Raw genomic sequence first — 230,686 nt, 5'->3', positions numbered from 1 at the left:
GGAATAAAGTTGTTCGACTAAAATAACATCGTCAGGATGCAAGCGGATTGTGACCGTTTGTTCTTTTATCGGCAGTGATTCTATACCTAAGCGCAATGCCGAAAGCACTTGTTCTGGATGAGTTTTTAATTCGTGGCCAATGACAGATTTCGCTAATGTCATACTCAGGTTCAGTAGCGAAAGTTCAATATCGCCATCGAGCAATTGCAATGGTTTTTCAAATTGGGCTAATAAGGTTTCAAAACGCGAGAGCAATATTTTTGCTTGGGCTAAACCGGTTTCTAATCCTTGCTCATGCCCTTGGGCGAGCCCTTCAGTATGGCCCTGCTCTAACCCTTCTAAACGCCCTTTTTCTAGCCCTTGCTCATACCCTTGCTGCTTACCTTCGCTAAAGCCTTCTTCTTCGGCTTGGGCGCGAATGTCTTCAATCTCAGCCATCGTCGGTGGAGAAACACTTTCCACTGTAGTCGACTTAGCGGCTTGATGATTTGAATGGCCAAACAGATTTGAGATAGAATCATCATCGGCTTCAGTCACATCTGGCAGTGCCCAGTGACTAAATTCGACATCTCCTTCGCTCAAGACCTTATTCAACAATTTATTGTCGCTCGGATTAGAGGAACTCATCGCCACCACCGCCGCCTAACATGATTTCGCCGCTGTCACTTAAGCGACGAGCAATAGACAGGATTTCTTTTTGGGCGACTTCCACTTCACTGATGCGGATTGGGCCCATGGCTTCAAGATCATCACGCAACAATTCAGCGGCACGTTTTGACATGTTACCCAATATTTTTTCTTTCAGCTGATCATCTGTGCCTTTGAGCGCCTTCATCAGTACATCTTGCTGCACTTCACGCAACAGGGCTTGAATACCGCGGTCATCGACATCGATTAAGTTTTCAAATACAAACATCAAATCTTGGATTTGCTGCGCCATTTCTTCATCAGACTCGCGCATGGTTTCCATCAACTGGCTTTCGATACCCGTGTCTAAGTAGTTCATTATGTTGGCGGCCGCTTTTAAGCCACCCATTTTCGCGGCCTGGGCGCCACCTTGACCGGCAAACTGTTTCTCCATGATGTCGTTCAACTCTTGCAGTGCAGCAGGCTGCACTTCTTCAAGATTTGCAATACGCATCATCAAGTCTAAGCGGGTATTCTCAGGGAATTGACCAAAAATTTCCGCCGCTTGATCGGGTTCTAAATAAGACAGCACAATGGTTTGGATCTGTGGATGTTCGTTTTGAATAATGGTCGCCACTTGGCGCGCATCCATCCACTTCAACGAGTCCAAACCTTTAGCACCACTGCCCATGATAATCTGTTCAATCAGATTACCCGCTTTATCTTCACCCAGCGCAGCGGTTAAGGCTTTACGGACGAACTCTTCACTGTTGAAACCAATTGAAGAATACTTTTGAATATCATCAAGAAACAGCTTATGTACTCCGATAACTTTTTCCTGACCAAACTCATCCATTGCCGCCATGGCCATACCCACTTTTTGCACTTGCTTCGGCTCTAAGTGTTTTAAAATGGATGCAGCATCAGCCTCACTCAAACTGAGGAGTAAGATAGCGGTCTTTTCAACGCCACTAATATCTTTGATATTAAAGGCAGGTGCGGCCGCAGTAGCCACTTCTTTCGTTTTATTCTCAGCCATTGTCTTGTAACCAGTTTTTCACGACTTGAGTAGAGAGCTCAGGCTCATTCGCCACGAGCGCACGGATAGCTTTAATCATATCATCATCTTTGTGAAGATTAGGGATATGAATTGAGCCATCGTCAGCATAACTGTATTCCGCCTCTTGAGTATTAAGCATCCCTAGCGTATCAGCCGCATATTGGTCCTCAATTTCGGCTAATTCATTACCTAATCTGCCATCCTCAGGCATATTCACACTGTCAGGATAGATTAAGCGTTTCAGCATAGGACGTACCACAGCTAAAATCAGCACCAAAATCACTAGCGCACCAATCCCAAGCTTAATCGCACGCCAAAACCAAGGTTGCTCCCAAAGCTCTGGTGCGGGTAAATCTTCAACCAATTGATCCATAAAGGGAACGGTTACCACTTCCAGCACATCCCCCCGTTGTGAGCTAAAACCAACCGCGCCTTCAAGCAAACGACGGATATTGGTCAGTTCTTGTTCTGTACGGGCAACACGGGCTACTTGACCATTTTCTCCAGCGGCACCAGGTTTAAAGTCCACCGCGACTGACACACTAATGCGGCGCACTGCACCAACTTGCTGGCGGGTATGGCTAATGGTGGTATCTAATTCAAAGTTACGGGTCGCTTCGCGGTGCGAATTACCTGCTGCTGCCGTTGCTGACTCTGCCGCTTTTGTTGCATCTTCTGGAATATTAGACTCCATTGGCGGTTGATTGGATAACGCGCCAGGGATCCCACCAGAAGAGCCGCCAGTGGTGTTATTTTCAACGGTCATTTCACTGCGCAGTGCCGGTAAATCAGGGTTAAAACGCTTTGATGTTTGCTCAACAGCAGTAAAATCCATACTGACGTCGACTTGAGAGGTAAAATTATCAGGACCTAAAATTGGCACCAGAATCGATTCAATCTTAGTGCGATATTCAGCTTCTTTTTGCTGTACTAATTCAAGTTCACGGCGAGCCGTCGCAGACGCGCCATCTTGGCTGCCAGAGTTCAATAAACGGCCGTTAGAGTCAGTTACCGTCACCCTTGATGGTTCTAAACCTTGTACTGCAGAAGCAACAATATCGACGATAGCATCAACTTCACCTTGGCCTAATCCACCGCGACGGGTATTGATCACCACAGTTGCACTCGGTTTAGAGGCATTGCGGGCGAAGACGTTTTCTTTAGGTAACGCAAGAATGACTTTGGCACGACTGACACTTTGTAGTTGCTCTATCGCACGGGCGAGGTTTTCTTCTTGGCTATGCTTAAGACGAGCTTGTTCCATACGTTGGCTGACACCAAAACCACTGTCTTTATTCAAAAAATCTTGGTTGGCTGCAGGACTGTCGATACCTGCACGGCTCAACATCATTTTGACTTCTTGATATTTATCTTCAGGAACTTTAATAACGTCCACGTCAATTTGATACTTAACTTTATTTTTATCAAGTACATCTAGCACCTGAACCATTTCCTGAGTTTCCATTTTACCCAATGGACGATACTCTGGCTCCTGTGCCCACAGCATGACAAATACCGCCAAGGCTAAACAAATCGCTAAGGCTAAAATCATAGTCACCTGGCGCATCATATCGACACCGCCAAGATTTCCCATCATTCCTGACTTATGTTCTTGCTGGACACCTTGGTCAGCTAAACCGGAATTGGATCCGACAATCATTTCTGTACTCACGATTCGTACCTGCTAATTGGGTTATTCACTGGCCTAGACAGGCATGCTCATTATTTCTTTGTAGGCTTCGACAAGCTTATTACGCACTTGCACTGTCGCCTCGAAAGCGACACTTGCTTTCTCACGGGCAATCACAGTGTCCGATAAAGAAACGGTAGTATCACCCATCTCTAAACGTGTCGCGAGGTTTGACGAGGCGGACTGTAAGCCGCTGACATTGCCGACGGCTTGCGATAGCAACTGACCGAAGTCTGCACCACTGGTGTTATTCACTTGCTGCATGATATTTGGCTGAACGCCAAACGACGGCGTTATTTCGCCTTGGAGTTTCTGCATTTCCTGCAGGAATGAATTTGCGCCTATTTGCATGCTGAGCTCCCAGTCGTCGAGTTCTTGACGATCAAAATACCGATAACGGGACAATGCAAAATAACGGCCAAGTTTTCAGATGGTCGTGATTGATAATAAATTGACGGGATAAGAAGATATCAATATCTAAGGATTTTGGATGAAATGAGCCACTTTTGCGGTTGTGTGTTTTAATAAATACAGCCTCACACTCAATGTGGAGGCTGCGTGATGATAACTTGAATTTATAGACTAATTTGGCAGTTGGATCCCCATATCACGCATCCTTGCCATCTTGTATCTTAGGGTTCGTGCGCTAATTCCTAGCTTTTCGGCGACTAACTTACGACTTCCTTGGCATTGATTAAGGGTCTCTAAAATAATCACATGTTCTTGAGCTTTAAGCTCTTCACCTAAACCGTCTGGCTCAGAAGAAAATGGGGCTAGATCTTCACCGCTTAAAATCACATCCTGCGCATCGATAATAATGTCATTGGCAGTGATCAATTGACCAGCTCTTAATATCAAAGCACGCTGGATCACATTGTCGAGTTCACGTACGTTCCCAGGCCAGCGATGACTCAATAAACGTCGACGCGCATTCTCATCCAACTCAGGCACATCGGCAACATTCAATGCCTTAGCATGTTTAGCCAGTAAATGACGCGCAAGAGGTAAAATATCTGCAGGACGTTGACTTAACGCAGGCCAAGCTAAAGGAAATACGTTAATTCGATAGTAGAGATCTTCCCTAAATCCCCCTGCGGCGACCACTGCCTTTAAATCACGATTGGATGTAGCAAGCACGCGCACATCCAATTTAATAGTTTTACGGCCACCTAAACGCTCAACTTCACGCTCTTGCAAAACCCGCAACAACTTAGCTTGTAAGCCTAAATCCATCTCAGAGATTTCATCGAGCAGCAAAGTGCCACCTTGAGCCTGCTCAAATTTCCCCGGACACGCTTGATAAGCCCCCGTAAATGCACCCTTTTCATAACCAAAAAGGGTAGCTTCGAGCATGTTCTCGGGAATCGCGGCACAGTTAATGGCCACAAAGGCTTGATTAGCACGGCTACTGTGTTGATGAATATAACGGGCCAAAACCTCTTTACCCGAACCGCTAGGACCTAAGATCATGACAGAGGCATCGGAGGCGGCAACCCGTTGAGCAAGTGCTAATAAGGCTAAACTTTTTTCATCAGCGACGACGGGCTGATCCACATTTTGTTTTAATGGCAAATAGCGTGAGACTTGATTGAGTAACACTTCTGGTGCAAAAGGTTTGGCTAAATAATCAACAGCGCCTAATTTTATAGCGTTCACCGCGCTACCAATAGTCGCGTAGGCCGTCATCAACAGCACTGGCAACTTAGGATGATGCTGCTGCAGGTAGTTCAATAAACCTAAACCACCAATACCTTGCATCTGCACATCGCTAATAACTAAATCAAACTGATGTTGTTTCAAGGCTAAAATAGCGTCTTCACCGGAGGCAACATCAACACACTCATACTGAGCCAGCATTAAAGTATCCAACAAGGCTTCACGTAATGAAGCATCATCCTCAACGAGCAATAACTTTGCTTCAGACATGGGTAATCTCCAAAGGTAATATCACCGCGGATTTAGCCCGTGGGAATACTAAAGACACAGTACAGCCTTTATTCGGTAAACAACTGAGTTGCAGTTGTCCTCCATGATTGCGCACCACAGATTGCACAACGGCTAACCCAAGCCCAGTTCCCTGCGACTTAGTCGTAAAGAAAGGTTCAAATACCTTCTGCTGCATAGTGGCGTCTAAGCCTTTGCCATTATCGATTACATCCAATAACAACCGTTCGCCCTCTTCCTTCGCTTGAATACGAATTTCAGTGGCTCCGGCTTCTATGCTGTTTATGACTAAATTATTGATCGCCGAGCTTAACGCATTAGAATTAGCTAACATCGAGCTGCTTGATGCATCATAAAATGACAAGTCACAGCCTTGCTTTGCCGCTATCGGCTCACAATTTGCCAAAACATTGTCGATAACCTCAGCCAATGAGATTAGATCTCCAAGTTCATCCTGACGGCCTTTCGCCATCAATAGCATGTCGTTAACCTGCCGCTCGAGTTCATTGAGTCTATCAACAAGTTTTTGCTGGAATTTCGCTTTAGCGGCATCGGATAACTTAGGACTAGCAAGATTTGAAGCATATAACAAAGCGGCTGATAAAGGCGTGCGCACCTGATGAGCCAAAGTTGCTACCATCTTGCCCAGTGCAGATAAACGTTGTAAATGGGAGATATTTTTCTGTAATAACCGAGTTTCAGTCAGATCAGTTAGCACAATTAATTGACCAGGCTCTGGCGTCAATGGCGTAATCGCTAATTTAACGCGGCGGCCATTACGCAGTGACACTTCGTGGCCATCATCGTCCTGCGGCGCAAAGGCACTGTGGATCACATCAATCCAGCGAACGCCACATAAGGAGCGCTCAAGTAATTCAACTGCTACCGGATTGGCATCCGTGACTATACCGTCGCCATTGATAATCACCACGCCGGATGGCATAGCCTGTAAAATATGCTCCATTCGATTGGACATATTCGCGGCCTCACGCAATTGGTTCCATTGTTTGCTAGTGTGCTTGAATGACTCAATTTGCGCTAGTGGGTTGGCTGACATAGTCACTCCGTCAAAAAATTGCTTATGACGGGGTGACTGCAGTATCTATGCCAAATTGGAAATTGAACTTTAGATGTTAAAACAACTTATATAACAATAAAATAGAAAACTAATCTTTTGTCATTCCGTACTTACGCATTTTTTCTACAAGCGTTGTACGGCGTATTCCAAGCATTTCAGCAGCGCGAGCTACGACATTATCTTGTAGCTCTAGCGCCTGACGTATCATGTCTATTTCTAGTTCTGCTAACAAATCCTTAAGGTTCACACCTTCAGGCGGCAGCTCACTAGGGAAACGCGTTTCAGGGATTTCAACCGGCTCTTCATCGCTAAAGATAGAAGCTAAAGCATCACGTTCCTGTTGCTCTTCACTCATCTCTACACAATATTCGGGCACATCGATATGGCGATATTTGACAGGTAAATCGTTAACATCGACCAATCCACCCGGATATAAAATGGTGAGGCGTTCGACTAAATTAGACAGCTCGCGCACGTTGCCCGACCAAGCATGTTCTTTCAGCGACTCTATCGCACGCTGCGTAAAACGCACCTTACCACGTCCTTCGTTATAGACTCGGCTAACTAACTCTTGTAATAGCAAAGGCACATCGTCCTTGCGATCACACAACGCAGGCATTTCAATCGGGAATACGTTTAAGCGATAATAAAGATCCTCACGGAACTCATTAACGCTGATCATGGTTTCTAAATCTCTATGTGTCGCAGCAACTACGCGTACATCAGCATTAATAGTCTTAGTACCACCAACGCGCTCAAATACCCGCTCTTGCAGCACACGGAGTAATTTAACTTGCATTTGTAGTGGCATGTCTCCTATTTCATCGAGAAATAGTGTACCACCTTCAGCTAATTCAAAACGGCCTTTACGAGAACAGATTGCCCCCGTAAATGACCCCTTTTCATGACCAAATAGCTCACTCTCTAATAACTCAGGCGGTATAGCACCACAGTTAACAGGGATAAATGGACCGTCACGGCGCTCAGACAAATAATGGATATTACGGGCGACCACTTCTTTACCTGTACCTGATTGACCCAGAACAAGCACGGTTGCCTCAGATGTTGCTACTTGATTTATCAAGTGCCTCACATTCGCAATACCATCACTGCGTCCCACTAAGCTTCGGAATAACTTTGTTTGATTCGCACTAGTAGGGACTTGAGGCCGTTTAACTTGACCGAATACTTGGCAAAAGTGTAATAATTCAGTGAGCTGAGGATACGTTAAAGGTTCTTCTATATGTCCAAGAATATTAGATACTTGCAGATCGTCAACATTGCCAAGCAACAGCATAGGTTGCCATGGATGTTGACCTGCGATGTTTTTAAGCCCCTCAGCATCCATAACATCAGTTAGGATAACTAAAGCTCGAAAACGGGTATCTTGGAGGCTAGCACTTAATTTTTCGGTGTCAATTTGTACAAATTGCTCACCTAAAAAATCCAAAATGCAACACAGGCGATTTAATCGCTCTGATGGAGGGCCGATAAGTAAAATTCGTTGATCTGTTTGCATCATTCAGTAGGCCGTAAAGCTCTAATATGTATTAATTCGCATTAATTATTTATGATTAGTTGCTGTAAAAGCTTAACAAATTCAATGTAACAATCTGTGCCACCATCACTACTTGTGATGAATATTGTATTATCAGCAGACGAGAAGCAAGCCTCAGATGAGGTTTATGCCAAACTGAATTGATTTTAGTTCATTTACATCATGATTCTAGTCTAAAACGTCAATACTTTGACTTTTAGCCAAAAAAAAGACGCAACCAGTGCGTCTATTTTTAATCACGAAATAAGATATTAACCCGCTTCAGAATGCGCAGAAATATTATGTTTATCTGCAGGAATTGCATCCCAACCTTCTTTGATAGTACGTAAAATATCACATACATCATCAATCGCTTTCACATCATTATTTAGGTTAGCTTCAGAAATTCTACGCAACATAAAATCATATAAATCACTCAAATTTCTAGCTATCTGGCCACCAGCATCCATATCTAGGCTATTGTTTAAACCAGTAATAATTCCAATAGCTTTGCCAATGTACATACCTTTATTAGACAAGTCATTTTGTTCAATCGCTAGACGACTTTGTGCTAAACGTTGCAGTGCCCCCGCAAACATAAGCTGAATAATACGATGTGGTGACGCAACAGTGATTTCACTCTCTAAAGACACCTTACGATACGATTGCAGTGATCCTCTCATAAACACCTACCTGTTTAAATCTATAGTCTCATAAACACTAATCTGGCGCTTATTCTTATTACCTGCATGTAATAATGCTTGTCTATCTGCCATAACAACACTTGCTTTACCTGTGTACTCTTGAGTAAGTTCAAGCTGATGTTGAAGATAATCAACATCTGTCATATTAGCATCAGCCACTAATACATTAAGTAAAATTTGACGCTCTCCAACCAGTACTTGCAAGTTCGACACCAACTCGTCAGATTGAGGCTCTTCAGCAGGAAGCTGAGTCAGTTTATTTAAAATTTCACTCAAAAGGACATTAAGCTCATCGAGTTGTTTCACTTATACTCCCCTTACTCATTTATAATTTCACTATCGTTTTTTAACAGCTCCAGGAAGCGAATTCAAACGATCAACAAGACCACTGCTCTGCTGATTTAGTTTTCCAACGACTAGATCCATTGCATTAAATTGCTTTGTTAAACGGGCTGTTAGTTGATCCATCTTAAGCGTGAAAGCTTCTCTTCTATCAGTAAGCTGGCTTTGTTGATTAGTATATCCGGTTTGACGTGAGGCAATTAATCCTCGAGACTTGACATAACTATCAGCAAGATCATTAAAGCGATTAGCAAGCCCTTTATCTGGTGTCGAGAATAATGCCTCAACACTGGCCATATCTTCAGAGATGACTTTATTAAGTTTAGTGTCATCGACAGACAACTTACCATATCTATCTGTTTTTATACCAATATCATATAATGCTATCGAACTGCCACTATCAGTTGGCACTCTTTCACTCGATATACTTCGGAGTTGCGATTCTATAGAACGGATCATAGAGTCGCCCTGTAATGCAGCTGCTGTTTTTTTCTCTTTATCATAAGACGACATTTTATCAACTGCAGTCGCTAAACTATTGTAGGCATCGACAAAAGCTTTCACATTTGTCTTTACTGCATCATCATCTTGTTCAATTTTTAACGTAGTCGTCTTAGAAACATCAGCATCAGTTAAGTTTAACGTCACCCCTGCAATAGCATTTTTAACTTCATTAGTTTGCGAGGTAACTTTCTGATTATCGATATAAACAACTGCATTTTTAGCATCTTGAAGCGTGGAGATATTACCAGCACCGAACATATCATTTAGTCCAGTTCCAGTCGTGTCATTAGCTGTAATACTAATTTGATTGTCTTCACCTGACTTATCTGAACTAAAAACCAATCGACTGCCTGCATCACTGGTAATAACAGTTGCAGTTACGCCCGCATTATCTGGGGATTCATTAACTTTTTTAGCAATCGCAGCAAGTGAATCGGTAGCCGAAACATCAATGGAGAAATTCTTACCATTGATACCAAAATCAAGGCTCCCTTCACCTACAGGTAATGCAGGATCTGCAACATTTTTTCCAGCAATTTTATGATTTACCGCAAGTTGCTCAACTTTAATACCATAGCTACCCGCTTGTGCCGTTTTGTCTGTTGTTGCTGACAAATAAGTTTGATTACTAACAGAAACCTTACGCAAATTGAGGGCATCACCAGTTTGAAGTTTTTTTAAGGCATCTTGAAACGTAGACAACGCACTTTTTAAGGTTCCCATGGCAGAAACTTTTGCTTTGATGCTGTCTTCTGTTTTATTAAACATCGCTTCTTTCGGTGTTTTTTCGGCATCAACTAAAACTTGCACAATTTCACTAATTTTAAGGCCAGATCCCATGCCTGTCGCTGTTAATGCCATATAGACCTCTCAATCAAACGTACTTACAAATATTTATGCTTCTGTTTTCATCAAAAGCCCTGTGACTTCTGATAGTTTTTCTGCCAAGGCTAATGCTTCTTCACTCGGCATTTGTCTAATGACATCACCAGTATCTCGGTCAAGTACAGTCACAACAGCTTGTCCAGAGTTCTCATCAACCTTAAATGCTAAACCTTTACGCATCATAGACATCATATCAGACAACTCTGTGGCAACTTGAGCTAGCTTACTTGGATTCTGTTCATTTTTCGTCACATCTTGTTCCGCAGCTTGTTCAATAGCCGTATTTCGCTTTAATTCAGCATCTGGAGCAGATGCTTTTAGCGGCGTTTGAGCTAAATCAACCTTACTGTGAAGCATAGAAGGTGAACTTGCTATATTGATATCCATAGCCATACCTCAGCAAATTTAGTAATAACTTTAAATGGTTACATTAAAATTACCCTATAAAACTACATTAACCTTTAAAGTGGCAAAGGGAGATCCGTCACCGAACCTCCCTTATCACTTTCTCACTATTCTGCTTTAAACTACAGCAGTGACAAGGCCACTTGAGGTAACTGGTTGGCTTGGGCCAGCATTGCAGAACCCGTTTGTTGCAACACTTGGTTCTTGGTCATTTGTGATGTTTCTTTCGCAAAATCCACATCCACAATTCGGCTCTTCGCATCAGCAACGTTTGCTTGAGTATTAGCACTGTTACTGATGTTGTATGCTAGGCGGTTTTGTTTAGCACCTAAGTTAGCACGCTGACTATCAATCGTTTTAATGGCAGCATCAATCGCAGCGAGTGCAGTTGAACGGCCAGCTGAACTTGCAACAGACAAACTATTAACAGATAACGCACCAGCATTCGTTGCTTTTACTGAAATCGTAATGTCTTCGCCTTCTTGGTGTCCGACTTGGAAGGTCTTACCTGCGGAGAAATCACCATTCAGTAATTTTGTGCTACCAAATGCGGTTGTATCACCGATTGCTGTAATTTCTAATGCCAGTTCATCAATTTCGCTTTGCAATGCTGTCAAATCGTCAGTACTGTTAGAACCGTTCTCTGCTTGTACTGTCAAATCACGCATACGTTGAAGCATGTTAGTCTGTTCTTGCATCGCACCTTCAGAAATCTGGGCGATTGAAATGGCATCGTTAGCATTGCGCATACCAACATCAAGGCCACGCACTTGGCTGTTTAGTCGGTTAGATATCGCTAAACCAGCAGCGTCATCTTTGGCACTGTTAATACGCAGACCACTGGATAAACGTTCCATAGATGTGGCCAAACCGCCTGCGGAAGTATTTAAATTCTTTTGAGCTTTTAATGAAGTGACGTTTGTGTTTACTGTAATGGCCATGATCGTTTCCTCTTTATACCTGGCTTGTGAACTTGCCTGTCTACTTAAGCCAGGCGGGTCTTAGTGGTTACAGTATATTTAACGGCAGCATCTTTTTTAACTTTAGAGTTATTTTTTAAAATATCCTGATTTTAAAAAATAACTCTAATTATCATAAACATAAATATCAGTTCTTATAAAACTTTGCCTACGTTTCTAGATGATTCTAGAACAAGTAGGCAAAAGCACTTCATATAACATCAAGCAAGTAAAGTAACATTAACCCAGAAGAGATAATGCAACTTGAGGTAACTGGTTTGCCTGTGCAAGCATTGCAGAACCCGTTTGTTGTAACACTTGGTTCTTAGTCATAACTGAAGTTTCCTTCGCAAAATCGACATCCACGATACGACTCTTAGCATCAGCAACGTTGGCTTGAGTATTAGCACTGTTACTAATGTTATAGGCCAAACGGTTTTGCTTCGCACCTAAATTGGCTCGTTGATTGTCAATTGTTTTAATGGCAGCATCAATATTCGCAAGTGCAGTTGAACGACCAGCTGAAGTCGCTACGGATAATGAATTGACAGATAAACTTGCAGCATTGGTTGTCCCTACCGAAATAGTGACATCCTCAGCTTCTTGGTGCCCTACTTGGAAGGTTTTACCCGCAGAAAAGCCACCAGTCATTAATTTGGTGTTACCAAACGCCGTACTATCACCTATAGCAGTAATTTCCTCTGCTAATTGATCCATCTCTTTTTGTAATGCTGCTAAGTCATCAGTGCTATTCGCACCGTTTTCCGCTTGAACGGTCAAATCACGCATACGCTGCAACATATTGGTTTGCTCTTGCATCGCACCTTCGGCGATTTGAGCAATTGAAATCGCATCATTAGCATTTCGCATGCCCACTTCTAGACCGCGCACTTGACTATTCAAGCGGTTAGAAATGGCTAGACCAGCGGCATCGTCTTTTGCACTGTTAATGCGTAGACCACTGGATAAACGTTCCATTGAGGTCGCTAAACCGCTACTGGAAGTATTTAAATTCTTTTGTGCCTTCATTGAAGTCACGTTGGTATTTACTGTAATAGCCATGTTGAGTTCCTCTTCCTAGTTATACCGCCAAGGCTTGGAGCTTGGCTAAATTTTTAACAATTTATCTTACAGATGGATAGGTACTTGCTTTCTGTTAAATAAAGTCGAACAGGGAAACAGAACCCACCTTACTAAACACGCTAGAGACTGCGTTCAATGCAAGCTGTTGCTTTTCAAATTCCGTAATCGCTGATGCATAATCGAGATCTTCCAAGAGTGATAGCGCTGATGAGTTCACCACTTTCTCCTCGGTATGAGTCTCTTTGTAACTTTCGACAACTTTCAGATTATTCCCCGCCACACTTCTGGCAGAACTAATTTGATTGACGCCACTACCGATGTTATTCAATATCTGTGCCAACTGAGCTCGCCCTTGGGGAGTGTTGGCAGAATTAGGGTCTTCAATTAATGCAATCGCACTGCTGATCGTATCGAAAATACTGACTTCGGCCTGCGGCTCCATGGTGAAACTATCGCCAGCGCTGGGTTTTCCATCAATTTTAACTTCTATACCATTAAAACTAACGGGATTAGTGGCATCGAAGTTAGCTACGTTTGCGACAGGATTACTTGCAGAATCGAGCACTTGCAAGTTAGTACCGCCGGCACCATTATCAGTGAAGTTAAATGTATATGTATCAGCAACATAAGTTGCAGCATCAGCAATTTTTGCTGTTTTAACGCTAAACTCCCCCTGCTGGCTGGCCAAATAATTGACGCTATAATCACCAAGTCCATTGGGTGCTTTCATAAACGCGCTATCGCCAGGGATGTTTGTCCCCATGGCAACACCCGTTTGTACTAAACTATTTTTGACGCCAGAATCGCCGCTATACACTATTTTAGGCGGTGTCGAGTTATCAAAAGCAAAAGGTTCTTTATCGGTACTGAAACCAGAGAACATATAATTGCCAGATTCATCCTTACTATTCGCAATAGAGAGCAATTCTTCTAAGCTGCCTTTCATCTCTTCGGCAATCATTTGCCGCTCAGTTCCTGAGAGTGTGCCGTTTATCGCTCGCATAACTTGCTCACGCATAGAGCCAGTTAAATCTTCAGCACTACCGAGTTTGCTTTCTGCCACAGCAAGACGATTTTTCGCATAGTCAATATTTTTCATAAACTGATCGACGAGTGCATTTTTCTGATTCAGATTATCAATACCCTGTGACGCCACAGGATCATCACCAGCAGTATTGACTTTCTTACCACTGCTCAATTGGTCAAGAATTTTGCTGGTCGCCGTTTGCTTTTGCAGCACACTGGTAATGCTTTGATTAAAAATCTGCGCGGATGATAATCGCATAGTTAAATCTCCTAACGCACTGAGGATAATAAGGTGTCAAAAATCTGCTGTGCAGTCGTCATGATCCGCGCAGAGGCTTGATAGGCTTGCTGAAAACGCATTAAATTTGCTGCTTCTTCATCTAAGTTCACGCCCGACTCACTCTCTACTCGCGCATAAGCTTGTTGATACACCGCCTCTGCCGAACCAACACGCACTTCAGCCGCTTTCGTTTTACTGCCTACCTCGAGCTTAGTGTTCTCGAACACATCAGCTAGGGTCGACTTTCCCCCATTCATCACCTTACTTTCGCTCAACTTAGCCATAGCGACAGCATTAGAGTTATCCCCCGCTGCGAAGGATAAATCGAAGGTAAATCTGTCATTGCCTGCAGCCGCTTTGCTTTCAACTTCAAAGGTAAAACCAAAAGCGCTAATACTCGGAGGCGTATAAGGGGCTGCAGCCCCAAGGGATGTTCCCGCGGCGTCGAATGCTTCATAGGTTGGAGGCACAACTGTGGTATCGAGCTTTATCGTCAACTCACTGCCCGTTACAGGGAAATTTGCGGCATTACGATTGCTAATTTGAGTCAACTTCACTTGGGTATTGCCCGAGTTAGCGGCATCTGCAGTAATCTTTGGTGATGCGGCGGCAATGCCTTTAGGGTCTTTCATGACCACTTCAATGCCATTTGAAGCACCCGCTGTCGGGCGAATGGCAAAACGATCGCCAGACGCCATAGCGCCCGCTTTTATATCAATTGAAAATCCAGATCCACCCGATAAAGTCGAGCCAGTTAACGTCAGTGGCGTAATTGCCCCCGTTTTCGAATCTCTCAGCTCATAAGTTGCAGGCGCGGTAAATGACAGTTCGTAGGCACCACCAGTTAATAAACTGGTGTCATCTATGGTGACGCCTAACGTTGCATTACCTGTATTACCAGAAAAACCTGCTGCACGGCCCAAAGACATCATAGGATCGTTGATATCTTTGAAGATATTGGCACCAACTTGTCCATTGAGGTCAATACCTTGTGCTTGCATTTTATTGAAGTTATCAGCCACGCCCAAGGCTAATTGATCGAGCTCATGACCCGCGGGAATTAACGTTTGATCACGATAATCAAAAATGGCCCCTAACTGACCGCCAAGTTTACTCGGATCAACAGTGACACTTTGCGAACCAATACTTGAAGTCAATTGAAGCTCATTCGGAAATGGATCACCCGCTTGGACTCCCATCGTCATAGCAATTTCGCCAGAGACCAACATCACTGAACCACCGAGCATTACGCTCTTAGCACCATTTTCTAATGGAATAACGTTCACTTGAGCATACTGGCTTAACTCTTGAACCAGTGCATCTTGCTTATCAAGCAACTGCGCATCCTGATTCGGCGACTTCATTAACTCTAGGTTTAAATTTGCCAGTTCTGTACTGATCTCATTGATACGCTTAGTCATACCTGTGATCTGGTCATTGGTCTGATTAAGCTGGCCATTCAAATACGACTGCATCTGATTAAGACTGCTGGCAACTTGCTGTGCGTTTGTTATGGTCGAACTCCGAATACCCAAATCTGCAGGCAAATCAGCCACACTATTCAGCCCCGAAAACAGGTCATTCAAGCTTTGTGGCACAACTTTACCTACCTGTGAAAACAGCTGATCTAGCTCACTCAATTTACCGTAGCTGGCTTCGGCGGCGCTTAACGTTGTTTGACCAATGCGTAACTCTCTTGCAGCATAGTCATTGTAGATACGCTTAACGTCATTAACGTAAGTTCCAGTGCCATAAAAGCTACTACCAAAACGCTGCGATTCAAGAGTCGACTGCGTTGCTACTTGTCTGTGGTAACCAGCGGTATTGGCGTTAGCTATATTATTACTGGTAACACCCAGTTGCGACTGGGAGGCAAGCACCCCAGTTCGCGCTATATTCAGTAGATCAACGGCCATTAGTTGACACTCCTATGAACAAACAGGGTTGTAAGATTCATCATTTGTCTTCTCCTGGCAGAATTGATTTCAGTTCTTCACTGATCGACTGCATCACTTTAATCACTTTTTCAGCGTATCGAGGATCAGTGGCATAACCCGCATCCTGCAAAGCTCGGATGAATTGAGTAGGGGAAGCGGCCACTTTTTTCGCATCTTGATAACGTTCACCTTCGGCAATGAAGGACACAAAATCGTTAAAGCTATGCTCGAAATCACTATAAACTCGGAAGTCAGCTTTTTGCTGAACAGCAACACCGTGCTCAAATTCTAAGGTACTGACGTTAGCCTTATCACCTAACCAACGACGATCAGCTTTAATGTTGAATAGGTTATGACTCGGCGCACCGTTATTGCCGCGGACGATTTTTTGTCCCCAGCCAGTTTCCAGTGCCGATTGCGCCAACAATACTTCTGGTTGAGTACCTAATGTTTTTGCGGCTTTTTCAGCATGTGGATATAAGGTCGCTAAAAATTCTTCTCGACTACCAAACCTGACAATCTTTTGGGTTTCCCTAAATGCTGCCGTCGGCAAAACTTGGCCGCTAATCACAGGTTCTACCACTGAAAGTGATTGTTCACTCCAGCTCGGCTTAGGCGTATCGATAGCCAGTGAACGATTAGGCGCATCAATGTCCATTGATGAATTTGCATCTTCAGCTCTATCCGGTTCAAATACAGGCCGAGCGATAGCAGCCGGCACACCATGATTTACAACTGTGGGTTCAACCACAGGAGCGGCTGAACTCTGCATAGGCACATTAAGCGCTTTATCGTCGTGGAGCATTTTCATGCCACCATCGTCACGCAATACCGATGCAGGCGTGAAATGACTTGTTTCGGGAGAGAGTTGCTGCACCATCATATCGGCAAGGCCCAATACACCTTTGTCAGATAAATCGACCGATAACTGCTGATCGCGCATCTGCTCGTAAAACTGAGTGTATTGGCTATTGAGTGGACTATCAGACTGAAAAACCGCATTGGCATCGCGCATACTTTTCATCAGCATTTGCACGAAAATACCTTCAAATTGTTGGGCGACCTTTTTCAAGGCGCCCTTCTCATCTTTCTGAGCCTGGGCGCGGAGTGAATCTAGCCCGCCCAGGTCAAGAAAATGTGATGAACTTGAAAGCTTTTCCATGATTTTCCCGACAGAAATTAGATGATGATAAGTTCACCATGCAAAGCTCCTGCCACTTTTAATGCTTCAAGTATTGCTAACACATCTGAAGGGGCTGCGCCGACTAAGTTAACCGCTCTAACCAGCTCATCCAGCGTAGTGCCTGGATTAAACATAAACATACGGCGGTCACTTTCTGTCGCTGTGATCGTACTATTACTCGTGACGGTTGTTTGACCATTTGCCAACGCGTTAGGCTGCGAAACCTGTGTCGCCTCCGCAATCGTGACAGTCATGCCGCCATGGGTAATCGCCGCAGGGAGTAAGCGTACGTTTTGCCCAACCACTATGGTTCCAGTACGTGAATTAACGATCACTTTGGCAGATTCCTCTGCGGGAACAACATCAAGGTTTTCAAGCGTTGCTAAAAAGGAGACCCGTTGTGATACATCACGTGGAGCAGTTACCTGAACAGACGTCGCATCTAAAGGACGCGCCATATCAGGACCTAATAGATCATTGATCGCATCGGCCATTCGCTGCGCAGTAGAGAAATCCGAACGACGTAGGTTAAACGTCAAATAATCGCCAGTTGAAAATGGGGTAGCTACACTACGCTCAACAATTGCGCCATTCGGTATACGACCTACAGTTGGCGTATTTTGAATCACCTTTGAACCATCTAAACCATCGGCACTAAAACCACTCACCACTAAACTACCTTGGGCGATCGCATACACATTACCGTCTACCCCTTTCAAAAAGGTCTGTAATAAGGTGCCACCGCGTAAGCTTTTGGCTTCGCCTAAGCTAGATACCGTCACGTCAAGATCTTGACCAGGTTTGATAAAGGCAGGCATATCCGCGTGTACGGCTACCACTGCAACGTTTTTAATTTTCGGTTTGACGTTGTCAGGAAGATTAATCCCAAAGTTTTTGAGCATAGTCATAAAGGTCTGCTCGGTATAACTGGTTTTTTCCCCCGTTCCCGGTAAACCGACCACTAAGCCATAACCAATCAACTGGTTACTACGCACACCTTGCACATTGGCAATATCTTTAATTCGTTCAGCCTGACTAGGTAGAGAAAACACTAGCATGGCAACGGCTAACACCAGTTTATATTTCATGATACGACTCCTTAGAAGGGCCACCAGTCGCTCATAAAGAACTGGCTTAACCAGCCCACTTTTTGAGCATCTGCGAAAGTGCCTGTGCCACTGTATTGGATACGGGCATTAGCCATTCGCGTTGAATCGACAGTGTTATCGGGTTTAATGTCCTGCGAACGAACGAGACCAGTGACACGAATAAACTCATCACCATTATTGATTGAAATCCATTTTTCACCACGGATCACTAAGCTGCCGTTGTTTAGCACTTGCATCACGTTTGCCGAGATGCTGCCATCTAGACTATTGCTCTGATCCGCATCCGATTCACGCTTAGTGTTCATGCTATCTTTGTAACGCAAATCAATTGGCACTCCGCCAATGGACACATTACTACCACCTGCAAAGATGGGATCTAAGCTCATGTCTGAACCTTTTTTGATCTGATTGCCTGCACTCTTCTTAGCTTGAGTCGATTCCTTCAATACGATAGTGATAATGTCACCGACTTTGTGGGCGCGTATATCCGAATACAAGCTAGATGCTTGGCTGTCTTGATAAATAGAGCCAGTTGCGGCAATTTTTGTCGGCGGTGCCTCTGGGTATACCGGCGCGTAAAAGGGATCATCCGCAAGGGGTTTCTTTTGCGTCGAGCTACAAGCTGCAAGCAATAACGCGACGGCCAACACAAGATATCTAGCCATGATGTTTGCCTCTATAAATTCTGAGTCACATAAGACAGCATCTGATCTACCGCTGAAATCACTTTTGAGTTCATCTCGTAAATGCGCTGACTTTCGATAAGGTTCACCAGTTCCTCGGTCACGTTCACATTAGAGGTTTCTAAGGCGCCTTGACGAATAGCACCCATGCCATCTAACGAAGCGGTACCTTGAATTGGCGTGCCGCTCGCACCAGTTTCCGTATATAAGTTTTGTCCCATAGGATCTAGACCCGATGGATTAATAAAATCCGTCATAGTCAACTGACCCACGACTTGGTTCTCAGCGGTACCTGGGGTTTTTACTGAAACTTCGCCCTCCGCGGAAACGGTAATACTGGTCGCATTATCAGGAATAGTGATCGCGGGTTGTAGCAAATAGCCAGAACCTGGCGTCACAATCTGACCCGTATCGTCTAAGGTAAACTGACCATTTCGAGTATAAGCAGTGGTTCCATCAGGGAGCTGGATTTCAAAAAATCCAGGACCTTCAATCATAAGATCCAGCGAGTTATCCGTCGTCAGCATGTTACCCTGAGTAAACATTTTTTGAGTGGCGACGACTTTCGTACCCGCACCTATGTTTAATCCGTTGGGTAACTTAGTGTTAGAAGCACTAACACCACCCGCTTGGTTAACTGTTTGATAGAGTAAATCTTCAAATACTGCGCGGCTTTTTTTGTAGCCCACAGTGCTAGCGTTCGCTACGTTGTTTGAAATCACTGAAATATCAGTTTGCTGTGCGTCTAAGCCAGTTTTACTAATCCATAACGCCGGATGCATAATCTATCTCCTAACTAATACGCATTAATGAAGATGAAGCGCGATCATTCTCTTCCGCGGTTTTCATCATCTTGACTTGCAATTCAAACTGGCGCTGAAGATCAATCAAAGACACCATTTCATCAACAGGGTTAACGTTACTGCCCTCTACGGCACCACTTTCAACTGCGACGAAAGGGTCAGCTGGTGCTGGTTCACCTGACATTTGTCGAAATAATCCATCTTCACCACGCATCATCTGCGCATTGCCGGGATTAACTAACTTCAATCTCGCCACTTCTTCTATCACTTCAGCAGTCGCCCCTTGAGGGCGAACAGACACTATGCCATCCTGTGAAATTGACACTTTATCAATAGGTAATGGCAGCACTATCGGGCCAGCATCCCCCATCACGGGATTGCCTCTGTCGTTATACAACATGCCCGTCGCATCGAAACTGAGACTACCTGAACGGGTATAAGCTTCACTGCCATCTTTCGCCTGAACGGCAAACCAGCCATCGCCTTTAATGGCAACATCGAGATCCCGTCCAGTGGTTTTTATCGGACCAGAGCGAAAATTAGCTGACGGAGATTCTGTCATCGCAAACACCCTTGAAGGCAACCCTTCACCGAAGGCTTGCATCGATCTGGCCTGCGCCATATCTGATTTAAAACCATCGGTATTAGCATTGGCTAAGTTGTTCGCACGGAGTGCCAGCTCATTCATATTTTGCTTAGCGCCACTCATGGCGACATAAAGGAATTTGTCCACAGACTGCTCCGTCAAATTTTCTACATGACGATATCAAAGCAAGCATCGTGCCAATAAAAATTAATTTTAATTTACTGATAAAATTGAAGAATAAGGAAATGAAGTGAGTTGACAGCAGGATAAAGGCTAAGTGTTGCCATTGGCGGCAACACTTAGTTAAATAAAGTAATGATTAGCGGATTTGTAATACGGTTTGTTGCAGCGTGTTATTCACTTCAAGGGTACGGGAGTTCGCTTGGAAGTTACGCTGCGCCGAAATTAAATCGACCAGTTCAGTAGTTAAATCGATGTTCGATTGCTCTAACGCCGATGAACTGATGCTACCAAAAGTTCCACTATTTGCCTCACCCGCTAACGCTGGACCTGAGTTCAAACTAGCTTTCCACGACGTATTACCCACTTGCGTTAAACCTTGTTCGTTAGCAAAACGAACTAAAGCAACCCGTGCTAAAGGCACGGTTGAGCCATTAGAATAACTCGCGGTCACTAAACCATCTTCGCCGATTTCAACGTTAGTTAAGCGGCCTACAGTCGTACCATCTTGCGTCAACTCAGTTGCACCAAAAGGAGCCGCATATTGCGTTGGGGCATTAAACTTCACAGTCAAATCTTGAGTACCATCGGCCCCAGCCCCTAAAACACCCGCACCACTGACGCCTAAAGCCTCAGTCTTGACTATAGCAGGATCGCTACCTGTGTAGACACCAACTGAATTGAACTTGAGTACAGAGCCTTTCCAACCACCAGCAGTTTGAGCTGTGCCCGTTGCATCAGGTGTACCATCGCCAGTGGTATCTGTTTGATAAGTACCAGCAGGACCGGCTAGATCGACTTGTTTTCCATCAACAGCATAGTAAGCCACCCAATTGTTCTCACCATTGTACGAACCATCTTTGGGCTTAACAAAATAAGTGGTCATAATATGTGGCTCACCGAGTGAGTCATAAATTGTCATTGATGTAACGTTATTGTAGGTTTTTGCATCTAGAGGATCGAATGCCGCGGGGTCGAGTGCACTTTCCTTAGCATTTAAGTTCATTTGTAAAGTAACATTCTCAGTCTTTACAGGGCTACCTGCAGTGTCTGGTATTTGTACCGGCTTAGCCGTCGTTAAACTCACTGATGTCGAGTTCCCATCTTTATCCACTGGGAAAGTTTGCAAATAATTACCAGCAGAATCAACCATGTAATTATTTTTATCTACCTTAAATGCTCCAGCACGGGTAAACGAGTGGTCTAATGTACCCAGTTCAGAGGCAGTAACGAAAAAGCCACCACCTTTAATCGCCATATCAAGGGAGTTATTCGTCAACTGTAAGCTACCTTGATGGAATTGCTGTGCCACTTGACTCGTAGCAACACCACCACCGACAGCAGTTTTAGCATTTGAAAAAATAGAATTAGCGTAAACATCCGCAAATTCAGCACGGGACTCTTTAAAGCCAATGGTGTTCGCATTAGCAATGTTATTCGCCGTAGTGTTTAAATCTTTCTGCGCGGCAGAAATGCCACTCAATGCAATGTTAAACGACATAATTCACCTCTACACTTGACTCAATTCATTTATGAGCGACTTACGCCCAATTCGGATGCTGCAAAAATTCTTTTATGCAAACTTAGGTTTCAGACACAGCTAACACATCGGTTAACTTGATGCCCATACCGCCTCTCAAGTTAAGAATCGCGCCAGTACTGGCCGTACCGAGAGAAACGCTGGTCACATGAGCATAGGTCGAGACTGGCAATTCTTGGGATTTCCCATCCATTAAACCACTCGCCTTGATCGTATAGTTACCTGCGGTTACAGGGTTTCCATCTTTATCGAGGCCATCCCAGTTAACATCGACATTGCCCCCCTTACTGCCATCAACTTTAAAGGTGGTCACAACTTGGCCTTTCTCATCCTCAACACGTACAGTAACTTCAGGAATTTTAGCTGGCGTGCTAATCACACCTTTTATTGTTGGGCTTTCAGCTGAAATGTTACCTGTATCAGTTGGGATCAACACCTTGCGACCAACAAGTCCTGATGCCTGTAATGCTTGGCTTGATGTCATAACACCGTTTAAATTAACGATTTCCTTATTCAACTTAGTAATACCATCAACCGTCGAGAATGATGCCATCTGCGCAATCATTTGGTCGTTGTCGACGGGCTTAAAGGGATCTTGCATCGATAACTGTTGGCTTAATAACGAGAAAAAGTCATCTTGAGTTAACTGCTGGCTTTTTGCTTCCGGTACTATCGAATCTTTTGGCAGACGGATACCGTCAAGAAACGGATTACCCGTTGAGCTGGTTGATGAATTCGTCGTAACGGCATTTGACTGACTCTTATTTTGAGCCGTCTGCGCCGACGCTTGGTTAATTTGATTAATGAGGCTCACAGCTTACCTCCTAAGTAACACATGTTATTTACCCATCCCAAGTGTTTGTTGCAGCATAGACTTAGCTGCTTCAGCGACTTGAACATTCATTTGATATGAGCGCGAAGCAGAAATCATATCTGCCATTTCTTCCATGACATTAACATTCGGTTTATAAATAAAGCCGTCCGCATCCGCCATTGGATGATCGGGCGAATATTCTTTCAGTAGTGGTTTATCACTTTCTACAATGCCTTTTACTGCAACGCCTTGAGAAGCTTGTTGCTGACTTTGGGCTTTAGCCATTTCGGCTTCAAAAATGGGATGACGAGAACGATAGGTCTTATCTACACTACTCGAGACGGAATCCGCGTTGGCTATGTTGCTCGCGGTGGTGTTTAGCCTGACCGATTGAGCAGACATTCCCGAGCCAGCAACATCAAATATGCTAAATAAACTCATGATTAATCCCCTCTCAACGCTTTCTTCATGCCACTAAACTTACTGTCTAAAAAACCTAGCGACATTTGATATTCAAGTGCATTTTGCATGAATGCCGATTGTTCCTGTTGGATATCAACAGTATTACCATCACCGGTATCGGGTTGATTTGGCACACGGAACTTAACAAATTGCCCAGTCAACTCCGCAAGCCCAAAATGCTTATCTGGCTCTTGCATTTCAAGACTATTTCGCTGCTGTTGGCCTCGAGCGGCCTGCATTGCCGCAGAAAAATCAACATCGCGGGCTTTGTAATGTGGCGTATCTGCGTTAGCGATATTGCTTGAAATGACTTCAGCCCGCTGCGCTCTAATACCAAGAGTGTATTGATGCACACCCAGTGCATTATCAAAATTGATCGCCATAAAATTGCCTCCTCGTGTTCTCACGAAAATAAAGCAATTCATGTGCCAACATCAGGAAAATTTTGAGAATAACAACAAGGATGAGCAAGTGATGGGTAAAAAATTACCGACAATTGTCGGTAATTTTCTTTAGAGCGGCTGAGTTAAGTCTTTTTCTGGTAATAAATGCCAGGGTTACAACGAACCATATCAAACTCGTCCGTTAAACCAGCGATAGATTCTGATGCACCGAGAAATAAAATCCCTTTGGGATTGAGAGCGGCAGCGAATTGCCGCAAAATTTTTGCCTTTGCCTCTGGTGCAAAATAAATCAGCACATTGCGGCAAAAGATAATGTCGAACTTGCCAAGCAGACTATAACTCTCAAGCAAATTATGCGCTCTAAAGTTCACCAACCGCTTCACATTATCCTTTAACTTCATATTGCCAGAAGGTAATGCATCAAAAAACTGACGCTTACGTTCTTCAGATAAACCACGCGCTAATGCCAAACTATCGTACTCGGCATTTTTACAGCGTTCCAACATGGAAGGAGATAAATCCGTTGCTTGAATCGAAGCACTACCAGCCAAGGCACCAGGCTTCTTCTGTTGATACTCAAGAATAGTCATAGCCAATGAGTATGGCTCTTGGCCTGACGAGCAAGCCGCAGACCAAATTTTAAGCGGACGCCCCAGACGACTGTATTCTGGTAGTAGGACATTATTCAACAACTCAAATGGATAACGATCACGGAACCAAAGGGTTTCATTGGTCGTCATAGCATCGATCACTTCAGCTCTGAGCGCACGCTCAGTAGGCTTCATCGAATGCTTAACCACATCAGATAAGGATGGCAGGTTATATTTGCCCATCAAAGGAGCAAGACGACTGCGCACAAGATATTGCTTATTTTCACCCAGTACGATGCCGCTGTGTTGCTCTAAGAACAACCTAAATTGATTATATTCAGCCTCAGCGAGTGATTTATTTGGCACATTCACATCCTAAATCCTATAGCAAGCACCAAAATCAGTGCGAAACCATCATGTTATAAAGTCGAGATTATAGCGTAAAGCGTATCTAGGTACTAACCTACAGCAATTACAAACTTAAATGCTTATTCACAGCAGCGGCCAATTCGTCGGGATTAAACTTAGCGATAAAGTCATTAGCCCCCACTTTTTGAACCATTGCCTGATTGAATACACCACTTAACGATGTGTGCAGTACCACTTTAATATGCTTAAGCTTAGGATCATCTCGGATTTCAGCGGTCAGGGTGTAGCCATCCATTTCAGGCATCTCAATATCAGAGATAATGAGGGGGATCTCATCGGCCACATTATCCATCTCTTTGGCGATCTCTTTAAGCTTGTCTAATGCTTCGCGACCATCTTTTGCGGTATCAATTTGTAAATTCAATGACTCGAGTGAACGAATAATTTGTTTACGCGCCACGGCAGAATCATCAATAACCATAATATGATAATGCTGAGTTCTGTCGAGGGTCAGTTTTTCATTGGCTTCTTCACTGATAGCTGTTTTAACCGGTGAAATCTCATCTAAGATTTTTTCCACATCGAGAATTTCAACTAATTCACCTTCAATTTCAGTCACAGCTGTCAGATAAGAATAACGGCCAGCACCTTGCGGCGGAGGCATAATCGCTTCCCAATTCATGTTGATGATCCGCTCAACAGAACTGACCAAGAAGCCTTGAACGCTGCGGTTATATTCAGAAATAATGATGAAACAGTTTTCAGTGCTCGCTAAAGGTTTTCCCCCTGTTGCCGCACTCAAATCAATCACTGAAATGGTTGTTCCACGAATATGAGCAACACCCTTCACATAAGGATTAAGTTTAGGCAAAGTGGTCAGTGGTGGACACTGCAGTACTTCTTTCACCTTAAACACGTTAATCCCAAACCGTTGACGACCGTTTAATTTAAAAAGCAGCAATTCTAAACGGTTTTGTCCAACGAGCTGGGTTCGTTTGTTGACTGAATCAAGAATACTCGACATAACTCTGCCTTGTTGTTCTGTTTATGTTCGGCCCTATAACTCAGTTGAGTATAGGCATATTAATTGCTTACGTCTTATCTATCGATAAACATAGTCGAAACTGAGTCAATCTTCTGACAGTGATGCAAATTATTATTACAGTGGTCAGCTTCGAACTTAATAAAAGTATAGGTGCATTCTGGCGTTACAAGCTAGTCTCTTCATTATGAAAGTAAATTTAGTCTGTTTTTTTAGTCTTTTCACCCTCTTCATGCCCGCTTTTGCGAGTGCAGAGCCTATTGTCCCCACCGTATCGGCAATCTCAGAATTAGCTAAAGCGCTTATTTCAGAAAAAATATCTGTTCCAGAAAATGCCAAAGTAAATATTTCGCCACAGATGGTTGACGCAAGAATGCTGCCGTCACAATGTTCGTCTCCAATGAAAGTTGAACTGGCTAGCGATAGGGAAATTAGCCGTAATAACACCTTAAAAGTCAGCTGTGATACGCAAGACTTAGCTTACCCTTGGCAAATCTATATCTCGGTTCGGGTGGATATCTTATTCCCCGTTGTTGTCTCAACCGAAATCTTAGCACCAGGCGAACTCATCTCTCCTAGTCAAGTAGAAGTCCGTTACATTGAACAAAATAGCTTGAGAGGTGCCGAATTCGATGATCCGAGTAAATTGGCTGGCGTGCGAGTAAAACGACGAGTAGCAAAAGATAATCCCATATTAAGCAACAACTTATGCTTCGTTTGTAAAAATGATTCGGTATCTATCTACGTTCGTTCTGGCTCATTCGAGCTCAAAACAGTGGGCGAAGCCCTACAAGATGGCAATAAAGGTGATCGGATCAGAGTCAAAAATAGCAGTTCAAACAAAGAACTAGATGCTATAGTCACAGGCATTGGCGAAGTTGAAGTAAGAATGTAAAATAATCTAAAGCTTTTTTGTAAGCTGCCGATACCCCAGTTAAGAAATCCCGTACACACGACGCTGGAGCCTAAAATGGCAATTGATATTAGCAAACTCAACACTGCAACGACTGCGCAAGTTCGTTCAGGCGCAACGAAAACGAGCAGCGATCAATCTGCTCAAGTTGCAACAAAATCAACAACACCACAGAGAAGCGACTCAGTGGTCATTACGGCTCAGGCACAACAACTTCAAGGAGCTCAGACTAAAATGGCTAGCCTTCCTGAAGTTGATCAAAAGAAAGTAGCAGAAATCAAACAAGCTATTGCCGAAGGTCGCTATAAAATTGACCCTGAAAAGTTGGCTGCCAATATTGCAAGTTTTGAAGCCGAACTTAATGACTTAAATAAAGAGTAACTATGACTGAAATAGCTAAACTGGTAGATCTACAACACGCCCATTTGGCTGTTCTTAAGCAAATCATACTCAAGGAAAAAGGCGCTTTGGTTGACCAAAACGCCGATTTACTGCTTTCCCTTGCTAACGAAAAATCGCAATGTCTGAAAGAACTAAAGACTAATGATGATATTCTGGCAAAACACAGTGATAAATCGCTACTCACTCAGCAAGTCGAACTCGTGCATAAAATGGCCGAGATCAAAGACGCATTGACTGAATGCAAAGAATTAAACGAACAAAATGCCAGTTTAATTGAGATGAATTTAGCGAGTTTAAATCGCTTTGCTCAAGCTTTACAAGCCAGCAGAAACGCCTCCAGCCTCACCTATAACGATAAAGGCAAGACCTCGACTATCTCAAGTTTAGGCAATGATTTAAAGGCCTAACAAGCGCATCACTCCCACTTAGCATTCCCTTTTCTAAGCTCTGATTAGATATTAATGTCTTGTACAAAAAGAAAAGCCGCGTAAATACGCGGCTCAATACATGCTGTTGAACATACATTCAATAACGCTAGAAATACGTCACTTCCTTCACTCGTTGTGGACGGCTCTGTTGTTGATAAAGCGCCCAAACCTGTGAAAAATCAAGTTCTAACTCAGTGACATAATGCTCGCCTGCTGGATAACTCTTAACGACTCGTGCACCGCGGATCACACCAGAAACTGACGCTTTGACATTATCGTCCGTCAACATCCAATCACTGACACTGCTGTTTGCCGTTATTTTCTGCCCATAAACTTGTTCCGCTAATTCACGATAAGCCACAATTTTTGATGCCTGCATAGCCATCAACACTCTTTGTGATTGCTCTTTAGCCGGTTGAGTCGCTAACGGCGCATATCCTATAGCCGTTAACTTAGGAAAACTCGGCGGCGGCACATCTTCCCATTGCACATATCTATCTTTAGCAGCGCAGCCAGTTAGCATTAGCGCCACAATAACTAAAAGGTAGCGTTTCATTTTCCATCTCCTAAAACACGCACTTCATTCATACCTGGACTCGCCTGACGATATAAGATGCCATTTTGTGACACAATTTGCTCCGAAGGCTGCATGTAGTTTGCCAACTCTTTTTGAGTCACAAAAGTTTGAGATGCCGATACCACGCGATTGTTACTAATGTTCACAATCCGAGTATTGATCGCCATACCATTGGTTACTACGCTCATAGTCGAAACGACAAGATGCTCAACAGGAAGATCTTTCGACAATTTTTGCCAATCTCGCGTCAAAATAAAATCCCCGTCAGATGTGACTCTCAAGCCATCAGCTAAGTTTAAATCCACCACATTAAACTGAAAGCTATGGAGCGATGTCATTAATCCTTGCTGTAACTGTTGCGCTAACGCATTAGTGCCATTCAAATCACCCACTAATACAGGTGTTGCAACTACGATAGGTTGATCAGAACGCAGAGCATCATTTTGCTTAACGAGCTCAGTCACTATTCGCTGTGCTAAATGGTTAATCACTGCCGTTGGCGGCAACCCATTGCCATCCACTAAACTCGGTTTGGGCGGTGTAACCGGTTTAGCTACACATCCACCTAACATTATCAATGTTAAGGGAATAATCACACGCTTTAGCATTGGATTTACCTCATCTATGGGTGCATTGGCAGTCAAGTGACTCACTTTCTAAGCTTCAAATTTTTAATGAGTAACAAAAACCAGCAATCTTTGGACCAATATTAACCTCAGTCCGACAATATTCTTCTATTACGCAGTATATCGACTGTAACAATGGAAACTTTATCAAAAGTTCTCATACTCAGGCACGAAATTTGCTTTATTGACATATTAGATTAAGAGTCAGAAAACTGGCTCGATTGGTAATATCGCCATTAGCTTAGCGATAAGGATTGAATTGATGCACATACCAGGTTCAGCTTCGCTCATCATTTTGAGCCTTTTACTACTTTCTTTGCCCACCAGAGCCGAATGGATAGAAGCCAGCGGAGAAGCAACTATTATCAATGGTAATACAGCTCAAGCAAGGGAAGAAGCAATTAATCAAGCTGTTAGCTATGCGACTTTAAGCACAGGTATTCAAATATCCAGCGAGCAACAAACCTCTAATGGTAACCTCACACAAAATAACTTTGCGATAAATCGCAACGCCCAAGCCATAAACATCCAACTCGTAAGCGAGCAAATTCAGGGAAATAAAATATATGTATCCCTACGCCTCGATCTAAATGATGATCCAACACAACAGTGTCCTAATGGCCAATTAAAGGCCGCTATTTTAATACCTCAAACACAAATAAAAGATCGTTCTCAGCTTAGATATGGACAACTTTCAGGCTTTGAAGAGGTCATTTCAGAGGCGTTAGGGAACACTATAGAAGATTACTCTTCAACTGGCTTTAGTCACATCCATGCTAACGAGCGACTCGATATTGAACAAGACCTAGTGGATATTCGCGGTTATCGACTCCCAAGCTGGCTCAGTGAAATTACCGACAGCCAATATATTCTTCAACCGCAGATCATTGATATATCGATAGAGCCTGTACAACCCACCTTCTTAGGATTTTGGGATGAAGCTCCGCTAAGGCAATTTCAATTCAAACTCAGCCTCTATCATGGGATCAGTGGCGAAGAGGTCTGGAGCAAAAGCTACAGCACATCGGCCCCATGGGAATTTGAAGAACAGGCTATCATTGCTCCCAACAGTAATAGATTCTGGCGTTCCTCCTATGGAAAAAGTATTACTCAATTAATATTGCAAGCTACCCGAGATTTAGACAGCACACTTAATTGCAGGCCATTACTTGGCCAAGTCGTTAGCCGACAAGCAGACAGGATTATATTAAATCTAGGCCGCAAACATGGCATTCGTGTCGGTGATAAATTCCAAGTAGTATTACAACAAAACTTACCCGATAGACTCAATGAAATGCGCGCCGTCGCGACCAAAAGTCGTGCAACGGTAAAAATTGAGCAAGTAAGCGAAGAAAGCGCCACCGCAGTACTTGTAGACCAAAATGCCGCCTACAATGTACAGATAAACGACATAGCGCTTAAGATTTAAGCAACTAAATCATAAGCCTTTTAATCAAAGATAAAACCAGTATAATCACTGTCGTCTCTTCATAGCTCAACAGGATAGAGCAGCCGCCTCCTAAGCGGCCGATCGGGGTTCGAGTCCCTGTGGAGAGACCAGATAGTGACCTTGGTGATATCAAACTCCTAGAAATCTTCCGGAGAAGCGGAATGACCGAGCTATTTGCGTCTAATCTCAATATTATCGTTAAGCGTTGGCCTATCGTAGCTGCTGCGATTAAAAACCAAACCATCAATGAATTAGATGCTCACCTTATCAACGGTCGTAATCAAACTATTAGTGTTAATGGTATTCAGCTCAGTAGTCGTCATGACCGCATCGCCGAAGCACGGCTCTTTATCAGTACATTACCTGCAGATGCAACTCACGTAACCGTCTACGGTGTCGGTATGGGAGATGTACCAAGTTTACTTATCGATAATCCACAGTATCTTTCAATTGATGTTTGCATTTTAAACCTCAGCGTTTTTGCCCTCCTCATCAGTTACACAGATCAAAGCGAATGGTTAAAGCATCCGAACATTAATTTGACTGCGCTTCCAAGCGCAAAGTTAAATTTTCCAAATATTGCAATTACACCAGATCTCACCCTTGTCAGTGATGAAAATGCGACTCTCAGAGACTTATTAGTCATGGAGCTCAATCGTGAGTTCTCTAATCAGCGACATCAATCTGATGATCCTGCAATATTAAAACGCTTCGAGGATAACCAACTCTATATTACTCACGATCCTGATGCCGCGAGCTTAATAAATAGTCATAGTAGTTATAAGGCTATCGTAATTGGCTCGGGTCCTTCTTTAGAAGAGCATTATGATTATCTGCAACAAATTAGTTCAAGTTCCCATAGACCACTGATCATTGCGGCCGATACTGCATTACGTGGTTTACTTCACAATAATATAAAACCAGATATTGTGATCTGCATTGACGGGTTAATAGGCGAATACCATTTACCGCTAGCCTCGACTCATAACATCAATCTTGTTTATTTTCCCCGAGTTGATCCAATGGTACTTAATGCTTGGTTAGGCCAAAGATTTATTGCCTATGGAGGCAGTAAAATATATGACAAGCTCGCCTCTCGATATCCCAAACTAAGACTGTTCACGAGTGGAAGCGTCATTCATCCGGCAATTGATTTAGCGATCAAATTAAAGGCAAAAGAAATTACCCTATTAGGGTGTGATTTTTGTTATTGCAATAACAAGAGTCATGCGTTCTGGAATGATCACAAATTTGGTCAAAACGATATAAAAGAACAAATATGGGTTAATGCGGTTATTCAGAAAGTGAAGGAAGCGAAACACTGGTTGATCAATGGCAAAGGTCAGCGGATAGCCACGGATCTAAACCTAAGAGCATATCTCAGACACTTGGAACGCTATATCGCTAAACATCCAGAAGTAAAGTTTTACCAAGCGAGTTTATCAGGCGCTAAAATTCGCGGTTCTCAGTATAAGGACCTCATATTATGAGCTTAAGTCTACAAGATTCACTGCGGCAAACGGCAGGTTTATTTAGACTCGGTCAAGAAGCAAAGGCTTCAGTAGAGTTACGGTTATGTCTTGATAAAATAGAAAAAAACTGCCCAGAACTTGTCCTTAATTCGACTTTTCAGCAAATATTGCCTGCTATGCTTCAGGCACAAGAGCAACACGATTGGTTAAGCCTTGCCGATTATTTAGAGTATGAACTAATAGAACTAGTCTGATAAAGCAAGAGCATCAGGCATCAAGCTTCCCAGAGACTTGCCGTTAATAGACTATACCGAGCCATTTGCGAGTAACTATGACTACACATTCACCTATTTTTATCGCTGAAGTCTCCAGCAACCATCATAGAGATTTACAGCGCTGCATTGAGTTTATCAAAACTGCTGCAGACATTGGTTGCGATGCCGTAAAGTTTCAGCTTTTCCAAATAGAGCAACTTTTCGCTCCCGAGATTCTGGCTAAAAGTGAAACACATCGAAAGCGCAAAGATTGGGAGCTCCCAGTCAGTTTTTTGCCTGAATTAAAACAAAGTTGTGATAAATATGGCATTCAGTTTTCTTGTACACCATTCTACTTAGATGCAGTGGCAGAACTTGAACCCTATGTCGATTTTTATAAGATTGCCTCCTACGAATTGTTATGGACGGATCTACTAGTAGCCTGTGCAAAAACGGGATTACCTGTTGTTCTTTCAACTGGCATGGCTACTTTAGAAGAGATAGATCAAGCGGTACTCACGCTAAAAGAAAATGGCGCGAAAGACATCACCTTGCTTCATTGTGTATCGGCATACCCAACTCCTGAGAATGAATGTAATCTTGCGGTATTAGAAAGCTTTAGAAACCGCTATCAAGTTAACGTTGGCTGGTCTGATCATACTGTCTCTAGTGCGGTACTTAACCGAGCTGTACACAAATGGCGAGCCGATGTCATAGAGTTTCATTTAGATTTAGATGAAAAAGGCGATGAATATGCTTCAGGACATTGTTGGCTGCCACAACAGATAGCACCCGTAATCCAAGGTATAAAATTAGCCAATGTGATTGATGGCAAACCAGAAAAACAATTTGTTGCTAGTGAAGCCTCAGATAGAGAATGGCGAGCGGATCCCCTTGATGGATTACGTCCATTGCGGCATCAAAGAGAGAAATTTGGAGTATCAGAATAATGAGTTTGTCCCCCATCACAGTGGCAGCAGATGCTGTTATCGAATTTTTGGCACATCAGGGTATTTATGCACTCCATAACTATCCAGGAGGAACAATCGCTCCCCTCCTCGATGCATGCAAACGATTTGGTGTTGCCGTTTATACATCTCGTAATGAACAAGGAGCAGGTTACGCAGCTTTAGCTCAGGGGAAATTAACGCAGTTACCCGGTATTGTTGCAGTGACATCGGGGCCAGGCGTAACGAATGTGCTAACCCCTGTCGCTGATGCCTATTTTGATGGCATACCTATGCTGGTGTTCACCGGACAAGTCGGTACGGGAGATCTCACCGGAAGCAAGTCTGTTCGTCAATCAGGATTCCAAGAGGTCGATACCCCAGCCCTAATGAAGCCGATCACTAAAGCACAGTTTCAACCCCAAAATATTGTGGAATTATACGAAATCCTTCCACAGGCATGGGCTCTCGCTTTAGAAGGCAGAAAAGGCCCCGTTTCCATTGATTTACCAATGGATGTGCAACGCACCGCAGTTACAGAGCCAATCAAGCTGATTACAGCTGCATTAGCGAAAACCAATACAGCAGAACTTGATGTATTTGTTGATACCCTAATTGAAGCAATAAATACTTCGCAAAGGCCAGTCATTATTTGCGGTAATGGCATGACGACTCCTGCATTAGTAGAAGCATTGCATAAACTGAGAATCCATTGGCCAGCGGCTATCAGTCATAGTCTTTTGGGTATCGGAGTTCTACCCACTGATGATAATGGCTGTTTAGGCTTTCATGGTCATACCGGTAGCCAAATTGCAGGCAAAGCCATTGCAGAATCCGATTTATTACTGGTTTTAGGATCTCGATTGGATGTCCGCCAAACGGGTACGCTTAAAGCGGATTTTGCAGCAAATGCAAAAATTTTCAGAGTTGATATTGATGAAGGTGAATTAGCCCACAGCCGCATTACACACCATGCAGCAGTTCATTCTGGACTTACTGAGTTTTTCGATACTTTATTAAAGAATCAACACAAATTATCAGTTCCAGAACTTTCTGAATGGAATAACACTATCACGCAATGGCGTGACCAATTTAGTTGGCCATATCCAGAATATCCAGGTATTGCACCAGATAAACTACTCAAAAAACTCAGTGACAAGTTACCCGAAAGTACTTTAGTCACAACTGGAGTAGGTGCACACCAACACTGGGTTGCTAGACACTTCAGATTTGCACTACCGCAGCGCAAACTTTTGACTTCTGCAGGACATGGCACTATGGGGTATGATCTCCCTACTGCTATCGGTGCAGCTATTCACGCTCCTGAGTCTACAATTCTCTGCATTGCTGGGGATGGTTCGTTTCAGATGAATATCCAAGAGTTAGACGTCATCAGTGAATTAGGACTTAATATTAAAATTCTTGTTGTCGATAACCATAGATTAGGACTTGTTTCCCAGTTTCAACTGATGAATTGGGAAACCGATACTGCATGCGGCAATAAACATTCGCCCAATTTTGCCCTCATAGCCCAAGGTTACGGTATTCAAGCTATCCATTGCTCCGAAGAAGCTGAACTAGAACAAGCGCTCACCGCATTTATCGAAGCCAAAGGGGCGGTTTTACTCCATGTAGAGATAAATCCTCAACACGATATTTTACCTATGCTACTTGGTGGACAAGCCACAGATAAGATGTGGCCATATTTTGATGCTCAAGGCAAGCCAAGGGGCCAGAACCATGACTAAGCTCGTGCTCATAACAGGTGGGAGTCGTGGTATCGGTGCTGAATTAGCGCGTAGTTTTGCCGCCAATGATTATTTAGTCGCAATGACATATTGCCATAATGCAAATGCAGCAACTAAGTTAGCAGAGGAACTAGGTCCAAATGTGTATGCATTTTATCTAGATCAGTCTATTCCTGACAGTATAAGTACCTGTGTTAACGCAATTGAACATCATTTTTCGCGTACTATTGATATTCTTATAAATAATGGGGCTATTGCGCAGGAAAAGCCTTACTTAGAAATCACAGCTAACGATTTTGAAGCGATGCTCAATACTAATTTACGTGGACCATTTCTGCTAACTCAAGCCTGTATTCCAGCAATGCAAGCAAATACATGGGGAAAGATCATCAACATTAGTTCTATTGGCGGACAATGGGGAGGATTTAACCAAGTTCATTATGCTGCGGCAAAAGCCGGTTTACTCAACTTAACTAAGTCTATTGCTAAAATATATTCCGCCGACGGCATAAATTGTAATGCTATATCAATCGGCCTAGTTGAAACAGAAATGACACGTAATGAGTTAGCATCTGAACTGGGTAAACAAAAAGTGGCAGCAATTCCGGCTAAACGACTGGGCCATACTAGCGATATAAACGCTATCGCATTATTTCTTGCTTCCGATGACAGCAGTTATCTTTGCGGGCAAACGCTCAATGCTAATGGCGGCATGTATTTTAGCTAGTTGATATTAGGATAGACGATGATCAGAAACTGTTTTTTATGCGGCGCTGATACAGAAAACATTTTCAGCTCAGATTGGGTATTACCAGGCCTTGGAACAACAAAAATCGGTTTTTCTATTTGTCCAGATTGCGGATCGGTTAGCCAGAGTCCATCGGTTTCTTTTGACGAAATGATGACCTTTTATAGTTCAATAGCGGTATACACCAATCCAGGTCGTAAAGAACGCCCAAGTGAGTCGAAAATCAGAGATGTTGATGAACAGATCCGCTTTATAAAACGAGGCATCGGTGAATTGCCAAAATCAGCAATGCAAATTGGCAGCTCAGACGGCTACACTTTGTCGCAATTTAGAGATGCTGGTGTAACGCGAGTTTTGGGCGTAGAACCTGGGACTGCCTCTGTTTCACTTGCAAATCGACTTTACAATATTGACTGTATTCATGGTAGTGCTGAAAGTTTTGAAACAGAAGAATCTTTCGAGCTGATTATCCTTACCCATGTACTCGAGCACCTTTACCATCCACAGAACACATTGAAGAAATGCCGTAAAATTCAGGACTCTGAGGGCGAAAAATTTATCTACGTTGAAGTACCTCTAATGGCTAATCACACGAGCCTGTGCCCAGGATTTTTTTCCTTTGAACACATCAATTATTACACTAAAGAAAACCTAATACAGAGCCTACGGCTAGCTGGATACTCACCAATCTCCGTTGTGGAGCATTTTAATAGTAACTTGTCACCTATCATTGGAGTACTCGCCAGTACAAAAGAGCAACATCACTATGTTGATTTCCATGCAGATGTTGAAGTTAATCGTCAACGGCTCATTAACTACCGTCAAAAAGAAGTCAACTATTGGCAAGGCTGCTTAGACAAAGTGCTGGACAAATTGCAGCAATACAAACGCATATTTCTTTGGGGCGCAGGGATCCACACCTGTCAACTGGTAGCCAATACTAACCTACTCCAACATTGTCAAATCGACGGTCTGACAGATACTTCATCCCTAAAATGGGGGATCAAACAAGGTGAGTGGATCTGCCAAGACCCTGTAAATATCAATTGGCAGGAAGGGGACACTGTTTTGATTTCCTCCTATGCATCAGAAAAGGAAATTTTTAATGCCTTGTCGTGGCTTAGGGATAAAGGTGTCGAAACCTTAAAGCTGCATAGCATTGACAATAAAGAGCACGCTAATGCCAAATAAAGATAAACACCTGCTTATCATAGGGGCAGGCATTGAAGCCTGTGAAGGCATAAAAATTGCCAAAACTATGGGTCTTAAGCTCATTATTGCCGACGGTAATCCGGCTGCACCAGGTTTAGCTATGGCAGATTGGGCCATTATTGCAAGCACCTATGATGGAAATGCCATACTGACTAAGACTCTGGCACTGATAACTTCTGGTGTTCGAGTGGATGGCGTTATAGCTATGTGTGCCGATGTACCGTTAAGCGTAGCAACCGTCTGTAATGCTCTAGGACTAGCGGGATTATCACTCGAGTCCGCATTCTGGGTCTCGGACAAGCTCGCGATGAAACAACAACTACAAAAAATGGGCATCCCTATTCCTCGTTTTTGCGCAGTGGTAAATAAAGCCACACTTCATGTATGCGCCAATGAGATTGGCTTCCCTTTGGTGATCAAACCCGTAGACAGTCGAGGCGCTCGAGGAGTGCAACTCATTGAGCAGACATCACAACTTGATGCAGCATGGACACTCGCCCATCATGAATCACCAACTGGCCGTGTGATGCTTGAAGAATATCTCGAAGGTCCTCAATTTAGTACCGAAACCCTAGTCGACAATAGCCAATTTTATACCTTAGGCTTTGCCGACCGTAACTATGAGTGGCTTGAACGCACTAAGCCATTCATCATAGAAAATGGTGGCGATGCTCCAACAGCATCAAATGAAAGTGTTCGCTCTGCAGTCATTTCATGTGTCGAGCAAGCAGCGTTAGCCTTGGGGATCTGTTCCGGAGTCGCAAAAGGCGACATGGTATTTACCGATACTGGTCCTAAGGTGATCGAGATAGCTGGCCGCCTCTCAGGTGGCTATTTTTCAACCACTCAAATTCCACTAGCGTGTGGGGTAAACTTTGTCGAAAAAGCCATCAAACTCGCTCTTGGACAAAGTCTATCGGTTGAAGAAGTCACACCCTCGAAACAACAGGCGGTAGCCATACGTTATTTGGATCTTCCTGAAGGTAAAGTCAAATCTATTTTCAATCATGATGTTGCTTCTAAAGCACCTGGAGTTCAGTTACTCAAAATATTCATTACTCCGGGTTCCATCATAGCTCCGCTGTCAAATCATACTCAACGAAGCGGTTTTGTCATTACCACAGCAACCAGCAAGCATGAGGCCATTGAGCTAGCTCAAGCTGCACTATCACTTGTCAAAGTGACGTATGAATAGGATATCGGCATGACGCCAGTAAAAATTTACGCTATTTTTCATATGAATCTGGCATTCTCATCCATAGAGAAAGAATCACATCTTGAAGTAGTACAGCGATGCTATTGGCCTTTGCTGCAACTGATCGAAAATGGGATTCCGCTCGGATTGGAGATGACAGCATACACGCTTGAAGCAATTCAATCTGTAGACCCCGATTGGATTAAGTGCTTCAAAACGTTACTGAATGAAAATCGTTGTGAACTTATTGCGAGTGGCGACAGCCAGATCATAGGCCCACTAGTACCTGCCGATGTTAATCGTCATAATCTTCGACTTGGGCAAGTATCCTACAACCGTATTCTAGGTTACAAACCAACAATCGCTTATCTTAATGAACAAGCTGTTTCTGCAGGGCTACTGGATATTTACCTTGAAGTTGGCTTTGATGCTGTTGTTGTGGAATGGGATAACCCCTATTCACATAATCCTAATTGGCATACTGATTTATTGAAACGTCCCCAGTCCCTAGTTACCGCATTAGGTAACGAAATTAAGGTTATCTGGAACCATGCAATCGCCTTCCAAAAGTTTCAGCGCTATGTACATGGGGAATTATTACTCGAAGACTATCTGCAATACCTCAATAAAGTTATACAACCTGGATGCCTTGCTTTTCCTCTCTATGGCAGTGATGCGGAAGTGTTCGATTACCGCCCAGGACGTTACAACACAGAAGCAGTTCAAGCAGATAAAGAGTGGCAACGAATTGACCTACTATTTAAAACATTAAATAGCGATGCAAGATTTTTATGGAGCCCTCCATGTGACGTAATGACATTATGGCGTCCATCTCCTGCGTTAACACTGACGAATGCCGAACATCCCGTCTCAGTAAAGAAACAAGCAAAATATAACATTAATCGTTGGGCATTAAGTGGGCGCAATGACTTACAACTCAACAGTGAATGTTTTGCTGACTTCCAAAAACTGAATAAAGACACAGCAACCGATCATCAATGGCGGCAGTTGTGCCGACGATGGGCCAGCGATCTGCGAACTCATTTAACCCAAAAACGATTTGAGGCGTTGGCAGTTCAAAAGCCAATATTTAAACCATCGACTTTAATCAGCCAAAATACACAGCAGACAAATATCATCCCAGATAATGTCCAAATTGAATTTGACGAAGCAAGACGAAAACTCAGCATACAAACACCAGAAATCCATCTAATACTCAACGCAAACAGAGGATTGTGCATAGAAAAGTTGAGTTTTATATCACAGGGATTCACACCCATTTTAGGCACACTCTCACATGGCTACTTTGACCACATCAGCTATGGCGTTGATTTTTTTAGTAACCACTTATTAATGGAAAGATTCAGACATAGAGACAGAGTTACGGACCTCAATAAAGTTGAGTATCAGATTTTAAATACTGCCAATGACTTACTTATACTCAGTCATCAATCATTACGCTCAGGTGGATTAAGCAAATGGTATAGATTAAGTGGCGAAAACCTAACCTGTGGTTTCACTTTTGATAACCATACTCGGCCTGAAGCATCACTGCGGCTTGGGTATGTCACATTACTCGATTGCAGCCAAAGAAACTGGTACCAAACTCACTTAGGTAGCGATACCTTGGAAACCTTTCAGGCCAAAAATGATTTTAATCATGGTAATCCAGTATCATCAATTGTCTCTGCTACCAGTGCACTTGGCGCTACGGCTGGAGAAGTGCGTTTCGGTTCAGGGCCTTCTGGCGTAAAACTTAAATGGGATCCCGCACACTGTGCAGCATTACCTATGATTTCTAGCCAAAAAATTAATGACAACTACCTTAATAGGTTATGGTTTTCACTCATTGAAGCCGATGAAACGCTTAAGGAAGATGGTTACTTGCCAAGTTTTGAATACAGTATAAGTCCATGTTCACTCCAATGTGAGACCCACAAATGAAGACCATTGCCATAGTTGGTGCTCGATTAAATTCTAGCCGTCTACCAGGAAAGCATCTGTTGCACCTAGCCGGTAAGCCTATGATTGAGCGGCTATGGTGTAGGTTAACCCGCTGCAAGGAAATCGATGACATCATACTTGCTACCACGGCAGATGATTACAACCGCCCACTGGTGAATTGGTCGCAAGATCAAAATGTAAACTGTTTTACTTTCGAAGGTGATGTCAATGATCTCATGGGGCGCTTAGATGCAGTCATAAATACATTTCAACCTCAATATATTGTCTACATCTGCGGCGATTGCCCCCTAGTCGATCCAGATTTTATCGATCATGCGATCAAAGAATTAAAACGCCATCCAATCAAAGACAGTATTGTTCTTACTGAGGGAATAATGAGTATTCACGAAGGTATGGCATTTTACAGCTTCACGGGCTGGAAGAAACTGTTAGTGGCGAGTCAAAGTGACATGTCTCGTGAACATGTTGGTTATGCTGATAAACTGATACCCGTATTAGAAAAACTCAACATCACCGACAGTGATGATTTTTCAGCGATAAAACATAGGATCTCAGTCGATACCCATGCCGACTACCTTTTCATGGAGAAAATATACCAGCGTTGGTTCCAAGAGAATACTAGCGATTCTATTGTGAACTTGAAATGGGTTCAGTCGCAGCTTCTGGCGGATCCTGAACTTCGAGCTCTGAATAATCACGTACAACAAAAACGTCCAGATACGCACTATAAAAAGGCACATATACTCTGTCATGCTGGGAAAGATATCGGTATGGGACATCTCAAAAGAAGTGCTTTTATCGCTAACTTACTGCAAGAACATTTATCGTTAGGAGTCACTCTACATATAGTTGGTGACAAACGCACCGACTTAACTTGGCTGCAAAGTACTGCAATATGGTACAAAAACGAACAATCGGCGCTTTCCCAAATGCTGGAAAATAGCACCGCACTCTGGATAGTAGACATTCATCCACATTACATAGACAAGGTTCTTTTAAATTCAGCCCTTACCAAGGCAAAATCAGCAAACACTAAACTGCTAGCCATCGACAAAACCGATGCTGATATCAATTTCTTAGTGGATGCCATATTTGTACCTGCATTTTTTTGTCAGTCAGCTTCAGATAAAACAACATACGGCTGGTCGCATTACCTGTTCACACCGCAGAAAATAGTGCCCAAGGAAAAGCAGGTCCTGATCACCACTGGCGGCAGCGATGCATTGCAATATGGCTCTTGGTTACCGGCAATAATAGAAACACAGGTCCCAACCACTTATAAAATAACTTGGGTACAGGGGCCCTATGCAGACAACCCGAAACTACCTAACCAAGAAAGATGGGCTCATGTCATTAACCCTGAAAACTTACCCGAGCTAATGTCAAAGTCAGAAATTGTTATTTGCTGCTATGGCATTTCTCTGTTTGAGGCGATTGCATCTGGATCACTCACACTGCTACTCCCAACCGACTCACTCTGCGAGCCACAAGAACTTGATGCGCTAGAGAAAGCAGAATGTTGTCTCATTAGTCGCTCACGAGAAACCATAACCCAAGGTATTCAAGCGCTATTTACATCGGAAAGCCAAATGTTTCGAGAGCGATGTCTAAATAATGCTGACCAGCACTCCCTTGAAATAGAGGGGGGAAACAAGTTGTGTCAGTTAGTTAGCCGTTTAATCGAGGATGCTCATGTCAAGCTGTGATGGATATATTCTCAGCGTTGGAGCTGGGCAGAATCAAGTTCCTCTGATCCTAAAAATTAAAGAAATGGGCTGGAAAGTCGTATCTTGTGATGCCAATGCTCAAGCGCCAGGAAAGATGATTTCAGATCTGTTTATCAATGTCAGTACCTATGACGCGACACAGATCATTGACGCCATTATTGCAGAAAATATCAAATTAATCGCAGTGCTAACGAGATCAACAGGCAAGCCAGTGGTTAGCTGCGCAATGATTGCTAAATATTTTAAACTCCCTGGACTAGATATAGACAATAGTGAAATTTTCACCCACAAACAAAAATTATTACACGCGCTCAGACTACATGATATTGCTGCACCAAGAATATTCGATATTCATAATCCTATTGATTACCCTGTCTTTGTAAAACCTGCCAATACTGTAAAATCTCACGCAGCAATGAGTTTATGTAATTCAAGCATAGATTTAGAGCAAGCTTACTCAAATGCGGTCTCAGTATCCTTAGATGGCTCGGTAAATATTGAAGAGTACTTGCTTGGTCAGGACATTGTCTCAATAGACTTCGTTTATAACAGTCAGATATTGCACCTATGTACCATAGGCGAAATATCAAACGGACCGCCTAGCTTTGACGGAATAGGTTGGTATACCGTCTCACAAAACTTAAACGAAGTGGCACAAAGCCAGTTTTCATGTATGAGAAATGCTTTGGCAATTCAACATGGTTTTTTTCAAACGGCAATGAAATTCAATCCGATTGACGAACAATGTAAAATCTATGAAGTTCATGCGGAAATTGGTGGCGACAAAGTCAATGACATCTTCATTCCAATGATGAGCAATGGCTATGATGTATTTGAAAACAACATTCATCTCGCTCTCGGAAAATCCCCAGAGTCGATAAAACAAACAGTTCCCATGCTACTGCTATTTAAGCAAAAACTTGAACAATACAACATCAAATTACCAGATTCGGGATACCAAGAATGTGCAGAGATCGACGGCTGCTTGATACTCTCATTCACGTATCAATGGCAATTAAATGCATTTTTATCAAACACAACTGGAAGAGCATTCTCATTTAATACAGGAGCTTAAGAATGAGCTGGGAAACACATTATCGGGAAGTCAGAGCAAAAAAACCTTTGGTTTGGCCGGATATTAATGTCATAAGACAGGTTTCTAGACTGGACCTAAAACCAGATGCACGACTTTTAGATCTTGGATGTGGCGAAGGACGTAACATCAGAGCATTGTTGGAGCTGGGATTTCGGCAAGTGTATGGCGCCGATCAAAGTGAGGCAGCACTTGAAATAGTTAAATCTCGCTATCAATTACCGCAACAACAACTTTTATGTGGTTCGGTACCGGATGTGTTAACCCCCTTCTCGGCCCAACACTTTGATATGATTCTTTGTTGGGGGCTGATGCATTATTTGAAGCAACCTGAATTTACTCTTCAGGCAATTAGCCATGTTCTTAAGTCAGGTGCAAGTCTAATCATTTCTTTCAATGCAAAAGAAGAGCGCAGAAAAACTGTTGATACAGTGAAGAGCTATTACGATGATAATGAGATACGTCAGTTAATTGAGCGTGTAGGATTAACCATTCAATCCATCGGGAAAGTCACTGATGAAAACTTTACTGATGGCAGAATCGAGTCTTATTACTGGTTAACTGCACGTAAATAAAAAACTATCATTGCTTTGATAACTGAAGCTTGAGTTGGGTTATCACTAAGTTCAGTTCATCGAGTTCTAGTCCAGGGTATAAGGGCAAGCTCAAAATCTGCTCATAAAAGTGCTCCGCAGATGGAAAATCTCCTCGTTGGAAACCTTTTTGAAGATAAAATGGCTGAAGGTGTACAGGAAAATAGTGCACATGTACTTGTATACCTGCAGCTCGCATATCATTGAATATCTGCTTTCTTGCAGAGGTATCATGTAGGCGGATAATTTGTAGATGTCTAGCACTTTGAGTATTAGGTAAAGGCTCTACCCAACTAAAAGGTAGGCCTATGAGTTGTTTACGATACAGTGCTGCTAATTCATTTCTTTTCAAAACAAAGGCATCGAGTCGCTTCATTTGCGACACGCCGAGCGCTGCCTGTAACTCGGTCATGCGATAGTTAAACCCCAACTCATGCTGTTCATAATACCAGTCACCTTCATTCGGCCTAAGCATAACAGTATGATCTCTAACAATCCCATGGCTACGAAGTTGAACCATACGTTTAGCTAAGTCGGATTGTTGAGTAGTCACAACTCCTCCCTCTGCACTCGTGATTATTTTTACCGGATGAAAACTAAATACACAAATATCGGAATTCTGACATGCGCCTATCTTCTGGTCTTGATAGCTTCCTCCTATAGCATGGGAAGCATCCTCTAAAACACTCACAGCATACTGCTTAGCTAAATCGCCAATTGCTTGCATATCGCAGCTATGGCCTGCTAAATGAACAGGAATAATAACTTTAGGCAAACGCTCAGCATTACGTAATTTATTGGCAAGGGCAACAGGACACATGTTACCTGTTTCTGAGTCAACATCGACGAAGTCAATTTCAGCACCGCAATACAAAGCGCAATTTGCCGATGCTACAAAGGTAATCGGCGATGTCCATACTAGATCTCCAGGACCAACACCCAAGGCAAGGCAAGCAATATGTAGAGCAGAAGTTGCACTATTAACGACAACAGAGAATGCGGCTCCCGTGTAACCACAAATGGCCTTTTCAAACTCAGGAACTTTAGGACCTTGAGTTAAAAAATCGGATTGTAATACTTCAACAACGGCAGCAATATCATCGGTAACAATATCATGCCTTCCATATGGAATCATGAACATGACTCCTCATCTAGTTTTAATATTTCTTCGACTGTTAAAAAATGAACATTACTACCAGAGTTATATTCGAAGCCAGAATTAACTAAAGTGCCAACTTCATTTAAAGCATTAACTGTAAAATCACTTTCACGACCAAAAAATTTAATTGATGGTGTGATAACAAAATGATCATAGAATTCTATCGTATGATGAGAATCATCACCTGGACACATAACTTCATGCATTTTTTCACCAGGACGAATACCTACGATCTCATGTGGTAATCCATTACCATAAGCATCCGCTAAATCGGAAATTCGTATTGAAGGGATCTTAGGTACAAAAATTTCTCCACCTTGCATTCTAGAGAAATTTTTAAGAACAAAATCAACACCATCTTGGAGTGTAATCCAAAAGCGTGTCATATCGGGATGGGTAATAGGAAGAGATGAAGCACCATTAGCAATCAACTGCTTAAAATAAGGAACGACGGAACCACGAGAACCTACGACATTTCCATATCTGACGGCAGCAAAGCGTGTTTTCCCAGGACCTACGATGTTATTGGCTGCAACAAATAACTTATCAGAAGCCAACTTTGTCGCACCATAAAGATTAATTGGACTCGCAGCTTTATCTGTCGATAAGGCGATCACCTTTTTTACTTTATTAGCAATAGCGGCCTTAATAACATTCTCTGCACCATAAATGTTTGTCTTGATACATTCCATAGGATTATACTCTGCAGCAGGTACCTGTTTTAATGCTGCTGCATGGATAACATAATCGACATCTTGCAATGCTTGCATTAAGCGGTCGGCATCACGCACATCTCCAATGAAATAACGCATACAGGGAGCATTAAATATCTGCTGCATTTCAAACTGCTTCAATTCATCTCTGGAAAAAATGATCAACCGTTTGGGCTTATACCTTTCTAAAATTGTTTTTGTGTATTTCTGCCCAAATGACCCAGTGCCACCTGTAATTAAAATTGTTTTGTTATCAAACATAGGGCCTCCCCAGTGGCTCAATTTAGTTTTCCATCTTGATAATGTAACCGTAGCAACCTATACAATTGACGATTTACTGCTAAAGCAATTAAATCAAAGCAAAAAACAAGCCAACATGGCATAAAATCATTACTAGAACGTAGTTTACTCACCTATAAAGCTCTATTAGTATAGGTAGTTACTCGTAAAATTTACATGATTTTATAGGCTAATTTCGACTTTATTGCATCAAGTCAGCCCTTTCTAACTAGTCAATCAACACCTGAGGGCTAAATGTCAATATAAACTGTCAAAAAAATAACATGGCGCATTTATTGCTGTTTTCTATCTGAGCAATTTTTTGCCTTGGCATATAAGATAAGAGCTCGTATTGACTTACTTGCCGACCAATAGGAATGTATAACTAATGAACAAAATATTGAATAGTTTCGCAATAAGTCGATTTAATGAATACTATTTACCTAGCATAAATCGCCATACTTTTGAAAATCTTGACTCAAAAACAATTTATAACAATAAGTTTAAAAAGGCATTTTCGATTAAAGATAAGCTTAATATTATTATTGGAATGGACTCAGGACTGCTAGCAAGTTATGCATTAGAACAGGAAATCGCTTTAGGGTCTAAATTTATATTTATCGAATTGGATGAAGTGCTACCATTATTAATTATAGATATCCCGTCAGCTAAGCAAAAAAACTTTAAGATAGTAAATGAAACTGATTTTCTAGAGCAGTTAGAACAAGAGGATATAAAAATATATCTCGCTAAAGGAGAGTATGAGATTTATGCTTCTCTTGGTGTCACATCCCAACACCTAGAAGCCTATAACTCACTATTTAGCAGAATAGAAAACAAAGTCCAAGATGAATATTTTAATCATAGGGTTTTATTCACCCAAAAAATATTCTTTCAGACTCAACTAGAGAATATCCCAGACAATCACACACCTGCAAAGCTTCTTAGAAACAAATTTGAAGGGAAGACTTGCTTGGTCGTTGCTGGCGGCCCCTCACTTGATGAGCATATTGATTGGATAATAAAGAACAGTGACAATCTTTTCATTATTGCAGTGTCGCGTATTGCAGGTAAGCTAGCTAAACACTCTATTTCAGTTGATATTATCACTTGCGTTGATCCACAAGAGTTTAGCTTTGATGTTAGTCGAGAAATTTTTGCATTAAGTGAAAACACACTTCTAGTAAACTCTTACCACGTTAGTCCAAAAGTACTTTCACAATGGCAAGGACAAAGTATATATCTAGGTCAACGATATCCATGGAGTGGCAAAAAGGATCACGACAACATCATTACTGTCGGGCCGACAGTTACTAATAGTTCGATTCGCCTAGCTGTTGAGATGGGGTTCAAAAAAATACTATTAAGTGGTGTTGATTATTGTTACTCAAGATCTGGATACACTCATGCAAACGGAACAGTTGAAGCTAATCTAGGCCCTAATTTAGGACATAATAATAAATGGGTCGAAACCTATGCAGGCTACCAAGCTGAAACTCCAATACAGCTTGTCCATGCGATGGAGTCACTAGCATCTGAGGCTAAAAAATATCCTAATGTTGACTTTATAAATTTGTCAAAAAATGCTGCAAAAATCGAAGGCATTTCTCATATTTCTACTAAAAATATTATTCTTGATGAACTTGGTAGTAAAATAATTTCTTGCCTAGAAAAGTGCGACACCCAAAATAAAAAAATTGACTTAGAACAAACATTAGATGAATGTAAAAAAGCTAAAGACGATCTCACCAAGCTACTAAAGCTAACAAAGAAAGCGTTAGCGCTATCTAAAAAACTCAATTTAAACTCATTGAACTCTGATGTCATACTTGATGAAGTCAATAAGATTGAAAAAAGTATAAACTCAAAGTACCCAGAGCTAACAAGATTAATTAAAACCTATGGATATCTTGAGTTTTCAAAGTTTCTAACTACAAGAGAAACAGAAAATTGGACTCAATCACACATTAATAAAATGACTATAAATTACTATGATGCATTTAATACGACCTGCCATAACATTCTTAAACTAGTAATAAAATCTTACAAAAAAATAGTTTTTAGAATATTAGAAATTGATTCTAGCTCATTAGCTCCACTCGCCCCTGTCTGGCTAGAAAATCATCAACCTGGTAGAGTTTTCTTATGGTGCAAAAACCATAAAGTTGCATTATCTGACTCGCATGAAAATTTTATTTTTTCACAATTAAAAGATAAATTTGAAGAAGATATCACTCAAGTACGAAAAGCTTATATCGATACGCTAAATAAAGCCTCTGGAATGGAACGCGTCTATAAAAAAATTATGGGACTAAACTCGAATGAAAATAGTTATGGATTATCACTTACAGTCCAAAACTTATTCCCCTTAATTGAATCTGACAATGAAGCTAAAAGGCTGTACCACCTCGCCTTATCATTCCAACTCAGCCTTGAACAGCAGCCGCAGCAGGCATTAGATGCTTTACTTGCTCTGCCTGAAGAACTTTGTACTGAGATGGAGTTAAAGCATATTATTTTACTGGCGCTCAAACTAAGTAACCTTGAGCTTGCAACAGCAACTCTAGTCAAAATTTTGGCTTATAGTGATGAGTACATGCCTCAGTATGCGCATATTTTAAAACTCCAAGGCAAGATTCAAGACTCAGTTAATGTCTACCTAGATTACCTAGAGAAGTATCCATCAGATACACAAACATGGATAAAACTTGGATTATTCATGTTTGAAATCAATCAAATAGAAGCTTCGCATACTGCATTTTCTAATGCAATTAATGCCGATCCCGATAATCAAGTGGCACGTGATTACTTATCTGAACTCACAAGACTAATGAACGTCTCACAATAACAGGCTCAAGATCACCGAACTCGCATATTCGTGTTCGGTGATTTCACTATTACCTCGCTAGACCGTATAATTAGCCTCGTTTCAGCATTGCTCATCTGCATATCCTAGGAGATTTTGTTTGGCTCATACCTATATACCTTTAGAAACTTACCGCCGTAAGTGGATTTTCAACCACAAAGACTTGCCTGTCACCGACGAGGACAAGGCGCACATCCTGCCGTTAACAGATAAAAGTGCGATGGAAATCTGGAACCAATGGATCAGCAACAAGAGTAGTCGTGCGGAGCAATTTACTAAGGGAGACTGGGCGGCGAAGGCTGATGCTTGGGTGGAAACAGATCATTGGCAGAGCGCTTGGGATAGTGAAGATAGCAGTTTACCCACCATGTTAGCTGAGTTTATACAATGGCCCGATGAGACGCCGGTGTATTTTTGCTATGAAAAATATCAGATTATTGAAACTCGTTGGGATGTGTTCGTCCGCAATTGGAAGTGTTTTCTTTTCTTTGACGACGGTCCCATTTTGATCTCGCCAAAACAGAAACAAGCGGTGATGTTCGAACAGAGTGGTCAATACAAGCTAGGCACTCGCGGATAATTTATACAGGGCGCTTAACGCTGATGATTTCCCATCGATAGCTTTACGCCAACACTTTTACGCAATAGTTTAGCGCGAGGAGTCATCTTGTTGGCATGCTCATACTTAATGATGAGTATGCCATACTCGAAAGATACTTAAGCACAATTAGCCTATCTCTCCCCTCTTCTTTAGATTAACATCCATTTTCGGTGCCGAGTATTTGAGAAGTTGGGGTCAACTTTTTGCTGTAAATACTCATAAAAATCTGCTTAAAACCCAATAATTAAAATAGAAAAATGAGGTGTATTATGAAGTTACTCTCCACTCTTACCCTAGCAAGCGCGCTGTTATTACCCCACACATTAATGGCCAAAGAAGTCTCAGGAGTGCAAGTCGCCGAGACAGTGACATTAGATAGCCAAACATTACTGCTCAATGGCGCGGGCGTTCGCAGTAAGTTCTTTATGGATTTATATGTAGGCAGTTTGTATTTGCCAGCAGCATTAAGTAGCACTGCAGCGGTTATTGATGCACCAGTTGCAGCGATACGCCTTAACATTACCTCAGGCATGATCACCTCAGAAAAAATGCGCGATGCGATCACTGAAGGTTTTGAGCAAGCGACGGCAGAAAACACCGCCGATATTCAACCGCAGATAGATACCTTTATGGCGCTGTTTAAGGAAGAAATTAAAGAAGGTGACCAATTTACCTTAGTCGCCAATAAAGCCCGCGGCGTGACGGCCTATAAAAATGGTCAGGAACAAGCCACCATCGAAGGTGAAATGTTCCGTCAAGCACTGTTAAAAATTTGGCTAGGTGATAAGCCAGCCCAGAAAAGCCTCAAAGAGGCCATGCTGGGTAAATAACTGACATTAACGTTAGAATTTGAATTCGATATCCAAGGCCGCTGCGCCTTGGTTATCCATTTCAAGCGCGGCTTGATTTGTCACTTCTAACTCACCATCAAAGTAATAACCAGCATAGAGATTTACGGTTAAAGCAGGCGTTGCTCGCCAACCGCCACGCAGATAACTCACCCATTCGTTCGTTTCTACAGCAATATCATCATCCTCAATAAGGAATCGCTCAGTACGACGTGAACTACCCAAACCAATATTCCAATCAGGATTGAATTGATAACTAAGCTCTAGTCCTGCTGGACCACTAAAACCAGCTTGGAATGGATTAGCCAGTGTCCAATGTTCATCTATCTGCCAACGCATGGCAAGATAAGGCACTGTGCGAACTTCATCGATATCATTAAGATACGCGACGCCAAAGCCAATCATGTTTCCCGAATCAAATGCATACATGGCCGATGCCACAATACCGTAACTCTGAGCTTGGCTAGCCGATGCAGTATCGGCGTAGGCATATTGGATCTGCGGCGCTAAAAAGAAGGCCCAATGTTTATCCATGCGATAATTTAACGACACTCCGGCACGGTAACGATTAATATGATCCCAATTCTGTCCGTCGGTGCCAAACAGCGGTGCGACATTGTTTGCGCCAGTAAGCGTGATGTTACGCCAGTCATAATCAAGTCGGTCATAGCCCACACGAAAACCTAGCGACCATTGCTTATCCAGTGATACATTCATCCCAGCATTCAGTAATAAGCTGTCCCTTTGTAGCTCAGTATTGCCATTAGCTACCTCGGCGCTTTGGGTGCTGATCTGTGTGACACTTAATCTAAAAGGTTTGTATTCCTGCGAAGGTTTATCCGCTGCAATAGCGGCACAGCTCATTAACGGTAACAATAACAAACTGCCTTTCAGCAACCGCTGTTTTACGCTTAATGGTGCGAGTTCTCGATTAGCCACGCTAGCTCCTTGCATTTAAAATAATGGATAAATTTTTGTGCATAATACGCGCTATTGAATAAAAAGGTTCACACTTTCAAAATGAAGATACAAACTAATACCTTTGAAACAAACAAGCCTTTACTCTACCCGATGCGCCCTCAAAAACATGTCAGCACAACCCAATATATAATGATTCCTGTCGTCAAAAAGCTCATCGGCCGCTAACCCCAATTCTAATTTGAGTTTTAGCTCACCAAACAACATTAAACATAAACGCACTGCACTATGGTGAGCATTACCAAATCGATATTGCCCTAACGCCTCTACAGCGACTAAATAATCCGCCAATAAGCCCACTATGTGTTTAGGGCCCGCGTCAAAGAACAATCGCGACACTTCAGGATGACTTTCGGATTGCGCCACACAGGCTTTGAATACGGTAATAGCTTCAGGACTGACAATCATCTCCCCAAATTGCAAGGCAAATTGGGTTAATGCCGATTCTGGTTTAGTGGGATCACTTAACAAATCATCGTTAAGATTATGGCCAACACACTTAGATTCAATTGCCGCAACAAATAATTCATCTTTACTGCCGTAATGGGAATATACGGTTTGTTTCGACACGCCCGCAAGCTTTGCAACCTCATCCATACTGGTATGAGGGAAACCTTGACGACAAAACAAATCAATAGCTGCCACAAGGACTTGCTGACGTTTTTGTTCACTACGGCTCAAAGGTAATTGCGTCTCAGAGGAATGCGTCATATCAACTCTCAAATGGATAGACATAATTAATTGGCATTAGTTAAGCACAAAATAGACTAGACAGTCTAGTTTCGTGCAACTAGACTAGCAAGTCTAGTTACATAGTATTAACGTTTAACTTACAGCGGAAGCCTTTAAAATGGATCGAACTGCCCGACTTTCTTGGCGCACTCTTAGCGTCTGCGTGTTTGTTTTAGCAACATTAACAGCTTGTCAAAAGGAAGTGACTGAACACGCTACGACAGCCACGCTACCCACAGTCACAAGCCAAGCGTTGATCCAGACCCCAAGTTATGAACACTTTCAGACCTTCACTGGCACCATACGTGCAGGTAACACCACAGGTGTAGGCTTTGAACTAGCAGGGAAGTTGAACAATTTACAGGTCGATTCTGGGAGTAAAGTTAAGCAAGGACAAATACTTGCAGTTCTAGATACCCGGCTACTCGAAGCCGAGCGTCAAGAGATCCAAGCAAGTCTGGCACAAACCCAAGCCGATGTTGATCTGGCCACCAGCACTCTAAAACGTAATCAAGAATTGAAAAAATCGGGCTATGTCTCTGAGCAGCTATTAGATGAAAACCGCTCACAATTAAATAGCTTAGCCGCAGCGAAAAACCGTCTACTTGCCTCGCAGCATGCCAACCAACTTAAGCTCGACAAATCCATTTTAGTGGCTCCCTTCGAAGGTACCATAAGCCAAAGGCTACATAACTTAGGCGAAGTGGTTGCCGCGGGTAGCCCCATTTTCACCTTAGTGGGTAACATCAATCCTGAAGCTTATATTGGTGTTCCTGTTGCGCTAGCAGAACAATTTCACACCAAACAGCAAGTGCAAGTTAGTGTACGAGATCAAACCTTTACTGCTGAAATTGCCGGTATTAGCGCTGAAGTCAATCCCATCAGTCGTACCCTACAACTGAGAATAAGCCTGCCCCGAGATGCCCGTGTGATTAACGGTGAAATTGCGTATCTGCATCAACAACAGCAAATCCCGCAACCGGGCTATTGGGTACCCATTTCCGCACTGACGGATAGTATTCGCGGATTATGGAATCTCTATGTCATCGCAAACTATGAACAGCAATCCATCATAGAGCGCCGCGATGTGGAAATCCTCTACACCACCCAAGACATGGCCTACATTCAAGGCGCGATTCAGCCTAATGAAATCTATGTCAGCCAAGGGCTGCATAAGCTGGTCGTAGGCCAAACTGTATCTCCCATTGCTGCAGCCACGAGGTAATTATGATTAAAGCCTTTGTTGAAAACGGCCGCTTAGTCAGCCTCGTTATTGCGCTATTACTTGTCGCAGGCTTTGGTGCGATATCGAGCCTACCGCGTACTGAAGATCCCCACATAACTAACCGTTTCGCCTCTGTGATAACCCCTTATCCTGGCGCCTCAGCCGAGCGGGTAGAAGCCTTAGTGACTGAAGTCATTGAAAACCAGCTCAGGCGTTTGGAAGAAATTAAGTTGATCCAATCGACCTCTCGACCAGGGATTTCAGTTATACAGTTAGAATTGAAAGACACAGTTAAAGAAACGGCTCCCGTATGGTCTCGAGCGCGGGATTTATTGGCCGATGCGAAAATTAATTTACCTGAGGGCATACAATCTCCCACACTCGATGATCAAATTGGTTATGCCTACACCGCCATCTTAAGTTTAGTGTGGAATAGTAATACGCCCGTACAAGTCGACATGCTAAACCGCTACGCAAAAGAATTACAGAGTCGGCTCAGGCTGTTATCGGGCACGGATTTTGTCAAACTTTACGGCGCACCGACCGAAGAAATGCTAGTGCAGCTTGATGGTAACAAGATGAGCCAGTTACAGCTCTCTCCTGCGTCCATCGCCCATATTCTCAGCGGCGCCGACAGTAAAATTGCTGCCGGTGAAATCAACAACCGTGAATTTCGAGCCTTAGTTGAAGTCTCCGGCGAGCTTGATTCTTTAACCCGTATTCGCCAAGTGCCGCTTAAAATTGATAGCCAAGGGCAAATTATTCGCCTCGGCGACATAGCCACTGTGACTCGCCAAGCTCAAACCCCAGCGGATAGCATAGCGTTAGTCGATGGTGAACAAGGCGTAATGGTTGCAGTGCGAATGATCGATAATACCCGTGTTGATCTTTGGCAAGCACAAGTCAATAACGTCGTTGACGAACTCAATCGCGAAGTCCCCGCCAATATCCAGATCCAATGGCTATTTGAGCAAAACAGTTACACCAGTGAACGACTTGGCGGGCTAGTGGTTAACCTGCTGCAAGGATTTGTCATCATCTTGCTGGTATTACTCCTCACCCTAGGCTTAAGAAACGCCATCATAGTGGCGATTTCATTGCCGCTCACAGCGCTATTTACCTTGGCGTGCATGAAATATATCGGGCTGCCGATACATCAAATGTCGGTGACAGGACTCGTTGTCGCCCTTGGGATCATGGTGGACAATGCGATAGTGATTGTCGATGCCATATCACAAAGGCGTCAGCAAGGAATGAGCCGTTTAGCCGCAGTGAGCGAAACCTTACACCACCTTTGGCTGCCCTTAGCGGGATCGACTATCACCACTATTTTGGCTTTTGCGCCCATAGTACTCATGCCCGGTGCTGCGGGGGAATTCGTCGGTGGCATTGCCATGTCAGTGATGTTTGCGCTGCTGGGCTCTTACGTGATTTCCCATACGTTAATTGCAGGGCTCGCGGGACGTTTTAGTCATGAAGGTAAACAGGATGTCTGGTATCAACACGGGATCAACCTCCCGCTAGTGAGCCAATATTTTCAAGCGAGCCTGAGAATTGCCCTTAAACGCCCTATCGTCAGCGCGCTGCTTATCGGCATTACACCAGTATTAGGGTTTTTCGCCTCGGGTAAGATGACAGAGCAATTCTTTCCACCATCGGACAGGGACATGTTCCAAATTGAAATCTATCTTGCGCCCCATGTGAGTTTAGAAAACACCTTGAACCAAGTGCAGTTGATGGATAAAAAACTCCACGCAGTCACAGGGATCACTCAAGTCGATTGGGTGGTCGGCGGTAATACGCCCTCATTTTATTACAACCTGACGCAGCGTCAACAAGGGGCGACTAACTATGCACAGGCCATGGTAAAAGTGACTGACTTTGAGCGTGCCAATGAGTTAATCCCCGAATTACAACAGCAATTTGATAACGCTTTTCCCGAAGCGCAAGTACTAGTACGAAAACTCGAGCAAGGCCCGCCCTTTAATGCACCAGTAGAGTTAATGATCTTCGGCCCGAATCTAGATACTTTGCGATCATTGGGCGACGAAGTTCGTAATATTCTCGCGCAAACGCCGGACGTACTTCACACACGTGCAACCTTAAGTGCCGGTGCACCTAAGCTGTGGCTACAGGTAAATGAAGATGCCAGTCTAATGAGTGGGTTAAGCCTGACGGACATTGCCAAACAGATCCAAATGTCAACCACAGGCGTTATCGGTGGTAGCGTGCTTGAGCAAACAGAATCCTTACCCGTACGAGTTCGCCTTGCTGATGACAGTCGCGAGCAGGTGAGCCGCCTTTCTGAAATTCAATTAATGACACCTTCGGGTGAGTCTGTTGCATTATCCGCCCTCGCCCACAATGAAGTACAAGTGAGCCGCGGCGCCATTCCAAGGCGTAACGGCCAAAGGGTTAATACCATAGAAGCCTACATCGTCAGTGGGGTATTACCTGCCCAAGTACTTAATGATGTTAAAGATAAAGTGGCTCAATTATCGTTGCCATCGGGTTATCGCATTGAAATCGGTGGTGAAAGTGCTAAGCGTAACGAAGCAGTCGGTAATTTACTGTCCAATATGATGTTGGTCGTCACCTTGTTATTAGCCACTGTAGTGCTGTCGTTCAACTCCTTTCGGCTCACAGCGATTATTCTATTGAGCGCGATACAATCGGCTGGACTTGGCCTATTAGCCGTGTTTGTATTTGGTTATCCCTTTGGATTCCCGGTCATCATAGGACTGCTTGGATTAATGGGACTTGCCATTAACGCTGCGATTGTGATCTTGGCCGAACTAGAAGATATGCCGAGCGCTCGGCTCGGCGATATGGAAACCATAGTGTCTACCGTCAGCAGCTGTGGCCGTCATATCAGCTCAACGACTATTACCACCGTGGGCGGTTTTATTCCGCTCATCATTGCTGGCGGCGGGTTTTGGCCTCCCTTTGCCATTGCTATCGCGGGCGGTACCCTGCTGACGACTTTACTTTCTCTGGTATGGGTTCCAACGATGTATTTGCTGCTGATGAAAACCCGTACGGCAAACACCCCATCCGCGATTCAAGCTCAAATCGCATCATGAACTAGATATTGGTACAGTTTATCTTTAAGGTTTAATCGCTCTAATTTTAACGCTAAAAAGTGCTCATCGGCGGTGGGCACTTTTGTTAACTCCAGCGCCCTAATTTTATTATCGAGCTCATGGTAACGACTAGCCATGGTCGCAAAGGCAGTATTATTGACTTTTAAATGCTTAATTTGATCGACAAAATCAGGAAACTCATAAACCAACGCATGATTCTCACCTAGCATATTCACTTCTCCTATAATGTGGTTCTAACACTATGAACTCCATTCACCTTAAGCAGCTTAGTCTATACCTTCAGAATACAGCCAGTACTTGGGCATGTTATCTGCTAACATTTCTGCAAAATAAGCTGATGAGTCCAAGTCTAAAACTGCAAAAATATCAACGAAATGAGTTTAAAATTGCAGAAGTTTTAGACCCACATCAAGACTACAAAGTAAAACTTAGGCTACATTGATGTAACCGTTACCTATAGGATCTTACGATGAATTATAAAAATTGGCCTATTGCAAAACAAATTGGCGCCCTCGCGTTTATTCTTACTCTTCTCATCTTTGGCGTATTGAGTACCGTCTCCTATAAAGCCGCTTCAAATGTATTAGAAGATAAAGGTATCAGTGCCATGAAATCTGAAATGCGTGCAGTTTCAGACATGTTAGAGCTGCAGTACGATAGTCTTCTGCAGCTTGCGAGACGCAACGCCGATGTTTTTAAGGAAATGTATCCTGGACAATTTAGTCTGCAAAATAAAACTGTCAATGTGATGGGAGTAGGCTCTCCAGCCCTAATGCATGAACAAGAACAAGTGAACTCATCAAAAAGTAAAGTCGATCGTTTTGCTAATCTAACTGGCGGTACCGCTACAGTATTTGTGCGTGATGGCGATGACTTTATGCGAGTTTCGACTTCGCTCAAAAAAGCCGATGGCAGCCGTGCACTAGGTACTTCCCTTGGCAAAACACATCCAGGCTATCAAGTGCTGCTCAGCGGTAATGAATACGAAGGTTATGCCAAACTTTTCGGCAAAGACTACATGACAGTCTATCGTCCAGTGAAAGACACACAGGGCAAAGTCATTGGTATCTTATATATTGGTTTCGACATCACCAGTTCCTTAAAACAATTACAAGAAGCAGTTAACAGAATCACCTTAGAAGAAAGTGGCCATTTTCTATTAGTACGCAAAGCAGACAATGTGTTAGTCGCCCATCCTAAGTTCAACGCAGGTGACATCATCACCGAAAGTATGCTTGATGGCTTAAGTGTTGCGTATGCCACCCAAAATGATGCGGAATCCCATTACAGCAATAGTAAAAATGAGCCTATGTTTGCCTATAGCCAAACCGTGACGGGCTGGAATTGGGTGCTAGTGGGTCAAGTCAAGGCAAGTGAGCTTAATGAAGAAAGTATGCAATTGCTCACCATCAACGCCATCGTTGCTATCACAGGGATCGCGCTGATCACAGCGCTATTATCAGTTGTCTTAATTCGCGCACTCAAACCTTTGCATTCCCTCCAAGTGCATATGGAAAATTTAGGCAGTGGCGATTTTAGCCATCACTTAGCGCCATCAGAACCACAGAGTCAAAACGAAGTGGATCGAATTACGACCAGCGTATCAACTATGTCCTCAGAGCTCAGGCAATTGATTATTGCATTGCAGGATTCAGTCATGAGTCTAGAGCAACAAGCCTCCAAGGCACAGAGCATCGCGAAGCAAAATGGTGAAGAAGCTCAAGCCCTAATGCTACAAACGGATCAAATCGCAACTGCCATCGAAGAAATGTCGACCTCGATCCGTGATGTGGCTAATCATGCCCAAGATGGCGCAGTTCAAAGCCAGCAAGTGGATGCCGCAGCCAAAGAAGGTCAAAACCAACAGACGAAAGTGGTGCAGGATTTACTCAAACTCAGTCAGCAACTCAGTAACAGTCATCAATCGGTTGAAAAAGTCAGCCATGAAAGTGAAGCGATCAGCAAGGTGACCGAAGTCATTAACAGCATTGCCGAACAAACTAATTTACTCGCATTAAATGCAGCGATTGAAGCGGCGCGCGCAGGCGATCAAGGTCGAGGCTTTGCTGTCGTTGCCGATGAGGTGAGAACTCTCGCCCAGCGGACCCAGTCATCCATTGTAGAAATTGGCCAAACGATTGAAAAGCTGCAAACTCAAGTGAAAAGCACCACAGAACAAATGAGCCAAAGTCATCAATTAGGAATGGAATCTGCAACACAGGGTGAAGCAACGGGTGAACAACTGAAGGAAATCACCCGTAGGATTGGCGAACTCGCGATTAGCTCACGCAATATAGCCTCGGCTACTGAGCAGCAAAGCAGTGTTGCACAAGAGATAACCCACAATTTGCATCAGATCAGCGAACTCGCTAACGAAGGCGAGCACCGTGCCACTGAAACAGTGCATTCTGCCAATGAACTGTCTTCCTTAGCCGCCGCCTTAAAACGCCAAATAAGCCAGTTTAAGGCCTAACTCAAATACGGACTTAGATAACCTGAGCTCGGGATAAGCAGAGCCGCTGAATAGGCATCTTTTCGGGCCTCTCTGCGTTGCTCTGTCTAACCATAGCTCGCTATGGCGTACGACAGAGCGCCTTGATATGCGCAAAAATCTGCGCATTCAGTCAGGAAATAGATTTTTCGCTTTAAACGAATAATTTTATACCATTGATTTTATTTGTTAAATTTAGATTTTTCGACACTCGTTATCCCGAGTTCAGGTTAGATACAGAGTTAGTGCTTTATCAAACGTTAAATGCCGCCCTAACAGGGCGGCATTTTTATAACAGCACTACATCAAAACGATAGGAGCCACATTTAAGAAATGGGATTTGGGACTTTTATTTAGGAGCCTGACGTGAAGGAATAATGGAGAAAATATCTAAAACCATGCAGACTAAGCATCTGCAGACAATCAAAAAGCGATGACATCAGGCCTATTCGCTGCAGTTACATCACCACTCTGCAGCGAAGTTAACTGCGTGGCCTAATACGATAACGCCGCTCTACTTCAAACTAAAATAACCTCAGCCATCAAAAAATCCCAATAAAAAACCCCGCTGATGCGAGGTTTTTAAATCGAGTTTAGACGTTACTCGGCATCTTCTGCCGATCTGTCCATGTTCTCTGTATTCTCAAGCCACAGGGCATTGATAATCCCGAAAGAACAGGCCAACAAAACCCCTAATATCCACGTAAAATACCACATAGCAGATGCTCCTTAATGCCTAATAGAGTGAGGCTTTGTTATCTTCAATATGCTTACGGCCGATACGACCAAACATCTTGTAGTAAGTCCAGACAGTGTAGCTCAACACTATAGGTACGAAAATCGCGGCAGCAGCAGTCATAACACCTAAGGTCATTTTACTGGCTGTTGCATCCCACATAGTCAAACTGACGTTAGGGTTAAGTGATGATGGCATGACGAATGGGAACATTGCTGCACCGCAAGTCAAAATCACCATAGCCACAGTGAGTGAGCTAAATAGGAACGCAAAACCTGAACGGTTAAAGCGGCTAACCAAAATCACTAGTAGAGGCAATGCCACACCTAAGATAGGGAACAGCATAGTGATGGGGTATTTGTCATAGTTGGCAAGCCAAGCACCCGCTTCAATTGCGACGGTTTTCATGGCTGGGTTAGAAACCGCATTATGGTCCAGTACTGAAGTCACTACATAACCATCAATACCATTGGCTAACCACACACCCGCAGCAGCAAACAACACAGCCACTAACAATGCGAAGAATTGCGTGGCTTTCGCAGCACGAACACGCAGCTCACTGTCAGTCTTCATTTGTAGCCAAGAAGCGCCTTGCATCATAAACATGCTCACGCTCACAAGACCTGCCAGCAAACCGAAAGGATTCAACAGGCCGAACAGACCACCGTGATAAGTCGCACGTAGGAACTCGTCGAATTCAAAAGGCACACCTTGCAACAAGTTACCAAAGGCCACGCCTATGATCAGCGGTGGCACAAAACCACCGGCAAACAAGGCCCAATCCCATGACTTACGCCACTTTGGATTTTCGATTTTAGAACGATAATCGAATCCGACTGGACGCATGTAGAGGGCAAACAGCACTAACATCATGGCGACATAGAAGCCAGAGAAAGACACTGCATACACCATAGGCCAAGCGGCAAATAACGCACCGCCTGCTGTGATTAACCACACTTGGTTGCCGTCCCAATGGGGAGCAATAGTGTTAACCATGATACGGCGCTCAGTATCGTCTTTGCCTATAATTGGCAGTAACGCACCGACACCCATGTCAAAACCATCAGTAACCGCAAATCCGATGAACAGTACGCCGATCAGAGCCCACCAGATAACTCTTAATATTTCATAATCAAACATAATGAAATCCTCTGCTTAGGCTTCTAGGTTCTCGAAATGATAACGACCAGTTTTCAAACTGCTCGGACCAATGCGGGCAAACTTAAACATCAAGAACATCTCAATCACCAGCAGTACAGTGTAGAACAAGGTGATAGAAAGGATACTGAACCATAAGTCGCCAGTCGTTAAGCTTGACGCAGACATAAAGGTCGGTAGTACCTCAGAAATCGTCCAAGGTTGACGACCATACTCAGCCACAAACCAACCACACTCAATCGCGATCCAAGGCAATGGCAAGCTATAAAGTGCAGCTTTAAGTACCCATTTTTTCTCGGCGATTTGATGACGTGTGCTTTGCCAGAATGCCGCAGCAAATACGAACAACATGATAAAGCCTAGACCTACCATCACACGGAAGCTCCAGAAAATCGGTGCTACGTTCGGGATAGAATCTTTAGCTGCTGCTTTAATTTGCTCTTCAGTCGCATCGACCACTTTGTCTGTGTAGCGTTTCAGTAAGAAACCGTAGCCTAAGTCGACTTTCGCTTCTTCAAAAGCAGCACGTAGTTCAGGCGTTTCTTCACCCGCACGCAGTTTCACTAGCATGGCATAGGCTTTCATACCGTTACGGATACGCACTTCATGCTCAGCAATCAAGTCATGAATACCAGTCACTTCTTCATCCAACGAGCGTGTTGCCACTATACCCATCGCATAAGGAATTTTGACTGCAAAATCTGTTTTCATGGTTTCTTGATTCGGAAAACCGACAGCAGTAAAGGCCGCTGGAGCAGGCTCTGTATGCCACTCAGCTTCAATCGCTGCTAACTTAACGCGCTGTGCTTCACCCACTTTATAGCCAGATTCGTCACCTAACACGATAACCGACAGAATCGCCGCCATACCAAAGCTTGCCGCAATCGCGAATGAGCGACGAGCAAAAGGTAAGTCACGTTTCTTGAGGATGTAATAAGCACTGATCGCCAGTACAAACATGGCACCCGCCACATAACCCGAAGCGACGGTGTGAACAAACTTAACCTGCGCGACAGGGTTAAACACAACTTCAGCGAAGCTGGTCATTTCCATACGCATGGTTTCGTAGTTGAACACTGAACCCACAGGGTTTTGCATCCAACCGTTTGCCACTAGGATCCACAATGCCGACATGTTAGAACCAAAGGCCACTAACCAAGTCACGACTAAATGCTGACGCTTAGTGAAACGATCCCAACCGAAGAAGAACATACCCACGAAGGTAGATTCAAGGAAGAAGGCCATTAAACCTTCAATAGCCAGAGGCGCACCAAAGATGTCCCCTACGTAATGCGAATAGTAAGACCAGTTAGTACCAAACTGGAATTCCATTGCCAAACCTGTGGTAACCCCCAAGGCAAAGTTAATACCAAATAACTTACCCCAGAACTTAGTCATATCTTTATAAATTTGTTTATCAGTCATCACATACAGTGATTCCATGATAGCCAGCAAAAATGCCAACCCCAAAGTCAAGGGAACAAATAGGAAGTGATACATGGCTGTCAGCGCAAACTGCAACCGCGATAGCTCAACAACCTCTTCAACAATCATCGGTGACTCCTTACTTGGTGCGTCCAATTGCTATGACATAACCCGCGTCAATCACAGCAAGTGCCTTTGTAGGATAGTGAGTTTTCATTTTGTGTTTATATCTGCGACAACAGTATAAACCGTTAAATTTAATCTTTTGCATTAGTTCGAAGCAGCAAGGGCTAAAAAGTACCAATATCTGTTGCATATTGAGACGCGAGTCACACTATCGCAAGTAACTGAGACCGACACCCTACCACTCACTCAATCAAATGATTTCATCGATATAAATATCAGATAGTTAAGATATTTATTCATTTTCATTTGTGGCTATTTTATACCACCTCGCTTTGATGCAAATCAATCAAACTCAGGGGTTTAGGTGGGTTTTGCGGTGAGGCACACACTTCCCCACCAGAGAGGATTGACAATCGATAAAAACAAGAGTAGTGAGCAACCATTAATTGATATAAAGTTATACTTTCACTAACTAGGAAGCAAAAATCAGCTCTAATCATCAAAAAACCAATAAATAAATAATACTGCAACAAATTAACTAAAAAATATTGTCACAAATTCAAGTGATCCATGATTTAAAACCTTTAAAATCAAATATAAATACATATAAATATAAAAAATCACAATAACACACTCTAAAATACATTAGTTTTAATAATGAATATTTGTATTTTTTCTCGTTTGAGAAGCTAACCTAAGTTGTTTAATATATGTCCTGTGTTAAGGAGACAATTTGGTAGAACTGGTGTCGTAGCCCAGCCAAGACCAACTTCGCGCACATAGGTACTAACTTTTGGTGTGGAGATATCGATATGACTAAATTATTTGAACGTCTGGTTAACAGCTACAAGCGTGTTTTTGTTGAACTTTATACAGCTAATGAGCTGAAATAATCCCCAGAATTACTCGTGAAATTGATTGCATTTATGTGAAGTTTTGTTAGCGCAAAACGGGCCCCCATCTCCCTGAGATTGGGGGCTTTTTCTATATTAAGACCCTAGCATCCCCCAACAACTCCAGAACCCCATAAAACACCACGCCCCGTATCAAATGCGCAACATACCTATTAATAGGTATTTACCGATTAAAGTGGCTATTTTGCCACTTTAGTCCATTAGATTATTTGCAATAAGCGTTAATAATTTGAAATACAATCACTTCCATAAAATGCATTTTATATATAAAAAAAGGAGCGAAATTATCGCTCCTTTTTTACGCTTTCATTAACCTGCTTTTACCCCTCAACAAAGGCAAAAGCCGTTGACTTTAAACGCTTAACCTAAGGTCACTCGTGCATTACGGAACATACGCATCCAAGGGCTATCTTCACCCCAAGCATCTGGATGCCAAGAGTTAGCCACTGTTCTGAACACACGTTCGGGGTGCGGCATCATCAAGGTTACGCGGCCATCTGTGGTACAAATCCCAGTCAAGCCATTTGGCGAGCCGTTCGGGTTTTGTGGATACTGAGTCGCAATATCCCCCTTACCATTGACAAAACGCAGCGCAATCGTGCCTGACGCTTCGGCAATCGCCAGCGCTTCAGGGCTAGCAAACTCAGCCAAACCTTCACCGTGGGATACAGCAATGGGCATACGTGAACCTGCCATACCTTGGAAGAATAACGACGGGCTCTGTTGCACTTCAACTAAGCTGAAACGCGCTTCAAAACGCTCTGAGCGGTTACGCACAAAACGTGGCCAATGCTCGCTTCCTGGAATGATTTCTTTCAGGTTTGACAGCATTTGACAGCCATTACACACGCCAAGGGCAAAGCTTGAGTCACGTTCAAAGAAACGAGAAAACTCATCGCGAGCTCGCTCATTAAACAGAATCGACTTAGCCCAACCCTCACCTGCGCCTAATACATCACCGTAGGAGAAGCCACCACAGGCCACTAGGCCTTGGAACTCACCTAGGCTGATACGGCCAGATAAAATATCCGACATGTGTACGTCGCGGCTTTCAAATCCGGCACGATCAAAAGCAGCGGCCATTTCTACGTGGGAGTTAACGCCCTGCTCACGCAAAATCGCCATCTTAGGCGCAGCGCCCTTAAGAATATAAGGCGCGGCAACATCAGTGCTTGGATCAAAACTTAAGTTAACGGTTAAGCCTAAATCGGTTTCGTCTTGCTTAAGTTTGAACTCTTCAAGCGCGCACGCTGGGTTATCACGCAGAGCTTGCATACGATATGTGGTTTCTGACCACACAGTACGCAGCGCTACACGGGTATCACTGAAGATTTCACGCGCGCCATCTTTAATGGTGATGCGTTGATCGTCGGCTAGAGTTCCGATCACATGGCAAGGCACGCCAGCGATAGCGAACTGAGCGGCAATTTTCGCAGCATTGTCACGGCTCACTTGCAGCACAGCGCCGAGCTCCTCATTAAAGAGTCGTTCTAAATCAGTGCCCTGCAAGTCTTCTACATCTATGTCTAAACCTGTATTACCGGCAAAAGCCATTTCCACTAAGGTAGTGAATAAACCACCGTCGCTACGGTCGTGGTAAGCGATAACCGACTTCTTAGCCACCAGATTTTGCATCGTTTCGAAGAAACCGCGCAGCAGTGCAGCATCGTCAAGATCCGGCGCAATATCACCCAGCTCACCAAACACTTGGGCTAAACAAGAACCGCCTAAACGATTTTTGCCCGCACCTAAATCCACTAACAGTAAAGACGTTTCGCCTTTATCTGTGCGTAGCTCTGGCGTCACTGTATTGCGAATATCTTGCACCACACCAAAGGCGGTAATGACCAATGACATAGGCGACGTCACGGTTTTATCCGCGCCATCTTGCTGCCATGCAGTCTTCATCGACATAGAGTCTTTACCGACCGGAATGGTCAGGCTCAGCTCTGGACACAATTCTTCACCTACGGCTTTCACCGCTTCATAAAGACCCGCATCTTCACCAGGGTGACCCGCGGCAGACATCCAGTTGGCAGAAAGCTTAATACGCTTAAATGAACCGATATCGGCACCAGCGATGTTCATGATTGACTCAGCCACAGCCATACGGGCAGAGGCGCCAAAGTCTAGTAGCGCTAGCGGTGTACGTTCACCCAGTGACATAGCTTCACCGGCGTAGGTATCAAAGCTTGCCGCAGTCACAGCGCAATCGGCCACAGGCACTTGCCATGGACCAACCATTTGGTCACGGTTAACTAAACCTGTAACTGTGCGGTCGCCAATAGTGATAAGGAAGGTTTTATCTGCGACTGTAGGCAAGCTCAGTACGCGTTTAACCGCTTCTTTAACATCAATCTTGTTTTGTTCGAGCGCTGGCGATACGGCTTTGGCCGATACCACATCGCGGCTCATCTTAGGCGCTTTGCCTAATAAGACTTCGAGCGGTAAATCGATAGGATTATTGTCGAAATGGCTATCGCTAAGCGTCAGGTGTTTCTCCGCTGTCGCTTCACCCACAACCGCAAACGGTGCGCGCTCACGCTCACAGATGGCAGTAAATAGCGCGAGGTTTTCAGGGGCAACTGACATCACATAACGTTCTTGTGATTCGTTACACCAGATTTCCAGCGGGCTCATGCCAGGCTCATCCGAAGGCACATTACGCAGATTAAACAAACCACCGCGCTCACCGTCATTCACGAGCTCAGGGAAAGCGTTCGACAAACCGCCCGCGCCCACATCGTGGATAAATTGGATAGGGTTTTTATCGCCAAGCTGCCAACAGCGGTCAATCACCTCCTGACAACGACGTTCCATTTCTGGGTTTTCACGTTGCACAGAAGCAAAGTCGAGATCTTCACTCGATTGACCCGATGCCATAGACGAAGCAGCGCCGCCGCCCAAACCAATGTTCATCGCAGGGCCACCGAGCACAATCAGCTTAGCGCCAACGGTGATTTCGCCCTTTTGTACGTGTTCTTCACGAATGTTACCTAAACCACCGGCCAACATAATGGGCTTGTGGTAACCACGGACTTCAACACCGTTGTGGCTGCTGACTTCCTGCTCATAGGTACGGAAATAACCGACCAATGCCGGACGACCAAACTCGTTGTTAAATGCCGCGCCGCCGAGTGGTCCTTCGGTCATGATGTCCAGCGCGCTCACGATACGTTCTGGCTTGCCATAGTTACCTTCCCATGGTTGAACAAAACCCGGGATTTTTAAATTGGATACACTAAAGCCTGTTAAACCCGCTTTAGGTTTAGAACCACGGCCTGTCGCGCCTTCATCACGGATTTCACCACCCGAACCGGTTGCAGCGCCAGGATATGGGCTGATGGCGGTTGGATGGTTGTGGGTTTCCACTTTCATCAGGATGTGCATAGGTTCAGTGTGGTAGTTATATACCCCATCAGGATCGGGGAAGAAACGACCCGCAACCGAACCTTCCATCACAGCAGCGTTATCTTTGTAGGCAGATAACACGTGATCAGGCGTGGTTTCAAAGGTGTTCTTGATCATCTTGAACAGTGACTTAGGCTGAACTTCACCGTCAATGGTCCAATCTGCGTTAAAAATCTTATGACGACAATGCTCAGAGTTCGCCTGAGCAAACATCATCAATTCGATGTCATGGGGATTGCGGCCTAAACGGACGAAGTTCTCGACTAAATAGTCGATTTCATCTTCGGCTAAGGCTAGCCCCAATTCAGTGTTGGCCACTTCAAGTGCACGGCGACCTTCGGCAAGAATATTGACGCTCTTAAACGGCGCAGGCTCAGTGCGTTTGAACAGCACATCGGCTTTAGCAAAATCATCAAGGATAATTTCAACCATACGATCGTGCAGCAACGCATTTAAGGCTTGTTGCTGAAGCGCTGTCAGTGCATCTGACTCGACATAATACGCAACGCCTCGCTCCAAACGCTTCACTTTACCAAGGCCACAATTGTGCGCGATGTCAGTGGCTTTTGAAGACCAAGGAGAAATAGTACCGGGGCGAGGAGTGACAAACAGGAGTGAACCTTGGGGGATATGAGCTTCTATCGCAGGTCCATAGGTGAGAATTTTTTCAAGTTGCTGGCGTTCATTTGTGTCGAGCAACTCGCTCAAATCCGCTAAATGGACATACTCAGCATAGATTTGGCGTACCGGAAGCGCCGCGTTTTCGCAGGCCTCCATCAGCTTTTGCACCCTAAACGTCGAGAGTGCAGGGGCTCCGCGGATGATCTCCATCACGTCTATTCACCTTATTATTTATTATTGCAGGGGTCAGAGGTGGCGCTATTATAAGGAAATGTCTGTCACAAATCACCTGCGACCTTACGCAAAACAGTGTTTCCTGTGATATAAAAAGCCCAGTATTGTGTCGGCTGTACTTTCCCCCAGAATGATTTTTTTTCGAAATCGCAGACAAACGGATATAATCCCACCAATGTCAGCCAGTTCACCACTAATGCCCCACTGTTAACTCGCTATCTATAATATTGATTTTATTTACTATAAGTACATTTAATGACTCGATTTCTGTTCGCTCTTATCTTAGGTTTCCTACTGACTGCCTGTCAGCAGGTGACCGTGGACGAAACAGAATTCGTGCCAAAAAAATTAACTGAGCTAAGAGTCGGTACACTTTACGGCCCACAGATTTATATGACCTCGGGCCAAGGTGATAGCGGTTTCGATTACGATATGGCGGTATTGTTTGCCGAATACTTAAATGTGCCCTTAAAAATGGTGCCCTACACAAACCGTATCGAGCTGTACGAAGCCCTCAAAAAGAATGAAATCGATATTATTGCTGCAGGCATGACAGAAACGCCCACAAGGCGAGAACAGTTCCGCTTAGGTCCACCGCTATACCGGGTGAATCAAGTGTTGGTGTATCGCGAAGGCATGCCAACCCCAAAAGACATCAGCGACTTAAAAGGCAAGATCACCGTTATCGCCGACTCTTCCTTCGTCGAGACCTTGACCCAGTTGCAAAAGCATTATCCAACGCTGGTGTGGGATCAAATTACCGACAAAGACAGTGAAGAGTTGTTGGCTATGATTGCCAACAAAGAAATTGACTACACTATCGCCGACTCCAGCAGCGTACAGATCAACCGTCGCTACTTGCCCGACCTACGCTCAGGCCCTGTGCTAGAAGAAAAACTCGATGTGATCTGGCTGTTACCTCCCACTCACAGTGATGAACTTATGAGTAAATTGCTGGCCTTTTGGCACCAAGAGAAGCTTGCCGGTACGCTGGATCATCTCAACGAGAAATACTTTGGTCATGTAAAACGCTTCGATTATATCGATACTCGCGCATTTATCCGTGCCATTGAGACAGTATTGCCGCGTTATCGACAATTATTTGAAACCCATGCAGGCAATTTAGATTGGCGTAAACTGGCAGCAACCAGCTATCAAGAATCACATTGGAATCCTAATGCCCGCTCGGCCACAGGAGTGCGTGGCATGATGATGTTGACTCAGCCAACCGCCAAAGAGATTGGGATCACCAACCGACTCGATGCCGAAGAAAGTATTCGCGGCGGCGCGGCGTATTTGAACGATATGATCAATCGCCTGCCAGAATCGATCCCCGAGAGTCAACGCATGTGGTTTGCGCTGGCCTCTTACAACATAGGATATGCCCATATTGAAGATGCACGTAAGCTTGCGGAATCGATGGAGTTAAATCCCAATGCTTGGCGAGATTTAAAAAAGGTACTACCGCTACTGCAAAAGCGTAAATATTATCAAAAAACACGTTATGGTTACGCCCGAGGCAGTGAAGCCGTTCATTACGTCGACAGCATCCGTCGCTACTATGACACGCTAGTCTGGGTGGATAATCAGTCGAAACAACCCGCCCCCGATGATGACTCGAGCGACCTTACTGCGGAAGAACCCGTACTTCCAGCAGGAACGTTAAGTCCTGATCAACCTAAATAGCTTAACTCGTTAGCGCTCAGGTGCATGGGCCAAACGACAATCCAACAACTCACTTCTTATATATCAAGTACAGAGTTTTACGTAACAAGAACAACAACATAAAAACTCAAGATGTACGTAGATGTCTTCAACAAGGTCAGATACTAAGCAACAGGCAAGCTGAATTAAGGTTTATCAACCTAACTCAAATTTGCGATGAAAAACATCGCTTAGTTCAGCTTATCTGACCAGTGCTATTGCTGCACTCCTGTGCAACTGCTACTGTCTTGGGTTATGACCTAAGATACATCTCTGTAGGGCATCGATAATAACAATTAATGGGGTCAATATGAGAAGAAAAACCATCAACAATACCGTTGCGCGTCGTCGTACTTTGCTAAAAATTCGTCATCGCCGTATTTTAAATCGTCAAAAACTCTTCTTTACTTTTATTCAGTCTCAGGATTAATTCTGTCACGTTAATCGTCACTTACCCAATAGCTTGCTGCGCCTTTTGAGCCTGTTTCAGGGCTTTTTTCTCTTCCCTGCGACGTTTAAAAAAACGACTCAATTGCGCGCTACAAGCATCGGCCAACACCCCAGATGTGACTTCAACTTGATGATTAAACGCCGGATGTTGCAATAAATTCACCACTGTACCCGCTGCACCCGTTTTTTCATCGCTCGCCCCAAAAACCACTCGAGCAATTCTGCTATGCACCATAGCGCCCGCACACATAGCGCAAGGTTCAAGCGTGACATATAAAGTCGCATCTAAAAGACGATAGTTTTCGACCAAACGCCCCGCTTCCCGCAAACATAAAATTTCCGCATGGGCGCTAGGATCGTGCTGGCTAATGGATAAATTGTAACCCGTCGCAATCTGCTGACCGTCTTTGACCAATACCGCACCCACAGGCACTTCGCCCTCGGCCTCGGCTTTGTCAGCCATCAGCATCGCGACTTGCATCCAATGTTCGTCTTGCTGAGATTGTTCGTCTTGCTGCATTTGGTCCACTCATGCCCTCAATCGATTCGCCCAAAAATAATGCCGGATTATATCAGTCACGCACAGATATTTCACGGCAGAGTCATTCAGCCCAAGTTAATCCATCAAACAACAAAAAAGGCGCACTCGGCGCCTTTTAATCGTTAATTCAAATAATTAACTTATTCCCATTCGATAGTCGCTGGCGGCTTGCCAGAGATATCGTAAACCACACGGGAAATGCCATCGACTTCGTTAATGATGCGGTTTGATACGCGGCCTAAGAAATCATACGGCAGATGAGCCCAATGGGCCGTCATAAAATCGATTGTTTCCACGGCGCGCAGTGATACAACCCAGTCATATTTACGGCCATCGCCCATCACGCCGACTGAGCGTACAGGTAAGAACACAGTAAAGGCTTGACTGACTTTATTGTATAAATCGGCTTTATGCAGTTCTTCGATGAAGATGGCATCGGCGCGGCGCAGCAAATCACAGTATTCTTTCTTCACTTCACCTAATACGCGCACACCAAGACCTGGTCCTGGGAACGGGTGACGATAAAGCATGTTGTATGGCAGGCCTAACTCAAGACCAATTTTACGCACTTCATCTTTGAACAGTTCACGCAGAGGCTCGACTAAACCAAGCGCCATATCGGCTGGCAAACCGCCCACGTTATGGTGAGATTTAATCACATGTGCTTTGCCTGTGGCACTACCAGCAGATTCAATCACGTCTGGATAAATCGTGCCTTGCGCTAACCATTTGGCATTGGCGCATTTTTTCGATTCTTCATCGAAAATTTCCACGAATACGCGGCCAATGATCTTACGCTTAGCTTCTGGATCGGCTTCGCCTTTCATCGCATCGAGGAAACGGTTTTCCGCATCAACGTGGATGATATTCAGGCCGAAATGATCGCCAAACATTTCCATTACTTGCTCGGCTTCGTTCAAACGTAATAAACCGTTATCAACGAATACGCAGGTCAGTTTTTTGCCGATAGCGCGGTGTAGCAGCATAGCCACAACCGAAGAATCGACACCGCCCGATAATCCTAAAATCACTTCATCATCACCGATTTGCTTCTTCAAGCGCTCAATCGCATCTTCGATGATAGAGGAGGGTTTCCAGTTGGCTGCACAGCCACAAATGTCTAAGGCAAAGTGCGATAACATGCGCATACCTTGGCGAGTGTGGGTCACTTCTGGGTGGAACTGTACGCCGAAGAATTGCTTTTCTTCGTTTGCCATAGCGGCAAATGGACAAGTGTCCGTTTTAGCGACCGCCACAAACCCTTCAGGAATAGCCGACACTTTATCGCCGTGGCTCATCCATACGTCGAGTAAGGGTTTGCCGTCACTGCTAACCGCATCTTCGATGCCTTTGAATAGTAAAGAATCCGTCAGCATTTCAATTTGAGCGTAGCCGAATTCACCTTCGCCCACACCTTGGATCACTTTACCACCCAGCTGCTCAGACATAGTCTGCATGCCGTAGCAAATGCCCAGTACTGGCACACCTGCGGTAAAGACGTATTCAGGCGCACGGGGCGAGTTTTCAGCCGTGACACTTTCTGGTCCGCCCGCAAGAATAATGCCATTCGGGGCAAATTCGCGGATTTGGGCTTCGGTGACATCCCAAGCCCATAATTCACAGTAAACGCCGATTTCACGGATACGACGGGCAATCAGTTGAGTGTACTGGGATCCAAAATCGAGGATCAGTATCTTGTGCTCATGAATATCGCTCATGGGTAACCTTTATCTCATCTATTGTTTTAACATTGCTCAAAGCAGCGACTGCCAGCTTTAAGTATTGGATCATACGTTTTACAAAGAGGCGGCTTACGCCGCCCCTCTTATCAAACGATTAAGAACCTGAACGGTAGTTCGGCGCTTCTTTCGTGATAGTCACATCGTGTACGTGGGACTCGCCCATGCCCGCTGAAGTTACTTTCACAAATTGGGCTTTTTCATTCAGCTCTAGAATGGTGGCGCAGCCAGTCAAGCCCATGCATGAACGTAAACCGCCCATATGTTGATGGATGATTTCCTTCAACTTGCCTTTGTAAGGCACGCGCGCTTCCACACCTTCGGGAACTAACTTGTCTGCAGCATTATCCGATTGGAAATAGCGGTCAGAAGAGCCTTGAGACATAGCGCCTAATGAACCCATACCACGGTAGGATTTATACGCACGACCTTGATATAACTCAGTTTCACCCGGTGCTTCCTCAGTTCCCGCAAACATTGAACCCGCCATGATGCAAGATGCACCCGCGGCTAATGCTTTGGCTAAATCGCCAGAGAAACGAATGCCGCCGTCGGCAATCACAGGAATACCTAGGCTCTTCATGGCTGCAGCGGCATCGGATACCGCGGTAATTTGTGGTACGCCCACGCCAGTCACGATACGAGTCGTACAGATAGAACCAGGGCCAATACCCACTTTAACTGCGTTAACACCCGCTTCGACTAAGGCTAATGCACCTTCAGCCGTGGCAACGTTACCGCCAATGATTTGCAAATCAGGATGTTTAGCGCGAGTTTCACGAATGCGTTGTAAAACGCCTTCGGAATGGCCATGGGAAGAATCGATAAGTAAAACGTCAACACCGGCTTTAACCAGAGCGTCAACACGCTCTTCATTACCAGCGCCCGCACCTACGGCGGCACCAACACGTAAACGGCCTAACTCATCTTTACAGGCATTCGGTTTACGTTCGGCTTTTTCGAAGTCTTTAACTGTAATGAGGCCTTTCAGCTTATAGTTATCATCAACCACAAGAACTTTTTCGATACGATGTGAGTGCATCAATTTTTGCACTTCATCTAATTTAGTGCCTTCGGCAACAGTGACTAAACGCGCTTTAGGCGTCATCACTTCTTCTACCGTTTTGCTCCAATCTGTCACGAAACGTACGTCACGGCCAGTGATGATACCAACCAGCTCGTTGGCTTCGTTGACCACGGGATAACCCGCAAAACCATTCTTCAGTGTTAACACTTTCAGATCGGCTAAGGTCGTTGATGGCGTCACAGTTACAGGTTGTTGAACCACGCCCGCTTCGTAAATTTTTACTTTACGAACTTCTTCGGCTTGTTTTTCAATGCTCATGTTTTTATGAATAAAGCCTAAGCCGCCTTCCTGCGCCATCGCGATCGCAAGACGAGCTTCGGTAACTGTGTCCATAGCGGCAGACACTAGTGGGATATTCAATTCAATGGTATTGGTCAGGCGAGTTTTTAGAATGGCGGTATTTGGGAGTACAGTCGAATGCGCAGGAACAAGCAACACATCGTCAAAAGTAAGCGCTTCTTTAATTAAACGTAGCATATGCAACATCTCCCCAGTTGAGTAGGATTTAGAGGTGAAATATTGCGGCGGGATTATACCTTGCATATCGCCACTGGTAAATGGAAAATAGTAAATATCCCCATTTTATTGAGTTATTCGATGCAAGGCACCAAAAACAACATTTATACTGTCTCGCGGCTCAATGGTGAAGTCAGGCAAATCCTCGAGGGGCAACTGGGTAAAATCTGGCTCAATGGCGAAATATCCAACTTTTCCTCCCCCAGCTCAGGGCATTGGTATCTCACCTTAAAAGACCACTCTTCGCAGATCCGTTGCGCCATGTTTAAGGGCCGTAACCAAACGGTCAGCTTTAAGCCCATCAATGGTCAGCAAGTGCTGGTCAAAGGCGCGATCAGCGTTTATGAACCCAGAGGCGACTATCAATTATTAATTGAGTCCATGCTGCCCGCTGGGGATGGATTACTCGCCCAGCAGTTCGATGCACTCAAGATGAAGCTCGCAGCCGAAGGCTTATTCGCCGCCGACACCAAAAGATTGCTACCCAAAAATATTCAACGCATTGGCGTTATTACGTCACCTACGGGTGCGGCGATCCGTGATGTTTTACATGTATTGGCAAGGCGCGATCCTTCGATTGAAGTCATTATCTATCCGACCCAAGTTCAGGGCGAAACCGCGGCGCAGAGTATTTGTCAGGCAATCAATATCGCCAACCAACGTTTAGAAGTCGATGTATTACTGCTCACCCGCGGCGGCGGTTCGCTTGAGGATTTGTGGTGTTTTAACAGCGAAGCCCTCGCCCACACGATTTATAACAGCGCCCTGCCCATTGTCAGCGCCGTCGGCCACGAGGTTGATACGACTATCAGTGATTATGTTGCTGATATCCGCGCCCCAACACCCTCTGCGGGCGCGGAGCTATTATCACAAGACAGTGATAATAAGGCGCAAAAACTCGCCACAGCCTTATCGCGCCTGCAACAAAGCGCGAAACATTATCAGCTTAAACAAGAAAGACGACTTAGTTTGCTAGAGCACAGACTGCAACGCCAAGACCCTAAACGGACTTTGCAGCAGTTCGAACAAAGATTCGATGAGATGCAATTACGACTAGAGTCCGCGCTGTCGAATCGCTTGCATCTGCTCAGCCGCCGTCAGCAGTTGCTCGCAAGCCGCCTTGAACAGCAATCTCCCAAGCATAAACTCGCCATTGAGGGTAACCGCTTAAGTTATCTTGCGAGCCGCTTACAGGATGCATTGCAGGACAAACTCAGCCAAAGTGAACAGCGGATAAAATACGCGGCCCATCAACTCGAAACCGTCAGTCCGCTTGCCACTTTAAGCCGTGGTTACAGCATTACCACTGACATCCACAATCAAGTGGTCGACTCTGCTGATAAACTGGCCATAGGTGATAGTTTGCAGACCCGCTTGCGCCATGGACAAGTGATTTCAACCGTCACTCAGATAAAGCCGCTCGAATAAATCTACATGACGCTGAAATAGTCTTAAAACACAAAAGGAACCCTAAGGTTCCTTTTGTTTCAAATGTGTCTGGTAAAAAACACTATTTGGTTTTTCTGTCTTTGATATGGCTTTGTGCGCGTTTGCGACGGCGCTCTTGGCTCATAGTTAACTTCTCAGTCTTGTTTTCAAATGGGTTATCACCCTCTTGGAAACGTAGCTGGATTGGCGTACCCACCACTTTCAACGAACGACGGAAGTAGTTCATCATGTAACGCTTGTACGAGTCAGGCAGTCTACTCACTTGGTTACCGTGAATGACCACGATTGGCGGATTGTAACCACCGGCGTGAGCGTATTTAAGCTTCACACGGCGACCATTCACTAATGGCGGCTGGTGATCGTCCTGCGACATTTGCATAATACGAGTCAACATAGAAGTGCTGACGCGGCGTGTGGCACTGTCGTAAGCTTCTTCAATCGATTCAAATAAATGGCCAACACCAGTACCGTGCAGCGCCGAAATAAAGTGAATACGGGCAAAGTCGATAAAACCAAGACGACGGTCAAGCTCGCTTTTCACACGATCTTTAATCCCTTGGTCGATACCATCCCACTTGTTGACGGCAATAACCAAAGCGCGACCCGCATTGAGTGCGAAACCCAACAGACCTAAATCTTGTTCGGCAATCCCTTCACGGGCATCGATGATAAGCAACACCACGTTAGCATCTTCAACCGCTTTCAAGGTCTTGATCACTGAGAATTTCTCAATGACTTGATGTACTTTACTGCGGCGACGAACACCCGCAGTATCGATAATCACGTACTCGCGACCTTCGCGTTCCATTGGAATGTAAATACTGTCACGGGTCGTACCGGGTTCATCAAATACCACGACACGCTCTTCACCTAGAATACGGTTAGTCAGGGTTGACTTACCGACGTTAGGTTTACCGATGATCGCCAGCTTGATAGGTAAATCTTGCAGACGCTTTTGCTCAGCTTCGGCTTCTTCTTCGGTATATTCACGCTCTTCAGTAACTTCGTCTTCACCTTGACGCACAATGCCCATCGCTTCGGCATAAGGGGTCAGCGCGTATTCGATCATATTAGTCACGCCGCGTCCTTGAGACGCCGCCATTTGGTAAACTTCACCTAGACCTAAAGACCAAAACTCGGCACAAGCTGAATCGGCATCAATACCGTCAACTTTGTTAGCAACCACAAAGGTGGTTTTTTGACGGCTACGTAAGTGCTGTGCAATCGACAGATCCGCAGCGGTTAAACCCGCGCGCGCATCGGTCATAAATAGAACGACATCGGCTTCTTCAATGGCAGCAAGGGATTGCTCAGCCATTTTCGTCTCGATCCCTTCTTCAGTGCCATCGATACCGCCGGTATCGACCACAATGAACTCATAGCCGGATAAGAATGCTCGACCATATTTACGGTCACGTGTTAGGCCAGGAAAGTCAGCAACCAGCGCATCACGCGTGCGCGTAAGACGATTAAATAGGGTGGATTTACCGACGTTCGGCCGACCAACAAGGGCCACTACAGGGATCATGATTTTGCCTCTAAAAAACTTTTCAATAAAAAGCCCCCGGAACACACTTCCAGGGGCTCAGCAAGGATAACACTTTTAACTATGGAAGTGTTACAACAGCCAACTTTCCGCTGCGACCTTGAACATAGATTTTATCATCCACCACTAACGGCTGGCTGTATAATCCTGAGCTGTCCACTTGGACACGACCCACAATCGTCCCTGTACTGCGATCGATGAAGTGTAAATAACCTTCGAAATCACCCACAACTAAATAGTCTTTATATACAGCCGGAGATGTCAGAGTGCGGTTAGCTAACTCAGAATTACTCCACAGTTCCAAACCGTTACGTTTATCAACTGAGTAGATACGGCTGTGATCGTCAACTAAGTACAAGCTTAGGCCCGCTGATGCTAACTCGTTAAAGCTAGAATACTTACGTGTCCACACAACTCGACCCGTGCGCAGTTCCATCGACACTAAGTTACCGTTGTAGCTCACTGCATATAAGTTGTCGCCAAGGATCAAGGGCGTCATATCCACGTCGGCCATACGCGTAAACTCGTTACCACCCGTTGGATTGTAAATCGCCTGTTCCCACGCAGCTTGACCATTGTTTTTAATCACAACAGCCACTTTGCCATCGGCGGTACCTATGAAGAAACCACCCGCTTCGTAAGCTGCAGAACCTGTACCGCGCAGGGTCAGATTCGGCAATTGCATTTCATACACCCACAGCTTAGCGCCAGTATCGACGTTAAACGCTTCGAGTGAACCAGAACTGGTACTGACCACCACGACGTCATCGGCCACAGTGGGAGCAGACAGTAATTCACCGCCAGCAACGACATGCCATAACACTTGACCATCTTCAGCGTTCAATGCAGCAAGCAGCCCACTTTCGCCACCTAAAAAGACTTTATTACGCGCAGCAGTCACACCAGCAGCAATACGCGCACCTTTATTTTTCGCTAAAGCGTTATCACGAAACTCTTCGCTGAAATCTTTAGTCCAAACGCGCTCGCCAGTGGCCTCATCGAAGGCAACCACTTCACCATAACGGTCGGCGGCAAAAATTTTTCCGTAACTAACGGCGGGGGCGAGGCGAGAATAATAATCACCAACACCATTACCGACAGAGGCGCTCCAACTCACTTCAGGAAACACTGTCGCCTGAATGGCAGTTAACTCACTTACCGGTTCTTCTTCGACATCGCTCGACGAACAGGCGGATAACATGGCCAGACTTAATCCAGCGGCTAGCAGGTTTTTGCACCAAGACTTCATCAAGGGATCCCTTATGCCTGATTTAGGCTATCAAGTTTGATTTTAAGCGCAGGGCTTGTCACCACACCACCATTGTCCATGGCAGCTTGATAAGCTGTTTTTGCCTTCTCAACTTCACCTTGACGTACTAAGAAATCACCTTTCAACTCATCGCGCTGAGCAAAGAAAGCTTTATCTGTTACTTGATCTAAGGTCGCTAGAGCTGCATCAATTTGACCTTGCTCTGCTTGTACTCGTGCTACACGCAAAGTCGCAATCACATCTAAACCAGCACCAGGTTTAGCCGCAATCACCTTGTTCAAAGCATCAATCGCTTTTGGATAATCCTTCGCTTCTACCGCAGTTTTGGCCACGATCAATTCTAACAAGGCTTGATAGCCCTTTTGATCGTGATTTTTAGAAAACTCGGCGACACCCGCAAGCATAGCGGCTTCATCGGCAGATTTAGTGGTCAAATTTTGGAACGCTTTTGAAGCTTCTTCCGCTTGCGCCACTTTAACGTCAGAATAATAATTCCACGCATATAGGCCGCCTAAACCCACTACGGCACCGATTAAAATTGAATTTCCGTAATCTTTCCAGAACTGCTTGATAGCATCAACTTGTTGTTCTTCTGTGCTATAAATTTCCACGCGCACGTCCCCTTTATTTGATCAGTTCAGCCAAAAATGCGCCTAAGGCACTTCGAGCTACCCGTTGTTGTTCGATGTCATTGCGTAAATGTTTAACCGTAACCATACCTTCGGCAAGTTCATCTTCACCTATCAGTAGTGCCACACTCGCACCGCTTTTGTCGGCACGCTTCATTTGTTTCTTCACGTTACCGCCGCCACAGTGACTCATCACTTTAAGGTTTGGCAGTGCGTTACGTAATTCCTGCGCGACCTTGATGGCTTCAACCAGACAGCTATCACCCATGGCCGTGACATACACATCCACTTCTGGCGGAATATCTTTGGTCAGCTCTAAGGTTTCAAGCAGCAAGACAATGCGCTCTAAGCCCATAGCAAAACCGACCGCTGGAGTATCTTTACCACCTAACTGGGCGACTAAACCATCGTAGCGACCACCCGCAAGTACAGTACCTTGTGAGCCTAAACTAGATGTAACCCATTCAAATACAGTACGATTATAGTAATCTAAACCACGTACTAGACGCGGATTAATGGTGTATTTGATACCCACAGCATCAAGTAGTTCACGCAATTGTGAAAAATGTGTCTTCGATTCTTCACCGAGAAAATCCATTAACTCAGGTGCATCAACCAATATGGCTTGGACATTTTGATCTTTTGAATCCAATACTCGCAGCGGATTGCTGTACATGCGACGCTTACTGTCTTCATCGAGCGCATCTTTATGCTGCTCTAAAAACGCAATCAAGGCATCACGATAAACAGCTCGCTCAGCAGGATCACCTAAGGTATTTAGCTCTAGCGAGACGTGCTCGCTAATACCGAGTTTTTCCCACAGGCGTGCCGATAGCATCAAGACTTCAGCATCAATATCAGCCGAGCCAATGCCATACACTTCAACGCCAAATTGGTTAAACTGACGATAACGGCCTTTTTGTGGACGTTCGTGGCGGAACATAGGACCCATATACCAAAGACGTTGCTCTTGGTTATATAGCAGACCGTTTTCGTTACCTGCACGCACTGTCGACGCGGTACCTTCAGGGCGTAGCGTTAAGCTGTCACCGTTATTATCTGCGAAGGTATACATTTCTTTTTCAACAATATCAGTCACTTCACCGATAGAGCGTTTAAAAAGATCGGTATTTTCCACTATTGGAGTGCGGATTTCGCTGTAACCGTAAGCACTGACGCTCGAACGTAGTACCGCTTCCACTTTTTGCCATAGAGGACTTTGAGTTGGCAGAATGTCATTCATTCCGCGAATCGCTTGGATCTGTTTTGCCACTGTATCGACTCGTCCGATTTCGCTAAATTAATAAAAATGTCACGCATTATAGGCTTTTGAGCGTAAAACGTAAAACGACCCCGTCGGTTTCGGGGCCTAGCTCAACATCATTAGGCGTAATCTATGCCAAATGCGGGTACATATTACTCAGTTGTGTCTTTTATTTGAATACGGTTCGCCATTTGACTGGCTTTTGCGCGAATTTTCGCTTCAAGGGAATCGACAATGTTGTCGTTGTCAAAACGTTCTTTTTGACGTTCACCCTCATCATAGTAACCGCTCTTATTGTGCCCACCGGTTAAACCGATGTGCGACACTAAGGCTTCACCTGGGCCGTTAACTACGCAGCCGATAATAGACACATCCATGGCGGTAGTCACGTCTTCGAGGCGACGCTCTAACTCATTGACTGTACTGATCACATCGAACTCTTGACGAGAACAAGATGGACAGGCAATGAAGTTAATGCCACGGCTACGAATACGCAGCGACTTTAAAATGTCAAAACCGACTTTGATTTCTTCGACCGGATCAGCGGCCAAGGAAATACGTAGGGTATCACCTATGCCTTCGGCCAATAACATACCTAAGCCTACGGCCGATTTCACTGAACCCGCGCGCGCGCCACCGGCTTCGGTAATGCCTAAATGCAGGGGTTGACGAATTTGTTTTGCTAATAAACGGTAAGATTCGACCGCTAAAAATACATCGGAGGCTTTAACGCTGACCTTAAACTGGTCAAAGTTCAATCTGTCCAGAATATCCACATGGCGCATGGCTGATTCAAGCAAGGCTTCAGGTGTGGGTTCTTTGTACTTGTCCATTAGATCTTTCTCTAATGAACCACCATTCACACCAATACGGATGGGAATATTATGATCACGGGCACATTCCACCACGCTACGAATACGCTCTTCATTGCCTATATTGCCCGGATTGATTCGAAGGCAATCGACACCGTACTCGGCAACTTTTAGAGCAATGCGATAATCAAAATGAATGTCGGCCACTAAAGGAACATTGACCGCTTGCTTAATGAGCTTAAAGGCTTCAGCCGCATCCATAGTAGGTACAGAGATACGCACTATATCGGCACCGACTTTCTCTAAGGCACGAATTTGAGCAATTGTCGCTTCAACATCTGTGGTCTTAGTATTAGTCATTGACTGAACAGCAATCGGCGCCCCATCACCAATCGGTACATTACCCACATAAATGCGGGTGGAAGGACGTCTTTTTATGGGAGTTTCATTATACATGCTTAATACGCTCTATTTCGGTACGTGCTGCAGATCATTACGCGGTCGTTAGGCTTTAGGCAAGGTTAAACGCGCGACTCGTCCCTTGGGGAAATCCGCTAGGCTAACAATTTGACCATCTAAGCTTAAGGTCGCTACATGGGGTGCACCTAAAATGACTTTAAACGGTGGCACACCGCTCACTTGCACTGTTGCGCCAGCGCCTTTAACACCATCGACTAACGCTTTACCTTTAGCATCAACAATGTTTATCCAGCAATCACCCGTCAACTGGACATCTATAATCGATTGTCCTGCAACAGCAACCAAAGTACTTGCTGCAGTGGCAGTGGTCGTTGATGTTGTGGTCGGTGAAGGCGTTGCACTAACAGGCTGTTGGACTACAGGAGCTGTCGTTTGCGGAACCGATGGCGTTGTCGTAGTGGCTGCGATTGCTGAACCGCCATCTTCATTACTCGTATCAACGGTCTGAGGATAATTATTGTCCGTTGGTCCTGTGCTGACATCAATAGTGCTTGCATCAGTATCTTTAATTGGACCATCGATAGACATTGAGCCGTTTGCGGCAATCTCAGTCAAACGAGGACTGGCATCCGTTTCGGTCAATAACACATCACCTGGCAGCGTCTGATTAGCTGCTGCGACCTCTTCAGCCGTGGGTTGCGACACATCAATAGTGCTTAGCAAGGTGGTTTTTTGCATCCACCAGACGACTAACGAACCGAGTAACACTATGACGATAAAAATACTCAGCCAAGTTAAACGTGTATCGCGAGCTTGATATGTGGTTTTGCGTGAAAAACTTTGCATTGCAGGCTCAGTCACAACTGGCACTTGCTGCACAAGACAAGCTTCAATCAAAGCCGCATCGGCACTGACCATACGCGCGTAGTTTTTCACATAGCCACGTACATAAGTCGATGAGGCTATATTCGTAAAATTGTCAGCTTCAATATCTTCAATAATACGAGGACGTAGATGCAGCTTTACAGCGGCATCTTGAATACTAAGGCCCATTTTTTCGCGGGCGGCTTTTAATAAAGTACCAAGCGTGACATCTAGCGCGACTGATTGCGGTGCTACCGACTCAACTGGCGCATTGGTTTCATGATCTTTCATTGATGCAAATTAACTCTGTATTGCTTGGCCTGAGGTGATGCTGGGAATTTGGCAAGCAATAAAATACCAAATCTCTTCACAGCGGCATCATCATTCACTGCCTGCTCTATTTTGATCCCGAGCGCTAAACTTTCTGGAGTTTGCTCAGCCACTTGGTGATAGCGCGCTAATTGGTTTCGCGCCTGAATAAAATCACCTTGATCGACTTCTAACTCTGCCAACTCCAGTAATGACACCGAGCGTCTCGGGTCATACTTTAACGCCATCTGAAAATACTGTCGTGCCTTTTCTGCTTGTCCTGCTTCGCGACTACAAAGACCTAAGTTCTCATAGCTTGAAGCAGTGCGCGTATATTTGGGCATTTCAATTGCGGCCAAAAACATTTTTTCAGCTTTGTTGTATTGCTTTTGTTGGCACAAAAACACCCCGAAATTATTCATGGAATCGCCAGAGGCGTCCTTAGTACTAATGGCATTCATGTACGACTCTTCGGTACGCACTAAATCGCCCACGGTTTGATAGTAATAAGCCAGAGCGGTATGCACATCTTCGAGCTCTGGAGCATATTCTAATGCTTTATCAAGATTGTATTTGGCTTGTTCCGTGCTACCTCGATTTAAATAGGTTAAACCGAGCTGCATCCGCTCCCTTGCGGCGGCGACTTTGTCTAACTTTCGTTCCGAAACAGGAATATCTGTCCCAGTATAAGTACGCTCAGTGACGCATCCTGTCATCAATAATGACAGGCTTAAAATCAATGAAAACCTTGGCAATCCATGCTTCATGGGCAAGCCTATAAATCTGTGCAAACAAAGAGTTAATTCATTGTGACTGAAATCTGGTTTTCTTGCATGCGTTTTTTCGCTAAACGTTTCGTTCTGTCGCGAATATCACCAGCTAACTGACCGCAAGCGGCATCAATGTCATCTCCACGGGTTTTACGTACGATGACAGTAAAACCGTATTCCATAAGAACCTTAGAAAAACGGTCGATACGTGAATTAGATGAGCGGCCATAAGGCGAGCCAGGATACGGATTAAATGGGATCAGATTCACCTTACAAGGTGTATCTTTCATTAACTTAGCTAACTCATGGGCTTGATCTGTGCTGTCGTTGATATGATCTAGCATCACATATTCAACTGTCACGCGGCCGCGGTTAGCATTTGATTTAGCAATATAGCGACGAATACCCGCTAAAAACTCATCCAGCGGATACTTTTTATTGATCGGGACCAGAATGTCACGCAACTCATCATTGGGTGCATGAATACTGACAGCAAGTGCCACATCGATGGCATCGCCCAGTTTATCTAACGCTGGCACTACGCCTGAGGTTGATAAAGTCACGCGGCGCTTTGATAAACTAAAACCAAAATCATCGAGCATGATGTCCATCGCAGGGATCACATTGGCTAAATTGAGTAATGGCTCACCCATGCCCATCATCACGACGTTAGTGATCGGACGCTCGCCCGTGTCTTTTGCAAATCCTAAAAAGTGCGACACGCGCCAGATTTGGCCGACGATTTCAGAAACCGTTAAGTTACGGTTAAAACCTTGCTGACCCGTCGAGCAGAAAGTACATTCCAGCGCACAGCCAACCTGTGAAGATACACACAAGGTCGCACGATCATCCTCAGGAATATAAACCGTTTCCACTTCTTGGCCTTGGCCAACATTAATTGCAAATTTTATCGTACCATCGGTCGATTTTTGGAAACTCGAAATTTCTGGTGCAACGATCTCGCAGCGGGCCGCCAACTTTTGACGTAACACTTTGTTGATGTTGGTCATCTCTTCGAAGTCACTGACACCGAAATGATATAGCCATTTCATGAGCTGATCGGCACGAAAGGGTTTTTCACCCATTTCCGCAAATAATGCGCGCATCGCCTTACGATCAAGGTCTAATAAATTGATCTTCTTTTCACTCATATAGCTAACCTCAACACCAAAAACCGGATCCTGTAACAGGGCGGCGAATTATACAGACGCAAATAAATTTTAGCCAGTAACTCAATTCACCTATGATAGAATCTCCAAGGGCTAATATTGGCCTAAAATACGGAGTTGTAATTCCACCTATATGTTAACCCTCATCATTATAGTGCTTGTCGCTGTCGCTGTTTCTTTTCTGTGCAGTGTGTTCGAAGCTGTTCTGTTATCGGTTACCCCAAGTTATATCGCATCACTCGAACAAACTGACAGTGCCGCAGCCGCGCGCTTGCGTAGATTGAAAGAGAATGTCGAAGCCCCTTTGGTGTCAATCCTTACCCTAAATACTATCGCTCATACCGTCGGTGCCGCCGTTGCAGGTGCGCAAGCGGCTAAAGTATTTGGTGACGATATGTTAGGTGTTTTCTCGGGCGTATTAACCTTTATTATCCTGTTTTTCTCAGAAATCATTCCTAAATCATTGGGTGCAAACCATTGGCGTCGCCTCGCACCAAGTGTTTCTGTTGCCGTGCTGTGGATGAAGCGTACCACTAAACCGCTGATCTGGATGTCACAGCAAGTCACTCGCCTAATGGGCAAAGGTGATGAAGGCCACTACATACGCCAAGAGATGAGTGCTATGGCCAAAATTGGCCATGAATCCGGTGAGCTTGATGAGCAAGAGTCAAAAATTTTGACGCAAATGCTGAAGGTGCGAGATATGCCAGTTACGGCGATCATGACGCCGCGCACTGTTATGTTTTCTTTGCCCATAGATCTCACCCAAAATGAGTTTGTGCGCCAATACCGCGACAAGCCTTTTACCCGAATTCCAGTTTACGACCAAGATCATGATGATGTGATTGGTTACATTACCCGCACCGATGTATTGCTAGCAGAGCGTTACACGCCAGAAGCACCGATTGGTGAACTTAAACGGAGTTTATTTGTGGTGCCTGAAACTGCAAAAATTCTGCCACTTTTTGAGCGTATGATTAAACGTAACACCCAAATTGCGATGGTGGTCGACGAGTACGGCAGTAGCCAAGGTATCGTAACTCAAGAAGATATCATCGAATCTATGTTAGGATTAGAGATTGTCGATCTAAACGACCCCGCGACCGATATGCAGCAATTGGCACGTAAACTTTGGACTAAGCGCATGAAGCAAAAAGGCATTCGCCTATCCGATGACGGTGATTTTGAAGCCGCATCCGATGATGACGAAGCCAAATCCGGCTGAAGGCTAACCAAGTTTAGTGCTTGTTAATATAAAGGGAGCCTAGCTCCCTTTATTCTTTTAGAATGCGGATGACTCAGAACCCTCTGAAACTCGCATTTTCAGGTTGCTTGGGTATATACTCACCCGCCGTAATAGAGGTAAGTTATGACACAGAGCTACACACTCTCACTCGCGCACATTAATGACACCCATTCGAATTTTGAACCCTGCCGCGTCCAATTTAGCCTTAACATAGGCCAACATAAGCTAGATGTGACCAGCCATAGCGGTGGTTATGCCCGCATCGGCCATCACATCACAAAAGCGCGTCACACCGCTGAACAAACCAATACGCCTTTTATTTTCCTGCATGGTGGTGACAGCTTCCAGGGCACGCTGTACTTCAGCCATTTTAAAGGTAAGGCAAACGCCCACTTACTCAATCTGTTGGCACCTGATGCTATGGTCATTGGCAACCACGATATCGATGAAGGTAACGCCAGACTTGCCGAGTTTGCCAAGCAAATTGATTTCCCATTACTTGCAGGCAACATGGATTTAAGCCAAGAGGATCTCAACAAACCCGGTTGTCTGCGGGGTTTGCCTAATATCTTGGATTATGATCATGAGCAAAAACGCGCGAAATACCTGCTTAAGCCCTTCCACGATAAGACATTAGCCATTGTCGGTATTACCTTAGATCAGATGAAAGAGATCGCTCGTCCCGATCCTGACACCCATTTTGTCGATGCTATCGCCACTACCGCGCACACGATTGAGCACCTTAAAAATCAAGGTATTAAGCATATTATCGTGCTCAGTCACTTAGGCTTAGATCAGGATAAACGCCTCGCGGCTGAAGTCGATGGTATTAGCCTTATCGTCGGCGGTCACACGCATACGCTACAGGGGGATTTTCGCGCCTTAGGTTTGAGCAACCTGCCCTACGGTGAAGTTATTAATAACACACCCATAGTGCATGCGGGTAAATATGCCGAAGTCGTCGGCTTAGCCGAGATAACGTTTGACGCTGATGGGAAAGTGCTGAATTTAAAGGGCGGCAACTATTTCATGCTGGATCAACACTTTATCTTAAGTGCTAACACGGCCGTCGATAACCAAGATTACCAAGCGGTGCGCCAACAGCTCAGTCAGCATCCGAATATCTTTTGGGATGATGCCGATGCCGATATCGATGGCGTGATCCGAGATATCTACAAACCCGCTATCGCAGAGATGGAAAACAAAGTGTTAGCACTGGTGCCGAAGAACTTAGTCCATACCCGCTTACCCTCTAAAGCCCTGCCCCACGGCAGTGAAATAGCACCTTGGGTGAGTCGCAGCATGTTCCAAGAAGCCAAACTGGTCGACCCTAGGGTGAACTTTGCTCTGCATAATGCCGGCGGTGTACGCCAGTCAGTGGCCCAAGGTCAGTTGACGCTAGCGGATGTGATGGGGCAGTTGCTGCCCTTCGAATTGCCATTAGTTAAATATGAAATTCAAGGCCAGTTCCTCTATCAAGCGCTCGAATCGGCGATTAACGCGGCAACCAACAACAGTGTCCGTGGTACAGGTGCTGGAAGCTTCCCCTACACTTACGGCCTACGGTATTACTACGATGGGCGACGCCCACTGGGTGAGCGTTTATTTAGATTGGAGATGATGCAGCAGGACAGCCAATCACTATGGTATCCCGTTGAACCTGAGTCACTTTACGTAGGAGTTTCAACATCTTATACCGCCGCTGGTAAAGAAGGTTATTCTCCATTGCTGCAAGCCCGCTGGCAGGAGTCGATGGAGTCACTGACTTTGCCACAGGCCTTTATTCGATTCTTGAATCGCTCACCGAATCTGTCTGATTTATTGTCACAGCATGTGCATTACACCAGCCACAGCCAACGTATAGGTTAGGCGCTATGCTCCTCATGGCGTAAACATTAATGCTGTGAGGTGCAAAGTGAGTGGCAACTTACAAAGCACTAAACAAACCTGAGCTTAAAATTGCCAATCACATTGCGGTAAACGCGCAGTAAACCAATCCTGCGCCTTGCCTTCAGCATATTTACGCCATGCCATAAACACAGCTTGCGTTGGGCGCGGCATTTCCACATGACAAGCCACTAGGCTTCCCGCCGCCAACGCATCTAAGATCAAGTGCTTTGGAATGTAACCCACACCTAATCCCAATTGCTGCGCCTTAATTTTGGTCTGCATATTCGGCACACGGATCACTTGGCGACTATCAAATAAACCACTTGATCGCTGTGCTAGGGCAGTCGAACTATCTGCTACCACAATAGAAGGAAATTGCAGCAATGCCTCGGTCGGAATTGGACCTGCATGTTGCGCCAATGGGTGCGCAGGATTTAAAGCAAATACAAACTCCAACTCCCCAATTTCAACCACATGATATTGGCCTTTGGGCAACTCCCCTGTTACGCCGATGGCGATATCGGCACGGCCAGAATAGAGCGCATCCCACCCGCCACCTAAGGACTCTTCGCTGATATTCACAGTCACTTGCTTACCCAGCTCAGTAAACTCACCAATCAACTGCAGCAGGGGTAAATCCGGCACCACTGTATCTATGGCTAAGGTCAATGAAGACTCCCAGCCTGTCTCAAGTTGACGCACCGCCTCTTCGAGCCTTGATGTTGCCGCAAGGATTTCTCTGCCTTGGCGCAGCACAAGTTGACCGACTAAGGTCAGCTCGGCGCGCTGGCCCTTACGTTCAAATAATTTTGTACCTAAATCGCTTTCCAGTTTCTGCACTGTGTAGGTCAGTGCCGACGGCACCCGAAACAAAGACTCGGCAGCAGCGGAAAAACTGCCTTTCTTATCAATAGCATCGAGCACGATTAATCCATCGAGACTAATAGATGGCAACATATAAACCTCACATTCAAATTATTTGAAGTAGACATTGAAAATGTTCCGATTTTCTTTGCCAAAGGTCAAGTCTACACTGCTTAGCAATGGAGAGGTTCTGCGGAACTGCAGCCAAACTGACTTAAGACTGAGTGAACAATACACTTAACTATTCGTTAAATAATTTGAAATGAGGAATATCCCATGAAAGCACTGATCACAAAAACACTGAAATCAGCCCCGAGTTTTGCCCCACTGGCACTGCGCATTCCTATCGGGATCATCTTAATCGCCCATGGTTCACAAAAACTGTTTGGCTGGTTTGGCGGTTACGGCTTAGAAGGCACTGGACAATGGATGGCATCCATTGGTTTGACGCCAGGTTACTTAATGGCATTGATGGCAGGTTCAAGTGAATTCTTCGGCGGCCTGTTCCTATTGCTCGGCCTGCTGACTCGCCCAACGGCCCTCGTCTTGTCATTCACTATGGTTGTGGCGATTTTCTCGGCACATATAGGCAACGGTCTGTTCCTTGCCAATAACGGTTACGAATTTGGTCTCGCCCTATTAGCAGCCACAGTCTCATTGACGGTATCTGGTGCTGGTAAATTCGCTGTAGATAACCTATTCGCTAACCGCATCAAATAAAGGGGAAAGCAAGATGATCACATTAAGAAAAGCACAAGATCGCGGTCAAGCAGACTTAGGCTGGCTAAAGAGTCAACATACCTTCTCTTTCTCTAGCTACTATGACCCAGAGCACATGGGGATATCATCCCTAAGAGTCATCAACGATGACAGAGTGGCACCCGGCGCAGGTTTTGATACCCATGGTCATAAAGACATGGAGATCATCAGTTACGTGATATCCGGCACTATCGCTCACAAGGATAGCTTCGGCAATATCAAAACCTTACCCGCAGGAGAGTTTCAATTGATGTCTGCAGGTAAAGGCATTTACCACAGCGAGTTTAATGCCTCTAAAACCGAGCCGCTGCACTTTTTACAGATTTGGATCCGCCCAGATACTTTAGGCATAGATGCGGGTTATCAGCAAAAAGCATTTGAGCAAAGCTCGCCACTGACAGCCGTGGTGACGCCAAACGGTGAAAATGGCACGCTCAAAGTGCAACAAGATGCGACCCTATATCGTTTAGTGTTGAGTGAAGGCGAAAAAGTAACGATGGACAGAAGCGCCGCTCAAGCAAATCGTCATCTGTATGTTCAATTGATTGAAGGTACGTTGGATATCAATGGCACAACACTCACGGCTGGGGATGGCGCGCATCTGACACAACTCGCGAGTGTCGACTTTACTGCAACAAGCGGCCCAGTTACCGCATTAGTGTTCGACTTGTCGCCTAACGCGTAATACAAATGATTTAACAAAGCGATTAAATAATGCGGCTTCACTATTTATTAGTGATTAGCAAACTACCAAGCAAACGATTGAGTAAGTGATTAGATGCCAGCTTGATAAGCACTCACCGAGAAGCACTGCCACAAGTCATCTTTGGCAGTGTTTTTTATTGGCGCTTCTATGGCGATGTTATAAAGCAGTGCTAACGGCTTCGTTTAGCTACCAGAACAGCCCTTGATAAGCTGAGTTAGAGGGCGAGCGTCATGCTGAAGTTAACCAATACTTGAGCTTGGCCCTGTGCTTTATCCGTCGCATTCAAAAAACGCTTATGTTCATTACGACGAATACTGCGAAATCCCTGTTTCTCAAAAAAAGGTCGCGCGAGATAGGATGCTTCAACCGTTAATCGTTTCAGCGCTAAGATTTTAACTTCTTCAAACAACGCAAAATACAAAGAGGTAGCCACCCCAGAACGGGCATATTCTGGATGAACAAACAAGCATTCCACTTCGGCAGCGGCTTCAACATCGCTGTCGGCGCCTATCTTAAGATTGATAAAACCAACCAGCATATTATCGGTTTCGGCAACCCAAATAGTGGTTCCCTGTAAGCGTTCAAGCCAATAACTCTCGCTGCGGGTTTCACCTTCGATATAAGCCCATGCAGAGCGTTCGGCGAAGGAGTAAAACTCGCCAGAGCCTTGCATTACACTCGCCTCAAATATTGCCGCCAGCTGCGAGACATCCGATGGCGTAAATAGTCGAATCTTCATTCTCTGCCCTCCATCTTGAATCATTAATTGACTTAGATTAACCGAATTCTAATTTAAGCTAAACAGTGCTTATTTAGTTAAATAGTGTCACTAAACGGCGTTAAGCTAATGTTTTACTGTAGAATACCTTACATCACTTTCTAGCTGAAACCATAATAAACGCGCGTTAAATATTCTTTCCTATATTCTTTTCCATATAGAAACCGGGGATCACTTGTCCAAGTTTTTGCTGATAACTGCGCTGTATTTGAATAAATCCCATCCGAGTAAACAACCCTTTAGAGAGATAAGATGCGTCCAAGCTCAAGCGCACATAGCCTTGTGCCTTAGCCCAAGCTTCTAAAACAAGATAAGCGCGCTCACCTAATCCTTGACCTTGATAATCTGGATGTATATATAAGCTATCTAAGTAACCTTGACGGGGGAAATGAGTTTCGACATTGATAAAACCGCAACAAACTGAAGAAGCAGTAGCTTCATCTATGGTTAAAACCACCCACGCCTTCGAGCGACGTAACCGTAAATCCCAATGTTTAGCCGATCTTGGCGCCGCAGACCAAGCCATAAGCTGCGCCTGCGCATAACGAACATGGGTAATGCTGTGCACGCAAAGATGAAATAACTCACTCACTTCACGTGCATAACATGACTGATAAGGCTGGATCTCGAACTGTTCAAACGCCATAACTTAGTGATCCCCTGCTGAGTAATAACGGCTAGAAAAATAGCCGCTATTTTGCCGCCTTTGTCCCCATCGAGATAGTCACAAACTCAGATTTAGCGGCATTGAACGCTAAAAACAAAAACGGCCTCGAAAGTATCGAAGCCGTTGAATTACAGAGGCGCTCAGGTTAGCGCACTCGATACTGCTGACTATTTCTTATCGATTTGGCCAACAAATAACAGTTTATCAAAGGTGCGGTTCAAGGTTTTGCTGGTGAATTCGTTCATCCACATTTGCTCAACCACAGCCACTTTATCGCCTTTGCTCACTTCAGTTTGAGGACCCGCGGCCCAAAAAGTGGTATCAGCTTCTTTAATCTGTACGTAGGTGTAACCACCACCGTTCATCGTATCAACAACAGTACCTTCGTGGGTGACACCCTGAGCCCAAGCACTTGACATGCCTAACGCTAAAGTCGCTACTGCCGCTAATTTTACCCATTTTGCCATCATGCCTGCGTTCCTTTTGTTTTGCTAATATGCTGCATTAAAGCACGCTAAAAACAATAAATCGCTAATCTCTATCACGAAATACAACACTTATCGCAAAAGCAGTATTTTTCTTAAAAGAAGGGAACTCATTTCAACAGCGGTTTTAGCATGCCTTCTAAGCCATTAAGTTTGATTTCGTACATTAGGGCTAATTGCTCACCAAGTTTCCCTTGAGGAAAACCTTGCTTATGAAACCACACCAGATAAGGTTCGGGTAATTCGAGCAACTTACGTCCAGCGTACTTACCAAAGGGCATTTTTTGATTAACAGCATCAATAAGGAGTTGCTGATCCATAGGTTGTTATCTCATACAGAACGTCACGATAATCCTACGGATGCTACAACATAAGCGAACGAATGTCGCCGTTAACTCACGCAAAAGTGACTATATACCCAAGGGCTAAAATACGCGCTAGCTAACACCTAAAAGGCATTCTCACACGAATATTAAGCGATAATTTTTAACAGATTAGGCCCTAAATTAGCGCAGGGAGCATACTGAAAACCATATTCACTACATAAGCGCTCATGCTCACCATGGGCGGTCATACTGACACAAGTTCCCGCACTCGCATGGTCATCAACAAAGGCCATCACCCGCTCAAGTATTATCTTTGCTAGCCCATAGGATTGGTATTCGGGTAAGACAATAAAATCTTCAATCATCAAATGCCCAGGCTTGTTGTCATAAACACATGCCGTTGCCAATAGATTAGATTTAGCGGCCCCAGCGCCGGCATGCTCCAATTCAGTCTTGTCACTTAATCGAATAGAGACCCAGAACAATGCCTGTACATCCGCAAGTTCAACGCCAATAGAAGGGAGGCCAACAGTGGCCCGCAGATTAAGTAGTTCATGAAATAACGGTGCAGTTTCAACGAGTTCAAACTTAATAGGCATAATAGTTTTGATATCCATTTGGCATCCCTTCTCCATGGTTGAAATTTCAAGCGATTTAGACGTCAGTCTATAGAGATGATAAAGCCAGCATTTGGCAGTTTGATGACAAGTGCCTCACCAAACAAGACCACTTTCGACTGAGAAGCTGATAATTTACTCAGATCAGTTAATAACATTTAGAAATATAAAATTAACATTTTTACCAAGGAAGAAATAAAAAACTACACCCTAAATCCTATGCACAGTTACCGATCACCACAAACAAACCTTTTAGCAGACGGATAACAGATAAAACAATGTAAAACCAATAAGATAACAAAAAAATTTCATAAATCCCTCGTTTCATCTTTTTTGTCAAATTAACGGCATATGACCAGATACTGACAGAAAAACGCCTACGACAATTTAATTAAAAAACGTCAAAAATCAGCCAATTGACCGAGATTAACATTAGGTTTACATTCGATTTCGGACATCAATGCGGATAGCTCCAAACACATCAACTCGCTGCACAAGGGTCATCAAAAGAATTAAGGAATGCGTCATGATAGTCTTAATCGGTGGAGAAAAAGGCGGCAGCGGTAAAAGTTGCTTGGCCCAAAATATAGCTGTATTTCTAACCACAGAATGTAGCGCCTCGGTCATTATGGTGGACTGCGATCCCCAGCGCACCACCTCTGACTGGATCCATGCAAGAAATAACAATCCGCAACTTGCCAGCATCAATTGCGTGCAGCTTTACGGTAAGATCCGTAATGACTTACTCAGTCTTGAGCAACACTATGATGTCGTTCTCGTCGACTGCGGTGGTCAAGATAACCTAGCGCTACGAGCAACCATGTCAGTCGCCGCTTACATTTTAATGCCCTTAAGACCTAAGCGCCGCGATTTAAAAACTGTGTGTCACATGGACGATATCGTCGCGACGTGTAAGATGATTAATCCCAAGTTACGGGCTTCTTTTGTGATCACCCAATGTCCAAGTCTACCCAATCAAGCTAACCGAATTTTAGAGGCCAAAGAAGTCTGTAAAACCTATGATATCCATGTCCTTGACGCGATAACTTACTGTCGCAATGTTTATGATGACAGTGAAGAATCAGGATTATCGGTAATTGAAATCGAGCCCGCAGGAAAAGCAGCCGAAGAAATTCGCACTATCGCCTGTGAACTATTCCAAGTCGATTGTGCTGCCAGCTTAGCCAATCTCCTACATCCTGCAATACACGCTCAGGGGGTGAGTCAAATGCATCATCATTTGACTCATCAAACTCAATCCACTCACACGACTACTCAACGAAGGGGGCAAAATGGGACTCAGCGATCTCAAGAAAAACGCTATGTCATCTAGCAGCTTACAGCACTCGCTTTCGTTAGATGAGTTTATTGAAGCGGCAAACTTGTACGCAATGGGACAAAGTCTGAATAAGATAAAAAGCAATCTAGATCATAAAGCAGATGCAACTGTCACAAAAACCACAGACATGGCGCGGAGCCATTCCAATGTGTTGAGCTTGCACAAACAAAGCCTAGAAACAGACGTATTATTCCCGGCAAAAGTAGAAACTAAAACACACTATCGCAAAGCAACATTTTCCCTCAGTGAAGCGGCTATAACCCATCTTGCTACACTGGCAGAAGAAAGCAGTATATCCAAATCAAAGCTGCTCCGACTCTTGATTGAACAACACTTCGATCTACCTATTGCTTTGAGGCAATTACGAGAACAACAACGCCAACACCGTTAACGATTCACACTACTCCCACCCTTTTCCGGTAACTTAGCTAAGATCGAGTTACCGGCTTTTTGCTCAAAAAGTAAAAAACACAATAAAAATCATCATAAAATCGCGGCATAAGTTCTGATCCCACCTATCCTTAAATATACATAATGCTGAATTAATGATATTAACTCAGAGTCAACACGTAACATTAAGGTGTTATTTTTGTTAAACCAGATCAGATTTATTTTTCTTTGTTTAACCGCAGCGATAATGATGCCCTGTTACGCAGAATTTTCATTGGCACAAATCCCGCCGCTAACAAACAAAACCCCCATTACTTTGGTCGCTGAAAAAGGATTTTGGACCGACTATTTAACCCAAGAAATGTTACCTAAATTCACCGCTAAAACCGGCGTAAAAGTGCAGGTGGTCAGTACTGAATTAGAGGATATGTTTAACTTACAGACCCAGAATTTACTTCAAGGTTCAGGCAAATACGATTTACTCACAATGGAAGCGGGCTGGGCTAAAGAATGGGCTGCCAATGGTTATACAGTGCCCTTAATTGAACTCGCTAAACTTTACGATCCCGATGGCGAAAAGGCCATGGAGAAATACCTAGAACCCTATTACCCATCGCTACTTAACATCTTGTCCTATCAAGGTGAAATCCATGCTATTCCCTATAACAATTATGTTATGGGGAATCATTATCGAGCAGATCTCTTTGATAATAAAACTGAAAAAGCTCACTTTCTGCGTCAGTTTGGCTATCCACTCGCACCAGCAAAAACCTTAACAGAGTTACGAGATCAAGCTCAGTTCTTCACTCGTAAAGCAGGCACTACATTGGCGGATAAAATACTGACTCATGACTTTTACGGTCTAGCGCTAATGTCGGGTGATAAGCCCCATATTAACGATGAATTCTCTAGCATGATTTGGAGCTTAGGTGGCACTTGGATGCAGCCCGTCTATAACAGCCAGAAACAGATCTCCCATTTTGAAGTGCCTACCATCAACCATGAAGCAATTGAAGCGGCCAAGCAATATCGCGAATTAATGCCCTATGCCGTTCCCGCTAACGAGCAGTTTGCTTTCAATGAAGCAGCTAATGCTATTGCAACAGGTCAAGCAGCAATGTGGCCTTTTGCCTACAATAATCTGTGGTATAAATCCTTTAAAGTTGAACAGAACATTCTCGGCGCGCGTCTAGCCGTAAGCCAAGTGCCTGGCGGTTATCCCTACAATGGCGCTTATGCCTTTGCCGTTAGCTACGACAGCAAAAACCCTCAAGCTGCCTATTGGCTGCTCAAATATATGGGCACCTATGAGGCACAACATGCCTATGCTATGGGGGGTGGTAATCCCTGTCGTATGGATGTAGTAACAGCCCCAGAATTTAAAGATGAATCTTTAAGAGGCATAGCTGGCGCATTTGAGGCAAGCCACATAGCCAATATGTTTTGGTCTACTAAGGTCTTATCCTTTGGGCATTTCACCAGTACTGCCATGGGACAAATTTACCCTGAACTCAGCCACGCCTGTTTTAGCGCAAGCCGCAGACCCGCTAACAGTGAAGATATTTTCATTAAATTAAGTGCAGAGATAAAACACCTCCAAAATACCTATGGAGAGGTACCTGCTATTGACAAAGAAAATAATGCCAAGCACTAAACCACTGAAAAGTTTGAAACAAAAAATAACCTCAGCCTTCTATATCATAGTGGGCATGGCGCTATTAAATGGTGTTGTCGCCATACTACTGTCACAGCAACTCAAATCAGAAATTGAACACTTAGTAGGGGTCGATGTGGTAAAAGTCACCACTGCGCTGCAACTGGCAAAAAACAGTGAAAAACTACAAATCATTACTGCACGATTGAATAATTATTATGATGAAAAACAAAGAACTAGCCTATTAGACGAACTTTCTGCACAATGGGAATTACTCATCAATGACTCACGACTACTGGCCTCAATAGAAACTTCTACTGTCAATAAGCAAGAATTAAATTACGCCTTAGATACTCAACTGTATTACTTACAACAACTGCCATTACTCAACACGTTAACCGATACTGCCTTACAAGCCAATTCACAGGCTTCCAATATTCAAGCCAACTTAACGTCAATGGCGTCGGGATTTAGCGATGAAATGCAAACCCAATTTCAGCGTATTAATACGGACTCTGAACGTCAGCTTAAGCTGAGAAACGTTGACCAGATTGCTTTAAATATCAATACAAATCAGCAGCTATCTTTATTTAGTCATCTAGGAGAACACTTATTTACCCAGTTAACTCAAGTGAATATCATCGACAATCTAGTTGAACTAAACCAAACCCAAAGAGATGCTATGCGACTGCTGTTAAGCATGGAGGCTATGCTTGATAGTATCGGTGGCGATAAAAACTTATATTTTAATTTGTTATCACAAATAAAACAGACCATGGTCGGTGAAGACAACCTCTTTGAACTTTCTCGCAAAGCAATTAGAAGCACTCATATCGCCAATGCGCATTTAGAATACCAAGCTGATGCCGCACAAATCGTTGCGACCTATACGCAGGATCTCGTTAACCAAGTTGAAAATGAAATTCAGCAAACAGGCCGCGAACTTAAAAACGATAGCACCGCATTTATCGTATTAATTTTCTGCAGTGGCATCTTATATTGCTTCTTCATCTGGCTCACCAGTTGGCACTTTATCACTAAGGGAATCATCAAGCCTGTCATGGCGACTCGAGATGCAATGAATGCCATTGCCAATGAAAAACTCGACGCCAGAATGCCTGTCACTGATAACTTAGAGCTCCAGCAAATGGTGAGCTCCTTAGAGACATTAAAAAGCTACGCAGCTCAGGTTAAAGGCATGGCCGAAACCGACGGATTAACTGGCTGCTATAATCGCCGCTATTTAGATTTACAACTCCAAAAAGAATTAGAGTATGCAAGGGACCACAACATGCCCCTAGGTATAATTCTGTTTGATATTGATAATTTTAAACAATTTAACGATAGGTATGGTCATGTCGCAGGCGATCAATGTCTTAAGAAAATCGTGAATGCCGCCAAATCGATCTTGAAACAACCCACTTACATGCTTGCCCGCTATGGCGGAGAGGAGTTCATGATAGTACTGCCATCGAGCAATCTCGAGGAGGCATATCATTTTGCTGAAATATTACGCAATAAAATCATCAATTTAAAAATACCACATGAAGACTCCCCCCATGACGGCATACTGACCATCAGCGCTGGTATTACTTGCTGGGAGCGATCACAACCTATGGATACGAATAGCTTAATTAATCAAGCTGATGAGGCTCTCTATCACGCCAAACTAACAGGTCGCAATCGTACAGAGACACGACTAAACCAACCTGTTCGCTATTCCTAACCATAAAAATGCGGCGACGGTTCAGTTTCTTTTTTCACCAGAGGATTGAGTTAAGCTAACTTCACCCCCATTAGCTAATACTAAGTTAATCAGGATAAAGTCAGGGAAGTATGCTCGCTATTGTTATCACGCTTATCCTAGGAATTGGCGCAATTACCTGGCTACTGTCGAGTCGTTGGCGCAAGACCTTACATCGTCGACGAGTCACGATGAAACCTTTTCCAAAAGAATGGCGCAGCATTCTCAAAAAAAGACTGCCTTACTTCCATGCTCTACCCGCAGATCTACAACTGCAACTCAAACGGCATATCCAAATTTTCATCGATGAGAAAGTCTTTATCGGCTGCGATAATTTTGAGATTACGGATGAAGTAAGAGTCACAATCGCGGCCCAAGCCTGTCTACTGCTACTCAATCGTAAAACCGACTTTTACCCCAAACTGAAACAGATTTTGGTCTATCCCGATGCCTTTATCGTCAATAATCAACATAAAGACATTAGCGGTATCGTGTGGGAACAACGCAATGTGCTAGCAGGGGAATCATGGGAATACGGTAAAGTTGTGCTCTCATGGAGAAATACTCTAGACGGCGCCGCCGATCCCCATGATGGTAATAATGTCGTAATCCATGAGTTTGCCCATCAGCTCGATCAAGAAGATGGCCAAGCCAATGGCGCACCCATTATGCAGCATTTTGCCGACTACAGCACTTGGTCTGAAGTGCTAAGTAGGGAATTTACCCAATTACAACACAGTGCAAATTTTGGCATGCCCTCATTATTTAATTATTATGGTGCGACTAATCCCGCTGAGTTTTTTGCCGTCATCACCGAAGTCTTTTTTGAGAAACCAGAGGATTTTTACCAACAACACCCAGACTTGTATCGGGAACTGAGCCGCTTTTATCAACTCGATCCGATAAACTGGCATTAACCCATAAAAGTAGAGGCACGCAAATGCTCAAAGACACTCATGCATTCTCAGTTAAAGGTTCCAATATTAATCGCGCTACCTTGGGGTTACTGCTCAGCGCGTTAATGCTTGGCGGCCTTAATGTAAGCGTACAGGCACAGGACTCGCCAACACAAAGCACTCAAACGACTTCGAATCCTGATCAACAAGCGGCGGCTCACGTATTAGATTTACTCAACCAATATTCAAGCGATGCCAATTGGGATAAATACTTTGCCCTGTACCGAAAAGACGGCATTTTTATTGGCACGGATGCGAGTGAGCGCTGGGGAATGGCGGAATTTGAACGTTACTCCCGCCCCACAAAAGGTTGGCGCTATGATTTAACTGAGCGGCATTTAATCCAACACGGCAATGTCATATTGTTTGACGAGTTATTAAATAGTCCAGCCTATGGCGTCAGTCGAGGAACAGGCACTTTAATCAAAACCAATGGCAACTGGGAAATAGCGCAATACCATTTAAGCTTTCCCATTCCTAATGAGGTAGCTAAGCAAATAACTGCCGAGATTAAAGCCGTAAACAAACAATAGCGCAGCACTCCCCAAAATACGGTTTGAAAGAGTGCAATTTCGAAAGAATACAGCTTGAAATTAAATTATTAAAAAAAACAATTTATTAAGTTATACCACTATCTCAGAGACACAGTAAAACACACATTAGCTAATTGGGAGAAGTGGATGAAACTTTGAAAATCCACGTCTTCAAATGCCCTTTCCGAAGGGCCCCTATCCGCGTAATAAAACCCGATCACTTTACTATCGACTAATAATGGCGCCAATAAAAAGCCTTGACGTGACACATGTCGCGCTTGTAATTCTTTACACTGCTCTTGCCATTTCTTAGAGCTAGGATCATCTACCCAAAGCGGTAACTTATGCTCCATCGCTTGGTAAAATAATCCCCGTCTATCGCTCAAATCGATAATAAACTCTTGCTTAATGGCATCGGCATCACGACCTAATATCACTCTAGGTTGAAGTTGTTTACGGCTTGGTGACAATAACAGCACGCCGCACCGGTCAACACCAACGCCCTCAAGTATACCTTCGAGAACCGTTTGCATGATTTGGTTAAAATCGGCTTTATTAATGGCGAAGCCTGTAAGTTCTCGTAGCTTAGCTAACTGAATATTCAAATTAACTTGATAAACAGGCATATCTAATGGAATGGGAAGTGGAACAGGTTTAGCTGTGACCATACGCTTAGGATCTGGTAGATAGTCTAGCAACACCTTAGCACCATATACTTCAGCTAACTTATGGGTCGCATTCGCGCAGCGTTGCATCCGCACCATAAACTCATTTTCTTCTAGTCCAGTAAAACTCGCCGCTTGCGTGATACGTTTCCCTAATTCCTGCTTATCAAGATTAGGCTGAGATAAAATATCGCAGAGCTTATCCGCAATAAAAATAGACCGAATTTCAGGTCTTTGGTCTTCAGGATTATTAACTGCATGGACCAACAGTTCTCCCAATCCCCAATTGCGGGCAATACTTTGAGTTAATAGTGAAAAAGAAGTGCCGAGGGCTTCGCGGGTTATACTTCGTTCCTCTGCTGGCGTTACACATTCACGCAGTTTTAGATCTAACTCTTCGGTGAACTCACCACCAATACTCCAAAAAGCACTCTCACCTATGTGATACAGTAAAGAGGCTATAAAAGCTTCCTCCTGCATTTCTTCGTCATAATGGCTCAACATCATCCGTGCAATCATGGCGGCTTGAAATGCTTTAGCCATCAACTTTATTAATCTTTGATATACGTTAGGTGCCAAATTTTTACTCTCTAACAAGCTTGAGAGTAACTTGGCTGTGATACAGATATTTCGCACCGCATCAAAACCAAGCACTATAGCCGCTCGGCTGACAGTAGAGATTTGGCTACTACCTTTATGGTAAATAGCGCTATTAGCAACTCGAAGAATACGAGAGGTTAAGGCGTTATCGTGCATCACGCTACGCCCGAGTAATGCGAGAGAGGAAACGTCATCCTTGGCGAGCTTTTCTAGCGATTTAACAGTCGAACACAGTGCTGGCATTTCCAATTCACTGATCCGATTTGTCCAATAATCGACCCCTTTATTAGTATTGTTATTAGGCTTCAACCTAAAGTTACCTTAGCGATATAATCTTGTTGTTTTTAGTATAGATAAACGCAAACATTTCGCCTGTTGTCTAAAGCTTGTTTTAGCAAATCATTCATTAATTGCTTAATAATTCAACATTAAGCAATGCCTGCCTATAAAAATGCCCAAGACAAAGCTCGGGCATTTCAGTAAAACAGGAAATCAATCCACACTTAGGCTTTGAGGTACTGCTTAACAACACGCAACACTTTATCTATATCCTGACGGCTGATATCTTTATGAGTCACAAGCCGAAGTGTACTCCCTGGGCTTATCAGGATGCCTTCCGCTCGACAGTGTTTAGCCAATAAGTTCGCATCAATATGGGGTGCTAATGTAACAAATAACATATTTGTTTGTACTGCGGCTAAATTGACGTCGAACTCACTGAATTCTGCCAACTGCCGAGCTAAGTACGCCGCATTGTCATGATCTTCACTCAGCCGTTGTACTTGCTCAGTTAAAGCAAGCTTACCCGCAGCGGCAAGTATCCCAGCTTGACGCATGCCACCACCAAGCATTTTACGCCAACGAATGGCTTTCTTAATCAAGCGTTCATCACCTAAGAGTAATGAGCCGACTGGCGCACATAATCCTTTGGATAAACAAATCGACACTGAATCAAAGTGCGCCGTGATATCACTTATCGCGATATTCTGCGCCACCGCAGCATTGGCTACTCGCGCACCGTCTAAATGAATTTTTAATCCGCGATTAAAGGCTAATGCCTGCGCATCCGCCAAATAGCTTTGCGGGAGAACCTTACCGCCAATCGTATTCTCTAAACTAAGCAAACGAGTACGAGCAAAATGGATATCATCAGGCTTAATTGCGGCTTCAATGTCAGCTAATGCAATAGTGCCATCTAATTGATTAATTAAAGGTTGAGGTTGAATGCTGCCTAGGACAGCAGCGCCGCCGCCCTCGAACTTATAATTGTGAGCCTGCTGACCGCACAGGTACTCATCACCACGATCACAATGGGCCATCAAAGCCAATAAATTTGCTTGAGTACCCGAACAGGTAAATAATGCACTTTCAAAGCCAAACATCTCCGCAGCCATATCCTGCAAACTATTTACCGTAGGGTCATCACCGTAAACATCATCACCCACTTCGGCTCTGGACATGGCTAACCGCATGGCTGCTGTTGGCTGGGTAACAGTATCACTGCGTAAATCTATCATCTTGTCCTCAACTTAAAGTTTGGTTGGCGCATAATGGGCTCAAGACTCTAGCGCTAAAGGCTTATTTTGTATAGTTTATCGTCATACTTGTCGACAAATTTACCGATGTAAAACCTCGCTCATGCTTGAAGCAAGTATTGACATACTGACATCTACTAATAAAAACATAAATATACTCAAGATCTTGCCGATATCTATCTGTCGATGTATGAACGCTTGTACGCGTTTAGCTTGGCGAAAAGAGTCTTACTCGTTAGAATGCCACACTAAGATGGTCATGCTACAACAATGCGATCGCTTTAGTAATTTTGACTAATACTTATCGTTCAATAGGTGATTTGTAGTGAAAAACTCCCAATCTCGATGGATTCAGCTAGCGCTTTTGCTATTAAGTTTAAGCCTAACATCACAGGTATTTGCTTGGTCTGACACTGACCGAGATGGAGTGCCAGATATCAAAGATGCCTGTCCTAACACAGAGCCAAATACACCTGTTATGGCTAATGGTTGTGTGGAAGAAGCCGCTGTGGAAATGACTGCATCACCAGTTTGCGATATGAGTCATTCAAATGCTGAGTTAAACACAGATTGTCATAATATTTCTGCAGCTATGGTGTATTTTGAATTTGCCATTGCTGAGGTTGACTTTTCTCAATGGAAAACTTTAGCCTTAGTAAAAGCATTCTTAGAAAAAAATGATGTTGAATTAACCTTAGTAGGTCACACAGATATCGTTGGTACACCAGAGTTTAATTATCAACTATCACTTCAACGGGCTCAAAATGTAAAACGTATTTTGGTTGAAGACTATGGCTTTAATCCAAATCGCTTTACCGTAATAGGTAAAGGTATATCTGAACCTGTAGCGGACAACCGTTCTAGCGAAGGGCGCAGTTTAAATCGACGAGTAGAATTTATCGTCAATAATAAATAGTTTTTGTTAGCGTATATTTAGGGAGTTATTCAATGGAAAACCTCGAAGGTTTATTAAAACAAGCACCAGATCTGATTGTGACTTATGGCTTAAAAACATTATTCGCCATTATCATCTTCTTTGTTGGTAAATACTTTGCGGGCGTAGCACAGAAGCTTGTTCGTAAATTACTTAACAGCCGTAAAGTTGATCCGACAGTCGTTTCATTTGTCGCAAACCTCGCTTGGGCAGTGGTATTTGTTTTCGCGGTTATTGCTACGTTAGGCCAAATTGGCGTACAAACCGCATCACTGGTAGCCGTTATCGGTGCTGCAGGTTTAGCAATAGGCTTAGCGCTACAAGGGTCTCTGTCTAATTTTGCATCGGGTGTGTTAATGGTGTTATTCCGCCCTTGCCGCGTAGGTGACTATATTGAAGCTGCAGGTATCGCCGGCACTGTTGATGAAATAACCATATTCTCAACCAAGCTTCGTACTCCTGATAATAAAGTTATCGTAGCGCCAAACTCATCTATCATGAATGGCACTATCACTAACTACTCAGCGATGGATAGTCGTCGTATCGATTTAGTGATTGGCGTATCTTATTCCGCCGATATCGCACTCACTAAAAAAGTATTGACCGATATTTTAGATAACAACCAGTATGTGTTAAAAGATCCAGCATATACAGTTGGACTTTCTGAATTGGCTAGCTCTTCAATCAATTTCGTGGTTCGTCCTTGGGTAAAAACATCTGATTATTGGACTGCACGTTTCCAACTGCTTGAGCAAATAAAAAATGCATTAGACGCTGCAGATATAGGTATTCCATTCCCACAAATGGATATCCATGTCAAAGAATTACCACTAAGCAAATAACAATTAGTGGATAAAAAAGGTCGGTAATTACCGACCTTTTTTTATGGTTCTACGCATCATTTTAGCGTACCTTAATGGACAGATATTAGCGAAGGCACAGATATTCATGTGTGAGGAAATCCAATGCAAAAATATGTTTCATTTTTAGCCGCAAGCTGTATTTATAGCCTAGTTCTGATGAGTCCCAATACACTCGCCAGTGAGAAAACACAGGTTTTAATGGGTGAAAAAACAGTCACCTTAGAAGGGAAAAGACCAAAATTGTCGCAAATGGCGCCGGGGTTTAAAGTCGTTGATGAGCATTTCACGCCAGTGATGCTAAGTGATTTTAAGGGTAAAACTGTACTGATAAGTGCCGTGCCAAGCCTAGATACAGGTGTTTGCGCACTGCAGACGAAGCGCTTCAACAGCGAAGTTGGCCATTTTTCCGATGACGTCATCATGCTAACGATCAGTACCGATTTACCCTTCGCACAGAAGCGTTTCTGTAAAGTGGAAAACGTAGATAAAATCAAAGTGCTATCAGATAGCGTTTGGCGTGATTTTGGTGAAAAGTATGGTTTGTTAATTCAAGATTACGGCTTGCTGGCTAGAGCCATTTTCATCATAGATGCAGAAGGTAAGCTCCAATATCAAGAGTTAGTACCAAACATCACAGAGCATCCTAACTATGATGCCGCACTTGAAGCGCTGAAAACCCTTCAAGCCCAGCAGTAATTTACCGCTAAAAACAGGGCAGCCTTAGCTGCCCTTTTATTTAACGGTTCTATTTCTACGATTTGGTTTTACGATTTAATGTGTATGCTGATCGCCACTGGATTGGTAGTCAAAGGTTGGCATAGACCAATGATATCGCAGCGCCAACATCCGTAAGCTAAAACCAACGCTTAAACAAATAACCAGATTAATCCATTCCGTTAACTGATAGGCTTTTAAGACGATATACAAGCCTGCCGTCAGTAGTGAAATCACCGCATAGAGTTCTTTCTTAAAAATCAAAGGCACTTGGTTACACAGAATATCGCGGATAACGCCACCAAAGACACCTGTGACCAATCCCATAACTACGGCTATTGTTGGGCTAAATCCCAGCATTAACGTCTTTTGTGCGCCCACGATGGAGAATACGGCTAAACCTAAGGCATCAATAGCCAAAAATAACTTAGACAGATAACGCATCACAGGGGCGATAGCGACAGTGAGCAAAGAAGCGAATGCAATCGCAATAAGGTAATGCACATGCTCAACCCAAATTAAGGGGTAATTTCCGAGCATCATATCCCTTAGTGTGCCGCCACCAATTGCCGTTGCGCAGCCAATGATCACCACACCAAACAAATCCATCTGCTTGCGGCCAGCCGCCAGAGCGCCCGTCATCGCCTCAGCAATAATCCCAATCAGCCAAAGTAATCCAATAATCTGCGTCTCATGCATCTTTGCTACTACCAACAACTCAAAGAATTGATTCTGCCTGATAACCTCTCAGTTCTATAATGATTTTATTTTGAATTCATCATTAGAAAAATTAATTCATCATCTTATCAATAATCTGATGCAGGTTCCTACAACCTTATTAAGTTATAGGATAAATATTATACAAAATAGTCAGTTATAAAAATGTTACTTTCACATTGTCATCTATGAAAATAGAATTTTTAATTAGTATTAATAACGTAAATCCAATCAGATGATAAATAACTGCAGATCATCTAATACCTTAGACAAAAAGCATAAAAATCAACCACAAAAAAGCGGCCCTTAGGCCGCTTAATGTTCATTCAAACTGAATCAGAACTACTTAGTGTCAGGCTTAGGTGGATAATTTGCCATTACACTGCCCACAGCTTGATTGATGATCTGTGCTCTTTCTTCTGGGGTATTTTTGTCGCGAATGGTATCGGCAACAGAACCACGCCAGATCAGTTTAGTGGTTTTATTATCAACCAAATCAATAATCAGGGTGCCAACTTCATATTCTCTTACTGTGGTTTGGGTCTGCATATTGCCGCCCCAACCCCATCCTGGACCATAGTATGGGTTGTAGCCAAAATTACTATTGAAGGTATCAACATTAATCTTCTTATCAACTTTGGTCAGATAATTAACAAGTACATCAGCATCTTTTGCATCAACTAATGTCATCCCCTTACTCGCTAACTGGCTATTCACCGCTTCTCTGACCCGTTGATCCATCAAGCCATCTAGATGATATCCGGCAGAATCCGTTTTCTGAGCAACCCAAGCATAGGTTTTATATTGGGTAAAATTTGCGCTAGGATCAAAATCCCAACCTGACTTCATCGAACTACAGGCACTGAGTGCCAACACAGCTAATGCTACAAAAATATTTTTCATCTTAATTTCCTCAGATGTTCGACCCGAACAAAGACAAGTATCAGAGATATGAATTTAGCTTACAGAGCAATAGCCTAATCTACAACTCAATTGATTAAAAAGCAGCATCTCATTCAGCTTGACTTCAGCAAAATCAAAGATGATAATGATTATCAATTAAGATTTAAAGGGGGTGTTGAAATGTACTGGTTTATTAGCGCGTTTATGGTTGCATCTGCCATTTTTTTCCTTGCACCAGAAAAAATTTCTCTCGAGGCGAATAACGCCAAAATAAAACGTCATTTGCCTACTAGTTTACTGATATTACCCCTCCTAGTGCTTGGCTGGTTGGTTATTGATACCATTGCTAATGGCACTAACTATGCCACAGTCGCTGCATTTGGTTTTGTTACAACAGCCTGCTTAATTGCGTTACCTAAGTTACATAAATTTATTATGCCCAGTGCATTACTCACCGCTGTGGCGCTGATAGCCATGGTATTCATGCGAATGAATTAATCCTGAGCTTTAAGCTTACTTTTCAAAAATATGCTTACTTCCCTGCAAAGAGTTAGCATTTTGTATTGGCCACTTAAGGAGAATCCTCAAGTGGTCTTTTTTTACCTCCCAGAACCCCTGCAAATTTGATAAACTGAGTCGGTATAAGTCACCTTCTAATATCAATGAATAAAACCAATGAAAGCAGATCCTAATGTATCCTTAGTATACAGTACCGATAAAGGCCGTATAAATGCTGAGCCCATCACTAAAGCGATTCCGGAATCCGATGGCATAGTCAGGATCCATAGAGACAGTAAAGGCCGCAAAGGTAAAGGCGTTTCGATTATCTCTGGGTTAGGTCTCGATGAAGCAGCGTTAAAAGCAATGGCACAAACCCTTAAGAAACAATGTGGTTGTGGTGGTACGGTTAAAGATTTCACTATTGAGGTCCAAACAGACAACCGCGAGCAATTAAAGCTATTACTTGAGAAACAAAACTACAAAGTTAAATTAGCTGGCGGTTAATCTCGCCCGACTTAGCAATATAGCAGCAAGCTAGATCAACTTAGCCACATCAAACGGAGTAGTTTAATGGAGAGTTTGCAGAACCATTTCTTAATTGCTATGCCCTCACTACACGGTACGTTTTTTGAACGCTCAGTCATTTATATCTGTGAACATGATGCCAAAGGCGCCATGGGGCTGGTGATCAATAAACCGCTCGGTATCGAAGTTAATTCGCTATTAGAACAAATGGATTTGCCGGCAGAGCAAGTCTCCGCGGATTTAGTGCTCAATGCCAATGTCATGATGGGCGGCCCCGTCTCCCAAGATCGCGGCTTTGTGCTGCATACCTCTCAGCCCTATTGGGCCAATAGCACAGATCTGGGTTGTGGTTTAATGCTAACCACTTCCCGTGATGTGTTAACCGCGATTGGAAGCAACAGATCGCCCGAGAAGTTTCTCGTCGCCTTAGGTTATGCTGGGTGGAGTAAAGATCAGCTCGAACAAGAGCTTGCCGATAATTCTTGGCTCACAATTCCAGCAACGAATGCGCTCTTGTTTGACATTAAACACGAAGACCGTTGGCCACAGGCCAGCCGTGCTCTCGGATTTGATGCTTGGCAAGTTTCAGCTCAAGCGGGTCACGCTTAAGCCTATTTATTAATATAAGTCCGCACACTATGAATTCGAAAACCGTATTAGGCTTTGATTTTGGCACTAAGAGCATTGGTGTGGCTATAGGCCAAGAGATCACCGCCAGCGCCACACCATTATTATCACTCAAGGCCGTCGATGGTATCCCAAATTGGGATCAGATAGGCGACTTAATCAAAGAGTGGCAACCTGACTTAGTCGTCGTTGGTCTGCCCTTAAACATGGATGGCACAGAGCAAGATATGACCCACAGGGCGCGTAAATTTGCTAATCGCATCAATGCAAAATTCAAAGTCAAAATAGCCACTCAAGATGAGCGATTAACCACTACCGATGCAAAGGCAAGATTATTCGAATTGGGCGGGTTTAAGGCGCTGACCAAAGGTCAAGTCGATGCGGTGTCGGCCGTCCTTATCATCGAAAGCTACTTCGAAAATAACTTCAGCAAGTAATGCCACAATAAATAAAACTACAATAAAAATAAAAGGATAAGTTGCCTTATCCTTTTAGTTTGATGTTTAACCCGATAAATTACCAGATCAAAAATGTGGCTTCACTAAGTTTGCCATCATAGTAATGTGTGCATCATCATCGTTTAGTGCAGCAATGTAGCGGAACTTCTCACCGCCCGCCTCGGCAAAGAGATGACCATTCTCACCAACAATTTCTTCCAGCGTTTCTAAACAATCAGCGCTAAAAGCTGGGCAGACGATAGCAATATCACGCACGCCTTGTTGCGGCAACGCTTTCAAAGTCGCATCGGTATAAGGTTGTAGCCATTTGGCTTTACCGAAACGCGATTGGAAAGTCATGACAAACTCATCTTTACCTAACCCAAGCTTTTCGGTGACAAGTCGAGTCGTTTTCATGCAGAAGCAGTAATACGGATCACCTAAATGCAAATTACGTTCAGGCATTCCATGGTATGACAACACCAATTTTTGCGGTTTACCATGGGCTTCAAAATCAGCCGTGATCGAATTGGCTAAAGCATTAATAAAGTCAGCATTGTCATGATAAGTATTAATAAAATGCAGTGCTGGAATATAGCGCCACTTGGACAACTCAGCCGCAATCGCATCAAAAGCAGAACCCGTAGTTGGCGCCGCATATTGGGGATACAGAGGTAACACCACGATTTTATCAATGCCATTTTGATGCATAGTTTGCAATGTACTGGCGACCGATGGACTGCCATAACGCATGGCTAAATGCACAGAAACATCATGGTTATCAGCGTTAAGCTTATCCGCTAACTTTGCCGTTTGACGCAAACTAATGTCCATTAACGGTGAACCTGCCGCAGTCCATACCTTTTGGTATAATGCTGCCGATTTTGCTGGCCGTACCCGCAAAATAATCCCGTGTAAAATCAACATCCACACTAACTTAGGAATTTCGACGACTCGGGGATCCGCTAAAAACTCTGCAAGATAACGTCTAACAGCAGATGCTGTGGGTTCATCTGGAGTACCTAAATTCAACAACAACACGCCTACTTTGCCGCGCTGCCCGTGTCCAACTTCTTTGGATAAGCCTGAAAATTTAGCCAAAACAGCCTCTTAATTAATAAATATTCGTAAGATTAAAGTACAGATTCTATCGCTTGCTTAAGCTCTTCACTATCTGGCTTCACTTTAGAATTGAACTGTTGCACAACCGCACCATCACCGCTGACGACATACTTATAAAAATTCCACTTAGGCGCACCGGTTTTTTCGGCTAAGTATTTGAAGACACTATTAGCGTCACTACCACGTACTGGCGATGTCGACAGCATAGTAAAGGTGACACCGTAATTGATGTAACACACCTTAGCCGTATCTTTCTCATCATTTTCTTCTTGGAAAAAATCATCCGATGGGAAACCAATGACCACTAAGCCTTTATCTTTGTAGTTTTCATGCAATTTTTCGAGCGCTTTAAACTGCGGGGTGTAACCACAGTTACTGGCCGTGTTAACAATCAACACTGGTTTTCCCTGAGTCAATTCACACAGATTAACTGTCTCTTCAGAATGTAATTTTCGTACTTCAAGGTTCAGATACTCGGGACAAGTGGCCGCCATAGCGCCAACACTCATCAAGCTCGCTGTCATAGCGAATATCATGGGTAATTTTTTCATTGCTTTCTCCTTTACCAGTACATTACGCAAACGCACAAGGTAAAGATCATATTGAATTAAAAAATAAAAGCTATGGTTAACGACTGCATAGCGATGAAGTAAAACCGATTGAGCTGAACGAAAATCTAACTACACCAACAAAAAGCAGCCCATAAAGAGCTGCCTAACCCAGAACCTGACTATCGCGTTAGTCCATGTCTAAGGTGACACCTTCCATAAAACCTGAGCCCGTGGATTCTTTATTCTGCAATTTAATCATCAAACGTAAATCGTTTGGTGAATCAGCATGGTGCAGCGCATCGGCGTAACTAATCTCGCCATCGACATAAAGTTTCAGCAAGGCCTGATCGAACGTCTGCATGCCCTGCTCGTTGGATTTTGCCATGGTTTCTTTGAGTAAATGCAGCTCGTTCTTCGCAATTAAACTCGCCACCCTTGGGGTGTTAATCAATACTTCAATCGCGGCGCGACGCCCAGTGCCATCGACTTTAGGGATCAATTGCTGCGCCACAATCCCGCGTAAATTCAATGACAAATCGAACAATAACTGTTGATGTTTACTCTCAGGCACGAGGTGCATAATGCGGTCTAATGCTTGGTTGGCGTTGTTGGCATGCAAGGTTGCCATACAGAGGTGGCCTGTTTCAGCAAACGACAGGGCGAACTCCATCGTCTCTTGGGTACGAATTTCACCAATCAAGATCACATCGGGTGCTTGGCGAAGCGAACTTTTTAGCGCTGCATCGAAAGATTCAGTATCTATGCCCACTTCACGCTGGGTGATAATGCTTTTTCTGTGGTCGTGAACAAATTCGACTGGGTCTTCGATAGTAAGAATATGACCACGAGCATGACCATTACGATATCCCACCAAGGCAGCTAGGGATGTCGACTTACCTGTACCCGTTCCGCCCACCATAATAATGAGACCCCGTTTGCTCATCACCAGATCTTTCAGAATGGGTGGCAGTTTTAAATCATCGACGTCAGGGATTTTAGTTTCGATACGGCGCATCACACAGCCTGGCGATTCACGCTGCCAAAAGGCGCTCACCCGAAAACGACCTAAATCCTTTGCCGCAAAAGCGAAGTTACACTCACGAGTCGAATGAAACTCTTGCTTCTGCGCTTCGGTCATTAAGGATTCAACAAAATCCAGTGATTGTGCTGGTGTAAACGCACTTTCTGCCAAGGGACGCAATTCACCGTCAATCTTGGCACTCGGCGGAAAACCCGCAGTGATGAACAAGTCGGAGGCTTTGCGTTCCACTATCACTTTTAAAAACGGACGAACATCCATCATAAATCCTTAAAATGTCGCTTGTTTATTCGAACTTTTCGCCATTGCATCTTCACGAGTGATAAGACCGCGATTGACTAAGTTCTGTAAACATTGCTCTAAGGTCTGCATTCCATGGGCCATACCTGTTTGAATTGCCGAATACATCTGCGCCACTTTGTCTTCACGAATTAAGTTGCGGATAGCGGGCGTGCCCATCATGATTTCATGGGCGGCGACACGGCCTCCTCCCACCTTTTTAATCAGGGTTTGCGAAATAACGGCTTGCAGCGATTCAGACAACATAGTGCGCACCATGTCTTTTTCACCGGCGGGGAATACGTCGACCACACGGTCAATCGTTTTCGCGGCAGAAGTAGTATGCAAGGTACCAAACACTAAGTGGCCTGTTTCAGCGGCGGTCATAGCCAAACGGATGGTCTCAAGGTCACGCATCTCACCGACTAAAATCACGTCTGGGTCTTCACGTAGTGCGCTTCTAAGCGCCGCATTAAAGCTGTGGGTATGGCGGTGAACTTCACGTTGGTTAATCAAACATTGCTTATTTTGGTGAACGAATTCGATAGGATCTTCAATGGTTAAGATATGATCATGTCGATTTTCATTCACGTAATCCACCATGGCGGCAAGTGTGGTACTCTTACCTGACCCCGTAGGTCCAGTCACTAGCACCAATCCGCGAGGGAAACTGGCAATTTTTTTAAAAATTTCCGGCGCACCTAATTGCTCAAGTGACAAAATGTCACTTGGAATGGTACGAAACACAGCCGCTGCACCACGGGATTGATTGAATGCGTTAACACGAAAGCGTGCAAGATTAGGGACTTCAAACGAGAAATCTATTTCTAAATGTTCTTCGTAGTCCTTACGCTGCTTATCATTCATTATGTCGTACACTAAACTGTGTACACCTTGATGATCGAGCGCGGGCAGGTTAATTTTTCTCACTTCACCGTCAACACGGATCATGGGAGATATCCCTGCAGAAAGGTGTAGATCCGAGGCTTTGTGTTTTACACTAAATGCCAATAACTCAGTGATTTCCATCGTTTGGGATATCCTTGCAACTAGATAATTACATCATGACAACAATAGCAGACAGACTCGCAATCGCACAGCGCAGGATCACACAAGCAGCGCAAAAAAGTGCCCGCCACCCCAGCAGTATTCGCTTACTTGCCGTCAGCAAGACTAAACCTATTGAAGACATTATAGCAGCCTACCAAGCGGGTCAGCGTTGCTTTGGCGAAAACTATGTCCAAGAAGGCGCTGAAAAAATTACTGCGCTCAAGGGGGATTTCCCGGACATAGAATGGCATTTTATCGGCCCACTCCAATCCAATAAAACCAGCATAGTCGCCCAGCATTTCGATTGGATGCATACCCTCTCACGCGACAAAATTGCCCTACGTCTCAATGAGCAACGTCCGGCCGAATTGGCGCCATTAAACGTCTGTATTCAAATTAATATCAGTGCTGAAGACACAAAATCTGGCATAGATGCGGCTCAAATGCTGCCACTGGCCGAACTGATAGCTCAGCTACCTAACTTAGCACTGAGGGGCCTAATGGCAATTCCAACTGCTACCGCAGATACAGAGTTACAGCTTAAAGAGTTTTCCATGTTAAACAATCTATTTCAAGAACTTAAAACGCATTATCCCGCTGTAGATACGCTTTCAATGGGGATGAGTAATGACCTAGATACAGCGATTAGCTGCGGTTCAACTATGGTACGTATTGGCAGTGCCATTTTTGGTGAGCGCAATTACGCTGCGTAAAATCCACTTTAGGCATTTAGTTAGAGGTCAGTTTAACCTTGTTTTTAGCACTTTATGCCCAAATACTGTATTTAAGAACACCGAACATTAACGATTTAAGAGCAATTAGCGAGAGTCGATAATCAGGCTCAGTCATTCAAATGACTAACCGTTTTATCATCTTAATTTAAGGTGAAGATGTTACAAGTTAACGGTTAACACACTGAAGAGAATCAAATGGATCAACAGAAAATCTGCTTTATCGGTGCCGGCAATATGACGCGCAGCATCATCAGTGGCTTAATCAATAGCGGCTATCCAGCTCAACTCATCCAAGCGACTAATCCCAGCCAAGGTAAACTCGATGCACTAAAAGACGATTTTGGGATTTTGGTTTCTCAGGATAATTTGGCAGCGGCGCAAGCTGCCGATGTCATAGTACTTTCAGTAAAACCACAATTGATGCAACAAGTTTGTGAAGCATTACAGACAGTCGAGCTGTCGAATAAGTTAGTCATCACTATCGCTGCGGGCATTAAAGCAAAGCGATATACCGACTATCTGGCACAAGACATCAAGCTTATCCGCGCCATGCCAAATACGCCGATGCAAATTAGTGTGGGTATGACTGGCCTCTATGCGCCTCAAAGCATTACTACCGATCAGAAAGCCATTTGCGATCGTTTGATGTCAAGCGGCGGCGAAATAGTGTGGGTAAATGAAGAGTCAGATTTAGATCAAGTGATTGCACTATCGGGCAGTTCACCGGCTTATTTCTTTTTGCTAATGGAGTCTATGATAGATGCAGGCAAAGAAATGGGAATGGATGAAACAAAAGCCAGAAGTTTAGTGCAGCAAGCTGCGCTTGGCGCTGCTATGATGGCAAAGCAAAACCCACAACTGACCTTAGGTAATTTAAGGGAGAATGTTACTTCAAAGGGCGGCACCACCGCACAAGCGCTGGCGACATTTGAAGCTGCGGATATGCGCGGCTTAGTAAAAAAAGCCATGGAAAACTGTATTAATCGTGCAGAAGAAATGGCTAAAACATTTTGATCCACTAACACGTTTTTATATCGAACTTTAATAGGTAGAAATCTCGATGAATGCATTTACCTTTTTAATCACCACTCTATTCGATCTCTATTTGATGGTGGTGATTTTGCGGATTTGGTTACAACTGGCAAGGGCTGATTTTTACAATCCTTTTAGCCAATTTATTGTTAAAGCAACTCACCCGCTCATCGCACCAATGCGCCGTATTTTGCCTTCCTTAGGGCGATTTGATACCGCATCTTTCGTCCTCGCATTATTGGTTGTGATAGCCAAGCTGCTATTAATTAGCCTCATTGCGGGCGGTGGCATAGACATACTGTTATTTTTGCTGTTTGCCGTTGTATCTGTGGTCAAAAAAGCAGGGGTACTGCTATTTTGGATGCTATTAATACGCGCAATCTTAAGCTGGTTTAACCAAGGCTATAATCCAATTGTAATGATTATGGGTCAGTTAACTGAACCCCTATTAGTACCAATACGTCGTATCATACCGCCAATTGGTGGTTTAGATTTATCCGTAATGCTGGTCATTATTGGTATGAATTTCCTCAATATGTTACTTGCTCAATATATCCCTTATTGGGCAGTGATCTAATGAGTGCAGTGACTTTGCAGCAGGGTGACTTGCTGCTCAATCTCTACATTCAGCCTAAGGCCAGCCGAGATCAAATTGTAGGATTGCACGGTGATGAGCTAAAAGTAGCCATCACTGCGCCGCCTATTGATGGCAAAGCGAATGCCCATTTAAGCAAGTACTTAGCAAAAGCTTTTAAAGTGCCAAAGAGCGATATTCACATATTAAAAGGTGAACTTGGCCGACATAAACAAATCCGCATTATTGACCCTAAGATCATCCCAAGTGTCATTACTGAACTGATGGGGCAAGATAGTGAAAGGTAATTCAGTTGAAAGGTCACTCAGTTAAAGAATCGTACAACTGAAAACGAATTAATCCTTTGAATGCTATTAATTTATTAGAAAAAATAGTCACAGCGGCCCTATAATCCAACATTCCCTAATATGAGGTATCCCATCATGTTCCGTAATCTTCTCGCTGTATTAGCCCTCACGGCCAGCCTTTGCGGTGTTGCAAATGCCGAGCAAAAAGAAACTGTCGGCAATTTTGATATTCATTACATGGCACTTGGCAGTACATTTTTAACGCCTAGCATAGCCAAATCCTATGGCATTAAGCGCAGTAACTACACTGGCATCATCAATATTGCCGTATTAGATATTAGCGAAGCGAATAAGCCCGCAGTACCCGTTGAAATTACTGGAGTTGCTAATAATTTGTTAGATGCGCGAATCAATCTAACGTTTAAAGAGATCCGCGAAGGTGATGCGATTTATTACATTGCCGAAGTGCCCTACCGCGATGATCAGGAAATCAACTTCAATATCGCAATTAAATATGGCAATCAACTGAACACGAACTTACAGTTCAAGCAAAAATTCTACGTTGAATAAACCTATTTTATACCTTTGTTGGCGTTGCTTTCCTGTAGCGCCAACCCCTTTCCCTGTCCTTTACTATTGAGCTTGGGTATCATAGTGCCAACGCACGTCGCCCCATTTATGATAGGTATTCCATGCAACAAATCGTCCTCGCCAGCGGTAATAAAGGCAAACTCGCCGAATTCGATCAAATGCTCGCAAGCTACGGTGTCACTGTACTGCCGCAGAGCCAGTTTAATGTCAGCGAAGTAGCAGAAACGGGTACCACTTTTGTAGAGAATGCCATTATCAAAGCAAGGCATGCCGCCGAAATCACCGGACTTGCGGCCATTGCCGATGATTCGGGTTTAGAAGTGGATTTACTCCAAGGCGCTCCAGGCATTTATTCAGCACGTTACGCGGGCGAAAATGCCAAAGATCAAGACAACGTATTGAAACTACTTGAGACGTTAAAAGACCAGCCAGCACCTCGCGGGGCAAGATTCCAATGCGTACTGGTATATATGCGCCATGCGAAAGACCCTACCCCGATTATTTGTCAAGCCTCATGGGAAGGCCAAATCGACTTTAGCCAACGCGGCGCTAATGGCCATGGTTACGATCCGATTTTTATCCCTGAAAATTATCAATGTAGCGCGGCAGAGCTGAGCAGCAACGAGAAAAATGCCTTAAGTCATCGTGGTAAAGCTCTAGTGCAACTCATCGCTGCCATGCAAGCCCAAGGCGTATTAACAGGCGGGAATGCACAATAATGTCGTCAACTGCCGTGACTACTACGATGAAGCTCGAACTGCCACCACTCAGTCTGTATATCCATATTCCCTGGTGCGTACAAAAGTGTCCCTATTGTGACTTTAATTCCCATGGCCAAAATGGCGAACTGCCACAAGAGGCTTATGTTGATGCGCTATTGGAAGACTTACGCCAAGATTTACATCTCGTCCAAGGGCGACAGATCCATACCATCTTTATCGGTGGCGGCACGCCATCATTATTCGATGCTAAACAAATCAAACGCATACTCGATGGTGCCAATGCGCTAATTCCCTTTAGTGACAATATCGAAATCACTATGGAAGCCAATCCTGGTACTTTAGAGCACGATGACTTTAGTGCCTATCGTGCAGCGGGCGTCACTCGTTTATCTATCGGGGTGCAGAGCTTTTCTAAGGATAAACTCAACTTACTCGGACGTATTCACGATCAAAACGAGGCACAAGTCGCCGCTCAAAAAGCCAGCCAAGCGGGATACTTGAGTTTTAACCTCGATTTAATGCATGGATTACCCAACCAAAGTTTTGCTGAAGCTATGGCCGATATCGACACGGCAGCGGCGCTTAACCCGCCACACCTATCTTGGTATCAGTTAACAATTGAGCCCAACACCCTATTCCACTCAAAACCGCCGCAGCTGCCCGATGACGAAGCGCTCTGGCATATCTATGAGCAAGGTCAACAAAAGCTGGCCGCATTAGGGTATGAGCAATACGAAATATCTGCCTACGCAAAACCTGGTTACCAATGTAGGCACAATCTCAACTACTGGCAGTTTGGTGATTATCTAGGCATAGGCTGTGGCGCCCACGGCAAAGTGACGCTGCCAGAAGAAAACCGCATCATACGCACGGTAAAAATTAAACATCCCAAGGGATATCTGAGTGCACACAACTACACCTTCGAATCGATTGAAGTTGCAGAGGAAGACCGCGCGCTCGAATATTTAATGAATCGCCTGCGTCTGATGACACCTATTCCTAAGCAAGAATTTGAACTGCGCACAGGACAACACAGAGACACATTGACCGAAGGAATGGAAAAAGCCAAACAACGCGGTTTACTCACAGAATCCGCTGAACATTGGCAATTAACCAGTAAAGGTCATATGTTTGTTAATGATTTACTGACACAATTCTGCTAAGCCTGCCGTTAAAATAGCTCTATAAATAATGTGTTAGCTTTCAATAGTGCAGTTTAATACTATTACTGCTAACACATTTTCTAACACTAATATCCATACATTCTTGTTCCGCTTCTTTAGTATTGATGCAAATCAATCTAGGAAGCCTGATCATGCCAATAAAAACTAAAATCAGCTTAGTCGCACTGACCCTTTCAGCTCTGCTGACCATTCCCGCGTATGCAGCATCAACTGCGCCAGCCTTACACAGTGCAAGCGAACCTGTGAATGCAGTAGCGCAAACCGAATCAGAAAAAGCCAATGCCCTGTTCGAAACCATCTTCATGGAAAACATTATGGCAAGTCCCATTTCGCAGACCTATATGGGGATCAAGCAAGACTATGATAAATGGGATGAACTAGGTGATGCCGCCGATGATAAAACCCTAGATCGCACAAAAAAACAAGTGGCGCGGGTCAATCAGATTGATGCGACCAAACTCGATCCACAAACTAATCTTAGCCTCACGTTACTGAAGCAAAATCTGCAAAATGACATCGAAGATGACCAATGGCGCTATCATAATTACCCTGTGAATCAGATGTATGGTGGCCACTCTATGATCGCCTCCTTCTTAATTAACCAACATCAAATCACAGATGTCAGCGATGCCAAGGCCTATATCAGTCGCTTGAATGGCGTTCCCAAACGCTTAAGTCAATTACAGACAGTATTAGCCGTTCGCGCAGATAAAGGCATTATCGCGCCTAAGTTCGTATTCACTTATGTGATTTCAGACAGCCAAAACATCATCAAAGGTGCGCCTTTTGATAAAGGCGACGACAGCGCGTTACTCGCAGATTTTCGCCGTAAAGTTAACGCATTAGCGATTCAAGAAACAGAGAAACAAGCGTTAATAAAGCAAGCTGAGCAAGCACTAGTGACTCAAGTCGAGCCCGCCTACAACAAGCTCATTGATTATATAAAAACTTTAGCGACCAAAGCTGACGACCGTGATGGTGCGTGGAAACTCCCTAATGGCGCAGCCTTCTACAACAATGCCTTAGCTCGTACTACTACGACAAACATGACCGCCGATCAAATCCATGACTTAGGGCTTTCTGAAGTGGAACGTATTCACAATGAAATGCGCGCCATCATGACGAAGGTCAACTTTAAAGGCGATTTACAGCAATTCTTTAGCTTTATGCGTGACGATCCCCAGTTCTACTACCCCAATACCGCCGAAGGCAAAGCCGCCTATTTAGCTGAGGCGACTAAGTTCATCGACAATATGAAGTCGCGCTTGGATGAAGTGTTCAAAGTAAAACCTAAGGCCGCCATGGTCGTGAAGCAGGTTGAAGCCTTTAGGGAAAAATCCGCGGGTAAAGCCTTCTATGAACAACCGGCACCGGATGGTTCGCGTCCAGGTAGCTACTATGCAAACCTATATGACATGAAAGCCATGCCAAAATACCAAATGGAAGCGCTGGCCTACCACGAAGGTATTCCGGGTCACCATATGCAGATCGCCATTTCCCAAGAACTGCAAAATATTCCTAAGTTCCGTAAGTTTGGGGGCTATACCGCGTATATTGAGGGCTGGGGCTTATATAGCGAATCTTTCCCGAAAGAAATGGGACTCTACGCCGATCCCTATTCTGACTTTGGTCGCCTAGCAATGGAACTGTGGCGTGCATGTCGCTTAGTCGTTGATACTGGTATCCACGCTAAAAAGTGGACCCGCGAGCAAGGCATAACCTATTACGTGGACAATACGCCAAATGCTAAATCAGATGCGGTGAAAATGGTTGAACGCCATATCGTTATGCCATCGCAAGCGACAGCCTATAAAGTGGGCATGATTAAGCTGCTGGAACTCAGACATAAAGCAGAGCAACAGCTTGGCAGTCAATTTGATATCCGCGACTTCCATACGCTAGTACTTGCTAATGGCGCATTGCCACTAGATGTGTTAGAGCAACAAGTCGATCTCTGGATAGCCAGTAAGAAGCAGGCCTAATGCCTTAATGCTGAACCGTGAAGCACTGTTAACTTGCTTCACGACTAAAGCGACATAAGTGAAAGTCTTAAGCTGCAGCCAATAAAAAAGCCACTCGAAAGTGGCTTTTTTATTGGTACCATTATCCCGTTAGATAACAGAACCCTTCTCACTGTGGGTCACTATATTTGTTGCATTAATATATGCTTTAGCACTCGCCTTCACATCATTTAACACACAGTTGCGACTTTAGGGTACAGGGAGACAAAACTTGTGCTCAAGGCTGCAAACCATCAATAAAAAAATTACCTCAGCGATAAAGCTGAGGTAAACCAAAAACTAGGATGATGGTTTAAAGAGCCAACATTGTTTTAGTTCTCAAACTTCTGTTGGCTGTGATCCAAAACTGCATTAACGCCGACCTGTATACAAAAATTGAAAGGGGTCATTTCCAATAAACGTATAGGACTCAGATCATTCCGAATCAACTGTTACCATTGTATTCAATTAAGAACAGAGTTCAAGGATGTTATAAAAAGTGCTTTAGAAACCCCTAAAAAACCATCAGCAAATGTACTCACCAACCCAATCTAAAGTATTGATTTTAAATAACCATAAAAGTGCGCGCTCAATTTAAAACCACATAAGACTGCTTTTGAGAACAATGTTTCCTATTTTACTGACGTTTACTGAATAATTCGACATAGGGAGCATCCCAATACGGTGGCGTTCCTATGTGATCTTTGATGAATTCGATAAAAGAACTGACCTTAGGTGCTAAGTGCTTACGACGGGGATAAACCGCCTGCAATGGCAGATGGTGGGTCAATTGCCAATCCTTCAGTAAAGGCACTAATGTCCCTTTGGCAATTTCATCTTCCATCAGATAACTCGCAAGATACACAACCCCAAGACCACTGATTGCAGCAGATTTTAATGCAGGCGCATTATCCACCCTGAAATTACCCGATACGCCAATTTCACAGTAGTCATCACCCTTCTTAAATTGCCACATGCTGTGCTCGTGCCACTCGCCTTGATAGACCAAACAGTTGTGGTCAACTAGCTGCTCAGGTCGAGTTGGCTCGCCATGTTGAGCAATATAGCCAGGCGAAGCAACTAACAGGAATTGACACTTCATCAGAGGTCTAGCAACCATGCCAAGCGGTAATTGCTCAGACATAGTTAACAGTAAGTCTAAGCCTTCGCTCACGACATCCACTTTATGGTCCAGTAAGCTCACTTGTAGCTCAAGCTCAGGATGTTTTGCCATAAAAGATGGCAACGCAGGAATGATATGCATCACTCCAAAGGATTGGGAAATCCCCACCTTAAGCACGCCGCGGGTCGCATCATTTAAGTTATGCACGCTGGCTATCGCTTGTTCAGCGTCACGCAGCAGTTCTTCACCTTGCAGATACAGCAAATGCCCTGCTTCAGTCAGACTTAAGCTGCGGGTGGTACGTTGAATTAATTGAACACCAAGTCTATGTTCAAGATCGGCGACTTGTGTACTGACCTTAGACTTAGAGATCCCAAGCCTTCTTGCGGCGGCACTAAAACTACCTGCTCTGGCCACATGAGTAAAAATCGCAATAGGTTCTAACAGTTCTAACATGGAAGTCGCCTTAAGCTGTTTACGACAATGATATTAACTTTCGGTGAGCAGCTATGGTTAGCGTAATCATCGCTTAAAAATAACCATAGCATTGATATCTCGCATCAAAATGATATAACGCAGAGATTTAGACCGAAAAAGTCCACTAAAGTAGGGGGTTATATCTGACTGATATGCCAGCTTTTAATTATATTTTAAGAGTATACCAAATATTCGTCTCTAGACTGTAACATTCCGAACTAAATCGCTGCAAGCCTAGCCTATAAGCCACATCAACTTAGCCATAAGGGTTGTCACCACGATTAAACCGTAGCCAATAAAAAAGCCCCTAGTCGATAAATTGACTAGGGGCGTAGCATTCAAGTTTGACTCATGCACAAGGAGATAGAAGTTATTGCAGTTAAAACTAAGGGCGATTCGCAAGAACTATTTACAAGAACTATTTGCAAGAACTATTCACGCAGTTCCTTGGTTGAGTTTTGTGTCAACACATAAGGTGCTAGTTCTGGCACTTCTTGGCGCAATTGATTTTCAAGCACTAACAGATGTTCAAATCGGTCGCACAAACGGTCAGCCTTAGCTTCTAATCCCTTAGATTGGCTCTCAACTTGTTGCTCAATATCTTGGCCTAAATTGTCCATTTTTTTGGAGAAGGTATCCATCTTGGCTTCAAAATTTTCACCGCCACCAGACATGATTTGGCCACCTAAGTTCATCATAATGGCGCCAATTGAATTCTGGACAATTTGTTCCATTTCCTGCTCGAATTCATCGTTAAATGTACTTTGCATCGAGTCTTCAGTCGCCCCTAAATAGAAGCTATCACCATTCTTGTAAGCCACTGAATCAACCCGTTTTTGAACGCCAGCCATCATTTCATCAAATTTTGCACCAGCGGCATCACCCATTAAAGGTGTTAAGGCCATACCAACCGCTTTGGAAGCAAGAGATACTGCCTCATTCACCAGTTCAATCACTTCTGGCACTTGAGTCGAAACTTCATCGGCATATTGAGTAACCAATTTTTTCTGCTTGTCGGTTAAGTTAACTTGCTTACCTTCCACAAATAACTTGTCAACTTCGATACGATACTTTTCTGTGCCCTTCTCGCTCATAACTAATTTTTTAGGCTCAACCATAACGTCATAATTTAAGGAGACTTCACAGCGCTCATCTATTTTTGGCTCTATTTGTGCTTGCGCCAGCTGTACGCTAGATGCCCCTAAAATCACGCCAGATAATGCAAATCCAGTTAATAACTTATTTAATTTCATTTTTGTTCGTCCTTTAATCTGAATAATTCGATAAACCTAAACTACTGAATAGCTTATAGCAGGAGACGTGCCAACTTTATAACGATTTGATTATGTTTAATTTTGAAAGTTAGCACTAAAAGGTCATTAGCGAAATTCGCTAACATTTAGTCTGATAGTGCTAATAAAAAACGAGAGATAAGACTAGAAAATAGAACGACCGAGACGCTGACTGAGATGCTCAAGCATCGCAGTGCCCGCAAGTGAGTTGCCATTATTATCGAGTTCTGGCGACCATACACAAATCGACAGTTCTCCAGGGATCACGGCAATAATACCGCCGCCGACGCCACTTTTACCTGGCATACCAACACGATAAGCAAACTCACCCGCACCATCGTATAAGCCCGAGGTTGCCAACAGAGCGTTAAGTTGCCGAGTTTGCACTTGAGAGATAAGCTCAGTCCCTGTGATACTTTTACCGCGATTAGCCAAATACAACATGGCCTTAGACAAGTCAGCACAATTCATCTTCAAGGCGCAATAATGAAAATAGGTGCGCAGCACAGTATCAACATCACCTTGAAAATTACCAAATGACTTCATCAAATAAGCGATAGCCGCATTGCGCGCACTATGCTGATATTCTGAATCTGCTACTTGTTTATCGAAACACACTTTATCGTTTTGGCTTAGTTGCCTGACTAACTCAAGCATTCTGTGTTTAGGTGCGCCTAAACGACTCTGCAATAAGTCAGCAATCACTAACGCGCCAGCATTGATAAAGGGATTACGCGGCTTGCCACGTTCTAACTCGACTTGTACTAAAGAGTTGAATGAATGACCCGAAGGTTCTTTGCCAACTCGGCTCCAAATTTCGGCTTCTTCATATAAAGTTAACGCTAAGGTTAAGCTGAAAACTTTGGAGATACTTTGAATCGAAAACGGCTCAAGGTAATCACCCGCACCTAAAGTTTCACCGTCAACAGTCGTGACGGCAATGCCTAATTTGCCAGCATCAACGCTGGCCAGTGCGGGGATATAATTTGCAACCTTTCCTTGGCCGAGCAAGGGTCGAACTTTCTCGACCACTTCCTCAAGTAATGCCAACTCGGGCATTAACCCCACCAAATGTCGTACAGTTCGCTAACTTCAACCTGAGACACTTTTTGGGTCGCCCAGAATGCCTTAACTGCAGCAATATCTTCTTCGGTACATTTACCAATCGTTTGGGTGGCGATAATGCCTTCCCATTCGATGTGGCCGCCGCCATGGAAACCTAATTTACGGGTTTCGATCACTTCATCGATGAATTTATCTACAGTTGCATCGATATCGGCTTCAGATACTGATGCATCAAAAGTCCAAGCCATATCGAAACCTAACTCTTGGAATTCATCAACGCGCATTTTCTTACGTAAACGACGGCTACGATTAGTTGCCATAGTGATTTTCCCTTTTGTGTTTAAAATTAGCTAAAATTGAGTTCGTGATTAAGCGATACGCTCAAACATCAGATCCCATACACCGTGACCCAATCTATGGCCGCGGGCTTCAAACTTTGTCAATGGACGATGATCAGGACGCGGCACCACACTGCCGTCGGCCGACTGATTTTGATAACCCGGAGCGGCTTGCATCACCTCTAACATATGCTCGCTGTACTCTTCCCAGTCAGTGGCCATATGGAACACACCGCCAATTTTTAGCTTGCGACGAATCAGTTCGGCAAATTCAGCTTGCACGATGCGGCGTTTATGGTGACGTTTTTTATGCCAAGGATCTGGGAAGAACAATTGCACTCGGGCTAATGAACCGTCAGCAATCGCATGTTCTAATACTTCCATGGCATCGTGATGATACACACGTAAATTAGTCACACCAGCAATGGCGGCATCACTGAGGCAAGAGCCTACACCCGGTTTATGTACTTCAATACCAATGAAATTTTGCTCTGGTGCATCTTTAGCCATTTGTACTAAAGAGGCGCCCATGCCAAAGCCAATTTCCAGCACAGTATCAGCTTCACGACCAAAAACGTCGCTTAGTACCAATGGCACTGGGCTGTAATCTAAACCCATTGTTGGCCACTGGCTTTCAATAGCGTGTGCTTGGCCTTTGGTTAGGCGACCTTCTCTCAGGACAAAGCTTCTGATCTTGCGCAGATACTTGCCTTCTTCATTAAATTCAGCGGTAGTGACTTCGCTCATTTTTGCCTCGTCTAGTGGACAACACCATCATAAAAGAAGGGCATTATCCAAAGTTCAACATACAGTGCAAGCACTAATGGGGCGAAAGTATACCAAGATTATTTAAGAGTGCGAATTTAGCAGCGATTTTTAGCTTTAGATCCCTTGCCAACTTATCTTTGACGCTTGTCTAAGAAGATAACTGCCGCTACACTGCGCCGATGAAATCTACAGCCTCCTTCGCTACACGTATCGTCTCTTGGTACGACAATCACGGTCGTAAAACCCTCCCTTGGCAGCAAGATAAAACCCCATATCGCGTATGGGTTTCTGAAATTATGCTGCAACAAACTCAGGTTGCGACTGTTATTCCCTATTATCTTAAATTTATGGCGCGTTTCCCCGATGTGTTAGCACTTGCTAACGCGCCAGACGATGAGGTATTACATCATTGGACCGGTCTTGGCTATTACGCTAGGGCGCGTAATCTGCATAAAGCAGCCAAAATAATCCGCGATGATTATCAGGGATTATTTCCAACACATTTTGAACAAGTGCTCGCCCTACCCGGCATCGGCCGCTCGACGGCAGGCGCAGTATTGTCATTGTCACTTGGGCAACATCACCCCATTCTCGATGGCAACGTAAAACGTGTATTAGCAAGACATGGGGCAATCGCAGGTTGGCCAGGGCAAAAGACGGTTGAAGAGCAACTTTGGCAACTGACGGATGCCTTCACACCGCAGCAAGATATTCAGAAATATAATCAAGCCATGATGGATATCGGCGCCAGTATTTGCACTCGTAGCAAACCTAACTGTGCCGCTTGCCCTGTAGCGATTGATTGCAAAGCTCAGCTGATTGGCAGACAAACCGATTTCCCCGGCAAGAAGCCTAAAAAAACCATACCGACCAAAGCGGCGTGGATGTTAGTGATGATGCAAGACAATCAAGTCTTTCTAGCTAAACGTCCGCCAGCGGGAATTTGGGGCGGGCTCTGGTGTTTCCCTGAGTTTGCTACCCAAAATGCACTTGAAACTCATCTTGAAGAGCAAGGGTTTGCTGCGCAACCACTCGAATGGTTAACTGGCTTTAGGCACACATTTAGCCACTTTCATTTAGATATTCAGCCCATGATGCTTAACTTAGATAAAACTCACGGCGATAAACAGAGCGTGGGTGCTGTCATGGAACAAAACCAGTCTCTCTGGTATAACATAAGTCATCCTTCCAAAGTGGGACTCGCCGCCGCCACCGAGCGCGTGCTAGCCAATTTGGGATCACTCGTTCACTCCGCAGTCAGTAAGGAATAATCATGGCGCGTACAGTCAATTGCGTATATTTAAATAAAGAAGCCGACGGCCTAGACTTTCAACTGTATCCAGGTGATTTAGGTAAGCGCATTTTTGATAACATCAGCAAAGAAGCTTGGGGCCTATGGCAAAAAAAGCAAACCATGCTGATCAACGAGAAAAAACTCAACATGATGAATGTTGATGATCGTAAATTTCTTGAAGAACAAATGACCTCTTTCCTATTTGAAGGTAAAGATGTTGAAATTGAAGGTTTTGTACCAGAAAAAGACCAAGATTAATTCTGGTCGTTAGTCGGCTCTAAGTATAAAGCTTACAAAAAAGCGCCCTTCGGCGCTTTTTGTTTATCTAAATGGCAGAATAAAGAGTTACTTACGCACGCCTTCAACCACTAGATCTAATTCAACATGGCTAGATGCTGGACCTAAATCCATCTTGATACCGAAGTCTTTCATCGCAAAGGTAGTTGTGCCAGTAAAACCGGCACGGTAGCCACCCCAAGGATCCTGACCTTCACCCACAGCATGGGCCTTGATCGCTAAGGGTTTAGTCACACCATTTAAAGTTAAGTTACCGTTAATCACTAAATCGCCATTTCCTTTATCTTCCACCGAAGTAGATGCAAAGGTCGCTTTAGCGAATTTGCCAGTATTAAGGAAATCTTCACCGCGAATATGTTTGTCACGCTCAGCATGGTTTGAATCGACACTTAATGTATTCACAGTGACATTCACTTTCATCGCAGTTGGTTTAGCCGCATCGTAGCTAAAATCGCCGCTAAAATCATTAAAACGCCCCACCACATAGCTATAACCTAAGTGATTAACTTTAAATGTAATAGAAGCGTGAGCGCCTTCATGATCAATCACATAGTCAGCAGCTGAAGCCGCCACAGGAGCCAATAGAGATACACCAATCAGTGCGCTTAACAGTTGCTTTTTCATTGTATTATCCTCGTTTAAATTTAATCATTCTAAGTAGGGTAGTGTCTTTATCGATAAAGTGATGTTTTAATGCGCCCGCCGCGTGAATAACGACCAGCGCGATCAAGCTGTAAGCCGCATACTGGTGAATATCACCCGCGATATCAGCTTGGTTTTCAAACAAAAGTCCCAATCCTGGTAGTTCAAACCAATCAAACACCCAGATACCACGGCCATCTGCGGTTGAGATCAAAATGCCAGCAGTCATAATGACAAAGAGCAAGACATAAATAATAAAATGCGCCAAATGTGCGGCCGTCTTTTCCCACGGTTTATGACTCGCCTCAGGTACAGGCTTGGGATTAACTAAGCGCCATACCAAACGAAATATTGTCGCAGCCAATAACAGAATCCCAATACTTTTATGTAGATGCGGCGCAGTCTTGTACCAAGTACTGTAGTAGGTTAACTCCACCATCCACACACCGACTGCAAATAACCCAATCACGACGAACGCACTCAACCAATGGGTCACAATGGCGGTAATTCCATAAGCAAACTGACTATTTCGAAACATACTGCGACTCCGTACTCGCGTTTTCTTCATGCTATCCATGAAATAATATTCATTATCATAAATCTAAATTTAAAAACTAAAATCAGTAAAAATCGCTTATATCTTTCTAAATTTTAGAAAGTAAGCCAAAAATCATGATCTGTGAGCACAACGCTATAGTAAACATCAGTATCCCTCTGACTTGAAAAATACAGCCAACGAATGAAATTGAACTGAATTCGCAAAATAAGAGATAAAAAACACTCAAGATGTGCATTAAACAGCCGAACGAGTAATTTATCGGGAAAAAGCACTTGCAGAGGTCAAACACCCTAGCTAATATAGCCGCACTTCGAACGATACGGCTTAGCCAACGAGTTCAAAGTAGTTAACTAACGCTTAGTTTAGTTGCCCGAATAGCTCAGTCGGTAGAGCAGAGGATTGAAAATCCTCGTGTCCCTGGTTCGATTCCGGGTTCGGGCACCATTATTCTGTAGTAAAAATTGCAGTAAAGATTTAAGCCGGCATAGCTCAGTTGGTAGAGCAACTGACTTGTAATCAGTAGGTCCCGAGTTCGACTCTTGGTGCCGGCACCATATAAAACAATGAAGCCACTCAATGAGTGGCTTTTTTGTATCTGAAATTTGAATAATAACTAATAAAGTCTGTGGTCAATCGCAACTGACTTACTCTTGATAATATCAGTAGGTCCCGAGTTCGACTCTTGGTGCCGCCGGCACTATATAAAACAATGAAGCCACTCGCTTACTCTTAGTTGCTCCGCTTCCATCAATCAAAGCTCAACAATACCCACTGCGCTCCACAGCTCCTTGCTTGCAACAAATGAGCTTAAACCTTAATTGTTCTCTCCAAAATAGAAGATAAATAAATGAGGAAGTTAGGATAAACAGCCAAAAGGAACACCCATAGGCGTTAAAGTGCTGAAACTTTCAGCGGTAAAATAAGGGTAAAACGAAAGAATCAAATAAATAAGCGCATTTTGTTTAATAGTTAATCAGTCACTTAAAAAGGGCTTGCACAGCTAAAGCGAGCACTATATTATACGCGCACTTCGAACGAACAAGGTCTTCACGACTTAGTTCAAAGTAGTTAACTAACGCTTAGTTTAGTTGCCCGAATAGCTCAGTCGGTAGAGCAGAGGATTGAAAATCCTCGTGTCCCTGGTTCGATTCCGGGTTCGGGCACCACTTTTAAGGTAATGAATTCGATTGGGTTTATTACCGTGCTTTACGCCGGCATAGCTCAGTTGGTAGAGCAACTGACTTGTAATCAGTAGGTCCCGAGTTCGACTCTTGGTGCCGGCACCATATAAACAAAAAAGCCACTCAATGAGTGGCTTTTTTGTATCTGAAATTTGAAGTGTTCAGTACAAAGCGCAACTGACTTTCCTCAATAATAACGATAGCGCCCTCAATACTGGCACAATAAACGCTCAAATTGAGCGTATAAGATAATTTATTGACATCACGCAACAGACAATCACTTAATCCTTTACCCCTATAAATGATAGTTTTATATTCGCCACATAAAAAAGCCACTCATTATTGAGTGGCTTTGCGTTCTTATACAAACTATCTAGTTCCAAATGACTCAATCGTGCTTATTTGATGAGCTCGAGTGGCATAGGCCTATCACCTGCTTGAACTTGATGTTGAACATGGCGCCACCCTTGAGTGAGCTCACTTAGATGTGCTTTTCTCTCGGGGAAATGTGTAGCAAGTTTTTCGATAACATCAATTTGCTTCTTACACAATAATGACCAACGATCTGCATTTGATAAGTACATGGCGTTTTCCTTAACTGAGGGGTTACTTTTCCTTAGCCAGTTAAGTCTAGGCTGGAATCATTTTATTGCCAATTCAAAATTGCGCGTTAGCGCACTGTTAAAACAACTAACTCGGGAGTATCTTGGTTCTACAAACATAAAATAGGAGGCGTTATGACAGCCGATATTTTCAAACTCATTTTTGTCGCTATTGGTATATTTCTCGTTTACAAACTGATATTTGGTGGCAAGAAAGGTCTGACTATTTTTGAAATGCATTTTAAAGATGGCCGTATGACTCAGCATAAGGGCAAGATCCCCGAACGATTCGAACGGGAATGCCGCCAAATCGCTAAAACCGAAAAACTGACTTGTACTGTTAGGGCTGAAAAATCAGGAGATGTACGCTTACATATTTCTGCCAACGTGAGTGACAATGTAAAGCAAAGGATTCGTAATCTGTTTCCGTTTGAATATTATGACAAAAAATCGATAGATAACAGTCGTCAAGCGGGTTAGTTCTTCGCCTCTCCCCTAGCAACCTTAATACTTGCTATTGATAGTTAAGTATTGAGGTTGAAGTGAGTTCCTAAGGCATCTTCTTATTTAAACTTAACTGGATACCTAGGTTTTAGAAAATCGGATTCTAACTGCCCGTCTTTTCTAGCATCTCGAATACGACGTTCATTATCTTGCACCATAGGATCGCTTGCGGGTTGATGAGGATCGACTTGTTTCTCAGAATGATCCTCAAACTTAAAGTCAAAAGATGAACAAGCAGTTAACGACAGACTAAAAAATACTCCCCATAAAATAACGTGTTTATTCATCGACTACCCCTATCCATTTAGACTTAAGCTCAGATTAATTAAATTTAAACAATGGGTTGCAATAACCTTACCCCCATATATAGCTTATACCACTAGCAAAAATGCCTAGCTGCAACTTTGGTTTGACTTCAACACTTTAATGCAGAAAAAAGGGGGTTATTAGCCAAGCTATACTGTTTAAGCCAATTTAAGTCTTAATCAACAGAGTTAATCCAAGACAAGCTGGGGTAAGCCAACTTAACTAAAAATTGCTGAAACTATTTTTGAATAACTAAAGTGACTTTAGCAACTGTGATGCCAAACTTAATAATATCACTCTGATTTATAATGGTATTATCATTCACTAAGAACATCCAATCGTCGAAATGAACTTGATATTCCTCACCATCCACAGGCAATAACATATCGTATTTCCAACGTAGCGCACTGCCACTAGATTGGCCATCGGCAGTCCCGATAATGTCACCTGCAGTTCCTGAGTATCGCCCTTCCCCTAGTGCCTTGATGCGCCACACACGAGTTTGAGTTTCACCATCATCATACACAAACCATTCATTAATGACTCCCTCACTTCCCTGCCAACTGGCTTCCATAATGACATTGAATTTGCGGATTACTTTGCCACTAAAATCTTGTACGACCCCAGAGGCTTTTAATGGCCCATTAAAAAATGACTCCAAAACCAATGTCGGATGAGTATCTTTATAATCAGTCACTTCCACCGATGAACAACTCGACAACAGCCCTATCATTATTAAACCTAAAAATAACTTTCGGCCGACAAGCCGTTTCAACAATCGCATGGTTTTTCTCCGAGTAATTGCGCCCGCAAACTAGGACGACTAGTGGCTTTCGATAACCAAATAGCTAAAAATGCCTCAGTAAAATTAGCATCATTGATAATGTCGAGTGGTTGATGATTAAAGAAAAACTGACTCGTTTGTCCATCTATCACCTTAAAACTTAAATGGTCGCCCTGCTTCACATCGGGCCAAGTCGCATTTAATAAACCCAACCAACGTTGGATATCATTTTCGGCAAACGCTAGATGCTTCCATTGATCTTTTGTCGCTTCGAGTAAATCCTCTGACTCTATATCTCGATAATATTCAATATCTAACAGCAGAGGATATTGCCCCTGTTGATAACTACCATTTACCGTCATCAGTCTCGCCTTATACAAACTAAACCACAGCCAATCCATTTCTCCGCGGCCCACTTCCTGAAAAGTCTGCGTCACATCGGCGGCATCATTCAGTTCGATAGTAATGTTTTCAAAATCAGGCGTTTTCGCCTCTAACGCTTTTAAAGGTGCGGCCAATAAACTAAGGGCCAATAGACTTAAGCAGCTTGAATTCAAAAATGAAAAACCAAGATTTGGGCTACGATTACGAACTGACGACATGGGATCCCCCTTTTACTGCATGATGTCTTACAACAGGTACTTAACTAAAAACGGCATAATGACTTAACCGCGATCAATTCCTACAACTCCATAATTAACGCCCAAACACAGTAAAAGAACGCGCTTTAGTGCTTCGATTAAATCCATAGGGATTAGCAAGTTGGATTAAAAATGGCAGTAAGACTAGCCAAACCAAAAATAACACCACAGCAGAAATAACATTGCCATAGGGCAAACTCACGGCATTAAATTGTGCGCCAGCCAAATAGCTTAACCCACCAAATACGCCCCCGAGTAACGCCTGAAATATCAGCGGTAAAGGTCGCATAAAGGCCAAACTATGATTCAGAGTCAAAGCAAAATGCAGCCACAGGCAACCAAGCCACCAAGGGAAAAGAGCAAACTCAAACACCGCTAAAACAGAGAGTACGGTATCTACGCCTATTCCTAAGGCTGCAACCTTTAGCATCAATAGCAAATCCACTTTGCGATACTCGTGCTTACCTAATGAAGCTAGCAGGATAAAGTGAAATAATAACAAAGGGATAGTTAACAACAGTGAGGTGTTAAGCCAAAGTACGCTAGACCACCACACAGCCTGAAAACTCAAGGCGTTATAGAGAATAAAGCCCTGATGTTTAAAAGGAACCCGAGAGTTAGCTAACATAGACTTCATCTTTGCCTCACTTTTATCTTGCTGCAAACAAAGCGGCTCATTCCAACGAAAATGGTTATTTCCACTAAAGTGACTGCTTAATCAAAACAAATTACGTCGCATTAGGGCTATGGCTTGGGAGATGATGGCTAGCAATGCGATAGTCCGGACGCACAGCCACTAAATGCACTGTGCTTGTGGTACGTTCTAAAAATCCACCTTCACAATAACTTAGGTAAAATTTCCACATCCGAATAAAATCATCGCCATAACCTAAAGCTTGGATTTCGCCTATCGCATGATCAAAATTCTCATGCCAATGTTTTAAGGTTTTAGCGTAATCGAGCCCCATATCATTGAGCGACCAGACCACCATGTCCGTCTGTTTGGCAATGTGACCGACCATTTGGCTCACTGAGGGTAAGCAGCCTCCGGGGAAAATATAACGCTGAATAAAATCCACACTTTTGCGATAGCTGTCATAACGTTGATCGGCAATCGTTATCGCCTGTAGCAGCATGCGCCCATTGGGTTTTAACAATGTTTCCAGCTTTTTAAAGAAGCCTGGCAAATACTCATGCCCTACCGCTTCAATCATCTCGATAGAAACAACCCTGTCGTATTCCCCAGTGAGATTGCGATAGTCCTCTGTCAGCAGCGTCACTTTATCGCTTAGCCCTTCGCGTTCGACACGGGCTTTGGTATAGGCGTATTGCGCATCTGAAATCGTTGTTGTTGTCACGTGCACGCCATAATGCTTAGCAGCATAAATAGCCAGCGCGCCCCAGCCAGTACCAATCTCAAGCAAGGTTTGACCCGGCTGTAAATCGAGCCGCTCGCAAATAGTTATCAGCTTAAACAACTGCGCTTCCTGCAAACTGGCTTCCTCATGGGGATAAAGCGCGCTCGAATACAACATTTCACGGTCGAGGAATTGCTCATACATAGCATTACCCAAATCATAGTGGGCAAGAATATTCCGCTTGGAGCCCTCTTGAGAATTGCGATTCAGCACATGCTTCACACGGTTTATCGTGCCAGTTAACCAAGAGAATTTGGCTTCAATCTTATCGAGTAAGGCTAAATTACGGGCAAACAGTTGTACGACTTTGGTGAGATCAGGGCTCGTCCAATGGCCTTGAATATAACCTTCACCCGCGCCAATGGAGCCTGAAAGCATGATTTGACGATAAAAACTCGGGTGTTTAACCACAAGCGTGGCGTGCAAGTCGGTATGACTCTCACCAAAACGATAACTCTTGTCGCCCTCAACCAAGGTCAAGCAGCCATGTGGGAGACTTTCAAGCGCCTTAAGCAAGACTTTACGCGCAATACTGTCGGGCAGTTTCCCTGTGGTGACTGAGGTTTGCGAAGCCGTATTTTCCATGTTATTTCTCCATCTGAGCTGGATGCGGCACAAAGGGCACACGTTTAAAAAAGAGTTTTAGCGCTTGCCAATAAATCCCGAAGAAGATCTTGAGAGTCATGAAAGGGAAGCGAAACAAAAGTGTCCGTAAATTGGCCGCCGTGATTGGTTGACGTTTCATCACTAAATTGGCATTAAACAGTTTTTTGCCATTCTCTTGCATCGACTTGTTTTCAATACCAATGTTTAAGTCTTCACTCGGCGCAGACACATGCCAGAGATAACGCATATCGAGAGTCATAAAGGGAGACACGTGAAACACTTTGTCAGAAGGTTTGGGCGCGGCTAAATCGACTAAATAGCAATGGCGCTGATCCCAAGGCGTGTTACTCACCTCGGCCAACATGTATAAAGGCGTTTGATCTTGATAACAAAAGTAGAAATTTACTGGGCTAAAATACACGCCAAAATGGCGGATCTGACCCACAAACAAAACTCGATCGCACAGTTTATCTGCGCCTAACGCTGCCACTTGAGTCAATACGCGACTCTTAAGTGCAGCTGCGCTCGGATCGACAACAGCCACTTCACCGCTGTCATTGGATTTAGTCGTAAAAGAAGTTAAATAGTCTTTAGGATTGAATCTCAATAAAGCGCGATGCTGGCTGGCAAAAACTCTCCCCATGGCACTGATCTTATCGACTTCATCTAAATCAATCGCCAACAGCGCCATGGCATAACTAAAGCTATGTTTAATCGGCGTAAAACGGCTGTGGGATACAGTGCCGTAATAAATACCGCTATTGAGCTCTGTCATATTTAGACCTGTCACATTTAAACCTGTCATAGGCTGACACCAAAATGGGCACACACATCAAGTGCACTGCGAACGCCATCTTCATGGAAACCATTGTGCCAATAGGCGCCAGCAAAATGGGTATGATTTTGCCCGGATATTTCCTCACGGCGGCCCTGAGCCTTAAGACTGGCTTCGTTAAACACTGGGTGGGCATAATTGAAGCGGCGTATCACTTTCGACTCATCAATCAACTCTGACTGATTCAAGGTGACACAAAAGGTCGGCGCATTGGCTGGCAACTGTTGCAGTATGTTCATGTTGTAAGTCACTGACGCTGGACGTTTTAGGTTACCATCTAATCGATAGTTCCAACTCGCCCAAGCGGCTTTTCGCTTCGGTAAAATACGCGTATCCATGTGCAGCACCACATCGTTATTCTGGTAGCTGAGGTCGCCTAAAATGGCGCGTTCTGTTGGCGTAGGATCGTTTAACATCCGCAGTGCTTGGTCGCTATGACAGGCTAAAATCACCTCATCGAATTCCAACCATTCACCGTGAACTTGTAACTTCACCCCATTGCCATGGCGTTCAATACCTGTCACAGGTGAGTTAAGGCGGATATTGTCTTTAAAGGGCGCAATAAGATCAGGAATATAACTACGCGAGCCACCCTTTAGCACATACCACTGGGGTCTATCACTGACATTTAATAAACCATGGTGCTGGAAGAAACGAATAAAAAACTTCAACGAAAACGCGCGCATATCTTCTATGCTCGAAGACCAAATCGCCGCACCCATGGGCAAAATGTAATGTTCAGCGAAAAATGGTGAGAAGTGTTCATTGTCTAAATAATCACCTAAGTTACCTTCGGGATAAATATCCTGTTGATAGAGTGCCTTACAGCCTTTATTGAAGCGCAATATTTCTTTTAAAAAGGCCCAAAAGCGTGGATTCAGGAGGTTACGCTTTTGGGCAAACAAACTGCCTAAATTGTGGCCGTTGTATTCAAGCCCAGTCAGAGCATTGTGCACGCTAAAACTCATCTCAGTCGGTAATATGGTGACATTAAGGCGAGCCAATAAACGTTCAAATCGTGGATACGTTCTGTCATTAAACACGATGAAACCTGTGTCTATAGCGTAGGTTTGCCCTTGATGCTCCACATCGACTGTCGCCGTGTGGCCGCCGATATAGTCATTGGCCTCAAACACTGTGACCCTGTGCGACTCACTTAATAGATGGCCACAGGTTAATCCAGAAATGCCGGTGCCGACGATGGCGATATTTTTCATAAACTCTTGTCCTTTAGCGGCTTGGCTTGAGTATCGTTTGCAATCATTTTTTGCCACACAAAGGCAGGTAAAAACGACATCAACTTCAATAGATAAGTAAAGCGTCGCGGAAAATGGATCTCGCGCTTGCCACCTTTCAGCCCATTACGTATCGCCTTAGAAGCGGTTTGTACACTCACTTGCATTGGCATAGAAAAATCATTTTTTGCGGTCAGTGGTGTCGCCACAAAACCCGGGCAAATCAAGCTCACGCCTATGTCGTTCTTGGCAAGATCGAGCGCGAGACTCGAGGCTAAATACTGCACGCCGGCTTTAGAGGCGCCGTAAGCTTCAGCGCGAGGGAAAGGTAAATAAATAGCGCTGGAGCTCATTAAGCCAATACGTGAACCCCTTGGCATTAAAGGTAAAAATGCCCCGAGGCAATATCCCATTGCAATTAGATTGGTATGGATAACGCGCTCGAACAACACATCATCGAAAGCCTTAGCATCATCAATATATTCACAACTGCCCGCATTCAAAATGACCAAATCGAGCTGAGAATCGGTTTTCACCAATAGCTCAGCTACATTTTGGCCAGCTTGTTGAACTTGGTCGCGCTGGGATATATCAAAAATTAACAGCGTGACACCTACTAGTTCATTCAAGGCTAACGTATCTAACCTTTCTTGGGAGCGGCCACAGGCAATGACATGCCAACCTAAAGCTAAATAGTCTTGCGCCAGTTGCAATCCAATGCCTGAGCTTGCACCTGTAATCAGCACTGTATTTATTTTCATCGGCTTAACAACGTCCATTACTTTGCCGCCCTGTCTTTGAGTAAGCGGATAAGGCCGCCCATGCAAGGTAAATGCTCATACAACATTTGCCCTAAGTCGAAGTAATCCCTGTGAAAATAAATCTTGTCGTTAAATTTAAGTTGGCTCATGCCATCAACACGGATAAGTCCGCCTTTATTCAACTTAGGGTGGCTATATTCCATCTGCCAAAACAGCGCGGCTTGATTCGCATCCTGCTGCACTTCTTTGATCTCAAACTGAATATGCTTAACATTCTTATATAACTTCGCGAAGTACTGAGTTAACGCCTCTAGCCCTGTGATTTGATGCATAGGATCGGTAAAACTAATATTGTCGTCGTAAACCTGAGCTAACAGGTGCAAATTATCTTTATTCAAAGCTTGATAAAGCTGAATAAAATCATCAACAAGCGTATTAGTCTCAGCCGTCGCTTGGTTTGTCATCTGGTTATTGCTCCTGATCCTATTTATTGGGCCGCGGCCTTTTTCAATACGCCTAATACGGTTAATGCCCTTGCTCTTGCTGCACTGTGCTCGACAATCGCACTTGGATAAGCCATTTTAGTGTTGAATAACGGCTGTTCAAACAAGGACGGTGTCTGCGCTGTACTGGGTTGATGTAATTGCTTAATTCCCCAAGATGCGAGCTCTGGTAAATACTTACGGATAAAGCTGCCATCTGGATCAAACTTTTCACTCTGGCTTATAGGATTAAAAATACGGAAATAAGGTTGAGCATCGCAGCCACAACCCGCAGACCACTGCCAGCCGCCATTATTCGCGGCTAAGTCACCATCAATCAGTTTTTGGCGGAAATAGCGCTCGCCCCAGCGCCAGTCAATCAGCAGATGTTTAGTCAGGAAACTCGCCACCACCATACGCAGCCGATTGTGCATCCAACCCGTTTGATTGAGTTGGCGCATAGCCGCATCCACAATCGGATAGCCAGTACGACCTTCACACCAAGCAGCAAACTCCTGCGGGTTATTGCGCCACTGCACATGGTCGGCTTGACGATTGAAATTGTGATTCTTAGATAAATCGGGAAATGCCACCAGCAAATGACGGTAAAACTCACGCCAAGTAAGCTCATTTAACCAAGTACGAGCAGGGCTAGTGTCGTCGACAATCACCTCAGGGAAGTGATGCAACAGCGCGGCAACGCATTGTCTTGGGCTAACCACACCAATGGCCAGATAGGGTGAAATTGAGCTAGTACCATCAATGGCGGGGAAATCCCTATCTTGCTTATAATCCTGCACTTTCTGCTGAATAAATGCCGAGAGCAAACGCTTCGCCTGCCCTTCTCCCGCAGCCCAAAGTTCACTCGACACTTTAGTGACATTGTTAAACAAAAGCGGCTTTGGCTCGGCCAACACAGGCCCAAGTGGCGCCGGAACAGGAAGCGGCAAAATGGCATGGCGGGCGGCAATTTCTCGCCACTTACGGCTAAAAGGAGTGAAAACCTTGTACATGTCGCCGGATAAATTCAGCACAGTGCCCGGCTTAAGCAAACAGTGTTCTTCGGTTAACACTAGAGGAATACCCGCCTGAATACAGGCTTGGTCTCGCAGTTGCTCGTTAATCTCAGGCTCGCGACCAGCAAACACTCGACCAATCCCCTGTTGCTGGCAATAGTGACCGATAAACTCAGGTACATCAGCAAAGGTATCTAACTGAATTAACTCGAATCCAATACCAAGACTCGCCAGCCCTTGGGCAAGTAGATTGATATGACGTTCGATAAAATCCAACTGAATTGATGCAACGTCATGGCGCTGCCACTGGGTTGGCGTAGCAATGTAAATGGCCTTAAGTGCCACGCCATTCTCCCGCGCCCAATCGCAAGCGGCGGTTAATGCCTGATTATCGGCAAGGCGTAAATCTTGGCGAAACCACATCAGTGCATTATTGCCCTGCACTTTTATTGGAATTGAATCTATTTGCATTGAATCGTTAGCTAATGTCATTGTTTTTCTCGCTATTTATCTGCTCGCTTTGATTCACGGTATTCATCTTTCCACTGTGCTTACGACTTCTATTCACCTTCCCCGCTAAACGAGATGGTATTTTCCCAATCAAGTCCGTCGTCGAAGACGCCAAAAAAGCAGATAAAAAGCTTAACGTTGGCGCAAAAGGCCCCATAAACCAGCATGGGAAAGTCATTTGTTCCAATACAGTCAGCATTTCAGTCTGTTCAGAACCCGAATGATTTGAGTCGGGAATAAGCAAAAGTGCATCGACGTTAAGCCTGCCTCGCAGCAAAGGTAAACTGCCCATGGCTTGCTCGCCAAGATCAATAACCGATACCCGCAGCGACGCTAACTCGAGCGATAGAAGTAGAGAAAACAAAATGTTAGTGCGGGTGGAATTAAGCGAGGTATGCGCCCCACGGGATAGACTCACCACAGCGATTCTCGCCGTCACGGCCTGCCCATTAAAGGCATGACGTCCACCCACTCGGTTAAGTAACTCGCTCTTTAACCAAGCAATAATTAACTCGGCATCAAGCCGCTCATTCACTAAGTCCTCGAGTTGATTAAGCCAAGGTTGTAGCAACTTTTCTTTCACCAATTGGAAAGGATATAAGCCAAATGCATCATCTAATATCTGCTGTAATTTGTGCTGATTGAAATCGAATAATGCCGTATTGAGCGCAGTGACTTGCTCGCACCATAAATCAATGGCTTGAGTTTGAACTATTTCTGTAAATGAAGATTTAGCAGCACTCATCAGCAAAGGTTTAACCTTACTGATCGCAACACCTTTAGCTAGCCATGCATTAATCTCATGGATTTCTTGGATATTTTCGCTCGTATATAATCTGTGTCCCTTGGGTGTACGTGCAGGGATCACTAAACCAAAACGGCGCTGCCATGCCCTTAAGGTCACGGCATTCACGCCCGTTAAGGCCGACACTTCACCGATGGGGAGTAATATCTCACCATTGGGTTCTGTGTGGGCCGTGTTCTCTATAGTTTGTTTCATATTTCAGTAATAACTCACTAAATCAAAAGCTAAAATCAACTGAATGCGATTAGGTAAAGATTAATAGGCATAGCGCAGCTTTAACGCCTCAGGATGAGGATTTAAGTACACTTGCTCTTCAATATAAAGTGTTGGAAATTCGCGTAAATAATGGTTAATGAGCGTGATAGGTACTAATAACGGCAATAGACCTTGGCGATATTTCATAATCGTTTCAGACAGTTCTATCTTTTGCTCTTTGCTCAAATGCTTTTTAAAGTAACCCTGAATATGCTGCAGCGTACTAGTATGATTTTTACGGGTCGCATTAATTTTCAGCGCCGTCATAAAGCCTTCAAAGTAGCGGGTCGCGCTTTGCTCAAGATCCTCAATATTGGCCACTATCGGACCAAGCTCGCGATACCATGTCGGGCTGTGTGCCATTAATAGGTATTTATAGCGGGAATGAAACTTCACTAACTTATGCTTAGTCAGCCCTTCATGTTTCATCAGGTGCCAATCGTGATAGGCATAAACGCGGGTGAAAAAGTTCTCCCGCAGCACCATGTCATGCAAGCGGCCTTCTTCCTCCACGGGCAATAGTGGATATCGTTCCATCAACTTGCGAGCAAATACACCAATGCCAGACTTAGAACCATTGTTAGTGCCAATTTTATACTCTGTTACCCGCTCCATGCCGCAGGTTGGCGACTTAGCGCAAAGTAAGTATCCTCCGAGGAAATCGAGCTCTTCAACCTTGTTTTCGCTGTATTCATTGAGCTTATCGGTCACATCTAAGCTACCGTCACCACTCTGAACTAAGATGGTTTCCCCATCACGGACTAGTCGGATACTTTTCCGGGGGGCACCTAAGCCAATCGCCATTTCAGGACAGATGGGCACATAATCGAAAAATTGCTTAATTTCTTGATTACAATAGGTCGAATTTTTATGTCCGCCATCAAAACGAACCTTCTCCCCTAATAAGCAAGCGCTGATCCCAATCTGAATTCGCTGCGGGTTAAACTTGTACATAAGTCGACTCCTTGTATCACTATGTCTTTAATTACGGACCATAGTTGTACAAGGATCAAGTTTTTGTATAAATATTTTTTAAAAGTATCGTTTAACAGCGACTCCTGATAAATCAACCACAAATAAACCTAACTTGGCCTATAACTTGCTAATTCAAATTGCAAAGTTGTCATCAGATAATATTGAAACGTCCAGCAACACCCATTAGTTAACCGCTCAACATTTTAAACCGCAGGTGGCCAAGGGACAGATTCATACATAAAGGAGTCGAATATGAGCACAATTAACCCCAATAGTTATACCAATACCTTTGCGAAAAGTTATGCCAATGTGCCACTCAAGCAAGTCGAGCCGAGCACAAATGGCCTAGGAACTCTTGCAAATTCAATGACGGCGGCGAATCTAACGTCATCAATAAGCCAAGATACTGTAATGCTCTCCTCTGCAGCATCGGTAACGACTGCCGATACCTATAGCCATCTGGCCCCTAACGCCAAACAAGGCTACACGGGTAATGTGCAAGCCATTGCAGGCACACCTGAACCAGACAAAAACATCAACAGGTTGGACAAAGCCATGCAGGCTATTTTAGATAACCGTACAGGAGTCGATAGGGATAAAATTAATAAGATAGATGAAGAAATGGCGAAGGTTGCCGCCGATGAAAATCTATCTGAAGAACAAAAAGCCAAGCAACTAGAATTACTGCAAGCGCAAAAATTGGATCTGATTAAGGAATCATCGGAGAAAAATGAAGAGCGGCAACGTCGTATCGAGCCCGAGGTGTATTACAGCTAACGAAGAAATGACCCGCAAAGGAAAAAATAGGCAATGAAGGAAGTAACAGGTGGGATACAGAGTGTATTTTCTCGGTGAAATATCAGTCTAATCATTTGAAGCTAGACTGATATTTTATAATGTCGCTCAATCCGTTACTAAAGACACCAACGCTTAGGATTGTTTTTCTACCTTATTAATACTGCCCTTATACCCAGTTTCGTCGACGGCCTTAAGCAAACTATCTAGATTAAAATCCTCTGGCACTGTCACTAAGGCTTGCTCTGTTTTTAACGAAGCCTTGGCCTTAATCACCCCATCGGTTTTACGCAGCGCTTTATTCACGACAGTGACACACAGCGGACAAGTCATGCCCTTAACATCTAAGGTGACCAACACGTTTGCCGCCCAGCTCGACGCTGAACACAGACTTAAGGCGAGAAATAACACTAACTTCATTCAAGCACCTCTAATAACCAAGGTAATACAAAAGGATATGACTGAAATGCCAGCACAACAGGTACAGTTAACCAGTACAGCCACAGCATCTGAGTACGACTCAACGTCGCTGTACACAGTGGCTTTTTAGCAAAATAGAGCCGCCAAAATCCCATCAGAATCAGCCCAGTCGACAGTATCAACATGGGCACTTGCAGCCAGCTCAGTTGCTCAATCCCCGACAGACTTGCGGCCGACACCCCGAACACCAGATAAATAAGCGGTGCAATACAGCATAGGCTTGAAGCAACCGCAGCAACCACTGCGGCGGCCATAGTCGCAAAGAGGCCCTTAGCGTTGTTCGGTTGACTGGTAGTCATAGGCAAACACTTTAGGCTCATAATAGTTCACGGGATCGCCATCAACTTCCGCATACGGGTAGCCAAAATTATTCAGTGGTGTCTGTTCGGCTGTAGGGAATAAATCAAAGTCACGGCCATAGTTAAAGCCAACCCAGTTCATTTCCCAATTGCCAAAGAGGTAATCATTCACGGCCTGAACTGCGGGATCGCTGTGTTCCTTTTTCTCCGTCAAACGCATTTTTGTCACATCAGCAGGATCGGCTGGCAACCAACCATAACCCGCTAAATAGAACATAGCGCGACAATGTTGACCACCACTGACATCGGCAACCCCTTTGTCATCAGCACTACCAAAGGCCTTTTTAGAGTATTCGCCCATCTTGATCGCCTGACCTAAGCGAATCCCAAACATCTCACGGGCAGGGATCCCCACTGCGCGCATTAGCGCCACAAATACTGAGTTAATATCGGTACACTTACCGCCTAACTTGCCACTTTCGAGGATACTTGCTACATCACCCGTACCACAGCCAATCACGCTATTATCACGAAACATATTAGCGCTAACCCAAAGATAAATCAGTCGTGCTTGCTTCAGTGGTTCAGTCTCGCTGCCAACGATCTTATCTGCTGTTTGCTTCACAATACCATTAATAGGCATGTGTTTAGTCGGCAGCAAATAACGTTCAACATCTGCAGGATAACGTATCTGCTCTGGGGTGCGGTAATGGGTTAAGGCGCCGCTTTTAACGGGTTCCCAATCTATCGTTTCAATATCAAGCTCAACCGTTATTGTCATGTTCGCTTTGGCATCGGGCCAAGTCGCAAACAGGGTTTTGGCGCCATAACTGTTGTTTGAGCTGATATAGGCGTCTTTAAAACTACCCGTAAAATTCAGCTGACTCACCAATTGGAATTGCGTGTCTTCGGGCAAAGGGATCCACAACTTAACCACACCCTCAGACCCTTCTGGGGCAACAAGATGGTAAGTGTTGGTTAAGATAAAACGGCGGCGTCCATCGCTTGAGCTATGTTCAACGACACTCGATTTAGAGGAAGATGCCAGTACTGGCGTGATAAAACCCGCAGTCGACAAAATAGCCGCACTTTTTAAAAAATTGCGTCTTTGCATTATGACATTCCTTTTATTGGATCATGTTTAGGAAGAAGAGAAACTCAACATAAGAGAGCAAGATTATAGGTGCTATAGCACTGTGCAGCAATCAAGCCGCTAACCATACAGTATAAAACCACTACATCGGAGAAAAAGACTCAGTAAAATATGCTACAGCGCTGGCATACTTATGAAAATGGAATAAATATCGACGTTGACTTAACAAGAGACTATGGCGTCAATAACTAATTTATCGCTTTTGGCGCTTCCCATAGGGCACCGTCTCTCAACATCGAATTTAACGTCACCACCATCTTCCTAATACAGGCAATGATAGCCACTTTTTTAGGTTTCCCTGTGGCAACTAATCGCTGATAGGTGCTCTTAAAAACCGGGTTAGATTGTATGGCTGACATCATTGCCATATGTAAAGAATCCGCCTTCTTAGAAGGCGGCTTTGACTTGCCCCTGGAAGGGGCTATTCCAAGAACCTACATCATCTGCAACGACAATTGAGCCTCATCTTCCTGATCTTGTTTATCTTGATGGCGCACATATCGTCTAATGATTTCTTCATTAACACCTACTGTATCTACAAAATAACCTCTGGCCCAAAAGCTATTGCCCCATAGCTTTTTACGTACATGAGGGAATTTATTGAATAGCCTTATCGCACTTCTTCCTTTCAATACTCCCATCAGCGTTGATACTGACAGCTTCGGCGGGATTATGACTACCAAGTGAACGTGATCTATCTGAACGTTTAATTCTAAAACCTCACAACCCTTCATATTGCAAAGGATATAAATTGACCTGTATAACTCCTTACCAAGGTTTCCTTTTAATATTTTAAAACGGTACTTCGGAGTCCAAACAATATGATATTTGCAACGCCAATAAACATGTGATGAACTTCTATAATCGCCCATGCTTTTCGTTTCCTCTTACTTGTGGTGAATAAGAAGTCTCTTTTAGCATGGGCGTAATTCAGGCTATAGCCTCAAGGAACAATCACCACCGCCAGAGGCGGTGGTTTTGGGATGACAATAAAACCGTTCTCACTTGATGCCTTCCTCCTTGTATTTTTCGCATGCCTTTAAAGCGCCCGCTTTCTTTATTCATCGGTGCCACACCGACCAATGCGCTTGCTTCCTTGTTACTGATATAACCCAATTCTGGTAAGTTACTGATGATGGAAGCTGCGGCGATTTTACCGATACCTTTCATACTCTGAAGCAGTATATTTTTCGCTTGATAATCAGGGTTTGACTCAATGAGTTTAACGATTTTTATTTCAATCTTTTCAATCTGATTTTTGAACGCCGTTAAAATAGGTTTAATGGTCATTTCAAGTTCTTTTGGCAATATTTGAAGGCGGTTTTTTTCCATCGTCTGCATCACCAATAGTTGATTTCGTCTTGCGACTAAATCACTCATAGCACGCATTACATCAGGTTTTAAAGTTGATAAGATCGGCTTAATCGCTTCGCTGTAATGCGCTATAAGTTGCGCATCAAGCTTGTCAGTTTTTGCCCGTTGACCAATGGCACCAGCAAAGCGTTTTATGTGAACAGGGTTTGCGATGACAAAAGGTAAGTTTGCCTCAGCGCAGGCCATAATGAAGGGCATTTCAAGACGACCTGTCGCTTCGATAACGATGCGCTCAGGAGTGTATTTTTTAATAGTTTTGACGGCCTCTTTAATCCCTTTTTCATCGTTCGATACAGTGAAATAGATATTGAGAGGGCGGATATAAATGTCGAGTTGAAACTTGCCAGTATCAACACCTACATTAATGTTTTGATTAGAAGTTGTTTTCATAATAAGCTAACTCTTGCTTGCAAATGCGGGTTCGAGACCCTGTAGACTATTCGAGTATTTTGCTTGGAGTCCTTTGTCGCGTTCTTTCTTGTTATCGGTCTCTCAATAGAGGAGCCAGCGTTCAATCGAACTACGACAAGGAAAGCTTTAGTTGCAGCTAAAGCCTGGGTCTCACATTACCCGAAACTGGAAATTATTTGTAATCAGGTGAGTTTATTATCCATACAAGCATAATCAATGATAGATTTAGAGCATTTTTATGTAAAAAAACAATTTTAGTTTAATAAAAAAGTATCAATTACGTTATTTTTATAATCTAAAGGCTAAATAACAACCATATTTAGCTTTGGCTAATGTTGTTAATAAAGATAATTATCTCACCACTTTTCACTCAAGCTTTGAGTCTCTCATTTAGCAAAATCAGTAATATTCTTTGGCAAATTTTCGAAACAGTTTTCAGGGAGATCACAGTCTCACCTGAACAGTTTAATGGTATGGCTGAGTAATCATTCCAAATTTAGAATATTGAACTTACAGTTTTGACTTAAGTTAGCTCGAATTACCTAACGCTTTTTACTCATAAAATATCAAACTTATCTTTCAAAATGGGAGCCAGACCACCATGTTGCAAAAATGTTTAATTAAAGTTTGCGTATGTTTGTGCCTGTTCTAGGCTTAAAAACGAATATACTCACTTAAAGGGCTTTTTTATGAAACATAAGCTTTCATTAGGTCTTTGCTCACTTTTGCTCAGCTCCACCGCCTATGCAGAAGTCAACATTTCAGGTTTTGCCTCAGTTGTTGCTGGTCAAGTTCTCGAAGGTTCGGGCGTTGCAGAGTTTGATTTAGGCCCCACCTTTCTCGCCGACTATCCACTCGTTGGCGCCTATGATGAAGATATTAGTTTCAAACCCGATACCTTATTTGGTATTCAATTCTCAGCGGATTTGCTCGAAGGTTTATCTGCCACTGCACAGGTTGTTTCCCGGGGGGCTGATGACTTTTCGGCAAGTTTCGAATGGGCTTATCTGTCCTATGAGATCAATGAGCATTGGACAGTACAAGGAGGTAAAAAACGCTTACCGCTCTACTATTACAGTGACTTTTTTGATGTTGGATATGCTTATCCTTGGGTACGTCCACCCGCAGATAATTACACATGGCAAATATTTAACTACACAGGTGTCAGCGCCTTATATAACTATTTAATTGGCGACTGGACTATGTCTGGACAAGTTTATTACGGTAGCGAAGATAGCGAACCTAATAAGCTTTTATCTGATTTTTTCTTCCTCGAAAATACCCGAGAAGTATGGAAGGATATAGGCGGTATTGTTGTTCAATTCAATAAAGATTGGTTAGATATTCGCCTCACGCATATGCAATATACTAACGAACGTTATATTGGTGGTATTCAGCAGGAATGGAATGGTAGCAACCAACGTACGGGTAAGTTTTATGGCCTATCCGTTAATATAGATTATGAGAATTTCCTTTTTTTATCTGAGCTTAACCGCTTAGATCTCGATGGGAGTAATCTAGATACTTATCTTCTCTCGTTCGGCTATCGTATCGATTCAGTGATGCCTTACATTTCCTATTCGGACTTCAATGATGGTGACGGCGGTGAAGTTCACCATACAAGTTCTGCAGGTATACGTTGGGATTTCCATCCTTCGGCGGCCTTTAAAATTCAGTATGATGACGTTAAAGATGACGGTGGCCCAGGGATGAAAGTCGCAGGGGATTCGAAATCCATCAGTCTTGGCATTGACTTAGTATTTTAGGAGAGAGAAATGAATAAGTTACTTTGCTTAATCCTACTCAGCTTAGTCTCAATGCCACTATTTGCTGGTGTGGTTGTCATCGTTCATCCCAGTAATGCAGACACTGTCGACCAAAAGGTTATTGAAAATATTTTTCTAGGGAAAACAAAGACTTTTCCTGATGGAGCGCAGGCCGTGCCGGTCAATCTTGACAGTGCAATGCCCTTAAGGGAAACCTTTGATACTAAAGTGCTGGGCAAGTCATCCAGCCAACTTAAGTCATATTGGTCACAAAAAGTATTTACAGGCAAAGGAACGCCACCCAAGGAAGTCACTAGTGGGGCGGAGATGATAAAATTAGTTGCATCGAACCCCAATATTATTGGCTATATTGATAGTAGTGAGGCCAATGATTCGGTAAAAGTTATTGCCGAGTTTTAGATTGGAGTGCCGAGCTCAAGCTCGGCACAACTTGGGGGCAAGGGATGAATTTCTTTAATGATATTTCTATTTTTAAAAAAGTTATCGCGATATTTATTTTAGCTGTCATCATTTTCGCTTTAAACTTAAGCATTAGTGTCATCTCCATAAATAAAAATCGCACCACACTTAATTATATGGAGCAGCAAGTTTACCAAAGAGTTGAACTCGCCAATCAAAACGTGTTTTTTATCCAACGACTCGATGAACTTTACACTCAATCGGTTTCTTTTGCCGACGAAGACCTGTTAACAAATGCAGGTACTATGTATGAATCTTTACGTAAAAACCTACAACAATTAGATAGTGTCGATCCCTCACAAGCCAATAAACTCAGCAATCTATCCGCTAAATTAACCCGCTATAACGACATGACGATTAAGCTGGCTAAAGGCATGTTGGCGGGTACGATTGATATGGCAAACATTGGTCAGATCAGCCAAGAAAAATCCCAAGCCTATGAAGCTGTACTTAATGAAATACAAGATTACAAACAAAGCAAAGTACTCGAATTTAAACAATCGATAAAAGAAGCTGGCGACAGATCTGCGCAGAGTTTGTGGCTCACCCTCTCCATAGGCATCGCTTTGCTGATCGTGATGTTGATTGTCACTATTGCCATAGCACGCGCTATCAGCTCATCTGCGCGTAATGTCGCCCAGTCACTGAGTGAGCTGGCCGATGGAAAAGGCGATCTTAGTCATCAGCTCAAAGTATCTGGTAGTGATGAACTCGGCCAAGTATCAAGTAACTTCAATCGATTTCTTCGCTTGCTCGGAGATTCTATTCGAAGGGTGGTGAATGTTACCGATCCCTTACTTGATAGCTCGCGCTCACTGAAACAGCGCATGGAAGATGCGACGCATGCCACCCAGCGGCAAAGCCATGATGCCAGCGCAGTACAAGTCTCAATGGAAGATATGCGTCACTCTGTCATCGAAATCTCGCAAAATGCCCGCCAAGCCGCCAGTGCAGCACAGGTCGCGGAGAAAGAAGCGATGCAAGGTATGACAGTCGTTCAGCGCACAATTGATATTTCACAGCAATTAAATACAGGAATTCAGGCGGCTTCTAACTCGATCAACGAGCTCGCCAGAGATACTGAAAATGTCACTTCTATCTTAAATGTGATTACCTCTATTGCCGAGCAAACCAACCTGTTGGCACTTAATGCCGCCATCGAAGCCGCCCGCGCGGGTGAGCAGGGACGAGGCTTTGCCGTAGTCGCTGATGAGGTCCGCGCTCTCGCCTCTAAAACAGCCGATGCAACCACTGAAATTCGCCATGTGTTACAAAACCTTAAAACGGCGGCCATTTCCTCGGTCAATACCATGAATGTGGCGATGTCGAAGTCATCTGAAAATGAAACCAATGCTCAAAATACAGGGAGTGCACTGAAATCAATTCAACAACAAATTGTCAGTATCAATAGTATGAATACTCACATCGCCTCAGCAACGGAGGAGCAAGCCTCGGTTGCTTCTCAAGTGGTCGATAACGTCGTCAATATGAATGCTTCATTTGAACAGACATTGCAAATTCTGTCGCAGGTTCGCAATGTTTCTGAGGGATTAGTCGATTTTGCCGATGAACTGAAAAACGCCACATCTCAATTCAAACTTTGACCATAGAGCATTATCGAGATGATTGCCCAACATAGAAAACCGGTATTGAGTTTACACTTAATACCGGTTTTTTAATTCCTTAAAGCTTATCTTTTTGTACCACTTTATCCGTGTTAACTAAACGCTAAGAAGGGGGATACGCACAGCAATAAGCCTGTGATAATAATGATATACAGCGACACGCCCTTGTACTTATGTAATGCAGGTACTTGGTACACTAAATAAGCGGGTATCAAACAACCGACTAAACCAAAAATTGGACTACAAATCGACGTAAAGCTCAGCACTGGCGCATTCAACACAATCGCGCCCCAAGATAATAGAATGGTAAAAATCATGATGCCGTAACCCACAAGCTTTTTGTTGATACGATCTTCAGGCATATAACGGCGCAGCATGTTCATGGTCAATCCTTGGCAAGCTTCCCTAAAACCAAGATATACGCCAAAGTAAGCCGTCATCACCGCAAAAATATTCAAGGTTAAACTCAGCAATTTCAGTGTTTGTCCCTGCATACCTTGGGCAACCATAGCAAGAGCCGAGATATTTTCTTCCGATGCACGCACGGCCTGATCATGTCCCATTGCTAGGGTGAATGACACGGCATAAAAGAACACCACGACAAACAAGACGCCAAAGGCAATATTCATAGCGCGCATCGCTTTAAAGCGCGCTACCGCAAGGGATTTTTCCCGCGAACGGTATGAAATCACCATAGGGCTTAAACTTTGAATAAACAGAATCGATGTTAGCGTAAAGGGCAGCATAACGACCGCATCTTTCAACCAATCTCCCGTTGCTGGGATAGCGCCGATATTATTGATATCCCATTTATCCACCATCAATAACCCTAGCACTGCGACAACGCCCAACTTAGTCAGTACCATAAAAGTAGAGATCTTAAACAAAAGATTCTCACCGCGGGAGGCTAAAGCAACAAGACCGCAGATCAAGGCTAAACCATAGAAAGGATTTTCTGACAATAACGCTTTGGTGACCCCAAAACTTTGCAAAAATGAGGCGCTGTCGTTTGTAATGGCCGTTGAATAAACGAACACCCAAATGACCAGCATGATGAAATACAAACCACCCAACAACATACCCCAGTTTTTACCTAAGTAACCCGAAATCACACTCGGGTAATCCTTACATTCTGGAGATTCCGCTAAGGTATTGATAAACAACCGTTGGAACATATACATGGCAGGATAGCCAATAATGCCAGACAGTAAGAAAACCCATAACCCCATCAAACCGACCTGCACAGGCAAGAATACGATCCCCGCGCCAATCGCCATTCCGATACTCATGATAATCCAGCCCCAATCCGTACTATCGAAGCGGGTATCTGCTTTCCACTGTGCAGCAGTAATTGTTGCATCCATCATTTCACCTTTACCTAGTTGGCATTATTTTGTGCAAATATATTTGAACAAAACAAACTCAGCAATCAAAATACTCAACTTTTGTTGAACAAAGAGTTAAAGCTCACAACTTGACTGAAAACGAGATAAATAGCGCACAAACTGCTGTGACAAATGAAATTCATTAAAAAATAATTGCAATAAAACATAAAAATACAAATAATGTTGCACATATGCCGACCTAGGCATTCAATTTTATTTGCAAGTTGGAGAGACTATGAAAACCATTATTCACGCAGAACGTGCACCCGCGGCCATTGGCCCTTATTCCCATGGCACAGCCTATGGCAACCTCATTTTTACCTCTGGCCAACTCCCAGTTTGTAAAAAGAAAGGCAGCGTAGTTGACGGTGGGATTACTGAGCAATCGATTCAATCATTAGAGAATCTCAAATACGTACTCGAAGCGGGTGGTGGCAGCTTAGAAACGATTCTTAAAACCACTTGTTATCTTGCAGAGATCAATGACTTTGCCGCCTTTAACGAAGTGTATAAAACCTATTTTAAAACCGACTGCCCAGCTCGTAGCTGTTTTGCAGTGAAGGACCTTCCGCTGGGCGTTAAAGTAGAAGTTGAAGCGATAGCACACGTTAAAATCTAAGCATTAACATAAGGTTGTAAGCTCATGAAACCCCAATGGCAGCAGTATATTCAAATCATTAAACAAGTGGTTAAGCCCGCATTAGGCTGCACGGAGCCCATCGCCGCCGCTTACGCCGCCGCCGTCGCCCGCGCCTTGCTGGGTGTTGAACCCGATTCAATTGCAGTACAAGTGTCTGACAATCTTTATAAAAACTCTATGGGCGTGTTTGTACCTGGCACTGGCAAAATCGGTCTGGCAATTGCCGCTGCAGCAGGCGCCATTGCAGGTAATCCTGATGCGGGCTTAGAAGTATTGGCCGTGATCACACCAGAACAAGTCGCCAGAGCACAGGCCCTTATCGATGCGGGCAAAGTAACGGTTGAGCGCACCGAAACAGCAGAATTTATCTATTGTTGTGTCATCGCGAAAAAAGGCGACCGCGAAGCCCTAGTGAAAATCTGCGGCGGCCATACGCTTATTGCCGAAAAGCGCCTCAACGGCGAATCCGTCTTTAGTGTCGATAGTGCGAAAGCCACCGCAACAGGTTCTATTTGTGAAGGGGTAGATATCACTATCGAGTCCATTTATCGCTTCGCCGAAGAAGTCCCCTTCGAAGAGATCAAATTCATCCTCGAAGCCTCTGAGCTAAACGGCAAATTATCCGATGAAGGCATGGCGAATCCCTATGGGCTGGAAGTCGGCCGCACCATGAAAAGCGGCATAGCCGCAGGCATTATCGGTGAAGACTTACTGAACAAAATCGTCATGTTAACTGCTGCAGCATCCGATGCTCGCATGGGCGGGGCAAACTTGCCCGCCATGAGTAATCTTGGCAGTGGTAATCAAGGCATAGCGGCAACTATCCCTGTGGTATTGACGGCACAATGCTATAAGGTTTCAGAAGAAAAACTCGCCCGCGCCTTGATTATGAGTCATCTAGGGGCGATTTATATCAAGTCCCATTATCCACCACTGTCGGCATTTTGTGGCAATACCGTCACCAGCGCAGCCGCTTCTATGGCCATGGTATATTTAGCTGGTGGCTCGTTCGAACAATCCTGTTTCGCGATTCAAAACGTGATCAGCGACAGCTCTGGTATGGTATGTGACGGCGCTAAAGCGTCCTGCGCCATGAAGGTTAGCACTTCATCCAGTGCGGCCGTGCGCTCATTTTTGATGGCGCTCAGTAGTCACAATGTCTCAGGCCAAGGTATTATTGCTACCGATGTAGAGAAAACCATTAAAAACATTGGCAAAATGATCCTCAATGGCATGTCATCCACAGATGTCACTATTATCGATATTATGTCGGCATGATGATTTTAACCCGCTGAATATTGGCGGGTTAATAACTAAAGGTTGAAATTGTGAAACTGCAAGATTTAACGCAAAGTGATCTGGATATTCTGAAATCCATCGAAAATATCGTCGATGGCATCGCTGCCATGTATGGTCAACACACAGAAGTGGTATTGCACAGCCTAGATGCGAAACATCCGTCTGTGGTCAAAATTGCCAATGGCCATGTCACAGGCCGTGAAGTCGGAGCTCCAATAACCAACCTTGCCTTGCTCAAGCTCAAAACCGGTCAGGATATTTCCAACTCTTACCTGACTAAATGTGCCAATGGTAAGACGCTAAGATCAATTACGACGGTGATCCGTAACAGTAAAAATCAACCCATAGGGTTACTGTGTATTAACAGCGACATGGATGCACCACTGCAATCAGTACTGCGCACTATGATGCCAGAGCAACTCCTTGGCAGCGAACTGACCAGCTCGCCCGAGGTGTTTGCCCGCAATATCGATGAAGCGCTCCATAGCACTATCGACAGTGTGAACCATGAGGTTCGCGCGAATCCCGCGATTTCACCTTCACAAAAGAGTCGCGAAATCGTCAATCAATTGCATGAGTTAGGGATTTTCGAACTCAAGGACAGTGCCCAAGTCGCGGCCACTCGATTGGGGATTTCAGTGCATTCGATTTATCGCTATCTGCGGGAAATCAAAGCCAATCAAGCTTAAAGCGAGAAAAAACTCGCCTAAATAGAAAGGGCTAAGGTGTAAATAACCTTAGCCCTTTCGTTTTATTATTTTTGCACTTGTGATTGCGCTTGTTATTGCGCAGCTCGTCCGCTAAAGCCCATCATATTCCATGCCTGCACTGTGCCATCGGCCATTAAAGCAATGGCATCGAGCAAATTACTACGAATGTCGCGCATTTGGCTCAAATCAACGGCTTGTTTATCTAATGTTAACGCAGCCTCGCCTCCCATCCACACCGCAATCGAACCATCTTGACGTTTAACCGTAAACCCTAAGCCTGTCGGGAAAATATCCTTTGCTTGGGTGATTTCAGTTTTGGGTCCAGAGTGGCCATCAACCACAGTGCCATCCTGTTTTAAAAAGGCAAACTCCCGCTCATAGGTCACCACTTTGCTCACCTGAGTGACTTCTTGATAACGTGGCTGCTTGTCTACCAAGTCCCAACCTTCCCAAGCAATGGCCGTATTATCCTTGCGTAGCGCGACAAAACCCTCCTCAAAGGGATAAACCTTGTGCACTTTTTGCAACTTATCCTGTAGGACTGATGTATCGGCACCATTGAATTTACTGCCCCATACGTGCAGTTGACGACTGATGGTTAAGGCGGCAAACGCGCCACGATTTGCATAAATATCAATCACTTTATTGGCGCGTTTTGTAGTAGATAAACGCGCTGGAAACGCGACATGATACTCAGTCAATTCGCCCTCACCCCAGGTATATACGCTGCCATCCGCCAGCAGCGCCGCAAACCCATGATCCGTGTTGACAACTTTCACGGCAGGCGCTAATTGGCTGAGTTTTGCCAGTTGTTCGCGGCCTTTTTGATCATCGCTGACCCCGCCCCAAGACACTAATTTCCCCGTCGCAGTCCTCGCGGTAAAAGCATTATTGTTGGCATAGAGCAGATCGACATGGTTAAGCTCAGAGGCCACGTGGCGACTATCACCACCATAAGCGGCATCGCCCCAAGTCACTACTGCTCCCCCCAGCTTTAAGGCAGCAAAGGCACCTTTATTAATCAACACAAAATCAATATTGGTCATCGCAGGCGCAGCATATTGACCCGAGAGCAGTTCGGCTGGTGTTGAATCCAGATTAGACCAACTGACTACACTACCATCTTGTTTGATGGCCGCATAAAGCCCTTCTGCCAACACAAAAGAACGAACGCCTGTCAGCACTTGCTTCATCCCCATCCCCCAAGGGATAAGTTTGTCATCACGGGTTAAGGCCGCAAAACCACAGGTATTCTCCGCCGCGTATAACTCTTTTACATTGACCAGAGGCTCTGCGGCATTATTGATATCGCCACCACATTCAGCATCGCCCCATGCCACCACAGTACCGTCTTGCTTGAGTGCTGCAAATGCACTGAGATTACTGTAGATTTGACTCACTTGGGCTAACTGGGCGGGCATAGGGATTTTGGTAGAATCGTCGGCCACCTCAAGATTGCTCGGGATGGACGTTAATGCATTATTCGCGGTGGATGGTGATCTGTGAGCCAAGATGGTGTCAGAAATTTGCTGTTTTAATTCGGGCGATATATCAGAATCCTGTTTATCTATGAGTAAGTTAACCACATGACCCAAAGCAAAAATCGCCAGCGCCACACCGCCCCACGAGACCTGTTTTTTATCCACAAGTATATCCTTATCGTAACTGCAAACTCTCACTGAGTTTAAACTAGAACATAACGTCGACTGAGTACGCTAAATGTGAACTGTGATTGTAACCAAAACAGGGCTAAAATGACATTGCCCTAAAGTCGAAAGCTGGCCTGATTCAAGTAAGATGAGCATATGAGCAAAAAATAAAAGCAGCGTATCTCGCTGCTTTTATTGGATATGATGTTGAGGTAACAAAGGGCTAATCTCTTTTGCCCACTTTCTCTACCCCCCAAACCAGTGCAATCGCCGCTAACATACACACAATGGCGAACAGCAGTTGTGAAGGCTGACCCGTTACTTGCTCAAAATTAAGCGGGGAAATATTTTGCTCCAGTAAAGGTACTTGTTCGCCGTGAGAGTTGGTCCGCCAAGTTAAAATTTCTTTCCATGGCCAAATTTTACCTAAGGTACCTAACATTAATCCGGTTAGAAACACGATAGTGGCATCATGGTATTTACGCAGCAGCGCCGACAATAAATGGCTGAACGTCAGTAATCCCATCACGGCACCAGCAGCAAAACAGGCCAAAATATCCAGCTGAATATTTTTAGCGGCTGCGAGGACCACAGGATATAACCCCAACAATAATAAGATGAAACTGCCTGAAATTCCCGGCAATACCATAGCGCAAATCGCAATCGCGCCGCCGAAAAAGATATTCATGTAACTGGCTTCTACCGCGACCGGATTCAGTACAGTAATCGCCCATGCAGCCAGCACACCAAGCGCAAATAACCCTAAACGTGCCACAGTGAAACCACTCACTTGCTTAAGCATATGCACGACAGAGATAAGAATAAGCCCAAAAAAGAACGACCAGATCGGGATGGGATGTACCGCCAACAACCAAGAAATCAGCTTAGCAAAGGTAAAAATACTGGTCAGGATCCCCGCCAGCAGACTCACTAAAAAGCCACCATTAATATGGGCAAATGCCCCTTTTATGCCCTGCGACTTGATTACGCCCCAAAGGGAAGGATTAATGCGTTTTACACTATCGAGCAAAGTATCGAGAATACCCGTAATAAACGCTATGGTGCCGCCCGAAACGCCAGGCACAACATCAGCAGCGCCCATGGCCATTCCCTTAAAATACGTCAGCAAATATTTCACTGTGAGTCCTTGTAGTTAAATCAACATGCCATTGCCGCTACACGACAAATTGGCCGCAATTATACGGTGTTACACTTAAAACCGCGAAATGAAGTTTACTTAATTAAGCCGACTGGTATTTGTTGTTATCCTAATGTTAAACTCATCCGACCAGAGCAACCCAAGCTCAACTTGGAACAGGCTCAAAATAACAACACCCCTTTGCACCATTATTAAGGATAACCATGAGCCAGACAGACTCTTCTAGCACTGCAGAACAAAAACCTAATAAAGTGCTCGCGCTCTACCACAAAACTCGCCGTTATCCCTTCGGCCAAAAACTGTTTTCAATCATGGTTTCACGCATGGCGCCCTATTTCGGCACCATCAAACCACTGATCACTGAATTACGCCTTAATCATTGCGCCTGTTTAATTAAAAAACGCCATGCCGTTCATAATCATATAAAAACAGTGCATGTGATTGCGATTTGTAATGGTCTAGAAATGGCCATGGGCGTGATGGCCGAAGCCTCTATTCCAAAACATTTACGTTGGATCCCTAAGGGCATGAGTTTGGATTATACGGCTAAAGCAGGCAGCGATATTTTATGTGTCGCCGAAGTGACACCAGAGCAATGGACTCCCGGCGATATGCTGGTCCCCGTCACCGCCTACGACACCCAAGGAGTGGTTGTGGTGAAAGGACATATCAAATTGTGGATTTCAGAAAAACCGCAAAAATAAACGCTTTGAATCAAGACTTACACTTAATGTCAGCATTTAAAAAGGGAGCTTTGCTCTAATGCCGTTCACTTAAGAGTGAACGGCATTTTTCTTTGGTCTAACCGGGAACTTGTTTTTGCTCATTTTAAGAACTCGTGGATATGCCCTTTCCCGTTTACCATCCAGCTTAAATTGCCGTGCATTTCGTTCTATATCCAATACGTCTCTCGGGATATTCCCCGGTGTTTGTGATGACAGTTGTGTCAACTTGAAGATGATATAACTCGCCGCATCTCGAAAACTCAGTTGATTGGGGTGGACCGATGGCAAGCTTTTAGCCATCAGCAACATCTTATATCTAATGAGATTATAGGCCAGTAGCACGCCCCATAACTCTTGAGTCACCAGCTCCGGTAGTTGACTGCGGAGCGTAAAACGGCTCTCCAGTAGATGTTGCTTCATCTCTCTGTAGCCCAGTTCTATTTCCCATCGATGGGCATATAAGTCGACGATGTCTTCGCTGGGGTAACGCATCGGGTCTGTCAACGAGGTCAAAATGGCGACTGGCTTACCTTTCACTGTCTTAGTCAATAAACGCGCTTCAAGAGTTTCAGGCAGCTGCGGCCATTTCTTTCTGGCCTGAGGTGTAGTGGTGAGTTTCACCCACTGATCATGCTTTCCTAGCGTTCGCACCACCTCATATTGAGTGCCTTTCTTCAATGGCAACAACCAGTGGCTATCAGGTTGCGCTTGCTGCCAAGCGTGTAACAGGCCGAGCGAGTAAAATCCTCGGTCAAATAGGGTTAGGCTGTAATTGGGAATGCTAGGAATGAGCTGGGATGCTAAGTTCATTTCATTTTCGGCAACCGAATCAAAGGCGCTGTTGACCAACAAATGGCTGCTTAATTCCATCAAGCAAACCATGCGAATTTGCGGATAAGCAGCTTCGCCTGAAGCGTTTGCGGTACGCGCAAAGGCGGCTTGATTTTGGACACTATCGGGTGTCCGCCACACTACACCGTCAACACCATACAAGTTAAGGCCGCACCAATGAGGATGTTCAGCTCTCGCGTGCCAGGTATTGGCGCTGCGACTAAATACTTCTCTAATAACCTCACTGCCCAATCGTTTACGCGCCTGAGTCACGGCGCTGCGTGCAACATAATCAATCTCTTGCGGCAAAACAATGTCGAGTTTGTTGATGAGTGACCGAACAGATTCCCCTCGGAACAAAGCCATTCCGATAACGGCCCAAATCATCGCGTCCATCGGCAATTTACGCCGTCTTAACGTCGCAACGCCCTGAGAGTCTAGGCAAGATTGAATTAACTCAGGTTCTAACACATCTGCTAAGCAGGTGAATTCGGTTAGGCGGGTAATATGAGTACGGGCGAGTGCTTCTGAGAGTTGCATAAAAAAATCCGATGACATGAGGTCATCGGATTTTGATCTTTTCAGCGAGATCGTCAAGCGATCTGTCTTAACTGATCGGCATTAGAGCTTTGCTCCCTTTACTTTTTAACCTCCCGCCGTATTTCGCAAAAACATTCAGTTAACTGAATTGTGCGGCGCCTTGCTCACTCACGTTTAAGTACGAACTGTCAGATACGAGCTTTTAAAATCGCAGCCTATCGCAATAGAGCTGCACAGTGATGCACAGTGATGCAAAATATTAAGCAAAATGACTTGCGGTAAAACGCTCAATTAAACGGATAAAGTCGGCTTCAGCAAGCTTGGCACATTTTAAGGTTTGTTCATGGGATAACTGCACGTCCCCCAATCCTTCTGCCATATTGGTAATAGCGCACACAGCCAACACGGGCAAACCACAATGCGCCGCCGAAATCACCTCTGGCACCACGGACATTCCCACTACATCGCCACCGATAATTTGCATCATGCGGATTTCAGCCGCGGTTTCAAAACACGGGCCAGAGTAAGACACAAAGACCCCTTGATTCACTTCAATGCCTGCGGCTTTTGCGACACTTAAGGCTTCTACTCTCAGATCTTTATCATAAGCATTGGCTAGGCTAAAAAAGCGTGGGCCGTAGTTATCATCATTTGCGCCCGTCATGGGCGTACCCGGCATAGTATTGATGTGATCGCTGAAAATCACTAATGATCCCACGCCGATCCGCTCTGGCCGTAATGACCCCGCAGCGTTAGTCACGAGTAACAATTCACACCCTAAACGTTTGAAAGTACGCACAGGCGTCGTCATCACCTTCATGCTTTGATGCTCGTAAAAATGCCCGCGGCCTTTCATGCACACGATATCGATGCCATGTAAGCTGCCGAGCACGAGCTCTCCCGAGTGGCCGACGACGGTACTCACAGGAAAACCGTCTAACTCTTCATAGGGGATCACCACTTTATTATCTAAATTATCGGCAAACGCGCCAAGCCCTGAGCCCAAAATCATAGCAGCACGGGGTGAGAAATTCGGTTTACGGGCTCGAATCGTCGCAAGGGCATTAATAACGGGATCATGGCTCATACAAGGTACCTCATAGCAAGGGAATGAAAGAGTAAGCGACCCTCAGTATAAGCGGGCTTAGGGTTGCAAATAATCGCGATTAATCGCACTATTGTGCTGATAAAAATGACAATAACTAGACAATGGTGAACCTAAGATGAGCAAGATAAACGCACCTGAACTCGTCACCTTGAAGATGTTGCGGTATTTCCATCGAGTGGCTGAAGTGAAAAACTTTACCGCTGCCGCCGAGCAACTGCATTTATCGAAATCTCCGCTGAGCGCACAAATCAAAGAGTTAGAATCGCTCCTTGGCGTTGAGCTGTTCACCCGCAGCACTCGTCAGGTCGAACTCACGCCCTATGGCCAATTGTTAAGAGAGAAGTGCGAACAAATATTCGAGCTGGTGAATACCTCATTGGAACAAGTGGCTCAGCTTGGGCGACTCGATAGAAACCATATTCGGATTGGCATCATGAGCTCGCTGTTTTGGATGGGATTTGGTGACATACTGAAAAGCTTTCGTAAGCAATGCCCTGATAATGAGCTGATATTTCAAGAGTTATCACCTGAAACTCAAAAAGTCGCCTTAGCACATCAAGAAATCGATTTTGGCCTAGTGCGCTACGCCGACACCTTAAATTTGCCGCACCTTCTCGCCGAAACCATCACCAGCGAACCTATGGTGTTAGCACTGGCAAGTAAGCATCCCTTAGCCAGACGTAAAAGCATCGACTTGAGTGAACTCAAAGATGAGCCTTTTACCTTACTCAGCCGTGCCAATTCCGCCTCTAGCGATTTGATTATCGCCAGCTGTCAGGCCGCAGGATTTATGCCGCAATTAGTACAGGAAATGGTCGAGCCCAATAGCTTGATGGCCATCATCGCTGGCGATAACAGGGTATCCATAGTGCCACAAAGTTATGCATCACAGCCTTGGCCTAGGGTAAAGTTTATTACATTAAAACAAACCATCCCCGCCGATATCTGCCTGATTTATCGGCCAGAAATGGCTTCGCTGCCAATTATCGACAGCCTGAGGAACTTATTGAAGCAACAAATTAAAACCATTTAGATTGTCTCCCAAACGAGTGCTATGCTGAGTGCAATACTCAGGGTTCATATTTTAAGGATATCAAGATGGATGAATTTTTAGCGGCAGCCATTGAAGAAGCCAAACAAGGACTCGCCGAGGGCGGCATCCCCATTGGTTCGGTATTAGTGATCGATGGCAAAATCGTCGGGCGCGGCCACAATAAACGGGTACAAAAAGGCAGTTCAGTACTGCATGCAGAAATGGATTGTCTCGAAAATGCCGGCCGATTTAGCGCCGCCGAGTACCAAAGGGCGACCTTGTATTCCACCCTATCGCCCTGCGATATGTGCAGCGGCGCAGTATTACTTTATGGCATACCAAAAGTCATCGTGGGTGAAAACGCTACCTTCCAAGGGCCTGAAGCCTATGTAAAATCCCGCGGTGTGGATGTCACTGTGGTCGATAATGCCGAGTGCAAACAATTGATGCAGGACTTTATCGCTAGTAATCCAACACTTTGGAACGAAGATATCGGCGAGTAATGGTTCGACAGTCTTCTCAATCCGTTTTTGCTTTTTTGTATTTCACTTTTTACGTTGGCGCTAGTTCACTTTCTACCTTTCCTGTATTTTACTTTTTGTGTTGACTGTATTTCATTGGGGGCTAGCGCCTGCTAGGCTAGCCCTCCCAAATTCCAGTGAAAAGTGGAACATGTCTACTAGCGAAAGGAACTCAGCTAACGTGTCAGCCAACTTACCTAAAGACCCTTGGTCAAGATCAGACTCCACGCAGCCTGTTGTAATGACTATACCCGCACAGCGTAATGCCAACCTCGATGCTATTCGCGGCTTAGCTGTGTTGGGGATATTTTTTATGAATATCTATTTTATGGGCATTACTTTTTTTGGCTATGCGCCCCATGAAACACAGCCGCTGTCGGATCACATTATCAAAGTGTTCAGTAACTTTTTCATCGAGGCACGCTTTATCAGTCTATTTTCCATCCTGTTTGGTGTCGGGCTTTTTATTCAATATCAGCGATTTAGCGCCAAAGGCCTAGAAGCTTATCCCCTACTGCGAACACGTTTAAAATGGTTAATTGTATTTGGCCTACTCCACGGCATTTTTATTTGGTCAGGTGATATTTTGTTCACCTATGGCATCAGCGGATTTTTAGCTTTGTGTTACAAAGATTTAAGTATTGAAGCCCTTAAGCGCAAAGCGAATATTTTTATTTTAAGCGCCTTAGTTATCATTACGCTGGTTAGCCTTACGGGCAGCGATGAACCTTTCACTCGAGAATCGAGTCTATTTGCAGAGCAATACAGTGCATGGACCTCTGGCTATGCCGACCAACTGTTACTGCAATTGATGCAAGTTGGCTATATGGCACTGGTGATCCCTTTTACCATAATGTGGTTTACGGCTGGCTTGATGTTGCTCGGCATGGCCTTGTATCAACAGGGGACTTTTGAGCGGGGGTTTAGCAAATCGGTACTGGTAAAGTTAGTGCTAGCAAGCGTAACGCTATCACTGCTTGATACCATCTTAGGTTTAACGAAAAATACTATTCTCGTTGCGTTTTCAGATGTATTAATCATGCTAAGTGCTATTCCTATGGCGCTGATTTACATCCATATTATAGTTAAGGTTTGCCAGAATAATCCTAATATACTGACTCCGCTGCAAAATGTTGGCAAACTCGCATTTAGTCTCTATATTCTGCAATCCATCGTTGGCGTGTTAGTGTTTAGACACTTAGCTCCCGAATTGCTATTGAGCTTAGATAGATGGGGATACATGGCCATGGCGCTGGTTTATTCAGTAGTGCAATTACTGTTAGCCAGCGTGTACTTACGCTATTTCAAGCAAGGGCCGCTGGAGAAACTGTGGCGCCACCTCACATTTAAAAAATACACGGCATCACAAGAACACAAGCAAGCTTAAAAACACTGACACGAGATTGATACCAGATAATGACAAACAAAAAACCTACCAAAACGGGCAACAGCGCTTCACCTCAAACCAATCACCCGCAAAAGAATCGAGCACAAAGCGGTCGCGCTCAAAAATCCAATACAGCCGCTTCAGGCTCAAGCCTTATGCCGCTGTTATTGGTGGTGATTTTTCTTGCTGGCTTAATCGGCGCAGCGCAGCAACATATGCTGCCAGTCGGGATTGCGGGCATGTACCTCACACTAAGCCTGCTCACCTTTATCGCCTATGCCATCGATAAATCCGCCGCTAAACGTAATAAATGGCGCACTAAAGAAAGCACATTACATCTGCTCGCCCTCATGGGCGGTTGGCCCGGCGCTCTATTTGCCCAAAACCTGTTAAGACACAAGTCCGTTAAAGCCTCATTTAGAAACGTCTTTTGGCTCACCGTTGTCGCTAACTTAGCCGTGCTGGGTTATGGCATAAAAACCGGCGCCGTAGATATGTTTATCTAATGCTCTTATTTAAGGGCTTTTATACAAAGGCTTTTATATGAGGCGCCTTATCTAAGAATCGCTATCTGAGAGTGGCAGTCTAAGCAGCATGAGTCGCGGTATCGATCAGTTGATCAACCACAGACAACGCCAGCAGTGCAGACTGAGTGTCACCTTTTAATTGCGCCGACACTATCGCACCCTCTTTGAGTAAACCTATTGCCGCAACGAGAAATTGGGTCTTGGCTTCTGGCAAGCCCAATGCCGATACTTGCTGTTCAATTAAACTCGCCACTCGCAGTTTATGCAGGGCGCAGAGTTGGTGCACTGGATGACTCGGCTCAGTAAATTCGGCGCTGACATTGATAAAAAAACAGCCGCGAAACTCACACAGTTGCGGCACTCTTTGATTAAACCAATCATCGAGCGCGATAAATAACCCACCAATGCCCTCCCGTCCCGCTGGCAATGCGTTCACTCGCTCGCTAAGCCATTGATAAAATACCTCATCACGATAGCGAACCACGGCTTCAACTAACTCATCTTTACTGGCAAAGTGGTGGTACAGGGTCTTTTTGGCGATCGCCGATTCCTGCAAAATCTGGTTAATCCCCACCCCATGCACACTTTGAAAATAAAACAGTTTAAATGCGGTAGTGACCAATTGCTGCCGTTTATCCGATGGCGTACCTGCCTGAATCTCAGTGCCCTGCATCAACTCATTCCTCTTCTTTGGTAAACATTCGTTAGCAAATCTTAGCTAACAAATATGAGTCCTATCTTCTCATGAGTAGACAAGTCAGTCTACTCGTGAGAACATTCACATCGGTAGACAAATCTGTCTACTTCGATAGCTGAATTAAGTTAATAGTGAAATCAAGAGTGAACACGGAACACCACAGCATGTTAGCGGCGATGGTTTGCCTGAGCATTCACGTCCACAATTCATGATCAAAATAAGGGCTTAACACAAGCCATTAATGGGAGAAAAGATGCAAAGAATCAATCCACAGAATCTAAAGATGGCCTTGCTCGCTGGGTGTGGAGCCATGTTGTGTATCAGTAGTTTAGCGGCGCTTGAACAGCTAACACCGCAAACCATTTGGTTGATGGCCCCCTTTGGTGCCACTATGGTGTTGTTGTTTGCCTTGCCAGAAAGTCCACTCGCTCAACCGAGAAACATTCTCTGCGGCCACTTACTCACGAGTTTGGTTGGACTGATCATTCTAAATACTTTAGGAGTCTCCCCGCTAGCCTTAGGGCTTGCGGTCGGATTAGGCATAGCGGTTATGATGCTAACCCATACTGTGCATCCACCCGCGGGAGCGAATCCTCTGGTCGTTATGCTCACGGCGCAGCACTGGGATTTTCTGTATATGCCCGTCGCCAGTGGTGTTGCGCTCATTCTGGCTTTTGGTTGGCTGTATCACAACTTAGTTTGCCGCCGGCAATACCCACAAAAGTGGTTTTAATCATTCATCGCCAATAAAAAAGGGCAATTTTAAATTGCCCTACACTTTCTCTAAAATACAAAATTGGCTGTCACTTTGCCTTTAGAACCAACTCAACGCGATACTGATAATCACGCCTGTGATCATCAATTGCATTAAACAAAAGCCCATAATATCCCGCGCTTTTAAGCCTGCAATCGCCAGCACGGGCAGTGCCCAGAAAGGTTGAATCAAATTAGTCCACGCATCTCCCCAAGCAACGGCCATTGCGACCCGAGCGACATCTGCACCTAAAGCCTGTGCGGCGGGTAACATAATCGGTGCCTGTACCGCCCATTGGCCACCTCCCGATGGCACAAAAATATTCACAATTCCTGCACTGATAAAGCTCCAAAATGGCAGGCTCTCGGCGCTAGCGATGGCCACAAAACCTTCCGAAATACTTTGGGCTAAACCCGATTGCACCATCACAGCCATAATGCCCGCATAAAAGGGAAATTGGATAACAATCCCTGCGCCGCCCTTAATGGCCTCATTCAAGCTGGTTAATAAACTGCGTGGTGTTTGATGTAACAGTATGGCGAGGAATAAAAATAAGAAGTTCACTAAATTGAGGTTTAAGCTGCCGCCCTTCACCCAAAAGTAATAACCTAAATATACAAGCCCAGCGCCACCGACGCTCCAGCCGAGTAAACGACTATTTTCTAACTTATCCGCAGGACGGCTTTCAGGCTGACGCTCGCTCATATTTGCAGGGTTAAGCTCTAACGCCGAAGAATCAAGTTCGGCGTCTTTGTCATCAAGGGCGCTTGGGTCAACATAAACACTGTCCTTATCTTCAGGCAACATAAAGCGATTCACTAAGGGCATGACCACAAACAGAATTGCCACTAACAATAAATTATAACTCGCGAAAATGGTGTCACTGGTGGGGATGATACCGATTTGCGATTCAGAGAAATGCCCCACCGTCGCTATGGTTAATGGGATCGAACCCGCAAGCCCACCATGCCAAACCACAAAGCCGGAATAGGCGCTGGCGACCAGCAGCCGATAATCCACTTTCACTTTGCGAGCTAAGGCTTTGGCAAATAACGCGCCCACCACTAGCCCAAAACCCCAGTTAATCCAACTGGCGGCCAGTGACACCAAAGTCACTAAAATAATGGCTTGTGGTGCCGACTTAGCCAATCCAGCAATGGCATCGAGCAGCTTTTTAATCGGCGGGGAGCTTGCCAACATAAATCCTGCCACCAGCACTAACAGCATCTGCATCGAAAAACTTAACAGCGTCCAAAAGCCATCACCCCAATAATTGATGACTTCCAGCGGGGTTTTATGTTCGGCGACCACAGCAGCAATTAATACGACTAAGGTAAGTAAAAGCACGAAAATATAGGGATCGGGTAGATATCGGTCGACGAGTTTGACCAAAGGTTTTGCCGCTTTGTTTAACATAGACTTTCCTTGTTTATTATCTGAACTAAAACGTCAACACGCCCTAGTTCTTATTTGTTTTTATTGAATTTTTATTGAGTCTTAAGCCCACAGATTAAGCGATCTCTAAAGCAGGATAAAGTCTTGAGGGAGTTTTTAACGGTTTGAACTGGTAGCACCAGATATCCAGCTCAACGCACACGCGAGTGCCGATAGCATCTGATGCTAAAAAACTGATAATATGGCAAAAATTAACTAAGGTGCTCTTTATATGAAAATGTTACTTGCCGTTGTGGTGATTGCTGGGGTGATTTTTTACTTCTTTACCTCGATGAACGGCCAAAAAGCCGCCCAAGAAAATATCCGTTTAGGCAATGAGTTTTTAACACAAAACAAAACCAAAGAAGGTGTGATCACCACAGCTTCAGGTTTGCAATATCAAGTATTAACTCAGGGCGATGGCACAGTTCATCCTAAAGCCAGCGATACAGTGACAGTCCATTACCATGGCACTTTGATTGACGGTACTGTGTTTGACAGTTCGGTTGATCGCGGCGAACCCATCGCATTTCCGCTTAATCGGGTGATTAAAGGTTGGACCGAGGGCGTACAGCTTATGGTTGTTGGCGATAAAATGCGGTTTTTTATTCCCAGTGAACTCGCCTACGGTAACCGTAGCACGGGCAAGATTGGTGGTGGTTCTGTGTTAATATTTGATGTGGAACTGCTTAAGATTGATTAAATCAGTCTTCAATGAGTCTGTCTTAACGCATTCGGCTGTATTCATAAAAAAACCTAACGCTTAATAAAGAAAAAAGCCCTGAAACTTCGCAGGGCTTTATTTTTTAACCAATAACATCAAAATTTGGGATAATTACTGGCAGGTTGCCGCGCCAATATCAACCCATACTGCTGCAACACCCGGTACATCACCTTTAGTCCAGTAGCTCGCCTTCCATACACGACCGTTATAGCGAGTAGTTTGACCGCCGTTATACACCACACTAGCATCCCAACCGAGATCAACTTGGCTGAGTAACTGCCATTGATCAGCAGTGCGAGATGGCGTATTGCCCTGCGTCCAGTACTTCGCTTTCCATACCAACTGACTGTGGCTCACAGTATCGCCCGTGTTGTACACCACACTGGTTTGCCAAGCAGGATAGTTACCGGCATTAGGATCGGTTGCATCACAACCACCACCGATTACTTTTGGCGTCACGGTGAGATTCGTCGATGCGCTCGCATCCAAGGCACCATCGGAAACCAGCACGCTCAAACCATAGCTGGTCGCTTCGGTGACATTAGGCCCAGTGACCACTAAGGTGGCACTATTTTGTCCGGTTACCGACACGCCAGCGGGCACAGTCCAAGCGTAAGTTAAGGCATCACCGTCGGCATCAGAGGCACTCGCCACTATGCTAACAGTTTTACCCGCTTCCACTGTGGCAGTGGCAGCTACACTCACCACGGGAGCTTGGTTCGGAGTATCCGCCTTATTGGTCACTGTCACTGAATCTGTGGCAGATAGCCCTTCAGGATCAATCACTTTGAGGCTAAAACTATAGGCAACATCAGTTTGCGTTGCAGCCAATTGAATCGCCGCATTCGCCATATCGGCGTTTGCGATGGCAATCGTTGGGCCAGACACTTGAGTCCAAAGATACGTCAGCGCCTCATTTTCAGGATCGCGCGATCCGCTACCATTGAGCACCACATCGGCGGGACCTGTGACATTCACATCCGCACCCGCATTGGCAATCGGCGCTTTATTCACCGGTGGCGTAGTTCCTTCGCCATGACCTAAACCTTCGTGCATCGCATTTAGAATATCGCCGTTATCGGCATCAATTTCCCATGCAAATAAACCACCTAGCTGATTGGCAAGCACATATTGGCCCTTGGCTTTAACGGAACGCGCATCATCGAAAGTGATTAAATCGCCCGTAGATGCCTTGAACAAAGATGGCGCCTCGGCCGTTTCGTCATAGCTGTAAGTCCAACCACTTCCCATGTAATCGTTCGCTATCTGACGATAATCCACCACACCAGCTTCCCAAGTACCTTTTACTTTGCCCGTTGCCGTCCCCGTGAAAGGATTATTACCACTGTAGCCATTCACACCTGTCCAGCCGCGGCCATACATAGCGGCACCGACCACAATTTTCCCTGGGGTCACACCTTGGCCTAACAGCGCATTAACGCCATTAGCGGTGGTGTAACGAGTATTAGGATCCCAACTCGCTTCATACAGATTGGTTTGATGGCCGAGTTCAGTATTAGTCCAACCACCATTAAAGTCGTAACTCATCAAGAAGATGTAATCCATGTACTGCTGAGCAGCCTGATAATCGACTTTTTGAATTTTATCGTCACCTGCGCTAATAGCAGAGGTCAGCTCATAGGTACGACCCGTTTCGGCGCTTAGTTCATCAAGCATCGTCCGCAGTTCACGCATCAGAGTCACATAGGTTTCACCGTCATTGGCATTACCTAAATTTGGGTTAGCGCCATTCCCCCCTGGAAATTCCCAGTCGATATCCACGCCATCGAAGAATTTCCATGTCTGTAGAAACTCTTTCACCGAAGCGACAAAGATATCGCGCTTGGTTTTATCACCGAAGAAAAAGAAGGGATCCGAGAGGGTCCAACCACCGACCGAAGGTAAAATCTTCAAATCTGGATGTGCTTGCTTAAGTGCCATCAATTGACCAAAGTTACCTTTGTAAGGATCTGAATGCTCACTCACTCCCGCCTGCGGTATTTGAATCGCCGCCCAAGGATCGTGAATCGCAACTTTAAAATCACCACGACCACTACAGGCACGTTGCAACGCTTCGAAACTGCCTTCGATTTCTTTCAAGCTATCATTGATTCCATCACCACCACAAATTGGGGTAAAGCCATATAAAATATGGGTTAAGTTTTGCGCAGGTATCTTATCGACCGGGAATTTACGACCGTATACGCCCCATTCGACAAAGTAACCTCCCACCACTTTGCCTGATTTATTCGCATAGGGACGGTTGTTTTCTTTTAGGGGAGCATTGAGTGGCACTAAATGGCTGCCGTCGGTATCAGCCACGAGGATTTGTTTAGCATCACTCGCCGTACAGCCATCGCTGTTACACAGTTGTACTTGCATCTGATAACGGCCGCCCTTGTTCACCTTAAAGTTAGCGGTTCCCGACGCGCCAGATGGGCCTTCCCAAACCACATTGCCGTTGAGCAACACTTGGGCTCTATTGCCCACATCGCCACTCCAAAGGTTCCAACTGACGGAGACATCGGCGGCATCTTTCACAGTAACTAATTGATTGTAAGCGGTAGCCGCTTGATTCACTTCAATAATAGCGAACTTAGTTTCGCCCCAACCTAAAGTCGGTTTACCGGGTGCAGCTGCAAAAACGCTGGCACTGATGGTAGATGCCAGCGCTGATGCCACTAGCAAGGCTGATGTTGAAATTTGAGTCTTGAACATGAGATATCCCTATTGAATTTTTATATGAATCAATAAGGCAAACAAAGCGTAGACAGGAAACAGCACTCTCTTAAAACCATGCAAAACGACTGACAACTGCACGAAGAAAAACCTGTGGTATCCCCGCTATCATAGGTACAGACGAACCCTTAGACCGGAGGCTTTGCGTCCCAGTTTTTCAACTGGTTTGCCTTTTACACACAATGACAACGTTGTCATTGCAAATATCAGCATAAGCGTAAGCGCAATAAAATTGCAACAAAATATTATCAACTGCGTTATTGGCTAAAATCGTAAATAGAACTAGTCATCTGATAAGAAAGGAATTATGCAAATTAAACTATCGCTAATATTTACTTTGGGTAATGAGGATTATCTGAATACTTTAAGAATAAAAAAAACAGGACTCGATATGCCAAAGGCATCATAAGTCCTGCTTTATATTTCACAATTTATGTCGCTTATGCAGCTAAAACTCAATCACTAAACATTCATGGCGCAAACCATTGTCGAGCAACATTATGATCCTTATGCGCGGGGCATTTATTATTCTTATGCGCGGGGGTAGTCCCTTGCGAGCATCACAGATAAACCGCGGCAAACCAAGGTTTCCATATCATCGACACGATTGATTTTCATCTCAGCTAAGGGCGCGCTCAATGCCATTTGCTTTAAGCTTTCGAGACAGCCTTTGTAGTAAGGAGCGCTATTCATCATACCGCCAGCAAGCCAAATTCGATTGGGATTAAACAAATTAACCGCCCATGCTAATCCCATGCCAAGATAACTGCCCGCGCGATATAAATCATCCTGAGTGGAGATTTTGCGGCTGCGCACTGAATCGCCACTGGCCAGTTGCTCTAAACTAAACTCACCAGATTCTGTCATCACGCGACAAGGCCCCAACTCCCCCGCCACGCCCGTCGCTCCCGTAAAGACTTGTCCATTAAAGGCAATAGACATACCGATCCCAGTGCCGCACATGACCAATAACTCACAGGCATATTTGGCATCACAAGTCGCTTGCATACCCGCATCGATATCGTTGCAGATAAACTTAAGCTCACCCTGGGTTTTGACTGTATCGAAGCTCAATCCATTGAGTCCAGGTAAAGATTTACAAGAAACCAAACGATTATTTTGTACCAGTCCAGGTACGGCAATCGCTAGTTGGTAATGCTGTAAATCATAATCACGTTCAAACGCCGCAATTTGATTATTTAACTCTTCAATTTTAAAACCTTCACCTGTGGGGATTTTATATTGTTCTGTATGTCCCGCGAGCTGAAGTTCGAACAGGGCTTTGGTACCGCCCACATCTATTGTTAGTATTTGCATCGCTTACTCCACTGATACATGTGCCCCACTCTGACCCCGAGTAGAGATGGCAAATGTTAGCATAGGGTCCAAATGTTAGCGATTGAATAAAACTTAAGTTGCTAATTTTTAAGGAACAAGTCCTAATTAAAACATGACCAACCTTTTATTTAATTCACTTTTCATGCTCAAAATCACATAAATAAATTAACAACAAACCCCATAACCTCAAGCGTCTTACCTGCACAAATTCACGATTGTATACAAAATCCTTTATTCGCTACCCTTGCATCTAGCGCGCTAGACTTGCGATAATCCGAGCCGGTTAAAACTCAAATCAACATATACCCAAGCTACCTGAAGATACGAGTTTCAGAGCGCCTAGGGTGCTTCAATTCAAGGCGTATCAATGACAGAATGTCGGCTACCTTTTGAATTGATGCAACACGGAAGTGAAGTGCCCTAGACGCTCCGTCCCGGCGGTTTTTAACGCACTTTATACTGCGTTGGTTATTTTTAACTTAGCCCACTAGGTCTGCAAATAACCGCAATCGCCATGGATGGCGTGAATGCCATTAATGCAGGAGCAATTAATGGCCTTGCCTAAAGTGCGTTAAATTACCGCTGAATCCTGCATCTTCAGGTTGTTTGGGTATAAACCATTCATCCTTAGGCGATCTTCGCCTACCGACTCGCATAGCATGCCAGTCTTAATTGGAGCCCTTATGTCACAATCAATCGCTAACCGTCTCGGTGCTATTCGTAACGAATTAACATCTGCTAATCTCGATGCTTTTATTATTCCCCGTGCCGACGAATATCTGGGCGAATATGTGCCAGCACATAACGAACGTTTGTACTGGGCAACCAACTTTACCGGTTCGGCGGGTATGGCTATCGTATTGAAAGATAAAGCCGCAATATTTACCGATGGCCGCTATACGGTTCAAGTTCGTTTGCAAGTCGATGCCACACTTTTCAGTTATGAAAGCCTAACCGATACACCACAAATTGAGTGGTTATGTGACACGCTACCAGCAGGATCTCGCGTTGGCTTCGATGCGCGCTTACACACCTTAGCTTGGTATGAAAATGCCAAAGTAACCTTAAATAAATCCCAAATCGAATTAGTTGCAGTTGAACAAAACCCCATCGATTTGCATTGGCAGAATCGCCCAGCACAGTCGAACGCGCCTATCACTTTGTTTAGCAACGAGAGTGCTGGTAAAACCAGCCTGCAAAAACGCATTGAAATTGGTGCATTAGTAAAAAAAGCCGGTGGTGATGTTGCCTTAATCGCCGCCTTAGATTCTTTCTGCTGGCTACTCAACATTCGCGGCAATGATGTACCGCGCCTGCCCGTTGTACTCGGCTGTGCCCTGCTCCACGCCAATGGTGATATGCAGCTTTTCACCGATTTAAGCAAACTCCCAGAGGGCATTGAGGAGCATGTTGGTGCTGGCGTAAGCTTTAAGGACGAGGCATCTCTTGCCGATACACTCGCCAGCATGCAGGATGTAAAACTACTTGCCGATCCGAATTCTGCAAACGCTTGGGCACAAAACATTGCCCGTGAGGCAGGAGCAAAATTAATTGCTGGAATCGATCCTGTCGCTTTACCTAAAGCGCAGAAAAACGCCTCAGAACTGGCCGGCATGCGTGCCTGTCATATCCGCGATGGCGTCGCAGTGAGTCGATTCCTTGCATGGCTCGATGCCGAAGTGGCAGCCAATCGTATGCACGATGAAGGCACCCTTGCGGATAAATTGGAAAGCTTTCGCCTAGATGATGAGCGTTACCGCGAGCCAAGTTTCGACACGATTTCAGCTGCCGGTCCTAATGCCGCTATGTGCCATTACAATCACAACAATGGCACACCAGCCATGATGACAATGGACAGCATCTACTTAGTGGATTCTGGCGCTCAGTATATTGATGGCACGACAGATGTGACCCGTACCATTGCGATAGGTGAAGTGACCGATGAGCATAAAAAAATGGTTACGCTGGTGCTAAAAGGTCATATTGCCCTCGACCAAGCTCGCTTCCCGAAAGGCACCTCAGGCCAGCAGCTCGATGCATTCGCCCGCCAATATTTATGGCAACATGGTTTTGATTACGATCACGGTACAGGCCATGGTGTGGGTCATTTTTTAAGTGTGCACGAAGGTCCGCAGCGCATAGGTAAAAATGTCAACGGTATCGCATTGATGCCCGGCATGGTGCTTTCCAACGAGCCGGGTTACTACCGCGCCGACGACTTCGGTATTCGCCTAGAAAACCTCGTCGTAGTGCAACACTGTGAAGCACTTAAAGGGGCTGAGCGTGAAATGTATGAATTCGATGCGTTGACTATGATCCCTATGGATGCGCGCCTTATTGATAAGAGCCTGTTAACGCAAGGGGAAATAGACTGGTTTAATGCCTATCATCAGCAAGTATTCAATACACTTTCTCCGTTGATGTCAGGGGATGAATTGGCTTGGTTAACTCAAGTGACTAAAGCAATTTAGCACTCCGCTGATAAGTAGCAATTTAAGTCGTTATTTTAGTCACTTACGCGCTATAAAATAGAACGCCCAAGGCAATTAGCATTGGGCTTTTTTTTAGCGCTATCAGTGTGTTTTAAAACCCACGTCTTATTTCAAAACCATGATTTCAAAACACGACTTAAAAACATGAGTCGCTAAACCATAGTAGGTTGTGCCATCGGCTGATAAGCATCATCCAGCGATGCCTTAGATAGCACTTCAAACTCTTGATGAATTTCAATAAAACAATCGACTAATTCAGGGTCGAAATGCTGACCTTTGCCTTCAATAATTAAGTCGATAGCCTCTTGGTGGCTAAAGGGCCGCTTATAACATCGGGGAGAAGTCAGCGCGTCATAAACATCAACTAGGGCCACTATCCTCGCCGAAAGCGGAATATCTTCACCTTTCAAACCAAGGGGATAACCACTACCATCCCACTTTTCATGGTGACCCGAGGCAATATCGCGGCCCATCTGAATAAAAGTACATTGGGGCGCATATTCCAACAAACTGCGTAGCACTTGTCCCCCGATCACAGGATGAGCTTTAATTTGCTCAAACTCCTGCGGCGTTAATTTACCCGGTTTAAGCAAAATCGCATCGGCAATACCGACTTTACCTATATCGTGCAAAATGGCCGACAAACTAATGTCTTGAATATAATCTTCGTTCAATTCTGCAGGAGGATTGGCGGCCAGTAGTCGCTGCGACGCGAGCATTTTCGAATACTGCCGCATACGTAGCAAATGCGCGCCCGTTTCGTTATCTCTGTATTCGGCGAGTTTAGCTAAGCCTAATACGGTAGCTTGGCGTGATGCTAAGGTTGAATCGAGTGCGTCAGCCAACTTACCTAATAAATAAGTGATAGTTAACGTCAACATGGCATTGGTCACGATAAAATTGACCACGACAACGGCCCAAATACCGACACTATAACCTTGGGTTTCAGGCCAATTGAGCCAATTAAAATGATAGGCAAAACCAATCAATACCAAACTTAGCCCATTCAAACACTGGGCATATAAGCTGGCTCGATTGCCTAAAAAAATACCGACTAACGGCGGGAAAATAAATAACCAGAAAAAACCAGCTCCCGAAGGGCCAATCGCAATTAAAAAACCGATGCCAATTGCAAAACCCAGCAAGCAGCCACAGCCAAAACGCGTACTATCAGCAAGCTTAGGAAAATACAGTAAAAGCAGTAAAAACAGATAAGCCAGCGTATCAAATACCACCATAAACCAGAGATCGGCGATGACGCATAAATACACACTAGTGATGTATACAGGCACGCAGAGAATCGCTAGAAAGCCAAATAAACGTTCAAAGATCAAACGTCGCCAATGTGGCAGTGCCGCCGCTGTTCCCAAGGACGCTGTGGCTAATTTAGTTACACCACGCCTAAGTGATATCGCCATGGGAAGTTCCTCTTATGTAGCATTCCCGCTGTGAGCTAATAAACTAGAAGAGCAAAATCAAGATACACCACTGAAGCAAGGAAAAATAAGCCATCTTTTGTTGCCCATTAAAGAATAGACTAAGGCCAATAAAGCGCTCCATGGATACTGCGATATCAAGCCGAATCAAGGACATTAGCCCAATATCATCGAACATAATTTATATTTAAGATGAAAGACAAATACCCACTCAAGACATAAAAGAATAACCCTATACAAAATACTAGAATTAACGATTTAACAGGATAAACGCTCGTTTAACACCATATTCTCACTACTTAAAAACTTTATATATTGCAATAGCTTATAAATACGACGAACGATTGATTTTCACCTGTCAGCCATGAGAAACCGCTCTCCTATACCCACACAAAAATGATACTCTTATCACATAACAAGCTTACTCCAATGAGAGTCAGCACAATAAAATTCGCGCCTAATACCGCGCCCTGAACCCTAATGAACCACATCGGCCCTGAATGGACACACTAAATGAGCCAGAGTAACGCCTCAGCGAATAAAATAGTTAATACACAGAGATCAGATCAAGAAATCCGCTTAACACCACAGGATGAACTCATTTCCACCACTGATACTCGCGGTATCATCACTTACGTTAATGCCCGTTTTGCCGAAGTCTCAGGCTATAGCGATCAAGAATTAATTGGCAGTGCCCACAATATGGTGCGCCATCCGGATATGCCGAGTGTCGCCTTTAAAGAAATGTGGGGAAAACTTAAGTCAGGCCAATCTTGGCGCGGCATAGTCAAGAACCGCTGTAAAAATGGTGGCTTCTATTGGGTCGATGCCTTTGTTTCGCCCTTGTTTGAAAACGGCACTATTATCGGTTACCAATCGGTGCGCATTCAGCCTCAAGCCGCCTACGTCACGAAAGCTAATGAGATTTACCAAAGACTCAAATTAGACAAATCCATTCCTAAACCCTTAAGTTTAATGCAAAAACGTATCGTATCTGCGGTTGTAGCCTCCACAGGTTTACTGATCGCTGGCTACTTTTGGGGCTGGGGCGTAATTATCGCAGGGGCGATTCTGATGAGTTTAAACCTCGCCATTTTCTACGATGAGGCTTTTCGTATCCCCGCTAAACTGATTGAAATGCAAACCAAATATGACTCTATCAGTCGTTACATTTACTCGGGTGCAGATACCTCTTCTATCCTCGATTTCCAGCTCATCATGCTACAGGCCAAAATGAATGGCGTACTTGGGCGCACCCAAGATCAAGCCAATCAATTACATGCAATTGCCGATCAATTAGTGGTCGCGACCGAGCAAACCTATGTCAGCCTAGATCAGGAGAAAAGTCAGCTAGAACAGCTCTCTGGCGCGATGGAAGAAATGAGTTCAACCATCACAGAAGTGGCGCAGAATACCCATCTCACCTCTACCAGCATCAATACCGCCTATGATCTCTGCCTTAAAAGCAGTGCCAACATGAAGGCCAACACTCAAAAAATGGAGCAACTGGCAAAGTCTGTTGCCGATGCCACCAACAATGCCCATCAATTAAATAAAGAAGCCGAGCAAGTCGCTAATGCGATGGGCGAAATTGACTCTATTGCCGAGCAAACTAATCTCCTCGCCCTCAATGCCGCGATTGAAGCTGCCCGTGCGGGTGAACAAGGCCGTGGGTTTGCCGTGGTCGCCGATGAAGTACGCGCCCTATCGAGCAGAACCCAGCTATCGACCAACAGTATTTCTAAGAGTGTCGATAAGATGTTCACTATGCTCAACGCATGGGCCAAAGAAATGGAACAAAGCCGTCAACATGCGGAGCGTTGTGCCAGCGATATTCAGCTGTCCGCCGACAATGTAAACACCATTTACCAAGAAGTGAGTGACATCCACACCTTTGCCCAACAAAATGCAGTGGCAGCCGATCAACAGCGTCAAGTGGTCAATGAGATCGCCAGTAATATTCACTCCATCACCCATGCCAGCGCCGAGAACTTAGCCGCAACCCATCTGATTGGTGATGCAGCCCATCTTCTTAAACACAATGCCGAAAAAGCCCTCGGTCTGAGGCGCACCTTCGGTTAAACATAAATACAAGATCCAAAATACCGCAGCCTAGGTTGCGGTATTTTCTAATATAGCGAGCTTTAATCCGTATTGTTGAGTCCATATTTTACTCAACCCTTGTATAGATCAATAAGACCTAGCCCACCTGAACCAGTACCAAGCCTTTTATCCCCTCCTGATGAAATGATGCAGATAAAATGCCAAAACACTAAAAAGTACAGGTTTTAACCGAAATTTTTGCTATACTCCGCGCCCGCCATTTTTCTTATAAAATCTGTGTGGAAGAATGAGCCAGCCGGTACACCTCTCTCCTTTAGACGAGTGATAAAGAGGCTAGTGGCGCTTGAATGTTTGAATAAGTGAACGATAGGAATCCAAAATGAGATTTGAATCTTTTAGTTTTTCCCCCGAGATTTTGCGCGCTATCTCAGATTGCGGTTATCAACAAATGACGCCTATTCAGCAGCAAGCGATACCTGCTATCCGCCGCGGCCAAGATGTCTTAGCCAGTGCCCAAACCGGTACGGGTAAAACCGCCGCTTTCGCGCTGCCGATCCTGCAAAAGATGGTTGAAAAGCCAAGCGAAACGCTAAAGTCGAATGCCCGCGTATTGATCCTTACGCCGACCCGTGAGCTTGCAGCTCAAGTGGCTGACAACGTTACGGCTTACTGCAAATACTTAAACTTCAGTGTCTTAACCATTTACGGCGGCGTAAAGATTGAGACTCAAGCGCAAAAGCTGAAACGCGGCGCCGATGTGATTGTTGCCACCCCTGGTCGCTTACTTGAACACCTTACCGCCTGTAACTTAAGCCTGTCGAACGTCGACTTTTTAGTGCTAGACGAAGCTGATCGAATGCTCGACATGGGCTTTAGCGCCGATATCCAAAAAATCCTTCAAGCGGTAAATAAGAAGCGTCAAAACCTGTTGTTCTCGGCCACTTTCTCAAGTGCGGTGAAAAAACTCGCCAACGACATGATGGTTAAACCGCAAGTGATCAGCGTTGATAAACAAAACACTACAGCCGACACCGTCAGCCAAGTAGTTTATCCGGTTGAACAACGCCGTAAACGCGAACTGCTTTCTGAGCTTATCGGCAAGAAAAACTGGCAACAGGTATTGGTATTTACTGCGACCCGTGAAGCCGCCGATACGCTAGTCAAAGAATTAAACTTAGATGGTATCCCATCTGAAGTGGTCCACGGTGAAAAAGGCCAAGGCAGTCGTCGCCGCGCCCTGCGTGAGTTTGTGGCGGGTGATGTGCGCGTACTGGTTGCCACCGAAGTTGCCGCCCGTGGTCTAGACATCCCAAGCCTTGAATACGTAGTCAACTATGACTTACCTTTCCTCGCAGAAGACTATGTACACCGTATCGGTCGTACAGGCCGTGCGGGTAAAACAGGCGTAGCCATTTCATTTGTGAGCCGCGAAGAAGAGCGCACCTTAGCCGATATCGAAAAATTGATTGGCCAACAGATTCGCCGCGTCACTGTGCCAGGTTATGAAGTTGGCAGCCGCGAATTGCTATTAAAGCAATTGCAAACCCGCCGTAGCTTTGCCAAGAAGCAACAAAGAACCGACAACGTCGGCGCTCAAGTTGCTGCTGAGAAAAACATGCAGGGCCGCCGCGTAAAAATGAAAGTTGGTCAAGCACCGAGCAAGGCAAAAAAACTTAAGTAATTATCCGTTAATTGATATTATCAGTGTTTGCCAATATTGATAAAACAGCGATTTTAAAGCGTCCATAACCGGACGCTTTTTTATACTTACTCAATAATAACCTTGGTAACCTTTATCTCACCGTATTATGTTACCCAATAACGCTTGAAGCCTTGTTTCATTTATACTATTTTCGCCTCGCCACCCTGCGAGAGGAAGCATAATATCCGATCGAGTACTTCCAGGGTATTTCACACTACAGATATCGGTAAAATGGGTGAATCCATCATATAAAGGTTTTACATACGGATTTGGCATAATTCCCAATTCAGCCAATACCATTAATTGTCCGCGAAAACTATATTTCTCATAGTTAGGAATAATTTTAGTTTTCTTGATGCGCTGTTCTAATTTTCCGGGTGTTTCATCTTGAGGAGCTTGACGGATCATATCGATTAACGATGTCAATATACTGATATCCTCTGGTGTAGGAGCACAAGGGGGAATGGCAGTAAACTCCTCTAATTCAACGAGATTACCACACCACCTTTCATTCCATACACTCCCGGCATAGCAACTGAATATTTTATGTCCTTTTTCTATCCAAACATTTCTTCTTATTGAGCAAACGGGACAAACATCCCCTTCGCTGACTATTTTATGTTCGGGAACCGCTTGAGCGAACAAATAACTTAATATGGGTTGTCTTCCTCTTGGAAAACTTGAAAAGCCACATATATATGCCGAAATCAAATTCTCAATCGATAAGTGAGGATGCTCAAGCAACGTTTTATAAGCGTTAATACATTCATCATGACTATATTTGATTATCTGATTAACAGGATAACCACTCTGTTCAATTGTTAGTATTTCTGCATTAGATAAACAGTCATTAGAATAGTGTGTAGTCCCAGACTCGCAATCAAACTGGTCTCCATTATCTATTCTTTGCATATATCCATTTTCGTCTTTGATATAAGACTTTTTAAAATAGATTTTCTTTAATATTTTAAATAATCCCTTATCCATTTACAGCTCCCGTGATTGAATATTGAAGTGCAATACAATTTATCGATGACCACGTTGAACGCCACCATAGCGCTCCAAATACTTCACCATTTTTTGACTCGTGGCGGTATAACTACCCATATGAAACTCGCCATGCCAATGGGCCAGCTCAACAGGAAGGTGACCTAAGTTATTGGCATGATGGACATCGGCCCCAGCTTCAACCAGTAACATGAGAATATCGAGTAATTGCAGTTGGCAGCAATGCAATAAAGCCGTCATATTTTGTGAGTCGATATATTCGACATCAACACCCTGTTTGATCAACTGTTTTACGGTAATGATATCGTGTTTTACCACTGCATCAATTAAGGCTTGCCCCATCAGCTTGTCGTTCACTCGTTTTAACCACTCCAACACTACGCTGTAATCGCGATAAAATCCAAATGGTTACCGTTATAAATACCTCACCAACCAACCCCATCAGTATCACATTGGTGCAATCATCTGCATTGGCTTGTAAGAATGTTCGGCAATTGCCGCTCTTTTAATGCTCATACCCGTTTAGTGCTAACTCGAACCACTCTTAAGCAAGTTAGACATAACAAATACAGATTTACGCAATATCTCTTTTTCTAAAACGAGGGAAATATTAACAACAACGACTTAAAAAACGAAGAAAACAAAACCAAATTAAGGACTTTATATGCAAACCGCTTCGATGTTACACAGGTTTTACTGCACAACCATCTTACTACTAACAAGTCTAACGGCTATTGCGCAACCCATTGCTAAGGATGAATTTTCCATCAGTCCGCTACTTAATGGTCAGCAAATCCCTAAGGTAAACTTGCAAGATATCAATGACAAAACGGTCGATTTAGCAGAATTAACCCAGAAAAAACCAACCATTTTCTTCTTTTACCGTGGTGGCTGGTGCCCATTTTGTAACAATCAAATGGGGCAACTAAAAGCGATTGAGCCTGAGTTATTAAAAATGGGCTTTCAGTTAGTGGGAATTTCACCCGATACGCCAGCTCAACTTAAGGCTTCGGCGGCAAAAAATGAACTTAAATATCTGCTGCTTTCCGATGAAAAAATGCTGGCATCCCAAGCCTTTGGTTTAGCTTTTTACACTAGCGAAAAGGTGACTGAAACCTATACCGCACGCCTTAATCTCGAGAATCCTTTATGGATCACCCCAGAAGGTGCCAAACGTTTAGTCTTACCTGTACCCGCCATTTATATCAGCGACGACAAGGGATTAATTCATTTTCAATATATCAACCCTAACTACAAAGTGAGGCCCGCGCCAAAGCTGATTTTAACCGCCGCGAGTTTGGTGGGATCGCAAGAATAAATATCGGTTTAACGACCGCTTTGCTAAACTAGCTCCGCCGCAATCAATATCGTCCAAGTTCAAATAGATAACATCACTTCAGCCCGCGGCGGAGTCATAATGAATTCTCAAACCTATAACCAAGCTGTGCTCGAACTCGCCCTTGCGGGTCTTGCCGATTTAACCGCTTCAGCACAGACCAAGAAAGCCCAGCGCACCTCTGCGCAGGAAAGTCATTTTTTGTGTAATTGGATGGTCGAGTCCTTAAAGGAAAAACGCTTTTCTAAACTGGTAGCCGACGATCTCACGGCTTGGATACGTTTGGCTCGCAGCCAAGGTGCGGGCGCCGAACTCAAGCGTTTACTAGAAAGGATAGTGTATCAATATCAATCAATTGAGACATCTGAGCCCGCTTTAGGCACGGCATTAAATGCCATGATAGAAACCTTAAAACAAGCCGATTGGTTAGTCTTTACTGACACTGAAATCAGTGCCAAGCTGAAACTCGATGGTGATGGTCAATCTAGCTTAGTGATTGATGCCAAAGAATTTAATCAACATATTAAAGACAATCAGCTGATCAAGCCAATCAACTTATATGTCCGCGCCGATGAACAGACACTAACGCGTATCGCCCTGTCCCATGGGTTATTGCTCAGCCAAGGCAACAAGAAAACCAGTTTGATTAAGCACCATAAAACCTATCAAATTTTCCCTAATAATCAGCAACCAGCTTTGTGTCAGCTATTGGCTTAAGGTGTAATAGCGAAAAGTTGAAAATAGCTTAAATATGGCGGATGTGACTGATTGTGATCCTATAAACAATTCATTCACACAGTTTAGATAGAATGACCATCGGATAGGTCTTGGCTAAAGCAGAGATAACAAGGATAAAAGCAATATGGTTAAGCGATGTTTGCAGTATAAACACTTAGTTCGATTTGCCTTGTTCACCCTTTGCTTGACTCAACAGCACGCCTTTGCGGAACAGCTCAAATACAATATCACTGGCTCCTATTCTTGGTATCCGTATTTTATCGGTGATCAAGCCGAGGCGCCGGGGATGATCACTGAGCTTATTCCGATGATTTTATCTATGGCTGAAATCAAAGGTGAAATCCTCGCCCTGCCGCCAAAGCGCACCAATAATGCGCTAGAAACTGGTCAACTCGACTTTGATATCGTCAGCCCCAGTTGGTTTGAAAAGCAGGATTTAGGGCCGCTGTTTGTCAAATCGGCCCCCATAATGCAAATCACTGAATATGTGGTCACATTGCCAGAGAATGTCAGTAAATATAAAGATATCAGCCAGATAAAAGGGCAAGAAATAGGTACAGTGCGCGGTTATTTATATCACGACGATAAAGATTTTATCCGTGCAGACTTTACCTCAGAGCAGGAGCTGATCAAAGCCTTAGATAAACACAGAGTCAATGCTGTTATTGCTGGTAATTACCCAGCCTTGTATTGGTCGACTCAGTTGCGGATCCCTGTCGCACTGGCGGCAGTGCATTCTGATGGTGACTTAGTGTTTAGGTTGCGAAAAGAACATGCCGATTTGCTTCCTGCCATCAATCAAGCCATAGCGACACTGAAGGCCAATGGTAAAATTGACGAAATCATCAAAAAGTACACTCAAACGCTGGCAAGCTAATTTCACGCTAGCTATATGAGATATTTGCGATAAAAAAGCGCCCGAAGGCGCTTAATCAATATCAATAAGGTAGCAGAATCTCAGTTTGACCATTCACAAGGATCATAATTAGCGAGTACGGCCGCATAACTGTGACTCAATCCCAGAGTCGAGTAGTAATAACCTTTCCCCTGATTGTCCACTGCATAATGGATATCCTCGGCCCCAAGCTGTTGCGGCAATTGCTCACGCACATTGGCTAATGTAGGCTCATCATAAAGATAGGGGGCAAACGTCAGTACACTCTCCAGATAGACCTCAGTATGGCGGCAGCTATTGCGACGGATCTGGGCAATAATGGCCTCAAACGCTTCACCCCGCTCCAATGCTAACCATTGCTCAGCGTAACGTTCAACTATGCTTCTGTCGGAATAGAAGAAATACCGCTTATCCGACAAACGCATCTGCACATCCTTGTAAGCCTCATTGAGGATTAGGCGAATATAACTGTTAACCGTTTGCTCACTATCCCACTCGAGCCCTGCCACGGCGGCGATTTGCTCCGCCGTGACTAAGCGTCCGTGTTGGCTAAATACCCTGATATAACCGACAAGTTCAATCATAGTGTCCAACTATAGTGTTCAACTGGGTAACAGGCCTCGCGCCGCCAATCTATCGGCAACAAAACCTAGGCTAAACTTGTCGAGCGTGGCCCGAGTTGGCGCACCGGTTTGAATATCCCAACCAAAGGCTTCATAGAACATGTCCAGCGCCGTTTGCATGTCTGCGCGGTCCATCTTGATGGTGCCCTCTTGACCGAAGTTTTTATCTGGATTCAAATCATAAACCCAGTCACTGAGCACATCATGCTCTTCGCGCATATTGCTTTCATTCATTTGCAATACGGTTAAGGCACGGTGTAAATGCAGCACTCTTTCCGCCTTAAAGTCCAATTCCGTTTCTGTGGTTTCAATCCCAGTCACTAAACTGAACATCTGCGATTCAATAGTGCTATCGCCTTCATAGTTGCGATTTTTATCCGGTGATGCCAACAATGGGAACATCCAGTTACACAGTGTCAGAGAGTCATGTAATACGTTTTTCACCAGCGACCATTTTGCAAAACGGATCTTAGCCGCATTGATTGGGGTATACCAATTCACCTTATCGAATGCACCTTCACCCCATTTTTTCTCGGCAATCGCCACTGTCATATCGTGTGGCAAACCACTGTTAACTATGTTGATGTGGGAATGGCACTGAGCATCACGGTTAAAGACGACGTTGATTAACGTACCCACCTGACCCGCGGTTTCACTGGCATGGTGCACGGCAGCATTGGTTTTCTTGTTGAATACCTTAGTGGCACTTTCTTTGTGAATATCCCAATTACCTAACTTGGGATTGGTTCCATCTAACCCCCAACGCTTGATCAAATCATATAAGCCGTCGGCCATATGGGAGATTTCACCTTCTTTAAACGCCACTCGGCGATAAAAATCAAGTAAGAAAGCGGGATCTTGGTTATCCCAGAGCGCCCAAGGAATACTGTTAAATTCATCTTCAGGTAATAAATGCTTAAACATATCCTTTGTTTTTAGGAATTTAAATAGATGAGAAATGGAGCCATAGTTACACCAAATACCATAGTCATCGAGAATATGAGCCCCTAAAGCGCCCGCCATCGCATGTGCTTCTGTACCATTTTTGGTGCCCATTAAATACTGTGGTACGAGGAATCCCATACAGACGTTAGATATATGTTCGGTTTTACGACCGTATTTGCTTTTCAATTCAGGGACTTTTAGCTCGCAGAAGCAACGTATTGGGCATGAATGACAGCCTCCCGTACGCTTCATCCACTTATTGGCGTATTCCACACCTATGTAGCTTTCTGCCATTGAAGTTCGAAACCCAATACGATTGCGTTCATTCCATGGCACTTCGCCTAAATCGATTTCTTGATCGGCAGCGCCCCACTTCAAACCGGGCCGAGATTTCCAGCGGCTGATGGGTGCTGAGTACTCAGCCCAAGATTGCGGCGTTGAAGGAACGACACCATTATTGTTGGCACCGATAATACCTAAAATATGGTCATCTAAGGCACGCATCTTTTCATTATTGGCGGCGATTTTAACGGCGCCAGTGCCGATAATGCCGATCCCTTTACAATTTTTTGACCCCATTACCGAGCCATGACCACCTGCTGAGTGCCCGCCCTGAGTCATAATGACAGAAAGAGGCACTTGGTTTTCACCCGCTTGGCCAATCGCAGCGACTTGTGCATTGGGTCCCATCATTTGCGCGATCATAGCGTGGGTATCAAATATACCTTTACCCCATAGGGCATCGGCAGGTTCAATCGTGACCTTATCATCCACAATTTTAAGCCACACAGGGCTGCTCGCTTTGCCTTCTATTGCTATCGCATCGAAACCCGCAAATTTCATTGCGGGTGAAAAATGCCCACCAAAGTGACCATCGGCAATCAGATGTTTTTCAATTACGGGACTACGGGAAGTAATGGTTGTTCGTCCAGTACAAATAACGCCTGAACCCGTTAATGGTCCGGCAGAAAAGACAATAATATTATCTGGGTCGATTGCTGTAATATTATCCTTATGATCATCCCACAATATTTTATAACCAATACCCATGCCACCGATATAGTCATAATATTTATTGATTGGCTCATACCATATATGATTAGTTGTTAAATTAACTCTGAGGACTTTACCCGCCCAACCACCTATTTTATCACTCATATTATTTCTCCTGAATTTAAGAAACTAAGCCGGTATATTTTTCATATTGTTCTAATGCAGCTTCAGCCTCTTCCCAGTTATAAAATTTAATTGCACCTGTAGGACAAACTTGCGCGCAGGCAGGTTTACCGTTACATAAATCACATTTGACGGCTTTCATTTTACTGCGAACAACTTTAATGACTTGCTGAGGACACTTATCTGCACAATAACCACATCCGACACAACGTTCTTCATCAATCACTTTGGCGCCAGTTTGTTCGTTCGTTGAAATAGCTTGCTGTGGACAAACTTCAGTGCAAACTTCGCAGTGGCGACAAGTGGAAGGAACAACGGTTTTATCGCCGCATTCTCCTCGTTGTATTTCATAGTCAAATTGCACACCGTGTGGGCCATAGTTCATATTTCTTTCTACTTTAACGCGGGCAAGTGTCGGACTGCTATCCCCTTCATGGTTCCAACCACAGGCAATTTCACAGCGTCTACAGCTAACGCAAACCGTAGGGTTCACCACCATGAGTCCACCAGGCATGACCTCTACTATCTCTTGGCTATTACTGTCACTGCCACAACCGGTCAGAAAACTTATTAATGTTCCGCTATAAACTGTACCGACAGCAACGCCCATACCGCCTTTAAGCATTCCTCTTCTGGTAATCATATTTGATCCTTTATTAGTCAAAGCAATATAATTAAAATATGCATACACTTTGATTCCCGACAATTTATGCTAAAGTAATTATGTCTTTGATTTTTAACCTGCGTCACAATTACCCATATTGGGGCATTATTAGATCAAGTTACACGACATGCGTCAGAGTAACGTTTTCAAGAATTAACAATTCAACATCTAGCAAATTTAAATATTGCCTCACTTCAAATAACCTTAATATAATTAACAAATAACTTTTAAATTTTGTTAATTAAGTGCAACTAGACTTATAACTAAGTTAATATCTATACCGCATACATTCCGATTAGAGTCCCGACAGAATCTAATTAAAAAGGAATGGAAAATGATGAAAACGAATACCCGTTCTCAATGGAAAATCTTTACGCCAATGGCAGTCGCAGTCTGTCTGATGACAGCCTGTTCCGATGGTGACGATGGGAAAGAAGGTCCACCAGGGATTGTGAGTATCAGCATTGAACAAGCGGATACACTCAAAGCGACAATAGAAAATGTGGTTATCGATGCGCAAACCCATGTTCAGGTCGATTTCTTCCTCAGCAATGCCAATGGTATTGCGGTCACAGGACTAGAAAACCTGAAGGAGCTAGATACCTTAGGTGTCGGTATTGCCAAATTAGCACCGCCGCAGGAGCACTATCAAATCACCCAAGCCGCGGCGAATGCTATGGCAACAACTGGCGCTGAAGTCACTAACTCTGCAGCAAGCGCGACAGATGCTGCGTTGCAATGGACCAGTTACATCAATAATCAAGTAGAACCTGCCACAAATGCCCAAGCGAATGCACAGACTCAGTGGCAAGCAGGCATTGAAAGCAACTGTAAAACGGCTTGTCTAACCTCCTTAGGCGCGGGCCAATACCGTTACACTTTGAGTAAACCACTCACGGGTTACTCACAATTTACGGGGATAGATACCCAGTACTCACCTGAGCTCACCCACAGGATTTACCTAGAGTTAAAACCGTTAGCAAACAGCCCAATCGACACTCAGTTGATCAACAGCGTGTACGATTTTGTGCCCGCCACAGGACAGACCGTCGCTGCGGATATGGGCCGTAAAGTGATCGCGCCGGAACAAGCCTGTTTTCGATGCCATAACCCAGACTTAGCCAATACCGATACTCGCCTTTTGATGCACGGCAATAAACGTTTTGCCTTTGAGGGCTGCGTTGTCTGTCACACGACTTACTCTGGCGATCCTGAAACGGGTAATAGCCTTGATATGGCGACATTGACACACCAGATCCACCAAGCCAAATATCAAATTGTAGGTTACAAGGGACAGCTATATGACTACGCCAATGTGACCTTTCCCGGTGATATGGCCCAATGTCAGCAATGCCATATTCCCGGCGCAACGGCGCAAAGTGGCAATAGTAATATCCCCAGTAAAACCGCGTGTCTTGACTGTCACAAAGCGCAAATTCCAGCAGATTGGAATGGCACTGTAGCGGGGTTATTCCACAATAGGGAAATTTTTGCCAACCCATGGGCACTGGGCTGTAGCGGCTGCCACCCTGATAGCACTAATCCTGAAGGTGTCGGGCTTTTCCACAATGCCGCCGTGAAAACAGCCACTAAGCTGGTGAGCGATTACCAAGTTAAGTTACTGAGTTCGCAGCTAAGCGTTGAAGCTAAGACCCTTGCAGTGACATTGCAAGTGCAGCAAATGGAGCAACTGCCCGCCAGTCAACCTATGATAAAATCCTTCTGGTTGATTGCCACAGGTGAAACAAATAGCGCGAACATGCCAATCAATAACGGCCAGCGTAAAGTGTGGGATTTATTAGCAAACACGAGCGACGTCGCCTTAAAAATTACCGCGCCCAATCAGCTAACCGTCACTATATCTAACCTGTCGGCAGCCGATTTTGGCGATCTGAGTCAGTCAAAACTCTACAGTAAACTGGTGCTCTGTGCCGATAAAAATACCGGCTTTGCCGTTAACTGTAATATCGCAAATCAAGAGGTGAGTCTCAGTGCCATTAATTCGCTAAGCCTGCAAGGTCAAGCTGTTACGGCAAAAGCTAAGGTCGATGAACAGGCCTGCCGCCAATGTCATGATCAAGGATTAGAAGATAGAGTTCTGTCAGCGCATCAAATGAAAGGAGTTTTTGAACCCAATAGCAGCTGTGGCACCTGTCATGCGCCGCAAACGGCAACCGCACTGACCGATGGGCAATGTCAAAGTTGCCACAGTAATGATGCGATTATGTATCTCAATGCCAATGTGATGCATACTCCTGGGGCCAGCCAAATCAAGCCCTATCGCACCATCAACAATACTTTGAGCTACAGGGAAATGGTGCATTCACTGCATGCGGGAACCCGCACTGTAGTGGGTTTTGATAATCCACGTCCCGAACTCACTTACCCTAATGCAAAAAATAACTGCAGTGTTTGCCATAGCGCAGGACAGCTCAGTCTCGAGGGGCTAAGTGCACAACAATCCCTGTTAGTTGCGACACCCGATGCCGCCAACATAGGGCAAATTGCCGAGTACTCACCAACCTTAGCAACCTGCACGGCTTGTCACACGCTTATCGATAGTTTAGTCGTCCATGCACGCAGCTTTGGCGGGGTTTACCAAAGCGATGCCAGCGGTGGTCGAATTTACCAATCAGGACAGGAGTCATGCGCAACCTGTCATGCCGAAGGTCGCTCATCGGGGGTCGACAAGGTACACAAATAAGCCGTTAGATTTGATTTAATGCCCCAAAAAAAACCGCTCACCATAATGGTGAGCGGTTTTATTTCATTCGTCCTATTGATCAATCTTTTATCCGCACAAGGCTCAAAAGAGCAACGGCGAGTGCTTTACTTGATTTGACTTAGTTTAATGTCGTTGAGATTAAGGCTTGAGCACACTTTGGCTCTCTACTACCTGCGTTTGGCTATAGTCCTTAGGTCTAGAGTTCGACAAGGTCACACCACTTAAGGCTTCGGCGGTTAAGGTGTTATTACCGTTCAATAAATCATTCAAGGTTCCAGAGTCGCCATTCACTAACCCTAACTCCCTGAGCATGGCATCGATAACAGGCGCATTGGCGCGATAGTTTAACGCTGCACTGGTCACTTGCTCTGCGATGCCACCTTGATGGTGAGCACCTTCGCCACCCACAGCAAATTGATGACCTGCACCATAACCTTGAAGAATCTTAATACCTTCGATGTTTTCTAACGGCTTAACGGCTTGGGCCACAATTTCAGGCAAAGCCTTCAAAATGGCGAGGGATTTTTGCAGGGCGATCTGCTCATCACTCAAGACGTTTTCTGCTTCATAAAGTGCTTGTTTACCTGCAGCTTCAACGGCATAGACTTTTTCATCCGCTTCAGCCTGCAGTTTTTTCGCATCGGCACTGGCGCGCGCTTCAATCAGAATCGCACTCGATCTGTCTTCAGCGGCACGTTTCTCAGCTTCGGCCTGCACTGTTACGCCGACTGCATCACGCTCAGCTTCCTTACGGGCATCAATCACTTCAATCTCTTTGCGACGATTAGCTTCTGCCACTTGGCGCGCTGTGATTACCGCTTCTTCTTTTTCAACTTTCAGTTTTTCGGCTTCAGCTGCACGGGCACGAGCTGCTGATTCTTCTTCAGATTTGGCCGCAACCGCAATGCGTTTTTCCTGCTCAGAAACTTCAATATCCCTTTGCTGTTGAATGCGCGATTGCTCAATCGACTTATACTTTTCAATCTCACGGGTTTCGATATCTTTGGTCTTTTCGATTTCAGCGGTTTCAATGGCGCGCTCTTTGGCAATCTCGGCTTCGCGTTCTTCACGAGCCTTGTTTTCTTTCTGCTTAATAATCTCCGCTTTTTGATCGGCGCGTTTAAATTCTAACGACTGTTGCTGGATCAGGCGCGCTTCTTCTTCCGACTTTTCAATCTCTAGGGATTCCTTTTCAGCTTCGAGGTTACGCTGCTCGATCTTAATGCGGTTTTCCTGCTGAATATCGTTAGTTTCTTTGCGTTTCTCTTCGATAATCTTCGCCAGACGCGCACGACCTTCGGCGTCAAATGCGTTGTTTTCATTAAAAAACTGCAAATCAGTTTGATCGAACCCCGTTAATGAAACCGATTCGAGTTCGAGACCGTTTTTCTCCAGATCGTTGGCGACGTTATTTTGCACCCGTTGCACAAAATCGGCACGCTGCTCATGCATCTCTGTCATGGTCATTTCGGCGGCCACGGCACGCAGCACGTCGACAAACTTGGACTCCATCAGCTTTTTAAGCTCTTCAACACGGTTTGTACGCGTGCCTAAGGTTTGCGCTGCCATTGAAATACCATCGGAATGTGGGGCTACACGCAAGTAGAAATCGGCCTTCACATCGACACGCATTCTGTCCTTAGTGATCAGCGCATCTTTCTGGGTTTTCTCCACTTCGATACGCAGAGTGTTCATGTTTACCGAGATGGTTTCATGTAATACAGGCAACACAATAGCGCCGCCATCTTTAATGATTTTCTCACCACCAAAGCCGGTACGCACAAAGGCCATTTCTTTGGTTGCACGTTTATATAACTTGGCGAAAATTAACCCGATCACAATGAGGCCGAGTAGCACCATACCCGCAACGAGCAAAATAAAACTACCGGATGAACCTATGTTTGTTAACACATCCATTTGATTTCCTTTCAATTGATTTATGGCTTGGGAAGATTAATTATCAAAACGCGTAGCAGACCAGACTCGGCCTTCGCGCTTAAGCAGCACGACTTGAGTGCCTGAGGCAAACTCGATATCCGAAGTTTCGGGCTCGACTAAAACGTAATGTTTTTGTTGATGTTTATCGCGAACGACAGCTTCAGAGGGCATGCCTTTAATTGCGCAACCTAAGGTGATAGTGCCGACATAGCCGCTAAGATCATCTAGCGAGATCGCACTCGATTCATTTTTAGGCAAATGATCAGCAAGTACTCGGCCAAAATAACGGCAAGAAAATGCACTGGCGACAATAGCAATGGGTAAAGTGAACAGTTGCGGCAGTAAAAAACCGGCAACACTAACACTGATAAAATTGACGATATAACCCGCAATCGCAAAACTGGTCAGCGCAAGCACAAACCAAATAAGTAATGGGAGTCTATTTAGACACAGCCAACCGGCAATGCCCGTGAGTCCACCCGCGCCCACATCAGCATCATATTCCACATCAGCAGGCACCCATTGGTCTAACGCACTTAACATGCTTAAACCTATGAATAATGCGAAGACTTCAAACACACCAAGGGCCAGTACACAGGCAAAAGCTATGGTGTAAGGTAAATTAGGCTGTTCAACTAAAAACGCCCACATAGTCATCTCCTTGAACAATACAGCATTCCATTTATTTCACTGTAATTATCGACTTAACCACAACAGAATAGCAAGGCAAGCACAATTTCCAAACTAAAAATTGTCCCTAAAACAGATTTGACTATTACTCTGCTGCGCCAAAATCGCGTGGCCATCTTCGCTGCTAGTACCCTATCGAAAACCACTTTAACACTTCAACGCCCCTTTTAACTTAGCGCGCTAGCGCTGCAAATAGCCGCAATCACCATACATGGCGTAGATGCCATTTCTTCAGGAGCAATAAATGGCCTTACCTCAAGTGCGTTACTATAGCGTTAAGGTCAGCCCACTGAGTCCTGCATCTTTAGGTTGTTGAGTATACTGTTGACGTCATTGTATTATCATCCTGTTATTGTTATTTATTCGCGCAGGATTTGATGCGCCAGAAGGGAAATTCCATGGACTCACCCAAGAGCAAAGTACCAACACCAAGTTACGATAAACTGACAGCACATTTTCAAAAAATTTCTCACTTTGAACATTTCAGCGCTCTAGGTGACTGGGATCAAGCAGCCATGATGCCTATGGGCGGTAATAGCGATCGCGGCGATGCAATGGCTGAACTGGCGCGACATATCCACACACTCAAAACCTCAACCGTATTAGCTGAACACTTACACGGCGCGACGGACGAATCTCTCACAACGGAACAACAAGCCAACCTGCGGGAAATGCAATACCAATATCAACAAGCAAATTTAGTGCCCGGCGATCTCGTGCAAGCCAAAACTAAAATGGCCTATCAATGTGAGAATGCGTGGCGTGAACAACGTAAAAATAATGACTGGCAAGGCTTTAAACCAAACCTTAAAGCCGTAATTGCACTTGCTAAGGAAGAAGCGCAGATCCGCGGCGAAGCCCAGAATATTTCCCCCTATGATGCCCTGCTCAATAAATTTGAGCCGGGAATGACCTCGGCAAAGCTGGAGCAAACCTTTGGCGGACTGAAAGATTGGCTACCGACACTTATCCAAGAAGTGCTGGCTAAACAGGCAAACGAGCCTAAGTTAACGCTAAATGGTCCCTTCGATGTTAGCGCGCAGCAAGCCCTTGGCCGAGACGTAATGGATTTTCTGGGGTTTGACTTTAACCACGGTAGGCTGGATATCAGCAGCCATCCATTTTGTGGCGGCGTGCCAAGCGATGTGCGGATAACGACCCGCTACAATGAGGCCGATTTTAGCAGTGCTATCATGGGCATAGTTCATGAAACAGGCCATGCCAGATACGAGCAAGGTTTACCTCAAGCGTGGCGCGGACAACCTGCGGGACTGGCGCGTTCTATGGGTATCCACGAGAGCCAGAGTCTATTCTGCGAAATGCAACTCGGGGCAAATCCGGCATTTTTACGCCAATTGCAGCCTAAAATTGCGCAACATCTTCATTGTCATTTTAGCGCCCAAGAATTAGCACAGCATTACACCCGCGTAGCGCCCGGACTGATCCGCGTCGATGCCGATGAAGTCACCTATCCTTGCCACATTTTACTGCGCTTTGAGGCAGAAAAAGCCTTTATCGACGGCAGCTTAACCGTAGAGGATTTGCCTGATTTTTGGTCGACGCAGATGCAACAACTACTGGGGATTAATACCGATGGCAACTACCTAGACGGTTGCATGCAGGATATTCATTGGGCCGTTGGTGAACTAGGGTATTTCCCAAGTTACACCTTAGGCGCCATGTATGCCGCCCAATGCCGTTTTGCGATGGAAAAAGCCTTAGGGCCAATTGAAACCCTAATCGATACAGGCAAGTTGAACTCGGTATTCCAATGGCTGAGTGAACACATTTGGTCTAAGGGATCTTTGCTCACAACCGATGAACTGATACGCCAAGCAACGGGCGAAACCCTAAATGGTCAATATCTTGAGCGTCACCTGCGCCAACGATATCTGGGCATTTAACCGCTGCTAATGCTTAAAAGCGCTGAAAGCTCAGTTTATACGGGTTTTAAAGCGCTTTATATTGCCGCTGGAGCCTGCATTTTAACGCTGCTTGAGGTTATAATGCCGAGCTTATTTGAATCAGGACTCTTTCCACGGAGTTCCTTCAACAGAACTCTTGAAACAGGATAAATGTCGGCCATGTTACTGCGTGCAATCACCCCAGAGGATTGGGATGCCATTTTAGCGATCCAAGACGAGTGTTACTCACAACTGGATCCTGAGCCACTGCACGTACTGCAAAGTAAATGGCAGGTATCACCTCAGTCCTGTTTTGTGTTCGAAGTGGATAAGTCGGTTGTCGGTTATTGCTTGGCTCACCCTTGGACCGCCAATATGCCGCCCGCGCTATATCAGCCCATCACACATTTACCCAAGGCTGATACCTTATACCTACACGATATTGCGATTTCGGCCAAAGCCCAAGGTTTAGGCGCCGGCGCTAAGGCGCTGACCCGCCTAACACTATTGGCGGATCGCTATAATCTCAATTCCTTATCCCTCGTAGCCGTACAAGGTGCCGACAGCTATTGGCTTAAAATGGGTTTTAAACCTAAGGCAATCGATAAATGCCTTGGCAGCTATACTGACGATGCTATGTATATGATTTATAAATTTAATCATAGAGATGAAAAATGAATCCAACCCTAACCACTATCGGTTTACTTTGCTTAAGTAATATTTTTATGACCTTTGCTTGGTACGGGCATTTGAAAACGCTAGGCTCAAAACCTTGGATTATTGCGGCCTTAGTGAGCTGGGGTATCGCCCTATTTGAATACTTGCTGCAAGTGCCTGCTAACCGTATCGGCTACACAGTAATGAATGTCGGCCAGTTAAAAATTTTACAAGAAGTCATCACCTTAAGTTTGTTTGTCCCCTTTGCCTATTTCTATATGAAAGAACCATTGAAGCTCGATTATCTGTGGGCAGGACTGTGCATCTTAGGTGCTGTGTATTTTATTTTTAGAAGTGAATTTAATTAATTTCAGACTTATTTCAGGAGAGCTCCCCCCCATGGCCCGTCAAGTCACTTATACCTTCAAAGGTAAGACGAAAACTATCGCCTTTAGCTACGACAAACACCATGATTTATATGAAGCTGTGGCCGAAGCCGAAGGCATAGATCTGACCAAATTTTTGGCTATGGAACAACAAGTCGCCATGACATCTCGTAAAGGTGCCAAGGCTGAAAAAGAATTCAGGAAAGTAGAGTTTGCCCGCTTTGGTTTTAGCAATATCCACTTTGTCAGAGATGAAGAACCTGAAGCCTAGGCTAATGTATTAATTGTTTTTTGTATTAGCTTTAAGCACTTCAATAACAGGACACTGTAATGCTCAATACCGAACATGCTAATTTCCCCCGCGCAGGATTCTTCCGCCGCCTAGGCGCTGCAATTTACGATTCGATGTTAGCCGTGGCCGTCTATATGGTTGCGGGCGCAATGGGCTTTGGGATTTTCTACGGCCTCACCGCTTCAGGACTGGCTGGCATGAATGGCTTTGAACATGTCTCAGATGCACTCAATGGCACGCCGGTTTATCAGGGAATTTATCAACTCTGGCTTGCCTTGTGTGTCGGCACTTTCTACGCATTATTCTGGAGTAAGGGCGGTCAAACCTTAGGGATGCGCGCTTGGCGGCTTAAAATTCAACATCCTAATGGCCAAAACTTAAGTCTAATCACTGCCTACGCTCGCATCATTTGGTCACTGCTCGGCATTGGCAATTTATGGATTTTAATCAATGATGATAAGCGCGCACTGCAGGATATGATGACTCGCTCAGAAGTTGTCGTGCTGTCTAAAGAAGCCAACCAAATGCGTAACTGGCATGGGGCATAAGTTTATTCTTAAGTAAATCCGAAATACAAAAAACGACGCAAAAGCGTCGTTTTTTATGGACTATTTTTATGGACTATTCTTAATTGACAAAATCCGGAGTAAGAAGTAATAAGCTGCGTATCATCGCCGGATAAAGTAGAAGGCAACGCCAGTAAACAACAAGCTTGGCGCAACAGCCCCCACATAAGCGGGTAGCTCATACACTATACTCATTGGGCCAAAAATCTCATTACTGATATAAAAGCTAAAACCTGCTACGACCCCAAGTAATACGCGCGCGCCCATAGTCACTGTCCGCAGCGGACCAAATACAAACGACAGTGCCACTAACATCATCACTGCGACCGTCACGGGCTGCATCACCTTGCGCCATAAAGCAAGCTCATAACGGCTGGGATCTTGACTGTTAGTTTTAAGGTAATCAAGATAACCGACCAGACCACGTATAGATAACGCCTCGGGTTTAATCGACACTACGCTGAGCTTATCTGGCGTTAAACTTGATTGCCATTGGTCTTCTTCAAGATACTCAAGCACGACTTTTTCATAGCTTAAATCGGTACGTTTAACGTCAAATAAACGCCAGCGATCTTGGGAAAAGACCGCTCGGTCTGCGTGAACTACATTGGTGAGCTTAAGTTCGCTATTGAATTTATAAAGCGTGATATTGCTGAGTTTATTGATGTTTTCAACTTCACCAATATTAACGAACAAATCACCATCCTTTGCCCAAATTCCACGATGGGACTTAATTAAACTCCCACCAGAGAGTTTAACAGCTTGCAACTCATTGGCTTTTTGCTCAGCAATCGGTGCGCCCCACTCTCCTAAAACCATCACCAATAACATCAAAGGCACAGCAGTTTTCATCGCCGACATAGTGATCTGCAAACGTGACATGCCAGAAGCTTGCATCACCACAAGTTCGGAATTCGATGCCAACATTCCCATACCAATCAAAGCGCCTAGCAAGACGGCCATAGGGAAAAACATTTCAATATCCCGTGGCACTAAAAATAAAACATAGATGCCAGCATCCATCATGCTGTAGGTGCCACGGCCAACTAAACGCAGCTGATCAACCCATTTGATGATGCCCGACAAACCAGTCAACACCAGCAAACAAAGCGCTGAAGTGCTTAACAATATTCTGGCGATATAAAGGTCTAATATCTTCATGCTGCCACCTTCTTATAGGCAAACAAGGACGATATACGACTGAAAATAGGCCTATCTTTGCCGAGCAAGAATAACCCCATCAAGAGCGCAGAAACATGGATCCACCACATACCTAAATACAGTGGAATAATCCCATCTTGCAATGCCTTACGTCCCGCGACCATTAGCCCAAAATAGCCAAGATATAAAAGTACTGCTGGGAACATCTTAGCAAACTTACCTTGGCGCACATTCACCCGCGCCAACGGCACAGCAATTAGTGTCATAATTGGAATCGCGAGCGGGATAGCAAGACGCCAGTGGAATTCAGCAGCGGCTTCAGCACCTTCAATTTTCACGAGTTCATCAACGGGCAATGCAGATAACTTACGGCGACGCTCATCAACTTGCTGCTCTTTAATTTGCATTTTATAACCACCAAATTCGATCATTTGGTAGTCCTTCGCCTTCGGGCTGCCTTGATAACGCACGCCGTCATTCAAGTTCAATTGTTGAGCACCTGAACTATCTTCCTGTACTCGTCCACCTTTAGCCACCACGACATTGGTCACGCCAGTTTCATCATCAGGATCTGGCAACTGGGCTACAAACACTTTATCTAACTCGTTATCTTTACCAATACGCTCAACAAATAATACCGCGCGACCATTGGGACTCGCCTGAAAACGCCCTTGGATTAAGGCGGCAAGACCCGCTTCAGACTGGGCTTTTTCGAGCACTTGGTTTTGCTGTTCTTCTGCCCAAGGAGCAACATAAAGGGATAAATAGCCAGTAAACAGCATATTGATCACGGCGAGGATCAGCGTTACGCGGGTGACATACCACTCACTGACCCCAACACCGTGGAGAATGACCATTTCATTTTCGGAATACATACGGCCGTGGGCCAGTAAAATACCCAAGAACAAACTTAACGGCAGCACTAAGATCACCAGATAAGGCAAGTTAAGCCCAATCAGAGTCATGATTAAAGAGGCGGGAAAATCGCCGTCGGAGGCATCGGCCAGTATACGCACGAAATGCTGGCTAATAAAAATAGTTAACAGCACTAAAAGTACCGCAATTTGTGCCTTTAAAACTTCTCGAATAAGGTATTTAAATACAATCACAGGCAGGATCCGGTCTCTAAACTTATCTTTTTGCTGGTAACAGACTAACTTTCATGTAAACTGTTTACTTTTGATAGTTTTCTGACCAGCTTCAGGGGTTCTAGGTAAACTTAACGTCACGAAATGCGTGACTCAAGCGCCGAGAATAAATCACCTTTGGAGTAATAACTTAGGCCCTTTTCGGGACAAGCAGACATTATCCAATAAATATAAAAATTTGTCTTTAAGAATCTAGGAGTGCTCATGGAGTTTAGCGTAAAGAGCGGTAGCCCCGAAAAACAACGCTCAGCCTGTATCGTGGTCGGTGTTTATGAACCCCGTCGTCTGTCGGGTATCGCGGAGCAATTAGATAAAATTAGCGAAGGTTATATCAGTAACCTACTGCGTCGCGGCGATCTGGAAGGTAAACCTGGCCAGATGTTATTGCTGCACCATGTTCCTAACGTATTGAGTGAACGTGTATTATTAGTGGGTTGTGGCAAAGAACGAGAACTAGACGAACGCCAATACAAGCAAATCATCACTAAAACAATCAACACCCTTAACGAAACGGGTTCAATGGAAGCCGTTTGCTTCTTAACTGAACTGCACGTGAAAGGACGAGATACTTATTGGAAAGTACGTCAAGCGGTTGAAACCACTAATAGCAGTCTTTATAGCTTTGATGCCCTGAAGACCCGCAAAGGTGAAACTCGCCGTCCACTGCGTAAATTAGTGTTCAATGTCCCGACTCGCCGTGAATTAACCTTAGGTGAGCGCGCCATCGAGCATGGTATGGCAGTATCTGCTGGCATGCATTTATGTCGCGATGTAGCCAACATGCCACCGAACATCTGTAATCCAGCCTATTTAGCTTCTCAAGCACGCCAAATGGCTGAAATACACGACACTCTGCATGTCACCACTATCGGTGAAGAGCAAATGGCCAAACTGGGCATGAACTCATACCTTGCAGTCGGTCGCGCCAGTGCCAATGAATCCATCATGACTGTGATGGAATACAAGGGCGCTGTCGATAGCACAGAAAAACCAATCGTATTAGTCGGTAAAGGGTTAACCTTCGACTCGGGTGGTATTTCATTGAAGCCTGGCGAAGCCATGGACGAAATGAAGTATGACATGGGTGGCGCAGCGGGTGTTATCGGCACAATGAAAGCCATCTGTGATATGAAGTTACCTATCAACGTTGTGGGTATTCTGGCTGGCTGTGAAAACATGCCATCGGGTAATGCTTACCGTCCAGGTGACATTCTGACCACTATGTCAGGTCAAACCGTTGAAGTGTTAAATACCGATGCGGAAGGCCGTCTAGTCCTATGTGACGTATTAACCTATGTTGAGCGTTTCGATCCTGAATTAGTTATCGATACTGCAACCCTGACTGGCGCGTGTGTGATTGCCCTTGGTAAACACGCATCGGGTCTGTTCTCATCGCATAACCCTCTGGCACACGAGCTATTAAGTGCCGGTGAGCAAAGTGGTGACCGCGCATGGCGCATGCCATTGTGGGATGAGTATCAAGATATGCTCGACAGCCCGTTTGCTGACATGACCAACTTAGGTGGCCGTCCAGCAGGAGCTATCACAGCAGCATGTTTCCTTTCTCGCTTTGCTAAAAAGTACAACTGGGCTCACTTAGACGTTGCAGGCACAGCTTGGAATAGCGGTGCTAACAAAGGTTCTACGGGTCGTCCAGTGCCACTATTGACTCAGTTCCTGATCAATCGTGCTGGTGTTGAACTCGGCGAATAACCAACTATCCGGCCTTAGTGTGTTAAAGGCTCGATAAATGAAAGGCGAAGATTTTCATCTTCGCCTTTTTTATTTTCTTAATTTAATCAGAAAATCGATTTCCTGAATAAGAACTTGAATAAAAAACTGAACAACTAATGGTTTTAGAATAATTTTTCAAAGAGTTATAGCTCTACCCTCTTCATCTCCAACGGTTTGAAAGCATCCCATTAAGTCCAGCCTGACAGTGATAGATAAAACCTCACCGTAAGGTTTGCCCTAAGCATTAACCCATACTGACTTTTAGTGTAAACTGCAGCTCTCGTTCGCCACTAAAACAAGTGAAGCAAGGCATTGAAATCATGACTCAAGTGCTGTTTTATCTTATGCCGCCAGTGGCATCGCCTGCCAAAGCCAAGGCTGATTCACCTGTTGAAACCGCGAATGCGAACCCTGCACTTTGCGAGATGCATCTTCTGGCATGCCAACTGGCGCAACAGGCTTTTGTGAAGCAACAATGGGTCTATATCCATTGCCAAGATAAACAGCAAGCCCATGCAATTGATGAACTTTTATGGCAGTTTGAGCCAAGTGCCTTTGTACCTCATAACCTCAAAGGTGAAGGCCCGATGACGGGATCGCCGGTAGAAATTGGTTTTGATCGCCTCGGCGCCAACAAAAGTCGCCAAGTTCTGATTAATCTTGCAGACCAAGCGCCCCCATTTGCGGTAAACTTTGGCCACATTATCGATTTTGTTGCCAATGACGATCAGCATAAAGCGGTCGCTCGCGAACGTTATCGACAGTATCGCGGCTTAGGGGTCAATTTACAGACCCAAGACTTAGCAACACATCCACTTAATTAGTTTGAGACAGACACGTTCCCATGGAAAAAACATACGATCCGCAGTCCATCGAGCAAACGCTTTACCAAAATTGGGAAGAGCAAGGTTACTTCAAGCCACACGGCGATGAATCCAAAGGCAATTATTGCATTATGATCCCGCCACCTAACGTGACGGGCAGCTTGCACATGGGCCACGCCTTCCAAGACACCATTATGGATACCTTAACCCGTTACCAACGGATGAAAGGCAAAAATACCCTATGGCAAGTCGGTACTGACCATGCGGGTATCGCCACCCAAATGTTGGTTGAGCGTAAGCTTGAAGCCGAAGAAGGCAAAAATCGCCATGACCTAGGTCGCGATGCCTTTATGGATAAAGTGTGGGAATGGAAAGCGCAATCGGGCGGCACTATCACTAAGCAGCTACGTCGTATGGGCGCTTCTGTAGATTGGGACCGCGAGCGTTTCACTATGGACGAAGGCTTGTCCAAGGCCGTGCAAGAAGTGTTTGTGCGTCTGTACGAAGACGAGTTGATTTATCGCGGTAAGCGTTTGGTCAACTGGGATCCAAAGCTGCACACAGCTATCTCTGATTTAGAAGTGGAAAGCAAAGAAAAACAGGGCCACATGTGGCATCTGCGTTATCCACTGGCCGACGGTGAACTGACAGCCGATGGTAAAGACTATTTAGAAGTCGCTACCACGCGCCCAGAAACCATGCTCGGCGACAGTGCGGTTGCAGTGCATCCCGATGATGAACGCTATCAAGCGCTGGTCGGTAAGTTTATTCTGTTGCCGATTGTTAACCGCCGCATTCCTATCGTGGCCGACGATTACGTCGACATGGCCTTTGGTACAGGTTGCGTGAAGATCACCCCGGCCCATGACTTTAACGACTATGAAGTCGGTAAACGTCACAACCTACCCATGTTCAACGTGCTGACCTTAGATGCCGCCATTCGCGTGAGCGCCGAAGTGGTGAACTCTGACGGTACCTTTAACAAAACGCTCGATGGCAGCCTGCCTGAACGCTTTGCCGGACTTGATCGTTTTAAAGCCCGCGATGCTATCGTCGCTGAATTTGACACTTTAGGGCTGCTCGAAAAAATCGCGCCTCACGCCTTGAAAGTGCCTTACGGCGATCGCTCCGGTGTGGTTATCGAGCCGATGCTGACCGACCAATGGTATGTAGCTGTTGCGCCAATGGCGAAAACCGCTATCGAAGCCGTTGAAAATGGCAGCATTAAATTTGTGCCGCAGCAATACGAGAACATGTACTTCTCGTGGATGCGCGACATTCAAGACTGGTGTATTTCGCGTCAATTGTGGTGGGGTCACCGCATCCCAGCTTGGTACGACGAAAACGGCAAAGTCTATGTCGGCCGCAACGAAGCCGAGGTACGTGCTAAGCACAATATTGCCGACTCAATGACATTACGCCAAGACGAAGACGTACTGGACACTTGGTTCAGCTCAGCCCTGTGGACTTTCTCGACCTTAGGTTGGCCTGACAATTTAGAAGATTTAAAAACCTTCCACCCAACCGACGTGTTGGTGACAGGTTTTGACATCATCTTCTTCTGGGTTGCCCGTATGATCATGATGACCATGCACTTCATCAAAGATGAAGACGGTAAACCACAAGTCCCGTTCAAAACCGTCTACGTAACCGGTCTTATCCGCGATGAAGCGGGTAACAAGATGTCAAAATCTAAGGGCAACGTACTCGATCCATTAGACATGATAGACGGTATCGGCCTTGAAGATCTCGTTGAAAAACGTACCGGTAATATGATGCAGCCACAACTGGCCGCCAAGATTGAAAAGAGCACTCGCAAAGAGTTTGCTGACGGTATAGAAGCACACGGCACTGATGCACTGCGCTTTACGCTTGCGGCAATGGCATCAACGGGTCGTGACATCAACTGGGATATGAAGCGCTTAGACGGTTACCGTAGCTTCTGTAACAAGTTATGGAACGCCTCACGCTACGTGCTGATGAACACAGAAGATCAAGATTGCGGCCCTGGCTCACCAGAGTACAAAGGTGGCGAGATGGAGCTGTCGTTAGCCGATCGCTGGATTATTGGCTTGTTCAATCAAACCGTTAAGACCTTTGACGATCACATGACGAACTATCGTTTCGACTTAGCGGCCAATACCCTGTATGAGTTCACTTGGAACCAGTTCTGTGACTGGTACTTAGAGTTAACCAAACCGGTATTGCAAAACGGCAGCGAAACGCAAATGCGCGGCACCCGTCACACCTTAGTGACAGTGCTTGAAGCGATGCAACGCCTGATGCACCCTATGATGCCGTATATCACTGAAACCATTTGGCAGCGCGTTAAACCGTTAGCCGGTGTCGCAGGTGATACCATTATGCTTGCGCCATTCCCAACATTTGATGCCGCTAAAGTCGATAGCGCAGCAATGGCCGATTTAGAATGGGTTAAGCAAGTGATCGTAGCGGTGCGTAACATTCGCGCCGAACTGAACATTGCCCCATCTAAACCGCTAAATGCCCTACTTCGTGGTGTTAGCGCGCAGGATAAAGCCCGTGTAGAAGCGAACCAAACCTTCTTCACTACGCTTGCCCGCTTAGAAAGCATGACCATTTTAGCCGATGGCGAAACTGCGCCTATGTCGACCACAGGTTTGATTGGCGAAATGGAGCTGCTGATCCCTATGGCAGGCTTAATCGATGTCGCCGCCGAAATGGCCCGTATCGACAAACAGCTTGAAAAGCTCGGCCAAGAGATAGCTCGCATCGAAGGAAAATTGTCGAACCAAGGCTTCGTGGCAAAAGCCCCTGCCGACGTTATCGACAAAGAGCGCGCCAAGATGGCCGATCTCAAGCGAGATATGGACAAACTCAATGAACAAAAATCTGAGTTCGCTAAGTTAGAAGCTTAAACTTCTCATTTACTCTGATTCACTTGTTATGATTGGTTCTAACTGAATGAAGGGCAGCCACTTGGCTGCCCTCCTTGTATCTATATCGCTGCAATCTATGAGCAATTATGAGCCTTAATCTACGTTCTTGAGCCAGATGCCGCCTTTAACCCGAGCCAACTCTAAACACTGCAACCTACTGCACTGTATTGAAACCACCTCACCATACACCCTCATCACTCCCCGTGGCCTATCGCTCATGAGCTCACACGTAGCCCATCACTGCCGACATACGTAAACACCACACATATAGACTAAAGAACAGCTAATACCTCCCGAGACAGCTCTGAGAGACTGACATTGAGTGCTGACATAGATATCCAATGTCGTCATAGACTCTCAACACAGGCAAAAGCAGATTCTTCAGTGAGTTGAACCTAAGAAAGAGAAGTGTTTAAAGCGAAATGGCTAAAGATAGCGATACCGAAGATACTAAGGTAAGGCAAAAGATGATGATGCAAAGTTAAGGTTAAACCTAAGCGGGTAAAAATATAATGAGTTAAACCATTACAGATTAAAAAATAAAAAAGCCCTGCAATTGCTTGCAGGGCTTATCTATATGGTGCGCGTGGAAGGAGTCGAACCTCCGACCGCCTGGTTCGTAGCCAGGTACTCTATCCAGCTGAGCTACACGCGCAAACTCGTTTTTGTACTTCTAAGATTCAATTAAGATTGAGTCTAGGATAAGCACTTTTATCTCGCAAATTTATTCTATTCTTCTCGACTAAAAGAATAGAATGGCGGAGAAGGAGGGATTCGAACCCTCGATGGGAGATAAAGCCCATACTCCCTTAGCAGGGGAGCGCCTTCGGCCACTCGGCCACCTCTCCGTAAGTGCGGTGCATACTACACCGCCAAAATCTGAAGTCAATCCCTGTGTGTTTATTCGCGTATTTATTGAACAGTGCATACATTCACGCATACATTGAGGACACATTATGTCTAAAACTAAACATCTAACGTTACGTAATGGGACTTACTACCTAAATTATCGTGTCCCTAAAGATCTGGTTTCAGTGCTTGGTAAGACCAACATTATGAAATCTCTCAAAACGGATTCACTGAAAGAGGCTGTAGCTCAAAGAGACCAATTCTTAGCCACATTACACCCAGAAGATAAATCATCACACACAATTCTTAAAGCCTCCCGTGTGTACCTTACAGACATGGGTGAGTATTTGGGGAACACTTCAGTAAGGGCAACAAACAGAGCTGTTAAGTATTTGAGAAGCTACATGGGGTGTTCGCCTGATCTGTCTGAAATAACTAGACCTGTTGTTAGTGGTTTCCTCAAACACCTATCAACCAAGTTAAAACCAAAATCAATAAGGACGCTTACAAGCTGCCTAAATCGCATCTGGTGCCATTCTTATGATAAAGGCTACGTTCATACTGCCTCACCATTTCAAGGGCATACGGTAGCGCCTAGGGGTTTTGGTGTAGCTTCTAAACTACCCTTCACACCTGAACAATGGAATTTACTAACCAAAGAGTTGAAAAGAGATAAAACAAGGTTTTTGTTTGTACAGATCGGTTTATACACTGGAATGAGGATTAACGAAATAGCTAACCTCCTAACTAAAGATGTGTATCAAGATTCTGAAGGTGTATGGATGTTTAACATTCGCAAAGGTAAAACAGAAGCTTCTATACGTAGAGTCCCTATACCCGATTGTATTTTGAATAGAGTGTTAGTATTGAAAGAAACTTCTATGAATGAATTCTTATTTGAAGAGGTAGTTACTTACCCGTCTAATAGAAGTGGAAACATAGCGTTATGGTTCTCACGGTTAAAACTGAGACTAATCTCAGAAGATAAGCGTTTATGCTTCCACTCGTTAAGGGTGATGTTTATTACAGCAATGGAAGAGGCAGAGATTAATGAAGGTGTAGCTGCAACTATTGTAGGCCATAGGAAACATACAATGACGTATGGATTGTATAGTAAGGGCGTTAGTCCAAGTAAGTTAAAAAATGCGTTAGAATGTGCTGTAGGTGCCTTAGAATCAACGTATAGACTACAATAATCAATAAAAAGCCCTCATAAGAACGGTTAAGTTCCTAAAAGGGCTTTCTTCTTTATTTACCTACAATACCTTTCAACTCTCTAACAGTCCCATTAAGTTCGATTAATGTTGTGTTGATAGATTTAAGGGTTTCATTGAATCGTTCTTCTCCTTTCTCTAAACTGGATACTTTGTTTTCACAAGTTTTGATTTGAAGTTCAACAACTCTAAGCTTTTCATTCACTGGTTTAAGTGCTTGTAGTTCATTCCAACCAGTAATCAAAGCAATAATAAAACTACCAATAAGAAAGATGTTGGGAAGACTAACTTTCTTTATGTCCATAGTAGCTGTCCTCCGCATCTTTTACTAACTGATCGTCAAGTGTGTTTGTTGTTTTAGCTGCTAAGGTTTTAAGTAAACCAAAACAAGCTTTGATAATAATCTTCTCACCAAAGAAAGACATAACTACTTTGATAAGTGATGTTTTTAAGATGTTTAAAATCATAGATGAATCTCCATTCGTTAGTTTGATTGAATGAAGAAGAAGGGTTTATCTTTTTGTCCGTTTACTTCCTAAATTTTGTCTTTTGTAATGCGAACATCTTCATTACAAGAGAATTGAATAGTATCTACGTTAGAGTGGTTAGTTTTCTGCCTGATAGAAACATTAATAACACCAGTGCCGTAACTGGATGCGTATTCTACATTAAATATTGCATCACCTGACAAGGTAGTCCAAACCCCTACAGCAGGGATTGTCGAAGAAACAACACTGTTCTTACTAACGATACAGTATTCAAAATCACCTGCTCTTGGAGCAGCACCAGAATACCAAGTTGTGCCTTTCAATTCAAAACCACCTAAAGACCAAATGGCTATGTGGTTCTTGGTTAGGTAAAGTTTAACATCGAAACCACCCCAAGGATCATCCATCTCTACAATAGAATCTCTCATCACCACGTTAGGAGGTGTATAAGAAGATTTACCCCAAAAATCACTGAATGAAATAGCACCAGAAGGTTTCCCTGCAAGCTTACGGACTTCAGGATCATTAAGGTTAAAGGGGGCATTTTCAGCCCTCTTCAATTCTAAATTGATCATACCTGCCGTAATAGTTGTATTACTTGGTAATGCCATTCTTTAACTCCTCTATCTGTGTTTGCTGCTCTTTAATAGCTTCAATCAAAAGACCAACTAAGTTACCATAAGCAACTGCTTTGAAATCTTTGATCTCACCCTTTTCAGTTGTAATAACAGCTTCAGGCAAGACAGCTTCTACTTCTTGAGCAATAACACCAGTATGAAGTTTCTCTTTGTCCGCAGTATCAGTACGAGTGTAAGTAACACCATTAAGCTTCATTACTTTAGCAAGTGCGTCAGGAATGTTCTTAATGTTATCTTTAACGCGTCTATCAGAGAATGCAGTAACGTCACCACCTGCCATAACCCCACCAGTTGTGTGAATAGAATCAGAACTTGTATTAGCTACGTGAAACTTCTTACCGTTGTAAACACGAACCCAAGTAGTGTCTTCCATGTGTATACCACCAGAATAGGTTTCGTTGAACCAACCTTGATTACCAGTAGTTCTGAACCAACCTCCACACCTAACTTGTGCGTTAAAGTAAGCAGAACCTTCAGAACTGATAGAAGCTACGTTAGCAACCCCTTTATTACGGAAGATCCAACCACGAGTGTTAGCACCAGTCATGTTGAAGTAAGTAGCCCAATCACCGTTTAAATAACCATGTCCACCAAACTTATTAGTTTGAGCAAACATTAAACCATATTCAGGATCAACAGAGTTCGTACCATAAAGAGCTAAACCTTGCCCTTGACCATTGGTCTGTGTAACAGCAAGACCAGCAGCACCAATTACACCAGAAGAGTTACCACCACTAATAGGTAAAGCACCAATCTCAGCAACAGTTGGTTTCTTACCAGTATGATAAAGTTCATGCCACGGGCCAGTTCCTGCTGTATCTCTGCTTCGCATGTAATATCTATTTGTACGATTACCACCTGCCACTTGTAATCCATAACCATCCCCGTGTTGCATATTAAAACCCCACACCCAACCACCTTCAGGGGCGTTAGCACCACCAGATGATTGAACAAAACAGCTAGGAATTGTTCTAGAGTTCCAATCAGTGATACTGGTAGTTACTAAAGCATCATGGCTGTGTGAAGAATTAGCAGCTCCAATCTCAGAAGCAGTTGGTTTGAAACCTTGATGGTAAACTCTTTGGTGGGTTCCATTGTTATTAACTTGCAATAAACCATCTTTAACATTCAAGTTCATCGTATGAGCAGCATCCCCAAAACGAGCAAGACCTCCAGAAACACCAATAACGTTAGCACCACCAACAATAAAACCAGTCGGTACAGATAAAGCACCAGACATAGTCCCACCAGAGATAGGGACAGCACCTATTTCACCAGCAGTGGGCTTGTTGTTCTTGTTATAAGGGGCAGCAATATTAGTAATGTCGTAAACAGTAGCTTCAGCCAAATACGTAGTGAAAGTAGAAGAACTACCCCCTGAGACGTAAGTATGACCACCTCCGCTGAATGAACCACTGTCACCACACATAGTTACACGAACATAACGTTCCCATTTACCAGTGCCTTTGTTAGAAGTAGCCCAATAGGTTTTACTGTTAACACCCATAGAATTCTCAGCAGTAACCCACTCCCTTCCTGAATCTAATTTTGCAACAAAGACTTGAACAAAGATTTTGTTAGCAGCAGAGGACATATTAGTGATAAATCCACCAAACCCCGGGGATGTGCCAGCAGAAGGTGTATGCACTATCTTAATAACCTTTTTAGACACGTTAGGGGCTAATGAATTAGTTTCCCAATTATGTGTAACACCAGAACCACCTGTATTGTTGTAAACAGTTACACTGTTGTTTCCAGAGGCAAAGTCAATGTCCCTGTACATACAATTACCAAGGGCGTAGTTAGTGGCAATAAAGTTTAAGAAACCATTCTGAGCGGTTTGATCCCCACTGATAGGCACTGTCCCAATCTCAGCAGGTGTAGGTTTAAAACCTTGATGGTAAACACGTTGATTGTAATTACCACCTGCATAAATTTCCCCTTGGACTTTAACTTCCTTGTCAAAATGATAAGAAGGTCTATCAGTTTGGAAATGAGCATGAGTAGCGTTTAAAGATCCCATTTTAAGCCAACCATGAGTAGTCTGGTGCATCATTGTACTATTGTGTTGTAACGCTAAAGAACCAGCAGCAACACCTTTAGGACGTAGATGAAGACTATCAGCAGCAGCACCTTCAACAGCAGTACTATTATGTGCAATGTGAGAAACTGAACCACCTGATTTAAGTTGTAAGTAACACCAACCAGAACCAGCATTCTCAATGTTCATACCCATGAAAGAGTTGTTGTTGCTTTTAATGGTTAATGCATTAGTTAACGTACCACCAGAAGTGGATAGCTTTCCGTTTAATAAACCATCTGCTTCGATTTTAGAGTAGGTAGAATTTTTATGCCACACATCAACAGAAGCAGCAGCTCCAATCTCAGCAGGAGTAGGTTTTTTAGAAGTCCCATAGATTACACCCTGAGTTTTAGTAGCCAACTCACCAGAAGCACTGAGGCTTAAGAGATCACCGTTGTACCAAGCAGAACCAGAACCAACAACAAAAGCTTTAGTTATAGCCTTTTTAGAACCATCCCAGTGAGAACCAAAACCAACAATAGGATTATCTGAATCAGAACCTTTGAAGATTAAACCACTAGCACAAGAAGGTGCAGTATCACGGTAGACAATGTTACTACCTTCTATTCTTGTTCTTTTGTAAACTACATCACCAGTTAAAGTACCTCCAGTAAGAGGCAAAGCCCCAACATCAGCAGAAGTAGGTTTATTACCAGTGTGGTAGACTCTAGAATTACCATCTGCATAAATCTCACCTTCGACTTGTAAATAAGATTTAAGAGATGTTGAAGTGTTTACTGTACCTCTTTCAATAACCAAACCAAACGGTACTCTTTCGGAATCATGAGAGTTAAACCTGATTCTGACATCCTGTGAATCACCTCTTGTAAAGTTAATACGTGGATTACTATCAGGTTGTGTGCTTTGGTCAGTAATAGCTAAGTTTAAAATAGTATTACTAGGGTTTGACAGTGTACCACCTGTTTTATCAAACTTTAGGTTATCTTTAGCATCAACTTCAGCTTTAGTGTAAGCACCAACCTCAGCAGCAGTTGGTTTAAAACCTTCGTGATAAACTCTCTTACGTTGACCTTCTGTAGATTGGACAAAAATCTTCTCACCTACAGCGTTGAGGTTCAACTCTCTTTTGAAATCACCATCACCAAATCGAGTGACAGTAGGACTAGCACCAACAACATTAACACCTTCAACGTAAAACTTAGAAGAACCAACTTTTAAATCACCAGTAATAGCCCCACCTGTAAGAGGCAGTTTTAAATTATCCTTAGCGTCTGTTTCAACTTTAGTATAAGCGCCAACATCATTAGCGTTTAATGTAATAACACCACTCTTACCATTCACTGAGGTTACAGATTCAGTGTTGTCAATTTTGTAGTAAGAGTTTGTTTCAGCAGAGTAAACAATAGAATCACCTACCCCGTAATCTACACCACCAACAACACCAGCTACAGTAACTTTCCAGAAGCAAGCACGTTTATTGCCATTAACATCAGTTAAAGGTTTAGGAGCTTGGCCAGAACTTAAATCAACATTACCAGCTTCAAGCAAAGCACCAGATAAAGCAGCAGTAGCACTTTCAGCACGTCTAGCAAACTCCTCAGCTTGTAAAGCACTAGCTAAAGCACTGGATTGTGCATTAGAGGCTGAACCAGCACTAGACGAGGCTTGGTTAGCTTTTGTTGTAGCGATGTTGGCTTGAGCGATAGCAACATCTTTATGTTCACCAGCAGTTTTAGCAGAAGCTTCTGCATGTTGTTTATAAGATAAAGTGGTATTTAAGTTAGCAGCAACATTAGTAGCATTAGAAGAAACCTCACTATGCTTTACAACCACATCAGAGTGTTTGTTAACAACGTCAACATGCTTAGAAACAACCTCTGTGTGTTTAGAAACCACTTCTGAATGTTTAGCAACTACATCATTTTTATTAGCTTGTACAAGGGTTTTATCACTAGCAACTAAATCCCGGTTAAGCTCAACTTCTTTCCTAGCTTGTTCAACAGTTTTAGCTTTATCAGAAACTTCTAAACGTGTAGACTCAACAATAACTTTATCAGCAGCAACTAAATTTTTATTAGTAGCAACTTCAATACGTGCTTTCTCTACATCATTAGCAATTACTTTAACTTCTTCTACACTAGCTTCAACCTTAGAAGCACTTTCAAGGATTGTTTCTTCAACTTCCTTAACTTGGTCTAAAACACCTTCCATTTGACTATGTAAATGTTCAGCAATAGAATCACCAATGTTGACGTTAGGTAGTACCGCTACTGTTTGGCTAGAAGCTTGCATTTCTGTTGTTGAGAAAGATTCATCTAATGGAACTTCTTTCTTAATTAAAACTTTCAGTGATTTAGAAGCTTTACCTTCATTGTCCATTGTATAAACATCACCCTCAAAACCAGTATTGGTAATCTTGTCGTCAATAACAACCTCTTTGTTGATAAGAACTTTGATTACTTTTGCTGTTTTAGGTTGTACTGGTTTAGGGTTGGGAGTTCTTATTCTTAGCATGTTATCTCCTAGTAATGTCACGAGTGATTTTGAATGAACCTTTTACAAAGGTGAATACGTTCTCTTCAAACTCAATTTGAATGTCATAAACTGCGTTGTCGCTTTCTTTTGAATTGGTAGGTAATAGGTTTTCAGAATCAGCTTTAGTGATTTGCCAATAGAACTTACCTTGTGTAGGATCACTTTTAACAAGTGGAAACTCATACCAAACAGTATCAGTTTCAGAATTACGTCTTACTTGACCTGTTAAAATGTGTCGTGTAATGTCAACAGGGACTTCTTCACCTGTTTCTTGATCTACTGAAATCAATTGGTAGCTAAACTTTGGAGTATCACCACGGTAAATTTCAATGTTATAAGTTGCTCTTTGAATAGACATAGCTACTCCTTAAAAATAGTAATAGAAAAATAGAATTAACCAACCCAATTAGGGAGGTTAGGAAGTGTGTCGTATTTGGTACAGTCGATGTAAGGTATGTTTTGAATACCACCACCATGAAAGAAACCAGCAGGCGGGGAATCTTCCCTACCTATTCTGGGGTTTATACAACTGAGTTGTGTTTGGGTAGTGTTTACTTGATTAGCTACAGTTTTACACTCATACCAATCCCACTTATCACCACCCATTTTTTCAGCCCAAGTACCATAAAGATCTGTTAGGTAGGCAACCTTTCCATTAACAGGTGTAGCCTTATTGGTTGCTCTAATTTTAACGATAACAGTAGAAACACCAGCAACACACATAGGATAAGAACCACTGTGCCAATTTATTTCACCTTGAAGGTTATAAGTTGCAGCACCATAAGTAGGACAAGGGACGTTCTTAGCTCTTACAAAAACATACTCAAACAGTTGATTACCATCATCGTGTGAATACACTAGGAAGTCTATTGAATAAGGTAATCCGAAAGGTCTAAAGGTAGGTTCACTTCCTGATTTCTGAATTATCCTTCCCCAGTAAAGGAAACTTTGTTCAGAGACACCTAAGAAGCTTATGTTATCTTTGTTTAAAAATTCAATACCGAAAGACATTAGCCACGCCTCCCGTATACTGATAGGTAAACATCATCACCAGCACTTGTACCTGTGCCTATAACGTTATAAGGTAAGTCCATAGTCACAACAGCACTTAAACCATCAGGGGCAACTTCCACTGAAACAACTGTCTTACCTTGATAGCCACCTAAATCTAAAACTTCATCATAAACGTTCATGTCTTTTGTAGTGAAGAAATAAGACATGTTTTCTTTGTTGTGTTCAGGCAAGGTAATAGTAACTTTCCAAGGTGGGTTTGTTTGGTTTCCTACATTACGAGGATTACCTTTTAAATGAACTGCTTTAATAATTGTTGTTGGTTGTGCTTCTTGAATAACCTCTTGACCAAAAGGTGTCCAAGCACTAATACCGTATCTTGACATAAAAAGAATCCTTAGCGCCCCTTAACGAGGCACTTGTTTATTTTGTTAATGTAATCTCCCAATCTTTACTCGGATAGCTCCGTTCTCTTTAACAATGATAGTATCACCTTCGATGAATACACCTGTTTGTAAACTACCACTTGAACCAATTTGAACAGAACCAATAGAACCACTTGAAGCAGTAATCTTCCCGCTTATCTCAGCGTTAGTCATAAAAGCTTGACCTGACTTTGATACTCTGAAAGGAGCGTGATTACCGTCCGAATGACCAGCGTATAAACCCCAAGTAGGATCAGCACCATCTAACGTAGCGGATTTAGTTCCAGAACCAGCAATAACTTTTGTGTTAGAAGCAATGTGGGAACCAGTAATAGCACCAGCAGAAATGTTAGTAGCTGTTAGGTTCTTGATTAGAGCATTCTTCATCAGAACTTCACCAGAAGCACTATTCACTTCAAATACAGCTTGTGAACCAGCAGCAGAACTAACACGGAACCTATCAGCAATAACATCAGTGGTAGACGTAACCCCGTTATTGCCCATAATCAAACCAGAGGTTTTACCATTCACTTCTATCATTGTTTGATTCAGTGCGTTTACTTTACCATCAACACCAGCTACTACAGAATTGGTAGAACTAATAGAACCTTTCACCCCACCGATTTCAGCAGATAAGCGAGTATCTAAAGAAGCTATAGAACTTGTGGCTGTATTAGCAGTGTTTTGGGCAGTAGTTATCTTACTATTGGCATCCTTAAAAGCACTGGCAACTTCTGTTTTATAAGAAGCTAAAGCACTGTTAGTATTTGCTATAGCAGTTTGGTTAGAACTAATCCCTGCTTTGGCTGTGTTGAGTTCAGCAGTTAACTTACTATCTAAAGCTGCTACTGCTTGGTTCGCTGTATTAGCTGTATTTTGGGCTGTGGTGATTTTGCTATTAGAGTCCTTGAAAGAGTTAGCAACTTCTGTTTTATAAGAAGCAAGGGCGCTATTAGCTGTATTAGCTGTATTCTGTGCAGTAGTAATCTTAGATTCAGAATCAGCAAACTTACCAGTAACTTCAGTTTTGTAAGCTGTTAAAGCTTTATCAGTTGTAGAGATTGCTGAAGTGTTTGTAGAAATGTTTGTCTTAACACCTTGGAACTCAGAAGCAACTTGTGTTTTATAAGTAGCAAGATTGCCATTAGTAGATTCAATTGCTTCAGCGTTAGAACTAATCAAAGCACCTTGAGAACCTACTGTAGTATTCAGTTGATTAATCTTAGTAGCGTTAGTTCTAATGTCAGCTTCAGCTTTATCTATGTCCTTATCAATCTGGATTACATCTCTATCTAACTGAGCTACTACTTTATCCAACTGCTCTAAATTTACATTAACACTGCCCCAAGCAGGTGAATCAGTCAATAGATCATCAATGTCCAAAGTATCAAAAGCAACAGGGCTTGAATAACTAATACCATCACGACCAAACAGGTCATAATGACCTACACGTACATAGTGAGTAGTTTTATAATCCTCAGTAATTTGAACAACAGGAGATTTAGAGATAGCAATCAGTGTGTTAGAGTTAGGTGTAAAATTACCATTGCTTGAAATGTGGATTTCAGTACCTGAATAATCAGAAACAGATTCAGCAGGATCATCCCACTTAACAGTAAGTTGGACAAGTTTACCACTAACAACAACACCACTAGGTTGTGTGATTTGTGAGTTTGTAGCAATAACAGATACAACAGAAGAGCCTAGGTTATGAATAGACACAACCTTAACATCAAATCTTAGATTACGATTGACACCCGTCTTAATGTTATCTTCAAACGTATAGTTTAGAGAGGGGTTAGAAGTGGCTACTGTTTCAGAGTAAACACCACCTTTATAAACAGCTACTTCATAGTGTGAAAATAAATCACCAACAGTATCAACTTCCAGTTCTAGAGATTTATCATAAGACCAATTAACCAAGCAATCACGGCCTGTAAAACTCGCTGTTAGATTATTCACAGGAGGTAATGCGTTAGCACCAACCACTTGAACATTGCTTAATACAACCCACTCTGAAGTGCTACCAAGGTAAGAAACAGTTAACACTCGGAAATCATAAGCATCAGAACGTAAACCATCTAAATCATAAGAATCAGCTTTAACTTCCCCTAAACGTTTCCAAGCAGAGGCAGAGCTAAGTTTACATTCAACAATGGTTCTACATTCACGGTTATAACGTGTAGTCCACGACAGAACACCCTTACCAGTTTTACCAAACCCTTGTTGTTCAAAGGTTAGGTTTGCAGGTGTTGGAACTATCACAGAAGGTGTAGAAGGTTTGCCAGAAGTAATACCATCTTCGTAGCTAGTTTCATCATAAACAGTATCACTATACTCAGTTGCTGTGATTTTGGAGACCATAGTTTTATCATCCAAAGTGGTAGCAATCTTATTCACTCGGAATTTGATTCTATCTAATTTGTAAGCATCATTAGAAACTTCAATCACATCGTTAATCTGAACTTCTTGTTTAGAGTTATCTAAATCAAATTCAATAGTCTTTTGGAACCTTGCCTGTTTAAGTGCTTTGTTAGCTAAGATTTTAATGATAGTGTGGTTAGAATCATCACAAGTATAAGGATATTTGAAAGTTTTACTTTTCTCAAAACCATCAATCTTGATTTGTTCATCTTCATAAATATTAGAAGGTAGAACGTATTTATCACCAGAATAATTACTATCAATGTTGACGAACTCAGCGTTAATAACGTTGTAGTAATTGCTATCATTAGCATTAGATAACTTGAAAGAACCTACTAGATCATCTTCTGTAATGTGGCAAACAGGGAATGAAGCTCTATCAGGTCTAACTTTAATCAAACCATCTTCAACGAATAAAACACCATCAAAACTTGTAACCATGTCTAAAAGGATTTGACCGAAATCTTGGTTTTGATCTACGTAACCATCAAACGATAAATTGCTTTGCTCACAATAGTTTGCTAGTTCGATGAATGAATCTAAATCAATAGCATCTACAGGGATACCAACACCATAGTAACCATCAACAAGATAAGTGAAAACAACACAAGAAGGATTACGGAAGGAAGCACTATTACCATTAACCCAAGTGCGTTTTGTGTTATCAGTGATACCTTCTAACGTTGTATCATAACGGAAATCAATAACAGGATTGCCTTCAATCAAAGCTTCAACACGAATGTTGTCAGACATGATACGAACATCATTATCTTTACCTTCTGGTAATCTACGTTCAATCAACATTCCAATAGAACCTGTACGATCACCACGGCTAGTGTCGGTGTACTCACCATCACCATTTTCAATCAAATGTTTCCAAGGTTGTTCAGTGTTCTTACCAGCACGGAAACCCATAGCAAGATTAGGGAACTCTTTAAAGTGGTAAGAGGTGGAACCCTCTTCCCCTACTTCCTTGTTCGGTGTATACCAAACATCAAAACCTAGATGATCACCATCAAAACAAGGGACACCATCAATGAAAACTTCTTTAATGTCTTTTAACTGACCTACACCCAAAGAATAACTTTGAGCAAGGTATTTTGAATTATTATTATTAACGTTGTTCCACACCCGAACAGCAGGAACTACGCATTTACCAAAAGGTACAATCTTAGGGTTATCTGAACCCTTACGATCAATGTTATTACCACTATCTTTCTGTTTACCTTTTGTATCCATTGTTAGCGAAATTGCTAAAGATACAACTGAGGAAATAACAGAAGCCCAAGCGGCTACTGCTGAAAAACTAGCCATACTCATACACTCCTAAATCTTTAAGTTCTGAAGGTTTAACCCTCCTAAATTGAAATACATCATCCCAAATACCAAATAACTTACCGTCCCAATAGATAGAACAAGAAACACCACTCATAACAATACAACCATCAGAAACTAGGTAAGGGTTTACCTTTTGATAACCCCTACTTTCCAAGAACTCTACTAAAGAACGGCAACCAGTAAGAGCAAGGGCTAACTTAGCCCCTGTCTTATAATCACTGTATTTACCTATTAGGTTGGTTGTGTCGTATTTAATGAAATCAAGAACAAGTAAATGACAATCTAGAAACCCGTATTCAAGCTTCTTATCTTTGTATTTACTTATTACTTCTTCCATAGAATGTCGTCCTTCATTTCTACGTTAGCGTATTTGAAGAAGGTATCACCATTGTGGTAAGCTTGATGTGTAGCGTTGTTGCTTCTCATAAGGTCGGGTGATTGGTCTAGATCGAATACAGACTTACAACTAACCTTTAAAGCCATGTAGCCTTCTGTGTAGTTAACATCAGTTTCAGGGGTACTTGTATAACCACGGTAATAGATTTTATTATCAGTGATTTCATTACCACCTTCAGGAACAAAGCATTTACGGATGATGATAGACTTTCTACGGAACATGTTGTTATTAACACTTTCTTGGAAATCTACAGCGATACCAGTTAAAGTAACTGTTAGTTCTTTACTTGCTAATGTGTTCTCGGTTGTAATCTTGTCGATTGCTAGAAGGGAACCAAAAGCACGGTATAAATGACCATTAAGTGTTATATCGTAAGGGGCATCTGTTAAGCGTAAGTGCTCACCTGTGATAGTAGTAAGGTCAATCTCTATAGTAGAACAAAAGAAACCACTCATTAGATCACCTCCATTGTAGATAGTTTGTATTCAGTAGCTTTCTCGTATTTAACTTTGAAAGAATCTTCAACTAAACGAAGCATAGGAGAAGGGTTGAAATTAAGATTTCCATTCTCAGGTTGTGTAAACCTACAAGCGGGAAAGATTTCTACAGAACTATTAGAACGTACATCATCTAACACTGTGTAGATTTTAGTATCGTTGGGGAACTGGAACATAGAACCAGCAGGTATGACACCAGAGAAACCAGTAAGGGTAATAGTATTGTTTCCAATGTCTACACGGTTAACTAACTTGCAAGTTTTAATAGGTGTGTATAAAGGATTGTAGTATTCTTCTGGTGATAGAACTAATTGGAAAGGGTTTAATCTACCACGAACTTTAAGCATAAAAGCATTGAAGCGTTTTACATCAATAGAGTTTTCTAACGTGACAGTGAACTCCATTTCTAAACGGTGTAATCCACGTGATTTAGAATTACCAATGTAGTTAACGGATTCAGTATAAAAATTAGGTGTAATTTGTTTAACACTTACATCAGATAAGATGTAGTCTGTGTCTTTTAAAGTAATCATAAAATAGTCTCCTGAGAGCGCCTAGGAGCGCCTGTATTGAGTTTAAATAGAAAAGTAATACCAATAGGTAGGTAAGATTAGAACCTCGCAGAATGCTCTTAGAGGCTCTCAGAAGGGTTTTAACGTAGAGAAGGATTTTCCCTTTGGGCAAGTTTCATAAACTTAGTTAAAGATTCACGGTGTTTAGCAAGATAACCTTCAAACTCAGCATCAGTTAACTTCTTATCTCCTTGGATAACTAAATCAGATTGGATAGTAGTACCACCACCTTCTTTAGAAGCATTGGAGTTAAGGAAGTTAGTTAGGTCTTTGTTTGCTGCTTGTTGAACAACACGTTCACCCTGTTTAAGAATGTATGAACCTGTTTGATCTACTTCATCTGTACCACTGTGAAATTGACCAATAGCAGTAGCAGCCATCTTACCCATAGATACCATTGAATTAGCTAGTGATGCGTGATAAGCAATCTCAGCAGGGATAGCACCAGCAGGTGAAGCAGCTTTCTTAACAGCCTCAGCAGTGTCATACATGTTGATACCTACAGAAGCAATAGCAGCAGCCTTTTCAGCAGCAAATGCAATCTTACGGGCTTTAGAACCTTCTTCTAGATTGTTTTGCAAAGATACTAATTCATCACCAAGTAAATCTAAACGTTCAGTTGCTAGATCTCTTTCAGCATCTAATTTTGCTCGCTTAAGATCCAAACCTCTTAAAATGTACTCAGACTCTTTAATAAGTTTGTCTTCTAATTGCTGGTCAAGTTCTTTCATTTCAAGCTCGTGCTGAACATTGATTTGCTCTTGTTCATCAGAAGTATGTTCAGCTTTCCATTCTAAACGTTCTTGAGCAATAGTTCTTTCAAGTTCCAACTTCTCACGGGCTTGGTTATTAGCTAGTATTTGCAAAGCAATACCATACTCTTCATTAGTTTCGTATTCAGCACCAAACTTAGTTTTAAGTTGTTCCAATTCAATAGTGTGACCTAAACCTAGTGTTGATAAACGATCCATAGTATGAGTTTTGGCTAGTTCCAACACAGAAGTATAATGGTTTTGGTGGTATCTAAACATTTCTTCTTGTTGCGTACTTAACAAAGATTTTCTAGCAATGTCTTCATCTTGTTCTAGATACTGACCTTCAGCAATACTCTTCTCTAACAAAACTTTTTGCTTATCATGTTTAAGTTTAAGTTTATCTAACTCTGTTTTTGCTGCTAGCTCTTTACCTGCTAAGCTAGAAGCTTGGTTTTCCAACTCAATAACTTTCAACCTGTCTTGATGCTCTTCCTCTAACTTCTCTTTTAGAAGATTGTAATGGTGGTTAGATAGGTTATCAGATGCTTTCTGAGCCTTTAAAGCATTCAATTTAGCATCATGGTCAGCTAACTCTTTGGCAGTACCACGTTTCATCAAATCGGCAAGTTCTTGTTGTCGTTTAGATTCATAACCTAAGACAATAGCTGTTTTCTGTCTTTGTAAATCCTCTTCTTTTTTAATAGCAAGTTCTTGTAGTTTAACGTTTTCATCAATGTTTTTTTGAGTTTGTTCTAACAGCCTGTAATTAGTATTCTTCTCAGTCAAAGAAACAGCTTCACTAGCTTTCATAGCAATAGATTCTTTCTCTTTATACAAACCTTTATTTAGTGCAGTGATCTTGTCTATCAAATCTTTTTCATTTTTGATTTTATTGTCAATTTCACTGGTGTCTAGACCTGTATTATTCTTTGTATACTCCAAACTCTTACTACCTAGGCTGGATTCTTGAAGTTGTTTAATCTTCTTCTCAGCCTCTAGGATTTTCTCTGTAGTTTCAAACCGTTCTTGACTGCTGTCTAGTAGTGCTTGGTAATGTTTGGGGTTATGACCTCCAAGCATGTCACCACCGGGAACCCAAGGTTTATTAGCTTTTTCTTCTAATAAAGCCCTTTCTTGTCTTAGCTCAAACAAAGCATTTTCAATGTCATTCGTGGACATTGATTTAAAATCAACATTGCTTGAGATTACATCTAAATGAAACTTTTTACGTTCATCTTTTGTGAGTTCACTAATAAATTCATCAACTTTTTTAGTAACACCTGAAGAGAAGTTAGACCAACCAATAATAAAAGGTTTCGACAAAGTAGCTACAAGAACCCCTACTGATTTATTCATTTCATCAGTAGCAATGTTAGCTAATTTGATTTCTTCTGCTGTTTTAGGGCTTAATAAGGATTTTGAACTAATACGATCTACTATACTTTCCCACTCTTTCAGTGCTTTAGAATTACTTCTGAGGATAGGTAATAGTTTAGAGGCATCATTACCAAGGCTTTCTAAAACAAAAACCATTTGGGCAGTAGAAGCACCTGCATTTTCCATTTCCTTAACAACTGTTTGTAAACCCTCTTTACCTGACATGTTTTGTAGTTCAGTTGCTGTTATTTTAGATTTAGCACCTACAACATCAAAGAAGTCTACAAAAGGCCCAGCACCAGTAGTTATAAAATCACCAATCTTATCTTTGAAATCTTTAAACATGTCAGTTAACTGATCACCAGTAACAACAGTCAAAGCCTCAACAGCGTGTTGCATTTTAACAAATTCTTGAACAGACATACCTGCTGTACTTGCAGCAGCTTTTATTTGCTTATCCATCTTTTCAGCGTTAACAGATGCTTGGTATGCTGAAGTTGCTAAACCCGCTACAGCAGCCCCTATTACAACCATACCAACAGCATAACCACCACCTTTCAAACCAGATAAAGCGCTAGTCATTGTATTAAGTGAACCATTGATAGAACCCAAGGAATCACTTGTTGTTTTACCAAACTGTTCAAACTTCTTTTCCATTTGAATCAGATTTCGATCTGTATCTGTTTTAGCTTGTCTTAACCGTTTTGTATAAGAAGCTGTATTAGCTGAAAGGTTTATTGAAATGTTACTCATTTCACCATCTCCTTAAATCTTGAGATTAAATAGGTATCAGGATCAGCTTTAGCTTGTTCAGCTTCAATAGCTTCCTGTATGTGTTTCTTAATGTCTGCCACTTGCCAATCTTGAGTAGCGTTCTTGAGTAAGCTTTGTGCCTTAGTAACATCTTTGTGTTCTAAGTAACTTGGGAATTCTTCTAAATAAGGTAGTAATTGGCTTGGCGTTACAGCTTGACTCTTCTTAGTAACGTTCTGGTTACGGATAAGGGACATTAATAAACCATCACGAACAGCTTGCGCTTTATCAGTGAAAGGAGAGATAACGTTTAATGCTTTATACCTATTGATTTCAGACGAAGGCCATTCTTCTAACTCAAAAGCGGGGATACCTAATTTTAGGCTTAACTCAAGGATGAATCTTTCGTTATCATCTACAAGCAAGTGGCGGGCTACTTTACCGTGTCGAAACCTTTGTTAGATAGATCAAGGATAGCATTACCAACTTCAATGATAGTTTCAAAAGGCATACTGTTAGAGATTTCATCACAATCATCAGAAGTAAAACATAAAGAACCATCTTCATTACAAACACCAAAGATAATAGCAGCAACAAATTTATCAGCAGGTGTATTAGCTCGCATTACTTCTAAATAACCACGGTATGAGAGTTCACGAATATAGATTTCTTCTGGTAAGGTTGTGAACTTAACCTTATCTTTTTTATAGTTTTTCAATAGTAAGTTTTTCATTTTAATACCTCGAATAAAAAGGGAGCAAAGGTAAATAAACCCTTACCCCCTTATTTAATTACTTAGCTTTAGCACTAACTAGAACAGCACCTTCACCGTAGGTAATACCTCCATCAACCGCTACGCTCCAATTACATTGACGTTGGCTATCTAATTCGCCTACTTCGCTGTAGCTTGTTACATAACCTTTGAAGCTACGAACTTCTTTTTCTACCTTGGCTGGATCTTTGTAATAGATTACTTTGAAATCACAAAGAGTTTCAGCTTGACGTGCAGCAAGCAAAGCTTGATAGCTTTCATCAGTAACGAAAGAAGTAGTTAGCTCAACAGCGGCAACAGTGCTTGAAGCTGGTAGTTTACGTGCTGATTTAACATTGAAATGTTTTACTTCAACAATAGAGGTTTCTTCAGATAGACCTGAGAAAGATTCAATGTTGGTGATAGGTGTATCATTGATTAGAATGTCCATGTAATTAGACAGTGTAATATCGTTAAGACCTGACATAGTATTAGTCTCCTAAATTAGTTTGTGTTTCTGTCAGCTTTACACTGACGTTATAGGTACGTTCATAGATTTTTAGTTCTGGAACGAAGTTGTCTGAGAAGGTATTTATTTTCATACCTAGTACAGTTAGTTCACCAACAGTGTTTGTATTCTCGATGTATTTACGGAGATCTAAATCGTTATAAATGTCACTGACATTCTTAGACGATACTGTTAGTTTTATTGTTCTGTTCGATACGTTCTTATTGTTGTATCTCGCTACAGCTACACCATAACCAGCGTTTTCTATACAGAAAGCAGGACTAGGAGCATCTTCGGGAATAAAGAAGGAGTAGACAGGGACAGAAGGGAACGCACTCGATAAGAACCTTATAAAGTTCTCTTCGATCATTTAGTAGCTTTCTCCATTTTCTTAGTTTGTGTGGCAATAGCAGTTATTAGCTCTTTCTTGAAACGGTCAACCATAAGATGTTCTTGTTCAGCAAATGTGTTAGAAACAAAATGCTTACCAGAGGTAGTGGATATGTCTCTTTGTACAAGGTCAGTAGGATTACCAAAATAGTGAAACACTTTACCGTTGCGTGTAGTTGCTACACGTTTGGTTCTACCATTTTCAAGAATGGCGGCAAGCTTGGCTGTGTGATTATCAAAGGTTACATTTGCAAAGAGTTCACCAGATTGTTTATCAGTAGCAAACCCATTAGATTTGATTTTGATATTCTTATCAGTGTTTACACTTATACTTAGTTTTACACCTTTCTCTAAATCACCAGAAGAATAGCCCTGCTTACCTTTAGACGATGTGTAATGCTCATAAGAGCTAGTATCACTGTTAGAAACACTTGACCTTATGTTAGATTGCAGAGCTTCCTTAACAGGAGCCATTGCTTTCCTAGCAGCACTTCTTAACGCAGCTTTTCTAAATTTAGGATCAGTGAGACTATCTAGTAGTTTATCAACAGAATCTAACCCTTTTACATGCTTCATTTGTCTGGACATTACTTAGTCCTTACTACAGCATTAAAAGTAGTGTATTTGTTTAAACCCCAAGGGTTACTTGGAGGTGTTACAATGTCGTATTCAACATCATTGATAAGAAGGTACATTGACGTAGTTAAAGGTTTTAACTTTCTGTTGTGCCTCATAGTGATTTGTACAGTGTGGTTAACAGATTTAGTTGTATTACCTTCAACGGTTGATTCTACTTCTTTCATTGCTACAGGAGCTTTAATAAGAAGGGTTTGGCTACTGGAAGGTACACCATATTTATCTACGCTAGGGACTGCCTCCCAAATCTCAGCTTTATATTTTAACTGTGAAATCATCATAGGGGTTACCCCGCTACTTTAAGACGGTATAGATCAAAACAAGCACGGTGATTAGTTGGAATCTGTGTTACAGAAACACCCATAGCAACTTCTTCACGGACTTCGTAGAAGTGGGCAATTAGTTTTAAAATGCCAAGTAAGACAACTTTAGGAACTTCTTCATTTACAGTGTAAGTAACGGTGAAGTGTTTTAAAGGCTTCCATTTGTCCTTGAGTACCAACATACCCGCAATAGGATTAAGGTGATAATCATCAACGTTGATTAGGTGGTCTCCAAACATACCTTGAACAGATAAAACCTCAGACGCTTTACCCATTGGTAAAAACATAACAGGTTTGAAATCTTCAAAGGTTGTGATAAGTGTTGCCCTGCCTAGAATTCTATTCATGTATGCAGAGGCAAAATCAAAAGCAGCAGAACGGTACAACGTTAATAAATCGTTTTCAGAGCTATCGTAAACACGTAGATGATCTTGTATAGTTTCAAGAGGAAGTAACTGTTCTTCTAATTGTGGATCTTTGGATAAAACATTGAAGTGCATAAAAGCTCCTCCTTTGAAAATAAGATAAAAGAAAGGGATTAGTGCTTGACTAACCCCTTATCTTCAATTACTATTTACTTAGCTGAACGAGTTGCAGCTTTAGTAACAGGCAAACCTACTACTGCTTCATTGTCGTTAACAATTGAACCAATACGAGTAGCTACGTTAAATTCTACACAGAAGTCAATTTTGTAAGGGTTGCGTAACAGTTCCATAGAAGTAGGGATTTCTACTACACGGAAAGCTTCAGCGTATTGACCAAAGTAGACAACGCCTAACAGCAGAGGATCTACAACAACGTCAAAACCAAAGATAGTACCAGCAACGCCAGCTTCTAAAGAAGTTTGCATCAAAGGACGGCCTGTAGTGTCTTTCAGACCTGCAACACGTTGGAACACGTCACGAGCCATAACGTACTTAGCACCACTTAGGTAGCCAGTTTTCAGTTCAAACTGCATACCTTGTAAAGCAGCTAATAGAGCAGCATCATCACCAGAAACAGCAGGAAGTTGTTTGAAGTGAGTACCAGCTTCAACTTTTGCAGCATCGGTAGTAAATAGAGTTGCGAAACCTTCAGGTTGGTTTTCACCAGCACCATTGATAAGACCATCAGACACTAAGCGTCCAATTTGCTTGCGAACATCAGCCATTAAGAAAGCTTCTGCATTGAAGAAAGGATCACTTAAAGTTTCTTGAGGGATGATAGGTTTAGCAATAGCTTTACCAAACTTGGCTTTCAAGACAGTGAAACGTGGGCTACCTGTGTGTTCACCGTTTACACCTTCATAGTTTTCACCTTCCCAACGAGCACCACTTGAACCGATTTGCTTACGCTTTTCATAGCGAGGAGAGCTAGCAACTTCACGGCCAAACAAACGAACAAGAGCAGACTCTTCAACGACTGATTGAACGATAGTACGGTTAACCTCGGTTAGTACACCTTCTGTAGCAGAACCAGCTTCAACAGTGTTGAAAGAAGCAGATTTGATTTGACCATTTTTAACTAATTCCATGTCACCTTTGAAGTTCTTAACTTCATCGTAGAACTTAGCTTTGTAATCAACAGGAGCAGCTTTTACTTCAACAGGAGCAGATTTCATAGAAGCAACAGCATCTTGTAAGTCAGCGATTAAAGAAGCTTGTGCAGTTAATTGGGTTTCTAAAGTATTCATAGTGTTATTCACCTTATTATTAATTTCCTCAGATTGAGGGAGATTGTTTTGATTGTTTTGTTCAGCTACTTCGTCAGGTTCCTTAGAACTTTCAGTTAGTTCTTCTTCTGCGTTCGCTGTGATTGTTTCCTCAAGATCTGAGGGTTCTGTTTGAATAGGTTGTTCTTCTTCGATAGCTACGGTGTTAACTTCTTCGATAGTGTTTTCAACTTCTTCAAGAGAAAGAGATTTAACAGATGTGATGTTCGATTCTGTGTTTGCAGGAAAGGTAACAATGGAAACCTCGAACACATGTATGTTAGTTAGGTAATTTGTCGCGCTTGTACGCTCATACTTTTCATCAATGGTTACGTAACCCACCGATAAATCACACAGCGCATCCATTTTTAGTAAAGAATAGGTCTCTCTACCTAAAACAGTTTCTAAACAAAGCTTTCCTTTAACCCATAAACCTTCTTGGTCTTCCCACATGTCTAGGATTACACCAATAACTTTTTCATGGTCATGTTGGAGTAGAAGCTTAGGCATAGTCCCTGCTTCTTTGTGTCTTTGGATAGATTCAGTGAAAGTAGTATCAGTGGTAACATCACCAACGCGGTCTTTAACCCAACGTTTGTTTGCTAGTCCAACGAATACACCTTGTTCATCATTTGGTTCAAAAGATTTAATCTTGAACTCTAAGTTTTCACTCTTCATTTGTTACTTCTCCTATTGTTTTTGTGAAGTCGGAGATAGTTCCAAATACAAGGTTATTACTAGCCACAACGTACAGATCTTCTGAGGTATCAGCTTGCATACCTAAACGTTTACGTGTTTCATTACGTCCAATAACACCACGGGTAAATAAGAGTTCTGCTACTTCAGCATTTGTCTTAGCATCACCACGGAGGTAATCGGAGGTATCGAATTTAAGGGCATAACCAGAAGGTAGGATTAATCGGAAACGTGCTTCAATCTTAGTAATAAGCGATTGTAATCGGGACTTGTAGAAGAAGCTGTTGATAGATTCAACATCTTTAAAGTTGTTATCAGGTATTCCAAGAAGAGGAATAGGAACACCGAATAGTGTAGCGATTTCACGGATGGAAGCATTACGGCTTTCAAGAACCTGTGCGTCTTTCAGTGAATAGGTATTTTCTACGTAAGAAGAATTACCTTCTAAGATGCCAATCTTATGAGCATTATCTTTACCAGCATAAGCATCATTAACTTGACGTGCTAAACGTGCGTAAGATTCATCTGATAAGACACCATCTACTTTAATGAAACCACCTGAACGTGAACCAACCTTGTAATAAGATTCAGCGTTGTGTGTTGCAGATAAAGACAAGCCAATAGTAGATTTAGCTAATAAGATTTTATCTAGTGCTTTGAAAGTGTTTAGTGTTAAATCACGTACAACAAAGATTTGGTCTTCATTAAGGACAACACCCTTACCTTCATTTGTAATACAGTCATAGCGTAAACCATCACCGTGCTCTATTACGCTCACTTGTTTAGGTGAGTTGAAAGGAGTAATCCTTAGAACTTTACCAGCATTGGTATAATCAACCATTGCGTAGAACTCGGAGTATAAACACAACTGAGCAACCATTTGTTCAATGAACTCGGTTGAGGTTTGTCTAGGATTAGGACGACAAGTTAAGATGTAAGCCATTTGTGAGGCTAAATCTTCTTGCCACTCTTTACCCAGTGAACCTTGTTGCTGTTTATAAAGCTTTAAAGGAAGTGTGCTAATGGTATTGGAGATAATTCGAATACAAGCATTAACGGTAGGATCTTGTAGTGCTGTTTCATAAGTGACTTCTTCGCCTGAACCGCTTATAAAGGATTTCATAAATGGGCTAACGAAGGGGTCACTTTTTTGTTTTACGAACATAAGTAGGACTCCTGTTTTAATGTTTAATAGTTGCCCTCTTCATAATGCCGTTTAAAACGTTCTCGTTAGAGGTTACAAATAAGCAAGAATCGAGGGAGTAGTTTTTATTACCCTCAACCTTAATATCTTTGTCTAATTGGTAGTTTCTATTGTTTAACCAAAGTTCATAGTTTGGGATTTTGGGTAAATCTTTATAGAAGTTTTGGAAGTTGTGCCATTCTTCGGAAACTGTACAATCTTTATAAGTAGGACTATAAGAATGGGTAATAGGACAATAACAACGTCTGAGCATGTTTGCCCATAGTTTGTATTCTCTTGTATCTGCAATAGCTTCACCAACACCAAGATAACCAACACCGTGAACAGAAGGTGAATAAGGATCTTTAACCTTATCCCTTCTAATGTTTGAAGAACGTGCTGTAGTTGTGTAGTTGGTATTTTGGAAGCGGATAAGAACAGAGTTTTTGTTTATGTATTCTATTACTTCAAGGTTTCCGTATTTTGTTTTGTGTATAGCTCCACTGAGCATGTCTAAAGGTATCAATAAACTTCTCCTGTGGAGCTTTGTTGTTATAACGTTCTAAAGTCCCTATGTTCATACACGGATTCTTTAGATTCTTTAAGGATTGTCTGAGATAGGCCAATTACAGTAGCAATGGCTATGTCAATCTTCTTACTATGGTCGGATTTGCTTCTAATAATACGTACATCACCTTGAGAACCTGTTTGAACCAAAGCGTTAGTAACGCACCATTCAAATAGATCTGAGTTGTATTTAAGCTTCTTAGATTTAACTAATGTTTGGAATAGAATTGCTGATTCAGACAAACCAAAACCTTGCTTAATAGCTACAGCTTCAATACCTTCTGATTCTTGTAAATCCCAAGAAAACTTAGTACCACCCGCAGCAGCATCAATAGATAACCCAAGAACGTTGAAATCTTTGTCAGCGTTAACAATGTCATTTTGAATATATTGTGTGTCTGTGATTTCAGAGGGGGTAAAGATTAATTCACCTTTCTTATGGGCTTCGTAGTAACGATCAACCATTGCAGGTTTTAAACCTTGTAGCACTGATTCAGGTAAATAGGATTTCTGAAAAACAGTAACTCCACCATCATCAGTAGGAAACAGGTACACCAAAGAGCTAAGGTCTGATACACCAGCTAGGTCTAAACCTAGATAGCAATTTTTACCTTTGAAATCTTCAATGTTTAATGTGTTCTCTTTACAACTGACTAAATCTGAATAATCAACTAAGTTGTCTTCATCGAAATCAACCCAGATATTTAGATGTTTTGTTAGGAAGTTAGCACGAGCTTTAGCGTTACGTTTTGCTTCTTCACAAGCAGCTTTAAGACCTTCTAAGGATACAGCGTGGTGTAGTGATGGATTAGCTTTAGCAAAGACAGATTCATCTTCCCAGTTGTCATAATCTTCCTTATCAACTGCATAAACTAAACTGAAGAACCTATCATTATTAATTATGTTTCTTGATACCTCAGAGGCATAATCAAACATCTCCTTACCATAACCTTGAGTGTTTACACCAGCGGTAGAGATAAGCAGCATTTGGGGGTTCTTGCTTGACTGCATACCAGTTGATAGAACATCTACAACAGCACTGCTAGGGTGAGCATGAATTTCATCACACAGTTGTAACCCTGAACCACGGATACCATCCAGAGACTCAGATTCGCGAGAAGCTACTATAATACTGCCTCCATTGGGGCAACGTATTTCATTACGTAGGACTTCAAAACGTTTTCTAATAGTTGGGGATGCGCTTTTAATCATTCTGGCAATGTCATCAAAAGCGAGCTTTGCTTGTTTGGCAACAGAAGCAGCACAAACACCAACAGGGCTACCGTTGTCATTGGTGAGCATGTTAGCAATCGACATAACAGCAGCTAAACAGGTTTTACTGTTACCGCGTGCTACGAAAGTACAACTTTTTATAAAACGCCTATCACCTCTTAAGGTTTCCCTTGCTTTGTCCGAATAGAAGAAGCCAAACACGTTAGCAAAGAAGAAAATATTCCATGGGAGCAGAAAATATTGTGTCCCCGCAATAGCGCCTTTTGGGTGTCTAAGAGAGTTTGCAATTAGAACAACCAAAGCTACTTCATCTTCATCCATTTCTAAATCTTCTCGATTCAAATCAAAGATGAAACGTTCAACTGCGCCAATCAAATCAGATGAAGCAGGGATGTTACCTGCAAGAACGTCATAAGCGTATTGATAAGCGCTTTCTACTCGTTGGCAATACTCACCTTGTATAGAAAACCCATGATCATCTTCTAAATCGGGTGAATGTTTACGGTAGTTGTATTGTTCTAGGTCTATACCTGTTAAATCGTAATACCGCCATTGATAGGGAGTATTCATAAGAAAGTCCTCCCTCAATGAATAGGTTAAGTTAGTTAGTCTTGAAATGTTCTACCATTGTTCGATAGTAAGCAGACGGATAGCCTAGATAAGTGGCTATGTGTTTAAAAGTGGGATATTTGGGTTTGTTGTTCTTAACCCAAACTTCGTAAAGTGGTTCATAGTAAAGCCAGTGCTCACCCTTTTGGGTTCTGTTAGCTCTACATTTAAAATCGTAAGGAACAGGTTTATAATTAGTACCTGCATCCTTAATAAAACAATCAACCATACGGACGTAGTTAACATCTGGGTAGGAAGCTTCAGAAGCGATTCTACGGAACCTTCCTGCTTTTGGCATACCTTCACTTACCCATAACTGATAAAGCTTGCTGTATTGATTCCAGTGCGCTCTACGACGTCCTATAATGGATGTTTTTAACCTAAGCTGTTCTTTCTTTAATGAGCATAGGTTTTTATTATATTCTTTGAGAGAATCGCTAATCTTCTTGCTTATCTCTTCCGTTGTGCTTGGTTGTATGTGGAACTGTCCACCAGATTTGATGTTTACGCATTTATCACCATAGGTTTTTCTAAGGTTTGCGATTAGTTCAATTTCAGCTTCAACCATTTCTTCTACAGAGTTGTGTTCACCCACCCAACGCATACTTACTAAATCTTTGCCATACTTCTTCATAAAACGTAGTATGTATAAACCAGAACCTTTATAAGGATCTTCGTTAGGGTTTTCGTAAGTGGATTTGTGTAGGCCACCATAAACAAGTGTGCCTTTTGTTGGGTGTGAGATAAGAGATAGATACGTGCGGTAATGACATTCCTTGTCCATTTTGATTAACTCCTTTTAGTCTAACGTTTTTCTGCCCTCTTCTTGAGAGCCATAGCAAGAGGATCATCCTCGGAATCTTTTTCCATAATCGCTTTGCTTAGTTGTGCTTTGGCTTTAGGGGTTAAAAGTAACTCACCTAAATAAGCCTTAATAGTTGTTTGGGCTTTCTCAGCAATAGTGTTAGCGGGGTTTGCTTTATTTGATATTCCGTAACTGTTTTCATTACGAATCAAAACACCATCCTCTTGAATTGATTTACGTGCTACTTCATACATAGCTACACAAGAGGCAAGCATAGCAATAACTTCATTTTCAGAAGGTTTTACTTCTCGTTCTTTTTCAATAATTGTTTTGTAGTGATTGAAGATTTCTAACTCTCTTGAAGTTAGTTCAATAGCGAATTTCATCATAGAAGCTCCTCAATGTATTTCTTTAATTCTTGTGCTGTTTCTATTGTGAGGTAGAGGACGCTACCATTAGTAGATTTAACAATAACTCTATCATTTTGTACGATAACGTTTTCAATCATTGGTTAGCCTCCTATGATAGTTGTTTAAGAACTCGCAGACGTGTTAGTTGACAATCTACAAAGTTAGAATCTTGGTCTAGAAGGGAAACACCTTCATTAGTAAATTTAACTCGATACATTAAACCTTGGTAGATAACGTAACGTTCTATGATTTCATGAGGGTTGATAATGTATTTGAAAGAACGACACTTACGCTTATAGTTCCAATCAGATATAGTTTTAAGTAGGTGTTTCACCTTGGTTTTGAATTTGTTTAACATCAGTAATCCACCTATTTAGTAAGTTCTTGTTTTCAGATCGTGGACTCCAATGATTTGTAAGCCACAAATAAATTTCTTGTTTATTATCCCACCTTATAAGTTGTCGCATTTTCATAGACTTTGTATGATGACAACTACAACAAACAGCAATAAGGTTATCAGGGTTAAGAGAATGTTCATCAGTTAGAACTAACTCGACCATGTGATCACAATCAACGGATAGTTCTTTGTTGCAGATTTCACATACAGGATATTGTTGCCTGTGTGATTTTGATAACCGAACCCAAGAGGCACGATTATAGAATTTGGATCGTTCTAGTGTTTGTTTACGTCTTGGTGTAAATCTATGTAGAGTACATCGGTGATTACCATCCCTTACGATAGTTCGGCAACCAGAGTGAGAGCACATCTTAGCTATCATAGTAAAATCTCCTAAGAAGTATTTCTTATTATTATTTTATTACTTATCTATTCTTATAAATAAGAAACCCCCAAACCCCCTTTTAAAGGAAATCTGTGTATCCCCTACACTATTGTACTGCGTTTCTCCAATTTACTATTTTGAGAAAATTTTAGTGTGTAATTATGATGAAAATGAAGGTATCTCCACTGATAAAGAAGAAGATTTACACTGAAGAAAACGTTCCTACATGCGAGGTCATTTAGACATTACACCTTTATCAACAATGCTTAGACAGTGTCCCTTTATCAATACTGCTAAGGAATATTCCTTAATAGAAGATCAAAAGCAAAAAGAACACTGAAAAGAGAAAGAGAAGAGATACATACTTCACCTTGGGAGGTCATAGATTTATGTGAACAGGAACGTGAACAGTGAGGTTATTCAACCTTTATCGGCCTATGGCCTGTGCCCAGATAGAAAAATCTACATTTCAGAAAAAAATAATTTATTCAGATTTGGTGTGAAAATGACTTGACGGTGGTTATGTGATTATGTGTCCAGATAGAAAAAACCTCCCCCCGTACCAATTTGAAGATTAATCAATCGCAGCACCTATGTCTGAGGGTGTGTAAAAGGGGATGTAGGCGACTCATAGGAAGTCAATGTGTGAAAAATAAATAACAGTTTGTAGGGTATGGTAAGGTATCCTCATTGAAAGGAATAGCACTGATAAGATTGTAACCATGTGGCAACCCATGTGGGAAACCATCTTCAGTGTATGTTCTTATCAGTGCTTGTGTTCACCTTTGGTAGCTAAGCTTTACTTGATCGTAGTTCTTTTATTAACTCATTATCGGGTATGTTTCCATGTGGGTATTTCTCCTTTAATCTATCCATTACAACTTTAAACCTTAACGTAGATAGTCGCTGTGATAAGGTTTGGTTTGGTTTGTATGAATCTCCATTTCGTTTGATTCGGCGTGAGCCGGTATTTATGCTTGTAGCATTTCGTCTTTTATTCATTTGTATTACTTCCTTTTAATGTATTTAGTTTTAAAGAGCAGGCAACAAGTTGCCGTCTAAGGCGCTTGCGCCTCTATTTAAGTGGTCGACAGACCACATTCGATGCAGGTGCTTTAACAGAAAACTGTATAGCTGATGTGGAAGGTCAACACCTTATTGCGGAATCGTGCTGATAAGTATTCCGTTGTTCAATAGTCCTAGGTGGGTTGTCATAATCGGGGTCAGAGGCGCACAGGCAATTTATTGCCGTCCTTTGCGCCGTCAGTGGCTGATGGTGTGGTTCGTAGAGAGTTGTTTTCTTTTCTCTCTTTTCTTTTATCTTTTCAGTGTTTCTTTTGTATAAGGTTTGTTCCTAGTGAAAATGTTCTGGGGATAACTACTGCTCGCTGTTGCTCATTCTGACACGTGTCCTAACGGCTATTGAGCGAGAAAAGCTAAATGTGTACAGGTGAAAAATTTTTTACATAATAGAGGTAAGTGAGGATACCCATAGATAGTTTGTGAACATAGATAAAAATTTTGCTATACACGTAAAAGTAAGGATACCCTTTGTTAGGGAATAGAAAAATAATAGAAGCTCTTCTAAAAAATTTATACGTGTGAGAATGAGGATACCCTTGTTATTGAATAGGTAAAAAGAAAGAGGTAATGAAACCTCTCTCTCTAATCTTGTTTTAACTGAAGGCGTATTCAGAGTTGAGAATTACCTTAGCTAGGTTGTCCTTAGCAACTGTTCCTTGGTATGGAATGTTTAGTAAGTTAATACCCGTACGTTTACGATAATCTTTTATCTCTTCTTCACAACCTACAGTTAGTTGGTTAGTGATGTTAGTTAGTACGTCTGCTTCTGCCACTTCAAGTAAGGTGAGGTTAACAGAAGAAGTTAGATCATCCAGATCATTAGGTTTAAC

General features: G+C 43.6%; 213 protein-coding genes, 7 tRNA genes, 2 pseudogenes and 1 riboswitch (2 of these 223 cut by a window edge). Of the genes and pseudogenes, 86 read left to right on the top strand and 136 right to left on the bottom strand.

Annotation, left to right across the window (positions count from 1 at the left end; translation table 11 throughout):
* The 26 genes from fliH to RA178_RS07215 form a co-directional block, all read right to left on the bottom strand.
* Window positions 1-627, bottom strand: partial view of a flagellar assembly protein FliH gene (gene fliH / locus RA178_RS07340; RefSeq protein ID WP_198572625.1) — the 5' portion only. 369 nt of this gene lie to the left of the window's left edge; 627 of the gene's 996 nt are visible here — the first part of the coding sequence; it begins with the start codon at window positions 625-627; its stop codon lies beyond the left edge, outside the window.
* On the bottom strand, window positions 614-1,666 hold the full coding sequence (gene fliG / locus RA178_RS07335) for a flagellar motor switch protein FliG (protein ID WP_131523088.1): 1,053 nt from the start codon (window positions 1,664-1,666) through the stop codon (window positions 614-616). The genes fliH and fliG overlap by 14 nt, the downstream gene beginning before the upstream one ends.
* Window positions 1,659-3,347: a flagellar basal-body MS-ring/collar protein FliF gene (gene fliF / locus RA178_RS07330; protein WP_028761190.1), complete on the bottom strand. Its 1,689-nt coding sequence runs from the start codon at window positions 3,345-3,347 to the stop codon at window positions 1,659-1,661. Before fliF ends, fliG begins: the two co-directional genes overlap by 8 nt.
* Before the next feature lie 45 nt (window positions 3,348-3,392).
* Window positions 3,393-3,728, bottom strand: coding sequence for a flagellar hook-basal body complex protein FliE (gene fliE / locus RA178_RS07325; RefSeq protein WP_028761191.1), 336 nt, complete (start codon window positions 3,726-3,728; stop codon window positions 3,393-3,395).
* 231 nt (window positions 3,729-3,959) lie between these two features.
* A complete protein-coding gene (locus RA178_RS07320) occupies window positions 3,960-5,303 on the bottom strand; it encodes a sigma-54-dependent transcriptional regulator (protein ID WP_306685033.1) in 1,344 nt (447 codons plus the stop codon).
* Window positions 5,296-6,378, bottom strand: coding sequence for a sensor histidine kinase (locus RA178_RS07315; RefSeq protein ID WP_263191070.1), 1,083 nt, complete (start codon window positions 6,376-6,378; stop codon window positions 5,296-5,298). Before RA178_RS07315 ends, RA178_RS07320 begins: the two co-directional genes overlap by 8 nt.
* A gap of 109 nt (window positions 6,379-6,487) precedes the next feature.
* On the bottom strand, window positions 6,488-7,921 hold the full coding sequence (locus RA178_RS07310) for a sigma-54 dependent transcriptional regulator (RefSeq protein WP_306685032.1): 1,434 nt from the start codon (window positions 7,919-7,921) through the stop codon (window positions 6,488-6,490).
* 287 nt (window positions 7,922-8,208) lie between these two features.
* Complete coding sequence (gene fliS / locus RA178_RS07305) at window positions 8,209-8,619, bottom strand: flagellar export chaperone FliS (protein ID WP_212600932.1); 411 nt, start codon at window positions 8,617-8,619, stop codon at window positions 8,209-8,211.
* A gap of 6 nt (window positions 8,620-8,625) precedes the next feature.
* Window positions 8,626-8,946, bottom strand: a complete 321-nt coding sequence (locus RA178_RS07300; RefSeq protein WP_306685031.1) for a flagella biosynthesis chaperone for FliD, FliT — start codon at window positions 8,944-8,946, stop codon at window positions 8,626-8,628.
* Window positions 8,947-8,976: 30 nt separating this feature from the next.
* The gene (gene fliD / locus RA178_RS07295; protein WP_131523082.1) at window positions 8,977-10,347 is read right to left on the bottom strand and encodes a flagellar filament capping protein FliD; all 1,371 of its coding nucleotides are present in this window, start codon (window positions 10,345-10,347) and stop codon (window positions 8,977-8,979) included.
* A 33-nt stretch (window positions 10,348-10,380) separates the two neighbouring features.
* On the bottom strand, window positions 10,381-10,758 hold the full coding sequence (locus RA178_RS07290; protein WP_131523081.1) for a flagellar protein FlaG: 378 nt from the start codon (window positions 10,756-10,758) through the stop codon (window positions 10,381-10,383).
* Between the two features lie 140 nt (window positions 10,759-10,898).
* Complete coding sequence (locus RA178_RS07285; RefSeq protein ID WP_028761198.1) at window positions 10,899-11,717, bottom strand: flagellin N-terminal helical domain-containing protein; 819 nt, start codon at window positions 11,715-11,717, stop codon at window positions 10,899-10,901.
* A gap of 258 nt (window positions 11,718-11,975) precedes the next feature.
* Window positions 11,976-12,797, bottom strand: coding sequence for a flagellin N-terminal helical domain-containing protein (locus RA178_RS07280; RefSeq protein WP_306685030.1), 822 nt, complete (start codon window positions 12,795-12,797; stop codon window positions 11,976-11,978).
* Between the two features lie 94 nt (window positions 12,798-12,891).
* Window positions 12,892-14,103, bottom strand: a complete 1,212-nt coding sequence (gene flgL, locus RA178_RS07275; RefSeq protein ID WP_306685029.1) for a flagellar hook-associated protein FlgL — start codon at window positions 14,101-14,103, stop codon at window positions 12,892-12,894.
* Window positions 14,104-14,114: 11 nt separating this feature from the next.
* Window positions 14,115-16,040, bottom strand: a complete 1,926-nt coding sequence (flgK, locus tag RA178_RS07270) for a flagellar hook-associated protein FlgK (RefSeq protein ID WP_306685028.1) — start codon at window positions 16,038-16,040, stop codon at window positions 14,115-14,117.
* Between the two features lie 40 nt (window positions 16,041-16,080).
* Entirely contained in the window at window positions 16,081-17,223 is a 1,143-nt protein-coding gene (gene flgJ, locus RA178_RS07265) for a flagellar assembly peptidoglycan hydrolase FlgJ (RefSeq protein ID WP_028761202.1), read from the bottom strand.
* Between the two features lie 17 nt (window positions 17,224-17,240).
* Window positions 17,241-18,332, bottom strand: a complete 1,092-nt coding sequence (locus tag RA178_RS07260) for a flagellar basal body P-ring protein FlgI (RefSeq protein WP_028761203.1) — start codon at window positions 18,330-18,332, stop codon at window positions 17,241-17,243.
* Between the two features lie 11 nt (window positions 18,333-18,343).
* Window positions 18,344-19,018 carry a flagellar basal body L-ring protein FlgH gene (flgH, locus tag RA178_RS07255; protein WP_028761204.1) on the bottom strand — a complete coding sequence of 225 codons (675 nt, stop codon included), beginning with the start codon at window positions 19,016-19,018 and terminating at the stop codon, window positions 18,344-18,346.
* An 11-nt stretch (window positions 19,019-19,029) separates the two neighbouring features.
* The gene (gene flgG / locus RA178_RS07250; protein ID WP_028761205.1) at window positions 19,030-19,818 is read right to left on the bottom strand and encodes a flagellar basal-body rod protein FlgG; all 789 of its coding nucleotides are present in this window, start codon (window positions 19,816-19,818) and stop codon (window positions 19,030-19,032) included.
* Window positions 19,819-19,828: 10 nt separating this feature from the next.
* Complete coding sequence (gene flgF, locus RA178_RS07245; RefSeq protein WP_105251930.1) at window positions 19,829-20,572, bottom strand: flagellar basal-body rod protein FlgF; 744 nt, start codon at window positions 20,570-20,572, stop codon at window positions 19,829-19,831.
* Between the two features lie 172 nt (window positions 20,573-20,744).
* Window positions 20,745-22,106, bottom strand: a complete 1,362-nt coding sequence (flgE, locus tag RA178_RS07240) for a flagellar hook protein FlgE (RefSeq protein ID WP_105251929.1) — start codon at window positions 22,104-22,106, stop codon at window positions 20,745-20,747.
* An 82-nt stretch (window positions 22,107-22,188) separates the two neighbouring features.
* Entirely contained in the window at window positions 22,189-22,959 is a 771-nt protein-coding gene (gene flgD / locus RA178_RS07235; RefSeq protein WP_306685027.1) for a flagellar hook assembly protein FlgD, read from the bottom strand.
* A 24-nt stretch (window positions 22,960-22,983) separates the two neighbouring features.
* Window positions 22,984-23,400, bottom strand: a complete 417-nt coding sequence (flgC, locus tag RA178_RS07230; protein ID WP_006085646.1) for a flagellar basal body rod protein FlgC — start codon at window positions 23,398-23,400, stop codon at window positions 22,984-22,986.
* A 2-nt stretch (window positions 23,401-23,402) separates the two neighbouring features.
* Window positions 23,403-23,804, bottom strand: coding sequence for a flagellar basal body rod protein FlgB (gene flgB, locus RA178_RS07225; protein WP_028761209.1), 402 nt, complete (start codon window positions 23,802-23,804; stop codon window positions 23,403-23,405).
* Between the two features lie 143 nt (window positions 23,805-23,947).
* Complete coding sequence (locus RA178_RS07220) at window positions 23,948-24,787, bottom strand: CheR family methyltransferase (RefSeq protein WP_168824478.1); 840 nt, start codon at window positions 24,785-24,787, stop codon at window positions 23,948-23,950.
* A 100-nt stretch (window positions 24,788-24,887) separates the two neighbouring features.
* Window positions 24,888-25,808 carry a chemotaxis protein CheV gene (locus RA178_RS07215; RefSeq protein WP_028761211.1) on the bottom strand — a complete coding sequence of 307 codons (921 nt, stop codon included), beginning with the start codon at window positions 25,806-25,808 and terminating at the stop codon, window positions 24,888-24,890.
* Window positions 25,809-26,013: 205 nt separating this feature from the next.
* Between RA178_RS07215 and flgA the strand changes: the two genes are divergently transcribed.
* The 3 genes from flgA (at window position 26,014) to RA178_RS07200 (ending at window position 27,548) form a co-directional block, all read left to right on the top strand.
* Complete coding sequence (gene flgA / locus RA178_RS07210; protein WP_028761212.1) at window positions 26,014-26,721, top strand: flagellar basal body P-ring formation chaperone FlgA; 708 nt, start codon at window positions 26,014-26,016, stop codon at window positions 26,719-26,721.
* 75 nt (window positions 26,722-26,796) lie between these two features.
* Window positions 26,797-27,120 carry a flagellar biosynthesis anti-sigma factor FlgM gene (gene flgM, locus RA178_RS07205; RefSeq protein WP_107948432.1) on the top strand — a complete coding sequence of 108 codons (324 nt, stop codon included), beginning with the start codon at window positions 26,797-26,799 and terminating at the stop codon, window positions 27,118-27,120.
* 2 nt (window positions 27,121-27,122) lie between these two features.
* Window positions 27,123-27,548 carry a flagella synthesis protein FlgN gene (locus tag RA178_RS07200; protein ID WP_131523073.1) on the top strand — a complete coding sequence of 142 codons (426 nt, stop codon included), beginning with the start codon at window positions 27,123-27,125 and terminating at the stop codon, window positions 27,546-27,548.
* A 127-nt stretch (window positions 27,549-27,675) separates the two neighbouring features.
* On the opposite strand, the gene RA178_RS07195 is transcribed toward RA178_RS07200, so the two are convergent.
* Both RA178_RS07195 and RA178_RS07190 read right to left on the bottom strand, forming a co-directional pair.
* The gene (locus RA178_RS07195) at window positions 27,676-28,125 is read right to left on the bottom strand and encodes an LPP20 family lipoprotein (RefSeq protein WP_219253411.1); all 450 of its coding nucleotides are present in this window, start codon (window positions 28,123-28,125) and stop codon (window positions 27,676-27,678) included.
* Window positions 28,122-28,754: a FlgO family outer membrane protein gene (locus tag RA178_RS07190; protein ID WP_028761216.1), complete on the bottom strand. Its 633-nt coding sequence runs from the start codon at window positions 28,752-28,754 to the stop codon at window positions 28,122-28,124. The genes RA178_RS07195 and RA178_RS07190 overlap by 4 nt, the downstream gene beginning before the upstream one ends.
* A 280-nt stretch (window positions 28,755-29,034) precedes the next feature.
* Here RA178_RS07190 and RA178_RS07185 point away from each other — a divergent pair, with 280 nt between their 5' ends.
* From RA178_RS07185 to RA178_RS07125, 13 genes are all read left to right on the top strand, one after another.
* A complete protein-coding gene (locus RA178_RS07185) occupies window positions 29,035-30,201 on the top strand; it encodes a flagellar assembly protein FlgT (protein WP_131523072.1) in 1,167 nt (388 codons plus the stop codon).
* 55 nt (window positions 30,202-30,256) lie between these two features.
* A tRNA-Arg gene (locus RA178_RS07180) sits at window positions 30,257-30,332 on the top strand.
* 51 nt (window positions 30,333-30,383) lie between these two features.
* Entirely contained in the window at window positions 30,384-31,712 is a 1,329-nt protein-coding gene (locus RA178_RS07175; protein ID WP_306685026.1) for a motility associated factor glycosyltransferase family protein, read from the top strand.
* On the top strand, window positions 31,709-31,948 hold the full coding sequence (locus RA178_RS07170) for a hypothetical protein (RefSeq protein ID WP_105251922.1): 240 nt from the start codon (window positions 31,709-31,711) through the stop codon (window positions 31,946-31,948). Before RA178_RS07175 ends, RA178_RS07170 begins: the two co-directional genes overlap by 4 nt.
* Before the next feature lie 77 nt (window positions 31,949-32,025).
* Window positions 32,026-32,898 (top strand): N-acetylneuraminate synthase family protein, encoded by an 873-nt coding sequence (locus tag RA178_RS07165; RefSeq protein WP_263184936.1) that lies wholly within the window; start codon window positions 32,026-32,028, stop codon window positions 32,896-32,898.
* Complete coding sequence (locus tag RA178_RS07160; RefSeq protein WP_306685025.1) at window positions 32,898-34,643, top strand: thiamine pyrophosphate-binding protein; 1,746 nt, start codon at window positions 32,898-32,900, stop codon at window positions 34,641-34,643. The genes RA178_RS07165 and RA178_RS07160 overlap by 1 nt, the downstream gene beginning before the upstream one ends.
* Window positions 34,636-35,370, top strand: coding sequence for an SDR family NAD(P)-dependent oxidoreductase (locus tag RA178_RS07155; RefSeq protein ID WP_105251919.1), 735 nt, complete (start codon window positions 34,636-34,638; stop codon window positions 35,368-35,370). The genes RA178_RS07160 and RA178_RS07155 overlap by 8 nt, the downstream gene beginning before the upstream one ends.
* An 18-nt stretch (window positions 35,371-35,388) precedes the next feature.
* The gene (locus RA178_RS07150; protein WP_306685024.1) at window positions 35,389-36,582 is read left to right on the top strand and encodes a class I SAM-dependent methyltransferase; all 1,194 of its coding nucleotides are present in this window, start codon (window positions 35,389-35,391) and stop codon (window positions 36,580-36,582) included.
* Entirely contained in the window at window positions 36,572-37,798 is a 1,227-nt protein-coding gene (locus tag RA178_RS07145; protein ID WP_306685023.1) for an ATP-grasp domain-containing protein, read from the top strand. The genes RA178_RS07150 and RA178_RS07145 overlap by 11 nt, the downstream gene beginning before the upstream one ends.
* Before the next feature lie 9 nt (window positions 37,799-37,807).
* Window positions 37,808-39,742 (top strand): polysaccharide deacetylase family protein, encoded by a 1,935-nt coding sequence (locus RA178_RS07140; protein WP_105251916.1) that lies wholly within the window; start codon window positions 37,808-37,810, stop codon window positions 39,740-39,742.
* Window positions 39,739-41,469 carry a cytidylyltransferase domain-containing protein gene (locus tag RA178_RS07135; protein ID WP_306685022.1) on the top strand — a complete coding sequence of 577 codons (1,731 nt, stop codon included), beginning with the start codon at window positions 39,739-39,741 and terminating at the stop codon, window positions 41,467-41,469. The genes RA178_RS07140 and RA178_RS07135 overlap by 4 nt, the downstream gene beginning before the upstream one ends.
* Window positions 41,456-42,565 carry an ATP-grasp domain-containing protein gene (locus tag RA178_RS07130; RefSeq protein WP_263184931.1) on the top strand — a complete coding sequence of 370 codons (1,110 nt, stop codon included), beginning with the start codon at window positions 41,456-41,458 and terminating at the stop codon, window positions 42,563-42,565. Before RA178_RS07135 ends, RA178_RS07130 begins: the two co-directional genes overlap by 14 nt.
* A gap of 2 nt (window positions 42,566-42,567) precedes the next feature.
* Window positions 42,568-43,158 (top strand): class I SAM-dependent methyltransferase, encoded by a 591-nt coding sequence (locus tag RA178_RS07125; protein WP_263184930.1) that lies wholly within the window; start codon window positions 42,568-42,570, stop codon window positions 43,156-43,158.
* A 7-nt stretch (window positions 43,159-43,165) separates the two neighbouring features.
* Here RA178_RS07125 and pseC read toward each other — a convergent pair whose 3' ends face one another.
* Window positions 43,166-44,311 (bottom strand): UDP-4-amino-4,6-dideoxy-N-acetyl-beta-L-altrosamine transaminase, encoded by a 1,146-nt coding sequence (gene pseC / locus RA178_RS07120; RefSeq protein WP_306685021.1) that lies wholly within the window; start codon window positions 44,309-44,311, stop codon window positions 43,166-43,168.
* Window positions 44,308-45,309 carry a UDP-N-acetylglucosamine 4,6-dehydratase (inverting) gene (pseB, locus tag RA178_RS07115; protein ID WP_105251911.1) on the bottom strand — a complete coding sequence of 334 codons (1,002 nt, stop codon included), beginning with the start codon at window positions 45,307-45,309 and terminating at the stop codon, window positions 44,308-44,310. Before pseB ends, pseC begins: the two co-directional genes overlap by 4 nt.
* A 406-nt stretch (window positions 45,310-45,715) precedes the next feature.
* On the opposite strand from pseB, the gene RA178_RS07110 reads away from it, so the two are divergent.
* The 3 genes from RA178_RS07110 (at window position 45,716) to RA178_RS07100 (ending at window position 49,624) form a co-directional block, all read left to right on the top strand.
* On the top strand, window positions 45,716-48,175 hold the full coding sequence (locus RA178_RS07110) for a 6-hydroxymethylpterin diphosphokinase MptE-like protein (RefSeq protein WP_306685020.1): 2,460 nt from the start codon (window positions 45,716-45,718) through the stop codon (window positions 48,173-48,175).
* Between the two features lie 118 nt (window positions 48,176-48,293).
* Window positions 48,294-48,773 (top strand): DUF2947 domain-containing protein, encoded by a 480-nt coding sequence (locus tag RA178_RS07105; protein ID WP_028761235.1) that lies wholly within the window; start codon window positions 48,294-48,296, stop codon window positions 48,771-48,773.
* A gap of 290 nt (window positions 48,774-49,063) precedes the next feature.
* A complete protein-coding gene (locus RA178_RS07100) occupies window positions 49,064-49,624 on the top strand; it encodes a chalcone isomerase family protein (RefSeq protein ID WP_263142329.1) in 561 nt (186 codons plus the stop codon).
* A gap of 12 nt (window positions 49,625-49,636) precedes the next feature.
* Here RA178_RS07100 and RA178_RS07095 read toward each other — a convergent pair whose 3' ends face one another.
* Window positions 49,637-50,581 (bottom strand): DUF6268 family outer membrane beta-barrel protein, encoded by a 945-nt coding sequence (locus RA178_RS07095; RefSeq protein WP_173497630.1) that lies wholly within the window; start codon window positions 50,579-50,581, stop codon window positions 49,637-49,639.
* Window positions 50,582-50,701: 120 nt separating this feature from the next.
* Complete coding sequence (locus RA178_RS07090) at window positions 50,702-51,331, bottom strand: TetR/AcrR family transcriptional regulator (RefSeq protein ID WP_131523683.1); 630 nt, start codon at window positions 51,329-51,331, stop codon at window positions 50,702-50,704.
* Between the two features lie 139 nt (window positions 51,332-51,470).
* On the opposite strand from RA178_RS07090, the gene RA178_RS07085 reads away from it, so the two are divergent.
* Both RA178_RS07085 and RA178_RS07080 read left to right on the top strand, forming a co-directional pair.
* Window positions 51,471-52,577: an efflux RND transporter periplasmic adaptor subunit gene (locus tag RA178_RS07085; RefSeq protein ID WP_306685019.1), complete on the top strand. Its 1,107-nt coding sequence runs from the start codon at window positions 51,471-51,473 to the stop codon at window positions 52,575-52,577.
* 2 nt (window positions 52,578-52,579) lie between these two features.
* Window positions 52,580-55,660: an efflux RND transporter permease subunit gene (locus RA178_RS07080; RefSeq protein ID WP_306685018.1), complete on the top strand. Its 3,081-nt coding sequence runs from the start codon at window positions 52,580-52,582 to the stop codon at window positions 55,658-55,660.
* Here the strand turns inward: RA178_RS07080 and RA178_RS07075 are convergent.
* Window positions 55,645-55,890 carry an HP1242/YdcH family protein gene (locus tag RA178_RS07075; protein WP_105251903.1) on the bottom strand — a complete coding sequence of 82 codons (246 nt, stop codon included), beginning with the start codon at window positions 55,888-55,890 and terminating at the stop codon, window positions 55,645-55,647. The two genes, RA178_RS07080 and RA178_RS07075, sit on opposite strands and share 16 nt — an antisense overlap.
* Window positions 55,891-56,150: 260 nt before the next feature.
* Here RA178_RS07075 and RA178_RS07070 point away from each other — a divergent pair, with 260 nt between their 5' ends.
* A complete protein-coding gene (locus RA178_RS07070; RefSeq protein WP_306685017.1) occupies window positions 56,151-58,154 on the top strand; it encodes a methyl-accepting chemotaxis protein in 2,004 nt (667 codons plus the stop codon).
* Window positions 58,155-58,772: 618 nt separating this feature from the next.
* Here the strand turns inward: RA178_RS07070 and cydX are convergent.
* The 4 genes from cydX to purL form a co-directional block, all read right to left on the bottom strand.
* Entirely contained in the window at window positions 58,773-58,889 is a 117-nt protein-coding gene (cydX, locus tag RA178_RS07065; RefSeq protein ID WP_011788717.1) for a cytochrome bd-I oxidase subunit CydX, read from the bottom strand.
* Between the two features lie 19 nt (window positions 58,890-58,908).
* Window positions 58,909-60,048, bottom strand: coding sequence for a cytochrome d ubiquinol oxidase subunit II (gene cydB / locus RA178_RS07060; RefSeq protein WP_028761243.1), 1,140 nt, complete (start codon window positions 60,046-60,048; stop codon window positions 58,909-58,911).
* Window positions 60,049-60,063: 15 nt separating this feature from the next.
* A complete protein-coding gene (locus RA178_RS07055; protein ID WP_028761244.1) occupies window positions 60,064-61,620 on the bottom strand; it encodes a cytochrome ubiquinol oxidase subunit I in 1,557 nt (518 codons plus the stop codon).
* A 1,271-nt stretch (window positions 61,621-62,891) separates the two neighbouring features.
* Entirely contained in the window at window positions 62,892-66,773 is a 3,882-nt protein-coding gene (purL, locus tag RA178_RS07050) for a phosphoribosylformylglycinamidine synthase (RefSeq protein WP_306685401.1), read from the bottom strand.
* Window positions 66,774-67,052: 279 nt separating this feature from the next.
* On the opposite strand from purL, the gene mltF reads away from it, so the two are divergent.
* Window positions 67,053-68,483, top strand: coding sequence for a membrane-bound lytic murein transglycosylase MltF (mltF, locus tag RA178_RS07045; protein WP_263168921.1), 1,431 nt, complete (start codon window positions 67,053-67,055; stop codon window positions 68,481-68,483).
* Between the two features lie 469 nt (window positions 68,484-68,952).
* Here mltF and tadA read toward each other — a convergent pair whose 3' ends face one another.
* From tadA to guaB, 3 genes are all read right to left on the bottom strand, one after another.
* A complete protein-coding gene (gene tadA, locus RA178_RS07040; protein ID WP_306685016.1) occupies window positions 68,953-69,471 on the bottom strand; it encodes a tRNA adenosine(34) deaminase TadA in 519 nt (172 codons plus the stop codon).
* Window positions 69,472-69,632: 161 nt separating this feature from the next.
* Window positions 69,633-71,210: a glutamine-hydrolyzing GMP synthase gene (gene guaA / locus RA178_RS07035; protein WP_028761248.1), complete on the bottom strand. Its 1,578-nt coding sequence runs from the start codon at window positions 71,208-71,210 to the stop codon at window positions 69,633-69,635.
* Between the two features lie 118 nt (window positions 71,211-71,328).
* On the bottom strand, window positions 71,329-72,795 hold the full coding sequence (gene guaB, locus RA178_RS07030; protein WP_006085677.1) for an IMP dehydrogenase: 1,467 nt from the start codon (window positions 72,793-72,795) through the stop codon (window positions 71,329-71,331).
* A gap of 120 nt (window positions 72,796-72,915) precedes the next feature.
* Here guaB and xseA point away from each other — a divergent pair, with 120 nt between their 5' ends.
* A complete protein-coding gene (xseA, locus tag RA178_RS07025) occupies window positions 72,916-74,262 on the top strand; it encodes an exodeoxyribonuclease VII large subunit (RefSeq protein WP_168824523.1) in 1,347 nt (448 codons plus the stop codon).
* Between the two features lie 82 nt (window positions 74,263-74,344).
* Here xseA and der read toward each other — a convergent pair whose 3' ends face one another.
* The 8 genes from der to rlmN all read right to left on the bottom strand — a co-directional run bounded on the left by der (window position 74,345) and on the right by rlmN (window position 83,318).
* Complete coding sequence (gene der, locus RA178_RS07020; protein WP_105251897.1) at window positions 74,345-75,811, bottom strand: ribosome biogenesis GTPase Der; 1,467 nt, start codon at window positions 75,809-75,811, stop codon at window positions 74,345-74,347.
* A 79-nt stretch (window positions 75,812-75,890) separates the two neighbouring features.
* Window positions 75,891-77,078, bottom strand: coding sequence for an outer membrane protein assembly factor BamB (bamB, locus tag RA178_RS07015; protein ID WP_105251896.1), 1,188 nt, complete (start codon window positions 77,076-77,078; stop codon window positions 75,891-75,893).
* A gap of 11 nt (window positions 77,079-77,089) precedes the next feature.
* A complete protein-coding gene (locus tag RA178_RS07010) occupies window positions 77,090-77,710 on the bottom strand; it encodes a tetratricopeptide repeat protein (protein ID WP_113939439.1) in 621 nt (206 codons plus the stop codon).
* A gap of 13 nt (window positions 77,711-77,723) precedes the next feature.
* Complete coding sequence (hisS, locus tag RA178_RS07005) at window positions 77,724-79,001, bottom strand: histidine--tRNA ligase (protein ID WP_113939438.1); 1,278 nt, start codon at window positions 78,999-79,001, stop codon at window positions 77,724-77,726.
* A 143-nt stretch (window positions 79,002-79,144) separates the two neighbouring features.
* On the bottom strand, window positions 79,145-80,260 hold the full coding sequence (gene ispG, locus RA178_RS07000; protein WP_105251894.1) for a flavodoxin-dependent (E)-4-hydroxy-3-methylbut-2-enyl-diphosphate synthase: 1,116 nt from the start codon (window positions 80,258-80,260) through the stop codon (window positions 79,145-79,147).
* Window positions 80,261-80,308: 48 nt separating this feature from the next.
* Window positions 80,309-81,379: a RodZ domain-containing protein gene (locus RA178_RS06995; protein ID WP_219250960.1), complete on the bottom strand. Its 1,071-nt coding sequence runs from the start codon at window positions 81,377-81,379 to the stop codon at window positions 80,309-80,311.
* Window positions 81,376-82,164, bottom strand: coding sequence for a type IV pilus biogenesis/stability protein PilW (pilW, locus tag RA178_RS06990; RefSeq protein WP_028761255.1), 789 nt, complete (start codon window positions 82,162-82,164; stop codon window positions 81,376-81,378). The genes RA178_RS06995 and pilW overlap by 4 nt, the downstream gene beginning before the upstream one ends.
* A 32-nt stretch (window positions 82,165-82,196) precedes the next feature.
* Window positions 82,197-83,318 (bottom strand): dual-specificity RNA methyltransferase RlmN, encoded by a 1,122-nt coding sequence (rlmN, locus tag RA178_RS06985; protein WP_028761256.1) that lies wholly within the window; start codon window positions 83,316-83,318, stop codon window positions 82,197-82,199.
* A 151-nt stretch (window positions 83,319-83,469) separates the two neighbouring features.
* Here rlmN and RA178_RS06980 point away from each other — a divergent pair, with 151 nt between their 5' ends.
* Together RA178_RS06980 and RA178_RS06975 are read left to right on the top strand one after the other, a co-directional pair.
* Entirely contained in the window at window positions 83,470-84,561 is a 1,092-nt protein-coding gene (locus RA178_RS06980) for a CNNM domain-containing protein (RefSeq protein WP_028761257.1), read from the top strand.
* A gap of 144 nt (window positions 84,562-84,705) precedes the next feature.
* Window positions 84,706-86,451 (top strand): bifunctional metallophosphatase/5'-nucleotidase, encoded by a 1,746-nt coding sequence (locus RA178_RS06975; protein ID WP_306685015.1) that lies wholly within the window; start codon window positions 84,706-84,708, stop codon window positions 86,449-86,451.
* Window positions 86,452-86,535: 84 nt separating this feature from the next.
* Here RA178_RS06975 and RA178_RS06970 read toward each other — a convergent pair whose 3' ends face one another.
* Window positions 86,536-87,429 carry a LysR family transcriptional regulator gene (locus RA178_RS06970; RefSeq protein WP_168824535.1) on the bottom strand — a complete coding sequence of 298 codons (894 nt, stop codon included), beginning with the start codon at window positions 87,427-87,429 and terminating at the stop codon, window positions 86,536-86,538.
* A 183-nt stretch (window positions 87,430-87,612) separates the two neighbouring features.
* Between RA178_RS06970 and RA178_RS06965 the strand changes: the two genes are divergently transcribed.
* Both RA178_RS06965 and RA178_RS06960 read left to right on the top strand, forming a co-directional pair.
* Window positions 87,613-88,056: a DoxX family protein gene (locus RA178_RS06965; RefSeq protein ID WP_306685014.1), complete on the top strand. Its 444-nt coding sequence runs from the start codon at window positions 87,613-87,615 to the stop codon at window positions 88,054-88,056.
* Between the two features lie 13 nt (window positions 88,057-88,069).
* Window positions 88,070-88,780 (top strand): pirin family protein, encoded by a 711-nt coding sequence (locus tag RA178_RS06960; RefSeq protein ID WP_028761261.1) that lies wholly within the window; start codon window positions 88,070-88,072, stop codon window positions 88,778-88,780.
* A 235-nt stretch (window positions 88,781-89,015) separates the two neighbouring features.
* On the opposite strand, the gene RA178_RS06955 is transcribed toward RA178_RS06960, so the two are convergent.
* The 5 genes from RA178_RS06955 to RA178_RS06935 form a co-directional block, all read right to left on the bottom strand.
* Window positions 89,016-89,540 (bottom strand): GNAT family N-acetyltransferase, encoded by a 525-nt coding sequence (locus tag RA178_RS06955; RefSeq protein ID WP_219250965.1) that lies wholly within the window; start codon window positions 89,538-89,540, stop codon window positions 89,016-89,018.
* 166 nt (window positions 89,541-89,706) lie between these two features.
* Window positions 89,707-90,225 carry a GNAT family N-acetyltransferase gene (locus RA178_RS06950; protein WP_306685013.1) on the bottom strand — a complete coding sequence of 173 codons (519 nt, stop codon included), beginning with the start codon at window positions 90,223-90,225 and terminating at the stop codon, window positions 89,707-89,709.
* 188 nt (window positions 90,226-90,413) lie between these two features.
* On the bottom strand, window positions 90,414-90,716 hold the full coding sequence (locus RA178_RS06945) for a hypothetical protein (RefSeq protein ID WP_006082493.1): 303 nt from the start codon (window positions 90,714-90,716) through the stop codon (window positions 90,414-90,416).
* A 125-nt stretch (window positions 90,717-90,841) separates the two neighbouring features.
* Window positions 90,842-91,051 (bottom strand): DUF3820 family protein, encoded by a 210-nt coding sequence (locus RA178_RS06940; protein ID WP_006082494.1) that lies wholly within the window; start codon window positions 91,049-91,051, stop codon window positions 90,842-90,844.
* Window positions 91,052-91,203: 152 nt separating this feature from the next.
* A complete protein-coding gene (locus RA178_RS06935; RefSeq protein WP_306685012.1) occupies window positions 91,204-91,674 on the bottom strand; it encodes a GNAT family N-acetyltransferase in 471 nt (156 codons plus the stop codon).
* A gap of 526 nt (window positions 91,675-92,200) precedes the next feature.
* Here RA178_RS06935 and RA178_RS06930 point away from each other — a divergent pair.
* From RA178_RS06930 to RA178_RS06905, 6 genes are all read left to right on the top strand, one after another.
* Entirely contained in the window at window positions 92,201-93,007 is an 807-nt protein-coding gene (locus RA178_RS06930; RefSeq protein ID WP_306685011.1) for a division plane positioning ATPase MipZ, read from the top strand.
* Window positions 92,967-93,404: a CopG family transcriptional regulator gene (locus RA178_RS06925; protein ID WP_263209609.1), complete on the top strand. Its 438-nt coding sequence runs from the start codon at window positions 92,967-92,969 to the stop codon at window positions 93,402-93,404. The genes RA178_RS06930 and RA178_RS06925 overlap by 41 nt, the downstream gene beginning before the upstream one ends.
* A gap of 249 nt (window positions 93,405-93,653) precedes the next feature.
* Window positions 93,654-95,057 (top strand): ABC transporter substrate-binding protein, encoded by a 1,404-nt coding sequence (locus tag RA178_RS06920; RefSeq protein ID WP_263162281.1) that lies wholly within the window; start codon window positions 93,654-93,656, stop codon window positions 95,055-95,057.
* The gene (locus tag RA178_RS06915) at window positions 95,044-96,783 is read left to right on the top strand and encodes a GGDEF domain-containing protein (protein ID WP_306685010.1); all 1,740 of its coding nucleotides are present in this window, start codon (window positions 95,044-95,046) and stop codon (window positions 96,781-96,783) included. Before RA178_RS06920 ends, RA178_RS06915 begins: the two co-directional genes overlap by 14 nt.
* 110 nt (window positions 96,784-96,893) lie before the next feature.
* Window positions 96,894-97,718 (top strand): M90 family metallopeptidase, encoded by an 825-nt coding sequence (locus tag RA178_RS06910; protein ID WP_263173097.1) that lies wholly within the window; start codon window positions 96,894-96,896, stop codon window positions 97,716-97,718.
* A gap of 23 nt (window positions 97,719-97,741) precedes the next feature.
* Window positions 97,742-98,290: a nuclear transport factor 2 family protein gene (locus tag RA178_RS06905; protein WP_263184917.1), complete on the top strand. Its 549-nt coding sequence runs from the start codon at window positions 97,742-97,744 to the stop codon at window positions 98,288-98,290.
* 98 nt (window positions 98,291-98,388) lie between these two features.
* Here the strand turns inward: RA178_RS06905 and RA178_RS06900 are convergent, their stop codons facing one another.
* Window positions 98,389-99,864, bottom strand: coding sequence for an HDOD domain-containing protein (locus RA178_RS06900; protein WP_263191130.1), 1,476 nt, complete (start codon window positions 99,862-99,864; stop codon window positions 98,389-98,391).
* A 194-nt stretch (window positions 99,865-100,058) separates the two neighbouring features.
* Window positions 100,059-101,072 (bottom strand): low-specificity L-threonine aldolase, encoded by a 1,014-nt coding sequence (gene ltaE / locus RA178_RS06895; protein ID WP_306685009.1) that lies wholly within the window; start codon window positions 101,070-101,072, stop codon window positions 100,059-100,061.
* A 343-nt stretch (window positions 101,073-101,415) separates the two neighbouring features.
* Between ltaE and RA178_RS06890 the strand changes: the two genes are divergently transcribed.
* The 3 genes from RA178_RS06890 to tpx all read left to right on the top strand — a co-directional run bounded on the left by RA178_RS06890 (window position 101,416) and on the right by tpx (window position 103,583).
* Entirely contained in the window at window positions 101,416-102,006 is a 591-nt protein-coding gene (locus RA178_RS06890; protein ID WP_306685008.1) for an OmpA family protein, read from the top strand.
* Window positions 102,007-102,038: 32 nt separating this feature from the next.
* Window positions 102,039-102,866: a mechanosensitive ion channel family protein gene (locus tag RA178_RS06885; protein ID WP_028761273.1), complete on the top strand. Its 828-nt coding sequence runs from the start codon at window positions 102,039-102,041 to the stop codon at window positions 102,864-102,866.
* 123 nt (window positions 102,867-102,989) lie between these two features.
* Window positions 102,990-103,583 (top strand): thiol peroxidase, encoded by a 594-nt coding sequence (gene tpx, locus RA178_RS06880; RefSeq protein ID WP_105251878.1) that lies wholly within the window; start codon window positions 102,990-102,992, stop codon window positions 103,581-103,583.
* A gap of 75 nt (window positions 103,584-103,658) precedes the next feature.
* Here the strand turns inward: tpx and RA178_RS06875 are convergent, their stop codons facing one another.
* Window positions 103,659-104,300: a trimeric intracellular cation channel family protein gene (locus RA178_RS06875; protein ID WP_028761275.1), complete on the bottom strand. Its 642-nt coding sequence runs from the start codon at window positions 104,298-104,300 to the stop codon at window positions 103,659-103,661.
* Between the two features lie 360 nt (window positions 104,301-104,660).
* Window positions 104,661-105,221 (bottom strand): DUF4136 domain-containing protein, encoded by a 561-nt coding sequence (locus RA178_RS06870; protein ID WP_263255231.1) that lies wholly within the window; start codon window positions 105,219-105,221, stop codon window positions 104,661-104,663.
* 180 nt (window positions 105,222-105,401) lie between these two features.
* Between RA178_RS06870 and RA178_RS06865 the strand changes: the two genes are divergently transcribed.
* From RA178_RS06865 to ruvX, 4 genes are all read left to right on the top strand, one after another.
* Window positions 105,402-105,719: a hypothetical protein gene (locus RA178_RS06865; RefSeq protein ID WP_105253083.1), complete on the top strand. Its 318-nt coding sequence runs from the start codon at window positions 105,402-105,404 to the stop codon at window positions 105,717-105,719.
* A 177-nt stretch (window positions 105,720-105,896) separates the two neighbouring features.
* Window positions 105,897-106,226: a stress response translation initiation inhibitor YciH gene (gene yciH / locus RA178_RS06860; protein ID WP_263165733.1), complete on the top strand. Its 330-nt coding sequence runs from the start codon at window positions 105,897-105,899 to the stop codon at window positions 106,224-106,226.
* A gap of 66 nt (window positions 106,227-106,292) precedes the next feature.
* Window positions 106,293-106,856, top strand: a complete 564-nt coding sequence (locus RA178_RS06855) for a YqgE/AlgH family protein (RefSeq protein WP_173243658.1) — start codon at window positions 106,293-106,295, stop codon at window positions 106,854-106,856.
* A 29-nt stretch (window positions 106,857-106,885) separates the two neighbouring features.
* A complete protein-coding gene (gene ruvX / locus RA178_RS06850) occupies window positions 106,886-107,311 on the top strand; it encodes a Holliday junction resolvase RuvX (RefSeq protein WP_028761279.1) in 426 nt (141 codons plus the stop codon).
* Window positions 107,312-107,398: 87 nt separating this feature from the next.
* Here ruvX and hemH read toward each other — a convergent pair whose 3' ends face one another.
* The 4 genes from hemH to RA178_RS06830 all read right to left on the bottom strand — a co-directional run bounded on the left by hemH (window position 107,399) and on the right by RA178_RS06830 (window position 111,331).
* Window positions 107,399-108,412: a ferrochelatase gene (gene hemH / locus RA178_RS06845; RefSeq protein ID WP_263148734.1), complete on the bottom strand. Its 1,014-nt coding sequence runs from the start codon at window positions 108,410-108,412 to the stop codon at window positions 107,399-107,401.
* 32 nt (window positions 108,413-108,444) lie between these two features.
* The gene (locus RA178_RS06840) at window positions 108,445-108,984 is read right to left on the bottom strand and encodes a glutathione peroxidase (RefSeq protein WP_173243652.1); all 540 of its coding nucleotides are present in this window, start codon (window positions 108,982-108,984) and stop codon (window positions 108,445-108,447) included.
* A gap of 187 nt (window positions 108,985-109,171) precedes the next feature.
* Window positions 109,172-110,284 carry a PilT/PilU family type 4a pilus ATPase gene (locus RA178_RS06835; protein WP_028761282.1) on the bottom strand — a complete coding sequence of 371 codons (1,113 nt, stop codon included), beginning with the start codon at window positions 110,282-110,284 and terminating at the stop codon, window positions 109,172-109,174.
* 9 nt (window positions 110,285-110,293) lie between these two features.
* Window positions 110,294-111,331 (bottom strand): type IV pilus twitching motility protein PilT, encoded by a 1,038-nt coding sequence (locus tag RA178_RS06830; protein ID WP_006082517.1) that lies wholly within the window; start codon window positions 111,329-111,331, stop codon window positions 110,294-110,296.
* Between the two features lie 35 nt (window positions 111,332-111,366).
* Here RA178_RS06830 and RA178_RS06825 point away from each other — a divergent pair, with 35 nt between their 5' ends.
* From RA178_RS06825 to RA178_RS06790, 8 genes are all read left to right on the top strand, one after another.
* Window positions 111,367-112,065, top strand: coding sequence for a YggS family pyridoxal phosphate-dependent enzyme (locus RA178_RS06825; protein ID WP_306685007.1), 699 nt, complete (start codon window positions 111,367-111,369; stop codon window positions 112,063-112,065).
* A gap of 216 nt (window positions 112,066-112,281) precedes the next feature.
* On the top strand, window positions 112,282-113,100 hold the full coding sequence (gene proC / locus RA178_RS06820) for a pyrroline-5-carboxylate reductase (RefSeq protein ID WP_168824572.1): 819 nt from the start codon (window positions 112,282-112,284) through the stop codon (window positions 113,098-113,100).
* A 46-nt stretch (window positions 113,101-113,146) separates the two neighbouring features.
* A complete protein-coding gene (locus tag RA178_RS06815) occupies window positions 113,147-113,695 on the top strand; it encodes a YggT family protein (RefSeq protein ID WP_306685006.1) in 549 nt (182 codons plus the stop codon).
* The gene (yggU, locus tag RA178_RS06810; protein WP_168824592.1) at window positions 113,695-114,000 is read left to right on the top strand and encodes a DUF167 family protein YggU; all 306 of its coding nucleotides are present in this window, start codon (window positions 113,695-113,697) and stop codon (window positions 113,998-114,000) included. Before RA178_RS06815 ends, yggU begins: the two co-directional genes overlap by 1 nt.
* A 135-nt stretch (window positions 114,001-114,135) precedes the next feature.
* The gene (locus RA178_RS06805; RefSeq protein ID WP_105251872.1) at window positions 114,136-114,570 is read left to right on the top strand and encodes a DUF4426 domain-containing protein; all 435 of its coding nucleotides are present in this window, start codon (window positions 114,136-114,138) and stop codon (window positions 114,568-114,570) included.
* Between the two features lie 122 nt (window positions 114,571-114,692).
* Window positions 114,693-115,310, top strand: coding sequence for an RdgB/HAM1 family non-canonical purine NTP pyrophosphatase (gene rdgB, locus RA178_RS06800; protein ID WP_131523655.1), 618 nt, complete (start codon window positions 114,693-114,695; stop codon window positions 115,308-115,310).
* Window positions 115,310-116,476 (top strand): radical SAM family heme chaperone HemW, encoded by a 1,167-nt coding sequence (hemW, locus tag RA178_RS06795; protein ID WP_263162131.1) that lies wholly within the window; start codon window positions 115,310-115,312, stop codon window positions 116,474-116,476. The genes rdgB and hemW overlap by 1 nt, the downstream gene beginning before the upstream one ends.
* Window positions 116,477-116,628: 152 nt before the next feature.
* Entirely contained in the window at window positions 116,629-118,479 is a 1,851-nt protein-coding gene (locus RA178_RS06790) for a DUF885 domain-containing protein (protein WP_306685005.1), read from the top strand.
* A gap of 655 nt (window positions 118,480-119,134) precedes the next feature.
* Here RA178_RS06790 and RA178_RS06785 read toward each other — a convergent pair.
* From RA178_RS06785 to trmB, 5 genes are all read right to left on the bottom strand, one after another.
* Window positions 119,135-120,076, bottom strand: coding sequence for a LysR family transcriptional regulator (locus RA178_RS06785; RefSeq protein ID WP_006082526.1), 942 nt, complete (start codon window positions 120,074-120,076; stop codon window positions 119,135-119,137).
* Window positions 120,077-120,528: 452 nt separating this feature from the next.
* The gene (locus RA178_RS06780; RefSeq protein ID WP_306685004.1) at window positions 120,529-121,350 is read right to left on the bottom strand and encodes a YggN family protein; all 822 of its coding nucleotides are present in this window, start codon (window positions 121,348-121,350) and stop codon (window positions 120,529-120,531) included.
* A gap of 183 nt (window positions 121,351-121,533) precedes the next feature.
* Window positions 121,534-122,448, bottom strand: coding sequence for a glutaminase B (gene glsB / locus RA178_RS06775; RefSeq protein ID WP_113939414.1), 915 nt, complete (start codon window positions 122,446-122,448; stop codon window positions 121,534-121,536).
* Window positions 122,448-122,774 (bottom strand): YggL family protein, encoded by a 327-nt coding sequence (locus RA178_RS06770; RefSeq protein WP_028761293.1) that lies wholly within the window; start codon window positions 122,772-122,774, stop codon window positions 122,448-122,450. Before RA178_RS06770 ends, glsB begins: the two co-directional genes overlap by 1 nt.
* A gap of 48 nt (window positions 122,775-122,822) precedes the next feature.
* Complete coding sequence (gene trmB, locus RA178_RS06765; protein WP_105251866.1) at window positions 122,823-123,539, bottom strand: tRNA (guanosine(46)-N7)-methyltransferase TrmB; 717 nt, start codon at window positions 123,537-123,539, stop codon at window positions 122,823-122,825.
* Window positions 123,540-123,739: 200 nt separating this feature from the next.
* Here trmB and mutY point away from each other — a divergent pair, with 200 nt between their 5' ends.
* Together mutY and RA178_RS06755 are read left to right on the top strand one after the other, a co-directional pair.
* A complete protein-coding gene (mutY, locus tag RA178_RS06760) occupies window positions 123,740-124,831 on the top strand; it encodes an A/G-specific adenine glycosylase (RefSeq protein WP_131523649.1) in 1,092 nt (363 codons plus the stop codon).
* Window positions 124,832-124,833: 2 nt separating this feature from the next.
* Window positions 124,834-125,112, top strand: coding sequence for an oxidative damage protection protein (locus RA178_RS06755; protein WP_011788659.1), 279 nt, complete (start codon window positions 124,834-124,836; stop codon window positions 125,110-125,112).
* 87 nt (window positions 125,113-125,199) lie between these two features.
* Here the strand turns inward: RA178_RS06755 and RA178_RS06750 are convergent, their stop codons facing one another.
* Together RA178_RS06750 and RA178_RS06745 are read right to left on the bottom strand one after the other, a co-directional pair.
* Window positions 125,200-125,775 (bottom strand): YceI family protein, encoded by a 576-nt coding sequence (locus RA178_RS06750; protein WP_028761297.1) that lies wholly within the window; start codon window positions 125,773-125,775, stop codon window positions 125,200-125,202.
* A 4-nt stretch (window positions 125,776-125,779) separates the two neighbouring features.
* Window positions 125,780-126,331, bottom strand: coding sequence for a cytochrome b (locus RA178_RS06745; RefSeq protein ID WP_198572673.1), 552 nt, complete (start codon window positions 126,329-126,331; stop codon window positions 125,780-125,782).
* 389 nt (window positions 126,332-126,720) lie between these two features.
* Here RA178_RS06745 and RA178_RS06740 point away from each other — a divergent pair.
* The 4 genes from RA178_RS06740 to RA178_RS06725 all read left to right on the top strand — a co-directional run bounded on the left by RA178_RS06740 (window position 126,721) and on the right by RA178_RS06725 (window position 127,638).
* Window positions 126,721-126,796: transfer RNA gene (locus RA178_RS06740), tRNA-Phe, on the top strand.
* A 34-nt stretch (window positions 126,797-126,830) separates the two neighbouring features.
* Window positions 126,831-126,906, top strand: a tRNA-Thr gene (locus RA178_RS06735).
* 536 nt (window positions 126,907-127,442) lie between these two features.
* Window positions 127,443-127,518 (top strand) — tRNA-Phe (locus tag RA178_RS06730).
* 44 nt (window positions 127,519-127,562) lie between these two features.
* A tRNA-Thr gene (locus RA178_RS06725) sits at window positions 127,563-127,638 on the top strand.
* A gap of 293 nt (window positions 127,639-127,931) precedes the next feature.
* Here the strand turns inward: RA178_RS06725 and RA178_RS06720 are convergent.
* Window positions 127,932-128,117: a hypothetical protein gene (locus tag RA178_RS06720; RefSeq protein WP_105251863.1), complete on the bottom strand. Its 186-nt coding sequence runs from the start codon at window positions 128,115-128,117 to the stop codon at window positions 127,932-127,934.
* Between the two features lie 153 nt (window positions 128,118-128,270).
* Here RA178_RS06720 and RA178_RS06715 point away from each other — a divergent pair, with 153 nt between their 5' ends.
* Entirely contained in the window at window positions 128,271-128,615 is a 345-nt protein-coding gene (locus RA178_RS06715) for a DUF3634 family protein (RefSeq protein ID WP_105251862.1), read from the top strand.
* Between the two features lie 83 nt (window positions 128,616-128,698).
* On the opposite strand, the gene RA178_RS06710 is transcribed toward RA178_RS06715, so the two are convergent.
* The 12 genes from RA178_RS06710 to RA178_RS06655 all read right to left on the bottom strand — a co-directional run bounded on the left by RA178_RS06710 (window position 128,699) and on the right by RA178_RS06655 (window position 139,247).
* A complete protein-coding gene (locus RA178_RS06710; protein WP_306685003.1) occupies window positions 128,699-128,926 on the bottom strand; it encodes a hypothetical protein in 228 nt (75 codons plus the stop codon).
* 257 nt (window positions 128,927-129,183) lie between these two features.
* Window positions 129,184-129,729 (bottom strand): DUF3833 domain-containing protein, encoded by a 546-nt coding sequence (locus RA178_RS06705; protein WP_105251860.1) that lies wholly within the window; start codon window positions 129,727-129,729, stop codon window positions 129,184-129,186.
* The gene (locus RA178_RS06700; RefSeq protein ID WP_306685002.1) at window positions 129,717-130,331 is read right to left on the bottom strand and encodes a chalcone isomerase family protein; all 615 of its coding nucleotides are present in this window, start codon (window positions 130,329-130,331) and stop codon (window positions 129,717-129,719) included. The genes RA178_RS06705 and RA178_RS06700 overlap by 13 nt, the downstream gene beginning before the upstream one ends.
* 94 nt (window positions 130,332-130,425) lie before the next feature.
* Window positions 130,426-131,007: a DUF2878 domain-containing protein gene (locus tag RA178_RS06695; protein ID WP_259540889.1), complete on the bottom strand. Its 582-nt coding sequence runs from the start codon at window positions 131,005-131,007 to the stop codon at window positions 130,426-130,428.
* Between the two features lie 91 nt (window positions 131,008-131,098).
* Window positions 131,099-132,373: an SAM-dependent methyltransferase gene (locus RA178_RS06690; RefSeq protein WP_306685001.1), complete on the bottom strand. Its 1,275-nt coding sequence runs from the start codon at window positions 132,371-132,373 to the stop codon at window positions 131,099-131,101.
* Window position 132,374: 1 nt separating this feature from the next.
* Window positions 132,375-133,199: a DUF1365 domain-containing protein gene (locus RA178_RS06685; protein ID WP_263255239.1), complete on the bottom strand. Its 825-nt coding sequence runs from the start codon at window positions 133,197-133,199 to the stop codon at window positions 132,375-132,377.
* Window positions 133,196-134,446 carry an NAD(P)/FAD-dependent oxidoreductase gene (locus tag RA178_RS06680; protein ID WP_306685000.1) on the bottom strand — a complete coding sequence of 417 codons (1,251 nt, stop codon included), beginning with the start codon at window positions 134,444-134,446 and terminating at the stop codon, window positions 133,196-133,198. Before RA178_RS06680 ends, RA178_RS06685 begins: the two co-directional genes overlap by 4 nt.
* Entirely contained in the window at window positions 134,443-135,243 is an 801-nt protein-coding gene (locus RA178_RS06675) for an SDR family NAD(P)-dependent oxidoreductase (RefSeq protein ID WP_306684999.1), read from the bottom strand. Before RA178_RS06675 ends, RA178_RS06680 begins: the two co-directional genes overlap by 4 nt.
* The gene (locus tag RA178_RS06670; RefSeq protein WP_306684998.1) at window positions 135,243-135,689 is read right to left on the bottom strand and encodes a nuclear transport factor 2 family protein; all 447 of its coding nucleotides are present in this window, start codon (window positions 135,687-135,689) and stop codon (window positions 135,243-135,245) included. Before RA178_RS06670 ends, RA178_RS06675 begins: the two co-directional genes overlap by 1 nt.
* A 23-nt stretch (window positions 135,690-135,712) precedes the next feature.
* Window positions 135,713-137,215 (bottom strand): deoxyribodipyrimidine photo-lyase, encoded by a 1,503-nt coding sequence (gene phrB, locus RA178_RS06665; protein WP_306684997.1) that lies wholly within the window; start codon window positions 137,213-137,215, stop codon window positions 135,713-135,715.
* On the bottom strand, window positions 137,202-138,233 hold the full coding sequence (locus tag RA178_RS06660) for a MerR family transcriptional regulator (RefSeq protein ID WP_306684996.1): 1,032 nt from the start codon (window positions 138,231-138,233) through the stop codon (window positions 137,202-137,204). Before RA178_RS06660 ends, phrB begins: the two co-directional genes overlap by 14 nt.
* A gap of 60 nt (window positions 138,234-138,293) precedes the next feature.
* The gene (locus RA178_RS06655; protein ID WP_306684995.1) at window positions 138,294-139,247 is read right to left on the bottom strand and encodes a YbgA family protein; all 954 of its coding nucleotides are present in this window, start codon (window positions 139,245-139,247) and stop codon (window positions 138,294-138,296) included.
* 273 nt (window positions 139,248-139,520) lie between these two features.
* Here RA178_RS06655 and RA178_RS06650 point away from each other — a divergent pair, with 273 nt between their 5' ends.
* Window positions 139,521-140,045 carry a hypothetical protein gene (locus RA178_RS06650; protein WP_306684994.1) on the top strand — a complete coding sequence of 175 codons (525 nt, stop codon included), beginning with the start codon at window positions 139,521-139,523 and terminating at the stop codon, window positions 140,043-140,045.
* A gap of 153 nt (window positions 140,046-140,198) precedes the next feature.
* On the opposite strand, the gene RA178_RS06645 is transcribed toward RA178_RS06650, so the two are convergent.
* The 6 genes and pseudogenes from RA178_RS06645 to RA178_RS06620 all read right to left on the bottom strand — a co-directional run.
* Window positions 140,199-140,483: a heavy-metal-associated domain-containing protein gene (locus RA178_RS06645; protein WP_028761311.1), complete on the bottom strand. Its 285-nt coding sequence runs from the start codon at window positions 140,481-140,483 to the stop codon at window positions 140,199-140,201.
* Complete coding sequence (locus RA178_RS06640; RefSeq protein ID WP_049821785.1) at window positions 140,480-140,797, bottom strand: hypothetical protein; 318 nt, start codon at window positions 140,795-140,797, stop codon at window positions 140,480-140,482. The genes RA178_RS06645 and RA178_RS06640 overlap by 4 nt, the downstream gene beginning before the upstream one ends.
* A 16-nt stretch (window positions 140,798-140,813) precedes the next feature.
* The gene (locus tag RA178_RS06635; protein WP_306684993.1) at window positions 140,814-141,956 is read right to left on the bottom strand and encodes a transglutaminase-like domain-containing protein; all 1,143 of its coding nucleotides are present in this window, start codon (window positions 141,954-141,956) and stop codon (window positions 140,814-140,816) included.
* 227 nt (window positions 141,957-142,183) lie between these two features.
* Window positions 142,184-142,369, bottom strand: a pseudogene (locus RA178_RS06630) (IS110 family transposase); the annotation flags it as partial.
* A 60-nt stretch (window positions 142,370-142,429) separates the two neighbouring features.
* Complete coding sequence (gene tnpA, locus RA178_RS06625) at window positions 142,430-142,867, bottom strand: IS200/IS605 family transposase (protein WP_306682077.1); 438 nt, start codon at window positions 142,865-142,867, stop codon at window positions 142,430-142,432.
* Window positions 142,868-142,985: 118 nt separating this feature from the next.
* Window positions 142,986-143,759, bottom strand: a pseudogene (locus RA178_RS06620) (IS110 family RNA-guided transposase); the annotation flags it as partial.
* A 710-nt stretch (window positions 143,760-144,469) separates the two neighbouring features.
* Here RA178_RS06620 and RA178_RS06615 point away from each other — a divergent pair.
* From RA178_RS06615 to RA178_RS06605, 3 genes are read left to right on the top strand one after another with little or no spacing between them, the layout of a single operon-like run.
* Window positions 144,470-145,546, top strand: a complete 1,077-nt coding sequence (locus RA178_RS06615; RefSeq protein ID WP_306684992.1) for a porin — start codon at window positions 144,470-144,472, stop codon at window positions 145,544-145,546.
* Between the two features lie 9 nt (window positions 145,547-145,555).
* On the top strand, window positions 145,556-145,966 hold the full coding sequence (locus tag RA178_RS06610; protein WP_306684991.1) for a type 2 periplasmic-binding domain-containing protein: 411 nt from the start codon (window positions 145,556-145,558) through the stop codon (window positions 145,964-145,966).
* 44 nt (window positions 145,967-146,010) lie between these two features.
* Window positions 146,011-147,630 (top strand): methyl-accepting chemotaxis protein, encoded by a 1,620-nt coding sequence (locus RA178_RS06605; RefSeq protein ID WP_168823013.1) that lies wholly within the window; start codon window positions 146,011-146,013, stop codon window positions 147,628-147,630.
* A 113-nt stretch (window positions 147,631-147,743) separates the two neighbouring features.
* Here the strand turns inward: RA178_RS06605 and RA178_RS06600 are convergent, their stop codons facing one another.
* Complete coding sequence (locus tag RA178_RS06600) at window positions 147,744-149,015, bottom strand: SLC5/6 family protein (protein ID WP_028761316.1); 1,272 nt, start codon at window positions 149,013-149,015, stop codon at window positions 147,744-147,746.
* Window positions 149,016-149,271: 256 nt separating this feature from the next.
* Between RA178_RS06600 and RA178_RS06595 the strand changes: the two genes are divergently transcribed.
* Genes RA178_RS06595 through RA178_RS06585 form a run of 3 tightly spaced genes read left to right on the top strand, consistent with a single transcriptional unit; the run spans window position 149,272 to window position 151,664 of the window.
* Complete coding sequence (locus tag RA178_RS06595) at window positions 149,272-149,655, top strand: RidA family protein (RefSeq protein ID WP_028761317.1); 384 nt, start codon at window positions 149,272-149,274, stop codon at window positions 149,653-149,655.
* Window positions 149,656-149,679: 24 nt separating this feature from the next.
* Window positions 149,680-150,954, top strand: coding sequence for an L-cysteine desulfidase family protein (locus RA178_RS06590; RefSeq protein WP_286992768.1), 1,275 nt, complete (start codon window positions 149,680-149,682; stop codon window positions 150,952-150,954).
* A 50-nt stretch (window positions 150,955-151,004) separates the two neighbouring features.
* Complete coding sequence (locus RA178_RS06585; RefSeq protein ID WP_113939392.1) at window positions 151,005-151,664, top strand: helix-turn-helix transcriptional regulator; 660 nt, start codon at window positions 151,005-151,007, stop codon at window positions 151,662-151,664.
* Window positions 151,665-151,756: 92 nt separating this feature from the next.
* Here RA178_RS06585 and RA178_RS06580 read toward each other — a convergent pair whose 3' ends face one another.
* Window positions 151,757-153,331 carry an RCC1 domain-containing protein gene (locus RA178_RS06580; RefSeq protein WP_306684990.1) on the bottom strand — a complete coding sequence of 525 codons (1,575 nt, stop codon included), beginning with the start codon at window positions 153,329-153,331 and terminating at the stop codon, window positions 151,757-151,759.
* Between the two features lie 226 nt (window positions 153,332-153,557).
* Window positions 153,558-154,472 carry a polyprenyl-phosphate transporter gene (locus RA178_RS06575; RefSeq protein WP_306684989.1) on the bottom strand — a complete coding sequence of 305 codons (915 nt, stop codon included), beginning with the start codon at window positions 154,470-154,472 and terminating at the stop codon, window positions 153,558-153,560.
* Window positions 154,473-154,696: 224 nt separating this feature from the next.
* Here RA178_RS06575 and RA178_RS06570 point away from each other — a divergent pair, with 224 nt between their 5' ends.
* The gene (locus RA178_RS06570; RefSeq protein ID WP_198573750.1) at window positions 154,697-155,197 is read left to right on the top strand and encodes a hotdog fold domain-containing protein; all 501 of its coding nucleotides are present in this window, start codon (window positions 154,697-154,699) and stop codon (window positions 155,195-155,197) included.
* A 69-nt stretch (window positions 155,198-155,266) separates the two neighbouring features.
* On the opposite strand, the gene RA178_RS06565 is transcribed toward RA178_RS06570, so the two are convergent.
* Window positions 155,267-156,589, bottom strand: coding sequence for an IS4-like element ISSba6 family transposase (locus tag RA178_RS06565; protein ID WP_306682614.1), 1,323 nt, complete (start codon window positions 156,587-156,589; stop codon window positions 155,267-155,269).
* 259 nt (window positions 156,590-156,848) lie between these two features.
* Window positions 156,849-157,676: a xanthosine phosphorylase gene (gene xapA / locus RA178_RS06560; RefSeq protein WP_306684988.1), complete on the bottom strand. Its 828-nt coding sequence runs from the start codon at window positions 157,674-157,676 to the stop codon at window positions 156,849-156,851.
* 136 nt (window positions 157,677-157,812) lie between these two features.
* Here xapA and RA178_RS06555 point away from each other — a divergent pair, with 136 nt between their 5' ends.
* From RA178_RS06555 to RA178_RS06540, 4 genes are all read left to right on the top strand, one after another.
* Complete coding sequence (locus tag RA178_RS06555) at window positions 157,813-158,730, top strand: LysR family transcriptional regulator (RefSeq protein ID WP_306684987.1); 918 nt, start codon at window positions 157,813-157,815, stop codon at window positions 158,728-158,730.
* Window positions 158,731-158,795: 65 nt separating this feature from the next.
* A complete protein-coding gene (locus RA178_RS06550) occupies window positions 158,796-159,233 on the top strand; it encodes a nucleoside deaminase (protein WP_028761325.1) in 438 nt (145 codons plus the stop codon).
* 199 nt (window positions 159,234-159,432) lie between these two features.
* Window positions 159,433-160,638: a DUF418 domain-containing protein gene (locus RA178_RS06545; RefSeq protein ID WP_306684986.1), complete on the top strand. Its 1,206-nt coding sequence runs from the start codon at window positions 159,433-159,435 to the stop codon at window positions 160,636-160,638.
* A 29-nt stretch (window positions 160,639-160,667) separates the two neighbouring features.
* Window positions 160,668-161,144 (top strand): DUF1294 domain-containing protein, encoded by a 477-nt coding sequence (locus RA178_RS06540; protein ID WP_306684985.1) that lies wholly within the window; start codon window positions 160,668-160,670, stop codon window positions 161,142-161,144.
* 79 nt (window positions 161,145-161,223) lie between these two features.
* Here RA178_RS06540 and RA178_RS06535 read toward each other — a convergent pair whose 3' ends face one another.
* A complete protein-coding gene (locus RA178_RS06535; protein WP_306684984.1) occupies window positions 161,224-161,838 on the bottom strand; it encodes a TetR/AcrR family transcriptional regulator in 615 nt (204 codons plus the stop codon).
* Window positions 161,839-162,115: 277 nt separating this feature from the next.
* Here RA178_RS06535 and RA178_RS06530 point away from each other — a divergent pair, with 277 nt between their 5' ends.
* Complete coding sequence (locus RA178_RS06530) at window positions 162,116-162,595, top strand: HPP family protein (protein ID WP_306684983.1); 480 nt, start codon at window positions 162,116-162,118, stop codon at window positions 162,593-162,595.
* Window positions 162,596-162,676: 81 nt separating this feature from the next.
* Here RA178_RS06530 and RA178_RS06525 read toward each other — a convergent pair whose 3' ends face one another.
* Window positions 162,677-164,032, bottom strand: a complete 1,356-nt coding sequence (locus RA178_RS06525) for a short-chain fatty acid transporter (RefSeq protein WP_306684982.1) — start codon at window positions 164,030-164,032, stop codon at window positions 162,677-162,679.
* Window positions 164,033-164,282: 250 nt separating this feature from the next.
* On the opposite strand from RA178_RS06525, the gene bamJ reads away from it, so the two are divergent.
* Window positions 164,283-164,753 carry a BamJ family beta-barrel-assembly machinery protein gene (gene bamJ, locus RA178_RS06520; protein WP_028761331.1) on the top strand — a complete coding sequence of 157 codons (471 nt, stop codon included), beginning with the start codon at window positions 164,283-164,285 and terminating at the stop codon, window positions 164,751-164,753.
* 132 nt (window positions 164,754-164,885) lie between these two features.
* Here bamJ and RA178_RS06515 read toward each other — a convergent pair whose 3' ends face one another.
* A complete protein-coding gene (locus tag RA178_RS06515) occupies window positions 164,886-167,492 on the bottom strand; it encodes a glycosyl hydrolase family 18 protein (protein WP_306684981.1) in 2,607 nt (868 codons plus the stop codon).
* A gap of 113 nt (window positions 167,493-167,605) precedes the next feature.
* A riboswitch (cyclic di-GMP riboswitch) is annotated at window positions 167,606-167,694 on the bottom strand.
* A 350-nt stretch (window positions 167,695-168,044) separates the two neighbouring features.
* Entirely contained in the window at window positions 168,045-168,830 is a 786-nt protein-coding gene (locus RA178_RS06510) for an ROK family protein (protein WP_028761333.1), read from the bottom strand.
* Window positions 168,831-169,534: 704 nt separating this feature from the next.
* On the opposite strand from RA178_RS06510, the gene RA178_RS06505 reads away from it, so the two are divergent.
* A complete protein-coding gene (locus RA178_RS06505; RefSeq protein ID WP_306684980.1) occupies window positions 169,535-171,322 on the top strand; it encodes an aminopeptidase P family protein in 1,788 nt (595 codons plus the stop codon).
* A 173-nt stretch (window positions 171,323-171,495) separates the two neighbouring features.
* On the opposite strand, the gene RA178_RS06500 is transcribed toward RA178_RS06505, so the two are convergent.
* The gene (locus RA178_RS06500) at window positions 171,496-172,761 is read right to left on the bottom strand and encodes an HD-GYP domain-containing protein (RefSeq protein WP_306684979.1); all 1,266 of its coding nucleotides are present in this window, start codon (window positions 172,759-172,761) and stop codon (window positions 171,496-171,498) included.
* Window positions 172,762-173,292: 531 nt separating this feature from the next.
* Between RA178_RS06500 and RA178_RS06495 the strand changes: the two genes are divergently transcribed.
* Both RA178_RS06495 and RA178_RS06490 read left to right on the top strand, forming a co-directional pair.
* Window positions 173,293-174,861 (top strand): methyl-accepting chemotaxis protein, encoded by a 1,569-nt coding sequence (locus RA178_RS06495; RefSeq protein ID WP_306684978.1) that lies wholly within the window; start codon window positions 173,293-173,295, stop codon window positions 174,859-174,861.
* A 361-nt stretch (window positions 174,862-175,222) separates the two neighbouring features.
* On the top strand, window positions 175,223-176,524 hold the full coding sequence (locus tag RA178_RS06490) for a DEAD/DEAH box helicase (protein WP_028761337.1): 1,302 nt from the start codon (window positions 175,223-175,225) through the stop codon (window positions 176,522-176,524).
* Window positions 176,525-176,641: 117 nt separating this feature from the next.
* Here RA178_RS06490 and RA178_RS06485 read toward each other — a convergent pair whose 3' ends face one another.
* Both RA178_RS06485 and RA178_RS06480 read right to left on the bottom strand, forming a co-directional pair.
* The gene (locus RA178_RS06485) at window positions 176,642-177,532 is read right to left on the bottom strand and encodes a hypothetical protein (protein ID WP_306684977.1); all 891 of its coding nucleotides are present in this window, start codon (window positions 177,530-177,532) and stop codon (window positions 176,642-176,644) included.
* A gap of 39 nt (window positions 177,533-177,571) precedes the next feature.
* Window positions 177,572-177,910 carry an ankyrin repeat domain-containing protein gene (locus RA178_RS06480; RefSeq protein ID WP_263178129.1) on the bottom strand — a complete coding sequence of 113 codons (339 nt, stop codon included), beginning with the start codon at window positions 177,908-177,910 and terminating at the stop codon, window positions 177,572-177,574.
* A gap of 307 nt (window positions 177,911-178,217) precedes the next feature.
* On the opposite strand from RA178_RS06480, the gene RA178_RS06475 reads away from it, so the two are divergent.
* The 3 genes from RA178_RS06475 (at window position 178,218) to RA178_RS06465 (ending at window position 180,504) form a co-directional block, all read left to right on the top strand.
* Window positions 178,218-178,871: a peroxiredoxin-like family protein gene (locus RA178_RS06475; RefSeq protein WP_306684976.1), complete on the top strand. Its 654-nt coding sequence runs from the start codon at window positions 178,218-178,220 to the stop codon at window positions 178,869-178,871.
* A gap of 99 nt (window positions 178,872-178,970) precedes the next feature.
* Complete coding sequence (locus RA178_RS06470; protein ID WP_263148865.1) at window positions 178,971-179,606, top strand: DUF2913 family protein; 636 nt, start codon at window positions 178,971-178,973, stop codon at window positions 179,604-179,606.
* Window positions 179,607-179,751: 145 nt separating this feature from the next.
* Window positions 179,752-180,504 (top strand): substrate-binding periplasmic protein, encoded by a 753-nt coding sequence (locus RA178_RS06465; protein ID WP_113939376.1) that lies wholly within the window; start codon window positions 179,752-179,754, stop codon window positions 180,502-180,504.
* Window positions 180,505-180,584: 80 nt separating this feature from the next.
* Here RA178_RS06465 and RA178_RS06460 read toward each other — a convergent pair whose 3' ends face one another.
* The 3 genes from RA178_RS06460 to RA178_RS06450 are packed head-to-tail and all read right to left on the bottom strand — an operon-like array spanning window position 180,585 to window position 183,909.
* Window positions 180,585-181,106, bottom strand: coding sequence for a YdhW C-terminal domain-containing protein (locus RA178_RS06460; RefSeq protein ID WP_028761343.1), 522 nt, complete (start codon window positions 181,104-181,106; stop codon window positions 180,585-180,587).
* An 18-nt stretch (window positions 181,107-181,124) separates the two neighbouring features.
* On the bottom strand, window positions 181,125-183,248 hold the full coding sequence (locus RA178_RS06455) for an aldehyde ferredoxin oxidoreductase (protein WP_105251825.1): 2,124 nt from the start codon (window positions 183,246-183,248) through the stop codon (window positions 181,125-181,127).
* A gap of 16 nt (window positions 183,249-183,264) precedes the next feature.
* Window positions 183,265-183,909 carry a 4Fe-4S dicluster domain-containing protein gene (locus RA178_RS06450; RefSeq protein ID WP_105251824.1) on the bottom strand — a complete coding sequence of 215 codons (645 nt, stop codon included), beginning with the start codon at window positions 183,907-183,909 and terminating at the stop codon, window positions 183,265-183,267.
* Between the two features lie 355 nt (window positions 183,910-184,264).
* Here RA178_RS06450 and RA178_RS06445 point away from each other — a divergent pair, with 355 nt between their 5' ends.
* Window positions 184,265-186,634, top strand: a complete 2,370-nt coding sequence (locus RA178_RS06445) for an OmcA/MtrC family decaheme c-type cytochrome (RefSeq protein ID WP_306684975.1) — start codon at window positions 184,265-184,267, stop codon at window positions 186,632-186,634.
* A 159-nt stretch (window positions 186,635-186,793) separates the two neighbouring features.
* Here RA178_RS06445 and RA178_RS06440 read toward each other — a convergent pair whose 3' ends face one another.
* Entirely contained in the window at window positions 186,794-188,572 is a 1,779-nt protein-coding gene (locus RA178_RS06440) for a flotillin family protein (protein ID WP_306684974.1), read from the bottom strand.
* A 36-nt stretch (window positions 188,573-188,608) separates the two neighbouring features.
* Entirely contained in the window at window positions 188,609-189,244 is a 636-nt protein-coding gene (locus tag RA178_RS06435) for a YqiJ family protein (protein WP_131523602.1), read from the bottom strand.
* Between the two features lie 437 nt (window positions 189,245-189,681).
* On the opposite strand from RA178_RS06435, the gene RA178_RS06430 reads away from it, so the two are divergent.
* From RA178_RS06430 to RA178_RS06410, 5 genes are all read left to right on the top strand, one after another.
* Window positions 189,682-191,187, top strand: a complete 1,506-nt coding sequence (locus RA178_RS06430) for a carboxypeptidase M32 (RefSeq protein ID WP_173243518.1) — start codon at window positions 189,682-189,684, stop codon at window positions 191,185-191,187.
* Window positions 191,188-191,367: 180 nt separating this feature from the next.
* Window positions 191,368-191,865, top strand: coding sequence for a GNAT family N-acetyltransferase (locus RA178_RS06425; RefSeq protein WP_113939489.1), 498 nt, complete (start codon window positions 191,368-191,370; stop codon window positions 191,863-191,865).
* Window positions 191,862-192,212: a DMT family protein gene (locus RA178_RS06420; protein WP_006082592.1), complete on the top strand. Its 351-nt coding sequence runs from the start codon at window positions 191,862-191,864 to the stop codon at window positions 192,210-192,212. The genes RA178_RS06425 and RA178_RS06420 overlap by 4 nt, the downstream gene beginning before the upstream one ends.
* 31 nt (window positions 192,213-192,243) lie before the next feature.
* The gene (locus RA178_RS06415; RefSeq protein ID WP_006082593.1) at window positions 192,244-192,501 is read left to right on the top strand and encodes a DUF2960 domain-containing protein; all 258 of its coding nucleotides are present in this window, start codon (window positions 192,244-192,246) and stop codon (window positions 192,499-192,501) included.
* Between the two features lie 59 nt (window positions 192,502-192,560).
* On the top strand, window positions 192,561-193,070 hold the full coding sequence (locus tag RA178_RS06410; protein WP_131523600.1) for an RDD family protein: 510 nt from the start codon (window positions 192,561-192,563) through the stop codon (window positions 193,068-193,070).
* Window positions 193,071-193,190: 120 nt separating this feature from the next.
* Here the strand turns inward: RA178_RS06410 and lptG are convergent, their stop codons facing one another.
* Both lptG and lptF read right to left on the bottom strand, forming a co-directional pair.
* On the bottom strand, window positions 193,191-194,249 hold the full coding sequence (lptG, locus tag RA178_RS06405; protein ID WP_105251819.1) for an LPS export ABC transporter permease LptG: 1,059 nt from the start codon (window positions 194,247-194,249) through the stop codon (window positions 193,191-193,193).
* Window positions 194,246-195,358: an LPS export ABC transporter permease LptF gene (gene lptF, locus RA178_RS06400; protein ID WP_173497554.1), complete on the bottom strand. Its 1,113-nt coding sequence runs from the start codon at window positions 195,356-195,358 to the stop codon at window positions 194,246-194,248. The genes lptG and lptF overlap by 4 nt, the downstream gene beginning before the upstream one ends.
* 243 nt (window positions 195,359-195,601) lie before the next feature.
* Between lptF and pepA the strand changes: the two genes are divergently transcribed.
* The 3 genes from pepA (at window position 195,602) to RA178_RS06385 (ending at window position 200,852) form a co-directional block, all read left to right on the top strand.
* Window positions 195,602-197,110 carry a leucyl aminopeptidase gene (pepA, locus tag RA178_RS06395; RefSeq protein WP_006082597.1) on the top strand — a complete coding sequence of 503 codons (1,509 nt, stop codon included), beginning with the start codon at window positions 195,602-195,604 and terminating at the stop codon, window positions 197,108-197,110.
* A gap of 341 nt (window positions 197,111-197,451) precedes the next feature.
* Window positions 197,452-197,955: a DNA polymerase III subunit chi gene (locus RA178_RS06390; RefSeq protein WP_131523599.1), complete on the top strand. Its 504-nt coding sequence runs from the start codon at window positions 197,452-197,454 to the stop codon at window positions 197,953-197,955.
* 20 nt (window positions 197,956-197,975) lie between these two features.
* A complete protein-coding gene (locus tag RA178_RS06385) occupies window positions 197,976-200,852 on the top strand; it encodes a valine--tRNA ligase (RefSeq protein ID WP_306684973.1) in 2,877 nt (958 codons plus the stop codon).
* 599 nt (window positions 200,853-201,451) lie between these two features.
* Here the strand turns inward: RA178_RS06385 and RA178_RS06380 are convergent.
* Together RA178_RS06380 and RA178_RS06375 are read right to left on the bottom strand one after the other, a co-directional pair.
* Window positions 201,452-201,528 (bottom strand) — tRNA-Arg (locus RA178_RS06380).
* 101 nt (window positions 201,529-201,629) lie between these two features.
* Window positions 201,630-201,721 (bottom strand) — tRNA-Ser (locus RA178_RS06375).
* 108 nt (window positions 201,722-201,829) lie between these two features.
* On the opposite strand from RA178_RS06375, the gene RA178_RS06370 reads away from it, so the two are divergent.
* A complete protein-coding gene (locus tag RA178_RS06370; protein ID WP_306684972.1) occupies window positions 201,830-202,918 on the top strand; it encodes a tyrosine-type recombinase/integrase in 1,089 nt (362 codons plus the stop codon).
* A gap of 52 nt (window positions 202,919-202,970) precedes the next feature.
* Here RA178_RS06370 and RA178_RS06365 read toward each other — a convergent pair whose 3' ends face one another.
* From RA178_RS06365 to RA178_RS06240, 27 genes are all read right to left on the bottom strand, one after another.
* On the bottom strand, window positions 202,971-203,240 hold the full coding sequence (locus RA178_RS06365; RefSeq protein WP_306684971.1) for a hypothetical protein: 270 nt from the start codon (window positions 203,238-203,240) through the stop codon (window positions 202,971-202,973).
* Complete coding sequence (locus RA178_RS06360; RefSeq protein ID WP_306684970.1) at window positions 203,221-203,403, bottom strand: hypothetical protein; 183 nt, start codon at window positions 203,401-203,403, stop codon at window positions 203,221-203,223. Before RA178_RS06360 ends, RA178_RS06365 begins: the two co-directional genes overlap by 20 nt.
* 68 nt (window positions 203,404-203,471) lie before the next feature.
* Complete coding sequence (locus RA178_RS06355) at window positions 203,472-204,035, bottom strand: hypothetical protein (RefSeq protein WP_306684969.1); 564 nt, start codon at window positions 204,033-204,035, stop codon at window positions 203,472-203,474.
* Window positions 204,019-208,620: a tail fiber domain-containing protein gene (locus RA178_RS06350; protein ID WP_306684968.1), complete on the bottom strand. Its 4,602-nt coding sequence runs from the start codon at window positions 208,618-208,620 to the stop codon at window positions 204,019-204,021. The genes RA178_RS06355 and RA178_RS06350 overlap by 17 nt, the downstream gene beginning before the upstream one ends.
* Before the next feature lies 1 nt (window position 208,621).
* A complete protein-coding gene (locus RA178_RS06345; protein ID WP_306684967.1) occupies window positions 208,622-208,999 on the bottom strand; it encodes a hypothetical protein in 378 nt (125 codons plus the stop codon).
* 35 nt (window positions 209,000-209,034) lie between these two features.
* Window positions 209,035-209,652 (bottom strand): hypothetical protein, encoded by a 618-nt coding sequence (locus tag RA178_RS06340; protein ID WP_306684966.1) that lies wholly within the window; start codon window positions 209,650-209,652, stop codon window positions 209,035-209,037.
* A complete protein-coding gene (locus tag RA178_RS06335) occupies window positions 209,652-210,038 on the bottom strand; it encodes a hypothetical protein (protein ID WP_306684965.1) in 387 nt (128 codons plus the stop codon). Before RA178_RS06335 ends, RA178_RS06340 begins: the two co-directional genes overlap by 1 nt.
* Window positions 210,039-210,083: 45 nt before the next feature.
* A complete protein-coding gene (locus RA178_RS06330; protein ID WP_306684964.1) occupies window positions 210,084-213,815 on the bottom strand; it encodes a YhgE/Pip domain-containing protein in 3,732 nt (1,243 codons plus the stop codon).
* Window positions 213,808-214,176, bottom strand: a complete 369-nt coding sequence (locus RA178_RS06325; RefSeq protein WP_306684963.1) for a hypothetical protein — start codon at window positions 214,174-214,176, stop codon at window positions 213,808-213,810. Before RA178_RS06325 ends, RA178_RS06330 begins: the two co-directional genes overlap by 8 nt.
* A complete protein-coding gene (locus tag RA178_RS06320) occupies window positions 214,164-214,691 on the bottom strand; it encodes a hypothetical protein (protein ID WP_306684962.1) in 528 nt (175 codons plus the stop codon). Before RA178_RS06320 ends, RA178_RS06325 begins: the two co-directional genes overlap by 13 nt.
* Window positions 214,691-215,266 (bottom strand): hypothetical protein, encoded by a 576-nt coding sequence (locus RA178_RS06315; RefSeq protein WP_306684961.1) that lies wholly within the window; start codon window positions 215,264-215,266, stop codon window positions 214,691-214,693. The genes RA178_RS06320 and RA178_RS06315 overlap by 1 nt, the downstream gene beginning before the upstream one ends.
* Before the next feature lie 119 nt (window positions 215,267-215,385).
* Window positions 215,386-218,190 carry a coiled-coil domain-containing protein gene (locus tag RA178_RS06310; protein ID WP_306684960.1) on the bottom strand — a complete coding sequence of 935 codons (2,805 nt, stop codon included), beginning with the start codon at window positions 218,188-218,190 and terminating at the stop codon, window positions 215,386-215,388.
* Window positions 218,187-218,615 carry a hypothetical protein gene (locus RA178_RS06305; RefSeq protein WP_306684959.1) on the bottom strand — a complete coding sequence of 143 codons (429 nt, stop codon included), beginning with the start codon at window positions 218,613-218,615 and terminating at the stop codon, window positions 218,187-218,189. The genes RA178_RS06310 and RA178_RS06305 overlap by 4 nt, the downstream gene beginning before the upstream one ends.
* Before the next feature lie 8 nt (window positions 218,616-218,623).
* Window positions 218,624-218,923, bottom strand: a complete 300-nt coding sequence (locus tag RA178_RS06300) for a phage tail assembly chaperone family protein, TAC (protein ID WP_306684958.1) — start codon at window positions 218,921-218,923, stop codon at window positions 218,624-218,626.
* 58 nt (window positions 218,924-218,981) lie between these two features.
* Complete coding sequence (locus RA178_RS06295) at window positions 218,982-219,428, bottom strand: hypothetical protein (RefSeq protein WP_306684957.1); 447 nt, start codon at window positions 219,426-219,428, stop codon at window positions 218,982-218,984.
* Between the two features lie 4 nt (window positions 219,429-219,432).
* Window positions 219,433-219,819 (bottom strand): hypothetical protein, encoded by a 387-nt coding sequence (locus RA178_RS06290; protein WP_306684956.1) that lies wholly within the window; start codon window positions 219,817-219,819, stop codon window positions 219,433-219,435.
* Entirely contained in the window at window positions 219,816-220,427 is a 612-nt protein-coding gene (locus RA178_RS06285) for a hypothetical protein (protein WP_306684955.1), read from the bottom strand. The genes RA178_RS06290 and RA178_RS06285 overlap by 4 nt, the downstream gene beginning before the upstream one ends.
* Window positions 220,427-220,756, bottom strand: a complete 330-nt coding sequence (locus RA178_RS06280) for a phage head completion protein (protein ID WP_306684954.1) — start codon at window positions 220,754-220,756, stop codon at window positions 220,427-220,429. The genes RA178_RS06285 and RA178_RS06280 overlap by 1 nt, the downstream gene beginning before the upstream one ends.
* 5 nt (window positions 220,757-220,761) lie before the next feature.
* Window positions 220,762-221,298, bottom strand: coding sequence for a head-tail connector protein (locus RA178_RS06275; RefSeq protein WP_306684953.1), 537 nt, complete (start codon window positions 221,296-221,298; stop codon window positions 220,762-220,764).
* Window positions 221,299-221,372: 74 nt separating this feature from the next.
* Entirely contained in the window at window positions 221,373-223,166 is a 1,794-nt protein-coding gene (locus tag RA178_RS06270) for a phage major capsid protein (protein WP_306684952.1), read from the bottom strand.
* Window positions 223,156-224,349 (bottom strand): phage portal protein, encoded by a 1,194-nt coding sequence (locus RA178_RS06265; RefSeq protein ID WP_306684951.1) that lies wholly within the window; start codon window positions 224,347-224,349, stop codon window positions 223,156-223,158. Before RA178_RS06265 ends, RA178_RS06270 begins: the two co-directional genes overlap by 11 nt.
* A 16-nt stretch (window positions 224,350-224,365) precedes the next feature.
* Window positions 224,366-224,893, bottom strand: coding sequence for a hypothetical protein (locus RA178_RS06260; protein ID WP_306684950.1), 528 nt, complete (start codon window positions 224,891-224,893; stop codon window positions 224,366-224,368).
* Window positions 224,894-224,919: 26 nt separating this feature from the next.
* Window positions 224,920-226,737: a terminase large subunit gene (locus RA178_RS06255; RefSeq protein WP_306684949.1), complete on the bottom strand. Its 1,818-nt coding sequence runs from the start codon at window positions 226,735-226,737 to the stop codon at window positions 224,920-224,922.
* A 31-nt stretch (window positions 226,738-226,768) separates the two neighbouring features.
* Entirely contained in the window at window positions 226,769-227,560 is a 792-nt protein-coding gene (locus tag RA178_RS06250; protein ID WP_306684948.1) for a GIY-YIG nuclease family protein, read from the bottom strand.
* Window positions 227,561-227,580: 20 nt separating this feature from the next.
* Window positions 227,581-227,970, bottom strand: coding sequence for a P27 family phage terminase small subunit (locus RA178_RS06245; RefSeq protein WP_306684947.1), 390 nt, complete (start codon window positions 227,968-227,970; stop codon window positions 227,581-227,583).
* A 338-nt stretch (window positions 227,971-228,308) separates the two neighbouring features.
* On the bottom strand, window positions 228,309-228,758 hold the full coding sequence (locus RA178_RS22140) for an HNH endonuclease (RefSeq protein ID WP_371135014.1): 450 nt from the start codon (window positions 228,756-228,758) through the stop codon (window positions 228,309-228,311).
* A 1,691-nt stretch (window positions 228,759-230,449) separates the two neighbouring features.
* Window positions 230,450-230,686, bottom strand: the 3' portion of a protein-coding gene (locus RA178_RS06240; protein WP_306684946.1) for a DNA-directed RNA polymerase. 642 nt of this gene lie beyond the right edge of the window; only the last 237 of its 879 coding nucleotides appear in the window; its start codon lies beyond the right edge, outside the window — the gene reads right to left on this strand; the stop codon is at window positions 230,450-230,452.

Source organism: Shewanella oncorhynchi, from assembly GCF_030848765.1.
GTDB lineage: Bacteria > Pseudomonadota > Gammaproteobacteria > Enterobacterales > Shewanellaceae > Shewanella > Shewanella oncorhynchi.
This window is presented reverse-complemented; position numbering and strand designations above follow the sequence as displayed.

What these genes read in the sequence shown, in the direction of transcription:
- fliG (WP_131523088.1), bottom strand. Translation starts at nt 1,666, where the DNA reads ATGGCTGAGAATAAAACGAAAGAAGTGGCTACTGCGGCCGCACCTGCC.
- fliF (WP_028761190.1), bottom strand. Translation starts at nt 3,347, where the DNA reads ATGATTGTCGGATCCAATTCCGGTTTAGCTGACCAAGGTGTCCAGCAA.
- fliE (WP_028761191.1), bottom strand. Translation starts at nt 3,728, where the DNA reads ATGCAAATAGGCGCAAATTCATTCCTGCAGGAAATGCAGAAACTCCAA.
- RA178_RS07320 (WP_306685033.1), bottom strand. Translation starts at nt 5,303, where the DNA reads ATGTCTGAAGCAAAGTTATTGCTCGTTGAGGATGATGCTTCATTACGT.
- RA178_RS07315 (WP_263191070.1), bottom strand. Translation starts at nt 6,378, where the DNA reads ATGTCAGCCAACCCACTAGCGCAAATTGAGTCATTCAAGCACACTAGC.
- RA178_RS07310 (WP_306685032.1), bottom strand. Translation starts at nt 7,921, where the DNA reads ATGATGCAAACAGATCAACGAATTTTACTTATCGGCCCTCCATCAGAG.
- fliS (WP_212600932.1), bottom strand. Translation starts at nt 8,619, where the DNA reads ATGAGAGGATCACTGCAATCGTATCGTAAGGTGTCTTTAGAGAGTGAA.
- fliD (WP_131523082.1), bottom strand. Translation starts at nt 10,347, where the DNA reads ATGGCATTAACAGCGACAGGCATGGGATCTGGCCTTAAAATTAGTGAA.
- RA178_RS07290 (WP_131523081.1), bottom strand. Translation starts at nt 10,758, where the DNA reads ATGGATATCAATATAGCAAGTTCACCTTCTATGCTTCACAGTAAGGTT.
- RA178_RS07285 (WP_028761198.1), bottom strand. Translation starts at nt 11,717, where the DNA reads ATGGCCATTACAGTAAACACAAACGTCACTTCATTAAAAGCTCAAAAG.
- RA178_RS07280 (WP_306685030.1), bottom strand. Translation starts at nt 12,797, where the DNA reads ATGGCTATTACAGTAAATACCAACGTGACTTCAATGAAGGCACAAAAG.
- flgL (WP_306685029.1), bottom strand. Translation starts at nt 14,103, where the DNA reads ATGCGATTATCATCCGCGCAGATTTTTAATCAAAGCATTACCAGTGTG.
- flgK (WP_306685028.1), bottom strand. Translation starts at nt 16,040, where the DNA reads ATGGCCGTTGATCTACTGAATATAGCGCGAACTGGGGTGCTTGCCTCC.
- flgJ (WP_028761202.1), bottom strand. Translation starts at nt 17,223, where the DNA reads ATGGAAAAGCTTTCAAGTTCATCACATTTTCTTGACCTGGGCGGGCTA.
- RA178_RS07260 (WP_028761203.1), bottom strand. Translation starts at nt 18,332, where the DNA reads ATGAAATATAAACTGGTGTTAGCCGTTGCCATGCTAGTGTTTTCTCTA.
- flgH (WP_028761204.1), bottom strand. Translation starts at nt 19,018, where the DNA reads ATGGCTAGATATCTTGTGTTGGCCGTCGCGTTATTGCTTGCAGCTTGT.
- flgG (WP_028761205.1), bottom strand. Translation starts at nt 19,818, where the DNA reads ATGCATCCGGCGTTATGGATTAGTAAAACTGGCTTAGACGCACAGCAA.
- flgE (WP_105251929.1), bottom strand. Translation starts at nt 22,106, where the DNA reads ATGTCGTTTAACATTGCATTGAGTGGCATTTCTGCCGCGCAGAAAGAT.
- flgC (WP_006085646.1), bottom strand. Translation starts at nt 23,400, where the DNA reads ATGAGTTTATTTAGCATATTTGATGTTGCTGGCTCGGGAATGTCTGCT.
- flgB (WP_028761209.1), bottom strand. Translation starts at nt 23,804, where the DNA reads ATGGCGATCAATTTTGATAATGCACTGGGTGTGCATCAATACACTCTT.
- RA178_RS07215 (WP_028761211.1), bottom strand. Translation starts at nt 25,808, where the DNA reads ATGTCGAGTATTCTTGATTCAGTCAACAAACGAACCCAGCTCGTTGGA.
- flgA (WP_028761212.1), top strand. Translation starts at nt 26,014, where the DNA reads ATGAAAGTAAATTTAGTCTGTTTTTTTAGTCTTTTCACCCTCTTCATG.
- flgM (WP_107948432.1), top strand. Translation starts at nt 26,797, where the DNA reads ATGGCAATTGATATTAGCAAACTCAACACTGCAACGACTGCGCAAGTT.
- RA178_RS07200 (WP_131523073.1), top strand. Translation starts at nt 27,123, where the DNA reads ATGACTGAAATAGCTAAACTGGTAGATCTACAACACGCCCATTTGGCT.
- RA178_RS07195 (WP_219253411.1), bottom strand. Translation starts at nt 28,125, where the DNA reads ATGAAACGCTACCTTTTAGTTATTGTGGCGCTAATGCTAACTGGCTGC.
- RA178_RS07190 (WP_028761216.1), bottom strand. Translation starts at nt 28,754, where the DNA reads ATGCTAAAGCGTGTGATTATTCCCTTAACATTGATAATGTTAGGTGGA.
- RA178_RS07185 (WP_131523072.1), top strand. Translation starts at nt 29,035, where the DNA reads ATGCACATACCAGGTTCAGCTTCGCTCATCATTTTGAGCCTTTTACTA.
- RA178_RS07175 (WP_306685026.1), top strand. Translation starts at nt 30,384, where the DNA reads ATGACCGAGCTATTTGCGTCTAATCTCAATATTATCGTTAAGCGTTGG.
- RA178_RS07170 (WP_105251922.1), top strand. Translation starts at nt 31,709, where the DNA reads ATGAGCTTAAGTCTACAAGATTCACTGCGGCAAACGGCAGGTTTATTT.
- RA178_RS07165 (WP_263184936.1), top strand. Translation starts at nt 32,026, where the DNA reads ATGACTACACATTCACCTATTTTTATCGCTGAAGTCTCCAGCAACCAT.
- RA178_RS07160 (WP_306685025.1), top strand. Translation starts at nt 32,898, where the DNA reads ATGAGTTTGTCCCCCATCACAGTGGCAGCAGATGCTGTTATCGAATTT.
- RA178_RS07155 (WP_105251919.1), top strand. Translation starts at nt 34,636, where the DNA reads ATGACTAAGCTCGTGCTCATAACAGGTGGGAGTCGTGGTATCGGTGCT.
- RA178_RS07150 (WP_306685024.1), top strand. Translation starts at nt 35,389, where the DNA reads ATGATCAGAAACTGTTTTTTATGCGGCGCTGATACAGAAAACATTTTC.
- RA178_RS07145 (WP_306685023.1), top strand. Translation starts at nt 36,572, where the DNA reads ATGCCAAATAAAGATAAACACCTGCTTATCATAGGGGCAGGCATTGAA.
- RA178_RS07140 (WP_105251916.1), top strand. Translation starts at nt 37,808, where the DNA reads ATGACGCCAGTAAAAATTTACGCTATTTTTCATATGAATCTGGCATTC.
- RA178_RS07135 (WP_306685022.1), top strand. Translation starts at nt 39,739, where the DNA reads ATGAAGACCATTGCCATAGTTGGTGCTCGATTAAATTCTAGCCGTCTA.
- RA178_RS07130 (WP_263184931.1), top strand. Translation starts at nt 41,456, where the DNA reads ATGTCAAGCTGTGATGGATATATTCTCAGCGTTGGAGCTGGGCAGAAT.
- RA178_RS07125 (WP_263184930.1), top strand. Translation starts at nt 42,568, where the DNA reads ATGAGCTGGGAAACACATTATCGGGAAGTCAGAGCAAAAAAACCTTTG.
- pseC (WP_306685021.1), bottom strand. Translation starts at nt 44,311, where the DNA reads ATGATTCCATATGGAAGGCATGATATTGTTACCGATGATATTGCTGCC.
- pseB (WP_105251911.1), bottom strand. Translation starts at nt 45,309, where the DNA reads ATGTTTGATAACAAAACAATTTTAATTACAGGTGGCACTGGGTCATTT.
- RA178_RS07110 (WP_306685020.1), top strand. Translation starts at nt 45,716, where the DNA reads ATGAACAAAATATTGAATAGTTTCGCAATAAGTCGATTTAATGAATAC.
- RA178_RS07100 (WP_263142329.1), top strand. Translation starts at nt 49,064, where the DNA reads ATGAAGTTACTCTCCACTCTTACCCTAGCAAGCGCGCTGTTATTACCC.
- RA178_RS07090 (WP_131523683.1), bottom strand. Translation starts at nt 51,331, where the DNA reads ATGACGCATTCCTCTGAGACGCAATTACCTTTGAGCCGTAGTGAACAA.
- RA178_RS07085 (WP_306685019.1), top strand. Translation starts at nt 51,471, where the DNA reads ATGGATCGAACTGCCCGACTTTCTTGGCGCACTCTTAGCGTCTGCGTG.
- RA178_RS07080 (WP_306685018.1), top strand. Translation starts at nt 52,580, where the DNA reads ATGATTAAAGCCTTTGTTGAAAACGGCCGCTTAGTCAGCCTCGTTATT.
- RA178_RS07075 (WP_105251903.1), bottom strand. Translation starts at nt 55,890, where the DNA reads ATGCTAGGTGAGAATCATGCGTTGGTTTATGAGTTTCCTGATTTTGTC.
- RA178_RS07070 (WP_306685017.1), top strand. Translation starts at nt 56,151, where the DNA reads ATGAATTATAAAAATTGGCCTATTGCAAAACAAATTGGCGCCCTCGCG.
- cydX (WP_011788717.1), bottom strand. Translation starts at nt 58,889, where the DNA reads ATGTGGTATTTTACGTGGATATTAGGGGTTTTGTTGGCCTGTTCTTTC.
- cydB (WP_028761243.1), bottom strand. Translation starts at nt 60,048, where the DNA reads ATGTTTGATTATGAAATATTAAGAGTTATCTGGTGGGCTCTGATCGGC.
- RA178_RS07055 (WP_028761244.1), bottom strand. Translation starts at nt 61,620, where the DNA reads ATGATTGTTGAAGAGGTTGTTGAGCTATCGCGGTTGCAGTTTGCGCTG.
- purL (WP_306685401.1), bottom strand. Translation starts at nt 66,773, where the DNA reads ATGGAGATCATCCGCGGAGCCCCTGCACTCTCGACGTTTAGGGTGCAA.
- mltF (WP_263168921.1), top strand. Translation starts at nt 67,053, where the DNA reads ATGACTCGATTTCTGTTCGCTCTTATCTTAGGTTTCCTACTGACTGCC.
- tadA (WP_306685016.1), bottom strand. Translation starts at nt 69,471, where the DNA reads ATGCAGCAAGACGAACAATCTCAGCAAGACGAACATTGGATGCAAGTC.
- guaA (WP_028761248.1), bottom strand. Translation starts at nt 71,210, where the DNA reads ATGAGCGATATTCATGAGCACAAGATACTGATCCTCGATTTTGGATCC.
- guaB (WP_006085677.1), bottom strand. Translation starts at nt 72,795, where the DNA reads ATGCTACGTTTAATTAAAGAAGCGCTTACTTTTGACGATGTGTTGCTT.
- xseA (WP_168824523.1), top strand. Translation starts at nt 72,916, where the DNA reads ATGCAAGGCACCAAAAACAACATTTATACTGTCTCGCGGCTCAATGGT.
- der (WP_105251897.1), bottom strand. Translation starts at nt 75,811, where the DNA reads ATGATCCCTGTAGTGGCCCTTGTTGGTCGGCCGAACGTCGGTAAATCC.
- bamB (WP_105251896.1), bottom strand. Translation starts at nt 77,078, where the DNA reads ATGAAGTCTTGGTGCAAAAACCTGCTAGCCGCTGGATTAAGTCTGGCC.
- ispG (WP_105251894.1), bottom strand. Translation starts at nt 80,260, where the DNA reads ATGTATAATGAAACTCCCATAAAAAGACGTCCTTCCACCCGCATTTAT.
- RA178_RS06995 (WP_219250960.1), bottom strand. Translation starts at nt 81,379, where the DNA reads ATGAAAGATCATGAAACCAATGCGCCAGTTGAGTCGGTAGCACCGCAA.
- pilW (WP_028761255.1), bottom strand. Translation starts at nt 82,164, where the DNA reads ATGAAGCATGGATTGCCAAGGTTTTCATTGATTTTAAGCCTGTCATTA.
- rlmN (WP_028761256.1), bottom strand. Translation starts at nt 83,318, where the DNA reads ATGAGTGAAAAGAAGATCAATTTATTAGACCTTGATCGTAAGGCGATG.
- RA178_RS06980 (WP_028761257.1), top strand. Translation starts at nt 83,470, where the DNA reads ATGTTAACCCTCATCATTATAGTGCTTGTCGCTGTCGCTGTTTCTTTT.
- RA178_RS06975 (WP_306685015.1), top strand. Translation starts at nt 84,706, where the DNA reads ATGACACAGAGCTACACACTCTCACTCGCGCACATTAATGACACCCAT.
- RA178_RS06970 (WP_168824535.1), bottom strand. Translation starts at nt 87,429, where the DNA reads ATGTTGCCATCTATTAGTCTCGATGGATTAATCGTGCTCGATGCTATT.
- RA178_RS06965 (WP_306685014.1), top strand. Translation starts at nt 87,613, where the DNA reads ATGAAAGCACTGATCACAAAAACACTGAAATCAGCCCCGAGTTTTGCC.
- RA178_RS06960 (WP_028761261.1), top strand. Translation starts at nt 88,070, where the DNA reads ATGATCACATTAAGAAAAGCACAAGATCGCGGTCAAGCAGACTTAGGC.
- RA178_RS06955 (WP_219250965.1), bottom strand. Translation starts at nt 89,540, where the DNA reads ATGAAGATTCGACTATTTACGCCATCGGATGTCTCGCAGCTGGCGGCA.
- RA178_RS06950 (WP_306685013.1), bottom strand. Translation starts at nt 90,225, where the DNA reads ATGGCGTTTGAACAGTTCGAGATCCAGCCTTATCAGTCATGTTATGCA.
- RA178_RS06945 (WP_006082493.1), bottom strand. Translation starts at nt 90,716, where the DNA reads ATGATGGCAAAATGGGTAAAATTAGCGGCAGTAGCGACTTTAGCGTTA.
- RA178_RS06940 (WP_006082494.1), bottom strand. Translation starts at nt 91,051, where the DNA reads ATGGATCAGCAACTCCTTATTGATGCTGTTAATCAAAAAATGCCCTTT.
- RA178_RS06935 (WP_306685012.1), bottom strand. Translation starts at nt 91,674, where the DNA reads ATGGATATCAAAACTATTATGCCTATTAAGTTTGAACTCGTTGAAACT.
- RA178_RS06930 (WP_306685011.1), top strand. Translation starts at nt 92,201, where the DNA reads ATGATAGTCTTAATCGGTGGAGAAAAAGGCGGCAGCGGTAAAAGTTGC.
- RA178_RS06925 (WP_263209609.1), top strand. Translation starts at nt 92,967, where the DNA reads ATGGGACTCAGCGATCTCAAGAAAAACGCTATGTCATCTAGCAGCTTA.
- RA178_RS06920 (WP_263162281.1), top strand. Translation starts at nt 93,654, where the DNA reads ATGCCCTGTTACGCAGAATTTTCATTGGCACAAATCCCGCCGCTAACA.
- RA178_RS06915 (WP_306685010.1), top strand. Translation starts at nt 95,044, where the DNA reads ATGCCAAGCACTAAACCACTGAAAAGTTTGAAACAAAAAATAACCTCA.
- RA178_RS06910 (WP_263173097.1), top strand. Translation starts at nt 96,894, where the DNA reads ATGCTCGCTATTGTTATCACGCTTATCCTAGGAATTGGCGCAATTACC.
- RA178_RS06905 (WP_263184917.1), top strand. Translation starts at nt 97,742, where the DNA reads ATGCTCAAAGACACTCATGCATTCTCAGTTAAAGGTTCCAATATTAAT.
- ltaE (WP_306685009.1), bottom strand. Translation starts at nt 101,072, where the DNA reads ATGATAGATTTACGCAGTGATACTGTTACCCAGCCAACAGCAGCCATG.
- RA178_RS06885 (WP_028761273.1), top strand. Translation starts at nt 102,039, where the DNA reads ATGGAAAACCTCGAAGGTTTATTAAAACAAGCACCAGATCTGATTGTG.
- tpx (WP_105251878.1), top strand. Translation starts at nt 102,990, where the DNA reads ATGCAAAAATATGTTTCATTTTTAGCCGCAAGCTGTATTTATAGCCTA.
- RA178_RS06875 (WP_028761275.1), bottom strand. Translation starts at nt 104,300, where the DNA reads ATGCATGAGACGCAGATTATTGGATTACTTTGGCTGATTGGGATTATT.
- RA178_RS06870 (WP_263255231.1), bottom strand. Translation starts at nt 105,221, where the DNA reads ATGAAAAATATTTTTGTAGCATTAGCTGTGTTGGCACTCAGTGCCTGT.
- RA178_RS06865 (WP_105253083.1), top strand. Translation starts at nt 105,402, where the DNA reads ATGTACTGGTTTATTAGCGCGTTTATGGTTGCATCTGCCATTTTTTTC.
- yciH (WP_263165733.1), top strand. Translation starts at nt 105,897, where the DNA reads ATGAAAGCAGATCCTAATGTATCCTTAGTATACAGTACCGATAAAGGC.
- RA178_RS06855 (WP_173243658.1), top strand. Translation starts at nt 106,293, where the DNA reads ATGGAGAGTTTGCAGAACCATTTCTTAATTGCTATGCCCTCACTACAC.
- ruvX (WP_028761279.1), top strand. Translation starts at nt 106,886, where the DNA reads ATGAATTCGAAAACCGTATTAGGCTTTGATTTTGGCACTAAGAGCATT.
- RA178_RS06840 (WP_173243652.1), bottom strand. Translation starts at nt 108,984, where the DNA reads ATGAAAAAATTACCCATGATATTCGCTATGACAGCGAGCTTGATGAGT.
- RA178_RS06835 (WP_028761282.1), bottom strand. Translation starts at nt 110,284, where the DNA reads ATGGATGTTCGTCCGTTTTTAAAAGTGATAGTGGAACGCAAAGCCTCC.
- RA178_RS06830 (WP_006082517.1), bottom strand. Translation starts at nt 111,331, where the DNA reads ATGGAAATCACTGAGTTATTGGCATTTAGTGTAAAACACAAAGCCTCG.
- RA178_RS06825 (WP_306685007.1), top strand. Translation starts at nt 111,367, where the DNA reads ATGACAACAATAGCAGACAGACTCGCAATCGCACAGCGCAGGATCACA.
- proC (WP_168824572.1), top strand. Translation starts at nt 112,282, where the DNA reads ATGGATCAACAGAAAATCTGCTTTATCGGTGCCGGCAATATGACGCGC.
- RA178_RS06815 (WP_306685006.1), top strand. Translation starts at nt 113,147, where the DNA reads ATGAATGCATTTACCTTTTTAATCACCACTCTATTCGATCTCTATTTG.
- yggU (WP_168824592.1), top strand. Translation starts at nt 113,695, where the DNA reads ATGAGTGCAGTGACTTTGCAGCAGGGTGACTTGCTGCTCAATCTCTAC.
- RA178_RS06805 (WP_105251872.1), top strand. Translation starts at nt 114,136, where the DNA reads ATGTTCCGTAATCTTCTCGCTGTATTAGCCCTCACGGCCAGCCTTTGC.
- rdgB (WP_131523655.1), top strand. Translation starts at nt 114,693, where the DNA reads ATGCAACAAATCGTCCTCGCCAGCGGTAATAAAGGCAAACTCGCCGAA.
- hemW (WP_263162131.1), top strand. Translation starts at nt 115,310, where the DNA reads ATGTCGTCAACTGCCGTGACTACTACGATGAAGCTCGAACTGCCACCA.
- RA178_RS06790 (WP_306685005.1), top strand. Translation starts at nt 116,629, where the DNA reads ATGCCAATAAAAACTAAAATCAGCTTAGTCGCACTGACCCTTTCAGCT.
- RA178_RS06785 (WP_006082526.1), bottom strand. Translation starts at nt 120,076, where the DNA reads ATGTTAGAACTGTTAGAACCTATTGCGATTTTTACTCATGTGGCCAGA.
- RA178_RS06780 (WP_306685004.1), bottom strand. Translation starts at nt 121,350, where the DNA reads ATGAAATTAAATAAGTTATTAACTGGATTTGCATTATCTGGCGTGATT.
- glsB (WP_113939414.1), bottom strand. Translation starts at nt 122,448, where the DNA reads ATGCCCGAGTTGGCATTACTTGAGGAAGTGGTCGAGAAAGTTCGACCC.
- RA178_RS06770 (WP_028761293.1), bottom strand. Translation starts at nt 122,774, where the DNA reads ATGGCAACTAATCGTAGCCGTCGTTTACGTAAGAAAATGCGCGTTGAT.
- trmB (WP_105251866.1), bottom strand. Translation starts at nt 123,539, where the DNA reads ATGAGCGAAGTCACTACCGCTGAATTTAATGAAGAAGGCAAGTATCTG.
- mutY (WP_131523649.1), top strand. Translation starts at nt 123,740, where the DNA reads ATGAAATCTACAGCCTCCTTCGCTACACGTATCGTCTCTTGGTACGAC.
- RA178_RS06755 (WP_011788659.1), top strand. Translation starts at nt 124,834, where the DNA reads ATGGCGCGTACAGTCAATTGCGTATATTTAAATAAAGAAGCCGACGGC.
- RA178_RS06750 (WP_028761297.1), bottom strand. Translation starts at nt 125,775, where the DNA reads ATGAAAAAGCAACTGTTAAGCGCACTGATTGGTGTATCTCTATTGGCT.
- RA178_RS06745 (WP_198572673.1), bottom strand. Translation starts at nt 126,331, where the DNA reads ATGTTTCGAAATAGTCAGTTTGCTTATGGAATTACCGCCATTGTGACC.
- RA178_RS06720 (WP_105251863.1), bottom strand. Translation starts at nt 128,117, where the DNA reads ATGTACTTATCAAATGCAGATCGTTGGTCATTATTGTGTAAGAAGCAA.
- RA178_RS06715 (WP_105251862.1), top strand. Translation starts at nt 128,271, where the DNA reads ATGACAGCCGATATTTTCAAACTCATTTTTGTCGCTATTGGTATATTT.
- RA178_RS06710 (WP_306685003.1), bottom strand. Translation starts at nt 128,926, where the DNA reads ATGAATAAACACGTTATTTTATGGGGAGTATTTTTTAGTCTGTCGTTA.
- RA178_RS06705 (WP_105251860.1), bottom strand. Translation starts at nt 129,729, where the DNA reads ATGCGATTGTTGAAACGGCTTGTCGGCCGAAAGTTATTTTTAGGTTTA.
- RA178_RS06700 (WP_306685002.1), bottom strand. Translation starts at nt 130,331, where the DNA reads ATGTCGTCAGTTCGTAATCGTAGCCCAAATCTTGGTTTTTCATTTTTG.
- RA178_RS06695 (WP_259540889.1), bottom strand. Translation starts at nt 131,007, where the DNA reads ATGAAGTCTATGTTAGCTAACTCTCGGGTTCCTTTTAAACATCAGGGC.
- RA178_RS06690 (WP_306685001.1), bottom strand. Translation starts at nt 132,373, where the DNA reads ATGGAAAATACGGCTTCGCAAACCTCAGTCACCACAGGGAAACTGCCC.
- RA178_RS06685 (WP_263255239.1), bottom strand. Translation starts at nt 133,199, where the DNA reads ATGACAGGTTTAAATGTGACAGGTCTAAATATGACAGAGCTCAATAGC.
- RA178_RS06680 (WP_306685000.1), bottom strand. Translation starts at nt 134,446, where the DNA reads ATGAAAAATATCGCCATCGTCGGCACCGGCATTTCTGGATTAACCTGT.
- RA178_RS06675 (WP_306684999.1), bottom strand. Translation starts at nt 135,243, where the DNA reads ATGGACGTTGTTAAGCCGATGAAAATAAATACAGTGCTGATTACAGGT.
- RA178_RS06670 (WP_306684998.1), bottom strand. Translation starts at nt 135,689, where the DNA reads ATGACAAACCAAGCGACGGCTGAGACTAATACGCTTGTTGATGATTTT.
- phrB (WP_306684997.1), bottom strand. Translation starts at nt 137,215, where the DNA reads ATGACATTAGCTAACGATTCAATGCAAATAGATTCAATTCCAATAAAA.
- RA178_RS06660 (WP_306684996.1), bottom strand. Translation starts at nt 138,233, where the DNA reads ATGAAACAAACTATAGAGAACACGGCCCACACAGAACCCAATGGTGAG.
- RA178_RS06655 (WP_306684995.1), bottom strand. Translation starts at nt 139,247, where the DNA reads ATGTACAAGTTTAACCCGCAGCGAATTCAGATTGGGATCAGCGCTTGC.
- RA178_RS06650 (WP_306684994.1), top strand. Translation starts at nt 139,521, where the DNA reads ATGAGCACAATTAACCCCAATAGTTATACCAATACCTTTGCGAAAAGT.
- RA178_RS06645 (WP_028761311.1), bottom strand. Translation starts at nt 140,483, where the DNA reads ATGAAGTTAGTGTTATTTCTCGCCTTAAGTCTGTGTTCAGCGTCGAGC.
- RA178_RS06640 (WP_049821785.1), bottom strand. Translation starts at nt 140,797, where the DNA reads ATGGCCGCCGCAGTGGTTGCTGCGGTTGCTTCAAGCCTATGCTGTATT.
- RA178_RS06635 (WP_306684993.1), bottom strand. Translation starts at nt 141,956, where the DNA reads ATGCAAAGACGCAATTTTTTAAAAAGTGCGGCTATTTTGTCGACTGCG.
- tnpA (WP_306682077.1), bottom strand. Translation starts at nt 142,867, where the DNA reads ATGGGCGATTATAGAAGTTCATCACATGTTTATTGGCGTTGCAAATAT.
- RA178_RS06615 (WP_306684992.1), top strand. Translation starts at nt 144,470, where the DNA reads ATGAAACATAAGCTTTCATTAGGTCTTTGCTCACTTTTGCTCAGCTCC.
- RA178_RS06610 (WP_306684991.1), top strand. Translation starts at nt 145,556, where the DNA reads ATGAATAAGTTACTTTGCTTAATCCTACTCAGCTTAGTCTCAATGCCA.
- RA178_RS06605 (WP_168823013.1), top strand. Translation starts at nt 146,011, where the DNA reads ATGAATTTCTTTAATGATATTTCTATTTTTAAAAAAGTTATCGCGATA.
- RA178_RS06600 (WP_028761316.1), bottom strand. Translation starts at nt 149,015, where the DNA reads ATGGATGCAACAATTACTGCTGCACAGTGGAAAGCAGATACCCGCTTC.
- RA178_RS06595 (WP_028761317.1), top strand. Translation starts at nt 149,272, where the DNA reads ATGAAAACCATTATTCACGCAGAACGTGCACCCGCGGCCATTGGCCCT.
- RA178_RS06590 (WP_286992768.1), top strand. Translation starts at nt 149,680, where the DNA reads ATGAAACCCCAATGGCAGCAGTATATTCAAATCATTAAACAAGTGGTT.
- RA178_RS06570 (WP_198573750.1), top strand. Translation starts at nt 154,697, where the DNA reads ATGAGCCAGACAGACTCTTCTAGCACTGCAGAACAAAAACCTAATAAA.
- RA178_RS06565 (WP_306682614.1), bottom strand. Translation starts at nt 156,589, where the DNA reads ATGCAACTCTCAGAAGCACTCGCCCGTACTCATATTACCCGCCTAACC.
- xapA (WP_306684988.1), bottom strand. Translation starts at nt 157,676, where the DNA reads ATGAGCCATGATCCCGTTATTAATGCCCTTGCGACGATTCGAGCCCGT.
- RA178_RS06555 (WP_306684987.1), top strand. Translation starts at nt 157,813, where the DNA reads ATGAGCAAGATAAACGCACCTGAACTCGTCACCTTGAAGATGTTGCGG.
- RA178_RS06550 (WP_028761325.1), top strand. Translation starts at nt 158,796, where the DNA reads ATGGATGAATTTTTAGCGGCAGCCATTGAAGAAGCCAAACAAGGACTC.
- RA178_RS06540 (WP_306684985.1), top strand. Translation starts at nt 160,668, where the DNA reads ATGACAAACAAAAAACCTACCAAAACGGGCAACAGCGCTTCACCTCAA.
- RA178_RS06535 (WP_306684984.1), bottom strand. Translation starts at nt 161,838, where the DNA reads ATGCAGGGCACTGAGATTCAGGCAGGTACGCCATCGGATAAACGGCAG.
- RA178_RS06530 (WP_306684983.1), top strand. Translation starts at nt 162,116, where the DNA reads ATGCAAAGAATCAATCCACAGAATCTAAAGATGGCCTTGCTCGCTGGG.
- RA178_RS06525 (WP_306684982.1), bottom strand. Translation starts at nt 164,032, where the DNA reads ATGTTAAACAAAGCGGCAAAACCTTTGGTCAAACTCGTCGACCGATAT.
- bamJ (WP_028761331.1), top strand. Translation starts at nt 164,283, where the DNA reads ATGAAAATGTTACTTGCCGTTGTGGTGATTGCTGGGGTGATTTTTTAC.
- RA178_RS06515 (WP_306684981.1), bottom strand. Translation starts at nt 167,492, where the DNA reads ATGTTCAAGACTCAAATTTCAACATCAGCCTTGCTAGTGGCATCAGCG.
- RA178_RS06510 (WP_028761333.1), bottom strand. Translation starts at nt 168,830, where the DNA reads ATGCAAATACTAACAATAGATGTGGGCGGTACCAAAGCCCTGTTCGAA.
- RA178_RS06505 (WP_306684980.1), top strand. Translation starts at nt 169,535, where the DNA reads ATGTCACAATCAATCGCTAACCGTCTCGGTGCTATTCGTAACGAATTA.
- RA178_RS06500 (WP_306684979.1), bottom strand. Translation starts at nt 172,761, where the DNA reads ATGGCGATATCACTTAGGCGTGGTGTAACTAAATTAGCCACAGCGTCC.
- RA178_RS06495 (WP_306684978.1), top strand. Translation starts at nt 173,293, where the DNA reads ATGAGCCAGAGTAACGCCTCAGCGAATAAAATAGTTAATACACAGAGA.
- RA178_RS06490 (WP_028761337.1), top strand. Translation starts at nt 175,223, where the DNA reads ATGAGATTTGAATCTTTTAGTTTTTCCCCCGAGATTTTGCGCGCTATC.
- RA178_RS06485 (WP_306684977.1), bottom strand. Translation starts at nt 177,532, where the DNA reads ATGGATAAGGGATTATTTAAAATATTAAAGAAAATCTATTTTAAAAAG.
- RA178_RS06475 (WP_306684976.1), top strand. Translation starts at nt 178,218, where the DNA reads ATGCAAACCGCTTCGATGTTACACAGGTTTTACTGCACAACCATCTTA.
- RA178_RS06470 (WP_263148865.1), top strand. Translation starts at nt 178,971, where the DNA reads ATGAATTCTCAAACCTATAACCAAGCTGTGCTCGAACTCGCCCTTGCG.
- RA178_RS06465 (WP_113939376.1), top strand. Translation starts at nt 179,752, where the DNA reads ATGGTTAAGCGATGTTTGCAGTATAAACACTTAGTTCGATTTGCCTTG.
- RA178_RS06460 (WP_028761343.1), bottom strand. Translation starts at nt 181,106, where the DNA reads ATGATTGAACTTGTCGGTTATATCAGGGTATTTAGCCAACACGGACGC.
- RA178_RS06455 (WP_105251825.1), bottom strand. Translation starts at nt 183,248, where the DNA reads ATGAGTGATAAAATAGGTGGTTGGGCGGGTAAAGTCCTCAGAGTTAAT.
- RA178_RS06450 (WP_105251824.1), bottom strand. Translation starts at nt 183,909, where the DNA reads ATGATTACCAGAAGAGGAATGCTTAAAGGCGGTATGGGCGTTGCTGTC.
- RA178_RS06445 (WP_306684975.1), top strand. Translation starts at nt 184,265, where the DNA reads ATGATGAAAACGAATACCCGTTCTCAATGGAAAATCTTTACGCCAATG.
- RA178_RS06440 (WP_306684974.1), bottom strand. Translation starts at nt 188,572, where the DNA reads ATGGATGTGTTAACAAACATAGGTTCATCCGGTAGTTTTATTTTGCTC.
- RA178_RS06435 (WP_131523602.1), bottom strand. Translation starts at nt 189,244, where the DNA reads ATGTGGGCGTTTTTAGTTGAACAGCCTAATTTACCTTACACCATAGCT.
- RA178_RS06430 (WP_173243518.1), top strand. Translation starts at nt 189,682, where the DNA reads ATGGACTCACCCAAGAGCAAAGTACCAACACCAAGTTACGATAAACTG.
- RA178_RS06425 (WP_113939489.1), top strand. Translation starts at nt 191,368, where the DNA reads ATGTTACTGCGTGCAATCACCCCAGAGGATTGGGATGCCATTTTAGCG.
- RA178_RS06420 (WP_006082592.1), top strand. Translation starts at nt 191,862, where the DNA reads ATGAATCCAACCCTAACCACTATCGGTTTACTTTGCTTAAGTAATATT.
- RA178_RS06415 (WP_006082593.1), top strand. Translation starts at nt 192,244, where the DNA reads ATGGCCCGTCAAGTCACTTATACCTTCAAAGGTAAGACGAAAACTATC.
- RA178_RS06410 (WP_131523600.1), top strand. Translation starts at nt 192,561, where the DNA reads ATGCTCAATACCGAACATGCTAATTTCCCCCGCGCAGGATTCTTCCGC.
- lptG (WP_105251819.1), bottom strand. Translation starts at nt 194,249, where the DNA reads ATGAAGATATTAGACCTTTATATCGCCAGAATATTGTTAAGCACTTCA.
- pepA (WP_006082597.1), top strand. Translation starts at nt 195,602, where the DNA reads ATGGAGTTTAGCGTAAAGAGCGGTAGCCCCGAAAAACAACGCTCAGCC.
- RA178_RS06390 (WP_131523599.1), top strand. Translation starts at nt 197,452, where the DNA reads ATGACTCAAGTGCTGTTTTATCTTATGCCGCCAGTGGCATCGCCTGCC.
- RA178_RS06385 (WP_306684973.1), top strand. Translation starts at nt 197,976, where the DNA reads ATGGAAAAAACATACGATCCGCAGTCCATCGAGCAAACGCTTTACCAA.
- RA178_RS06370 (WP_306684972.1), top strand. Translation starts at nt 201,830, where the DNA reads ATGTCTAAAACTAAACATCTAACGTTACGTAATGGGACTTACTACCTA.
- RA178_RS06365 (WP_306684971.1), bottom strand. Translation starts at nt 203,240, where the DNA reads ATGGACATAAAGAAAGTTAGTCTTCCCAACATCTTTCTTATTGGTAGT.
- RA178_RS06360 (WP_306684970.1), bottom strand. Translation starts at nt 203,403, where the DNA reads ATGATTTTAAACATCTTAAAAACATCACTTATCAAAGTAGTTATGTCT.
- RA178_RS06355 (WP_306684969.1), bottom strand. Translation starts at nt 204,035, where the DNA reads ATGGCATTACCAAGTAATACAACTATTACGGCAGGTATGATCAATTTA.
- RA178_RS06350 (WP_306684968.1), bottom strand. Translation starts at nt 208,620, where the DNA reads ATGCTAAGAATAAGAACTCCCAACCCTAAACCAGTACAACCTAAAACA.
- RA178_RS06345 (WP_306684967.1), bottom strand. Translation starts at nt 208,999, where the DNA reads ATGTCTATTCAAAGAGCAACTTATAACATTGAAATTTACCGTGGTGAT.
- RA178_RS06340 (WP_306684966.1), bottom strand. Translation starts at nt 209,652, where the DNA reads ATGTCTTTCGGTATTGAATTTTTAAACAAAGATAACATAAGCTTCTTA.
- RA178_RS06335 (WP_306684965.1), bottom strand. Translation starts at nt 210,038, where the DNA reads ATGTCAAGATACGGTATTAGTGCTTGGACACCTTTTGGTCAAGAGGTT.
- RA178_RS06330 (WP_306684964.1), bottom strand. Translation starts at nt 213,815, where the DNA reads ATGGCTAGTTTTTCAGCAGTAGCCGCTTGGGCTTCTGTTATTTCCTCA.
- RA178_RS06325 (WP_306684963.1), bottom strand. Translation starts at nt 214,176, where the DNA reads ATGGAAGAAGTAATAAGTAAATACAAAGATAAGAAGCTTGAATACGGG.
- RA178_RS06320 (WP_306684962.1), bottom strand. Translation starts at nt 214,691, where the DNA reads ATGAGTGGTTTCTTTTGTTCTACTATAGAGATTGACCTTACTACTATC.
- RA178_RS06315 (WP_306684961.1), bottom strand. Translation starts at nt 215,266, where the DNA reads ATGATTACTTTAAAAGACACAGACTACATCTTATCTGATGTAAGTGTT.
- RA178_RS06310 (WP_306684960.1), bottom strand. Translation starts at nt 218,190, where the DNA reads ATGAGTAACATTTCAATAAACCTTTCAGCTAATACAGCTTCTTATACA.
- RA178_RS06300 (WP_306684958.1), bottom strand. Translation starts at nt 218,923, where the DNA reads ATGAAAAACTTACTATTGAAAAACTATAAAAAAGATAAGGTTAAGTTC.
- RA178_RS06295 (WP_306684957.1), bottom strand. Translation starts at nt 219,428, where the DNA reads ATGTCAGGTCTTAACGATATTACACTGTCTAATTACATGGACATTCTA.
- RA178_RS06290 (WP_306684956.1), bottom strand. Translation starts at nt 219,819, where the DNA reads ATGATCGAAGAGAACTTTATAAGGTTCTTATCGAGTGCGTTCCCTTCT.
- RA178_RS06285 (WP_306684955.1), bottom strand. Translation starts at nt 220,427, where the DNA reads ATGTCCAGACAAATGAAGCATGTAAAAGGGTTAGATTCTGTTGATAAA.
- RA178_RS06280 (WP_306684954.1), bottom strand. Translation starts at nt 220,756, where the DNA reads ATGATGATTTCACAGTTAAAATATAAAGCTGAGATTTGGGAGGCAGTC.
- RA178_RS06275 (WP_306684953.1), bottom strand. Translation starts at nt 221,298, where the DNA reads ATGCACTTCAATGTTTTATCCAAAGATCCACAATTAGAAGAACAGTTA.
- RA178_RS06270 (WP_306684952.1), bottom strand. Translation starts at nt 223,166, where the DNA reads ATGAAGAGTGAAAACTTAGAGTTCAAGATTAAATCTTTTGAACCAAAT.
- RA178_RS06265 (WP_306684951.1), bottom strand. Translation starts at nt 224,349, where the DNA reads ATGTTCGTAAAACAAAAAAGTGACCCCTTCGTTAGCCCATTTATGAAA.
- RA178_RS06255 (WP_306684949.1), bottom strand. Translation starts at nt 226,737, where the DNA reads ATGAATACTCCCTATCAATGGCGGTATTACGATTTAACAGGTATAGAC.
- RA178_RS06250 (WP_306684948.1), bottom strand. Translation starts at nt 227,560, where the DNA reads ATGGACAAGGAATGTCATTACCGCACGTATCTATCTCTTATCTCACAC.
- RA178_RS06245 (WP_306684947.1), bottom strand. Translation starts at nt 227,970, where the DNA reads ATGATGAAATTCGCTATTGAACTAACTTCAAGAGAGTTAGAAATCTTC.
- RA178_RS22140 (WP_371135014.1), bottom strand. Translation starts at nt 228,758, where the DNA reads ATGTGCTCTCACTCTGGTTGCCGAACTATCGTAAGGGATGGTAATCAC.